At 62.8% G+C, this 227,610-nt stretch carries 202 protein-coding genes and 4 pseudogenes (2 of these 206 running past the window's edge); 119 read left to right on the top strand and 87 right to left on the bottom strand.

Going from position 1 to position 227,610, the window contains the following annotated elements:
- The 5 genes from NXT3_RS29995 to argE form a co-directional block, all read right to left on the bottom strand.
- A protein-coding gene (locus NXT3_RS29995; protein WP_097524423.1) for a tartrate dehydrogenase crosses the window boundary here: on the bottom strand, window positions 1–275 show its start. Its footprint begins 769 nt before the window's first position; the window shows 275 of its 1,044 coding nt (coding positions 1–275); it begins with the start codon at window positions 273–275; its stop codon lies beyond the left edge, outside the window.
- Window positions 276–285: 10 nt separating this feature from the next.
- A complete protein-coding gene (locus NXT3_RS29990; RefSeq protein ID WP_095678087.1) occupies window positions 286–1,749 on the bottom strand; it encodes an aldehyde dehydrogenase family protein in 1,464 nt (487 codons plus the stop codon).
- Window positions 1,750–2,375: 626 nt separating this feature from the next.
- Window positions 2,376–2,732 carry a cupin domain-containing protein gene (locus tag NXT3_RS29985; protein ID WP_037416380.1) on the bottom strand — a complete coding sequence of 119 codons (357 nt, stop codon included), beginning with the start codon at window positions 2,730–2,732 and terminating at the stop codon, window positions 2,376–2,378.
- Between the two features lie 27 nt (window positions 2,733–2,759).
- Window positions 2,760–3,683 (bottom strand): 2-hydroxyacid dehydrogenase, encoded by a 924-nt coding sequence (locus NXT3_RS29980; RefSeq protein WP_104841257.1) that lies wholly within the window; start codon window positions 3,681–3,683, stop codon window positions 2,760–2,762.
- A 125-nt stretch (window positions 3,684–3,808) separates the two neighbouring features.
- The gene (gene argE / locus NXT3_RS29975; protein WP_104841256.1) at window positions 3,809–4,933 is read right to left on the bottom strand and encodes an acetylornithine deacetylase; all 1,125 of its coding nucleotides are present in this window, start codon (window positions 4,931–4,933) and stop codon (window positions 3,809–3,811) included.
- A gap of 242 nt (window positions 4,934–5,175) precedes the next feature.
- Between argE and NXT3_RS29970 the strand changes: the two genes are divergently transcribed.
- The 4 genes from NXT3_RS29970 (at window position 5,176) to NXT3_RS29955 (ending at window position 8,404) form a co-directional block, all read left to right on the top strand.
- Window positions 5,176–6,066 (top strand): GNAT family N-acetyltransferase, encoded by an 891-nt coding sequence (locus tag NXT3_RS29970; RefSeq protein ID WP_104841255.1) that lies wholly within the window; start codon window positions 5,176–5,178, stop codon window positions 6,064–6,066.
- A 99-nt stretch (window positions 6,067–6,165) separates the two neighbouring features.
- Window positions 6,166–6,729: a methylated-DNA--[protein]-cysteine S-methyltransferase gene (locus NXT3_RS29965; RefSeq protein WP_104841254.1), complete on the top strand. Its 564-nt coding sequence runs from the start codon at window positions 6,166–6,168 to the stop codon at window positions 6,727–6,729.
- 39 nt (window positions 6,730–6,768) lie between these two features.
- Window positions 6,769–7,995, top strand: a complete 1,227-nt coding sequence (locus tag NXT3_RS29960) for an adenylate/guanylate cyclase domain-containing protein (protein ID WP_104841253.1) — start codon at window positions 6,769–6,771, stop codon at window positions 7,993–7,995.
- 82 nt (window positions 7,996–8,077) lie between these two features.
- Window positions 8,078–8,404, top strand: a complete 327-nt coding sequence (locus NXT3_RS29955; RefSeq protein ID WP_176536552.1) for a GYD domain-containing protein — start codon at window positions 8,078–8,080, stop codon at window positions 8,402–8,404.
- 44 nt (window positions 8,405–8,448) lie between these two features.
- Here NXT3_RS29955 and NXT3_RS29950 read toward each other — a convergent pair.
- Window positions 8,449–9,660 (bottom strand): annotated as a pseudogene (locus NXT3_RS29950) (GGDEF domain-containing protein).
- A 304-nt stretch (window positions 9,661–9,964) separates the two neighbouring features.
- On the opposite strand from NXT3_RS29950, the gene NXT3_RS29945 reads away from it, so the two are divergent.
- The 9 genes from NXT3_RS29945 to NXT3_RS29900 all read left to right on the top strand — a co-directional run bounded on the left by NXT3_RS29945 (window position 9,965) and on the right by NXT3_RS29900 (window position 21,366).
- On the top strand, window positions 9,965–10,606 hold the full coding sequence (locus tag NXT3_RS29945; protein ID WP_097524431.1) for a response regulator transcription factor: 642 nt from the start codon (window positions 9,965–9,967) through the stop codon (window positions 10,604–10,606).
- A gap of 188 nt (window positions 10,607–10,794) precedes the next feature.
- On the top strand, window positions 10,795–11,985 hold the full coding sequence (locus NXT3_RS29940) for an aminotransferase class V-fold PLP-dependent enzyme (RefSeq protein ID WP_097524432.1): 1,191 nt from the start codon (window positions 10,795–10,797) through the stop codon (window positions 11,983–11,985).
- 21 nt (window positions 11,986–12,006) lie between these two features.
- Entirely contained in the window at window positions 12,007–12,948 is a 942-nt protein-coding gene (locus NXT3_RS29935) for an HpcH/HpaI aldolase/citrate lyase family protein (protein WP_097524433.1), read from the top strand.
- Between the two features lie 12 nt (window positions 12,949–12,960).
- Window positions 12,961–14,145, top strand: a complete 1,185-nt coding sequence (locus NXT3_RS29930; protein WP_097524434.1) for a malate--CoA ligase subunit beta — start codon at window positions 12,961–12,963, stop codon at window positions 14,143–14,145.
- A 14-nt stretch (window positions 14,146–14,159) separates the two neighbouring features.
- Window positions 14,160–15,059, top strand: a complete 900-nt coding sequence (gene sucD, locus NXT3_RS29925; RefSeq protein WP_037416412.1) for a succinate--CoA ligase subunit alpha — start codon at window positions 14,160–14,162, stop codon at window positions 15,057–15,059.
- A 141-nt stretch (window positions 15,060–15,200) separates the two neighbouring features.
- The gene (locus NXT3_RS29920; RefSeq protein ID WP_097524436.1) at window positions 15,201–16,778 is read left to right on the top strand and encodes a BCCT family transporter; all 1,578 of its coding nucleotides are present in this window, start codon (window positions 15,201–15,203) and stop codon (window positions 16,776–16,778) included.
- Window positions 16,779–17,047: 269 nt separating this feature from the next.
- Entirely contained in the window at window positions 17,048–20,017 is a 2,970-nt protein-coding gene (locus NXT3_RS29910; RefSeq protein ID WP_104841252.1) for an NAD(P)-dependent oxidoreductase, read from the top strand.
- 180 nt (window positions 20,018–20,197) lie between these two features.
- Window positions 20,198–20,401 carry a hypothetical protein gene (locus tag NXT3_RS29905; RefSeq protein ID WP_037416424.1) on the top strand — a complete coding sequence of 68 codons (204 nt, stop codon included), beginning with the start codon at window positions 20,198–20,200 and terminating at the stop codon, window positions 20,399–20,401.
- 155 nt (window positions 20,402–20,556) lie between these two features.
- On the top strand, window positions 20,557–21,366 hold the full coding sequence (locus tag NXT3_RS29900) for a non-homologous end joining protein Ku (protein ID WP_104841251.1): 810 nt from the start codon (window positions 20,557–20,559) through the stop codon (window positions 21,364–21,366).
- A gap of 17 nt (window positions 21,367–21,383) precedes the next feature.
- Here NXT3_RS29900 and NXT3_RS29895 read toward each other — a convergent pair whose 3' ends face one another.
- From NXT3_RS29895 to NXT3_RS29885, 3 genes and pseudogenes are all read right to left on the bottom strand, one after another.
- Entirely contained in the window at window positions 21,384–21,590 is a 207-nt protein-coding gene (locus tag NXT3_RS29895; RefSeq protein ID WP_037416430.1) for a KTSC domain-containing protein, read from the bottom strand.
- 41 nt (window positions 21,591–21,631) lie between these two features.
- Window positions 21,632–24,184 (bottom strand): annotated as a pseudogene (gene ligD, locus NXT3_RS29890) (DNA ligase D).
- A gap of 3 nt (window positions 24,185–24,187) precedes the next feature.
- Window positions 24,188–25,054 carry a non-homologous end joining protein Ku gene (locus NXT3_RS29885; protein ID WP_104841250.1) on the bottom strand — a complete coding sequence of 289 codons (867 nt, stop codon included), beginning with the start codon at window positions 25,052–25,054 and terminating at the stop codon, window positions 24,188–24,190.
- A gap of 201 nt (window positions 25,055–25,255) precedes the next feature.
- Here NXT3_RS29885 and NXT3_RS29880 point away from each other — a divergent pair, with 201 nt between their 5' ends.
- On the top strand, window positions 25,256–25,648 hold the full coding sequence (locus NXT3_RS29880; protein WP_097524715.1) for a GFA family protein: 393 nt from the start codon (window positions 25,256–25,258) through the stop codon (window positions 25,646–25,648).
- A gap of 24 nt (window positions 25,649–25,672) precedes the next feature.
- On the opposite strand, the gene NXT3_RS29875 is transcribed toward NXT3_RS29880, so the two are convergent.
- Entirely contained in the window at window positions 25,673–27,181 is a 1,509-nt protein-coding gene (locus NXT3_RS29875) for a winged helix-turn-helix domain-containing tetratricopeptide repeat protein (protein ID WP_097524440.1), read from the bottom strand.
- Between the two features lie 135 nt (window positions 27,182–27,316).
- Here NXT3_RS29875 and NXT3_RS29870 point away from each other — a divergent pair, with 135 nt between their 5' ends.
- The gene (locus tag NXT3_RS29870) at window positions 27,317–27,544 is read left to right on the top strand and encodes a DUF1127 domain-containing protein (protein WP_097524441.1); all 228 of its coding nucleotides are present in this window, start codon (window positions 27,317–27,319) and stop codon (window positions 27,542–27,544) included.
- A 109-nt stretch (window positions 27,545–27,653) separates the two neighbouring features.
- The gene (locus NXT3_RS29865; RefSeq protein WP_234819631.1) at window positions 27,654–28,766 is read left to right on the top strand and encodes an MFS transporter; all 1,113 of its coding nucleotides are present in this window, start codon (window positions 27,654–27,656) and stop codon (window positions 28,764–28,766) included.
- A gap of 219 nt (window positions 28,767–28,985) precedes the next feature.
- Here NXT3_RS29865 and ggt read toward each other — a convergent pair whose 3' ends face one another.
- Window positions 28,986–30,605 carry a gamma-glutamyltransferase gene (gene ggt, locus NXT3_RS29860; protein ID WP_104841249.1) on the bottom strand — a complete coding sequence of 540 codons (1,620 nt, stop codon included), beginning with the start codon at window positions 30,603–30,605 and terminating at the stop codon, window positions 28,986–28,988.
- Window positions 30,606–30,925: 320 nt separating this feature from the next.
- On the opposite strand from ggt, the gene NXT3_RS31875 reads away from it, so the two are divergent.
- Together NXT3_RS31875 and NXT3_RS29855 are read left to right on the top strand one after the other, a co-directional pair.
- Window positions 30,926–31,117: a hypothetical protein gene (locus NXT3_RS31875; protein ID WP_141471702.1), complete on the top strand. Its 192-nt coding sequence runs from the start codon at window positions 30,926–30,928 to the stop codon at window positions 31,115–31,117.
- Window positions 31,114–31,536: a DCC1-like thiol-disulfide oxidoreductase family protein gene (locus NXT3_RS29855; protein WP_097524443.1), complete on the top strand. Its 423-nt coding sequence runs from the start codon at window positions 31,114–31,116 to the stop codon at window positions 31,534–31,536. The genes NXT3_RS31875 and NXT3_RS29855 overlap by 4 nt, the downstream gene beginning before the upstream one ends.
- 131 nt (window positions 31,537–31,667) lie before the next feature.
- Here the strand turns inward: NXT3_RS29855 and NXT3_RS29850 are convergent, their stop codons facing one another.
- A complete protein-coding gene (locus NXT3_RS29850) occupies window positions 31,668–33,146 on the bottom strand; it encodes a thiol-disulfide oxidoreductase (protein ID WP_104841248.1) in 1,479 nt (492 codons plus the stop codon).
- A 472-nt stretch (window positions 33,147–33,618) separates the two neighbouring features.
- On the opposite strand from NXT3_RS29850, the gene NXT3_RS29845 reads away from it, so the two are divergent.
- Window positions 33,619–35,112: a lipopolysaccharide biosynthesis protein gene (locus NXT3_RS29845; RefSeq protein WP_097524445.1), complete on the top strand. Its 1,494-nt coding sequence runs from the start codon at window positions 33,619–33,621 to the stop codon at window positions 35,110–35,112.
- 43 nt (window positions 35,113–35,155) lie between these two features.
- On the opposite strand, the gene NXT3_RS29840 is transcribed toward NXT3_RS29845, so the two are convergent.
- The 4 genes from NXT3_RS29840 to NXT3_RS29825 all read right to left on the bottom strand — a co-directional run bounded on the left by NXT3_RS29840 (window position 35,156) and on the right by NXT3_RS29825 (window position 39,388).
- Window positions 35,156–36,151 (bottom strand): phosphoribosyltransferase family protein, encoded by a 996-nt coding sequence (locus tag NXT3_RS29840; RefSeq protein WP_097524446.1) that lies wholly within the window; start codon window positions 36,149–36,151, stop codon window positions 35,156–35,158.
- Between the two features lie 30 nt (window positions 36,152–36,181).
- On the bottom strand, window positions 36,182–36,625 hold the full coding sequence (locus NXT3_RS29835; protein ID WP_037416462.1) for a hypothetical protein: 444 nt from the start codon (window positions 36,623–36,625) through the stop codon (window positions 36,182–36,184).
- 12 nt (window positions 36,626–36,637) lie between these two features.
- Complete coding sequence (locus NXT3_RS29830) at window positions 36,638–38,080, bottom strand: GMC oxidoreductase (protein WP_104841247.1); 1,443 nt, start codon at window positions 38,078–38,080, stop codon at window positions 36,638–36,640.
- 666 nt (window positions 38,081–38,746) lie between these two features.
- Window positions 38,747–39,388, bottom strand: coding sequence for a ThuA domain-containing protein (locus NXT3_RS29825; RefSeq protein WP_104841246.1), 642 nt, complete (start codon window positions 39,386–39,388; stop codon window positions 38,747–38,749).
- A 97-nt stretch (window positions 39,389–39,485) separates the two neighbouring features.
- Between NXT3_RS29825 and NXT3_RS29820 the strand changes: the two genes are divergently transcribed.
- Complete coding sequence (locus NXT3_RS29820; RefSeq protein ID WP_097524450.1) at window positions 39,486–39,905, top strand: DUF1236 domain-containing protein; 420 nt, start codon at window positions 39,486–39,488, stop codon at window positions 39,903–39,905.
- Between the two features lie 334 nt (window positions 39,906–40,239).
- Here the strand turns inward: NXT3_RS29820 and NXT3_RS29810 are convergent, their stop codons facing one another.
- Window positions 40,240–40,506, bottom strand: a complete 267-nt coding sequence (locus NXT3_RS29810) for a DUF2277 domain-containing protein (RefSeq protein ID WP_097524452.1) — start codon at window positions 40,504–40,506, stop codon at window positions 40,240–40,242.
- Window positions 40,507–40,823: 317 nt separating this feature from the next.
- Here NXT3_RS29810 and NXT3_RS29805 point away from each other — a divergent pair, with 317 nt between their 5' ends.
- Window positions 40,824–41,102 carry a hypothetical protein gene (locus tag NXT3_RS29805; protein WP_097524453.1) on the top strand — a complete coding sequence of 93 codons (279 nt, stop codon included), beginning with the start codon at window positions 40,824–40,826 and terminating at the stop codon, window positions 41,100–41,102.
- A gap of 158 nt (window positions 41,103–41,260) precedes the next feature.
- Complete coding sequence (locus NXT3_RS29800) at window positions 41,261–42,082, top strand: BA14K family protein (protein ID WP_104841438.1); 822 nt, start codon at window positions 41,261–41,263, stop codon at window positions 42,080–42,082.
- A gap of 79 nt (window positions 42,083–42,161) precedes the next feature.
- Here the strand turns inward: NXT3_RS29800 and NXT3_RS29795 are convergent, their stop codons facing one another.
- On the bottom strand, window positions 42,162–42,539 hold the full coding sequence (locus NXT3_RS29795) for a hypothetical protein (protein ID WP_104841245.1): 378 nt from the start codon (window positions 42,537–42,539) through the stop codon (window positions 42,162–42,164).
- 377 nt (window positions 42,540–42,916) lie between these two features.
- On the opposite strand from NXT3_RS29795, the gene NXT3_RS29790 reads away from it, so the two are divergent.
- Window positions 42,917–43,756, top strand: coding sequence for a fumarylacetoacetate hydrolase family protein (locus NXT3_RS29790; protein ID WP_104841244.1), 840 nt, complete (start codon window positions 42,917–42,919; stop codon window positions 43,754–43,756).
- Between the two features lie 36 nt (window positions 43,757–43,792).
- On the opposite strand, the gene NXT3_RS29785 is transcribed toward NXT3_RS29790, so the two are convergent.
- Window positions 43,793–44,704, bottom strand: a complete 912-nt coding sequence (locus tag NXT3_RS29785; RefSeq protein WP_104841243.1) for a DMT family transporter — start codon at window positions 44,702–44,704, stop codon at window positions 43,793–43,795.
- A 115-nt stretch (window positions 44,705–44,819) separates the two neighbouring features.
- A complete protein-coding gene (gene glgA / locus NXT3_RS29780) occupies window positions 44,820–46,280 on the bottom strand; it encodes a glycogen synthase GlgA (RefSeq protein WP_179864669.1) in 1,461 nt (486 codons plus the stop codon).
- 252 nt (window positions 46,281–46,532) lie between these two features.
- On the opposite strand from glgA, the gene NXT3_RS29775 reads away from it, so the two are divergent.
- The 3 genes from NXT3_RS29775 (at window position 46,533) to NXT3_RS29765 (ending at window position 50,342) form a co-directional block, all read left to right on the top strand.
- Window positions 46,533–46,994 carry a YbhB/YbcL family Raf kinase inhibitor-like protein gene (locus NXT3_RS29775; RefSeq protein WP_104841242.1) on the top strand — a complete coding sequence of 154 codons (462 nt, stop codon included), beginning with the start codon at window positions 46,533–46,535 and terminating at the stop codon, window positions 46,992–46,994.
- 112 nt (window positions 46,995–47,106) lie between these two features.
- Window positions 47,107–49,224: a catalase gene (gene catE / locus NXT3_RS29770; RefSeq protein ID WP_104841241.1), complete on the top strand. Its 2,118-nt coding sequence runs from the start codon at window positions 47,107–47,109 to the stop codon at window positions 49,222–49,224.
- A 23-nt stretch (window positions 49,225–49,247) separates the two neighbouring features.
- Window positions 49,248–50,342, top strand: coding sequence for an ATP-dependent DNA ligase (locus NXT3_RS29765; RefSeq protein ID WP_097524458.1), 1,095 nt, complete (start codon window positions 49,248–49,250; stop codon window positions 50,340–50,342).
- A gap of 107 nt (window positions 50,343–50,449) precedes the next feature.
- On the opposite strand, the gene NXT3_RS29760 is transcribed toward NXT3_RS29765, so the two are convergent.
- The gene (locus NXT3_RS29760) at window positions 50,450–50,998 is read right to left on the bottom strand and encodes a DNA-3-methyladenine glycosylase (protein WP_104841240.1); all 549 of its coding nucleotides are present in this window, start codon (window positions 50,996–50,998) and stop codon (window positions 50,450–50,452) included.
- Between the two features lie 158 nt (window positions 50,999–51,156).
- On the opposite strand from NXT3_RS29760, the gene NXT3_RS29755 reads away from it, so the two are divergent.
- Window positions 51,157–52,440: a DUF763 domain-containing protein gene (locus NXT3_RS29755; RefSeq protein ID WP_104841239.1), complete on the top strand. Its 1,284-nt coding sequence runs from the start codon at window positions 51,157–51,159 to the stop codon at window positions 52,438–52,440.
- A 75-nt stretch (window positions 52,441–52,515) separates the two neighbouring features.
- Window positions 52,516–52,779, top strand: a complete 264-nt coding sequence (locus tag NXT3_RS29750) for a hypothetical protein (protein ID WP_097524460.1) — start codon at window positions 52,516–52,518, stop codon at window positions 52,777–52,779.
- 107 nt (window positions 52,780–52,886) lie between these two features.
- Here NXT3_RS29750 and NXT3_RS29745 read toward each other — a convergent pair whose 3' ends face one another.
- On the bottom strand, window positions 52,887–53,213 hold the full coding sequence (locus tag NXT3_RS29745; RefSeq protein ID WP_037416505.1) for a hypothetical protein: 327 nt from the start codon (window positions 53,211–53,213) through the stop codon (window positions 52,887–52,889).
- A gap of 143 nt (window positions 53,214–53,356) precedes the next feature.
- On the opposite strand from NXT3_RS29745, the gene NXT3_RS29740 reads away from it, so the two are divergent.
- From NXT3_RS29740 to NXT3_RS29730, 3 genes and pseudogenes are all read left to right on the top strand, one after another.
- A complete protein-coding gene (locus tag NXT3_RS29740; protein WP_037416507.1) occupies window positions 53,357–53,572 on the top strand; it encodes a hypothetical protein in 216 nt (71 codons plus the stop codon).
- Between the two features lie 59 nt (window positions 53,573–53,631).
- Window positions 53,632–53,869 (top strand): annotated as a pseudogene (locus tag NXT3_RS29735) (DUF3175 domain-containing protein); the annotation flags it as partial.
- Window positions 53,870–53,911: 42 nt separating this feature from the next.
- On the top strand, window positions 53,912–54,634 hold the full coding sequence (locus NXT3_RS29730; RefSeq protein ID WP_104841437.1) for a glutathione S-transferase: 723 nt from the start codon (window positions 53,912–53,914) through the stop codon (window positions 54,632–54,634).
- A 4-nt stretch (window positions 54,635–54,638) separates the two neighbouring features.
- Here NXT3_RS29730 and NXT3_RS29725 read toward each other — a convergent pair whose 3' ends face one another.
- Together NXT3_RS29725 and treZ are read right to left on the bottom strand one after the other, a co-directional pair.
- Complete coding sequence (locus tag NXT3_RS29725; protein ID WP_097524461.1) at window positions 54,639–55,280, bottom strand: UdgX family uracil-DNA binding protein; 642 nt, start codon at window positions 55,278–55,280, stop codon at window positions 54,639–54,641.
- Window positions 55,281–55,363: 83 nt separating this feature from the next.
- Window positions 55,364–57,136: a malto-oligosyltrehalose trehalohydrolase gene (gene treZ / locus NXT3_RS29720; protein WP_097524462.1), complete on the bottom strand. Its 1,773-nt coding sequence runs from the start codon at window positions 57,134–57,136 to the stop codon at window positions 55,364–55,366.
- A 164-nt stretch (window positions 57,137–57,300) separates the two neighbouring features.
- On the opposite strand from treZ, the gene glgX reads away from it, so the two are divergent.
- The 6 genes from glgX (at window position 57,301) to NXT3_RS29690 (ending at window position 61,710) form a co-directional block, all read left to right on the top strand.
- Window positions 57,301–59,427 carry a glycogen debranching protein GlgX gene (gene glgX / locus NXT3_RS29715; RefSeq protein WP_104841238.1) on the top strand — a complete coding sequence of 709 codons (2,127 nt, stop codon included), beginning with the start codon at window positions 57,301–57,303 and terminating at the stop codon, window positions 59,425–59,427.
- Window positions 59,428–59,440: 13 nt separating this feature from the next.
- Window positions 59,441–59,623, top strand: coding sequence for a hypothetical protein (locus NXT3_RS32835; protein WP_234819615.1), 183 nt, complete (start codon window positions 59,441–59,443; stop codon window positions 59,621–59,623).
- 69 nt (window positions 59,624–59,692) lie between these two features.
- Window positions 59,693–59,938: a DUF2934 domain-containing protein gene (locus NXT3_RS29705; RefSeq protein WP_097524463.1), complete on the top strand. Its 246-nt coding sequence runs from the start codon at window positions 59,693–59,695 to the stop codon at window positions 59,936–59,938.
- Between the two features lie 85 nt (window positions 59,939–60,023).
- Window positions 60,024–60,461 carry a CBS domain-containing protein gene (locus NXT3_RS29700; protein ID WP_037416514.1) on the top strand — a complete coding sequence of 146 codons (438 nt, stop codon included), beginning with the start codon at window positions 60,024–60,026 and terminating at the stop codon, window positions 60,459–60,461.
- 59 nt (window positions 60,462–60,520) lie between these two features.
- Window positions 60,521–61,003, top strand: a complete 483-nt coding sequence (locus tag NXT3_RS29695) for a hypothetical protein (protein ID WP_097524464.1) — start codon at window positions 60,521–60,523, stop codon at window positions 61,001–61,003.
- A gap of 44 nt (window positions 61,004–61,047) precedes the next feature.
- Entirely contained in the window at window positions 61,048–61,710 is a 663-nt protein-coding gene (locus NXT3_RS29690; protein WP_097524465.1) for a DUF6766 family protein, read from the top strand.
- A gap of 67 nt (window positions 61,711–61,777) precedes the next feature.
- Here NXT3_RS29690 and NXT3_RS29685 read toward each other — a convergent pair whose 3' ends face one another.
- Both NXT3_RS29685 and NXT3_RS29680 read right to left on the bottom strand, forming a co-directional pair.
- On the bottom strand, window positions 61,778–62,227 hold the full coding sequence (locus NXT3_RS29685) for a DUF4168 domain-containing protein (RefSeq protein WP_176536554.1): 450 nt from the start codon (window positions 62,225–62,227) through the stop codon (window positions 61,778–61,780).
- 241 nt (window positions 62,228–62,468) lie between these two features.
- Window positions 62,469–63,278, bottom strand: coding sequence for a class I SAM-dependent methyltransferase (locus tag NXT3_RS29680; protein WP_097524467.1), 810 nt, complete (start codon window positions 63,276–63,278; stop codon window positions 62,469–62,471).
- Window positions 63,279–63,381: 103 nt separating this feature from the next.
- Between NXT3_RS29680 and NXT3_RS29675 the strand changes: the two genes are divergently transcribed.
- Genes NXT3_RS29675 through NXT3_RS29660 form a run of 4 tightly spaced genes read left to right on the top strand, consistent with a single transcriptional unit; the run spans window position 63,382 to window position 67,526 of the window.
- A complete protein-coding gene (locus tag NXT3_RS29675; protein WP_037416522.1) occupies window positions 63,382–64,515 on the top strand; it encodes an ABC transporter substrate-binding protein in 1,134 nt (377 codons plus the stop codon).
- 52 nt (window positions 64,516–64,567) lie between these two features.
- The gene (locus tag NXT3_RS29670) at window positions 64,568–65,704 is read left to right on the top strand and encodes an ABC transporter substrate-binding protein (RefSeq protein ID WP_104841237.1); all 1,137 of its coding nucleotides are present in this window, start codon (window positions 64,568–64,570) and stop codon (window positions 65,702–65,704) included.
- Window positions 65,701–66,771, top strand: a complete 1,071-nt coding sequence (locus NXT3_RS29665; protein ID WP_037416527.1) for a FecCD family ABC transporter permease — start codon at window positions 65,701–65,703, stop codon at window positions 66,769–66,771. The genes NXT3_RS29670 and NXT3_RS29665 overlap by 4 nt, the downstream gene beginning before the upstream one ends.
- Window positions 66,765–67,526, top strand: a complete 762-nt coding sequence (locus tag NXT3_RS29660; RefSeq protein ID WP_104841236.1) for an ABC transporter ATP-binding protein — start codon at window positions 66,765–66,767, stop codon at window positions 67,524–67,526. The genes NXT3_RS29665 and NXT3_RS29660 overlap by 7 nt, the downstream gene beginning before the upstream one ends.
- A gap of 52 nt (window positions 67,527–67,578) precedes the next feature.
- On the opposite strand, the gene NXT3_RS29655 is transcribed toward NXT3_RS29660, so the two are convergent.
- From NXT3_RS29655 to NXT3_RS29630, 6 genes are all read right to left on the bottom strand, one after another.
- Window positions 67,579–68,625, bottom strand: coding sequence for an ABC transporter ATP-binding protein (locus NXT3_RS29655; RefSeq protein ID WP_097538733.1), 1,047 nt, complete (start codon window positions 68,623–68,625; stop codon window positions 67,579–67,581).
- Between the two features lie 25 nt (window positions 68,626–68,650).
- On the bottom strand, window positions 68,651–70,375 hold the full coding sequence (locus NXT3_RS29650) for a glycoside hydrolase family protein (RefSeq protein WP_104841235.1): 1,725 nt from the start codon (window positions 70,373–70,375) through the stop codon (window positions 68,651–68,653).
- 3 nt (window positions 70,376–70,378) lie between these two features.
- Window positions 70,379–71,272: a carbohydrate ABC transporter permease gene (locus NXT3_RS29645; protein ID WP_104841234.1), complete on the bottom strand. Its 894-nt coding sequence runs from the start codon at window positions 71,270–71,272 to the stop codon at window positions 70,379–70,381.
- Window positions 71,265–72,221, bottom strand: a complete 957-nt coding sequence (locus tag NXT3_RS29640; protein ID WP_104841233.1) for a carbohydrate ABC transporter permease — start codon at window positions 72,219–72,221, stop codon at window positions 71,265–71,267. Before NXT3_RS29640 ends, NXT3_RS29645 begins: the two co-directional genes overlap by 8 nt.
- Before the next feature lie 89 nt (window positions 72,222–72,310).
- Window positions 72,311–73,603 carry an ABC transporter substrate-binding protein gene (locus NXT3_RS29635; protein WP_179864671.1) on the bottom strand — a complete coding sequence of 431 codons (1,293 nt, stop codon included), beginning with the start codon at window positions 73,601–73,603 and terminating at the stop codon, window positions 72,311–72,313.
- Window positions 73,604–73,646: 43 nt separating this feature from the next.
- On the bottom strand, window positions 73,647–74,651 hold the full coding sequence (locus NXT3_RS29630) for a LacI family DNA-binding transcriptional regulator (RefSeq protein ID WP_104841232.1): 1,005 nt from the start codon (window positions 74,649–74,651) through the stop codon (window positions 73,647–73,649).
- Window positions 74,652–74,954: 303 nt separating this feature from the next.
- Here NXT3_RS29630 and NXT3_RS29625 point away from each other — a divergent pair, with 303 nt between their 5' ends.
- Both NXT3_RS29625 and NXT3_RS29620 read left to right on the top strand, forming a co-directional pair.
- Window positions 74,955–76,337, top strand: a complete 1,383-nt coding sequence (locus NXT3_RS29625; RefSeq protein ID WP_037416547.1) for an NfeD family protein — start codon at window positions 74,955–74,957, stop codon at window positions 76,335–76,337.
- The gene (locus NXT3_RS29620; RefSeq protein ID WP_104841231.1) at window positions 76,337–77,110 is read left to right on the top strand and encodes a slipin family protein; all 774 of its coding nucleotides are present in this window, start codon (window positions 76,337–76,339) and stop codon (window positions 77,108–77,110) included. Before NXT3_RS29625 ends, NXT3_RS29620 begins: the two co-directional genes overlap by 1 nt.
- A 25-nt stretch (window positions 77,111–77,135) precedes the next feature.
- On the opposite strand, the gene NXT3_RS29615 is transcribed toward NXT3_RS29620, so the two are convergent.
- Window positions 77,136–77,525: a hypothetical protein gene (locus tag NXT3_RS29615; protein WP_037416553.1), complete on the bottom strand. Its 390-nt coding sequence runs from the start codon at window positions 77,523–77,525 to the stop codon at window positions 77,136–77,138.
- A gap of 289 nt (window positions 77,526–77,814) precedes the next feature.
- On the opposite strand from NXT3_RS29615, the gene NXT3_RS33425 reads away from it, so the two are divergent.
- From NXT3_RS33425 to NXT3_RS29605, 3 genes and pseudogenes are all read left to right on the top strand, one after another.
- The gene (locus NXT3_RS33425; protein ID WP_423827902.1) at window positions 77,815–78,027 is read left to right on the top strand and encodes a pyridoxamine 5'-phosphate oxidase family protein; all 213 of its coding nucleotides are present in this window, start codon (window positions 77,815–77,817) and stop codon (window positions 78,025–78,027) included.
- A gap of 64 nt (window positions 78,028–78,091) precedes the next feature.
- Window positions 78,092–78,268 (top strand): hypothetical protein, encoded by a 177-nt coding sequence (locus tag NXT3_RS33420; RefSeq protein ID WP_423827903.1) that lies wholly within the window; start codon window positions 78,092–78,094, stop codon window positions 78,266–78,268.
- A 106-nt stretch (window positions 78,269–78,374) separates the two neighbouring features.
- Window positions 78,375–78,839 (top strand): annotated as a pseudogene (locus NXT3_RS29605) (NUDIX domain-containing protein).
- A gap of 8 nt (window positions 78,840–78,847) precedes the next feature.
- Here NXT3_RS29605 and NXT3_RS29600 read toward each other — a convergent pair.
- The 7 genes from NXT3_RS29600 to NXT3_RS29570 form a co-directional block, all read right to left on the bottom strand.
- Window positions 78,848–80,014, bottom strand: a complete 1,167-nt coding sequence (locus NXT3_RS29600) for a siroheme synthase family protein (protein WP_104841230.1) — start codon at window positions 80,012–80,014, stop codon at window positions 78,848–78,850.
- A complete protein-coding gene (locus tag NXT3_RS29595; protein ID WP_097524478.1) occupies window positions 79,986–82,643 on the bottom strand; it encodes a nitrate reductase in 2,658 nt (885 codons plus the stop codon). Before NXT3_RS29595 ends, NXT3_RS29600 begins: the two co-directional genes overlap by 29 nt.
- 2 nt (window positions 82,644–82,645) lie before the next feature.
- Entirely contained in the window at window positions 82,646–82,978 is a 333-nt protein-coding gene (nirD, locus tag NXT3_RS29590; protein WP_037416566.1) for a nitrite reductase small subunit NirD, read from the bottom strand.
- 10 nt (window positions 82,979–82,988) lie between these two features.
- A complete protein-coding gene (gene nirB / locus NXT3_RS29585) occupies window positions 82,989–85,451 on the bottom strand; it encodes a nitrite reductase large subunit NirB (protein ID WP_097524479.1) in 2,463 nt (820 codons plus the stop codon).
- Window positions 85,452–85,458: 7 nt separating this feature from the next.
- The gene (locus NXT3_RS29580) at window positions 85,459–85,653 is read right to left on the bottom strand and encodes a hypothetical protein (protein WP_037416572.1); all 195 of its coding nucleotides are present in this window, start codon (window positions 85,651–85,653) and stop codon (window positions 85,459–85,461) included.
- A gap of 357 nt (window positions 85,654–86,010) precedes the next feature.
- Window positions 86,011–87,315, bottom strand: coding sequence for a CmpA/NrtA family ABC transporter substrate-binding protein (locus tag NXT3_RS29575; RefSeq protein WP_104841229.1), 1,305 nt, complete (start codon window positions 87,313–87,315; stop codon window positions 86,011–86,013).
- Between the two features lie 46 nt (window positions 87,316–87,361).
- Window positions 87,362–87,952, bottom strand: coding sequence for an ANTAR domain-containing response regulator (locus tag NXT3_RS29570; protein ID WP_037416578.1), 591 nt, complete (start codon window positions 87,950–87,952; stop codon window positions 87,362–87,364).
- A gap of 327 nt (window positions 87,953–88,279) precedes the next feature.
- Here NXT3_RS29570 and NXT3_RS31870 point away from each other — a divergent pair, with 327 nt between their 5' ends.
- Entirely contained in the window at window positions 88,280–88,435 is a 156-nt protein-coding gene (locus NXT3_RS31870) for a hypothetical protein (protein WP_158665426.1), read from the top strand.
- Window positions 88,436–88,509: 74 nt separating this feature from the next.
- On the opposite strand, the gene NXT3_RS29565 is transcribed toward NXT3_RS31870, so the two are convergent.
- Window positions 88,510–89,730 (bottom strand): dihydrolipoamide acetyltransferase family protein, encoded by a 1,221-nt coding sequence (locus NXT3_RS29565; protein WP_104841228.1) that lies wholly within the window; start codon window positions 89,728–89,730, stop codon window positions 88,510–88,512.
- Window positions 89,731–89,732: 2 nt separating this feature from the next.
- A complete protein-coding gene (locus tag NXT3_RS29560) occupies window positions 89,733–91,811 on the bottom strand; it encodes an alpha-ketoacid dehydrogenase subunit alpha/beta (protein ID WP_104841227.1) in 2,079 nt (692 codons plus the stop codon).
- Window positions 91,812–91,929: 118 nt separating this feature from the next.
- On the opposite strand from NXT3_RS29560, the gene NXT3_RS29555 reads away from it, so the two are divergent.
- Window positions 91,930–92,400, top strand: coding sequence for an Lrp/AsnC family transcriptional regulator (locus tag NXT3_RS29555; RefSeq protein WP_097524484.1), 471 nt, complete (start codon window positions 91,930–91,932; stop codon window positions 92,398–92,400).
- Window positions 92,401–92,410: 10 nt separating this feature from the next.
- Here NXT3_RS29555 and paaX read toward each other — a convergent pair whose 3' ends face one another.
- The 6 genes from paaX to NXT3_RS29525 all read right to left on the bottom strand — a co-directional run bounded on the left by paaX (window position 92,411) and on the right by NXT3_RS29525 (window position 97,016).
- Entirely contained in the window at window positions 92,411–93,289 is an 879-nt protein-coding gene (gene paaX, locus NXT3_RS29550) for a phenylacetic acid degradation operon negative regulatory protein PaaX (protein WP_199773422.1), read from the bottom strand.
- Window positions 93,290–93,400: 111 nt separating this feature from the next.
- Window positions 93,401–94,129 carry a TfuA-like protein gene (locus tag NXT3_RS29545; RefSeq protein ID WP_097524486.1) on the bottom strand — a complete coding sequence of 243 codons (729 nt, stop codon included), beginning with the start codon at window positions 94,127–94,129 and terminating at the stop codon, window positions 93,401–93,403.
- A 63-nt stretch (window positions 94,130–94,192) separates the two neighbouring features.
- Entirely contained in the window at window positions 94,193–94,645 is a 453-nt protein-coding gene (locus NXT3_RS29540; RefSeq protein WP_037416631.1) for a helix-turn-helix domain-containing protein, read from the bottom strand.
- Between the two features lie 154 nt (window positions 94,646–94,799).
- On the bottom strand, window positions 94,800–95,426 hold the full coding sequence (locus tag NXT3_RS29535; protein WP_097538745.1) for a LysE family translocator: 627 nt from the start codon (window positions 95,424–95,426) through the stop codon (window positions 94,800–94,802).
- Window positions 95,423–95,911, bottom strand: coding sequence for an Lrp/AsnC family transcriptional regulator (locus NXT3_RS29530; RefSeq protein WP_083541736.1), 489 nt, complete (start codon window positions 95,909–95,911; stop codon window positions 95,423–95,425). Before NXT3_RS29530 ends, NXT3_RS29535 begins: the two co-directional genes overlap by 4 nt.
- A gap of 28 nt (window positions 95,912–95,939) precedes the next feature.
- Window positions 95,940–97,016, bottom strand: a complete 1,077-nt coding sequence (locus NXT3_RS29525) for a LacI family DNA-binding transcriptional regulator (RefSeq protein ID WP_097524488.1) — start codon at window positions 97,014–97,016, stop codon at window positions 95,940–95,942.
- Window positions 97,017–97,255: 239 nt separating this feature from the next.
- Here NXT3_RS29525 and NXT3_RS29520 point away from each other — a divergent pair, with 239 nt between their 5' ends.
- From NXT3_RS29520 to NXT3_RS29490, 7 genes are all read left to right on the top strand, one after another.
- Entirely contained in the window at window positions 97,256–98,248 is a 993-nt protein-coding gene (locus NXT3_RS29520; RefSeq protein WP_083853938.1) for an autoinducer 2 ABC transporter substrate-binding protein, read from the top strand.
- Between the two features lie 221 nt (window positions 98,249–98,469).
- Window positions 98,470–99,984, top strand: a complete 1,515-nt coding sequence (locus NXT3_RS29515; RefSeq protein WP_104841435.1) for a sugar ABC transporter ATP-binding protein — start codon at window positions 98,470–98,472, stop codon at window positions 99,982–99,984.
- Window positions 99,977–100,978, top strand: a complete 1,002-nt coding sequence (locus tag NXT3_RS29510) for an ABC transporter permease (protein ID WP_097524489.1) — start codon at window positions 99,977–99,979, stop codon at window positions 100,976–100,978. The genes NXT3_RS29515 and NXT3_RS29510 overlap by 8 nt, the downstream gene beginning before the upstream one ends.
- Window positions 100,975–101,973 (top strand): ABC transporter permease, encoded by a 999-nt coding sequence (locus NXT3_RS29505; RefSeq protein WP_097524490.1) that lies wholly within the window; start codon window positions 100,975–100,977, stop codon window positions 101,971–101,973. Before NXT3_RS29510 ends, NXT3_RS29505 begins: the two co-directional genes overlap by 4 nt.
- A gap of 2 nt (window positions 101,974–101,975) precedes the next feature.
- The gene (locus tag NXT3_RS29500; protein ID WP_104841434.1) at window positions 101,976–102,824 is read left to right on the top strand and encodes a sugar phosphate isomerase/epimerase family protein; all 849 of its coding nucleotides are present in this window, start codon (window positions 101,976–101,978) and stop codon (window positions 102,822–102,824) included.
- Between the two features lie 69 nt (window positions 102,825–102,893).
- Window positions 102,894–104,366, top strand: a complete 1,473-nt coding sequence (locus NXT3_RS29495) for an FGGY family carbohydrate kinase (RefSeq protein WP_234828213.1) — start codon at window positions 102,894–102,896, stop codon at window positions 104,364–104,366.
- Entirely contained in the window at window positions 104,359–105,063 is a 705-nt protein-coding gene (locus NXT3_RS29490; RefSeq protein WP_037416656.1) for a class II aldolase/adducin family protein, read from the top strand. Before NXT3_RS29495 ends, NXT3_RS29490 begins: the two co-directional genes overlap by 8 nt.
- An 84-nt stretch (window positions 105,064–105,147) precedes the next feature.
- Here the strand turns inward: NXT3_RS29490 and NXT3_RS29485 are convergent, their stop codons facing one another.
- Complete coding sequence (locus NXT3_RS29485; RefSeq protein WP_037416716.1) at window positions 105,148–105,378, bottom strand: hypothetical protein; 231 nt, start codon at window positions 105,376–105,378, stop codon at window positions 105,148–105,150.
- A gap of 653 nt (window positions 105,379–106,031) precedes the next feature.
- On the opposite strand from NXT3_RS29485, the gene NXT3_RS29480 reads away from it, so the two are divergent.
- The 8 genes from NXT3_RS29480 to NXT3_RS29445 all read left to right on the top strand — a co-directional run bounded on the left by NXT3_RS29480 (window position 106,032) and on the right by NXT3_RS29445 (window position 114,054).
- Window positions 106,032–107,195 carry an isovaleryl-CoA dehydrogenase gene (locus tag NXT3_RS29480; protein ID WP_104841433.1) on the top strand — a complete coding sequence of 388 codons (1,164 nt, stop codon included), beginning with the start codon at window positions 106,032–106,034 and terminating at the stop codon, window positions 107,193–107,195.
- A 91-nt stretch (window positions 107,196–107,286) separates the two neighbouring features.
- The gene (locus tag NXT3_RS29475; RefSeq protein ID WP_097524494.1) at window positions 107,287–108,894 is read left to right on the top strand and encodes a carboxyl transferase domain-containing protein; all 1,608 of its coding nucleotides are present in this window, start codon (window positions 107,287–107,289) and stop codon (window positions 108,892–108,894) included.
- A gap of 11 nt (window positions 108,895–108,905) precedes the next feature.
- Complete coding sequence (locus tag NXT3_RS29470; RefSeq protein WP_097524495.1) at window positions 108,906–109,289, top strand: RidA family protein; 384 nt, start codon at window positions 108,906–108,908, stop codon at window positions 109,287–109,289.
- Between the two features lie 15 nt (window positions 109,290–109,304).
- Window positions 109,305–111,293, top strand: a complete 1,989-nt coding sequence (locus tag NXT3_RS29465; protein ID WP_104841224.1) for an acetyl/propionyl/methylcrotonyl-CoA carboxylase subunit alpha — start codon at window positions 109,305–109,307, stop codon at window positions 111,291–111,293.
- Complete coding sequence (locus tag NXT3_RS29460) at window positions 111,290–112,159, top strand: hydroxymethylglutaryl-CoA lyase (RefSeq protein ID WP_097524497.1); 870 nt, start codon at window positions 111,290–111,292, stop codon at window positions 112,157–112,159. The genes NXT3_RS29465 and NXT3_RS29460 overlap by 4 nt, the downstream gene beginning before the upstream one ends.
- Window positions 112,156–112,941, top strand: a complete 786-nt coding sequence (locus NXT3_RS29455; protein ID WP_097524498.1) for a crotonase/enoyl-CoA hydratase family protein — start codon at window positions 112,156–112,158, stop codon at window positions 112,939–112,941. Before NXT3_RS29460 ends, NXT3_RS29455 begins: the two co-directional genes overlap by 4 nt.
- Window positions 112,942–113,116: 175 nt before the next feature.
- Window positions 113,117–113,488 carry a DUF2384 domain-containing protein gene (locus NXT3_RS29450; protein WP_097524499.1) on the top strand — a complete coding sequence of 124 codons (372 nt, stop codon included), beginning with the start codon at window positions 113,117–113,119 and terminating at the stop codon, window positions 113,486–113,488.
- Window positions 113,489–113,562: 74 nt separating this feature from the next.
- A complete protein-coding gene (locus NXT3_RS29445; protein ID WP_104841432.1) occupies window positions 113,563–114,054 on the top strand; it encodes an RES family NAD+ phosphorylase in 492 nt (163 codons plus the stop codon).
- Here the strand turns inward: NXT3_RS29445 and NXT3_RS29440 are convergent.
- The 6 genes from NXT3_RS29440 to NXT3_RS29415 form a co-directional block, all read right to left on the bottom strand.
- The gene (locus NXT3_RS29440; RefSeq protein ID WP_104841223.1) at window positions 114,051–115,412 is read right to left on the bottom strand and encodes an FAD-binding oxidoreductase; all 1,362 of its coding nucleotides are present in this window, start codon (window positions 115,410–115,412) and stop codon (window positions 114,051–114,053) included. The two genes, NXT3_RS29445 and NXT3_RS29440, sit on opposite strands and share 4 nt — an antisense overlap.
- A gap of 143 nt (window positions 115,413–115,555) precedes the next feature.
- Window positions 115,556–116,665 carry a sulfate/molybdate ABC transporter ATP-binding protein gene (locus tag NXT3_RS29435; RefSeq protein WP_037416682.1) on the bottom strand — a complete coding sequence of 370 codons (1,110 nt, stop codon included), beginning with the start codon at window positions 116,663–116,665 and terminating at the stop codon, window positions 115,556–115,558.
- 15 nt (window positions 116,666–116,680) lie between these two features.
- Window positions 116,681–117,565: a sulfate ABC transporter permease subunit CysW gene (cysW, locus tag NXT3_RS29430; RefSeq protein WP_097538754.1), complete on the bottom strand. Its 885-nt coding sequence runs from the start codon at window positions 117,563–117,565 to the stop codon at window positions 116,681–116,683.
- Complete coding sequence (gene cysT, locus NXT3_RS29425) at window positions 117,555–118,412, bottom strand: sulfate ABC transporter permease subunit CysT (protein ID WP_037416688.1); 858 nt, start codon at window positions 118,410–118,412, stop codon at window positions 117,555–117,557. Before cysT ends, cysW begins: the two co-directional genes overlap by 11 nt.
- A 6-nt stretch (window positions 118,413–118,418) precedes the next feature.
- Window positions 118,419–119,444, bottom strand: a complete 1,026-nt coding sequence (locus NXT3_RS29420; RefSeq protein WP_104841431.1) for a sulfate ABC transporter substrate-binding protein — start codon at window positions 119,442–119,444, stop codon at window positions 118,419–118,421.
- Between the two features lie 304 nt (window positions 119,445–119,748).
- A complete protein-coding gene (locus NXT3_RS29415; protein WP_104841222.1) occupies window positions 119,749–120,807 on the bottom strand; it encodes a D-TA family PLP-dependent enzyme in 1,059 nt (352 codons plus the stop codon).
- Between the two features lie 159 nt (window positions 120,808–120,966).
- On the opposite strand from NXT3_RS29415, the gene NXT3_RS29410 reads away from it, so the two are divergent.
- The 6 genes from NXT3_RS29410 to NXT3_RS29385 all read left to right on the top strand — a co-directional run bounded on the left by NXT3_RS29410 (window position 120,967) and on the right by NXT3_RS29385 (window position 125,258).
- Window positions 120,967–121,809, top strand: a complete 843-nt coding sequence (locus NXT3_RS29410; protein ID WP_104841430.1) for a transporter substrate-binding protein — start codon at window positions 120,967–120,969, stop codon at window positions 121,807–121,809.
- A gap of 68 nt (window positions 121,810–121,877) precedes the next feature.
- Window positions 121,878–122,540: an amino acid ABC transporter permease gene (locus NXT3_RS29405; RefSeq protein WP_037416693.1), complete on the top strand. Its 663-nt coding sequence runs from the start codon at window positions 121,878–121,880 to the stop codon at window positions 122,538–122,540.
- Between the two features lie 5 nt (window positions 122,541–122,545).
- Window positions 122,546–123,205 carry an amino acid ABC transporter permease gene (locus NXT3_RS29400; protein ID WP_037416697.1) on the top strand — a complete coding sequence of 220 codons (660 nt, stop codon included), beginning with the start codon at window positions 122,546–122,548 and terminating at the stop codon, window positions 123,203–123,205.
- A 7-nt stretch (window positions 123,206–123,212) separates the two neighbouring features.
- Window positions 123,213–123,980 (top strand): amino acid ABC transporter ATP-binding protein, encoded by a 768-nt coding sequence (locus tag NXT3_RS29395; RefSeq protein ID WP_104841221.1) that lies wholly within the window; start codon window positions 123,213–123,215, stop codon window positions 123,978–123,980.
- A gap of 32 nt (window positions 123,981–124,012) precedes the next feature.
- Window positions 124,013–124,396 (top strand): RidA family protein, encoded by a 384-nt coding sequence (locus tag NXT3_RS29390; protein WP_037416702.1) that lies wholly within the window; start codon window positions 124,013–124,015, stop codon window positions 124,394–124,396.
- Between the two features lie 49 nt (window positions 124,397–124,445).
- Window positions 124,446–125,258: an IclR family transcriptional regulator gene (locus NXT3_RS29385; protein ID WP_037416725.1), complete on the top strand. Its 813-nt coding sequence runs from the start codon at window positions 124,446–124,448 to the stop codon at window positions 125,256–125,258.
- A gap of 35 nt (window positions 125,259–125,293) precedes the next feature.
- On the opposite strand, the gene NXT3_RS29380 is transcribed toward NXT3_RS29385, so the two are convergent.
- The 6 genes from NXT3_RS29380 to NXT3_RS29355 form a co-directional block, all read right to left on the bottom strand.
- On the bottom strand, window positions 125,294–126,379 hold the full coding sequence (locus NXT3_RS29380) for an ABC transporter ATP-binding protein (protein ID WP_104841220.1): 1,086 nt from the start codon (window positions 126,377–126,379) through the stop codon (window positions 125,294–125,296).
- A complete protein-coding gene (locus tag NXT3_RS29375) occupies window positions 126,376–127,311 on the bottom strand; it encodes a PfkB family carbohydrate kinase (RefSeq protein ID WP_104841219.1) in 936 nt (311 codons plus the stop codon). The genes NXT3_RS29380 and NXT3_RS29375 overlap by 4 nt, the downstream gene beginning before the upstream one ends.
- A gap of 3 nt (window positions 127,312–127,314) precedes the next feature.
- On the bottom strand, window positions 127,315–128,340 hold the full coding sequence (locus NXT3_RS29370; protein WP_199773420.1) for an SIS domain-containing protein: 1,026 nt from the start codon (window positions 128,338–128,340) through the stop codon (window positions 127,315–127,317).
- The gene (locus NXT3_RS29365; RefSeq protein WP_097524507.1) at window positions 128,337–129,182 is read right to left on the bottom strand and encodes a carbohydrate ABC transporter permease; all 846 of its coding nucleotides are present in this window, start codon (window positions 129,180–129,182) and stop codon (window positions 128,337–128,339) included. The genes NXT3_RS29370 and NXT3_RS29365 overlap by 4 nt, the downstream gene beginning before the upstream one ends.
- A complete protein-coding gene (locus NXT3_RS29360) occupies window positions 129,182–130,063 on the bottom strand; it encodes a carbohydrate ABC transporter permease (RefSeq protein ID WP_037416743.1) in 882 nt (293 codons plus the stop codon). The genes NXT3_RS29365 and NXT3_RS29360 overlap by 1 nt, the downstream gene beginning before the upstream one ends.
- A 95-nt stretch (window positions 130,064–130,158) precedes the next feature.
- Window positions 130,159–131,397: an extracellular solute-binding protein gene (locus NXT3_RS29355; protein WP_104841218.1), complete on the bottom strand. Its 1,239-nt coding sequence runs from the start codon at window positions 131,395–131,397 to the stop codon at window positions 130,159–130,161.
- A 203-nt stretch (window positions 131,398–131,600) separates the two neighbouring features.
- On the opposite strand from NXT3_RS29355, the gene NXT3_RS29350 reads away from it, so the two are divergent.
- From NXT3_RS29350 to NXT3_RS29315, 8 genes are all read left to right on the top strand, one after another.
- Window positions 131,601–132,830: an ROK family transcriptional regulator gene (locus NXT3_RS29350; protein WP_199773419.1), complete on the top strand. Its 1,230-nt coding sequence runs from the start codon at window positions 131,601–131,603 to the stop codon at window positions 132,828–132,830.
- 195 nt (window positions 132,831–133,025) lie between these two features.
- The gene (gene cysD / locus NXT3_RS29345) at window positions 133,026–133,925 is read left to right on the top strand and encodes a sulfate adenylyltransferase subunit CysD (RefSeq protein ID WP_104841216.1); all 900 of its coding nucleotides are present in this window, start codon (window positions 133,026–133,028) and stop codon (window positions 133,923–133,925) included.
- Complete coding sequence (gene cysN / locus NXT3_RS29340) at window positions 133,925–135,826, top strand: bifunctional sulfate adenylyltransferase/adenylyl-sulfate kinase NodQ (RefSeq protein ID WP_104841215.1); 1,902 nt, start codon at window positions 133,925–133,927, stop codon at window positions 135,824–135,826. Before cysD ends, cysN begins: the two co-directional genes overlap by 1 nt.
- A complete protein-coding gene (gene cysQ, locus NXT3_RS29335) occupies window positions 135,823–136,626 on the top strand; it encodes a 3'(2'),5'-bisphosphate nucleotidase CysQ (RefSeq protein ID WP_104841214.1) in 804 nt (267 codons plus the stop codon). Before cysN ends, cysQ begins: the two co-directional genes overlap by 4 nt.
- A gap of 41 nt (window positions 136,627–136,667) precedes the next feature.
- On the top strand, window positions 136,668–138,629 hold the full coding sequence (gene asnB / locus NXT3_RS29330; RefSeq protein ID WP_104841213.1) for an asparagine synthase (glutamine-hydrolyzing): 1,962 nt from the start codon (window positions 136,668–136,670) through the stop codon (window positions 138,627–138,629).
- A 52-nt stretch (window positions 138,630–138,681) separates the two neighbouring features.
- A complete protein-coding gene (locus NXT3_RS29325) occupies window positions 138,682–139,407 on the top strand; it encodes a PHP domain-containing protein (protein WP_234828212.1) in 726 nt (241 codons plus the stop codon).
- Window positions 139,404–140,396: an ATP-grasp domain-containing protein gene (locus NXT3_RS29320; protein WP_104841211.1), complete on the top strand. Its 993-nt coding sequence runs from the start codon at window positions 139,404–139,406 to the stop codon at window positions 140,394–140,396. The genes NXT3_RS29325 and NXT3_RS29320 overlap by 4 nt, the downstream gene beginning before the upstream one ends.
- 15 nt (window positions 140,397–140,411) lie before the next feature.
- Window positions 140,412–141,356 (top strand): NAD-dependent epimerase/dehydratase family protein, encoded by a 945-nt coding sequence (locus NXT3_RS29315; protein WP_104841210.1) that lies wholly within the window; start codon window positions 140,412–140,414, stop codon window positions 141,354–141,356.
- 84 nt (window positions 141,357–141,440) lie between these two features.
- Here NXT3_RS29315 and NXT3_RS29310 read toward each other — a convergent pair whose 3' ends face one another.
- From NXT3_RS29310 to NXT3_RS29295, 4 genes are all read right to left on the bottom strand, one after another.
- Window positions 141,441–142,604 carry a calcium-binding protein gene (locus NXT3_RS29310; RefSeq protein WP_104841209.1) on the bottom strand — a complete coding sequence of 388 codons (1,164 nt, stop codon included), beginning with the start codon at window positions 142,602–142,604 and terminating at the stop codon, window positions 141,441–141,443.
- Window positions 142,605–142,817: 213 nt separating this feature from the next.
- Window positions 142,818–143,915: a glycosyltransferase family 4 protein gene (locus NXT3_RS29305; protein ID WP_097524513.1), complete on the bottom strand. Its 1,098-nt coding sequence runs from the start codon at window positions 143,913–143,915 to the stop codon at window positions 142,818–142,820.
- Window positions 143,916–144,089: 174 nt separating this feature from the next.
- Window positions 144,090–145,286, bottom strand: coding sequence for a glycosyltransferase family 4 protein (locus NXT3_RS29300; RefSeq protein WP_423827869.1), 1,197 nt, complete (start codon window positions 145,284–145,286; stop codon window positions 144,090–144,092).
- A gap of 52 nt (window positions 145,287–145,338) precedes the next feature.
- Window positions 145,339–147,489 carry a polysaccharide biosynthesis protein gene (locus NXT3_RS29295; protein ID WP_423828018.1) on the bottom strand — a complete coding sequence of 717 codons (2,151 nt, stop codon included), beginning with the start codon at window positions 147,487–147,489 and terminating at the stop codon, window positions 145,339–145,341.
- Between the two features lie 637 nt (window positions 147,490–148,126).
- On the opposite strand from NXT3_RS29295, the gene NXT3_RS29290 reads away from it, so the two are divergent.
- Entirely contained in the window at window positions 148,127–148,618 is a 492-nt protein-coding gene (locus tag NXT3_RS29290) for a hypothetical protein (RefSeq protein ID WP_104841207.1), read from the top strand.
- A gap of 7 nt (window positions 148,619–148,625) precedes the next feature.
- On the opposite strand, the gene NXT3_RS29285 is transcribed toward NXT3_RS29290, so the two are convergent.
- The 3 genes from NXT3_RS29285 to NXT3_RS29275 are packed head-to-tail and all read right to left on the bottom strand — an operon-like array spanning window position 148,626 to window position 151,106.
- Entirely contained in the window at window positions 148,626–150,458 is a 1,833-nt protein-coding gene (locus NXT3_RS29285) for a carbamoyltransferase family protein (protein WP_104841206.1), read from the bottom strand.
- 9 nt (window positions 150,459–150,467) lie between these two features.
- Window positions 150,468–150,617 (bottom strand): DUF5989 family protein, encoded by a 150-nt coding sequence (locus NXT3_RS29280; RefSeq protein WP_082912469.1) that lies wholly within the window; start codon window positions 150,615–150,617, stop codon window positions 150,468–150,470.
- Between the two features lie 57 nt (window positions 150,618–150,674).
- Entirely contained in the window at window positions 150,675–151,106 is a 432-nt protein-coding gene (locus tag NXT3_RS29275; protein ID WP_037416804.1) for a hypothetical protein, read from the bottom strand.
- Between the two features lie 434 nt (window positions 151,107–151,540).
- Here NXT3_RS29275 and NXT3_RS29270 point away from each other — a divergent pair, with 434 nt between their 5' ends.
- On the top strand, window positions 151,541–152,914 hold the full coding sequence (locus tag NXT3_RS29270; protein ID WP_104841205.1) for a GDSL-type esterase/lipase family protein: 1,374 nt from the start codon (window positions 151,541–151,543) through the stop codon (window positions 152,912–152,914).
- A 3-nt stretch (window positions 152,915–152,917) separates the two neighbouring features.
- Here the strand turns inward: NXT3_RS29270 and NXT3_RS29265 are convergent, their stop codons facing one another.
- The 3 genes from NXT3_RS29265 to NXT3_RS29255 all read right to left on the bottom strand — a co-directional run bounded on the left by NXT3_RS29265 (window position 152,918) and on the right by NXT3_RS29255 (window position 156,372).
- Window positions 152,918–153,598 (bottom strand): response regulator transcription factor, encoded by a 681-nt coding sequence (locus NXT3_RS29265; RefSeq protein WP_097524519.1) that lies wholly within the window; start codon window positions 153,596–153,598, stop codon window positions 152,918–152,920.
- Entirely contained in the window at window positions 153,559–155,319 is a 1,761-nt protein-coding gene (locus tag NXT3_RS29260) for a sensor histidine kinase (RefSeq protein WP_097524723.1), read from the bottom strand. Before NXT3_RS29260 ends, NXT3_RS29265 begins: the two co-directional genes overlap by 40 nt.
- 138 nt (window positions 155,320–155,457) lie before the next feature.
- Window positions 155,458–156,372: a methionyl-tRNA formyltransferase gene (locus tag NXT3_RS29255; protein WP_037416810.1), complete on the bottom strand. Its 915-nt coding sequence runs from the start codon at window positions 156,370–156,372 to the stop codon at window positions 155,458–155,460.
- Window positions 156,373–156,754: 382 nt separating this feature from the next.
- Here NXT3_RS29255 and NXT3_RS29245 point away from each other — a divergent pair, with 382 nt between their 5' ends.
- The 6 genes from NXT3_RS29245 to NXT3_RS29220 all read left to right on the top strand — a co-directional run bounded on the left by NXT3_RS29245 (window position 156,755) and on the right by NXT3_RS29220 (window position 165,187).
- Window positions 156,755–158,755, top strand: coding sequence for a polysaccharide biosynthesis tyrosine autokinase (locus NXT3_RS29245; protein ID WP_037416977.1), 2,001 nt, complete (start codon window positions 156,755–156,757; stop codon window positions 158,753–158,755).
- Between the two features lie 145 nt (window positions 158,756–158,900).
- Complete coding sequence (locus NXT3_RS29240) at window positions 158,901–160,100, top strand: glycosyltransferase family 4 protein (protein ID WP_037416815.1); 1,200 nt, start codon at window positions 158,901–158,903, stop codon at window positions 160,098–160,100.
- Window positions 160,101–160,130: 30 nt separating this feature from the next.
- Window positions 160,131–161,402: an O-antigen ligase family protein gene (locus NXT3_RS29235; RefSeq protein ID WP_423828012.1), complete on the top strand. Its 1,272-nt coding sequence runs from the start codon at window positions 160,131–160,133 to the stop codon at window positions 161,400–161,402.
- Window positions 161,403–161,780: 378 nt separating this feature from the next.
- Window positions 161,781–162,707 (top strand): sulfotransferase family protein, encoded by a 927-nt coding sequence (locus NXT3_RS29230; RefSeq protein WP_104841428.1) that lies wholly within the window; start codon window positions 161,781–161,783, stop codon window positions 162,705–162,707.
- 29 nt (window positions 162,708–162,736) lie between these two features.
- Window positions 162,737–164,227: a pectate lyase gene (locus NXT3_RS29225; protein ID WP_104841203.1), complete on the top strand. Its 1,491-nt coding sequence runs from the start codon at window positions 162,737–162,739 to the stop codon at window positions 164,225–164,227.
- Between the two features lie 66 nt (window positions 164,228–164,293).
- The gene (locus tag NXT3_RS29220) at window positions 164,294–165,187 is read left to right on the top strand and encodes an ATP-binding protein (RefSeq protein WP_104841202.1); all 894 of its coding nucleotides are present in this window, start codon (window positions 164,294–164,296) and stop codon (window positions 165,185–165,187) included.
- A gap of 19 nt (window positions 165,188–165,206) precedes the next feature.
- Here NXT3_RS29220 and NXT3_RS29215 read toward each other — a convergent pair whose 3' ends face one another.
- Complete coding sequence (locus NXT3_RS29215) at window positions 165,207–166,043, bottom strand: sulfotransferase family protein (RefSeq protein WP_037416824.1); 837 nt, start codon at window positions 166,041–166,043, stop codon at window positions 165,207–165,209.
- Window positions 166,044–166,091: 48 nt separating this feature from the next.
- On the bottom strand, window positions 166,092–167,420 hold the full coding sequence (locus NXT3_RS29210; protein WP_104841201.1) for a lipopolysaccharide biosynthesis protein: 1,329 nt from the start codon (window positions 167,418–167,420) through the stop codon (window positions 166,092–166,094).
- Between the two features lie 293 nt (window positions 167,421–167,713).
- Between NXT3_RS29210 and NXT3_RS29205 the strand changes: the two genes are divergently transcribed.
- The 4 genes from NXT3_RS29205 (at window position 167,714) to NXT3_RS29190 (ending at window position 171,703) form a co-directional block, all read left to right on the top strand.
- Window positions 167,714–168,967 carry a polysaccharide biosynthesis/export family protein gene (locus tag NXT3_RS29205; protein ID WP_097524525.1) on the top strand — a complete coding sequence of 418 codons (1,254 nt, stop codon included), beginning with the start codon at window positions 167,714–167,716 and terminating at the stop codon, window positions 168,965–168,967.
- 55 nt (window positions 168,968–169,022) lie between these two features.
- A complete protein-coding gene (locus NXT3_RS29200; protein WP_199773417.1) occupies window positions 169,023–169,700 on the top strand; it encodes a sugar transferase in 678 nt (225 codons plus the stop codon).
- A 34-nt stretch (window positions 169,701–169,734) separates the two neighbouring features.
- Window positions 169,735–170,421: a PIG-L deacetylase family protein gene (locus tag NXT3_RS29195; protein ID WP_104841199.1), complete on the top strand. Its 687-nt coding sequence runs from the start codon at window positions 169,735–169,737 to the stop codon at window positions 170,419–170,421.
- Window positions 170,422–170,515: 94 nt separating this feature from the next.
- On the top strand, window positions 170,516–171,703 hold the full coding sequence (locus NXT3_RS29190; RefSeq protein WP_097538777.1) for a DegT/DnrJ/EryC1/StrS aminotransferase family protein: 1,188 nt from the start codon (window positions 170,516–170,518) through the stop codon (window positions 171,701–171,703).
- A gap of 42 nt (window positions 171,704–171,745) precedes the next feature.
- On the opposite strand, the gene NXT3_RS29185 is transcribed toward NXT3_RS29190, so the two are convergent.
- Complete coding sequence (locus NXT3_RS29185) at window positions 171,746–172,981, bottom strand: SGNH/GDSL hydrolase family protein (RefSeq protein WP_234828209.1); 1,236 nt, start codon at window positions 172,979–172,981, stop codon at window positions 171,746–171,748.
- A gap of 318 nt (window positions 172,982–173,299) precedes the next feature.
- Here NXT3_RS29185 and NXT3_RS29180 point away from each other — a divergent pair, with 318 nt between their 5' ends.
- The 4 genes from NXT3_RS29180 to NXT3_RS29165 all read left to right on the top strand — a co-directional run bounded on the left by NXT3_RS29180 (window position 173,300) and on the right by NXT3_RS29165 (window position 178,727).
- Window positions 173,300–174,478: a glycosyltransferase family 4 protein gene (locus NXT3_RS29180; RefSeq protein WP_104841198.1), complete on the top strand. Its 1,179-nt coding sequence runs from the start codon at window positions 173,300–173,302 to the stop codon at window positions 174,476–174,478.
- A gap of 204 nt (window positions 174,479–174,682) precedes the next feature.
- Window positions 174,683–176,788, top strand: coding sequence for a mechanosensitive ion channel family protein (locus tag NXT3_RS29175; RefSeq protein ID WP_104841197.1), 2,106 nt, complete (start codon window positions 174,683–174,685; stop codon window positions 176,786–176,788).
- A 74-nt stretch (window positions 176,789–176,862) separates the two neighbouring features.
- The gene (locus tag NXT3_RS29170; protein WP_104841196.1) at window positions 176,863–177,960 is read left to right on the top strand and encodes a glycosyltransferase family 4 protein; all 1,098 of its coding nucleotides are present in this window, start codon (window positions 176,863–176,865) and stop codon (window positions 177,958–177,960) included.
- On the top strand, window positions 177,957–178,727 hold the full coding sequence (locus tag NXT3_RS29165; protein WP_104841195.1) for a polysaccharide deacetylase family protein: 771 nt from the start codon (window positions 177,957–177,959) through the stop codon (window positions 178,725–178,727). Before NXT3_RS29170 ends, NXT3_RS29165 begins: the two co-directional genes overlap by 4 nt.
- Here NXT3_RS29165 and NXT3_RS29160 read toward each other — a convergent pair.
- Window positions 178,714–179,544: an MBL fold metallo-hydrolase gene (locus NXT3_RS29160; protein ID WP_097524533.1), complete on the bottom strand. Its 831-nt coding sequence runs from the start codon at window positions 179,542–179,544 to the stop codon at window positions 178,714–178,716. The genes NXT3_RS29165 and NXT3_RS29160 overlap by 14 nt on opposite strands.
- Before the next feature lie 271 nt (window positions 179,545–179,815).
- Here NXT3_RS29160 and NXT3_RS29155 point away from each other — a divergent pair, with 271 nt between their 5' ends.
- Window positions 179,816–181,003, top strand: a complete 1,188-nt coding sequence (locus NXT3_RS29155; protein ID WP_104841194.1) for a DUF3095 domain-containing protein — start codon at window positions 179,816–179,818, stop codon at window positions 181,001–181,003.
- Here NXT3_RS29155 and NXT3_RS29150 read toward each other — a convergent pair.
- A complete protein-coding gene (locus tag NXT3_RS29150) occupies window positions 180,993–182,330 on the bottom strand; it encodes a nucleotide sugar dehydrogenase (protein ID WP_272939869.1) in 1,338 nt (445 codons plus the stop codon). The genes NXT3_RS29155 and NXT3_RS29150 overlap by 11 nt on opposite strands.
- Window positions 182,331–182,746: 416 nt before the next feature.
- Between NXT3_RS29150 and NXT3_RS29145 the strand changes: the two genes are divergently transcribed.
- The 9 genes from NXT3_RS29145 to NXT3_RS29105 all read left to right on the top strand — a co-directional run bounded on the left by NXT3_RS29145 (window position 182,747) and on the right by NXT3_RS29105 (window position 194,961).
- Window positions 182,747–184,096 (top strand): adenylate/guanylate cyclase domain-containing protein, encoded by a 1,350-nt coding sequence (locus tag NXT3_RS29145; RefSeq protein WP_097524536.1) that lies wholly within the window; start codon window positions 182,747–182,749, stop codon window positions 184,094–184,096.
- Between the two features lie 7 nt (window positions 184,097–184,103).
- Complete coding sequence (locus NXT3_RS29140; protein ID WP_104841192.1) at window positions 184,104–185,075, top strand: polysaccharide lyase family 20 protein; 972 nt, start codon at window positions 184,104–184,106, stop codon at window positions 185,073–185,075.
- 213 nt (window positions 185,076–185,288) lie between these two features.
- Complete coding sequence (locus NXT3_RS29135) at window positions 185,289–187,181, top strand: ABC transporter ATP-binding protein (RefSeq protein ID WP_037416863.1); 1,893 nt, start codon at window positions 185,289–185,291, stop codon at window positions 187,179–187,181.
- Window positions 187,178–189,079, top strand: coding sequence for an ABC transporter substrate-binding protein (locus NXT3_RS29130; protein ID WP_097538785.1), 1,902 nt, complete (start codon window positions 187,178–187,180; stop codon window positions 189,077–189,079). Before NXT3_RS29135 ends, NXT3_RS29130 begins: the two co-directional genes overlap by 4 nt.
- Window position 189,080: 1 nt before the next feature.
- Window positions 189,081–190,079, top strand: coding sequence for an ABC transporter permease (locus NXT3_RS29125; protein WP_037384592.1), 999 nt, complete (start codon window positions 189,081–189,083; stop codon window positions 190,077–190,079).
- Window positions 190,076–191,251: an ABC transporter permease gene (locus NXT3_RS29120; protein ID WP_037416868.1), complete on the top strand. Its 1,176-nt coding sequence runs from the start codon at window positions 190,076–190,078 to the stop codon at window positions 191,249–191,251. The genes NXT3_RS29125 and NXT3_RS29120 overlap by 4 nt, the downstream gene beginning before the upstream one ends.
- Window positions 191,252–191,328: 77 nt before the next feature.
- Entirely contained in the window at window positions 191,329–192,543 is a 1,215-nt protein-coding gene (locus NXT3_RS29115; RefSeq protein WP_097538786.1) for a glycosyltransferase family protein, read from the top strand.
- 7 nt (window positions 192,544–192,550) lie between these two features.
- Entirely contained in the window at window positions 192,551–193,798 is a 1,248-nt protein-coding gene (locus NXT3_RS29110) for a glycosyltransferase family 4 protein (protein WP_104841191.1), read from the top strand.
- On the top strand, window positions 193,780–194,961 hold the full coding sequence (locus tag NXT3_RS29105; protein WP_104841190.1) for a glycosyltransferase family protein: 1,182 nt from the start codon (window positions 193,780–193,782) through the stop codon (window positions 194,959–194,961). Before NXT3_RS29110 ends, NXT3_RS29105 begins: the two co-directional genes overlap by 19 nt.
- On the opposite strand, the gene NXT3_RS29100 is transcribed toward NXT3_RS29105, so the two are convergent.
- Window positions 194,939–195,613: a hypothetical protein gene (locus tag NXT3_RS29100; RefSeq protein WP_037416881.1), complete on the bottom strand. Its 675-nt coding sequence runs from the start codon at window positions 195,611–195,613 to the stop codon at window positions 194,939–194,941. The genes NXT3_RS29105 and NXT3_RS29100 overlap by 23 nt on opposite strands.
- Before the next feature lie 301 nt (window positions 195,614–195,914).
- Between NXT3_RS29100 and NXT3_RS29095 the strand changes: the two genes are divergently transcribed.
- The 3 genes from NXT3_RS29095 (at window position 195,915) to NXT3_RS29085 (ending at window position 200,029) form a co-directional block, all read left to right on the top strand.
- Window positions 195,915–198,626: an ABC transporter transmembrane domain-containing protein gene (locus NXT3_RS29095; RefSeq protein WP_104841189.1), complete on the top strand. Its 2,712-nt coding sequence runs from the start codon at window positions 195,915–195,917 to the stop codon at window positions 198,624–198,626.
- 93 nt (window positions 198,627–198,719) lie between these two features.
- Entirely contained in the window at window positions 198,720–199,184 is a 465-nt protein-coding gene (locus NXT3_RS29090; RefSeq protein WP_037416890.1) for a cyclic nucleotide-binding domain-containing protein, read from the top strand.
- 95 nt (window positions 199,185–199,279) lie between these two features.
- Window positions 199,280–200,029: an FkbM family methyltransferase gene (locus tag NXT3_RS29085; RefSeq protein WP_037416893.1), complete on the top strand. Its 750-nt coding sequence runs from the start codon at window positions 199,280–199,282 to the stop codon at window positions 200,027–200,029.
- A 15-nt stretch (window positions 200,030–200,044) separates the two neighbouring features.
- Here the strand turns inward: NXT3_RS29085 and NXT3_RS29080 are convergent, their stop codons facing one another.
- From NXT3_RS29080 to NXT3_RS29070, 3 genes are all read right to left on the bottom strand, one after another.
- Entirely contained in the window at window positions 200,045–200,518 is a 474-nt protein-coding gene (locus NXT3_RS29080) for a DUF411 domain-containing protein (RefSeq protein WP_104841188.1), read from the bottom strand.
- A 70-nt stretch (window positions 200,519–200,588) separates the two neighbouring features.
- Window positions 200,589–201,071, bottom strand: coding sequence for a Cu(I)-responsive transcriptional regulator (gene cueR, locus NXT3_RS29075; RefSeq protein ID WP_097538793.1), 483 nt, complete (start codon window positions 201,069–201,071; stop codon window positions 200,589–200,591).
- An 82-nt stretch (window positions 201,072–201,153) separates the two neighbouring features.
- Complete coding sequence (locus tag NXT3_RS29070; RefSeq protein ID WP_104841187.1) at window positions 201,154–203,652, bottom strand: heavy metal translocating P-type ATPase; 2,499 nt, start codon at window positions 203,650–203,652, stop codon at window positions 201,154–201,156.
- A gap of 4 nt (window positions 203,653–203,656) precedes the next feature.
- Here NXT3_RS29070 and NXT3_RS31865 point away from each other — a divergent pair, with 4 nt between their 5' ends.
- From NXT3_RS31865 to NXT3_RS29040, 7 genes are all read left to right on the top strand, one after another.
- Window positions 203,657–203,809, top strand: coding sequence for a hypothetical protein (locus NXT3_RS31865; protein WP_158665425.1), 153 nt, complete (start codon window positions 203,657–203,659; stop codon window positions 203,807–203,809).
- A 205-nt stretch (window positions 203,810–204,014) separates the two neighbouring features.
- Window positions 204,015–206,096 carry a hydantoinase/oxoprolinase family protein gene (locus NXT3_RS29065; protein WP_104841186.1) on the top strand — a complete coding sequence of 694 codons (2,082 nt, stop codon included), beginning with the start codon at window positions 204,015–204,017 and terminating at the stop codon, window positions 206,094–206,096.
- Between the two features lie 10 nt (window positions 206,097–206,106).
- Window positions 206,107–207,765 (top strand): hydantoinase B/oxoprolinase family protein, encoded by a 1,659-nt coding sequence (locus NXT3_RS29060; RefSeq protein WP_104841185.1) that lies wholly within the window; start codon window positions 206,107–206,109, stop codon window positions 207,763–207,765.
- The gene (locus NXT3_RS29055) at window positions 207,762–208,973 is read left to right on the top strand and encodes a pyridoxal phosphate-dependent aminotransferase (protein WP_199773416.1); all 1,212 of its coding nucleotides are present in this window, start codon (window positions 207,762–207,764) and stop codon (window positions 208,971–208,973) included. Before NXT3_RS29060 ends, NXT3_RS29055 begins: the two co-directional genes overlap by 4 nt.
- 15 nt (window positions 208,974–208,988) lie before the next feature.
- Window positions 208,989–209,801, top strand: coding sequence for an NAD-dependent epimerase/dehydratase family protein (locus NXT3_RS29050; RefSeq protein WP_037416913.1), 813 nt, complete (start codon window positions 208,989–208,991; stop codon window positions 209,799–209,801).
- A complete protein-coding gene (locus NXT3_RS29045; protein WP_097538797.1) occupies window positions 209,801–210,994 on the top strand; it encodes an NAD(P)/FAD-dependent oxidoreductase in 1,194 nt (397 codons plus the stop codon). Before NXT3_RS29050 ends, NXT3_RS29045 begins: the two co-directional genes overlap by 1 nt.
- A gap of 21 nt (window positions 210,995–211,015) precedes the next feature.
- Entirely contained in the window at window positions 211,016–212,701 is a 1,686-nt protein-coding gene (locus NXT3_RS29040; protein WP_104841184.1) for a thiamine pyrophosphate-binding protein, read from the top strand.
- A 157-nt stretch (window positions 212,702–212,858) separates the two neighbouring features.
- Here the strand turns inward: NXT3_RS29040 and NXT3_RS29035 are convergent, their stop codons facing one another.
- Window positions 212,859–213,590 carry a FadR/GntR family transcriptional regulator gene (locus tag NXT3_RS29035; protein ID WP_104841183.1) on the bottom strand — a complete coding sequence of 244 codons (732 nt, stop codon included), beginning with the start codon at window positions 213,588–213,590 and terminating at the stop codon, window positions 212,859–212,861.
- A 222-nt stretch (window positions 213,591–213,812) separates the two neighbouring features.
- Here NXT3_RS29035 and NXT3_RS29030 point away from each other — a divergent pair, with 222 nt between their 5' ends.
- Both NXT3_RS29030 and NXT3_RS29025 read left to right on the top strand, forming a co-directional pair.
- Window positions 213,813–214,562 carry an SDR family NAD(P)-dependent oxidoreductase gene (locus NXT3_RS29030; protein WP_037416924.1) on the top strand — a complete coding sequence of 250 codons (750 nt, stop codon included), beginning with the start codon at window positions 213,813–213,815 and terminating at the stop codon, window positions 214,560–214,562.
- A complete protein-coding gene (locus NXT3_RS29025; RefSeq protein ID WP_104841182.1) occupies window positions 214,555–215,298 on the top strand; it encodes an SDR family oxidoreductase in 744 nt (247 codons plus the stop codon). Before NXT3_RS29030 ends, NXT3_RS29025 begins: the two co-directional genes overlap by 8 nt.
- Before the next feature lie 285 nt (window positions 215,299–215,583).
- Here NXT3_RS29025 and NXT3_RS29020 read toward each other — a convergent pair whose 3' ends face one another.
- From NXT3_RS29020 to NXT3_RS29005, 4 genes are all read right to left on the bottom strand, one after another.
- Window positions 215,584–215,781: a heavy-metal-associated domain-containing protein gene (locus NXT3_RS29020; protein WP_104841181.1), complete on the bottom strand. Its 198-nt coding sequence runs from the start codon at window positions 215,779–215,781 to the stop codon at window positions 215,584–215,586.
- Window positions 215,782–215,860: 79 nt separating this feature from the next.
- On the bottom strand, window positions 215,861–216,661 hold the full coding sequence (locus tag NXT3_RS29015) for an ABC transporter ATP-binding protein (RefSeq protein WP_097524553.1): 801 nt from the start codon (window positions 216,659–216,661) through the stop codon (window positions 215,861–215,863).
- A gap of 17 nt (window positions 216,662–216,678) precedes the next feature.
- Complete coding sequence (gene ntrB / locus NXT3_RS29010) at window positions 216,679–217,572, bottom strand: nitrate ABC transporter permease (protein ID WP_104841180.1); 894 nt, start codon at window positions 217,570–217,572, stop codon at window positions 216,679–216,681.
- 63 nt (window positions 217,573–217,635) lie between these two features.
- Window positions 217,636–218,928 carry a CmpA/NrtA family ABC transporter substrate-binding protein gene (locus NXT3_RS29005; RefSeq protein WP_037416934.1) on the bottom strand — a complete coding sequence of 431 codons (1,293 nt, stop codon included), beginning with the start codon at window positions 218,926–218,928 and terminating at the stop codon, window positions 217,636–217,638.
- Between the two features lie 489 nt (window positions 218,929–219,417).
- Here NXT3_RS29005 and NXT3_RS29000 point away from each other — a divergent pair, with 489 nt between their 5' ends.
- Both NXT3_RS29000 and panD read left to right on the top strand, forming a co-directional pair.
- Window positions 219,418–219,885 (top strand): SRPBCC family protein, encoded by a 468-nt coding sequence (locus NXT3_RS29000; protein WP_104841179.1) that lies wholly within the window; start codon window positions 219,418–219,420, stop codon window positions 219,883–219,885.
- Between the two features lie 549 nt (window positions 219,886–220,434).
- On the top strand, window positions 220,435–220,887 hold the full coding sequence (panD, locus tag NXT3_RS28995) for an aspartate 1-decarboxylase (RefSeq protein WP_037416938.1): 453 nt from the start codon (window positions 220,435–220,437) through the stop codon (window positions 220,885–220,887).
- 18 nt (window positions 220,888–220,905) lie between these two features.
- Here the strand turns inward: panD and NXT3_RS28990 are convergent, their stop codons facing one another.
- Window positions 220,906–221,793 (bottom strand): LysR family transcriptional regulator, encoded by an 888-nt coding sequence (locus tag NXT3_RS28990; protein WP_037416992.1) that lies wholly within the window; start codon window positions 221,791–221,793, stop codon window positions 220,906–220,908.
- 170 nt (window positions 221,794–221,963) lie between these two features.
- Window positions 221,964–222,644 (bottom strand): redoxin family protein, encoded by a 681-nt coding sequence (locus NXT3_RS28985; RefSeq protein ID WP_037416940.1) that lies wholly within the window; start codon window positions 222,642–222,644, stop codon window positions 221,964–221,966.
- A gap of 281 nt (window positions 222,645–222,925) precedes the next feature.
- Between NXT3_RS28985 and NXT3_RS28980 the strand changes: the two genes are divergently transcribed.
- Window positions 222,926–224,401 carry an FAD-dependent oxidoreductase gene (locus NXT3_RS28980; RefSeq protein ID WP_097524557.1) on the top strand — a complete coding sequence of 492 codons (1,476 nt, stop codon included), beginning with the start codon at window positions 222,926–222,928 and terminating at the stop codon, window positions 224,399–224,401.
- A 1,012-nt stretch (window positions 224,402–225,413) separates the two neighbouring features.
- Window positions 225,414–227,610: the 5' portion of a catalase/peroxidase HPI gene (gene katG / locus NXT3_RS28970; RefSeq protein WP_179864677.1), read on the top strand. The gene runs 2 nt beyond the window's last position; 2,197 of the gene's 2,199 nt are visible here — the first part of the coding sequence; it begins with the start codon at window positions 225,414–225,416; only part of the stop codon is in view: it crosses the right edge, with 1 base visible at window position 227,610.

Below are 227,610 nucleotides of genomic sequence, written 5' to 3'. Positions count from 1 at the left end.
AGCAGCAGGCCGTGCAGAGACACGGAATCCGGAACCTCCGCGGGCCAGCCGACCGCGCCGAGCAGGATGGCGTCGAAACCGCGCAGCGTCTCGATGCCGTCGGCCGGCATCATCGCCCCGGTTTCCTTGTAATAGGCGCAGGACCAGGGAAAGGCCGTGGCCTTCAGCTCGAAGCCCGACCGGGCGGAGACCTTCTCCAGTACCTCCCAGGCGGCCGCCGCCACGTCCTTGCCGATGCCGTCCCCGGGGATCAATGCGATTGAATAGCTCTTCATCGTAGTTCCCTCAGAGATTGATCAGCACGCTCTTGCTGCGGCGGTTGGCGAGATAGGCTTCGCGGCCGAGATCCTTGCCGATGCCGGAGCTCTTGTAGCCACCGGTCGGCAGGATGTGGTCGCGCGAGCGGCCGTATCGGTTGACCCAGACGGTGCCCGCCTCGAGCCGGCGGGTCACGCGGACAGCGCGCGACAGGTCGCGGGTGAAGACGCCGGCGGCAAGCCCGTAGGTCGGGTGGTCGGCGAGCGCCAGGGCCTCTTCTTCCTCGTCGAAGGTCTGCAGCGTCAGCACCGGACCGAAGATCTCCTCGGTCACGGCGGGAGAGGACTGGTCGACCCCGGCGATCAGCGTCGGCGCATAGAAGTAGCCCTCCCGCTCAAGTTGCCGGCCGCCGAGCAGGCATTCGCCGCCGGTCGCCGCGGCTCTCCGCACGATCGCATCGATCCGGCCGATCTGGCGCTCGGAGATAATCGGCGAATATTGGCTTGCCGCGTCCCAGGTCGGTCCGGGCTGGATCGCCGACATGTGCCCGACGATCGCCGCGGTCAGCCGCTCGGCGATCTTCCGGTCGGCGATCAGCCGCGAACCGGCGACGCAGGCCTGGCCGGCATTGGCGGTGATGTTGCGGGCGATCGCCTGCGCCGCGCGGTCGAGATCCGCATCGGCGAAGACGAGCTGCGGGCTTTTTCCGCCGAGCTCGAGCGTCATCGGCTTGATGCCGGTGCGCGCGATGTTTTCCATGATCGCCGCTCCGGCCGCCGTCGAGCCGGTGAAGCTCACCTTGGCAATGCCGGGATGCCCGGTAATGGCATTGCCGGTCGTCGGCCCGTCGCCGAGCACGACATTGACGAGACCGGCCGGAAGGCCGGCGCGCACCGAAAGCTCGGCGAGATAGAGCGTCGAGAAGGGCGTCATCTCGGACGGCTTCAAGACGACCGCATTGCCGGCGGCGAGCGCCGGCCCGAGCTTCCAGCCGGCCATCGACACCGGGAAGTTCCAGGGTGTGATTGCGCCGACGACGCCATAGGGCTCGGTCATGATCATGCCGAGATTGTCGTCGTCCGTCGGCACCAGATCGCCGCCTTCCTTGTCGGCGAATTCGGCGAAGAAGCGGATCTGCTCGGCGGTGACGGCGATATCGCCGTCGACGAGATGACCGACGGGACGGGTAGAGGCGACCGCCTCGAGGCGCGCCAGCGTCGCCGCTTCCGCCTCGATGAGGTCGGCCCAGCGCGAAAGAGCGCGGGTCCTTTCGCGCGGACGCAGGCCCGACCAGCCGCTTTCCTTGAGTGCCCGCGTCGCGCTCGCGACCGCCTGATCGACCATGTCTTCCCCGGCGACGGGGCACTCGGCATAGGCCACTCCATCGGAAGGACGATGCATGGCGAGCCCGCCGGCCGCGGGCACGTAGCGACCGCCAATGAAATGGCCTTTGGGGAGTTCGAGCGTATCGGGGTTGAAACTGAGGGTCATGGCTGCTCCTTGCCTTCCGAGCAAGATTAGCGGCGCTTTACCGGCAGTTTCAGTCGACTGCGCCAATAGCGATGATCGAATGCGCTGTTTGACGGGGGCGTTTCAGCGCAATCTTCGGCCGTTCAATTGGCCCGAGGCAAGCGAGGAACGGCTTTGCGAACGCGGGGAAGGACGGATGTCACTGGTTGCCGTGATGGCCTGCATCGGGGTGCGTGGCTGAAAGGACGGAGAACAGGGAGGCGGTCTGCATCGCCACGTTCCGATCCGCCCGGCGGGGAACAACAGAAGATCAGGTGTGAGGTCAACGGCCGTCGTTTCGCCTTTTCAGCTCGTCGGAAGATATCCTACATGGGGAGCATCCAGGGGGTGAGCGGGTTAGGCAGCTGGCGCATGCCCTTTGTCAGCTCGGCGACAAGTCGTCGCCCGAAATCAGCAGGCAGGGTAAAGACGTCGGAGATGGCGAAGACGGCGAGGGCGCAGAAAAGACGGCGGTCGAAACCAAGGGTCTAGTAGGATTCCTCGGCAAGATGCTGGATTCGGTTAAGGTCGAGGACGGCCACGGTCGGCGCTGAGCCAGTAGCCGTCCCGCTGGACCTCGTAGACCGGGAGATCCTGAAGCGCTGCCACTAGCCGACGGTCAAATAGATTTTTCGAACGGTTTCGATCGTCCGCCAGACGCCCTTGAAGCCGGGCTTCATCACGAAGCTGTCGCCGGCGCGATAGGTGACGGGAGCCGCACCGCCTTCTTCCGTCAGTTCGACGACGCCTTCGATGATATGGCAGAACTCGAATGTTTCACCCTTGATCGAGCGGGTCTCGCCCGGCGTTGCTTCCCAGACGCCGGTATTGATCTTGCCGTCGCGGGCGACGTCCTGTGCCCAAGTCTTGAAGGACGGATTGCCGGAAATCAGTCGTTCGGGGGTCGGCGTCGACCGCTTCGGCTCGAACTGCGGATTGGTGTCGATTTTCTTCAGAAGAGACATGGCTTTCCTTTCGGCGTTGCTGTGGGTTCAATAGCCGCGGTCGCGGTCGACGAGGCCGACGAGCTCGAGGCCGGCCTCGTGGCGCCGGATATTGGCGACGACGGTTTTTGCCGCGGTTTCCGGCTGGGTGACGCTGGCGATATGCGGAGTGATGATCACCTTCGGATGGCGCCAGAGCGGGTGCTCCGCCGACAGCGGCTCCGGATCGGTGACGTCGAGCACTGCGCCGGCGAGCTGGCCGCTCTCAAGTGCTGCAACAAGCGCATCGGTATCGAGCTGTGGCCCGCGCCCGGCATGAACGAGACCGGCGCCCAGCGGGAGTTTAGAAAACAGCGACGCGTCGAGGATGCCGTGTGTCTCGGCGGTGAGCGGCAGCAGGCAGATCAGGATGTCCTGCTTGGCGAGAAAGTCGGCAAGACCGCTTTCGCCGTGGTAGCAGGTGACGCCCGGGACCTCGTGCGGCGAGCGGCTCCAGCCGGCAAGCGGGAAGCCGAAGGGACCGAGCCGGTCCAGCGCCGCCCGGCCGAGATTGCCGAGGCCCATGACGCCGACCCGGCGCTCCGCCGCCTGGCGGACGGGACGCCCGCGCCATTCGCCGGCACGTTGCTGGTTGAGATAACCGGGAAGGTCGCGATGCAGCGCGAGGACGGCGAGTGTCACATATTCCTGCATCATCCGGGTGATGCCGTCTTCGATCATCCGGACGAGCTTGACCCTTTTCTTCAGGCGGTCGAGCGCGAACTGGTCGACGCCGGCGCCGATCGAGAACAGCACTTCGAGATTGACATAGCGTTCGAGGTCCGGCGGTGCGGTCCAAGTCAGCAGGTAGCGGACCGCAGCAGGATCGACGCTGCCGGCATCCGTGAAGAAAGAAAGCGAGGGTAGCTCGCGGGCGAATTCAGTCGCGAAGATCTTCGCCCGTACGGCATCCGAGTTGAATAGAAAGGCCATGGTCGTCCCCGTTTCTTTTCATGCATCATTGCCGTGTTGCCCCGGTAGAATGCTCCGAAGCAGGCAGGGTCGACGGCATTTGGCACCGATTTGATGGGTGGCTTCGACTTGCCGGTTGACCGGGTTCACGCGCCTAGCCTTCGGCCAAGCGCCTCGATCATTGTTCGGCAGGCCGCGAGTTCGCCGATCTCGATATATTCGTCCGCCTTGTGGGCTCGTGCGATGTCACCCGGACCGCAGATGATCGCGTCGATACCGGCCGCTTGATAAAGGCCCGCTTCCGTGCCGTAGCTGACGGCGGCAAGCGGCTCCTTACCGGTGAGATCGTGCAGCAGCGCGGCAAGCGGCGCATCTTCCCTGAGCGACAACGCCGGATAGGAGCTCAAGCTTTCCCAGCGGGCCTTGAAGCCGCGGCCGGCCAGGCTTTGGAGCTTCGCCTCAATGCCTGAGAGGAGCCCGGCGGGATCGACCCCCGCCACGGCGCGGGCTTCCAGTTCGATCGTACAGCGGTCGGGAATGATGTTCACCGCCTGCCCGCCGGCAATGGTGCCGACCTGGAGCGACGAATAGGGCGGCTCGAAATTGCCGTCGAACGGACCTGCCATCAAAGCCGCGGCGGAACGGACCGCCTCGCCAACGATCTCCGCCATGGCGTGGATGGCGTTGAGGCCGAGGTCCGGCCGTGAGGAATGGCCGGCCCGGCCGACGATCTCGATGCGCGCGGCGGCCTTGCCCTTGTGAGCGCGGATGGCACGCAGGCCGCTCGGCTCGCCGACGATACAGCCTTCGGGCTTGGCGCAGAGATCCGGAAGCCGGGAAATCAGGTGCGGGACGCCGCGGCAGCCGGCTTCCTCGTCATAGGAGAAGGCGAGGTGGAGCGGCTGGGAGAGCGGCAGGGAGGCGATCGCCGGCAGAGCCGCGAGGGCGCAGGCGAGAAACCCCTTCATGTCGCTGGTTCCACGGCCATAGAGCCGTTCACCCTCGTGCCTGAGCGTGAAGGGATCGCTCTTCCATGTCGGCTCGGCAGCCGGCACCACGTCCATGTGTCCCGACAGGATGATGCCCGGCCGGTCGACGGGGCCGAGGCTGGCGAAGAGGTTGGAGCGATCGCCTTCCGGACCCGGCAGCACGCTCACCTTGGCGCCGAGCTCTGCAAGGTAGCTGCGGATCCAGTCGACTATCTCGTGGTTCGCCGTTCCGACCACCGACGGAAAGGATATCAGCCGGGCGAGGATTTCTTCTGTCTTCATTCTTGCCTCACAGCATGCCGGGTTGGCCGGGGTCGAGGTGGCGTCGCATCAGGATAGGTCCAGAGCGGGCAAATGCCTGCCGAATGATTTGCGGCTTCGGTGGAAAGTGCTGAACTGGGAAAGATCTGAAGCGTTTTGTGTTGCGGGCAAGCGGCTACAACTGAAGCGGGACATTCGGCTTCCGCGGCCCGAGTACGAACCGTAGCGCGGATGGCGTGCTGGTGCCTCCAAGGGGCAAGAAAATGGAAAGAGCCGATTCGATAAAGTTGGATTCCTTCGAATTGAGTATCGGTGACATCGCCGATGCCGATCTCGACGCGCTCCATGCCCTGTCCATGTCCGTCGGCTGGCCGCATCGAGCCGAGGATTGGCAGCTCGCGCGCGAGCTCGGTCACGGGATCGTGGCACGCGATGCGATCGGGCGCGTGCTCGGCTCGGCCATGTGGTTCGATCATGCACCCGATTTCACCACCTTCGGCTTGGTCATCACCTTGCCGCGCTTGCAGATGCTCGGCGCCGGTACCTGGTTGATGAATCATCTGCTGGCCCAAACCGGCTCGCGGGCGATCGGCCTCAACGCGACCCGCTCCGCTCGGCGGCTCTATAAGTCGCTCGGTTTTGCTCCGGAACGAACCGTCTATCAGTGCCAGGGCGATGCGATTGCAACGCCGCAGGGCACTCTTCCATCGGGAGCGGCGCTGCGTTCGCTTACGCGGGACGATCTTGACGAGATCGCGGCTCTCGACCGCGCCGCCTATAGCGCCGACCGCACCTCAGTTTTGGCCCGCCTCGTCGAGCTCTCGAAAGGCATGGCGCTTGTTCGTGGCGATCGCATCGCCGCCTACTCGCTGTGCCGGCGCTTCGGGCGCGGCCACTTGATCGGCCCGGTGGTGGCGGCAAGCGACGATGATGCTATTGCGGTGACGAGGCCGCATGTGGCCGACCACGCCGGGGCCTTTCTGCGCATCGACACCCGGCAGAAGAGCGGTTCGTTCGCAGAGTTCGTCGCGCAATCCGGCCTTCCGGTCTACGACACCGTTACCAGCATGTCGCTCCGGCGGCCTTGGCTGATCGACGACGCGGGCGGCGAGAAGCCGATAATCTATGGCTTGGCCAGCCACGCCCTGGGATAGGGGACGGCCTTACCGCCGCCCAACCCAAGAAACGGGTTGAATTCGCAGCCTGGCCGCACGATTTTCATGGAAACTCCAGAATCGTGGGAGGCTGTGGCTATGGGCCAGACAGCGCACCAATATCTGATCTTCGAAACGGCCGCCGGCTTCTGCGGCATTGCCTGGAGCGTGCGAGGCATCACACGCTTTCAACTGCCGACCAAAAGCGCGGAGGCGACCGAGCGGCTTCTGCTCAGGCGTCTGCCCGAGGCGGTACCACACGAGCCCACGCCGGCAGTCGTGGAAGCCGTTGCCGAGGTGAAACGCTATTTCGAGGGCAAGGAGACGGATTTTTCCGGGCTCGCGCTCGATCTCGAAGAAGAGGACTCTCTGTTCAAGCAGATCTATGCAGCGACGCGAAAAATTCCCTGGGGGCGCACGACGACCTATGGCGCGCTCGCCAAGGAGGTCGGTGCCGGCCCGGAAGCGGCGCGCGATGTCGGCCAGGCGATGGCGAAAAACCCGGTCGCGCTGATCATACCGTGCCACCGCGTGCTGGCGGCCGGCGGCAAGGTCGGCGGTTTTTCGGCACCGGGCGGCGCCACCACGAAGCTGCGCATGCTCGAATTGGAAGGCGTCCACATCGGCCGGCCGGAGCCGGCACAGCAATCCCTGGGATTTTGAACAAGGGTTGCGATGGAACCCAGGCCGAAGGAGGGAGCAATGCAGACGTTAGAGGCGCGGTTGGGTTCCGCTCGCCAGAGCGATCGGGCGTGGTCCGTCGAGCGAAGGAAGATTCTCGACTGGCTGGTGATGGAGACGCGCGAAGAACGCTTCATCGACAACATCTTCGTGGAGCTCTGCCGGAGATTGTCGGAGGCCGGGTTGCCGCTTGCCCGTGCGACCCTGCATTTCAGGATTCATCATCCGCAATGGATCGGCGCCCGCATCCTGTGGCGGAAAGGGTTGTCGGAGGCGGAGATCGACACCTATGAATATGGCGTCGAAGACAGCACGCAATATCTGAACAGCCCCTTGCACGCGTTCAACGAGGGAGCCGACGAGGTGCGCCGGCACCTGGACGACCCGACAGCCGACGGTCCGAACTACCCGCTCTACGAAGAGCTCAGGACCGAAGGTCTCACCGATTACATGATCTGGCCGCTCTACCACACACTGGGCAAGCGCCACGCGATCACCTTTGCCAGCGACAGGCCGGGCGGCTTCGATGCCGAGGATATCGCCTTCCTGTCGGACATCCTGCCGGCGCTGGCGCTCGTCAGCGAGATCCGGTTGAAAAACCGTATGGCTCGCACGCTCCTCGAAACCTATGTCGGCCCGCATGCCAGCGAGCAGATTCTGGCGGGGGCGACGACGCGCGGCAGCGGCGTGACGGTCGGCGCGGCAATCCTGATCTGCGACCTGCGCGACTTCACGAGATTGTCGGATCTCTGGCCGCGCGACGACGTCATCGAGCTCCTGAACGACTATTTTGACGCGATGTCCGAGCCGATCGAACGGCATGGCGGAGAAATACTGAAATTCATGGGCGACGGGCTGCTGGCGATCTTTCCGCTCACCGATCCTTGCGCCTGCAGCCAGCTTCTCGCCGCCATTGACGAAGCGCAGGCGGCGCTTTCCAGGCTTAACGAGGCCAATCTAAAAAAGGGCCACGATCCGCTCGGCTACGGCATCGGCGTCCATGTCGGCGACGTGATGTACGGCAATATCGGTTCGCGCAAGCGCCTCGATTTCACAGTCATCGGTCCGGCCGTCAACATCGCCTCTCGGCTCGAGAGCCTGACCAAGGAGCTCAAGCGCCCCGTTCTGCTTTCAAGAGCCTTTGTCGAAAGGGCAGGATGCGCCGGAGAACTTGAAAGTCTCGGCTCCTATGCCTTGAGAGGACTGGACGAACCGGTCGATGTGTTTGCCCTCTTGGGTGCCAAGTAGGTCTGGAACACTATCCTGGAAATGACTCGCGTTCCCCGCGGCTTGAGCGTTAACTGAATCGCTCTCACGCAGGAGGTGAGCCATGACCATGTATCTCACGCGCTTCAGCTACACGCCCGAAACATGGGCGCGCATGATTCAAAACCCCGAGGATCGCCGCGAGGCAGCTCGGACCTATATCGAGGCCGTCGGCGGCAAGCTTCACGGTTTCTGGTACGCGTTTGGCGAGCATGACGGTTGGACGCTTTGGGAGGCGCCGGACAGTGTCTCAATGGCCGCTGTCGCGATTGCGATCGGCGCGGGAGGAGCGCTGAGCTCCATTGAGACCACCGTACTTCTCAGCGTCGATGAGACCATTGATGCTTTGGCAAAGGCAAAGCAGGTGCGGTATCGCCCACCGGCAACGTAGCTGTCCCTGCTGTTCCACATTGAGCGAGATGCTTGAGCTGTCGGTCAGCTTGGTTCGTGCAGGACCACGCGATTTCGGCCGGCCTGCTTGGCAAGATAAAGTGCAGCATCGGCCTGGTTCTGAAGCTGTTCCGGTGAAACGATCGTCTCATCCGGCGGCTGGGTCGCCACTCCGATGCTCAAGGTGACGCAAGGCGAAACGCGGGAATCCGGGTTCGGAAGGGAGGCGGCTTCGACACTCTTGCGAATCCGTTCGGCGAGAAGGACCGCCTCGCTCTCGTCGACGCCCGGAAGCACGATCAGGAATTCCTCGCCGCCGTAACGGGCGACATGATCGCGATCGCTTTGCACGCTGCTTTCAATAATACCCGCAACCTTCACGAGGCAACGATCGCCCTCCGCATGGCCGAGGCGATCGTTGAGCTTCTTGAATTCGTCGATATCGCACATCAGCATGGAGCAGCCGCGGCTATCCAGGCCTGCGCTCCAGAACCGGTTGAGCGTTTCCATCATCCAGCGCCGGTTGGCGATCCCCGTCAGCGGATCGGTTCTGGCGAGACGTTCCAGCCGGGCATTCGCATCGGCCAGTTCTGCCACACGGCTGCGGTCTCTGAGCTCGAGGAGAAACCCCTTCTGCGCCAGGATCGTCATGGTGCGCCGCGCAACGACAGTGGCGACGATGCCGCTGGCAAAAAACAACGTCGCAGCCACGGCGCTTCCGGTCTCCAGGCTGGGGTTCAGCAACTGGAAAACCAGGTAGAGGCTCAGCGCCAGGGCGGCGACGGTAACGGTCCAAGCCAACGGAACGCTGAAGATGATAATGGCGGTGATCGCCACGAAGAGCATGATGGTCAGGTGGCGTTCGTAAAACTCGCCACCCGCGCCGACGCCCACCAGCGCGACCGAGAGGAGGATGAAAAACAGGCCCGCGATGATCGAGCCTCCCTGGATCGAGGTCGCTCGCGGTTTTCGCCAGACGAAGGCTGTGCCGAGAGCGGCTGGCGGCAGGATGCAGGCGGGCGCGAGCATCGACAGGACGATCGCCTTCGGGAGGAGGATGGCGTTGAGGCCCAGGGTCAGGACATCCAACAGGGCCACCCAAATCATCCAGGCACGAATAACCTTGGCGGTTCGCGGCTAGGAGCGCTCCTGGAACAGGCGACGAAGCTCGCCCTTGAGGCGGATGTCACGCGTTCGGCCCGCGAGAAGGCGGGCAACCTCGGCCATGACCGCAGGATCCTGTGCCTGAAGCTGCATCTGTGCGGACGGATCAAGCCTACGCGCCGAGACTGCACTATCCTCAATGTCCATGCCTGCCCATGTAGGGGAGCGTCTCCCCCAGGCAAGTAAAGGCAAAGCGGGCTATTTGAATATGTTCCGTCGTTTCGCGGTGACCCGGCCGCCGACGCAAATGATACGTTCCATACAGCGCCGCGCGTCCTATCAGGCGCTCAAAGGTCGCTGCAGTACTTGGAATTGCCGCATGTCTTTGTCCTTAAATCGAGATCGATTGAACGAGACATGCAGTAGTCGAACAGGTCTGCGTCAACGGGAGAGACGCATGGTTGCATCCGTGCCGCAGGAGGCGGTCGGGCGTGTTCTGATCGCGGAACGCAATCCGCTCGTCATTGCTGCCCTCCGTGGATTGTTTTCCGAGAATGCCCGCTTTTTCATCGCCGACACCGCGAGCACATCGGCCGAGCTTTACGAGAAGCTTGCCATCGCCGAAGTGGATTGCGTGCTGCTTTCCTGGCAGCTCGACGATGCCGAGGCACCCGAGGTTCTCGCCGATCTCGGCCGGCTCGGACTCGATCCGAGGATCGTTCTATTCGCCGATACTCGTGATCCGGCCGTCGTCAACGAGACGATCAGGCTGGGTGTGAACGGGCTTTGCTATCAGTTCGAGGATCCGGAAATCCTGTTCGCGACGCTCACCGCCGTGATGAAGGGCCGGATCTGCATTCCCTATACGGTGCTCTCCAAAATCTCCAACACGCCCTTTCAGCAGCTCACCTCTCGCGAGAGCGAATTGCTCGGCATGCTGGCCAATGGCTGGACCAATATCCAGATCGCCGCGCGAACCGGCATCTCCGAGAATACCGTGAAATACCACCTCAAAAACCTTTACGACAAGCTCGAGGTGCGCAATCGCGCCATGGCCGTAGCACTCTACACAAAAGAACGCCGGCGCAACCCGGAGTAACTACCTGCGGGTAGTCTGCGGGTAGTCTTCGCCTACCCATCTCCTCGAAGTGACCACCCGCAAGGACCGCGCTCGCGCTGCCCGTCCGGCATTCTTTTCTGCCTGAGCGAGTGTTGTGCAGACTTTCCCTGAAAGGCAGCTTCGGTTCCGAGGAAACGCCGTCCGCGGACGCAGCCATTGGAGGAACGATGTCAGGCTACAATCATCTCTTCATCCCAGGCCCCACCAACATTCCCGAGCAGGTCCGCCAGGCGATGAACCTGCCGATGGAGGACATGCGGTCCCCTCGCTATCCGGAGCTCACGCTGCCGCTCTTCGCCGACATCAAGAGAGTGTTCAAGAACCAGAGCGGCCGCGTTTTCATCTATCCATCGTCCGGCACCGGCGCCTGGGAAGCGGCGATGACCAACGTGCTCTCCCCCGGCGACAGGGTGCTGATGAGCCGTTTCGGCCAGTTCTCGCATCTCTGGGTCGACATGGCCGAACGCCTCGGTTTCGAGGTTGATTGCCTCGACCGGGAGTGGGGCACGGGCGTGCCGGTCGAGCTCTATGCCGACCGGCTCGCCGCCGACAAGGCCCACACGATCAAAGCCGTCTTCGTGACCCATAACGAAACCGCGACCGGCGTCACCTCGGATGTCGCCGCCGTGCGCGCCGCGCTCGACGCCTGCGGCCACCCGGCGCTGCTCTTCGTCGATGGCGTCTCGTCGATCGGCTCGATCGACTTTCGCCAGGACGAATGGGGCGTCGACTGCGCCGTGTCCGGTTCGCAGAAGGGGTTCATGATGCCTGCTGGCCTCGGTTTCCTCTCTGTCAGCCAGAAGGCGCTCGAGGCCGCCAGGACCGCGCGTCACATGCGCTGCTACTTCTCCTTCGAGGACATGATCAAGACCAACGACACCGGCTACTTTCCGTATACGCCGCCGACACAGCTGCTGCACGGCCTCAGAGCGGCGCTCGACCTGATCTTCGAAGAAGGCCTGGAGACTATCTTCGCCCGCCATCATCATCTCGCCAATGGCGTCCGCGCCGCGGTCTCCGCCTGGGGGCTCAAGCTCTGCGCAACCGAACCGAAATGGCATTCCGACACCGTTTCGGCAATCCGTCTGCCGGAAGGAATCGATGGTGTCGAGGTCATCCGCCACGCCTACCAAACCTATAACACCTCGCTCGGCAGCGGGCTCGGCAAGGTGGCAGGCAAGGTCTTCCGCATCGGCCATCTCGGCTCGCTGAACGAGGTCATGGTTCTGGGCGCGCTTTCCGCCGCCGAACTGACGCTGCTCGACTGCGGCCTGAAGATCGAGCCGGGTGCGGGTGTGGGTGCGGCGATCAGCCAGTTCCGTTCCGCCGCGACCGCGTCGTCCGCCAAGGCAGCCTGAAAACCGGGAGGAGAGGAAATCATGAGCCACACGATAAACCATCTCCGCCGGTTGCGGCTGCAGCGCAGCGAACTCGCCGTTCCGGGCTCGAACCCCGAAATGATCGGGAAGGCCGCAAATTCCGGCGCCGACTACATCTTCCTCGACATCGAGGATGCCGTCGCCCCGCCGGACAAGGAGCGGGCCCGCGCCAATATCGTCGCAGCGCTGAACGAGATCGACTGGCGCGGCCGTGGCAAGACCATCTCGGTGCGCATCAACGGGCTGGACACGCACTACATGTACCGCGACGTCGTCGACCTCATGGAGCAGGCCGGCGACAGGATCGACACGCTGCTGGTGCCGAAGGTCGGCGTGCCCGCCGACCTCTACATGGTCGAGGCGATGGTCAACCAGATCGAGATCGCCAAGGGCTACAAGACCCGTGTCGGTCTCGAGGCCCTGATCGAGACGGCTCTCGGCATGGCCAATGTCGAGGCCATCGCCTCCTTTGGCGGCCGGCTGGAAGCCCTACATTTCGGCGTTGCCGACTATGCCGCCAGCCTCAAGGCCCGCACGGTCAATATCGGCGGTCTCAATCCCGACTACCCGGGAGACCAGTGGCACTTCGGCCTGTCGCGGATGACCGTTGCTTGCCGCGCCTATGGCCTGCGCGCCATCGACGGTCCCTTCGGCGATTTCTCCGATCCGGAAGGCTACAAGGCCGCGGCCCGCCGTGCCGCTGCGCTTGGCATCGAGGGCAAGTGGGCCATCCATCCAAGCCAGATCGCGCTTGCCAACGAGATCTTTTCCCCTCCCGAGAAGGAGGTCGAGCGCGCCCGCCGCATCATCGATGCGCTGAAGGTCGCCGAGAGCGAGGGCAAAGGTGCAGCCTCGCTCGACGGAAAGATGATCGATGCCGCTTCCGAGCGCATGGCGCGCAACGTGCTCGCCACCCATGAAGCCATCACGGCCGGCCGCTGAGAGGAGGAAGCCATGGATATCCACGAATACCAGGCCAAGGAACTTCTCTCCCGCTATCATATCCACATTCCGCGGGGCGGGCTGGCCTACAGTCCCGAACAGGCTGCCTATCGCGCAAGCGAGATCGGCGGCGACCGCTGGGTCGTCAAGGCGCAAATCCATTCCGGGGCGCGCGGCAAGGCCGGCGGTATCAAGCTCTGCTCGTCCGACCACGAGATCGTCGCGGCTGCCGATGCCATGCTCGGTGCCAAGCTGGTGACGCACCAGACCGGAGCGCAGGGCAAGCTGGTCAGCCGCCTCTACGTCGAGGAGGCGATGGATATCGAGCGCGAGATCTATCTCGGCTTCGTCCTCGACCGGAAATCCGAGCGCATCATGATCGTCGCCTCGTCCTCGGGCGGCATGGAGATCGAGGAGATCGCCGAGGCGGAGCCCGATTCCATCATCCGCGCCACCGTCGATCCGGGCGTCGGCATGCAGGATTTCCAGGCCCGCGAGATTGCCTTCGGGCTCGGCATCGACAATGCCCTGATCGGCCGCGCCACGCAGACGCTCATGGGCTGCTATCGCGCCTTCGTCGACTATGACGCCGCGATGCTTGAGATCAATCCGCTGGTCGTGACCCGCCGCGGTGATCTCGTGGCGCTCGACGCCAAGATGAGCTTCGACGAGAACGCGCTGTTCCGCCGGCCGCATATCGCCGAAATGCGCGACAAGAGCCAGGAAGATCCGCGCGAGACCTACGCGTCCGACCGCGGCCTCTCCTATGTCGGTCTCGACGGCAATATCGGCTGCATCATCAACGGCGCGGGGCTGGCCATGGCGACCATGGACATGATCAAGATTGCCGGCGGCGAGCCCGCGAATTTTCTCGACATCGGCGGCGGCGCCTCGCCCGACCGCGTTGCGAAATCCTTCCGCGCCGTGCTGCACGACAAGAACGTTGAAACGATCCTCGTCAACATCTTCGCCGGCATCAACCGCTGCGATTGGGTGGCGGAGGGCGTGATCAAGGCGCTGAAGGAAGTCGGTGTCCCGGTTCCGCTCGTCGTGCGCCTTTCCGGCACCAACATGGAAGAGGGCCGGCGCATCCTCGCCGAGTCCGGCGAGGACATCATCGTCGCGGAAACGCTGGCCGAGGCTGCCGAGAAGGCGGTCGCCGCCTGGCGTTCCTACACCGCCAACAAAGCTGCTTGAGGGAGGCCTACGCCATGTCCATTCTCCTCGACAAGAACACGCGCGTCATCGTGCAGGGCTTCACCGGTAAAATCGGCAGCTTCCATGCCGAAGACATGAAGCGTTACGGCACCAACGTGGTCGGCGGCGTCACGCCCGGCAAGGGCGGGCAGACGCATCTCGGCATGCCGGTCTTCAACACGGTGAAAGGCGCCGTCCAGGAAACCGGCGCCGATGCCTCGATCGTCTTCGTGCCGCCGCCCTTTGCCGCCGACTCGATCATGGAGGCGGCGGATGCCGGCATCCGGCTCTGCGTCTGCATCACCGACGGCATTCCCTCCCAGGACATGATCAGGGTCAAGCGATACATGAGGCGCTATCGCTTTGAGGATCGCATGACCCTGATCGGGCCGAACTGCGCCGGCATGATCACGCCTGGCGAGGCGATGATGGGGATCATGCCGGGCTCGATCTACCTGCCCGGCCGCATCGGCATTGTCGGCCGCTCGGGGACGCTCGGCTACGAGGCGGCGAGCCAGATGAAGGCCCTCGGCATCGGTGTGTCGACATCGGTCGGCATTGGCGGCGACCCGGTCAACGGCTCGTCCTTCAAGGACATGCTGGAGTTGTTCGAACAGGATTCGGAAACGGACGCCGTGCTGATGATCGGCGAGATCGGCGGCCCGCAGGAGGCGGAGGCCGCTCTGTGGGCGCGCGACCAGATGAAGAAGCCGCTGATCGCCTATATCGCAGGGCTTTCGGCGCCGAAAGGCCGGCGCATGGGTCATGCGGGCGCGATCATCTCCGCCTTCGGGGAATCGGCGCAGGAAAAGGTCGAGATCCTGAAGGGGGCGGGTGTCACGATCGTGCCGACTCCGTCCTCCTTCGGCGAGAGCGTCGCCGACGTGTTGTCGGCGATGAACAAGGCAGCCTGAGCGGCAAGGCCGCCCGTTGAGTGCGGGCGTGCTCGCCCCAGACAACAACAAGAAGACACGATCCGCCCGGCGGATCGCACGAGTGGGAACAGGCTGCTCGGAAGAAGGCGGGCAGCCCCGGTTAACTAGGAGGAGCAACCAATGCAAGGATCAAGACCTCAGGTCGATCCGGCCGTCTTCTGGCCGTCGATCACCATCATTTTGGGATTTGTCGGTTGGGGGACGGTGTTCCCCGACAGCCTGTCCTCGGTCTCGAAAGTGGTCCTCAACACGGTCATCGACGATTTCGGGTGGGGCTTCGTCGTCTCGTCAGCGGGCTTCCTGATTTTCGCGCTTTTTCTTGCCGTCAGCCGCCTGGGCAAGATCCGGCTCGGACAGGACGACGAGCGGCCGGAATTCCGCACCGCATCCTGGATCTGCATGATGTTCAGCGTCGGCATGGGCATCGGCCTGATGTTCTGGGGCGTTGCAGAACCGATCTTTCATTTTTCAAGCCCGCCGCACGGGCAGGCGGAGCCGAAGAGCCTCGAGGCGGCGCTTCTCGCCATGAAGTACTCCTATTTCCACTGGGCGCTTCACCCCTGGGCCATCTATGCCGTGGTCGGCCTGACGATCGCCTATTTCACGTTCCGCAAGGGCAAGTCGAACCTGATTTCGTCTGCCTTCACGCCGCTTCTCGGCAAGGCCGCAAGCGGGCCGATCGGCAAGGCAATCGACGTGCTAGCGATCATCGCGACGCTGTTCGGCACGGCCACTTCGCTCGGCCTCGGTGCCCAGCAGATCAACAGCGGCATGGACTTCCTATGGGGGACCGGGACTTCCAACGCGATCGCGCTGTCCATCATCGGCGTCATGTCGGTGCTGTTCATCCTCTCGGCGGTGTCGGGTGTGGGCAAGGGCATCCAGTTCCTCTCCAACATGAATATGATCATCGCGATGCTGCTGTTGATATTCCTGCTCTGCATCGGTCCGACGATCTTCATCTTCAACACCTTCACGGAATCGCTCGGCTTCTATCTGAGTGACCTCGTAACCATGTCGTTCCGCACCGCGGCCTTCAGCGACGGCAAGTGGCTCGGCAGCTGGACGATCTTCTATTGGGCATGGTGGGTTTCCTGGGCGCCCTTCGTCGGCGTGTTCATCGCCCGCATCTCGCGTGGCCGCACGATCCGCGAATTCGTGATCGGCGTTCTGCTGATCCCGAGCGGCGTCACCTTCGTCTGGTTCACGATCATGGGTGGAACCGCGCTGCATTCCGAGCTCTTCGGCGCCGGCGGCATCGTCGACGCGGTCTACAACCAGGGTGCCGCAGTCTCGCTCTTTGCTTTGCTGGCGCAATATCCCTTTGCCTGGCTGACGTCCCTGGTCGCCATTTTCCTGGTTGCGATCTTCTTCATCTCCGGCGCCGATGCAGGCGCGGTGGTGATGGGAATGCTCTCGTCGAACGGCACGCTCGAGCCGCCCCCGAGTGTCGTCGTGCTTTGGGGCGTGCTGGCGGGCGCCTCGGCCTCGGTCCTGCTCATGATGGGCGGATTGCAGGGTTTGCAGACGGCCTCGATCATCGCGGCGGCCCCGTTCCTGATCGTCATGGTCGGGCTCTGCATCTCGCTGTGGCACTCGCTCCTCGACGAACTGGAAGAGGGGCGGTCGCCGCGGAGGGTGCCGACTGCCGCTACCGCTGGCGAAGCCGCCGCACTTGCGCCTGAAGCCGCACAATAACGATGCTGATAATCTTAAGAGCGGCCGATCTTCTGATCGGCCGCTCTTAAGAAAAGCATGCGTTCGATCGTATCCAGCGTCTCATGTCGCAATTCGATGGCAATACGTTCGGAATTCGTGCTGCGTGGATTTTTGAATTGTCCAACATTGTCGCCTGAGCAATCGCCCGATCCGGGAGCGAGACTTGCACGTTCGGCCGCAGCGTCAGTTTCGGCGATCACCAATGACGGGGAGCGATTACCTGCTGCCCAGAATGAACAGAGGTAGAAATGATTTCCGATTCAGACCTTGTCGCGCATCGCCTCGACGCAATGAAACGCACCGAAGGCGGCGCTCCTTCGCTGCCGACGAATCCGTTCTTCGGGGTCGGTCCGATAACCGATGCGACAAAGGATGAGGTCGACAGCCGGCTGCGGCGCTATGAGTTCGACAAATGGATAGAGAGCACCTACCGGAAATACGATGACACCGGCAAGGATATCGGCGCGTTTACGACCGCCGAGCTTTCCCGCAGCATGCATCGCGGTTACCCGGCGGACAAAATTCTGCTCGATATGATGCGGGCGATCCATCGCTATTTTGAATTCCCCAAGTCGAACAGGATTGCAGTCGGTTTGGGCGGCGGCCACAGCGGCTATACCGTGTGCGTGCAGCACCTGCTCAACGCAAATGACGCGGGCCAGCGGGTGTATGTCGACACCCCGCGCCCCGAGAGCGACCGCGCCGGTGCAGCGGGCTTCTTCCGGCAATCCTGGGCAACCCAGCTCATAGAGATGCATCGCTTCGCGGAAAAGGGCGACGAAAACAGGATTCACTTTGCGAAGCGCGAGGGGGAGATCCCCTCGGCAAGCGCGCTCGCAGAACTCGGCGTTTCGATCTTCATTGGCGTGGGACACGAAACGACCGGTGCCAATTCATACACCAACGAGGAGATCACCGAGCTCCTGGCCTGGTTGGACGGCGACCCTGAAAACCGTCATGCCGTCTTCGACGCGACCTCCATGCTGGGGGCGATGCCTTGGGAGCCCGATGTCGTTCGGGCGGTAATGGCCAAATGCTGCCTGTTCATGCCGTTCCAGAAAGCAATCGGCGGCGTGTCTGGCTACTTCGTCGCATCCTTCACACCGGCGGCTCTGGCATTGATCGAGCGCAACCAGAGCAATCCGTCCTGGGCAATCCCGAGGCAGCTCAAGATTGCGCCGCCGATCAATCCCCGGCAGCCGTTCAGCAGCAAGCGGTCGGTCGATTCCGGTCCGTTCTACGATGCCGAGGAAGACAGGATGCTCGGCGGCGTCATCAACACCTATAGCGCCCTGGCATTCGCCGAGACCACCTTCGGGCTCTTGCAGACCGAACGGCGCGTCGGGTCCGTCAGCGAATTGAACAGGCGCTCGGCAAAGAACCGCAAGCTCGTCAACGAATGGGTGGACCGCAACCCGCTGTTCAGTCTCGTCGTGGAGGAAGAGGATCGCCGCGGCGCGGCGGTAACGCTGCTGAAGGTCAATGACGGCAGCATCTCCTCGTCGGACCTGCATCAGCGCATCATCGCGCGGTCGAAGCAGATCCTGGGTTATGAGGGAATTAGCCATCCGAACGGTGTTCACGAAAAGGGCCTGGATGCCGCGCGTTATGTGAACGCGTTCCCCGGCACGCCGGGGGATTATCGCGCCTGGATCGGCGGCATTCGGGACGCTGCCGACGTCACCGCTCTGCTCGACAATCTCAAATACGCCTATCTCAGGGCCAAGATCGTCGTCATCGAAGAAGAGCTCGAGAAGAGAGGCAGCCGCGTTGACTACGCCGAATCTGCCGGCGCCGGTGCCGCATCGGTGCGCGAGGGCACTTTCAAGGTGTTGATCGCGGATGCGATCGGCCTCCGCTTCGATGCTGAGGGCCGTCTCGATCACAGCGAACTGGCCGCATACATCCACGAAAAAGGCGGCGTGTTCCACGAAAAATCCGCGAACGGTTCAAGCACGGCCGACGACGGCAAGATTCACTTCTACTACCGACCCCACCTCAGCACCGCCGACGAGATCCTCGCTGAAGCGGGCGAGGGGCAGTACGATGCGGTGATCGCCGCCGCAACATTCATCCCCCAGGCTGCGAAGTTCCGCCTTGGCGGCGTCCGTATCGGCACGGGCACCGGAAACATGGGTTCCGCTTCCTGGGGCGGTCCGAACGGCGAAGGCGGCGAGGCCCCGCTGATGAACACGCCGGGCATCAATAGCCGGGCTACCGCGCAGATGGCCATGAAGGCGCTTCTCAAGGTTCTGCCCGATCTGCCGGTGGAAGAATTGCATGCCCGCGTCGTTGGCGACGACTTCGATACGGGCAAGAACCTGGCCGAATATCCGACCGAGAAGCTTGAGGGAAAGAGGATCGCGATCCTCGGCTACGGCAACATAGGCAGGGAACTCGCACGTCTTGCCAAGGCGTTCCACATGGATGTGGTCGTCTACGCCCGGCCTGCGCATCGCGACAACATCATCGCGGAAGGCTATGAATACGCCGCTACTCCGGCGGAGGCCGCGCGTGGCTCGGACGTCTTGTCGGTCCATCTCGGCCTCGGAAAACAGGATCCGGCCACCGGGACATTCTCCAATGCCGGGATCGTCGATCGCGAAGTCCTGTCCGCTCTGAACGACAGGGCCGTTCTGCTCAACTACGATCGCGGCGAGCTCGTGAACGTGACAGACCTGGACGACGCCCTGACATCCGGCAAGGTCAGGCATGCGGCGATCGATGCCGACATCTTCAAGTCGTCGGACGGCCCGAGCGGCCCGATGAAACCCTATCTCTCGCTTCTCCCGAAGCATGCCGATAAGCTTGAACTCCTTCCGCACGCGGCAGCGGACACCGACCATCCGACGCGCGTCGCCGGCGCGAAGCAAGCCGTCGACCAGATCATCGACTCGATACGATTGCTCTCGGTCACGAACCTCAAGGGTGACCTGCCCGATGGCTATGTATCGCAAGGTGCAAGCAGCCCCTCTGGCATTGGGCTTGTTACGCGCTCCGTCCTTGACCGAGTTGCGAACGACAAGGGTCTTCTCGTCCAGTTGCGGGAGGCCAGCGAAAAGATAGCCGCGATCCTCGGATCGCTCGAAACAGTGTCCGACGAGGCTCACAAAGCGCGGATCGTCGAGCGCTACCGGTCACTGCTTGCGCAGAACGCGTTGAAGCAGATTCAACTTCTAAGGTCTGCCGGTCTGCTGGCCCCTGCTGCCAAGGAGTAGGATTACCGGGTTCAGGTTTATAGAGACGGCCTTCGCTCATAAGGAGCGAAGGACAGGCGAGAAGGTGCCCTTGCTGCGGTCTCACTTGAGGCGCATGCTGCGTAGTATCAGCGGCTATTAGCAAGGGCGCCACTGGCTGGGAGATCATCGCGCTTTCGCCCCATCCTAGGAGGCCGCGCCATGTATCCGTTCCGCGACTTTGACTGCGTTATCCGACCAAGCGAGATCAGTATGCTGCAAGGCGTGTTCGAAACCGAACTTGCCCGGACAAGGCTGAGGAGTGACACCGAGGAGGCCGAAACGCTCGCAAGGAGGCTGGTCGCGCTCTATCAGGAAGGCGTCAGAGACCCGAATCTCTTGGCTGAAAGGCTGAGAGACCGATAGCAGAGAGCGCCTTTGGCCAGCGCAAACAGGGCGCTAAAGCTCGGGGCGCCGCTCATCGGGATAGAGCAGGGCAGTGCCTGCCCGAGGACTGAGGAACAAACTCGCGCGCGGCCCCGTTTCGGAAATTCAAACGAGAGGCTTCGAGGCCAACCGCAATGGCACCCCGCTCATTCTGGAAAGGCTATCTGAAACTGTCACTCGTCACCTGTCCGGTGGCAATGACGCCGGCGACGACCGAGAACGAGAAGGTCCGCTTCCACACGCTCAACCGGAAGACCAACAATCGCGTCGTCAGCCAGTATGTCGATGCGGTGAGCGGAAAAGCTGTCGACGAAGATGACGAAGTCAAAGGCTATGAACGTGGCGAGGACGATTTCGTGCTTCTGGAGGACGAGGAACTCGAAGCGGTCGGGCTGGAAAGCACGCGCACCATCGACATCGACATGTTCGTGGAGGCCGACAGCATTCGCTGGATATGGTACGACAAGCCGCACTATCTCGTTCCCGACGATCCCGTCGGTGAGGAGGCCTTTTCAGTCATCCGCGACGCGATGGCCTCAACCGGGACGGTCGGGATTTCGCGGCTTGTCATGTATCGCCGCGAGCGCGCCGTTATGCTCGAACCGAGAGGGAAGGGGATCGTTCTTTGGACGCTGCGCTATGGCGACGAGGTGCGGAAACCCGAGGAGTACTTCCGCAACATTGATGACAGCGATAACGATCCCGAACTGATGCGCCTCGTGACGAAGCTGATCGAAGAACGCAGCAAGCCCTGGGATTCCGCTATGGTGAGCGATCCCGTTCAGGCGCGACTCCTGGACATCATTTCCGCCAAAAAGAAGGGCCGGAAGCGGCCGGCCAAGGCAAAGGCTGAGGAAGAGGAGCGACCCAGCAACGTGGTCAATATCATGGACGCGCTTCGCAAGAGCCTCAGTTCGGAAAAGAAGAAAAAGACGAAGAGTTAACTCCAAGCATCAAGGTGTCAGTCCGGCATCGAGACGCGATACTTGAAGCGATCGCGGATATGCGCGTTGAAGAAGCGGCCCTTCGAAAAGGCCCGCTTGAAGGCCGCATAAGTTTCGGGAGGCACGTCCTCATAGTCATAACGCTTTTCGGTGGTCAGGAGCCAGACCGAGAGCGTTCGCGTCTCGGCGTCGTAGTCTGTCCTTTTTATCAGATGCGACGGCATTGCCTCACCGCTTCCTGAAAGGGTCCGTTCTGAGTACAGCCTTACGCGGCCCTCCTTCGCCCGGCCTTCGCCTCCTTGAGCGGAACGGCGGCCGCGCGAAAATCCGCCCATGGGTCGGCGTGCAGCGACGCCAGCCGCGTCGGCGTGTTCTCCACCGTGAAATAGGCCGGTCCGATGCTGGGAGCCAATTCGTCCCAGGAGAGGGGCATCGAGACGGCGGCGCCCGGCCGCGCTCGCGTCGAATAGGGGGCCACCGCGGTCGCGCCGCGCTGGTTTCTCAGATAGTCGACCAGGATCTTGCCGCGGCGCTTGGATTTGCTGATGGTCGAAACGAACCGGTCGGGACTGTCGGAGGCCATCGCATCGGCAACCAACTTGGTGAAGGCCTTGACGGCCGGCCACTCCGCCTTGGGCTTCAACGGCGCCACCACGTGAAGCCCCTTGCCGCCGGATGTCTTGACGAAGGGAACAAGGCCGGCCGCCTTCAGGCGGCCTGCGGTCTCGAGCGCAGCTTCGATCACCGCTTCGAACGGCACGTCCTCGCCGGGATCGAGATCCATTATGATCGTGTCCGGTCTTTACCAATCGGCGACCGTCGAGCCCCAAGGATGGATTTCGAGAACCGCGGACTGGACTAGCCCCATCAGGCCATCGAGATCCCTGATGCTCAACAGCTGTTCGTCGGGCGGGTCCTTCGGATCGTTGACGAGCACGATATTGGGGTTCAGCCCCTTCCAGGCATGCTTCTGGAAGAACGTCTCCCCGGTGATCCCATTGGGGCATCTGACCAAAGCGAGCGGGCGCCCGACGATATGGGGGCCGACAAAGCGCCAGACTTCGGAGTAATAATCGGCGAGCCCCTCTTTGGTGACACCCTCGTCCGGCCAGTAGAACCGGTCGGGGTGGGTGAGTTTCACGGTCCGACGCGGAGCCTTGGGCGCAACTGCCGCGGACTTCGGCGTTTCGCGCACGATGTCGCGGGCGGGTTTATCCTCTCGCAATCCCCTGAACGAAGCGTGGCGGAGAAGGCCGTCGGCGGTCCAGGCCCTGAACTCGACCTCGGCAACGAGCTCCGGCCTGACATATCGGACCTGGCGCGCATCTTCCGCCGCAAGCCGCGCCGCGAACGGGCTCTCGGGCGTCCGCAAACGGTCCAACCTCTTGAAGAGCTCCTCCGCAACGGCGACGGTGAACCCTGTTCCAACGCGGCCCACATGATGGAGCTTGCCGCCTTGATAGACGCCGAGCACGAGTGAGCCGATCGCCTTGCGCGACGTGGTCGACGGCACGTAGCCGGCGACGACGAACTCCTGACGCGCCGAGCACTTGGATTTCACCCAGCTTTTGTTCCGTCCCGCACGATAGGGCGCATCGCGCTGCTTCGAGACGATGCCTTCGAGGCTCAGCCTGCAGGCATGACGCAGCACCAGGCTGCCTTCCTCCTCGAAATGGCTGCTGAAGCGGATGAGGCCATCGCCTTCGCTGATCAGCTGGCCGAGCAGCTCCTTGCGTTTGACCAGGGGCAGAGCGCGCAAGTCGTAGCCGTCGAGATAGAGCAGGTCGAAGACATAGAAGCGGAAACGATCGCTGCGACCCTCGCTCAAGTCGGCCTGCAATCCGGAAAAGTCGGAGGCCCCGGAGCCCGTTTCGACAACGACCTCGCCGTCGATCAAGGCCGTTCCGACCGGTAGCGCCTGCAATGCCGACACCAGCGCCTTGCCGAACCTTTTCGTCCAGTCCAGCCCGCCACGGGTGAGAAGCTTGGTGCGCCCGGCTTCGATCCGCGCCTGCAACCGGTAGCCATCGAACTTGATTTCGTGGAGCCAGCGTTCGCCGGCCGGCGCGGAGGCGACGAGGGTCGCCAATGAGGGCTCGACGAAGTCCGGCAAAGGAGCGCGCTTGGCGCCCTTGAACTTCGCGGGATCTGGGACGTTCGAAGCCGCTTCCGGCTCCTGCCCTGGTGAAGCGGCGGTTTTCCTGCCGCGAGCCCGCTTGCGTATCCGGCCGGTCTTCGACGACCAGCCCGGCTCTTCGCCGGCAACATCCTTGATCTCGCGGCCGGTCAGAACCGACTCCGGCCGCTCCTCGAGAATATCGGGGTCTTGCTCCGATCGCGCCGCCTCGTCGTCGCCTTTGATCAGCAGCCAGTTTTCCCGTTTCTCGCGCGGCTTGCCGGCCATCCGAACCAGATGCCAGCGGCCGCCGAGCTTTTCGCCGCTGAGCTCGAAGTCGAGATGGCCTTTCGCGTAGCCCCGCCGGGCATCGCCGATCGGCGTCCACGTGCCGCGATCCCACAGGATGACGGTACCGCCGCCATATTCGCCTTTCGGGATCGTGCCTTCGAAATCTCCGTATTCGAGAGGGTGGTCCTCGACGTGAACGGCAAGGCGCTTCTCGCCGGGAACGAGGCTCGGACCCTTAGTGACGGCCCAGCTCTTCAAAACCCCGTCCATCTCCAGCCGGAAGTCGTAATGCAGCCGCGTGGCGTCGTGCTTCTGGACAACGAAACTGTTGCCGGATCGACGCGCTTTGCCCCCCTTCGGTTCGGGTGTCGAGGCGAAGTCGCGCTTTTCCCGATAGGTTTCGAGGCCCATGGGTCAGCCCGCCTTGCGACGCGGCGAAGCTTCCTTCGTCTTCGCGCCACGGGTCGCCTTCTTTTTGGTTTGAGTGGCCGCCTTTGTCTTCTTGGCCGGAACGCCGGCGCTCTGCCGCAATGCCTCCATCAGGTCCACGACCTTTCCGCGCTTCGGCTCCTTGCGCGGCTCGATCTTCTTGCCCTCGAGTTTCGCCTTGACCAGCTCGGCAAGGGCCGCCTCATAGCGATCATCGAATTTGGCTGGGTCGAACTTTCCGCGTTTGGTCTTGATGATGTGCTCGGCAAGCTTCAGCATCTCGCCCTCGATCTTCAGATCCGGCACGTCGTCGAACGCTTCTTGGGCCGAGCGGACCTCGTAGTCGAAGTTCAAGGTCGTTGCGATCAGTCCGTCCTCATAGGCGCGGATCAGAAGCGTGCGCACCCGCCGGAACAGCACTGCACTGGCGATGGCCGCGACGTTCTTCTTGCGCATGCCCTCGCGGATCAGAGCGAACGCGTCTTCGGCATGGCTCTTGGTCGGAGCAAGGTAATAGGGCTTGTCGAAATAGACGTTGTCGATATCGCCGCAGGCGATAAAGGCCGAGATCGACAGGGTCTTGTCGCTCTCCGGAACGGCCGCCGCGATCTCCTCGGGCTCCAGCACGACGTAGTCGCCGGATCCGACTTCATAGCCCTTGACCTGATCGTCCTTTTCGACCGGCTTTCCGGTCTCGCTGTCGACGAATTGCCGGTGAACGCGATGCCCGGTGGCACGGTTGATGGTGTGAAAGGCAATTCGTTCCGAGGTCGAGGCCGCTGTGTAGAGCGCGACCGGGCAGCTGACCTCGGCGACCTTCAGATAGCCCTTCCAATTTGCTCTCGGCGCCACGATGCGGCCTCACTCTGGGAACGGAGCACTGGGGTGGTTGCGCGCAACATGCTCGACGGTCGGGAACGTGGAGGCGTGGCGGTTTGTTCCCCTCGGAGGCGGGCGCGTCAGTCGATCACTCCCCGCCGGTGGCGGAAAATTGCAATGACAGGGCCGTTCGTTGTAAACAATCCGCTCCGCTTGATCTGGAGGAGGCACAGCATGGACCGGTTCACCGGAGGTTGCCTGTGCGGCAACGTTCGTCTTGTGGCGTCGGGACTCCCATACCGGGTCGGCCTTTGCCACTGTCTCGACTGCCGCAAGCATCACGGGGCGCTTTTTCACGCTTCCGCGATATTCCCCGAAAGCGCGGTGACGGTCGATGGCGAAACGCGCGCCTATGCCGGGCGGTTTTTCTGCCCCCGCTGCGGCTCGTCGCTTTTCGGCCGCAGCGCGGACGAAATCGAAGTGAACCTGGGATCCCTGGACGCCCCCGACCAACTGATGCCGACCTATGAAAGCTGGATCGTTCGCCGTGAGGCCTGGCTGCCGCCGTTTCCGCTCACGAGACAATACGAGCGCGATCGAGAGGGCTCGGGTCGGTTCGAGGAGTAGGTCGAGCGAACCGCGCGAAGCGCGTCACTCCGGAAGCCCGGCCTTGCGGAAACCGTCAACGAAATGCTCGAGCGTCGCGTCGTCGCGGAACGGCTCGGTCGTGGCCCAATGGCGGATCGTGAAATGTGGGTTGCCGACGAGGAAAAGCTCGACCTCGGCGCGCGCCTCGTCCAGCCGGCCGAGTTGGGCAAGGCTTGCCGCCAGGAAACGGCGCGAGCCCGTGCGATAGGTCTCGTCCCGGCTGAGTGTCACGACAGCCGCTTCGTATTCGCCGCCCGCATATTGCGCCTGGCCGAGCGTCAGATAGTACCAGCTTGCCGGAAACGGGTTCAGCCGGAAGGCCTTTCTGATGTGCTCCAGGCCCTCCGCGACCCGGCCGGCCAGGACCGCAATGTCGGATAAGGTCGCCCAGATGTCGGCGTCGTTCGGATCGAGCTCGATCGCCTTGGCGAATTCCGCATCCGCCTCCCTGAAGCTGCGCTCATAGGCAAGCAAGTTGGCCAACACCCAGCGGCAGCCGGCATCGTTGGGATCGATCGCTACGGCCTTGCGCGCCAGTTCCAAGGAAACGCTGCGGCTTGGTTCGATCGGTTCGCCCCAATGCACCCACCCCATCCAATGATTCATGGCAAGCCAGCGATAGGCCTCGGCATATCGCGGATCGAGCGAGACCGCGCGGGTCAGCATCAGATGCGCCTCCCGCGCCGTCTGCGGCGAATCGTCGATCAGCTTGCGCGCCCGCACGCAGAGATCGTATGCCTCGAGATTCTTGGGCCGATTGCGCTGCGGCGGTGCCCGCAGCCGGCCGAGCAGCGCCTCGACGATCTTGCCGGTGACCTCGTCCTGAACGGCAAAGATATCCTCGAGGCTGCGATCGAAGCGTTCCGCCCAGAGATGAGCGCCACTCAGCGCATCGACCAGCTGGGCGTTGATGCGCACGCGCCCCTTGGCGCGTCTTGCGCTGCCCTCGAGCAGGTATCGGACGCCGAGGTCCTCGGCGATCTCGCGCACGTCTGTCGCCTGTCCTTTGTAGGCAAAGACCGAGTTGCGGGCGATGACGAACAGGCCGGAGATCCTGGATAAATCGGTGATCAGATCTTCGGTCAACCCGTCCGCGAAGGCTTCCTGCTCGGGATCGTTGCTGAAATTCACGAAGGGGAGCACGGCAATCGACGGCCTGTCGGGCAGTGGCAAAGGCTTTCGCATGGCGCCACCGAGCTGTTCGGTCGCCCCCGTGAAGCGGTAGCCGACGCGCGGAACCGTGGAGATCCATTCACCGCCGTCGGGGGCTGGACCGAGCAGCTTCCGGAGCTGCGCAATCTGGACGGTGAGGTTGCCTTCCTCGACGGCCGTGTCGGGCCACGCCGCGTCCATCAACTCGGCTTTGCTCAGGATTTCGCCGGACCGTCCGACGAGAGCCGCAAGCAGCTTCAGCCCGCGGTAGCCGACCGCAACGGGGTCATCGTTCCGAAGCAGCGTTCCCGCAGCCGGATCAAGCACGAACGGACCAAAGGCAAAGCGCGATCCCTGCATAGGGCAAGTCTATAGTCCGTTTGGAAGTTTTTGAGAACTTTTTGGGAGCGCTTAATTACGGCGCTCCTCGTCTCCCGCAGAATTCATCCTCTTTCAGGTCGGATCCCCGACCCGCAAACCATAAGGAGGATTGGTATGAACGAGACTCCGACCCCTGCTTCGGCCCCGCCCCATCGGCATTACAGCCTCGCGACTCTGCGGAGCATCATCGCGACCTGGGGCGCGCGGATAGGCTTTCGCCGGGAACTCGAGCAGAAGTTGAAGGACGATCCGCATTTGATCGCCGATATCGGCCTGACCCAACGGCAGTTCGAGGCAGAGATCGCCAAGCCCTTCTGGCAAGGGCCGATGCCGCCTCTATGAGGCGACTGCTGCAATGACAGAGGATCGCCAGTTTCCGCGTGCCGCAGTTGTTTGCCGGCACCTGCAAAGCACGGCATCGCCGCGAGAGGATCGGCTCCCCTGGGCGGCGATGGCGGGCATCATCGCGACCGTCTCGGTGTTTGCCGTGGCGCAGGGGCTGACCTATCCGCTGCTCAGCTTCATCCTCGAGCGGCAGGGGATGGCGCCGGACCTGATCGGCTTGTCGGCGGCGATGACGCCGCTGGGTTTCATTGTATCCGCACCCCTCGTTCCGGCGCTGGCGCGGCGCGTGGGCGGGGCGCGGCTTGCGATCCTGTGTTCGCTGCTGGCGGCGCTCACGCTGGCCGCGATCGCCTGGATGCAGGGCGTTTGGGCCTGGATGCCGCTGCGCTTCCTGCTCGGCTTCTTCGCCAATCCGCTCTACGTCATCAGCGAGACCTGGCTGATGTCGATCACGCCGGCGCCACGCCGGGGCCGCATCCTGGGCCTCTATTCATCGATTGTTTCGGGGGGCTTCGCCATCGGCCCGCTCTCGCTCGGCCTCACCGGTACCGAGGGTTGGCCGCCTTTCCTGATCGGCATCGTGGCCCTTCTACTCTGCGGCCTGATCGTGCTTGGGGTCGTGCCACGTCTGCCGAAGATGCCGCACGAAGGCGAGGCAATATCGGTCGGCGGCTTCTTCGCACGGGCGCCGCTCCTATTGTTCGCGGTCTTCACGGCCGCCGCATTCGAGCAGACCCTGCTCTCTTTGTTGGCGGTCTATGGCGCCGCGCTCGGTAGCGCCGAGGCCCGTATCGCTTCGCTCATCGCCTGTTTCATCGCTGGCAATGCCGTGCTGCAGATTTTGTTCGGGCGCATGACCGAACGGCTCGGCTCGAGGCGGACCCTGTTGCTCTGTGCCCTGGCTGCGCTGGCCGGCTGCCTGCTGCTGCCGTCGATCTTCGACGCATGGCTCGTCTGGCCGCTCGTTTTCGTCTGGGGCGGAGTCTCCTTCGGGATTTATACCGTATCGCTCATCCGGCTCGGCGAGCGGTTCACCGGTCAGGCGCTGATCGCCGGTAACGCGGCCTTCGCCTTCGTATGGGGTATCGGCGGCATCGTCGGCTCGCCCGCGACGGGATTGACGATGCAACTGATCGGACATCACGGGCTGCCAACGTCCCTCGGCCTCCTGTGCTGCGTTCTGGCAGTGCTTCTGATGGCAGAGAGAAGGCGGCTCTGATCGAGGCATCTACAGCATCACTGCCGAACATTGCCATGGTGAGGCAGCGCCCCTCGGAGGAGGGAGGAGGGGCGCTGCCAACAAGGTCGACTCGGGGGCAGTGGGAGGGAAAGAGTCGACCCCCATTGCGTCAACGTCGCTTGGTAAAGCGACGGGCTCTAACGTCCCGCGCCCGCGCAAGGTTCCGAACGTTGGCGAATGTTCTCGCTTCGAGCAGGCTCAGTAAGCCAGCGCGCAGCCGTCCTTGCGCGGATCCGAGCCGGCCTGCAGCACGCCGCTGGCCGCATCGATCATGATCGCCTGGCCGCCGCCAAGCGGCATCTCGGCCATTTTGATATCATGGCCCAATGCCACGAGGCCTTTCAGCACATCCTCGCGGATGCCGCGCTCGGCCTCGAAGCGCCCCATCTGGGGGAAGCCGCGGGCGCAGTCGATGGCTTCCTGCACATTCATGCCGAAGTCGATGATATTGGTGAGCACGTGGGTTTGGCCGACCGGTTGGAAGCCGCCGCCCATGACGCCGAAGCAGAGCCACGGTTTGCCGTCCTTCATGGCCATCGCCGGGATAATCGTGTGCAGCGGGCGCTTCCGCGGTGCCACGCAATTGGGGTGCGCGGGATCGACAAGGAAGCCCGTGCCGCGGTTGTGCAGCAGCACGCCGGTTTTCGGGCTGGAAAGGCCGGTGCCATAGGGCCAGAACAGCGAGTTGATAAAGGAGCAGGCGTTGCCCTTTCCGTCGACCACGCTGATATAGACGGTATCCCGATATGTCGTGGTGCCGAGCGGGCCCCCAGCCGGCATGGCTCTCCTCAGGTCGATGCGGCCGCGCAGGCCGTCGGCGAAGTTGGCCGAAAGCAGCTTCTGCACGGGGACATCGGCAAAGGCCGGGTCGGCGACATACATGTCGCGCGCCTCAAAGGCCAGTCTTGTGGCCTCGGCCTCGATATGGAAGCGCTCGACGCCGACCGGATCGTATTTGCCCAGGTCGAAGCCGCTCAGGATGTTGAGCATTAGCAAAGTCGTGATGCCGACGCCGTTCGGCGGGATTTCCAGGATCTCGATGCCGCGATAGCTGGTCGAAATAGGCTCGACCCAAAAAGCCTCCTGCGAGGCGAAATCCTCCAGCGAATGCGTGCCGCCGAGGCTGCGGAGATAGGCCACCATGTCCTCGGCGACCCAGCCGGTGTAAAAGCCGTCGCGGCCCTTGGCGGCGATCTCCCGGAGGACTTTCGCATGCTCTGGCTGCCTGAACACCTCACCGGCCGTAGGAGCGCGGCCACCCTTCAACCACATGCGCGCACTATTGGCATCCGCCTTCAGCTTGTCTTCGTTACGGGCCCAATCGGTGGCGACGCGCTCGGTCACCGCAAAACCTTCCTCGGCATGGCGGATGGCGGGCTGCAGCAACGCGCCGAGCGGCATGGAGCCGAGGCGCTGGTTCAGCTTGGCCCAGGAATCAATGGCGCCCGGGACGGTCACCGCATGCACCGACGTTAGAGCGATCTTCTTCACTCCCTGCCTCAAGAGATGCTCGGCGGTGAGGCCCCCCGGCGCGCACCCCGAGCCGTTCAGACCGTAGACCTTGCCGCGCGTCTTGGTGTCGGTGCCCGGCGGATCGGTAGACGCGGGAGCGAAGAGCACGAAATTGTCGCCGCCGATGCCTGTCGAGCCCGGCTCGACCACGCATTGGACGGCACAGGCGGCGATCGCGGCGTCGGCCGCATTACCGCCGCGGCGCAGGATTTCGATGGCGGCGAGCGTCGAAAGAGCATGCGACGTGGCCGCGGCGCCATGCCTGCCCATGACGACTGAACGGCCGGGAAATTGCAGGTCACGCATGGGAATGGAACTCCGCGAGGATCGAGAAGACAGTCCGGAGCTTATGACGGGGCCGTTTCGATGGAAACAGGCGCGGATCATCGAGACGCCCATGCGAGCCGCGATATATTTCAATATTCAAAGATCAAGCCACATTTGCCCATGACGGGCGAGAGGTGCCGCGAGGATGAGTTGAATACAACCAATGATAGGAAACCTCTTGATCTCAAGCTGATTTCGAAGCATTGTGCATTGCACAAGATCGGCGGCGGGCGAGGCGCAGCTTAGTCGCACTGCGAGCGCTCATATCATACGACGCGAGCCTGAGAGGAGTGGAGCCGGTGGGTTTTCGAGACATGCCTCTTTATAAGAAGCTCGTTGCCCTCGGGATTGTCGCTCTGGCGTTTGTCGGTGTATTCGATGCGCTCATCAATTTGCCCGTCGTTTCGGGCTGCACGTTTTATGGTGAATGCCGCCTCGGCGACATGGCCGAGCCGCCCACCGACCTGGGCGTCGATCCGCCAGTCCAATGAAAGAGCCCCCGACACCAGCACTGATCGTCTATGATGGCGATTGCATCTTCTGCCAAAGCTATGTTCGCTTCATGCGATTGCGCGAAACCATTGGTGCCGTCGAACTGCTCGACGCCCGCTCCGCTGATCCGCGGGTGGCTCGCTTCCAGAAGCAGGGTTTCGACCTCAATGAAGGAATGCTGTTCGTCTTCCAGGATCGCATTTACCACGGCGACGAAGCGGTCAATCTCCTGGCAATCCTTAGTTCGTCTTCGTCCCTCTTCGGCCGCCTTAACCGGGCGCTTCTTTCCAATAGAACGGCCGCGAGGTTGATCTACCCGCTCCTCAAGGCGGGGCGCCGTGCTACGCTGCGACTGCGCGGGCGCCCGCTCATTCCGGCCGACCTTGACCCTCCACCGGATGGAAATAGCGGCTGGTGAGGGGGAACTTCCTCAGGCGCTAAACCCGGCAGGCTAATGGTCTGGCTCGCATTGTCGCCCTGCTCCGTCCCGGTGGCCGCGCGGACGCCTGAGCCGCGCGTCCGCCTGGCAGAAAACTGCAGGTCCCGAGCCTAGTGGGTGCAGACCTTAGGCCGGGAGAAGTCCACCAGCTTGAAGATCAGCAGCTTGCGTTCGAGGATGTTGGGCATTTCATCTGCCAACGTCGCTGCCGTCGCGCGACTAACGGTTTCTCCATCCTTGACGTAGGTCACCCACGCCTCGGGATTCCAGCGGAGCTGCTTCTTAATCTCGTGCAGGACGTGATACTTTCCGGCCTGCGCTTGCCTGACCAAGTGCGGCTCGGAAGAATCGACGATCTTCATCACCTCGTTCTGGTAGTTGAAAAGATACGGCGGCGTCGGGAACAGCAGGTGGTTGGTTTGACCGGCTTCGGTATGCAGATTGCTGAACATGTTGATCGAGCTTTCGGTCTTTAGCCCCACATAGGGCGAAAGGCACGAAAGGAAAAACAAGCCCGGGATGACGTAGACCCATGCCGGCGGGCGCGGGGCGGAAACGTTGTCGCAAGGCAGATTCTGCAGCGCCACATAGGCCAGGACGATCATCGCGACGCCGCCGACCACGGACCACACGAGGATCCATACGGAGTGGACCACCATGTCGAAGCTGCGCTCCGGATAGGTCCGGGCGAGAAGCAGGACGACTGCAATCGCAAAAAACATGAGCACCGCCGCCGGGAAGAGCGTGCCAATCCGTCCGAACTGCGCGCGAAGGCCATTGGCGGCGGCAAGCGAGATGCCGTAGAGCGATCGGCTGGCGGGAACTGGAATGCTCAGCACGTAAAGCGCGAATACAAGGCTCGAAAAATCCATGTACCACGAATAGGCGGAGATCGGGATCACGTAGTGGAAGACAAGCGCCAGGATGAAGCCGATCGCGAAATAGCGCTTCCAGTAGAGTGCGACGATGGCAATCGCCTCGATAACAAAGGTCGCATAGATCGCCAGGTACCTGCCAAACAGATTGTCTTCGAGACCGAACGGGCGAGCAAGCGGAACGTAGAGCCCCACGGCACAACTGACGGAAGGATCGAGGAAGTCCGTGTTGATCTTATGAAAGATTCCGTAGAAGTACATGATCGCGAGCAGGGCGCGGGCGACGACACGGATCTGACCATAGAGCGTCATGCGGTCGATGGCGGCGATGCTGCCGGCTTTGACGTAGAGAGCCGCTGCGCTGAGCAGGATTCCCAAGTTCATCACGGCCGTGATCGTCTTGTTGTTTGAGGCAACCGGCAAGCGGAGGCCGTATAACAGCAGCGAGACCGCGACCAGCCCCAGCAGGATGCCGGTGCGGCGCGGATAGAGCAGAAGCAAGATGCTGAGCAGGACGATGGACCAGCTCAAAACCGTGTAGGCCAGCCCTTTGTAACCGATCAGTGAATAGACATCGCCCGCGATGCTGAAGAGCGCTGCCATCGCCCAAAACGGCGTAAATGCAGTAAGACCGTCATAGGTATAGGCGGGATTTCCGACAGTTGAGATTTTGCTTGGACGAAAGTTCCAGAAAGGTATTGCGCTCGCCGTCATCGTTAGAACCCACTTGAAGTGATTGTTTCTCGCGCCGGAGAAGAAGGCATGCTCCTCCGGGCAGCCTTTTGTGCACCGACAATTTCACACGACCTCGAATGCACCGGGAGCAATTTGCCGCATCACGACATCTTGCCGGTGTCCTGTCCAACGCGCCCCGACCATTGGCGGGGTCCATTCGCACGCGATGATTAGCTTAAGCAACTCTCAATTGTAAACAACAATTCGGTCAGCAACCGGCGGTGAGCGTTTGCGGACGACCCTTCCAAGACGGTTCCTTGGAGAGTTGGTTCCCACGGAAGCGGCACGCTGCATGACCCACGGTTACGAAGCAACTCTACTACGGCCCATGTTGCGCAGCAATATTTCATTGTGCATGGCAGCAACAACAGACCGTTTCTGTTGCGCTGCGGCAAGCATCTGGGTTAGTTTCAAACCTGTCGTCGACTGCAACCTGCATGAGGGTGAGGATTTGGAAGCCAGCGCATTCGATCCCCCTGACGGTTCGCTCCGCGAGAAAGTAGGTCGGGGTGCCGTCGCGACGGCCCTTGCCCAAGCGGTCAAGGTCGCGACGCAGATCCTTTCCGTAATCGTCCTTTCGCGCCTCCTGTCACCTCAGGATTTTGGCGTGGTTGCGATGTGCGCGCCGGTATTGGCGTTCATCGCACTGTTTCAGGACCTTGGGCTCACGCAGGCGACCGTGCAGAAACGCTCCATAACACACGAAGAGGTGAATTCTCTCTTCTGGATCAACGTTGCGGTCAGCGTGGCGCTTGCCTGTTTGATGGTGGGCATGGCACCGCTCATCGGAGCTTTTTACGATGAGCCCCGAGTGGGGCCTCTTGTCGCCGCGATGTCGTTGCAGATACTCGCCTATGGCTTCGGGGCCCAACACCTTGCACTGCTCAACCGGCGCATGGCCTTCGATCGCCTGGCGGTGGTGGAGATCGCTAGCGCCATGGGTGGCTTTTTCGCCGCCGTCGGCTGGACTTTCGTCGATCGATCCTATTGGGCGCTTTACGCCGGCACGCTGACGAGTGCCGTCTTGCCGACGCTCTGTTACTGGGCGAATTCGGGGTGGCGGCCAGGTTTCACACTCAAAACCGAAGGCGTAGGCGCGTTGCTGACCTTCGGTGCCGGCATAACTGGATTCAACTTCGCGAACTTCTTTGCCCGCAATCTGGACAACATTCTCATCGGCCGATACTGGGGCGAGACGCAATTGGGGCTTTACGACCGAGCCTATAAGCTGCTGCTTTTTCCGCTCAGCCAACTGGCCAATCCGCTGTCGAAAGTCATGGTGCCGGCGCTCTCCCGCCTGGCGAACGAGCCCGATCGGTATCGCAGCGCCTATCTTCGGGTGCTGCCCTTGATGCTCATTGTGGCGCTCCCCGGCGTCGGCGCCGCCATTGCCACGGCCGATGTGCTTATTCCTTTTGTCTTGGGAGAGCAGTGGCGGGAGAGCGCAGTCATTTTCATGGCGCTCGGCTTTGCCGGCTTGCTGCAGCCGGTCAACAATCCTGCAGGTTGGCTGTTCATCAGCCAGGGCCGGTCGGGTGATTTCATGCGGTGGGGAATCGTGACAGCGGTAACGTCGGCTTTGGCCTTCGTCATCGGTCTGCCCTACGGAGCCTTAGGGGTCGCCGTTGTCTATTCGCTCAGCGAGTATGTTCGAACACCGCTTCTGTGGATCTATGTCGGGAGAAAGGGGCCGTTGGGTTTGAAGGATGTGCTTTGTGCTGCCGGCCCCTTTGTGCTCGGTTCGCATTGCGCATTGCTGGTCCTTTGGTTTTCCCGACCGGTCTTGCCGAACCAGCCTATTCTCGCCATTGCGGCCGTTGCCGCCCTGTCATACGCCGTTACAATCGTGATCGCGATGCTTTTCCCGTTCGGCAGACAAACCTTGCGGGAGGCCATCAAGCTCGTGCCGGGACGCGTGATCGGATCGCGGGGCGGGGAGGCCTAAGAGCGCCTTCTGCGCATCGGAGGCCTTCTGCAATCATCAATCATCAGGCCGGCTTTCGCACCCTGCCCTTCAGCGCCTGGTAACCCCGTTCTCCAAGCATCGCACGGGCCGCTGCCTTCAGCATTGCCTGCCGACCCTCCAACGATTTCGCCTGTTTTAGCCCTGCCAGCAGCCACGCGGAATTCGAAGAGATCATCTGTTGCGACTCCATACAAAGCACCGGCTTTCCCGAGAGCTTGGCTATATTCACCGCCTGATCGTGCTCGCTTTCGATGAAAAGCACGGCATCCGAACGCCGGTAGAACTCGGCCTTGAAGCGGCCGTGCGCGGCGAGCCGTTGGCGCTCTTCCTTGCTGGGAAGGTCGAGCATGATGAGTTCTCCATACTCGATTCCCTGCGCCGCCAGCCAGGCCTCCGTCTGGGCCCGGTATTTTTCCAGCCGACTGGTCACCAGATAGGCGATCTTTCGCGTCGGGACATACAGTGGACGTGCTTGCGCCAGGAATTGGAGGTAGGCGGGGCCGTCATCGTTTTCTTCGTTGGTGGGATCGAAACACAGGACCCCGTCAATATCGACGCAGCTCTGGCCGAGAAACTTGTGGTGCATCACGTTCCACTGGAAAAGCCGAGGCTGTGGTACGACCTCGAGCACGAGATCGGCCTCGTCGTAGCGCTCATAGGTGCCGTATACGGCAGCGAAGACAAGCTGGTCGCGGGCAACGCCCGCGGCGGCTGCCTTTACCCGCGCCTCCCGCATGGCGCCACCGCCATTGATGCTGTCATCGATAACCAGTATCCGGCGCATCTCAGGTATGGTGCGCTGCAGAGCGGCGGAGCGCTTGGTGATCCCGCAGGAGAAGGTCTTGCCGGCGACAAAGCTGTCGAGATCGGTCATCTGGATGTTCGCGGTCAGACTGACGAGGTTGGCAGCCAGGAGGCCGCTTCTGGGGATTCCGACGACGAGATCGATATCACGTGGCAGTCGGTGGAGGTTTTTGGCAATGGTGGAATTCATATCTGCAATTGATCTGTAGTACATAACTTCACCCCCAAGTAGTATTGATGGACACTATGCAGCGTCGAAATTTGCAAACGGGTTCACGCAATGCTGGCTGCCTGAAAAGGTAACGGCATCTTCCGGTCCGCTGCGCCAGGCGTAGTCGGTGAGGAGATGAAAGTCGGCGAGCAGCCAGCGCTCGAACCGCTCCAAACGCTTTGCGTCATCATCGGGCAGCAGTGGTCGAACCGCGTCTCCCAGACCCAGTCCTTCGAATAGCGTCGAAGCATCCGCCAGCTTTTCCGTCGGGAAATCCCATGGATTTCGCTTGTGGAATTCCAGGGTGAAGGCGCGCAGATGCTCATCCGACATGTTCAGCTCTCCGAGATACCGTTTCAGAGATGCCCGGACCAAATCCTCGCCGGAAAAGGACCGGGCCGCCGTGTAGGCAAGGGCGGTTGAAGCGACACACCCGCCGGCCAGACCGAGAACCGCGCGCCGTGAAAGCGTGATCATGCTTTTTCTCCATCATGTTAGGCGACTAGCCGCCCGCAACGAGAGGGCCGCGGCCGTCAAGCTGGGATTGGCGCAGGAACAGCTTGGGTAGGTGCTGGTGCCGACGATCAGCAGATTGCGAATTTGGTGGTGGATCAAATCACCGTCGACCACCGAGTCCTTGGGGTCTTTCCCCATGCGAAGCGTGCCTTGAACATGCGATTCCGTCCGCCGGATGCCGCGATCCAGGACTTTTTCGACCGGCAGCGGCCGAAGAAGCTCCGGCAGTTGCTCCTTGGCTCTCGTCATGCCTTTGACCGCGTATTCGGCCGCTCCCTTGTAGCTTATGAAAGCGTCGCCGTTTTCATCGAGGCTGACGAAATTGTCCGCCTCCAGCAGGTCCTCGGTGACGATTACGAGGGGAAGTGTTTGCCGCAATCGCCCCTTCTCGGGACGAAGACCGTGCTGCCAGCGGTTCTCGAAATAGACCAGAGCCGCGCCGTGCTCCGATCTGTGGGCTCCGTCATACAGGCCGAAATTCAGACCAGTGGTGATGGTGCTTCCATCGAAATTGTCGACGCCGTCGAGATAGGCTTCAAGGTTCCAGCCGTAGGATTCATGCAGACCCCGCCCGACCAAATCGCCGCCGAGACCCGATCGCAGCATGATAGCCGGGCTCTGGATACCGTTGGCGCCGAGCACGAAAAGGTCGCCCGTGACCGTATGCTCCCTGCCATCGTGCCGGAACGTCGCGGCGCGCATACTTCCGGCCGCGTGCTCCAATCGCCGCACTTCCGATTCCAGGCAGACGGATACCTGCGGATGTTCGAAGACATGCATGAGACCGTTATTGGCAGTGAATTTCGCATCGGCCGGGCAGAGCCAGCAGTGCAGCGATGCGCAGCAGGACGCACGCTGTTCTGTCGCTACCCGCGCCCGTGCTGTCGGCATGACGAAGTGCCGATCCGGTTGCGCCGCTTTCATCATCCGATCCGGCGTCGACATCCGATGCGGCGGTTGAGGGAAGGGCCTCGATCGCGGCATGAGCGACGCCATATCCGGATCGCCCGATATGGACATGATCGACTCGGCCTGACAGTAGAAAGGCTCGAGATCATCGTAGCTGATCGGCCAATCCTGTCCGACCCCATAGAGGCTTCTCAGCCTGAAATCATTCGGATGCAGCCGTGGCGTCTGGGCGAACCAGCAGTTGGTGCCGCCGCCCAGCCCGATCGTGTAGTTCCACGGCTTTGTTGAATTGCTCCTGTAGGTCTGCTCATCCTTGAGATCGGTATTCGCACCATGTTCCAACTGCCACGCATGCGAGTTGTGGCGACCCCATTCAAGGAGAAGAATGCGCGCGCTGCGGCGATGCGTGAAACCATGGAGGAAGAAGGCGGATCCGAAGCCGGAACCGATCACGACCACGTCGAAATGCTCTCCGGCGATCTCTTCGGCGCGAACACCCAGCACCATCGGTTAACCTCGTAAGACGGGGAGGAGCAACCGCATTGGCCTGCGGGGCCCGAATTGCAGGGTCAGCAAATTCACTCCGGTCACGTTCTCACCAGTGCTGCGGTAGTAGGCAGATGCTTCGATGCGAATTTCGGATGGCAGCAGTCGGAGTTCCCCGACGGCCGCTATTGCCTGTGAAATGCGGCACAGGCGATTACCGGCTGCAGACCGCAGCTACAGTTTTTGCAATGACACGCAGATGCCGAAGAAACGACCCGCACTTTGAATATTCGCGCTGTGGGCACTTACCTCGAAACTGCGCTTCACCAAAGCGGGCGGACGGCCTGCGGGGAACGACCTTAGCCCGTTGAAAACTCCGGCTGCCCGACCAAGCACATGCCTTCATTGCACAACCTCAAGAGGAGATGATCTCTGCAATACACCCTAACAGAATATTATTGCATTGCAACATGTGCATGAAAGTTTTCTGCCGGAGCAGCTTTACAGGGAATTCCAAAGGGTTGGGGAAGGATTGTAGGCGGAGCGGCCTCGTTGTGCAGCGCCAGACGAAACACAGTCATAGCCCGTTTGGCGATAGGCTGGATCAGTTGCGAGGCCGAAGAGCGGTCGGCTTGGCGCAGCGAGAGAACGCCGAGCGGCAACCCATCCAGTAAGCGCCAGATCGATTTACCGCGCCGCCCAGTTGGCACCGCGGCGGAAGATCGTCCGCATCTGCGGAACCTCGAATTCCTTCGATACGTGGCCGAGCGAGGAATAGAAGACCCGGCCCTTACCGTGCTTGCGCTTCCAGACTACCGGCATCACCACGCCCTCGATCCACCACGCATGCTCGCCGGAAAAGGTGGTCGTCGCCAGCACCTCGTTCGAGGGATCGACATGCATGTAATATTGCTCTGAGGTGTAAGGGAAATCGGAGATCCCTTCCATCAGGGGGTCGTCGGGGCGGCTGATGTTCACGCGGTAGTCGATGATGTTTCCGGGATGGGCCACCCATTGGCCACCGATGATGAACTGGTACTCAACGCATTCGCGGAACGCATCGCCGGCGCCGCCGTGATAGCCGGCAATGCCGACGCCACCTTGCACGGCAGCGGCGAGGTTTTTCGCCTCCTCCTTCTCGATCTTCGACATGGTCATGATCGGCACGATCAGCGACACGTCGTGAATGGAGGGATCGGCAAAGGTCTCGGTCGTGTGTTCCAGATAGACCCGGAAGCCGTCCTCCTGCAGCATGTCGCGAATGACATGGGCGCATTCCTTTGGCTCGTGCCCGCTCCAGCCGCCCCAGACGATCAGTGCCTCGCGCATGTCTCATCCTCCTTGATCTCGTTTGCGGACCGCCGGAACAAAAGCCCGAACCCTGTAGTTTGTCGACCCGAAGGGATGCACAAGGGAGAATTTTCTGATGAAAGCCATGCTCCTCAAGAGTGCTGTTGCGTTGAGTCTTGGAATTGGAGCCGTAACTCTTCCTGCTGCAGCAGAAGACACGTCGAGAAATAGCGCAGTGACCGGCGCCGCTGGCGGAGCCGCCGCGGGCGCAGTCGTTGGAGGTCCGGTCGGAGCCGCGGTTGGCGGCGTCGCGGGCGCGATCGCGGGAGCGGTCATCGACCCGCCTCCGCCGAAAGTGATTGCCTATGTCGAAGCGCAGCCGCTTCCGACGCAGCCAGTCGTCATCCAGGAACAGATCGTCGTCGGCAAGCCCTTGCCCGAGACGGTTGTCCTTACTCCGATACCCGAAGATACGCGCTATGCCTATGCGGTCGTGAATGAGCAACGGGTCATCGCCGACCCGAAAAGCCGCACGGTGGTACAGGTCATACAATAAACTTGAATTCCCCCGGTGAGCTTCCGAGCTCGCCGGGTGAACGCCGAAGCGTTCATCGGCCGCTTACCGAATTCGAGTGGCCTTGACGCCCTGGGTGCCTCTGTCGGTCCACTCCACTGCCGCAACCGCTGAACCGAAAAGAAGGGCAGGTATCGCCAGCGCGCTGAAGAATTTCAGCATCTGAAGGCGACGTGTCCGCTTTCCGTCCCAGTCGTAAACCATCCTCTGTCCTCCTCCACCCAAGAATATTAGCTGAAGATAAAACCAAAGAAAAACCTAGAGGTCGAGTCCCTTTGCCTGTGCAACTCTTGACAGAATTTTACGCCCGCACATGTTACGGGAAGCGGATCGCCATTCTCGCACGCGCCTTTGCTGCTTCGTCCTCACGGTTGCGCGGGGGTTGGGAAGTCTCCAGCGTTTCGAGCAGTTCGCTGGCGCAGGCCGCGATCGAGCTTACGGCGCGCTCGAACGCCGCTTCATTGCGCTTAGACGGCTTGGTCGTTCCGCTCAATTTTCGCACGAACTGCAGTGCGGCATCGCGTATCTCCTCGTCCGTCGCCGGCGGATTGAAATTGAAGAGAGGTTTGATGTTTCGGCACATGGCTTGCTCCCGGTCATCCTCGTCTCCTCCGCTTCAAGTCACATCGGATGGCGACTTGAGCGGCAGGCGCTGACACGCAGCATCGCGCATCTTTTCAAAAACTGATGCCTTTGGGTAGCGCGCAAGTTGCTTTTCATCTCCAAAAGCCTGAGCGAGCCGGTTCTCCGCGGCATAGGGCATGCGCCACGGGCATGGTAGCCATGCCTTGCAGGCCAGGGGTTCCGCGACCATATCTCATCAGACCACTTCCACGACTTCCATATGAAAGATGCGCGCGCTGTTTGCCACCGCGAATTGTCGCGCGCCAAGGAGACGTCATGCAAGTTCTGAAAACTGTCGAAGAGATGAATGTCAGAGAACTGGCGGACCTGATGTCGGCGGTAGCCGACGCGCTCGAAGCAGCCGCCGACGAGGCCGAGGAGGACGGCGACGCGCGCGCGGTTGCGAACTCGATGTCGCTCGCATGCAGCCTTCGCGGCTGTTCCTCCGGCCTTGAGGCGTGCGACCTGAAGGCCGCCGAACTGCTCCTGGAGCAGGGGATCACATTCGTGCACCTGTTGAACAGCCGGAAGATCGATCCGGCCACCCTGCAGTAGGGGCGGGTTTCTTTCTTATCGCGGAGCCAGACCTTTGTCAGGCATCTCCGCGACCGTGCGCGAGAAGCTGGCCGCCAAAATTCAGGGGATTCTCACGCACGGCGGAACCTGAGACGGAGCCCTCGCATTCTTCGTACAGACAAACGATGGAGGGTCAGGTGAAAGGCTTATTGGCGGGACTTTGCGGGTTCGCCCTGTCACTCGCACTCTTCCTTAGCGGGGCGGCGGTCGCAACTTTCATCCTTAACGGGAACCCGGCACGTGAGCCGCAGCTCGATATGAATCAGTCGGAAATATGGACCGAGCAGCCGCGTGCAGTGAACCCGGCGGCTCAGCAATTCGAGCGGCTCCCCGCCCGCGCCGCGGCAATTGATGTCTCTCCCAAGGAGCCCTTGGAGACCGAAAAAGGCAAAGAGCCGGTAGTGACCCTGCCTTCAGAACGCATCGCGACCACAAAAGGCAAAGAGGCAGTGGAGGACTTCCCGGAACACGTGGTAACCACGCAGGGCAATGAGGCTGCAGAAGACCTTCCTTCGGAACCCGAGGTGATCGCAAGGGTCAATGGGGACGAAAAGGAACTTCCTTCTCTGGATTCAATGGCCACCGGCTCAGTTCAAACGATACCCAGCGAGGAACAGCCGGTGTCGGCAGCCGGGCCGACGGCGCACGTCGAATGGTGTGCGAACCGCTATCGGTCCTACCGTGCCCGCGACAACAGCTATACATCCTTTAGTGGCGGCCGGCGGACTTGCATCTCTCCCTATATGAATGCGGCCGGAACGCCGTTGGAAGTCGCCTTGCCGCCACCCACTCCTGAGGAAAGCGTCGACGCTCCTTCAGCCGAGATGGACCTCTCGGCCGATGCGACGAACCTGTCGTTCGAACATGTCGACTATTGCTTCAGTCGATACCGATCGTACCGTCCGGAAGACAACACCTACCAGCCCTATGACGGCGGGCCGCGCCGTCAGTGCCGATAAGCCGAGATGTTGCGGAGAAGGAAAGCGGAATAGCCGTATCGCGGGAGCGCCACGTCTCCCGCGATACGGACGGCCAGCTCTACATCGCGTTGACCATAGTGCAGAGTTGCGCGATGGTCATCGCGCCGCCTGTGGCCTGAGTGCCCGCCGCCGACCCGGACGAGGTCGATCCGGTAGAGGTGCTTGCAGTGGTTTCGCCCGAAACCTGGGGTGTAGTTCCGGCCGCCGACCCACTTGCGCTGCCTGATGCGCTTCCGGCTCCCGTCGCCGATGCGGTTTGCATCGTATTGCAATCCTGCTTGATCTGGCTCTGCTGCTCGGCCGTCAGCTTCGACCAGTTGGCCTTGATTTCATCCTGGCTGCGCAAGCTCGTCCCTGACGCATCGGAGAAGAGGGCGTTGCGTACCGGATCCGGCCATTTCGACGTGGTGCTCCTTTCCGCTTCGTTCATCTGCATGACCCCCGGGGCTCCCGAGCTGCTCCCGGAAGGAGAGGCGGAGGTCGTCCCTGATGCGGAGCCCGCCGTGCCACCACCCGATGTTGACCCTGAACTGCTTTGAGCGACAGCGGCGGATGCCATTGCAAGCGAGATAGCCGCGGCAAAAAAATAATTGTATTTCATCTGCGTTGTCCTTCTTATTAGCGCGCACAACGCGCAGCGCACCGAACCGGCCGGTGACGGGAAGGTTCCACGCTCTTTCGATTCGCTTCCGCCGCGAACCGGACCTGCGAGGATCCGCTTTTCTTCCGGCACCTTCCAAAACAACTTTACATCTACCGCTTCCTTTGGTTTGTGAGGCGGAGTCTTTCGTCTCGACCGTTTGGAGGAGCAGAATGAAGTTGTTGCGTTACGGCCCCGAAGGGGCGGAAAAGCCGGGCGTTCTGGACAGTGCTGGCCGAATTCGCGACCTCTCGGCGGTGATCGCCGACGTCGCCGGCCCGGCAATCGCCGATCTCGGCTGGGCTCGCGGTCTCGACCTCGAGGGCCTTCCGCTCGTAGAGGGCACGCCCCGGCTCGGCCCCTGCGTCGCCGGTAGCGGCAAGTTCATCTGCATCGGCCTCAATTACGCGGACCATGCGGCAGAATCCGGCCTCGAGGTTCCACCGGAGCCCGTGGTTTTCATGAAGGCCACCTCGGCGATCGTCGGTCCGAACGACAAAGTCATCATCCCGCGCGGTTCGGTGGCGACCGATTGGGAAGTCGAACTTGGCGTGGTGATCGGCAAGAGGGCCAAATATGTGGGCCGAGACGAAGCGATGGACCATGTCGCCGGCTATTGCGTCATCAACGACGTCTCGGAACGGGATTTCCAGATCAAGCGCTCCGGCCAGTGGACCAAGGGCAAGTCCTGCGACACCTTCGGTCCGACCGGTCCCTGGCTCGTCACCCGCGACGAGATCGCCGATCCGCAAAACCTGGCGATGTGGCTGAAGATCAATGGCGAGACGAAGCAGAACGGCTCGACCGAGACGATGGTCTACGGCGTCGCGTATCTGGTCAGCTACCTTTCGCAGTTCATGACGCTCCATCCGGGCGACATCATCTCGACCGGTACGCCGCCCGGTGTCGGCATGGGTTTCAAGCCGCCGCAATATCTGAAGGGCGGCGACGTCATCGAACTCGGCATCGAAGGCCTCGGCGCGCAGAAGCAGATGGTGGTTGCGGACGACTGATTTCGCGGGTGGCGCCCCTTGAGGGCGCCGCCGGGTCTAAGCCTTCAGCCGCCCCTGCCGCTTGAGCTGTTGCTCGCGGAAGAAAATGAAGAGGCCAGAGGCGACGATGAGACCGGCGCCGAGCACCATCGACAGGCGCGGCGTGTCGCCGAAGATCAGCCAGCCGAAGACGATCGCCCAGAAGAGCAGCGTGTATTGAAGTGGCGCCACCGTCGCGGCGTCGGCAAGCTTCAGCGCCCGATTGACGAGCACGTGGGCGACCATCGCGACGACGCCGAGCAGGCCGAGCATCGCCGTGTCGAGCGGCTTCAGCGGCGTCCAGTCAAACGGCGCCCAGAGGAGGCCGGCAAGCGCCGCCCCGACCAGCTGCCAGAAGGCGAGCGTCGTATCCGGCGTGCCGCGCAGCGAGCGGCCGGACACCATCATGAAGGCGAAGCACATGCTGCCGAAGATCGAAATCAGCGCCGGCAGAGTCAGCGCCTCAGAAGAAGGTTCGAGGGCGATCAGGACGCCGACGAAGCCGAAGGCGATCGCCGTCCAGCGTCGCCAGCCGACATGTTCCTTCAACAGGAGCGGTGAGGCGGCCGCCACATAGATCGGCGCCGCCAGCCAGTAGGTCATGACATCGGCAAGCGGCAGGTAGATGACGGCGAAATAGAAGGCGAAGACCTCCGCCGTCGAGGCGACGACCCGGGCGACCTGGAGGCCCGGCTGCTCGATGGCGAGAAGTTTGCGGGCACCGCCGAGCCAGAGGAAAGGGACAAGCAGGACCGCCGCGGCGAGACTGCGGATCAGCACGACCTGACCGACCGAATAGGTGGCGACGAGCCACTTGCCCATGACGTCGTTGAGCGAAAACATCAGCATGCCCAAGAGCATGACCAGCACGCCCGTGCGGGTGGCGTTGGACGCGGTGGCTAGGGCGGCGGGCGCGGTCTCGACGGCCATGGCGAAGTCCTTGTGGAGCGCTGAGCCATTGGCATATTCCGGCGCCGCAATCCATGCATCGTTCTTGATCGACTCATCAGCGTTGCGAATGAGACGTCAAACGGACCGGCTGATGCTAGCCGGCCAAGCGCATGTCGGTGGCGGTCGCGGTGAGGTCGCCGTAGAGCTCCGCATATCTGGCAGCACTGCGGTGCCAGGATGAGTCCGTCTTCATCCCCTGCCGCTGCAGGCTCTCCCAGACGCGCCGGTGCCGGAATAGTTTGAGGGCGCGGCGCAGCGCGTGCCGCAATCCCTCCGTATCGACCGGGGAAAATTGCACTCCGGTGGCGGCCTGCGCCTGGAGCGCAGCGACGTTGGCGTCGATGATCGTTTCCGACAGGCCCCCGGTCCGCGCGACGATCGGCACGCAGCCGTATCGAAGCGCATAGAGCTGCGTCAGCCCGCAGGGTTCGAAGCGCGAGGGAACGAGCATGGCGTCGGCGCCGGCATGGATCTTATGGGCGATCTGCTCCTCGTAGCCGAGCCTCATGGCGACGTGTTGCGGGAACCGCCGGGCGGCGTCGAGAAAGGCGTATTCGATATCCGCGTCGCCATTGCCATGAACGATCAGCCGGCCGTCCATGGCGACGATTTCGTCGACGACGGCTGCCAGAAGATCCATGCCCTTCTGCCAAGTCAGCCTGTTGATGCTGGCGAAGACCGGAGCGCGCGTATGCGGCAGGCCGAACAGCTCGAGCAGCGCCTCGCGGTTCGGCAGCCGCCGGAGAGGCGTTCTCGCCGAATAGGAATGCTCGATATGGGGATCGATCGAGGGATCCCAGACGTCGACGTCGATCCCGTTGACGATGCCGACGACGTCTTCATGGCGTGCATTCACCACTCCTTCGAGACCCATCCCGAAGGTCGGCGTCATGATTTCGCGCGCATAGGTGGGGCTGACGACGGTGATGGCATCGGCCGCCTGGAGGCCGCCCTTCAAATACCCGACATCGCCGTAATATTCGAGGCCGTCTATGGAATAGGCCTCGTTCGGCAGGCCGAGTTCTGAGAAGAGATGGGCGGAAAACTGTCCCTGGAAGGCAATGTTGTGGACGGTCAGGACACGTGGAATCGGCACGTTCTTTGCATATTTGGCGTAGACCAGACTCAAGGCGGCGTGCCAGTCGTGCGCGTGAATGATGTCCGGCCGCCAGTGCTGCACGAGTCCGCCGGCGATCTGCGATGCGACCAGGGAGAAGGCGGCGAAGCGCTTCCAATTGTCCGGATAGTCCACCCCGTGCTCGTCGGTGTAGGGGCCGCCCGATCTGTAGAAGAATCCCGGCGCATCGAGCACGAAAAGCTCCAGCCCCGCGGCGCGTCCGGAAAGCAGGGTCGCCTTCTCTCCGAAAAGACAATCGTAGCGGGCAACCGGTGCGGCCGCCTCGAGGGCCTCGATGGCGGAGGCGTAGCCCGGGATCAGCGTGCGTGTGCGAATCCCGTGCGATTTCAAAGCTTTGGGCAGCGAGCCGGCAACATCGGCCAGCCCGCCGGTCTTCACCAAAGGGAAAATCTCGGCCGTCACGGAGAGAACGTTCATAGATCGTATTTCCGGAAAATTGTGTTGGCCGTTGCCGGCCAATCGCCGCCCCATTTGCAGTTCCTTCAACACGAAGCCCGTGCGCAAAGTTCCGCCGCGAAATCGAAATTTTTGCAGGAGCCTCTGTGCGCGCCGCGACCGGTTCGGTCGGGTGGCGATTTGCTGCCACCGACCTCAACACCGGCCTGCTTTGGGAGTACAATCCGGCGGTCGTGCGCCCGTTCCATGTGCCGAACATGAAGGAGAGAGGTGATGACTTTCAGCTTGATGAGCCCCGCCTTCGCGGAAGGCCAGCCGATCCCGAAAAAACATACGCGCTTCGGCGAGAACATCTTTCCGCCGCTGAAATGGACGGGTACGCCCGACGGTACACAGAGCTTTGCATTGATCGTCGAGGATCCGGACGCCGTAAGGGGGGTGTTCCGGCATTGCGCCATCATCAACATTCCCGGCAACTGGACCGAGCTTTCGCAGGCTGTCGATACCGGCCCGGAACACGCCATTAAGTTCATCCGGAACGACTTCGGCAATGCGCGCTATGATGGGCCGCAGCCTCCGGCGGGGACTGGCCTGCATCACTATCACTTCAAGCTCGCCGCGCTGGACACCCGCAACATGTCGATCTCGGACGATGTCGGGGCGGTGCAGGCCTGGAACGAGGCCCGCAAGCACCGCATCGCGGAGGCCGTTCTGATCGGCACCTGTCAAGGCTGACGCTTCGGTTACGGCGTCGATCACCTCAGCCTTCGAAAAACGAGTTCGCCGGGAACCAACCTCAGCGGTCGCGGTTTCGTGCCCATTCCGTCCCCGATCAAGGAGTGCTGCGATGGCCAAGAAACCCTCTGCGCCCAACAATTCCAAGCCGGCCACCATTCATGACCAGAAAGCAACCCGCGGCAACGGCGGCGAGCTCCATCAGATCGCCGAAGGCGCCACTCCTGTCTTGACGACCGCGCAAGGAGGACCGGTGGTAGACGATCAGAACAGCCTGCGCGCCGGCGAGCGTGGCCCGACATTGATCGAGGACTTTCATTTCCGCGAAAAGATCTTTCACTTCGATCACGAGCGGATCCCGGAGCGCGTCGTGCACGCCCGCGGCTACGGCGCCCATGGCTTCTTCGAGACGTATGAATCGCTTGCCGCCTATACCCGGGCGGACCTGTTTCAGCGGGCGGGCGAACAGACGCCGGCCTTCGTGCGCTTCTCGACCGTGGCCGGCAGCAAGGGCTCCTTCGATCTGGCACGCGACGTGCGCGGCTTCGCCGTCAAGATCTATACCAAGGAGGGCAATTGGGACCTCGTTGGCAACAACATACCAGTCTTCTTCATCCAGGACGCGATCAAGTTTCCGGACGTGATCCACTCTGTGAAGCCGGAGCCGGACCGGGAGTTCCCGCAGGCGCAATCGGCGCACGACAATTTCTGGGACTTCATCAGCCTGACCCCGGAGAGCATGCACATGATCATGTGGGTCATGTCAGATCGGGCCATCCCGCGGTCCTTCCGCTTCATGGAAGGATTCGGTGTTCACACCTTCCGCTTCGTCAATGCCAAGGACGAGTCGACCTTCGTCAAGTTCCACTGGAAGCCGAAGCTCGGACTGCAGTCGGTCGCCTGGAACGAGGCGGTGAAGATCAACGGCGCGGATCCCGACTTCCACCGCCGCGACCTGTGGCAGGCGATCCAGTCCGGCAATTTCCCGGAGTGGGAACTGCATGTACAGCTTTTCGACCAGGACTTTGCCGACAAGTTCGATTTCGACATTCTCGATCCCACCAAGATCATTCCGGAGGAGGTTCTGCCGACGAAGCCGGTCGGGCGGCTGGTGCTCGATCGAATGCCGGAGAATTTCTTCGCCGAGACCGAGCAGGTCGCCTTCATGACCCAGAACGTGCCGCCGGGCATCGACTTCAGCGATGACCCCCTGCTGCAGGGGCGCAACTTCTCCTATCTCGACACGCAGCTGAAGCGGCTCGGCAGCCCGAACTTCACCCATCTGCCAATCAATGCGCCGAAATGTCCCTTCCAGCACTTCCAGCAGGACGGCCACATGGCCATGCGCAATCCGGTCGGGCGCGTGAATTACCAGCCGAATTCCTGGGGCGAGGGGCCGCGCGAGTCTCCGACGAAGGGGTTCCGGCATTTCGCTTCGGAGGAGCAGGGGCCGAAACTGCGCATTCGGGCCGAGAGCTTCGCGGACCACTATAGCCAGGCGCGCCAGTTCTTCATCAGCCAGACGCCGCCCGAGCAGCGTCATATTGCTGACGCCCTGACCTTCGAATTGAGCAAGGTGGAGACACCTGTGATCCGCGAGCGCATGGTCGCCCATCTCCTCAATATCGACGAGACGCTCGGCAAGAAGGTCGGCCACGCGCTCGGGTTGCAAACAATGCCGAAGCCGGCCGAAGCTGCCGTACCCACGCGGCAGGACCTCGATCCATCGCCGGCGCTCAGCATCATCGAGCGCGGTCCGAAGCGCTTCGAGGGCCGTAAGCTCGGAATTCTGGCGACCGACGGCGCGGATGCGGCGCTGCTCGATGGCCTGATCGCTGCGGTCACGGAGCAAAAGGCAGCCTTCGAGCTGATCGCCCCCAAGGTCGGCGGATTCACCGCCTCGGACGGCAGGTGGGTCGCAGCCCATCAGATGGTCGATGGCGGCCCATCCGTGCTCTACGACGCGGTGGTGCTTCTTCCTTCGGCAGAGGCCGTCGCCGATCTGATCGATGTCGCCACCGCCCGCGATTTCGTGGCCGATGCTTTCGCCCACTGCAAATATATCGGCTTTGTCGGTGCGGCACGTCCCCTCCTGGAGAGGGCCGGCATTGCCGACGCCCTCGACGAGGGAACGATCGAGCTCACCGATGCCGGGAGCATCGCCGCCTTCTTCAAGGAACTCGGCAAGCTGCGCGTCTGGGCGAGGGAACCGGCCGTGAAGCTGAAATAGGGCGATCGGGGAAGGAGTGGACGATGCCGTCACCGGCGCATCGAAAACCGACCAAGGCGACCGGACGGCCGCGCTCGGCGAGAAAGGCAAGGGCGGCGGCGGAGGCTGTATCGGCCGGCGGCTTCGCGCTGCCGGTCAGCACCGCGCCGATGGAGGCCCGCTCTGCGACCGAGCTTCCGAGCGATGGGGCATGGCAGTATGAGCCGAAATGGGACGGCTTCCGCTGCCTTGCCTTCAAATCCGGCGAGGAGGTTGATCTTAGGGCCAAATCCGGCAAGCCGCTCGGGCGGTTTTTCCCGGAAGTCATCGCCCTCTTGCGCCGGCTGGACGCCCGGCAATTCGTCCTTGACGGTGAACTCGTCATCGAAGTCGAGGGGCGTCTTTCCTTCGACGCCCTGCAGATGCGCCTGCATCCGGCGGCAAGCCGCGTCGAGAAGCTCGCGCAGCAAACGCCGGCCCGCCTCATCCTGTTCGACATGCTGGTCGACGCAAAGGGGGCAGTCCTGACCGACAAGCCTCTTCCCGCCCGGAGAGCGGCACTGGAAGCCTTTGCCGCCAAAAACGCAGTTCCGGACAAGCTCGCCCTTTCCCCCTTCACGCGAGACCGACAGGAGGCCGAGCGATGGCTCGCCTCGTGGGAGGCGGGCGCGACCGACGGCGTCGTCGCCAAGCGGCGCGACGGGAATTACGAATGCGGCGAGCGTGCGATGGTCAAGGTCAAGCGCCTGAAGACCGCCGATTGCGTCGTAGGCGGCTTCCGCTACGAGAGCGACAGCGACGAGGTTGGTTCCCTCCTGCTCGGCCTCTACGACAGCGACGGAACGCTGAACCATGTCGGCTTTACTGCGACGATTTCCGACAAGGAGCGCCCGGCATTGACACGTCGGCTGGAGGCATTGCGCGAGCCGCCCGGCTTTACCGGCAAGGCACCCGGCGGCCCGAGCCGCTGGAGCACAGAGCGCAGCGGCGAATGGGAACCGGTCCGTCCGGAGCTGGTGGTCGAGGTGAGATTCGATCACGTCAGCAGCCGTCGTTTCCGCCATGGCACGAAGCTGATGCGCTGGCGTCCCGACAAGGATCCGCGCCAATGCACCTATGAGCAGATCGAGCCACGCTGACAGGCCAAAGCGCGTCGCGAGAAAATGTATTCACGCTGCGCGCTTTAGGTCCTTGTTTTGTGCATGTCGTCATCCCAAAACCGCTGCACACTTTTGGGCAAGAGGCGTTAGAACTTGCGGCTGAGGAAGGGCGAGTTCTGCAGCCCGAAGCGCCAGGGGTGCTCGACGGCCTTGGATATTCCGACGCGAAGGCCGGTTGCAACGGGCGGCCGCTTCGTCTGCAGGCTTAGCTGGAAGGGCTTTCCGTTAAGCGGCAAGCCATCCTGTTCCTTGCCGATCGCGAGCGCCTGGCCGACTCGTCCGGGGCCGGAACAGAGCAACCTGTCTTGCGAAACGCCGCGCCGCTCCCGCATCGTCTCCAGCCCCCATCTCGGCTCGATGGCGCGGACGAGCACGGCGCTGCCGGGCAGGCAGACGAAATTCAGGCACCAGTGAAGACCGTAGGAAAGATAGACATACGCATGCGCCGGCGGGCCGAACATCGAGCGGTTGCGGTTCGTGGTACCGGCGAAGCTGTGGGAGGCGGCATCTTCGGGCAGATAAGCTTCCGTCTCGACTATGATGCCGCCGATGCCGGAGACAGCGAATTCCGCACCGATTAAATCGGCGGCGACCTTAACGGCGTCGCGCGCAAAGAAGCTGTCATCCCACTGCAATCGATAGCGCTCCCCGATCTATGCCGGTCGTATGTAGTCTCATATTTTCACGCTCGCCAACGTTGCGCCCGAAACTTGCGCGCAGCCACTGAGAACTTTCCGCGAACATCCGAAGCATGTAGGGTTAAATCAAAGACGATACGACGAGGAGCCGAGACATGGCGCAACGAGCGGGCAATGCGGATCTGCCGCTGCATGGCGGCCGGGTCCCGAAGTGGCTGGGCGACCGGATGACACGCCTCGGCACTCTGATCACCGAGGCGATCGTCCATCATTATGGACGGGACGAATTCCTGAGGCGGCTTGCGCACCCGTTCTGGTTCCAGTCCTTCGGCGCGGTGATGGGCATGGACTGGCATTCGTCGGGGATCACCACCAGCGTCATCGGCGCCTTGAAGCGTGGCCTGACGCCGCTTTCGGGCGAACTCGGCATTCACGTCTGCGGCGGCCGTGGCCGGCATTCCCGAATGACCCCGGGCGAACTTGTCGTGATCGGCGAACGCATCGGGTTCGACGGCGCGAGGCTTGCCGAGGCGAGCCGCCTCGTCGCCAAGGTCGACAGTGCCGCCGTACAGGACGGCTTCGATCTCTACCTTCACGGCTTCATTGTCACGGACGATGCGAGCTGGGTGGTTGTCCAGCAGGGCATGAATGGCGACCGACGGCAGGCACGGCGCTATCACTGGCTTTCCGAAGGCCTGGATAGCTTCGTCGACTCGCCGCATGCGGCGATCGAGGGGCGGGAGCAGGGCAAGATCATCAACCTTGCGGACCGGCGCGCCGGCGCCTCGCGGGCAAGCCAGCTCGACCTTTTAAGCGCGCTCGGACCCGATGGCCTCATGCGCGAGCTGGCGACGATCGAGGCGCGCGGGCCGGGACTGCCGGCTCCGGCCCAGCCGATGCTGCCGCACCTCTTCATGCCGGCCCATCACGACGTGCGCGAAAGCGACGTGAACATGCGGCGCCTGCACGGCAATTTCGCCGCCGCAGCTGATCGCGGGCCGAAGGATTTCGAGGAACTGCTTCTCGTGCCGGGCGTCGGCGCGCGAACCGTCAAGGCGCTCGCGATGGTCGCCGAGGTGGTGCACGGCACGCCGTGCCGCTTTTCCGACCCGGCTCGTTTTTCGCTCGCCCATGGCGGCAAGGACCGTCATCCCTTCCCGGTGCCGCTCAAGGTCTATGACGAGACGATCAACGTGATGAAATCGGCGGTGCAGAAAGGGCGGCTCGGGCGAGAGGAGGAACTCGCCGCCTTGCGGCGGCTCGATGAGCAGTCGCGCCAGTTGGAGCGCTACGTCACCGGCCCGGATCTTAAGGAGATCGTTGCCGGCGAGTTCAGAAATTCTGCCCGCTTTGGCGGGCGGAGCGTGTTCGGCTGGGAGCCGGAGGACAAGGAAGACCACAGGGACGCTGCCGCCGTCAAGGGCCGCAGCCGCAGCTGAGCTCACGGGAACAATCACCGGACCGATCGATTAGAGGGGCGAGATGCGAGACATCCCCAACCGAAGGAGGTTCCGGTGAGCGCTTCGAAAACAACGACCGATCACGACACGATCCGCAAATGGGCAGAGAGCCGCGACGGCCATCCGGCCCGCGTCAAGGGGGCATCCGACGGCGGTTTGCTGCGCATCGACTTTGGAAAGCCGGAAGAGAGGCTGGAGGAGATTTCCTGGGAGGATTTCTTCAGCATATTCGACGAGAACAAGCTGGCCTTCCTTTATCAGGACCGGACCGCGGAGGGGAAAGTCAGCCGTTTCTTCAAGTTCGTCGACCGCGAGTGAGAGCGGACACTTGCAAGGAAACCCTGTTCAGGCCGCCGCCGTATGGCGCGCCTATTTTGAGGTATGACGTGTTTTGAACCGGCCTCGCCGCGGGTGAGTTGGAGAAGCTAACGCGTCGCGACGAGCCTTTGAATTTCCTCCAGCCGTGCCCTCAGCCTCTGAATCTCGTCGCGCTTCTCGGTAACCACATCCTTTGCCGTCTCGATCCGGTCGGCGCCGGGGAGCGTACCGATTGCGGTATGCGCCTCGGTCGCAATCGCATCGATCTCTGCCTCGAGCTCGGCGATGCGCTCCTGCAGGTCAGTGATCTGTTGCCGGACCGTACCACTGGTCTCTGCCGCATGACGTTCCGACGCATCGATCGGTTCGTCGACACCGTGCGGATCAAGAGGGCGTGCGACGGTCGGGGATCGCGCTTTTCCGTGCTTGCTCATGGCTGGTCTCCCGTAAGCGCTCTAAACTCCGGGAAGCCTCCGTTGTTCCGGTGGTACGATGCGGATTTGCGAGCTTCTTTTCATGTCGTTGGAACTTCCTCTCGCGAGGGCCGTTTTTGTGAATCATGTCCGGGAGGGATTCGATGCATGCACAGGAATGCCTAGAGCTTCATTTCGACCTGATGAGCGGGAGAGCGTTGCTCTGCTGTGGCGACAAGGATTATGTGTTGCCTGATTTTTATCCCACGAAGGAGACGGCAAGGATGGCGGCCCAGCAATTCGCCTGGGAAAAGCTCGGCTGGAAGGACCGGGCGCGCGAATTTCGGCAGGCTTCCGAATTGCCCGTGTGGCTGCGCTGAGCCGCTGATGGGGCCCGAAGGGCAACGGCAGTAAAAAGACGACGAAATGGTCGCAAGAGGTGACGGCGCATAGCAATGCGCTGGACATCGAGCCCGGTATCTATGCCTCGGACGATCCGCGGAAGATTGCACGTTCCCTGAGACGCTCGGCGGAAGCGAGCGACCGCCGTAAGTCGAGCGCCTACCGGTCCGCGATGTCGATGCTCACCTTCTATATCAACAGGGCAGGCCTCTGGATTGGCCGACGAACAGCGGTGCGTGCTCGAACAGGCGAAGGACGAACTCAGGAGGGATTTTCGGGCGGGAGCCCACAGGCTGAACCGGGAGACGAGGGATTTCATGGCATTCACGCTCTATTACTGGGACGGAATTCCCGGCCGCGGCGAATTTGTGCGGCTCGCGTTGGAGGACGCAGGCGCCGACTATGTAGATGCGGCGCGCCAGCCGGGCGGCACAGATGCAATGCTGAAGCTGATGAAGGATGCTGGCGGTGCCACCAGCCCTTTCGCGCCCCCCTTTCTGGTCGATGGCGAACTGCTCATCTCCCACGTCGCCAATATCCTGTTCTATCTCGGCCCGAGGCTGGGGCTGACGCCCGAGGATGAGGGCCTGCGCCACGTTGCCAACGGCCTGCAATTGACGGTGACGGATCTCGTTACCGAAATCCACGACACGCACCATCCGATAGGCGTGTCGCTCTATTACGAGGAGCAGAAACCGCAAGCGTCGAAGCGGGCGGAGAACTTCCTATCCGAGCGGCTCCCGAAATATCTTGGCTATTTCGAACGCGTTCTCGCCCAAAATCCGGAAGGCCCGGAGCATAGCGTCGGCGGGCGACCGAGCTATGTCGATCTTTCGCTGTTCCACCTGGTCGAGGGGCTCCGCTACGCGTTTCCGAACGCGATGCGTGCCAATGAAGAGCATGTGCCGGCGCTGATTGCGCTGCATGATTCGGTCGCGGCGCGACCGCGGATCATGAGCTATCTGGCTTCCGACAGGCGCTTGCCCTTCAACGAGTCCTGCATTTTCCGCCGCTATCCCGAACTCGACCGACCGTCCTGAGTTGCTAATCCACGTGGCCGGCGATTTGGGCGAGGTCTTTCACGAAGCGGGCGCGTTCCGCCGCGGCGTCGTCCCTGTTCTGAATTCTGAGAAGATAGGAGGGATGGATGGTGACGAGCACCGGGTATCCGGCGGGCGTGGCGACCAGGTCGCCGCGGTTTTTCATCACGCCGGCGCGGCGTCCGAGCAGCGACGAAAGCGCCGTTGCACCCAGCGCGACGACGACCTTGGGCCGCAGCTGCTCGAGCTCTGCGCCGAGCCACCAGGAACAGCGCTGGATCTCGCCCGCATTGGGCCGCGAATGCAGGCGGCGCTTGCCGCGTTGCTCGAACTTAAAATGCTTGACGGCATTGGTGAGATAGCAGCTTGAGCGATCGATGCCTGCCTCATGCAGGCACTCGTCGAGAATACGTCCCGCCGGGCCGACGAAGGGCCGCCCGGCCAGATCCTCGCGATCGCCGGGCTGTTCGCCGACAAGGACGACGCGGGCCTTGCCGGGTCCCTCGCCAAACACGAGCTGCGTCGCATGCTTGTAGAGATCGCAACGCTCGCAGCCCTCGGCCTGCTTGCGCAACGCTGCAATGGAGGGCGCATCAGCGTGCTCGCCGGAAAGGGCCGGACCCATTTTTACAAGTTCAGTCGGCATGGCTTTCAAGACACGAGCCTCGGTCCATTTCAGTCGTGCAATCGGCTAAACCGACAGGCTCCGACCATGTTCCGTTCGCTACGTTAATTGGACCGTACGGCAGCAACGATGCTTGGGCCCGGCAACTCACGTCCGTCCAATTTAAGTGCGCCGAATATCTGCTCGCCGCAGATCGGCGGTACGGCGGCTTTGCCTGCGGAGAGATTGGCGCGCAACTCGAGCACCGGGCCGCCGAACGACCAGTCAACGGCGACAATGCCGTCGCGAGCGGAATGGACCTCGAAACTCGGAAGGTTGCATTGTCTCATCAGCGGCGCGATGTGCCGCTGCCGGATATCGGCGAGGTCGCGCATGAAGGCGAGGTGAGTCCTGCCGGCCGCGCTCTCGGCGCGTTCCCAGCGAAGCTTCGAAGCGGCAAAGGTCTCGGGATCGATCGGATCGGGGAGATCTTCTGCCGTCTTGCCGGGCGGCATGCCGCCGAATTTCTCGGCTTCCTCCTGCCGCCCGCGCCGAACGGCCGCGCCGAGTTCGCCCGCATAGTCGGCGAAGAACAGGAACGGCTGGCTTTCCCCGTATTCCTCGCCCATGAAGAGCAGCGGAATCTGCGGCGAAAGCATCAGCATCGCGGTCATCACGTTCAGCTGGTCAGTCCTCGCGAGCGAGACGAGGCGCTCGCCGAAGGCGCGGTTGCCGATCTGGTCGTGGTTCTGCAGGAAGCTCACGCGCGCCTGCGGCGGCACTTGGCCCTCCGGCTGAGGGAGGGACTCGATCGTTTCGGTCGAGGCGAAGCCGTCGGTCATGGCCTCGCGCGTCGCCTGCCAAGGGCGCGCTGCAAAGGGCCGATAGAAGCCCCTGTCTTCGCCCGTTGCGATGACATGGAGGCCGTGGTGAAAATCGTCGTTCCACCCGGCAGTGAAGAGAGCGATTGTCCCGTCGGCGTTGCGCCGCACCAGATTGCGCCGACGGTCGGCATCCTCGACCACCAGATGGATGCTGCGGTCGGCAAAAGTTTCGCGCACCTCGCGGGCCAGGGCGGCAAGAAAATGCGGCTGGCTGGTGTCTCGGATCTGGTCCGTCGCATCGAGGCGCAGCCCGTCGAAGTGGAAGTCACCGAGCCAATAGAGCGCGTTGTCGATGAAGAAGCGGCGCACGGCGGGTTCCTCGAAGGCGATCGACGCACCCCATGGGGTCGGCCGGTCGCGGTTGAAGAAGCGGCTGGCGTAACGGGGGAGGCTGTTGCCCTCCGGTCCGAAGTGATTGTAGACGACGTCGAGCAGGACCATCATGCCGAGCCCGTGCGCCGCATCGACCAGCGCCTTGAGATCGTCGGGAGTGCCATAGGCATGGTGTGGCGCATAGGGCAGAACGCCGTCGTAGCCCCATCCGCGCTCGCCTTGAAACTCCGCGACGGGCATGATCTCGATGGCGGTGATCCCGGCCTCGGCGAGATGCGGCAACCGCTTGGCCGCCGCTCTAAAGGTGCCCTCCGGCGTAAAACAGCCGACATGCAGCTCGGAGATGATTGCCTCTTCCCAGGGCCGGCCGCGCCAGGAGGAAGCCTTCCACTGGTAGGCCGAATGATAGACGAGCATCGACGGGCCGGAAACTCCTTCTGGCTGGGCGCGAGAGGCAGGATCGGCGACGCGGGTTCCGTCGGAAAGTTCGAACCAGTAGCGATCGCCTGCCTGCGCCCGGGCAGAGATTTCGAACCAGCCGCTGTCGAGCGCGCGCATCGAGTGCGGCACATCGGCAAGAACGAGGCGGACCGCCTGCTCGTCGGGGGCCCACAGGCGAAAATGTGCGACGTCGTCTGAGGTGAGCTCGGCGCCCCAGGTTTTCCGGACAGAATCGGTCATTCATTTTCCTTGATGCTGCGAGATCGGCAAGAGACGAGAACTGCGTCGACGGGTCGAAAGTTCCGCGGCAATCAATCGTCGCCGAGCTTCGGCAGGAACAAAGTTGCCGCCATCGGCGTTGCCCCCTCACTTCCACGACGCTGCAGGGGGCGCGACGACACCGAATGAATGTGGCTTTCTCCGAACTCGATTTTCTGAAGCCGGAGCTTGGCGCCGAATACACCGGCCAGGGCACCCATTTCGCGGTGTTTTCCGCCCATGCCGAAAAAATCGAGCTGTGTCTCTTTTCCGAGGATGGCAGCAAGGAAACGGCGCGGCTGCCCCTGCCGAAGCGGGAGGGCGACATCTGGTCCGGATATATCGAGGGGCTGGGGCCGGGCACGCTCTACGGCTACCGCGCCTACGGACCTTACGACCCGCAAAACGGACATCGCTTCAATCCGAACAAGCTGCTCCTCGATCCCTATGCCAAGCAGGTGGCGGGGGAGTTCGTCTGGGACGACGCGCTGTTCGGCTATACGATCGGCAACCCGGAGGGCGATCTTTCCTTCGACGAGCGGGACAGCGCTCCGTTCATGGTCAAGGGCGTCGTCCAGGATCCGAACTTCGACTGGGACGGCGAAGAGGCGATCCGCCGGCCCTGGACCGAGACGATCATCTACGAGACTCACCTGCGCGGCATGACCATGACGCATCCCGGCGTGCCGGACGAATTGCGCGGCACCTTTCTCGGCATGGCCAGCGACCCGATCATCGATCATCTCATGAAACTCGGCGTGTCCGCGGTTGAGCTTCTGCCGGTGCAATATTTCCTCGACGACCGCTACCTCATCGAGCGAAACCTCAGGAACTACTGGGGTTACCAGCCGCTCGGCTATTTCGCGCCGCATGCGCGCTACATGAAGGGCACCAGGATTACCGAGTTCAAGGCGATGGTGAAGCGCTTCCACGCCGCCGGCATCGAGGTTCTGATGGACGTCGTCTACAACCATACAGCCGAGGGTTCGGAACAGGGGCCGACGCTCAGCTTCCGAGGTCTCGACAATCTCAGCTATTACCGCCAGTCGCCGGAGCAGCCCCGGCATACTTATGACATGACCGGCACCGGCAACACGCTGAACGTCGCGCATCCGATGGTGCTGCGCATGGTGCTTGACAGCCTCCGCTACTGGGTGGGCGTCATGCACATCGACGGTTTCCGCTTCGATCTGGCGAGCGCCCTCGGGCGCGAATACATGGAATTCGATCGCGAGGGCGGCTTTTTGGATGCGATCCGGCAAGACCCGATGCTGGCCGGCGTCAAGCTCATCGCCGAACCGTGGGACATCGGCGACGGCGGCTATCAGCTCGGCGGTTTCCCGCCGCCCTTCCGCGAGTGGAACGATCGCTTCCGCGATGATGTCCGTCGCTTCTGGAAGGGAGACGGCGGCGTCGTGCCGGTGCTCGCCGAACGGCTCACGGGCTCGCCGGTCCAGTTCAATCATTCCGGCCGGGCGGCGACCACCTCCGTCAATCTCCTAAGCGCACATGACGGCTTCACGCTGATGGACACCGTCTCCTATACGGAGAAGCACAACGAGGGCAATGGCGAAGACAATCGCGACGGCCACTCGGACAACCATTCGGACAATATGGGCGCCGAGGGGCCGACCGATGATCCCGGGATCGGCGAGGCGCGCCGGCGCCGCCGCCGTGCAATGGTCGCCACCTTGATGATGAGCCAGGGCGTTCCGATGATCCTCGGCGGCGACGAACTCGGCAACAGCCAAGGCGGCAACAACAACGCCTATTGCCAGGACAACGAGATCGGCTGGATCGACTGGAGCAGCTCTGACGAGGCGTTCCTTACCTTCTGCCGCAAGATGACGGCCTTCCGGCGGGAGAACCCGGTGCTGCGCCAGGAGAATTTCCTGGAAGGGGCCACCGACGAGCACGGACGTATCGAGATTGCCTGGTACAAGCCCGACGGTAGCATGATGGACGAGCCGGCATGGGGCGACGGCGAATTGCGCATCCTCGGCGTCTATCTCTGCCACCTCTCCCCTAACGAGGCACCGGCGGAAGAGATCTTTCTCGTCTTCAACGCCGGCGGCGACTGCGATGTCGCGCTTCCGCCTGTGCACGGGGCGCAAGGCTGGCGGTGGGCGCTCAATACGGCCGAAGACGACGCCTTTACCGAGACCGTTGCCAGGGAGCGGGAAACGGTCCGCGCGCAGAGCGTCGCCGCTTTCGTTCCACAAGACTCTGGCGAGCAGGAGGCGCCAACAACAACTGCGCTTGCGGGCGCGTAGAAAAGAGGCAGCAGTGCAAAATCCGCGTCAGCCGGGTCAGGCTCCGCCACCGTCGCCGAGGGATCCGGAACCGCCTATCGGCGAACCTGAACCCGACCGCCTTCCGGACGAGGCGCCGGTACCGAATCCCGATGAGAATCCGGAGCCGCCGCGCTATGGCGGCGGCTCCGGCGAGCGTTACTGGAACAGGTTTTAAGCATGGAACAAATGGGCGGTCGTCCCGTTTGCATTTTGCCGACGAGGCTTCATCAGCGAGGTAAGGGACATGGAACACGACAGGGAAGAGCTCATCAAGCGCAGGGCTTACGCGATCTGGGAGCAGGAAGGCCGTCCGGACGGCGAACACCTGCGCCATTGGGAGCAGGCAGCGCGGGAAATGGAAGGGCAAGGCACGTCCAGCCCCAACGGAGGCGAGAGCCTCGAAACGGAGGGTACGACCAATGCCGTGTCGAGCCCGAAGCCGCCTGCACCGCGCGCAAAAACTGCCAGGAACGGAGCGCGAGCGCACTGAAATGCCGCCTCCGACCTGTCTGATTCGGCCTGGTCCCGGACGGCTCGGCTGATCGGACAGCACCTTCCGAGAAAGGAGCAGGACAATGCATGTATCGGATATCATGAGCAGGGACGTTCATCTCGCCACCCCCAACGACACGATCAGGGATGTGGCGCGGCAGATGGCGGACAACGACATCGGCTTCATGCCGGTCGAAGACCATGACCGCCTTGTCGGCATGGTGACGGACCGCGACATCGTCGTGCGCGGCGTGGCGGACGGACTCGATCCGCAGGCGAAAGTGCGCGACGTGATGACGACAGACGTCAAATATTGCTTCGAGGACGAAGAGGTGGACGACGTGGCGCGGAACATGGGGGATATCCAGGTGCGACGTCTCCCCGTCGTCAATCGGGACAAGCGCCTCGTCGGCATCGTGTCTTTGGCTGACGCCGCGCGGGAGCAGCCCGCCGCGGCGGGCGCGGGCCTGAAGGGCGTGACCATGCCCGGCGGCGAGCACAATCAGGCCGGCCGGCACTGACACGCTCCCTTTGAAAATCGAATTGGCGCCCGCGAAGGGCGCCAAGCCATGGAGGCAGCATGCCGCAAAAGCAGGACAATGGAGAGCTTGGGAAGGGTCGCCCCGCGGAGCAGCGCCCGCGCCGGACGTCGCAGTCGCCCGATGTATCGTGGCCGGCTCGTCGCCTGGGGCCGCAGCCGCAAAGGACAGCGCACCTGCAGTCGCAGCCAGAGAATGCTTCCGGCGAAGACCACATAGCGGACGCTTCGGACGCGGGCGGCGGCGCCCAGGACTTGCGCGCCGGAATGTCGGTCGACCCGCCGCAACCTTCGCCGCGCGATTTCAGCGGCGGCGCTCAACCGATCAGGCCGAAACACGACCAAGGCCGAACGGTACAGGAAGCCGCAACTCAGGAACATCAGGAAAGCAGTGACGAAGGAACGGGCGGAGAGACCTGGAACAGGATGCTTGGCGATACGACGAATGCCGGGATGCTTCGCCTGCTTGCTGCAATCGCCCTTTTCATTCTGGTGGCGGGAACCTTCTTCTGGCTCGTCACCTGATGCACGTTGGATTGAGCGTAGAACCGCAATGGCGGAGAAAGTGAATGTCGCTTCTGCGTGACCACGGGCTGAGCATTACACTGACCATTCTCACTGCCGCAACCATCGCGGGCACGGTTTTCGCCGGCACTCATGCCTTCAATCAAGAGGCTATCATGCACGGCGAAGGGACCGTGACCGTCGTCGAATATCTCTCCACTGGCCATTTCCTGTCCGCTCTCTTCGAAAATTGGGAGAGCGAATTTCTGCAGATGGCGGCCTATGTCTGCCTGACGGCGTTCCTCTACCAGCGTGGCTCGGCCGAGTCCAAGGACCCGGACGTCCTTCAGGACGAGGTGGACGAAGATCCTCGCGAGAAGAAGAACGATCCGAAGGCACCCTGGGCCGTTCGGCAAGGGCCGCTGATAAGGACGCTCTATTCCTATTCGCTGGGCATCGTGCTTGCTGCACTGTTCGTCCTGAGCTTCGTTTTCCATCTGCGCGCCAGCGCCGCGGCCGCAAATGTCGAGGCGATGCGCCATGGCGAGCCGTCTGTCGGCCTCTGGACGCGACTGGCCGATGCCGAGTTCTGGTTCGAGTGTTTTCAGAACTGGCAATCGGAGTTCCTCTCCACCCTGCTGCTGGTTCTGCTCTCGATTTTCCTGCGTTTCCGCGGATCGCCGGAATCGAAGCCGGTCGCGGCCCCGATAAGCGCAACCGGAAAGTAGAAGCCAGAAACGCTTCCGGCGTCCCGACCTGACGTCGGAACGCCGGAAGCATCGGCGGGCGGGAAGCTTATTGTTGCTGTGCCGGAGCCTGCTCGGCAGGCGCTGTGCCCTGAAGCTTTTCCTGGACCTTCTTGGCAAGCGCCGGATCGTTCTGCGCGGCCGTCAGAATGGTCGTATATTCCTCGACAGAGATGTTCGGCGAGGCCTCGACGGCCTTGACCATCTGCTGGCTGGCTTCGCTCTGCAGCTTCTCCTTTGCAGCCGCGTCCTGTGTCGCGCCGATCTTGGCGGAATATTCCTGCCGGACCTTGTCGACCTGAAGGTAGGCGACCGCGAAGGCCTCGATCTTCTGTTCGCTGATCGGGGCACCCTTGGCGCCGGGTTGAGCCGGGGCCGTCTGCTGCGCCGGCTGTGTTTCCTGGGCCTGGGCAAGTTCCAGCGCCGAGGCCGGGCTCACGACCATCAGGCCGAAGACTGCAGCGGTCAGCGATGCAACGGGGGTGTAACGAGTGATCATATTCATTCCTCTTGGACGTGCCCTCTTGGACGTGCATGACGTGATCGGCAGCAATACCGCCTTGCTCAACCGCTCCGTGTCGTGTGTGACGCAGCGGCGATAGACCATGTAGCCCTCAAAAGTGCTCGGTTGGGCGATCTCGGGGCAATTTGCTGACCATTGCGCGGCAGCTTTGTGGCCCCGCGCTTCTCTCGAACCAGAAAGCGAGTACAGCCAGTGGTGGCGGCGAAGTGCCGCCCGGTCAGGCGGCGCGCTTGCTTGCGCGGATCGCGTAACGATGCTGGCTGCGTCTCGCCAGCCCCTTGAAGAGGTTCCAGTTCTTCGCCTGCGTCCGGTGGATTTCGCCGAGATCGGTATCGACGATGATGTCCGTAAAGCCGGTGGCCGTAAGGAGTTCGACCACGGCCTCGGCGCGTGCGCCGTTGGCGAAATGGACACGGGAGAGGATGCTCTGGTGGGCCTCCATCATCTCGCGCGAGTGCATGGGTGCGTCCGGCTTGAAAACGCCGGTGCGCTGTCCCCAGGCGCTCAATTTCGAGAACAGGCGCTCCAGCGCACCCGTATTGACGAAATCGCCGTCGACGATCAGAAGCGTGCCGCGGGGCTTCAGCACGCGCAGCCATTCGGCGAAGGCCGCGGCCGGATCGACGAGCGTCCAGACCAGATGCCTGTTGACGATGACGTCATAGTGGTCGTCCGGCTCCATCGTGCTTTCCGCGTCGCCCATGCGGAAGGAAATGGCACGCTTGCGGCTTCTTGCCTTCTGACGTGCCCGCTCGAGCATGGGCTCGGCCCAGTCGAGACCGGTCACCTGGAAGCCGAGATCGTCGAGCAGGTGTGAGATGACGCCGGTGCCGCTCGCAAGGTCGAGTGCGGCGCGCCCTTCACCGTGACCGAGATGGCGCAGGAAAAGCCGGTGCCAGGCGGCGCGCTCTTCCTCGGAGAAGATTTCGTGTCCCGGCGAGAGATCGAAAGTGGCGGCACGTTCCGACCAATAGGCCTTGATTTCGTCGCGAAGATCGTAGTTCCGGCCCGCCGCCACGTCGCTCATTACCAGTCCGCCTCTCCTGTTTGGAAGCGTTCTAAAAGATAAATGTTGACTGGTAAAGTCATGAAACATTAGAAGGCAGCGTTTTTTAAAGGAGCAGGGATCAATGAAGGTTTTCAACAGGGTGGCTTCCGCCGCCGCGGGTCTTTGCGTGCTTTTTTCGAGCGCCGCACTCGCTGACACGGTCAAGGTGAAGGACATCACGGGCCGCGAGGTCGAAGTCAATGTGCCAGTCCAGCACGTAATCCTCGGCGAAGGTCGGCAGATCTATTTCGTCGGCGCCCTGGACAAGGACGAGCCCTTCAAGCGCGTTGTCGGCTGGCGCGACGACCTGACCAAGGCCGACCCCGAGACCTATGGCGCCTACCTCGCCAAATATCCCAACATCGCCAAGCTGCCGGCCTTCGGCGGCATGAAGGACGGCACCTTCGACATCGAGCAGGCGGTGGCGCTGAAGCCCGACGTCATGCTGATGAATGTCGACGCGAAGACGGCGACGGAAGAGGCGGGCTATATCGAGAAGCTCGAGAAGGTCGGCATTCCGCTCGTCTATGTCGACTTCCGCGAAAAGCCGATGGAAAACACAGAGCCGAGCATGCGCCTGATCGGCAAGCTGTTCGGCAAGGAAGAAAAGGCCGAGGAATTCATCAAGTTCCGCGCCGACAGCATCGCCAAGGTGACGGACGTGCTGGCTAAGGCCGATCCGAAGAAGCCCCTCGTCTTCATGGAGCGCGCCGGCGGTTATTCAGACGATTGCTGCATGTCCTTCGGCGACGAGAATTTCGGCAAGATGGTCGAGTTCGCCGGCGGCATCAACATGGCGAAGGAGATCATCCCGGGGACGTTCGGGACGGTCAATCCGGAGCAGATCATCGCCTCGAACCCGGACCAGATCATCATCACCGGCGGCAACTGGGAAGGTTACGTGCCGGGCGGAAACTGGGTCGGCGTCGGCTATGGCGCCGATGAGAAGGAAGCCTTCCGCAAGCTCGAAAACCTGACGAAGCGCCCGGCCTTCACCGGCGTGAAGGCAGTGAAGGAAGGCAATGTCCACGCCATTTGGCACCAGTTCTACAACAACCCGTACCAGTTCGTCGCCATCCAGCAGATCGCCAAGTGGCTGCATCCGGACCTCTTCAAGGACCTCGACCCGGACGCGACGTTCAAGGAACTGCACGAGCGCTTCCTGCCGCTTCCCTACAAGAGCGGCTACTTCGTGTCGCTGAATGTCGGCCAGTAAAATCCGGATCGGAGGGCACAAGCCCTCCGATCGCTTTTGCGAGGTACTGAACATGCGGGTTCTGAAAACTATCGTCCTGGCACTTGCCGCCGCCGTTATTGCCGCGGCGCCGGCCGTTGCGGCGGAAATCACCGATGTCACCGGCCGCAAGGTCGGTATCGAGCTTCCGGCCAAGCGGATCCTGCTCGGCGAGGCGCGGCAGATCCACATCGCGGCGGCGCTCAGGGGCGAGCATGTCTTCGACACGATCGTCGGCTGGCGCGACGATCTGATCATGAAGGATCCGGATTCCTATGAGGGTTACCGTGAACGCTTTCCGGCGATCGATAAGCTGCCGCGCTTCGGCTATATCCCGAGCGGCGACTTCAGCCTGGAGGCGGCAATCGCGCTGAAGCCGGACGTGCTGACGCTGAACCTTGAAGCGCAGGAGGCAGTCGAGGAGTCGGGCTTCATCGACAAGGCTGCCGCTGCCGGCATCGCCGTCGTCTACCTCGATTTCCGCGTCGATCCGGCGAAGAACAGCGAAAGATCGGTCGAAATCCTCGGCCAGATTTTCGGCGCCGAGGCGCCGGCAAAGGAGTTCATCGACTATCGACGCGCCCAGATCGACGTCGTCACCGACCGCCTCGCCGGGGCCGGCGCGATTGCGCGCCCGAAAGTCTTCATCGAACGTTCGCCCGGGATCACCGGCGACACGGCCTGCTGCCGCACCTTCGGGCCGGCAAATTTCGGCGAGATGGTGGAAAAGGCCGGCGGCCACAATATCGGCTCCGACGTGATCACGGCGACCTTCGGCGACCTCAATCCCGAGCAACTCGTCGTTGCCAATCCGGACCATGTGATCGTCACCGGCAGCAACTGGACGGCCGAATCCGACGTCAACCAGTTCGTCAGCGTCGGCCGCGGCGCCGATCTGCAAGCGGCGCAAAAGCGGCTGAAAGGGCTGGTGGAAAGGCCGGCCTTTGCCACGCTCGACGCCGTCAAGGCGGGCAGGGTGCATGCCGTCTGGCACCAGTTCTACGGCGCGCCCTATGAGTTCGTGCCGATCCAGCAATTCGCCAAATGGTTTCATCCCGAACTTTTCGCCGATATCGATCCGGACCGGACCTTCCGCGAATTTCATAAAAAGTTCCTGCCGATCGCCTACCGGCCCGGCTATTTTGTCTCGCTTTCGGACGGGGGTGAATGATGGTCGCGATCGCCGACGAAATCTCCGGCCTCGAGGGGCGCGGTCGCTACCGCGCCCTTGTCGCGCGCCGGCTCCTGATTCTTTCCGCCCTGATCGCCGCCTTGTTCCTTTCGGTCGCGGTCGACATGGCGCTCGGACCGGCGAACTATCCGCTTTCCGACGTGCTGACGGCGCTGTTCAGCTCCGATACGGTGACCGACCAGCTGCGCGTGGTGATCTGGGACATCCGCATGCCGATCGCGCTGATGGCGGTGACTGTCGGCGCTTCGCTGTCGGTCGCCGGCGCCCAGATGCAGACGATCCTCGCAAATCCGCTGGCAAGCCCCTTCACGCTCGGCATTTCGGCGGCGGCCGGCTTCGGCGCCGCGCTGGGGCTCGTTGCCGGCGTCGCGGTGTTTCCCGTCGCGGTCCAGTACATGGTTCCGCTCAACGCCTTCCTGATGGCGATGCTGGCGGCGCTGTTCATCCATTTCGCCTCGACGATGCGGGGGGTCACCGTCGAGACGGTTGTGCTCCTCGGCATTGCGCTCGTCTTCACCTTCAACGCGGCGCTGTCGCTGCTCGAATACCTCGCCTCCGAACAGGCGCTCGCGGCCGTCGTCTTCTGGACCATGGGGAGCCTGACCAAGGCGACCTGGCCGAAGGTCTGGATCACCGCCGCGGTGCTGGTTTTCGCCGTGCCGCTCTTTGCCCGCCATGCCTGGGCGTTGACGGCGCTTCGGCTCGGCGACGACAAGGCCGCGAGCTTCGGTATCAACGTCCGGCGCCTCAGGCTAGAGACGATGCTGATCGTCAGCCTGCTCGCGGCGATCCCCGTTTCCTTCGTCGGCACGATCGGTTTCGTCGGCCTCGTCGGGCCGCACATCGCCCGCATGCTGGTCGGCGAGGACCAGCGCTTCTTCCTGCCGGCGTCCGTGCTTTGCGGTGCGCTGTTGCTGTCCGTCACGTCCGTCGTCAGCAAGATGATCATTCCGGGCGCGGTGCTGCCGATCGGCATCATCACGGCGCTGGTCGGCGTGCCGTTCTTCTTCGTGCTGATTTTCACCAACAGGAGACGAGCATGGTAGCCTTGAGGTTAGACGCGGTCGGCGCCACCTATGGTCGGCGCACCGTGCTGTCCGGCATCGACACCGGCACGCTCAGAGGCGGGGGCCTGACCGCGGTCATCGGTCCGAACGCCGCCGGCAAGTCGACGCTCTTCAAGCGCATTGCAGGGCTCGCCGCCGGTCCCGGTCTCGTCCACCTCACCGACACGGAAAAAGGGCCGGAGACAATCTGTTACATGCCGCAGGACACCGGGGCCAATGCGGTGCTGACGGTGTACGAATCCGTCCTGCTTTCGGCCAAGCAGGGCTCGGGCTGGAAGGTGAAGGACGGCGAGCTCGCTGAAATCGATCGGGTGCTTGCGGCACTCAGGATCGACGACCTCGCGTTTCGCGGTCTCGGCGAACTCTCCGGTGGCCAGCGGCAGCTCGTCTCGATCGCCCAGGCGCTGGTGCGCAAGCCGGAGGTTCTGCTTATGGACGAGCCGACTTCGGCGCTCGACCTCTTCCGCCAGATCGAAGTGCTCGGCTTCATGAAGCGGCTCGCCGAGCAGTCGGGCATGGCGGTGTTGATTGCGCTGCACGATCTGAACCACGCGCTTCGCTATTGCGACGACACGATTGTGATCAGCGGCGGCTCGGTGGCGGCGAGCGGGCCGACGCACCAGGTGATCACCGCCGAGATGCTGAAATCCGTCTACCGAGTCGAAGCCCGGGTCGAATCCTGTTCGCAGGGACGCCCCGTGATCATCGTCGACGATTCCATTCCCCTCCGTTGAATGGTGTGGTCGCGCCGACACGGCGCGACTCATGGATGTCGAGGCGGATGCCTCAGTTGACGCGCGTTCCCTGCGCGGAAAACAGATGCAGCTTGGCGAGGTCCGGGGCGACATGCACTTGTTGGCCGGGCTCAAGATCGATCCGGTCCCTGAGGACCAGGTTGGCTTCCGCAGAGCCGAGCTTGACGAGCACATGCGTTTCGGAGCCGGTAGGCTCCACGACGACCACCGTCGCCGGCACGCCGTTCTCGGCGAGGGCGAGATGTTCCGGCCGGATGCCGTAGATGGCCGCCGCTGCGCCCTGATAGCGAGCCGGCATCGGCAGCGAAGCGCCGTTGCGCGTGACGAACTCTCCATTCGCGACCGAGCCCTCAAAGAGGTTCATTGCCGGCGAGCCGATGAAGGCCGCGACGAAGGTGTTGGCCGGACGGTCGTAAAGCTCGAGCGGTTTGCCGATCTGCTCGACATTGCCGCCGCGCATGACGACGATCCGGTCCGCCATGGTCATCGCTTCGATCTGGTCGTGGGTGACGTAGACGGTCGTCGTCTTCAGGCGCTGGTGCAGGTCCTTGATTTCGGCGCGCATGGTGACGCGCAGCTTGGCGTCGAGATTCGACAGCGGTTCGTCGAACAGGAAGACCCGCGGGTGGCGGACGATCGCCCGTCCCATGGCGACGCGCTGGCGCTGGCCGCCGGAAAGCTGTTTCGGCAGACGGTCGAGCAACGGCCCGAGCGCCAGGATGTCGGCCGCTTCGCGCACGCGCTTTTCGATCGCCGCCTTGCCTTCACCCTTGAGCTTCAACGCGAAGCCCATGTTCTCCGCGACCGTCATGTGCGGATAGAGCGCGTAGCTTTGGAACACCATGGCGATATCCCGCTCCTTCGGCGCGACGTCATTGACGACCCGCCCGCCGATGCGAATTTCGCCCCCGCTGATGTCCTCCAGCCCGGCGAGCATGCGCAGAAGGGTCGACTTGCCGCAGCCGGAGGGGCCGACGAGGGTGACGAACTCGCCATCCTCGATGTCCATGGAGACGCCGTGGATTACCGGCACGGCGCCGTATTGCTTGCGAACCTGTTCGATCGTGACGGATGCCATCGTTGATTCCTCCCTTCCTGTTCTTTCAGAGCTCAAGCTGCCAGATCAGTGCGGCAGTGACATTGCCGTCCGGTGCGGCGAGGCGTGCCGAGCGGACGCCCGCGAAGCCAGACAGGCGCTTCGTCCCGGTCCAGCGGCCGTTGTCGGCAAAGACCTCGATCGATCCCTTGTCCAGGAAGATCCGAAGTGTCGAGGGACGCGCGCCGGTCGCAATGTAGCGCGGCAGCCATTTGCCGTCCGGAACGTCATAGAGGATGCTCAGGCCCTTTTGGTCGAGCCTTAGGCCGAGTTCGACTTCAGGATGGTCGAATTCGAGATCGAAGGCCGCGCCTGGGGCCGCAAGGTCGATGACGATCTCGACGGCGCCGTTGCCGAGCGTGACCGTTTCGCCGGACCATAGCCGGGCCTCGTCGATCAGGTGTTTTCGCAGGCTGTCGACGGCGTCGACAGGCGGTGTCGACAGAGCGCCGTCTGTGATCAGCACGCGGCGTGGCAGCGTCATGGCGGTCGGAAAATCGGCCTTCTTCGAAATCTCCGTCCAATTCGCCAGCCACGCGATGCCGACTGGCCCAGACTGGTCGACAAATGCCTGAAAGGCATAGGCGTCGGTGCCGAAGTCGAGTTCCTGCTCGAATTCCCTGGTGAAGCTCCGGCCGTCGAAGCGACCGACGGTCGCGATCGTGATGTTGCGGCGGCCGGTCGCCGGGTCGCGGCTTGTCAAGAGGCCAAAAATCAGCGCCCAGCGGGTCTGCGGATCGTCAGCCGGCCCGTCGACCGGAACGATGCACGGGCATTCGGCCGCCGTCATGCCAAAACGGTCCTCGCGGTGCAGGATGCCAACGAAGGTCCAGCCGCCAGCCGCCGCTGGATCGACGGTCTCGTAGAGCAGGATGACACCGCCGGCGTGGTCACGGCTGCCGATGAGCATCTTCCAGCGGTCGTCCGGACCCTTGATCACATAGGGATCGCGGAAATCGAGTGTCAGATCGAGGCCTGCCGGACGCTCGGGAAGAAGGACCTCGGCGGGTCCGGCGGCAATCTGGTCGCGGGTGACAGCTGTCAACTGGATCTGCTCTTCCGGCGCGCGGTCCTTGACCTGTTCGGTGAAGAATACTCGGATGCCCTCCTCCTCTTCTCCGGCGAGCGGGATTGCCGAGCCGGAGAAAGCGCCGCCGCGGCCGTCGGCGCTTGCGGAAAGCTCCGCCGCGGGCAGCAGGAATACCGGGAGATGCCTCCAGCGGAGATAGTCGTCGGAGATCGCATGGCCCCAGTGCATCGTGTTCCAGCGCAGGCTGTGCGGATAGTGCTGGTAGAAGAGATGGACCTTGTCGCCGAAGCGGCCGAAGCCGTTCGGATCATTCATCCAGCCGAAGGGCGGGCGGAAATGGTAGCTGCCGGGAACGGCGGGTGCCGCATTGGCCTTGCCGGTGAAGAGGATGCGGATGCCGGTTTCGAGCACCTCCTTTTCCGAAAAGGCATAGACGACGGACAGGGTGGTCGTCGTCGCGTCATAGGTCAATGTCGTTTCGCCGCCGCTCTCGATCACCAGCGATTGGAACTCGAATTCCTCGCTGTTGCGAGCCATCAGACGACCGGCGTCGCGTCCTTCCTGGTCGGCTCTAAGCTCAGCCGGCGTTCCCGCATCGACGGCCTTCAGCCAGGCATGGATTGTCGTGCCGGCGGGAAGGACGGCGCTCAGCGTCTTGAGGCTGCCGTCGAGAAGCGAGGAAGGGTTTGCATGGCTTGTCATTGATCAACCTTTCACGGCGGAGCCAACGAAGGAACTTACGAACCAGCGCTGGAAGGCGAGATAGAGGGCGAGGATCGGGATCATCATCAGGACCGAGGCTGCCATGGCACGATCCCAGTAGATGCTGTCCTGGCCGAAGAAGGTGGCGATGGCGACGGCGATCGGCCGCGCGTAGTCGGTCTGCGTTACCAGGATCGGCCAGAGATACTGGTTCCAGGCCTCGATCCCCATGAGGATCGAGACGGTGGCGAGCGCCGGCAGGCTCAGCGGCAGGAAGATCGAGCGATAGATGCGGAAGACGGAAGCACCGTCCATCTCAGCGGCCTCGAAGAGCTCCTTCGGAAGCTGGGCGAAGAACTGGTAGAACAGGAAAATGTAGAGCGGACTGGCGACCCAGGGCACGATCTGCACCGTGAAGGTGTCGGTCATGCCGGCGCGCGACACCATGATGACGAGCGGCATGATGATGCTTTCCTGCGGGATGACATAGAGGGCGATGACGACCGACAGCATCAAGGCCCGCCCGCGCAGCGATCCCCAGGCAAGCACGAAGCCAGCCATGGAATTGACGATCAGGCCCGCGCCTACGGTGCATGCGAGAATGATCAGCGAATTCAGGAGGTAGCGGCCGTAGGCGAGCTCGCCCGAGAGGTTGCCGACCTCCGCGAAGTTCGACAGCGTCGGGTTCGACACCCAGAAGGCACGGAAACTGCCCATATCGGCGAGGATCTGGAAGCGATCATCCTTGAGGCTCGCCACCAGCAGCATGAACAGCGGCGAGATGATGACGAGCGCGATGACGAGGATGCAGGCGGTCTGCACGAGGCGCAGCGTACCGACAGCGGAGCGCTCACGCTCTACCTCCAACGGTGTTGTGGAAAGGACGAGATCAGACATCGAAACGCCTCAGAAGCTGGCGCTGCAGCAGCGCGATAACGAGAACGATGAGGAACAGAATGACCGACACGGCCGAGGCAAGCCCGAGCTTCTGCTCCTCGAAGCCGGTTCGCACCATGTAATGCACCACGGTTTCGGTGCTGCTTTTCGGTCCGCCCTGGGTCAGGACCGCGACCTGAGTATAGAGCTTGAAGGCCTGGATGGTGGTGATCACCAGCACGAAGACATGCGTCGGTCTCAGACCCGGCATGGTCACGTGCCAGAAGCGCTGGAAGGCATTGGCGCCGTCGATGCGGGCGGCATCATAGAGCTCGTCCGGTATGCCCTGCAGGCCGGCAAGATAGACGATCATCTGGAAGCCGTAGGCCTGCCAGGCCGAGAGCAGCACGATCGAGAACATCGCCCAGTTGGGGTCGCCGAGCCAGTCGATCGGCTGGATACTGCCACCGGAGAGGAACCCGATCACCTGGTTGAGCGGCCCGGTCGGGTATTGGAACAGTGTTCCCCAGATGACGCAGACAACGACCATCGAGGTGATGGCGGGCAGGAAGAACAGCCCGCGGAAGAAGTTGCGGAAGGGCAGCTTCTGATGCAGCAGCAGGGCGGTCGCGAAGGCGAGCCCGCATTGCACCGGCAGAATCCAGAAGGTGAAGCGCGAGACGTTCCAGAGCGAGGTCCAGAACAGGTCGTCCTTCAAGATCCTCAGGAAGTTGGTGAGGCCGATGAAGCGGACAGGTGTCGGACGCGGCACCAGCGGCTGGTTGGTCATCGCCGTCCAGAACGACAGGAGGAACGGCACGATCAGGAAGATGGCCAAGAGCACCACCGCCGGCGCAAGCATGCCGATTTCCTGGAACAGGCGGCCCCGATCCCTGCGTCCCTTGTCTTTGCGTTGGGCAGGGCGCGCCAGGGCTGCCGTCGCGGTCAGCGCCGGTTGCTGCAAGGTCATGATCTCCTCCTCATTCAATCGCGTGAGTCGATCGCCTCTGCGACCGATTGGGCGACCTCGCGAATTGGGCGCGCGGTCGCCCGTCAGCGTTACTGCTGTTCGTCGAAGGGCGGGTAGCCGTCGTTCTCTTCGATGTCCTCGTCGATCTTCTCTGCCGCTGCGCTGAGCGCGGCCTTGACGTCGCCGCCGTTGAAGATCTCGTCGACGGCTCCCATGAAGGCCGAGGTGATCGCCGGATAGGCCGGATGCGGCGGCCGTGCGATCGCGGTCTTCGATGCCTGCTCGAAGGCGACGGCCATCGGGCCGCCGGTGCTATACAAGGGAGAATCGGCGGCAAAGCTCTTCAGCCCCGGATAGGCGGAATCCTCCCTGGCATAGTCGCGATATTGCTTGTCCTTCAGCATGAAGCTCACGAACTTGCCGGCAATATCGGGATGCTCGGAGGCGGTGGTGATGCCCCAGATCCAGGTGCCGTTCGGGCTCGCGCCTTTCGGCCCGAACTTCGGCAGCGGCATGACGACGATGTCGTCCTTCATCGAGGCGGCGGCTTCCGCATAGATCCAGTGGCCGCCGAACGCCAGCGCGGCCGGATGCCCCTCGGCGAAGAACTGGTTGGTGCCGGAGGATTGCGGCACGACCCAGCCCTTATTCACCCATCTCTGCATCATCGTCAGCGCATCGACGCACGGATCGCTGTCGAGCGTTCCGACCGCTTTCCAGCTCTTGCGGTCGATCAGGTCGCAGCCGGCGGATTGCAGGATCGGACCATAGGCATAGGTGATCCATTCGGTCTTGATGCCATAGCCTCGGAACGTGTCGATCGGCCATTTGACGCCCTCGACTTTCGAGAGCTTGTCGAGATAGCCTTCGAATTCCTCCCGCGTCCAGGCGTCATCCACGCCCTTCGGAATGCGGGCGCCGATCGCCTCAAGGTATTTTCTGTTGCCATAGAGGACGACGGAGGAGTCGGTGAGGCCTACGGCGTAAAGCTCCTTGTCGATCGGATAGGTGCCCTGCGCGACGTTGGACTCGGTCATGTCGTCGAGGATATCCTGCTCGATCAGAGGTTTTATCGGCTGCAGGTAGCCGGACCAGACGTAGTTGGCGAGGAAGGGAGCGTCGAGTTCCATGACGTCCGGCAACTGCTTGGACATGACGGCGGCGCTGAACTTCTCGTTATAGGCGTCGTGCGGCGCATAGATCAGCTCGATGTCGACGTCCGGATTGGCCGCCTCGAAACGCTTGGCGACGTCGCCATAGGTCGAGACCCAGCCGGGATCGCCCTGGTGCATCACCTGGATGACGGTATTGGCTTCGGCCTGGCCCATCAGCAGACCCAGGGCCGCCGATGCCTCCAATAGTGAAAGTAAACGATTACCCATCATAGTCACTCCTCCTCAACGGGTTTTTACGCTGCAAGTAAATTCATACGGATAGCCGCTCCACCAATTGGAACGGCAACTTTCGCACTTCTCCCGGCACCGCATCATTGGTCAGCAGAATGTTGGCTGCCATGCGGCCCATCGTGCGATGGGGCAGGGCCATGGTCGTCAAAGGCGGATCGAGGCGCGAGGCGATATCGACCTGGTTGTCGAAGCTGGCGACGGCGACGTCGTCCGGGATCTCGGCGCGGACCCGGCGCAGGGCGGCATAGACCTCCATCGCAACCCGGTCGTTGCCGCAGAGGATTGCATCCGGGCGGTCTGGCCCGCGCATCAGTTCGGTGACGTGGGAGTGGACGAGGCTCGGCGCCCGGTCGCTGTAGGTGGCGCGCCGCACCGCCGGCAACAGCCTTGCGCCGGCGCCATCGAGACCGGCCTCCGTCATCGCCTGGCGAAAGCCGATCTCGCGCAGGTCGCCGGCGAGCAGGCCCGGCAGGTTGATGAAGGCGATGTTGCGCCGCCCTGCGTCGATCAGGTAGCTGGTGATCTCATGCGCCGCGCCGACCTCGTCCGGCACGAGAGACGTGACGCGGTCGCTCGCCTCACGACAGTTGATCATCACCCCGACGGTGCCGGCAAACTCCTCCGGCAGCGTGACGGTCTTGTGGTACATCGCGGCATAGGCGATCGCCCGCGGGCGGAAGCGGCGGACTTCCTCCACCACCGAAGCAACGTCGCGACTACCGCTGAGCGTCATCGCGAAGACGGCCATCTCTGAGGCCCGAGCCGCACCGTCGAGCCCGCGGATGATTTCGGTCGCGAAAGGCGAGGTGATCAACTCGTCGGCGACGACGCCGATCAGCGGCATCCAGCCCTGCCGCATGCTGCGTGCGGCGAGATTGGTGACATAGCCGAGTTCCTCGGCGATCTCCTTGATCCGCTGCCGCGTCTCTTCCGACATCCGGGCCGAGCCACCATGAAGAGCACCCGATACGGTCTTGACGGAAACGCCTGCACGCTCGGCTATGTCGCTCAACGAAATCGTCACGGTGGTTCCTTGGGTTAACGATTACTCACGTAATACCATCATCAAACGGACGGAGTCAATCACAGACCTTGACTGCCTCGTCGCCGCCTCTTCTCATGCGTTTCCCGGCAGGTGCAAAAATCTATGCGGCTTCATCTCGATACAACTTTCGCGGCAGAGCATCGAGACTAGATCCCTTACGCTTTTTGCCGTTCTAACCTATATTAGAAACCATGAATTTCGACGAAAGGTAGAGAGCGGGTAGGATAGCGTCCGATCCATACTCCCGCTCGGCCCGTAGCGCGACCAGAGGCTTGACGGCGGATGTCCCGAATCCTCACCCTTGTTCTGTTCATCTTGTCGGCCTTCGCTTCTCCCGTCCCACCGGTGTCCGCGGCCGAGCGCGTCGCATTGGTGCTGCACGTCAACGGCGCGATCAGTCCGGCGACCGCGGAATATTTGATCCGAGGACTCCAGCGTGGGAAGGATCGGGGCGTGTCACTGGTGGTTTTGCAGATGGATACGCCCGGCGGCCTCGACACCTCGATGCGCGCCATCATCCGGGCCATCCTCGATTCGCCCGTAGCCGTCGCCAGCTTCGTTGCGCCGAGTGGCGCCAGGGCGGCGAGCGCCGGGACCTATATCCTTTACGCGAGCCACGTGGCGGCGATGGCGCCGGGGACCAATCTCGGCGCCGCGACACCGATCGCCATCGGCGGAGGGCTGTTCGGCGGCGACGAGGAAAGCGACAAGGACAAGCCTGCCGAGGAAGGCAAGACCGACGCTCCGAAACGCCCGGCAAGCGCCGGCGAGGCAAAGCTGATCAACGATGCGGTGGCTTATATTCGCGGGCTTGCCGAGCTACGCAATCGCAATGTCGATTGGGCGGAAAAGGCCGTGCGCGAGGCCGCAAGCCTCTCTTCGGCGGCGGCGGTCCGGGAGAAGGTCGTCGATTTCACAGCCGCCACCGTCGAGGACCTGCTGAAGCAGGCCCATGGCCGAACGGTTCGCATCGGCCAGGCCGATAGCCGGCTCGATACGATTGGGCTCTCAATTGAAGACGTGCTTCCCGACTGGCGCACGCGGCTCCTTTCGGTGATCACCGATCCGAATGTCGCGCTGCTGCTGATGCTCGTCGGCATCTACGGCTTGATTTTCGAGTTTCTGTCGCCCGGCACCGTGCTGCCCGGCACGGTCGGCGGCATCTGCCTTCTGCTCGGTCTCTATGCTCTCGCCGTGCTGCCGGTCAGCTATGCCGGTATCGGACTGATCATCCTCGGCGTGGCATTGCTGGTGGCCGAAGCGCACGCGCCGTCCTTCGGCGTGCTCGGGCTCGGCGGTGGCGTTGCCATCGTGCTCGGTGCCGCCATCCTCTTCGATACCGACGTGCCGGGGCTGCAGGTGTCTTGGCCGGTTCTCGGCGGCGTGGCGATCGCGAGCCTCGCCTTCAGCCTCATTGTCGCCCGCCTCGCCTTCGTGTCCCGCCGGCACAAGGTCGCCACCGGAGCCGAGCAGATGATCGGTATTTTTGGCAAGGTCGATAGCTGGGCAGGCGCCAACGGTTACGTCATCGCCCATGGGGAGCGTTGGCGAGCGGTGAGCAGCGATCCGCTAGGCCCCGGCGAGGACGTGATGGTCGTCGGCCGGGACGGCTTGACGCTCGAAGTCGAGCGCCGGGCAAAGGAAGCCAGAAGAGGAGGAGTTTGATGCCCTTCATAGGAAGTCTCGTCCCGCTCGCCGCGGCGCTGTTTGCCCTGCTGATCGTCATTGCCTACGCGATCCGGATCCTCCGGGAATACGAACGCGGCGTCGTCTTCACGCTCGGCCGCTTCACTGGCGTCAAGGGACCGGGCCTCATCCTGCTCCTTCCTTACGTGCAGCAGATGGTGCGCGTCGACCTCCGCACGCGCGTGCTCGACGTGCCGAGCCAGGACGTCATCTCGCACGACAACGTCTCAGTCCGCGTCAGCGCGGTCATTTATTTCCGCGTGATTGATGCGGAGAAATCGACGATCCAGGTCGAGGATTTCATGGCGGCGACGAGCCAGCTCGCCCAGACGACCTTGCGGTCGGTGCTCGGCAAGCATGATCTCGACGAGATGCTGGCGGAGCGCGACCGGCTGAACGACGATATCCAGAAGATTCTCGACGTGCAGACCGATGCCTGGGGCATCAAGGTCGCGACCGTCGAGATCAAACATGTTGACATCAATGAATCGATGATCCGCGCAATCGCCCGCCAGGCGGAAGCCGAACGCGAGCGGCGCGCCAAAGTCATCAATGCCGAGGGCGAGCAGCAGGCGGCGGCGAAACTGCTCGAAGCGGCGCAGATCCTCGCCCGCCAGCCGCAGGCCATGCAGCTTCGCTATCTCAGCACGCTCAATGTCATTGCCGGCGAGAAGAACTCGACGATCATCTTCCCGTTCCCGATGGAAATCGCCGAAATCCTCTCGGCCAAGACCGGACGCTCCTCGGAATAGCAGCGCCGGCGAGGCCCCCGGCGCGTCACATCACCATCTGCCGCGCCACTTTCTCGGTCAGTTCTTCCTGCTCCTCGCTGACGCGCTTTGCCGCCTGGGTGGCGAGCTCTGCCCCCATTCGGGTGAACCGCTCCGTCTCGTCGGAATAGTCCTGAAAGGCGTTGCGCCAGAAGGCGCAGTAGAGATCGAAGCCGTCGCGCGCGTAGTCCGACGCGAGCAGCTCCTCCCAGAGCTGCAGATGCTGCTCGCTGCGGCTCTGCATGAAGGTGAGCGCCTCGATCTGACCCCGCAAGGCGGTCTGCAAGAAGTCCGCCTGGAAACGGGCCATCGAAAGCATCAGCGATCGACCTTCAGGGCCTACCGGCCATCGTGGCCATGTCTCTGATGCAAGAGGGTCGGATATTGTCTTCGACATCGCAGAGCCTCCTCTTCTGCAGCATCTCGCTGTATCAGCGGCACACAAAACTCATTGAGCAGGACCATCGGCGTCGTGGAAGACGTGACGGCGCCCTCTACGACCCGGATTGGCGGTCTCCTTTGGCTACCAAGCTAGGGCGGCCAGTCCCCACATTCGTTGATCCGCATCAATTTGGAAGCGCAGGGCCGCCGCCGCGGCACCCATCCGTCTTGACGCCGGTCAAGGCGGGTCTGCGCTTCGGCCATAGACTAAAGCATTTAGATCGCTTGATGAAGTGACTCACATCATGTTCATCAGGGAAATGAGTGAAGCGGAGTGCATCGCTGTCGTGACGTCGGGGCGGCTCGCCAGGCTCGCCTGTTCAAAGGACGACCGGCCCTATGTCGTTCCGATCCATTATGCCTATGCCGGCCGGCGCCTCTACAGCTTCTCCATGCCGGGCCGGAAGATCGAGTGGATGCGCGTCAATCCGCATGTCTGCAGATCGACGTGTTTATAGGCGCGCAGGGCTGGAAGAGCGTGCTCCTCTATGGCCAGTATCGGTAGCTTCCGGAAACGCCACAATGGCACGCGAACGCATGCACGCCTGGTCTCTTCTGGAGAAGCACGTCAACTGGTGGGAACCCGGAGGATTGAAGCCGACGCCGCAGAAGATGCTCGGCGCTTCGCCGCATCTCTTCTATTGCATCGGCATCGACGAGATGACCGGACGTGCCGCCGCGGCAGATGACCGGGGCTGAAACTCTGTGCGCGCGACGGACATTCGTCCGAAGCCGCCGCTACGATGTATCCTGCCCCGGCCGCTGAGGCCGAACGGGCGCCGGACTATCGATCGGAGGATCGCACATGCCGAAGAAAAGCGCAGGCATCCTGCTCTACAGATACGAAGCCGGTGCGCTTCTCGTCCTGCTCGTTCATCCCGGCGGCCCCTTCTGGAGCAACCGGGATCTCGGGGCCTGGTCGATCCCGAAAGGCGAATACTAGGGGGGCGAAGAGCCGGAAGCGGCGGCGCGCCGCGAGTTCCTCGAGGAGACCGGCATCGCCGTCACGGGGCCGTTGGAGCCGCTCGGCGAGGCGCGCCTGAAAAGCGGCAAGCTGATCACCGCCTTCGCGGGCGAAAGCGAGTTCGACATCGCCAGCATTCGCAGCAACCTGTTCGAGATAGAGTGGCCGCCTGGAAGCGGGCGCATGCAATCCTTCCCCGAAGTTGATCGGGCGGAATGGTTCACGCTCGAGGAGGCGCGGGCAAAGATAAACGCCGCTCAAACGGCATTCATCGATCGTTTGGAAGACCGCCATAACCGCCGCTAGCATGCCATCTAATGGCCGGCGACCCGGAGCCGCTCGTGCGCCTGCTCGGCCATGCCCGCGACGACGAGCGCCTGCGCATCGCCGTTCTCCCAGGCGCCGCGACGGCGATCGGCGACGCCGGGGACGATCTCTACCGGGATGCCGCGTTGGCCGAGCCATGCGGCCGCCTCCCGCGTTTCGGCATCGCTTGCCGGATCGCCCGCCTGGAGCTGCACGACGCGTTTTCCGGCTCTCGCGAGAGCGGCAATCGCGTTGCTTCCATCTCCGGCGCCCGTATCCCGGCTTCGCTGGTTGACAAGGATGCGCCTGGCCTCGCGCCGAGCGAGTTCCAGCACGTCGTTGGAGATCCGTTCGTCGTAGAGGATGACGTCGGCGGCCTGCAGGGCGCGGACCGCCTTCAGCGTCAAGAGCTCCGCGTCGCCCGGTCCGGCGCCGACGATGGTGACGCGGCCAACGGCGCGGCGGGGCGTCGCCAAACGATCCACCTCCGCCATCAGCCGCGTCTCCACACCCTCCTCCGGTGTTTCGATGAAAGCCCGATCGACAAAGCGCTCCCAGAACGTGCGGCGCTGAGCGCCCGGCTGCAGGCGGGCATTCACCCGTTCGCGGATCGCCTGGGCCACGCCGGCCCAACGCTTCATCGCCGGCGGCAGCAGCGTCTCGATACGGCGGCGGATCGCCTGCGCCAGGATCGGCGCTGCTCCGTCGGTCGAGATTGCCACGACAACGGGCGATCGATTGACGATCGACCCGAACTGGAACTGGCAGAATTGCGGCTTGTCAATGACGTTGACGGGCACACCGGCGGCACGGGCCGCATTGAAGAAGGCTTCGGCCTCCTCGTCGTCTTCACAGTCGCCGATCGCCAGCGCGGCATCGCCGAAGATCCCGTCATGCCAGGTCTGATCATGGTGCACGAAGGAGCCGTCCCGATCGGCGGCGCCGCGGCCGAGCAGGTCGTGGAAGCCGTCGCCGAGGTCCGCATGCGATGCGTAGACGTGCACCTCGGCGCCGCAGGCGGCAAGCAGTTCGGTCTTCCAGGCGGCGCCGTCGCTGCCGCCGGCGACGACGACACGCTTGCCTTTCAGCGTCCAGAAGAGCGGCAGCGTCGCCAGTGCCGCGACACGCTGCGGCTTCGAGGCGCGATCACTCGGCAGCGGCGGCAAGGCATGCATTGATGATCCCCCTGATTTCGGAGCGGCAGGAACCGCAATTGGTTCCGGCGCTGGTCTTCTCGCCAATGGCTTCGACGCTGTGACAGCCTCCGCGGATCGCGGCGGTGATCTGGTTGACGCCGACGCTGAAGCAGGAACAGACGGTTGCGCCCGGGTCGGGCTTGTCGGCACCGGGGCGGCCGGCGGCCATGGCGAAGCGCTTGCTGAGATTGGCGTGCGAAACGCCAAGCTGCGAAACCGCCCAGTTTCGCGCCACCGCAACCGGCCGGGGCGAGAGGAAGAGCGCGGCAAGCAGCCTGTCGCCGTCGAAGAAGGCAAGGCGGAGTTCTCCCGAGGTCCGGTCCGTATAGCCGATCGGGTCGATATCGGCGGGAATGGAGAAGGCCTGCCGGCACCAGCCTATCCAATCGCCGTCCGCGCCGGTGAAGGCGAGTTCCATGCGCCATCCGCCCTCGGCCTTGGCGATCGCCCAGTAGGCCGCGTCGAACTGCTCAGGCTTTTCGGCCGAAACGGCGAAGCCGTAGGCTTTTGCGGCGAAACGCTTCGCCCGAACAGCGACGTTCTTCGAGGCAGGTTGGCCCGAGACCGGGTCGGTGACCGGCGGGACCAGAGCGTCGATCCGCGCCTTCGAGGCGAACTGATCGTTCCAGTGCATCGGCACGAAGAGATTGCCTTCGGCCTGCCGTTCGGTGACGAGCGCCCGCACGATCGCCGTGCCATGCCGGCTTTCGAGCATGACGAGGTCGGCGACGGAGACGCCGGCCTTCTGCGCGTCGCGCGGATGAATTTCCACGAAGGGCTCGGCGAGATGGCTCGATAGCCGGGCGCTCTTGCCGGTACGGGTCATCGTGTGCCAGTGGTCGCGCACCCGGCCGGTGTTGAGGGTCGAAGGGAAGGCCTCGTTGGCGCGGCGCGCCTGCGGCGCCTGAACGGCGATGAAGCGGGCGCGGCCATCCGGATGATAGAAGCCGCCCTTGGCGAAGAAGCGCTTGACCTGAGGCGCGCTTCCTTTCGGCTGCGGCCATTGGAAGGGCCTGAGCTCGTCATAGGTCGCCCGGTCGATCGCCGCGTGGGCGCTGATGTCGAAATCGCGGCGCCCATCGTTTTCGAAGCCGGAAAGTGCGGCGTGCTCGGCGAAGATCTCGGATTGCGACGAATGGCTGAAGGCCTCGTCAAAGCCCATCCGCCGCGCGACCTCGGCGAGTTGCCACCAGTCGGCCCGCGCTTCGCCCGGTACCGGAAGAAAGGCGCGCTGGCGCGAGATGCGCCGCTCGGAATTGGTCACCGTGCCGTCCTTCTCGCCCCAGCCGAGCGAGGGGAGCAGGACCTGGGCGTGGCGGGCCGTATCGGTCTGCCGCTGCATCTCCGAGACGACGACGAAGGGACAGGCCTTGATCGCCGCCTCGACGGCGTCGGCGTCGGGCATGGAAACGACCGGATTCGTAGCCATGATCCACAGCGCCTTGATCCTGCCATCGGCAACGGCGCGGAACATGTCCACCGCCTTGAGGCCCTGCTTCGCGGCGATGCTCGGCGCTCCCCAGAAGCGGCGCACCAGATCGCGGTCAACCGCCTTGTCGATATCCAAATGGGCAGCAAGCATGTTCGCCAGTCCGCCGACTTCGCGGCCGCCCATCGCATTCGGCTGGCCGGTCAGCGAGAAGGGGCCCATGCCAGGGCGGCCGATGCGGCCGGTCGCCAGATGGCAGTTGAGGATGGCGTTCACCTTGTCGGTCCCGGCGGAGGACTGGTTGACGCCCTGGCTGTAGCAGGTGACGACCCTCTCCGTCGTTTCGAACAGCCGGAAAAAGTCGCGCAACTGCTTGGGCGTGAGGCCCGTCGCCGCCGACAGCGCAGGGAGATCGAGTGCCGACGCGGCCTGAAGGGCCTCGGCGAAGCCTTGCGTGTGGGCGGACACATAGTCCCGATCGATGGCGCCGCTCTCTGCCAGATGCGCAAGCAGCCCGTTGAAGAGCGCCGTGTCGCCGTCGGGCGCGATCGCCAGATGCATGTCGGCGATGTCGGCCGTCATCGTCCGACGCGGGTCGATGACCACGACCTTCATTTTCGGGCGGTTGGCCTTCGCTGCCGAAAGGCGCTGGTAGAGGACCGGATGGCACCAGGCCATGTTGGAGCCCGTCAGGATGACGAGGTCGGCAAGCTCGATGTCTTCATAGGTGCCCGGTACCGTATCGGCGCCGAAGGCGCGCCGGTGGCCGGCGACCGAAGAGGACATGCAGAGGCGCGAATTGGTGTCGATATTGGCCGAGCCGATGAAGCCCTTCATCAGCTTGTTGGCGAGGTAGTAGTCCTCGGTCAGCAATTGCCCCGAGACATAAAAGGCCACCGAATCCGGCCCGTGTTCGGCGATGCTTTGGGAAAACCGTTCGGCGACGAGGTCAAGCGCTTCGTCCCAGCCAGCCCGGCGGCCGCCGACTTCCGGATGGAGCAGGCGACCGTCGAGATCGAGAGTTTCGGCCAGCGCCAATCCCTTCGAGCAGAGCCGGCCGAAATTGGCCGGGTGCTCGGGATCGCCCTTGACGCTGACCGCACCGTCCTCGCCCACGCGGGCGATGACGCCGCAGCCGACGCCGCAATAGGGACAGGTGGTCTTGACCTCGCACGCCATGCCTACTCCGCCGCTGCCAGTGCCAGGTTCTCGAGCGCGATGGAGAGCGCGCCATTGTCATTCCTGACCGGTATGGTGCGCACCGCGCCTTCGTCGGCGCCGAGCGCCTTGCCGGTCTCCAGCGAAATCACCCAGTTGTGCAGCGGGCAGGTGACCGCGTTGCCATGGACGATGCCCTGGCTGAGCGGGCCGCCCTTGTGGGGGCAGTGATCCTCGATCGCAAAGACCTCGTTCTCGGCGGTCCGGAAGACAGCGATCTTGCCGATCGGCGTCTTGACGCAACGGGCGCCGCGAAGCGGAATGTCGCTGATGTCGCCAATAGCTATCCAGTTCATTGTCCTCACCTCATTCCGCTGCCTGGTTGAACCCGACCGTCGCCATCGGCCGGAACTCGTGCTTGTCCTTGCCGGAGACCCGTTCCGACCAGGGATCGACCTGTGCAAATTTCTGGCTGAAGACAAAGCGGTCGTAGTAGCCCTTGCGCTTCTCCGCATCGTCCATGATCTGCCGGCGGATTTCGTCGAGGCCGATGCGCTTTGCCCACTTGTAGATGCGCTCCAGGTAACGGGCCTGTTCGCGGTACATCTGCGTCAGCGCGACGATATGCTCGAGCGCCTCGTCTTCGGTCTTGACGAGCCCCAGAACCTCGGTGCCCTTGATGTCGAGACCGGCGGCACCGGCAAAGTGGATTTCGAAGCCGGAGTCGACGCAGATGACTCCGATGTCCTTGCAGGTCGCCTCGGCGCAGTTGCGCGGGCAGCCGGAGACAGCCATCTTCAGCTTGGCCGGTGTCCACGAGCCCCACATGAACTTTTCGATGCGGATCCCGAGGCCGGTCGAATCCTGGGTGCCGAAGCGACACCATTGCGAGCCGACGCAGGTCTTCACCGTGCGCAAGCCCTTGGCATAGGCCTGGCCGGAGACGAAGCCCGCCTTGCCGAGATCGGCCCAGACGGCCGGCAGGTCCTCCTTCTCGATGCCCAGCAGGTCGATGCGCTGGCCGCCGGTGACCTTGACCAGCGGGACATTGAACTTGTCGACTACATCGGCGATGGCGCGCAGTTCGTTGGAGCTGGTGACGCCGCCCCACATGCGCGGCACGACCGAATAGGTGCCGTCCTTCTGGATATTAGCGTGGACGCGCTCATTGATGAAACGCGACTGGTAGTCGTCGGCATATTCGTCCGGCCAATCGCAGACGAGGTAGTAGTTGAGGGCCGGCCGACATTTGGCGCAGCCGCAGGATGTCTTCCACTCGAGCTCCTGCATGACGGCCGGAATGGTCTTCAACCCCTTCGCCTTGATCAGCCGGCGCACGTCGTCATGGCCGAGCTCGGTGCAGTTGCACATCGGCTGCACGGCGGCCGGGTTGTAGCTCTCGCCAAGCGTGAGCGACATCAACTGCTCGACAAGTCCGGTGCAGGAGCCGCAGGAGGCGGATGCCTTGGTGTGGGCGCGAACCTCGTCGAGCGAGGTCAGGCCCTTGCCGGTGATCGTCGAAACGATCTTGCCCTTGCACACGCCGTTGCAGCCGCAGATTTCCGCATCATCCGGCAAGGCTGCAACGGCCGCCGTAGGGTCCAGAGGGGCTCCTCCCTGGTAGGCCTGGCCGAAGATCAATGTGTCGCGCATTTCGGTGATATCGGTGCCGCGCTTCAACAGGTCGTTGAACCAGGCGCCGTCCGCGGTGTCGCCATAGAGAACCGAACCGATGATGCGGTTCTCCTTGAGCACCAGCCGCTTGTAGATGCCGGCGGTGGCATCGCGAAGCACGATCTCCTCGCGCCCATCGCCATCGGCGAAATCGCCGACGGAATAGAGATTGATGCCGGTCACCTTGAGCTTGGTCGGCGTGTCCGAGTGGACGAAGGCGGCCTTGCGGTCCCCGGCGAGGTGGGAGGCGGCAACCCGCGCCATCTCATAGAGCGGCGCCACGAGGCCGTAAACCATTCCACCGACTTCGGCGCACTCGCCGAGCGCCATGATGTCGCCGTCGGAAGTCTGCATACCGGCGTCGACGACGATGCCGCGGTTGACCGCAAGCCCCGCATCCTTGGCGAGGCCAGCATTCGGCCGGATGCCGACGGCCATCACGACCAGCGTTGCCGGAATGATCCGGCCGTCCTCGAGCTCGATGCCCTCGACCCTGGTTTCGCCGATGATCCGCTTGGTGTTCGCCTTGGTCAGGACCTTGATGCCGCGCTCTTCGACCGCCTTCTGCAAGAGATAGCCGGCGGCCGGATCGAGCTGGCGTTCCATCAGCGTCGGCATGACGTGGAGGACGGTGACCTCCATACCGCGGGCCTTGAGGCCGGCGGCCGCTTCGAGGCCGAGCAGACCGCCGCCGATGACCACCGCCTTCTCGCGCGACTGGGCGGCGAGCAGCATCGCCTGCACGTCATCGAGGTCGCGATAGGTGATGACGCCTTGCAGGTCTTTTCCCGGTACTGGAATGATGAAGGGCACCGAACCGGTGGCGATCACCAACTTGTCGTAGCTTTCGGTGACGCCGTGATCCGACGTCACGGTCTTGGCGGAACGGTCGATCGCGACGATCTTGTGACCCTTGTAAAGTGTGATGCCGTGCTTGATGTACCATCCGTCGCCATGGATGATGATCTCTTCGTAGTCCTTCTCGCCGGACAGTACCGGCGAGAGCATGATGCGGTCGTAATTGACACGCGGCTCGGCGTTGAAGATCGTCACTTGATAGCGCCCGGGCGCCTTTTCGAAGAGCTCTTCCAGCATCCGGCCCGGCGCCATGCCGTTGCCGATGATGACGAGTTTTTCAAGGGTGCTTTCAGCCATTGGGTAATTACTCCGCAGCTTCGACGAAGTGGCGTCGCTCGGCGAGAGAGAGCACGACTTCGCGACAGTTCAGGTGGGTTCGATTGAGGATCGGATGGATGGCCAAAACCCGGTCCCGCAGATAGGCGCGGTTTGACGCGCCCGTTGCGGCTGTCTTCGGGGGACTGCGGCGGAGTGGCCCGCCCATCGAGGTCCTGGTCATGTGCACGTTTCCTCAAAATTTGCCGGCCGGTCCGGGACCGGCACAAAAAAACGCCGCTTGGACATTTGCGCTCCGGGACCTGGAAGAAATCCCCTTGGAGGCAAAGCCTTGCGACGTCGGTGTCTTTGACGGGCGCTGGCGGCGCCCGAGCTCGCTTTCAATCGCCGTTGACTAAAGCAATTTTACAAAAGCAAACGTCGTGCCAGTTTCGGATTATTCGCTTATCTAATTGAATTCGCAATGGAATTTCTAACGCGGCAGGTCTGCCCAATAAATAAACACGGTGTGTTGTGATTAATTTTTGTGCGATGCGGCATTCAAGGGAAGCCTCTGCCGTTGAAACGAGCAGCTTATCGCTCAGACGTCGTCGAGCGAGGCGGGGGGAAGCCCCGCCGCCTTCACTGGGAAGCTCTCGATATATTCCCCGATCCGCTTGGGGTCGAAGACGTGTCCATCCATGAAGCCGTCGCCGGGCATTGCGCCTTCGAGGACAATATCGGTCTCCGCCGGCGGGGCCGCTTGTCCGAGCGCGCGGCGGTAGAGGTCGGGCCGGTAGGCGGAAACGCTCGCCTCCAGCCCCTCGGGGGACAAAGCCGCCTGTCCCCAGCGGACCATTTGGCTGTAGGTCCAGAGCGCCTGGCTCGGGCGGGGGAAATTGGCCGAGCCGGCGTGGAAGACGAAATAGTCGTCGACCACCCGCTGGTTGCCTTCGGGATCGATGGTGAATTGACCGGCCAGCACCCGTCGCAGGATATCGACGGAGGCGGCGACGTAGCGCTGCGCGGAAAGGACCTCTGCAAGAGCCGCGCGGTTCTCCGCCGCGTCGCACCAGCGGGCGGCGGCATCGAGCGCGACGAGCAGTCGCGAAACGGTCTCTGGATTGGCCTCGGCCCAGTCGGGCCGCATGCCGATCACCTTTTCCGGCGCCGACGGCCAGATGTCCTGCTTGGTCGCAACGATGCGGCCGACGCCGCGTTCCGAGGCCACCATGTTCCAGGGAGCGCCGACGCAAAAGCCGTCGATCGCCCCGGCCGCCAGCGCGTCGGATGTCATCGGCGGCGGTACGACGACGAGCTTGACGTCGCGGTCCGGATCGACGCCGCCTGCGGCAAGCCAATAGCGGAACTCGTAATTATGCGAGGAAAACGGATAAGTGACGCCAAGCGTCAGCGGCGGACGACCGGCGGCCCGGTCGCGACGGATCACCGCCGCCAGGGCTTGCGCATTGGCCAGAGCGTTGTCGCTCGTGTCGAGTTCGCCCTCCCTCCTCATCTCGGCATAGAGCCGCGTCGACAGGGTGATCGCATTGCCGCCGCGCCCGAGCGAGAAGGGCGTGGTCGTCGGCGACGGGTTGGAGCCGAGTCCGAGCATCGCCGCGACCGGCATGGGCGAGAGCATATGCGCGACGTCGAACTGACGAAAGGCCAGCCGGTCGCGCATATTCGCCCAGGAGACATCCTTCACCAGATCGAGGGTGATGCCTTGCTTTTGCGCGAAGCCGAACTCGGCTGCGGCGATCAGCACGGCCGCATCGACGAGCGGAATGAAGCCGGCGCGCACGGTGCGCGGCCCTTCGGCTGCCACGATGGACGGAACCGGCAGGGCCTCGCCGGCGGCGAGCTTGCTCGCCTTGGACTCGTCGAAATTCGTCAATGCATTCACTCCGGTCTCTCCCGACGCGCTGCTCGCTTCGCGTGGCGTCCGTCCCTCATCGGATCAGCAATCCGGCGGCGGTCACCACGCTCTGCGCGATTTCCGAGATCTTCTTCTTCTCGTTCATCGCGGTCTGGCGAAGCAGCGTGAAGGCCTCCTCCTCGGAAAGCCCTCGCATTTTCATGAGAATGCCCTTGGCTCGTTCGACGAGTTTGCGCTCCTCGAGCGCCGATTTCGCCTCGGCCAGTTCGCGCTGCAGCCGGCTGAAGGCGTTGAAGCGGCTGACGGCCATGTCGAGGATCGGCTTGACCCGTTCCTTTCTCAGCCCGTCGATCACGTAGGCCGAGACGCCGGCCTCGACCGCGGCCTCGATCGAGGCCGTATCGGAGCGGTCGACGAACATGGCGATCGGCCGGCCGACGGTGCGCGTCAGCTGGAAGAGGTGTTCCATCATGTCCCGGTTGGGATTCTCGATATCGATGACGATCACATCGGGCTGCAGCGTCTCGATGATCCGCGCCACCCCATGGACTTCATGGATGACCGTAACATTGCGGTGGCCCGCTTCGCGCAGACCTTCCTCGATGATCGAGGCGCGAATGGCGTTCTCGTCAATGACTAGGATGGTCAGATCTCGATGCGACATGCTGCATCATGATGCAGTGCAGCAACTTTCGCAATATGTCTGTGCCTAAATAATTTGCGAATGAGATAATTGATCAAATTTAGGGCAAGATGCTCAATGGTACACGCTTGGCTGCGTAAAAAATGAGCCGCAATTTCGACCTTCGATGGTGGGCGAGCGGAGCCGGCAACCGACGCGGTCCCTGTACGTACCTCGATGCCCGACCTGAGTCGAACATCGGGCGGGAACAGCCGCACCGACCTCGATTGGAACTTTTCGCAGACCCGGCCGGTTGTAAGTTGCAGACGTCAGCAAAGCTGACGGCTGAAGAGCATGGGAATTGTTGCTATGCAAGCTGTCCTGTTCGTTGCGGTTCTGGCTTTGCCGCTGGCGGCCGGTCTGTTGCTCATCTGGCTCGGACCGCTCTGGGCCGCGGAGCGCCATTCCGGTGACGGCCGCTATTGGACGGTGCCGAAGCTCGAGAAGACGAACGCTTCGCGCTAGCCGGTGACTGCCGCTGGCGGGCTGCCGCCATTGGTGGCTCACTATCGGATCCGCGTATGACCAGCACGTCAGCGTTATTCATGGGGCCAGGTCGCAAGGGCCTGGACAAAATGGGTGAGCCACATGTTCGTCTGATGGCCGTCGAGCGCCCGGTGGTCGATGGTCAGCGACACATAGGCCATCGGCCGCACCTGGATCGTGTCGACGCCGTCGATCTCGCGCACAACGACCCGCTTCTCGAGTTTTCCAATCCCGAGGATCGCCGATTGCGGCTGGTTGATGATGATCGGTGTCGCAAGCAAGGAGCCCGATACGCCATGGTTCGAAATGGTGAAGGTGCCACCCCTAACGTCGTCGGGGCCGAGGGCGTTTGCCCGTGCCCGGGCAGTTAGGTCCTGCAGCTTCGCCGCAATCCCGGCGAAGGGGAGATCCTGGGCCTGGTGGATCACCGGCACGATCAGTCCCTTGTCGCCGAGCGCGGTTCCGACGCCGATATTGATCTCGTCGAAAACTTCGAGCGCATCCTCGTGCCAGCGGCTGTTGACTTCGGGGACGGCGCGCATCGCCGCCACGCAGGCGGAAACGATATAGGCGGTATAGGAGAGAGTGATGCCCTCCGCCGCCAGCTTCGCCTTATGCGCGTTCCGGTGGCGCATGACCGCCGAGAAATCGGCTTCGAAGACGGCGGTCACGTGCGGCGCGGTGGTCGCCGACGAGAGCATATGTGCGGCGATCGAGCTGCGCATGCCGCTGTGCGCTATCTTTCGCGAACGCAGCAAGGTGCCCTTCTCCGCCGGTTCCATCCGAGGTGGCGGTTGGGTGGGCCTCGCCTCGGGCACCGGAGCGCGGCCTTCCGGCCTTTGCGCGAAGGCCCTGTCCATGTCCGCGCGGGTGACGCGGCCGTCCCGGCCGGTGCCGGCAATGGTCGTCGGATCGATCCCGTATTCCTCGGCCGCGTGGCGTACGGCGGGAGAGAAATGCGGTGCCCCCGCATCGCCGGGCGTCCTCAGGGCCGACCCCTGCGCCGGCACGGCGACCTGCTCACGACCGAGTGTTTCGCTGCCGATCCGGCCGAGAACGGCGCCGGGCACGGCATCGTCGCCGTTCTCCATGAGGATTTGCGTGAGAATGCCGTCGGCCGGGGCGGGGACTTCCTGGGTCACCTTGTCGGTTTCGAGCTCGACCAGCGGGTCGCCCGACTTCACGCTTTCGCCGATTTTCTTCAGCCAGTTGCGGACGACGGCCTTCGTCCCCTCCTGCTCGATGGGGGCGTTGATGTCGATGAGGTCGCCCATGCTCAATACTCCAGCAGATCGGTGATTTTCCGGCGGATCCGTTCCGTCGAGGGGACCGCCCAGTCGAGCAGGACCGGATTATGGGGACTTGGAATATCCGGCATGGTGAGCCGCGAGACCGGAGCGTCGAGATCGATGAAGGCTTCGTCGGCGACGGCCGCGGCGATTTCGGCACCGAAACCGGCAGTGCCGAGATCCTCGTGAACGATCAGGCAGCGGCGGGTGCGGCGGACCGAGGAAAGCACCGCGTCGCGGTCCCAGGGCATCAATGTCCTGAGGTCGATAACGTCGGCGGAAATCCCCTCTGCCGCCTCCTCGCAGCGGTGCACCATCGCGCCCCAGGTGACGATCGTGACGTCTTTGCCTTGGCGCGTGAACTTCGCCTTGCCGAAGGGCAGGGCGAAGGCGTCCCCTGGATAGGGGCGGCGCGCCCAGGCATGGTCCAGCATGGCGCGGTGCTCGAAGAAGATCACCGGGTCGTTGCCGCGCAACGACGTTCTGAGGAGCCCGACGGCATCCTCGGCGTTGGAGGGAACGGCGACCTTCCAGCCCGGCTGGTGGACGAAGGCGACCTCGTTCGTCTGGCTGTGCCACGGGTCGCCGCATTTGAAGAAGCCGCCCGGCATGCGCAGGACGATCGGGGCGGCGAAGCGGTTGTTCGTGCGCCAGCGGACCGTGCCGCAATCATTGATCTGTTCCATCGCCGGTTCCGCATATTTGCGGAACTGGATTTCGGGAACGGGCACGAGGCCGGCGAGCGCCATTCCGACGGCGCGGCCGACGATGCCTTCCTCCGAAAGCGAGGTGTCGAACACGCGGGCCGCGCCGTATTTCTCCTGCAATCCGAGGGTCACGGCATGGACGCCGCCCTTGGGGCCGATATCCTCGCCGAACAGGATGACCTTGTCATTGATCGACATTTCGAGGTCGAGCGTCCGCCGGATTGCGGTCACCATGTTGATCCGCTGGCCGTCGCCCGTCGGCGTGTCGGTCGCTGCGGGTGGTTGGTAACCGCTACAGTGCTGTCCGCCCATCGCCTGCATCTCGCCCTCGAAGAAGACATTGCGGGTCAGCGTTGCGGGATCGGCGACCGGCCGCGACTCGGCCTCCAGGCGTGCCTGTTCGGCCGCCGCCCCGGCAGCGCCGGCGACCTCTTCCCATTCCCTTTCGCTCAAGACGGCAGGAACCAGATAGTCCTTCAGCCGCGGCAACGGGTCGCGCGCCCATTCGCTTCTGACGAGCTCTTCGCTCTTGTAGGCCTGCGTGTCCTGGAAGCTGTGTCCCTCGAGGCGGGGCACCCGCAGGCGCAGCAGGACGGGCCGGCGTTCGTCGCGAACGAGGTCCACGGCGCCTCCGGTGAGCCGTGCGGCTTCCTCCGGATCAGAGCCGTCGCCATCGAGAATGGTGAGGTTTTTCCAGGCCGCGAGATTGGCGGCGATGTTGCCCTCGGGTGTCTGCAAGGTCGAGGGGACCGAAATGCCGAAGCCGTTGTCTTCGATATAAAAGAGCATCGGCAGGCTCTGCGTCGTGGCGACCGTCAGCGCCGACCAGAAGCCGTTGGAGGCGACCGAAGCGTCGCCGCCGAGGACGACGGCGATGTCGCGGTCGTAATCCCGGTTTTTGAGGTGCTTGCTGAAATAGGCGATCGCCTGCGCCCATCCGGCCGTCGGCGTGTATTGCGATCCGACGCCGCCGCACATCGGCAGCGCCGAGGCGCCGTTCGGATTGGGATAGTTGAAGACGACGCCGATGTCGCGGCCGTCGGAATAGCCGCCGGCGCGCGCCATGGCCGAGCCGAGCGCGTCGGCCGGATCGACGCCGAGCGACAGCAGCAGTGGGCGGGAACGGTAATAGCCGCAGGCTGCGTCATGCTTACCCGTGAGCTTCAGCCCCAAGAGGATCTGCGCCATGTCATGGCCGCGGGCCGAAAACTGATAGAGGACCTTCTTCTCAGGGACGAGGCGTTTCTCCTCCATCTCGTCGAGTTCGCGGGACAGAAGCGTGAGATGCACCACCCGCTTCCAGTCGATGCTCTCGTCCGGTGCGTTCCGGCGGTCCGGTTTGAGTGCAGCCTGTCCCATTGCCTTATCTCCTCCAGGTTCCTCACTGGAAGAGTAGCTCGCCTCGGGCGCAAATCGGTTTCAATCTTGCAGCATTTTCGATATCGATTGATGAACCTGTTTCATTTTCGAAAGAATTATGATGAGCACGTTCAATCTCGATACGGTCGACCGAAAGATCCTGAGAATCCTCCAGGAACAGGCCGATATCAGCCACGCTGCGCTGGCCGAGGCGGTGGGTGCCTCGCCGGCCTCCTGCTGGCGGCGGATCAAGGCGCTCGATACGGCCGGCGTGCTCGGAAAGGCCGTTCGGCTCGTCAATCCGGACCTGGTCGGGCGTGGTCTGAACGTCTTCTGTCATGTGCGGATGAAGTCGCACGACCTGGTCGCCCGCCGAAGCTTCGAACGCTTCGTCGAGAGCCACGAAGAAGTGCTGGAATGCTATTCGATGTCGGGCGAGTGGGACTATCTCTTGCGCGTCGTCGTGGCGGACGTTGCCGATTACGAGCGATTGCTGATGCACGGCATCCTGACGCATGACGCGGTGGCGAATTCGTCCTCGCATTTCGCGCTGAAGAGCGTGAAATACTCGACCGCCGTTCCGGTGTAGTGGCCTGCAGCTAAGCAGCCTGTGCTTCGAGCAGGGCAAGGCGCCTTTTAGTCTCCTCGGTGACGTCGGGGAGCGGACCGGACCCGCTGACGAAGGTCCGCCCGATATGGGCGTCGGCTAAGGGCGACAGGAGCCGGTAAAGCGCGGCGAATAGGCGGCGCGCCTCCATGCCGGGCCAATCCTCAGGCAAAGCGGCAGAAGGCAGGCGGGGGTCATGCAGCAGGACGGTGCGGAACCGGTGGATCAGAAGCAGCCGCATCGTTAGCGCCGCGGCCGGCGCTAGGCTCTGCGCAAGAAGGACCACCGGTGCGAACTGGTCGATGAATCGGCGATAGGCGGCAGCGTGCGGTGCGAGGTCCCAATAGGTCTGGACAAAGGCGGCGAGCGCCTTCGAATCGGGCGAGTCGGCGCGCAGCACCAGGGCGTCGGCCGATTCCGGCCTCTCTCTCGCAGGCCCGATGGCGAGGCGCGGGTCTAGCCGTGCGTAGCCGGCGCGCTCGAGGGCCTGCATCCTTTCCTCGGCCCGGGCGCCGCTCAGATGCACCAGTTGCCAGCTTTCCGCCTGCGCGCTGCCGAAAATGATCCGTGCCGCGGCAGCGAAGTCGCTGCCGGCTGCTTTCGAAAGGCGATAGTAGCTGCGCCGTCCTTCTCTCTCGCCGAGCAACTGCCCGGCCGCGACCAGCCGCGAGACGGCGGTTCGCACCAGCGTTTCGCTGATGCCGACCGCGGCGCAGGTGTCGATCAGATTGCCGATCCAAACGATGCCGCCGCGGGGCTCCACGACGTCTCCATAGATCGTCACGATGAAGCCGGCGGCCCTCAGGGGCCTCTCGGCGAGAATGTTCTCGACGAGTTCCGCGATGCGACCGTCTGCCTCGCCTTCTGCCATTATTCGACTCGCGCCTTCTCTCCCAGCCCGATCACATTCCATGGGCTGTGGCAGAACACAATGGAGAAGCCATGGAGGCGAGCTATTCGATCAGCCAAAGCGCACTGCCGTTCAGACATCCGCCATTTCGGTGAACGGAGGCAGCCGGCTCAGCATCGTCGTCCAGAGACTGGTTGCGTTGAAATTCCAGTCTCGCGGAGCCGCACGTCTTTCCGCCGGCATCCGTTGCAGCGCTTCAAGAAGCTCGAGTGCATCGATGCGCTTCTGGTCGACATAGTTGGCGCGCAGCATCACCGCATCGGTTCCGGACGCAAAGCCCGCGCGGGCAAAGATCGCGGCCCAGCTCCGTTCCTTGTAGAACAGGCTTGCCGCCGCATCGGCGGTGCGCGCCGCATCCGAGTGCGATAACAGATTCTGCTCCGTGAGGTGGCGCAGCGTCGCACGCAGATTGACGAGCGGCACCGTAAGCGGCGCATAGCCGAGTTCCCGTGGTGCATGCAGCAGTGCCACGTCCGAGTCGTCCACCGTCTCGCCGTCGATATACTGGCGAAAAACGGCACCGATCCCGACCATGCCGAAGGGGGCGCATTCGGCCGCCCGCAGGGCGCCCATGCTGGCGGCGCCGAGGACTGCGACACCCTGAGAGAGGGCGAATAGTATTTCCTTGTGCCAGACGGGAGCGACATATTCGAAATTCCCGTCGATCAGGCCGATGGCCGTGGCCCCTTCGTTGACGGCGCGGACGAGATCGCCCTGCGTGGCGGGCGGCCGGACGGCCAGTGCGTCGCCGGCAATTCTGGCCGCATCGGGGACGGTCGGGCCGACGAATAGGATTTTCATGCAGCAGTCCAAAGCGCTGCAGCAGCCGTTGCGCGCCTGATAGGACGCGCGGCGCTGCAGGTCTTAGCTGTGCAAGGGTTCGGCATGGCGGGCCGCCGACGGCACGGCCGACTGTTCCGCCTCGCCGGAATTTGCCATGGCGGCGACGAGGGCGATGATCTTCTTCCGCAAGACCGGATCGGCGATCTTCAGGAATGCCCTGTTGAGCGCGATCCCCTCCTTGGAGGCGACAAAGGAAGAGATTTCGTGCGACTCATGCACATCGGCCGCAGTTTCTCGCGCCTCTGGCTTCTCGTCCTGCTGGAAGAAGAAGCTCGGATGCACGCCGAGAATATCGGCGATCGCCTGCAACCGGCTCGCGCCGATGCGGTTCGTGCCCTTCTCGTATTTCTGCACCTGCTGGAATGTGATCCCGAGGCCGTCGGCGAGTTTTTCCTGGCTCATTCCGACCATCAATCTGCGCATTCTGACCCGCGAACCAACGAAGGTATCGATCGGATTTGGATTCTTCTTCATTAAACGATTCTCCTCGCGATCTCTCACTACAGTTATATGTAAGTCTGCTCGCATAAGCGAGCGGATGCAATCACTGCGCGCTAAATTCTATGGTTGAAACGGCGCTTTTGCGGCAAGGAGGAGTATTGGCCGCGTGTCGCTGCGAAATGAATCGCTACCCTGCAAGGCCGGACGCTGCCGAGGCAAGGGCGGCGAAGCCGAAAGCGATGAGGAGAAATCCGGAAAGACGCGAGGTCCAGGCGGAAAAACCGTCGGGCAGCCGGGTCTTGGCAAGGGCGACGCCGCCGCTCAGGAGGAACCACCAGCCGAGCGATCCGAGGAAGACACCGGCGACCAGGATCGCGGCGCTCCTTCCATCGCCGACGGCGGCAAGCCCGAGGCCCGCAAAGATCGCCGCGAAGGTCAGGATCGTGGTCGGGTTCGCCATCGTCAGCAGGAAGGTCGCGGTGGTGGTGTGCAGCAGATCGCGTGCACCAATCTCGGCCGCCGCCGCCATCGGCCGCGGCGTCAATCCTCGCCAGCCGAGCCAGAGCATGAAGACACCGCCGAAGACGCCGAGCGGCACCGAAAGCGTCGCGAGAAACGTCGCAAAGGCCGCAAAGCCGGCAGCCGCCATCATCGCATAGGTTGCATCGGCCAGCGCCGTGCCGAGACCGCCGGCGACGCCGGCCCAGAAGCCGCGCTCGAGCGTACGGCTGATGCACAGCGCGCCGATCGGACCGAGCGGTGCGGCAATGGCAAGGCCGAGGAGCAGCCCCTTCGCGAAGAGGAACAGGGTCATGATCTCACTCGCTTCGCCTCGTCGCCCGCGGGCAAGGTGACCGGACGTTCCGTGGCGGTGGAGAGCGCCAGGACAGTCTCGCTGCGGGCGAGATAGCGGCGCGCCTTCAGTTCCGCTAGAAACGGTTCGATGTCGCCGAGCGTCGGCATGCGCACCTTGGCGCAGTAGGACCAGGCGCCGGTCACGTGATGGCACTCGGCAACCGCCGGGTGGGAGGCGATGAAGCTGCGAAACTCGCTCTCGTCGGCATCGGTCGCCAGCGCGATCCAGACGAAGGCAAGCACGTCGAAGCCGAGGATCCGGTGATCGACCTCGAGCGTGAAGCGGCGGATGACGCCGCTCGTCACCAGGCGGCGGATGCGTTCGTTGACCGCCGAGGGCGAAAGGTCCACCGCGGCGCCGATGTCCGTCAGCGAGGCACGAGCGTCGTTGGCTAGGATTCCAATGATTTTTTTGTCTGTAATGTCCATTACAGAAAAATACATTGCAAGGCAGCTAATGTACAGAGAATATTTAAGGTGCTCCCCGCGGCAGATCGATGTCCTTCAGAGCATCGAGCGGCCCGGTCAGTGCCGTCCTCGGCGGCACGAGCACCGGCTCCACCAGATGGATGCGCGCCGCCGCCCGGGGTTGTTCGATCACCTCGAAGGCCTTGGCGATCATTCCTTCAACATCCTGCCGGATCATGATGACGGGAAAAGGGAGAAACGAGGCGAAAGGGTCGTAGTCGTAACAGCCGACGACGAGGTCGATGAAATTGTTATGCGGATGCTCGGCCATGAAGCGCAACAGGCCTTCGAAGTTGATCGACGAATTGACGAAGAGGCCGCGCGGCAGCTTGCCGTGCCGGGCGTAGAAGGCGTCAAAGGCCTTTCGCGCATTGTTCGCGGCATAGCCGGTCGGCTGGATGCATTCGTCCGGATCGTCGCCGAGGAGTTCCTTTTTCACGGCGCGGAAGCCGCGGATCCGCTCATGGCTCGCATGGTCGTTGCGGCCGCCGAAAAGGTAGAGATCGCGCGGCTGGAGCGGCCGGTCGGCGGGAAAGTGGCGGATGATCGCCTCGGTCAGCAGCCGGCCGCCTTCGAAATTGTCGCTGATGACGGACGGGACCTTCGTGCCCGGCAGGTCGATATTGATGTGCTTCAGGCCGGCCGCTTCGCAGACCTCGTGAACCCCGTCCGGATCCGTCGCGCCGCAGATGAACAATTCGTCGATCGAATAGGAGATCAGCGTCTCGGCGGTCTTGCGCTCCTCCTCCGGGTCGCGGCTGGCGCTGACGACGATCGGGCACTGGCCCTTGCTGCGCACATGCGCCTCGAAGGTCTGGGCGAGCGAGGAGAAGTAACGGTTGTCGTGCACCGGCAGGAGCAACCCGACGAGGCCCGAGCGCGAGCTGCGCAAACCGCGCGCCTGGCGGTTGGCGGTATACTGGTGGGTCTCGGCGAGGCTGCGAATGAGCTCGGCGGTGCTTTCCTTGATGCGCCGCTTGCGCCAGGTGCCGTTCAGCACGGCGCTCACCGTCGAAGGCGAGCTGCCCGAGAGCACCGAGAGATCGTAGATCGTCGCCTTCTTCTTGCCGCTGTTCGCCATCTGAGCCCCCTCGAATCTCTTAGAGCCGATTTCCGCTTGACGAAAGATTAAGTCTGCAGGATAGTCTCTGCACCATCGATTGTGCAAACAAGAAATATCGATTGCGCACGGCGTGGGTCGCCTGAGGAGGCGACGGTCAGCGGCGGGAAACTCGCTTCTCGTCAAGGAGGATTGAAACTGGAGGCCGGCGCGCAAGCGCCCGGGAGAGTTCCCGTTGCGGGAACCTGTGGAGGAGAGACATGATCAAGACATTTCTTGCTGCCGCTCTGGCGGCTTCGCTTTCGCTCGCCGGTGCCTTTTCCGTCGCGGCGCAGGATGCGCCGAAGGTCGGCGTAGTCGTCAAGATCGGCGGCATTCCGTGGTTCAACGCCATGGAAATGGGCATCAAGGAGCGCGGCCAGAAGCTCGGCCTCGACGCCTTCATGGTCGGTCCGACGAGCGCCGACCCGGCCCTGCAGGTTCGCGCCATCGAGGATCTGATCGCCCAGGGCGTCAAAGTGATCGGCGTCGTGCCTAACGATGCCAAGGTGCTGGAGCCGGTCCTCACCAAGGCGAAGGAGAAGGGCATCATCGTCATCACCCACGAATCGCCGAACCAAAAGGGGGCCGACTGGGACTTCGAGCTTGCCTCGTCCCAGGGCTTCGGCGAGGCGCACGGCAAGCTGCTGGCTGAGAAGATGGGCGGCAAGGGCGAGTATGCGGTCTTCGTCGGCTCGCTGACCGTGCCGCTGCACAATGCCTGGGCTGATGCGGCGATCGCCTATATCAAGAAGAACTACCCGGAGATGACCCTGGTCGGCGAGCGCTACGGCGTTGCCGAGGATGTCGACAAGAGCCGCTCGACGGCGCTTGACCTGATCTCCGCTCATCCGAACCTCAAAGGCTTCCTCGCCTTCGGCAGCCAGGGCCCGATCGGCGCCGGCCGTGCGATCGAGGAACGCCGCAAAGTGGGCGAGATCTTCGTTCTCGGGCCCTTCTCGCCCGGACAGGGCCAGAAGCTGGTGAAGTCCGACGCGATCTCCGGCGGCTTCATGTGGAATCCGAAGCAGGCGGGCGAAGTCTTCGTGACGATGGCCGATAAGTTGCTCAAGGGCGAGGAGATCAAGGACGGCGACGAGATCGAAGGCCTGGGCGTCGTCCATCCGGACTTCCAGAACCGCAACATCATCGTCGACCAGCTGGTACCGATCAACAAGGACACCGTCGCCGACCTCGCCGCGATGGGTCTCTGACGGTGTTTCCAGGCGGGATGCGCGCCGTGCATCCCGCCCTACAGCACCGTACATCCTACGAGACGCGTAAAGGTCGCTGTAGCACTTTGAATTGCTGCATGTCTTTGTCCTTAAATCGGGATCGATCCAAGGAGACATGCAATCGGGTTCTCCCGGCTGCTGGGCCGGCTCCGGCCGGCCTGGCAAGTCTCGTGAAACGAAGTTCGACAGGCGCAGGGTCCATGCATCAGGCAACGAGCGCGACGGTCGGTGAAAAGCCGCTTCTGTCCCTTCGCAACATCACCATGACCTTCGGCGGCGTCAAGGCGCTGAAGAATGTAACGTTCGAGGTCCGCCCCGGCGAAGTGCATTGTCTCGCAGGCGAGAACGGCTGCGGCAAGACCACGCTCATCAAGGTGATCACCGGCGTCTACCGCCCGGCGGACGGCGCTGTCATCGAATATGACGGCGAGACCTATTCGCACATGTCGCCGGTTACCGCCCAGGACCGCGGCATCAAGGTCATCTGGCAGGACCTGGCGCTGTTTCCGGAAATGAGCGTCGCCGAGAATATCGCCTTCCACGAAGTGGTCGGCCGCCGGCCGCGCCTGGTCGACTACGGCCGCATGCGGCAGATCGCCACCGACGCGCTCGCTCGGCTCGGCGTCAGTCTCGACGTCGACATGCCGCTGAAGGAATATGCAATCGCCCAGCGCCAGATCGTGGCGATCGCCCGGGCACTGATCGGCGAGGCGAAGCTCGTCTTCATGGACGAGCCGACCGCATCGCTGACGCAGTCGGAGACCGATCACCTCCTCGATATCGTTCGCAACCTCTCTGCTTCCGGTGTCGCCGTCGTCTTCGTCAGCCACCGGCTCGCCGAGGTGCTGGAGATTTCAAGCCGCATCACGGTGCTGCGCGACGGGGCGCTGGTCGGGGTCTATCCCGCCGCCGGCATGACGCAGTCGCGCATCACCGAACTGATGACCGGCAAGATCTTCGACCAGCATGTCCGCGCACGCGCGAAGGACGATCAGCCGGTGGTGCTTGATGTTCGGGGGCTGACCCGGCCCGGCCAGTTCGAGGACATTTCGCTCACAGTCCGGCGCGGCGAAACGGTCGGCATTACCGGGCTGCTGGGGGCCGGGCGGACCGAGCTGGCGCTCGCCCTCTTCGGCATGCTGAGGCCCGTCTCCGGCACGATCAGCATCGAGGGGCGGGACGTTCGCTTCACCTCGAACCGCGATGCGATCAAGGCTGGCGTCGCCTATCTCTCGGAGGACCGGCTGTCGCTCGGGCTCATCCAGCCGCAGGCGATCGCCGACAATCTGGTGATCGCCTCGTTGCGAAAGATCCTTTCCGGCGGGCTGCTCTCCGAGGACCGCAAGCGCAGCCTCGTTTCGCGCTGGATCGCCGATCTTGGCGTCAAGATCGGCCGCCAGGCCGATGCAATATCGACGCTCTCGGGCGGCAACCAGCAGCGTGTGGCGATCGCCAAATGGCTCGCCACGGATCCGAAGGTCCTCATTCTCGACTGCCCCACGGTTGGTGTCGATGTCGGCGCCCGCGCCGGCATCTTCGACATCGTGGCCAGCCTCGCCGAGAGCGGCCTAGCAATCATCCTGATCTCCGACGAGGTGCCGGAAGTCTATTTCAACGCAGACCGCGTCCTGCATATGGCGCAGGGGCGGATCGTCGGCAGCTATGATCCGCGCCAGGCGCGGCTGGAAGACATCGAGGCGGCCGTCTATGCGTAGCCTGATCCGCACTCACGCGACCGAATTCTCGCTGCTGGCAGTGATCATTGTCATCAGCACCGTGCTTTCCTTCGCCACGGCGAACTTCTTCTCGCTCGGCAACGCCTTCGACCTCCTCAATATCAGCGCGGTCAACATCATCTTCGCCGTCGGCCTGCTGGTCGTGCTAATTGCCGGCGGCATCGACATCTCCTTTGCCGTCTCCGCTTCGGTCGTGCAATATTGCACCGCGATCGTGCTCGGCTGGATCGGCGGCGGCGGCTGGGTCTCCGGGCTTCTGATCGCCGCCTCGTTCGGCGTGCTGCTCGGCTGCGTCAACGCCTTCCTGATCCACCGCTTCCGGATCATCTCAATCGTCGCGACGATCTCCACGTTCAACATCTATTTCGGGCTGCTGATGTTCTTCACCCGGGGCGTGTCGATCTACGACCTGCCCGACTGGCTGACCGACCGTGTCATCCTCTTCGAGCATGAAATGCCGGACGGGACCTGGATCGAGATCACGCTGCCGGTTCTCGTGATGGTGATCTGTGTCGTAGCCACCTGGATGCTGATCACCCGCACCACGATCGGCCGGCAGCTCTACGCCTTCGGCGACAACCCGGAGGGCGCGCGCCGCTTCGGCATCAACATAGGCGCGATGCAGTTCATCGCCTTCGGCTGGCTCGGCCTGATGGCCGGCATCGGCGGGCTGATCCAGGCGCATTATGCCCAGGAGGTGGTGCCGAACGCGCTTTACGGCCGCGAACTCGACGTGCTTGCTGCGGTCGTCCTCGGCGGCGCTCGCCTCGGCGGCGGCAAGGGTTCGGTGCTCGGCTGCGTGCTCGGCGTTCTCCTGATCTCCATCACCCAGAACGGCCTCAACCTGATGGGCGTCTCACCCTTTGCCTTCAAGATGATCGTCGGCGCCATCATCCTGCTCGCCATCACGCTTTCCAATACGCGCATCGAACGTCTGGTGCCCTTCGTCGGCCAGAAGGGAGGGGGACGATGAGCACAATCCTCGAGCGCGTCAAAACGGCCCTCGGGCCGGAGATGGCCGGACCCGGCCTCGCCTTCGTCGCCGTCGTCCTTGTCTTCGGACTTGCCTCGCCGCAGTTCCTGAGTGCCGCAACCTTCGGCTCCGTCGCTTTCCAACTGCCCGAACTCGGCCTGCTGACGCTTGCCATGCTGCTGCCGATCCTCACCGGCGGCCTCAATCTGGCGATCACCTTCACGGCGAATATCGCCGGGCTTACGGTCGCCTGGGTCCTCAGGGAGAATGGCGGCGTCGATGCTGGCGTCGGCATCTTCATCGTCGGCTGTCTACTGGCGCTTCTGGTCGGCGCGGCAAGCGGCGTCGTCATGGGGCTGGTGATCGCCTTCACCCGCGCCCATCCGATCCTCGTGTCGCTGTCGATGATGATTTTCCTGCGCGGGCTCGGCGAGTTCCTGACGCGTGGCGGCGACATTTCCGGGTTCCCCGCCTTCATGGGACCGATTGGCCATGGTTCGATCGCCGGCATCCCCGTACCGCTCATCGTCTTCATTGTCTGCGTGCTCGGCTGGCACGTGCTGCTCGGCCGCACCAAGCTCGGCTTCAATACCTACATGATCGGCTCCAATCTCGAGGCGACCCGCTATTCCGGCATCAATACGCGCAAGGCGATCGTCCTCGTCTACACGCTCTCCGGGATGATGTGCGCCATTGCCGGCATCATCATGCTGGCACGGTTCAATTCGGTGCGCATCGGTCACGGCGAGTCCTACCTGCTGATCACCGTGCTTGCCTGCTTCCTCGGCGGCGTCAATCCGTTCGGCGGCTTCGGCCGGGTCATTCCCGTCTTCGTGGCGCTGGTGGTGCTGCAGCTTCTATCGTCCGGCCTCAATCTCATAGGGGCCAACCAGCATCTTGCGACCGCCGTCTGGGGAATCCTGCTCGTCGGCGTGATGATCCTTCGCTGGGTCGCTTCGAAAATCAGGGTTTCCATCATCAGAAGAGGATCATGACCATGCAGGGATTTGGCGTCCATACGAGCATGTGGACCATGAACTGGGACCGTCCGGGTGCGGAGCGGGCGGTGGCAGCCGCCGTCAAATACGAGGTCGATTTCATCGAGATCCCGATGCTGAACCCGCCGGCCGTCGATACGGAACATACCCGTGCGCTGCTCGAGAAAAACCGGCTGCGGGCGCTCTGCTCGCTCGGCCTGCCCGAGCGCGCCTGGGCCTCGGTGCGGCCGGATGCGGCGATCGAGCATCTGAAGGTCGCGATCGACAAGACCGCGGAGCTCGGCGGCGAGGCGCTTTCCGGAGTCATCTATGGCGGCATCGGCGAGCGCACCGGCGTGCCGCCGACGCTCGCGGAATACGACAATATCGCCCGGGTGCTCGAGGCCGCCGCCAAGCACGCCAAGTCGCGCGGCATCGAAATCGGCGTCGAGGCCGTCAACCGCTATGAGAACCACCTGATCAATACCGGCTGGCAGGCAGTGAAGATGATCGAGCGCGTCGGTGCCGACAACATTTTCGTCCATCTCGACACCTACCACATGAACATCGAGGAGAAGGGCGTCGGCAAGGGCATTCTCGATGCACGCGAGCATCTGAAATATATTCACCTGTCGGAGAGCGACCGCGGCACGCCCGGCTCCGGCACCTGCGGCTGGGATGAAATCTTCTCGACGCTTGCCGCCATCGGCTTCACGGGCGGTCTCGCCATGGAGAGCTTCATCAACATGCCGCCGGAAGTGGCCTACGGCCTTGCGGTCTGGCGGCCGGTCGCCAAGGATGAGGAGGAAGTGATGGGCAATGGCCTGCCCTTCCTGCGCAACAAGGCCAGGCAATATGGGCTGATCTGAAGACCTCAACAGGCGGCCAGGTTCTGTTGGCCGCCTGTTGCTCCAGAGCAATAGGAAGTGGAGGCAGCGGTGAGCGATCGAGGAAGTGCAAAGGCGATGATCGCCGTCCTCGACGTCGGCAAGACCAATGTTAAGCTCAGCGCCGCCCAGGCGGACGGCACGATCGTCGAGACCCTCAGCGTCCCAAACCCCGTTCTGCCCGGACCGCCCTGGCGCCATCACGATCTGAATGCCTTAAGCGATTGGATCTTCGAGACGCTGGCGATCCTCTCGCGCCGCCATGCCTTCGACGCCTTCGTCACCTCCGGACATGGCTCCGGCGGTGTGCTGACCGGCGCGGATCCGGATGCCGGCGACGGCGCAGCACTTCCGATGGTCGACTATGAGCAGCCATTGCCGGTCGACATCCGCGACGGCTATGCACCGCTCGCCGGCAGCTTTCTCGACCGCGGCAGTGCGACCATGCATGGCGCGACGCACCAGGCCCGCCAGCTCTATTGGATGGAGCAGCGGGAGCCGGGCGGGTTCGGAAAAGCGCGTTGGTATCTCGGCCTGCCGCAATATTGGGCCTGGCGGCTTTCCGGTGTAGCCGCCTCGGAAGCGAGTTTCCTCGGCGCCCAGTCGCATCTCTGGAATGTCGCGGAAGGGCGCTGGGCGCCGATCGTCAGCACCCGCGGCTGGCAGCGCCTGATGCCGCCCTTCGCCAAGGCCTGGCAGGCGCTGGGGCCCCTCCGTTCCGAACTTGCCCGCCGCTTCGATCTGCCGGAAGGACTGCCCGTGCTGACGGGCGGCCATGACAGCAGCCTCAATCACTATCGCTACCACGCCGCGGGGCTGCGGGATTTCACGGTCATCTCGACGGGGACCTGGATCGTCGGTTTTTCCGGTTCGACGGCGGTCGAGCGGCTCGACGAACATCGCGGCATGACCTTGAACAGCGATGTTTTCGGCAATCCGCTCGGCGGCATTCTGACCATGGGAGGGCGGGAATTCTCGCAGATCGCCGGCAGCGATCCGCCGGCCGAGCCTGTGCCGCCCGAAACCGTTGCACGTCTGATAGCGCAGCGCACCTTCGCCGTTCCCTCCTTCGGAGAGGGGGATGGCATTTTTCCCGGCAGCGCCGGACGCGGCCAAATCCTGGGTCCGCCGGTCGCGGAGCCGATGGAACGGAAGGCCCTGGCGCTCCTTTGTTGCGCGCTGTTGACTGCGGAGTGCATCGACATGCTTTCAGATGATCGCCTCGTCGTCCTCGATGGAAGTTTTCTGCGCGATCCGCTCTATGCGGGGCTCGTGGCATCCTTGCTTCCCGACCGCAAGGTGCGCATCAACCTCGATGCCTATGGCGTCGCCGCCGGTGCGGCGCTGCTTGCCGGCCAGGAGTGGCGCCGGCATCCGGCGCCACTTGCCCTCGGGGAGCCGACAAATCTCAAGCAACTCACACCCGAGCTCATATGTTACGCCGCCGATTGGCGGGCCCTTGCCTGCGCAGCGCCGGGCAAGCGAAATGAAGTCGAACACGCGAAAGGAAGCTTCCATGGCTGAAGACCCGACGACCGACAAGCTGGCACTGAGGCGCGAGATGGTGGACATCTGCCGGCGGATGAATTCGAGCGGCATCAACCAGGGAACGGCCGGCAATCTTTCCGTTCGTGCCGGCGAGGGGTTCCTGATCACCCCATCTTCCATGCCTTACGAGACGATGCAGCCGGAAGATCTGGTCGAGATGGATTTCGATGGAACCTATGTCGGCCATAGGCCGTCGTCCGAATGGCGGTTCCATCGTGATATTCTGCGCGCCCGCACCGATATCAACGTCGTGCTCCATTGTCACTCGATCTATGCAACGACGCTCGCCTGCCACCACAAGACCATTCCGAGTTTTCATTACATGACGGGCATTGCCGGCGGCACGACGATCCGCTGCGCCGAATACGCGACCTTCGGCACGCAGGCGCTTTCCGACAACGCGCTTGCCGCACTCAAGGACCGGACCGCCTGCCTGCTTGGCCAGCATGGCCAGATTTCGCTCGGCAAGACGCTCGAATTGGCGCTCTGGCTTGCGATCGAGGTCGAGACGCTGTCGCGGATCTATGTCCAGGCTCTCACCCTTGGCGAACCGCCGATCCTGCCTGACGACGAGATGGAGCGCGTCATCGCCCAGATGCAGCGCATGAGCTACGGCCAGGCGCCGGATGCGGACGGGGTGAACGACATCGCCCGCCCGCGCGGCGAGGCGTGAATTCTTTCGATCAATCGTAGAGACACCCGACAAGGCGGCAGCCAGTTCACTCGACTCCTTCGGGGGACCCGCCTCTGCCAAGTATCAAATTATCAATTGCACAATGTGTGTGAAGGGCGTCATCGCCCATTTGCCGCTGTCATCCTTCGTCGTTCTGTAGATGATGAAGTCTCGACCGACGGTGAACTTTCCGTGCATGGTGATTTCATTGCCGGTTGAGAGAACTGCTCGAAGTTCGTTTGCATGACGCAGCTCGATTTGATCACTGATCAAATCGGCCAGGACTTGATTTAAAATTTCCGGTTTCTCAGACATCCGAAGCCCCAACTGTTGCCGCAGGCAGGCTGATGATGGGGCCATATTCCGACACGGTAGGCAAGGGCCACCAGCGATCTCTCGGATATCGGCTGCGCGAACGGACTCATGTCCAAAATTGCGCAGCGGTTTGGGTAATGACATGCATAAAGCGCATCGCGTGCAGTAAGCAACGCGTGCTTTAGTTATCCGGAACGATTGCCGGTCTGACGGGTGGGGGCTCCTGAACGCCCGGATCGAGTGCGAGAATACTGACCACAAGAGCGATGAGGATGCAGATAAGCACGAGGAAGGCCATGCCTGCTTTGTCGGTGCGCTTCGGCATGTCCTATATGGAATGGCGAATGTGAGAAATTCGAGGCAAATGCCCAGAGATCGGGCCGGCTCTGCACCTTTGCGCTGAACCAAGGAATCGCCTCCGCCTTACCTCCAGCGCTGGACAGTAGACGGGCATCTACGCCTTTCGCCATCAAAGCATGGTTGCGCCGCTTGCCCACCTTCTTCTTTTGCAATTCGTGCTTGGCCGCCCGGCTCTTTGGAAGGAAATTAGCCGGCAGCGATGTTATCGTTCGCGAGAGGCCCGCATAGCGGTAACATATGCCGGCCTGTTCGTCGGTGAGGAGATCGTCGGCGGGCGTCGGGAGGAGAACGGAATGTTTGAAGCTGGATTGAACTTCGCCCTGGGCGAAGAGATCGACGCGTTGCGCGACAGCGTGCGGCGGTTCGCCTCCGAGCGGATTGCGCCGCTGGCGGATGAAATGGATCGCAGCAACGCCTTTCCGGCGCCGCTCTGGCGGGAGATGGGCGAACTCGGCCTGCTCGGCATCACCGCCGACGAGGCCTATGGCGGCGCCGGGCTCGGCTATCTCGCCCATTGCGTCGCCATGGAGGAGATCAGCCGCGCCTCGGCCTCGGTCGGCCTGAGCTACGGCGCCCATTCCAATCTCTGCGTCAATCAGATCAATCGCAACGGCAACGCCGAGCAAAAGGCGAAATACCTGCCGAAGCTGATCTCTGGCGAGCATGTCGGGGCGCTCGCCATGTCGGAGCCGGGCTCCGGTTCGGACGTGGTCTCGATGAAGCTCAAGGCCGACAAGCGCGGCGACCGCTACGTCTTGAACGGCAGCAAGATGTGGATCACCAACGGCCCCGATGCCGATGTGCTGGTCGTCTATGCCAAGACCGATCCTGCCGCCGGGCCGCGCGGCATCACCGCCTTTCTCGTCGAGAAGGCCTTCTCCGGCTTCTCGACCGGTCAGAAGCTCGACAAGCTCGGCATGCGCGGCTCGAACACCTGCGAACTTGTCTTCAAGGATTGCGAGGTGCCTGAAGAAAATGTGCTCGGCAAGGTCGGCGAGGGCGTCAAGGTGCTGATGTCGGGCCTCGACTACGAGAGGGTGGTGCTTTCCGCCGGGCCGCTCGGCATCATGGCGGCTTGCCTCGATGTCGTCGTCCCCTATCTCCATGAGCGCAAGCAGTTCGGCCAGCCGATCGGCGAATTCCAACTGATGCAGGGGAAGCTTGCCGACATGTATGTGACGATGAATGCGGCGCGCGCCTATGTCTATGCAGTGGCGGCGGCCTGCGACCGCGGCGAGACGGCCCGCAAGGACGCTGCCGGCTGCATTCTCTATGCGGCCGAGAAGGCAACCGCCATGGCGCTCGAGGCGATCCAGGCGCTCGGGGGCAACGGCTACACCAACGACTATCCGGCCGGCCGGCTGCTGCGCGACGCCAAGCTCTACGAGATCGGCGCCGGCACGAGCGAGATCCGCCGCATGCTGATCGGCCGCGAACTGTTTGCCGAGACGAAATAGCCACTACGGCGCCGTGCGTCCTTCAGGCGTACAGAGGACGCTATAGACCGAGGGGCGCCGCTTGACTGAGGAAGGGCAGGGCTGGGGGACAATGACAATCTTGCGATCGCACATCTCGCCATCCTCGGATGTGTTCAAGGCAAACCGGGCCGCCATGGCGGAGGCGATCTCGACGATAGAGGAAGCGGTGCGGCTGGCGGCCGGCGGCGGCGGAGAAACGGCGCGCGAGCGCCATGTCAGCCGCGGCAAGCTCCTGCCGCGCGACCGGGTCGCTGCCCTCGTCGATCCGGGCACGCCCTTTCTGGAAATCGCGGCCACGGCTGCACACGGGATGTATAACGGCGACGCGCCCGGCGCCGGGCTGATTGCCGGCATGGGGCGGATCTCCGGCCGCGAATGCATGGTCGTCTGCAACGACCCGACCGTCAAAGGCGGCACCTATTATCCGATCACGGTGAAGAAGCATCTGAGGGCCCAGGAGATCGCCGCCGAAAACCGGCTTCCCTGCGTCTATCTGGTCGATTCCGGCGGCGCGAACCTGCCGAGCCAGGACGAGGTCTTCCCGGATCGCGATCACTTCGGCCGCATCTTCTACAATCAGGCCAATATGTCGGCGGCCGGGATTCCGCAGATCGCCGTGGTCATGGGCTCCTGCACGGCCGGCGGCGCCTATGTGCCGGCGATGTCCGACGAGACGATCATCGTCGAGGGCCAGGGGACGATCTTTCTCGCCGGCCCGCCGCTGGTCCGTGCCGCGACCGGAGAGGTGGTGTCGGCCGAGGATCTCGGCGGCGCCGACGTGCACACCCGGCTCTCCGGCGTTGCCGACCACCTGGCGCGCGACGACGCGCACGCGCTGGCGCTCGCCCGCCGCGCCGTCGCGGGGCTCAACCGCGAGAAGCCGCATTCCGTCGAACTTCGCGTACCGGAACCGCCGCTCTACGATCCCGACGAGATCGCCGGCATCGTACCGGGCGATCTGAAGACGCCCTATGAAATCCGCGAGGTGATCGCCCGGATCGTCGACGGCTCGCGCTTCGACGAGTTCAAGGCGCGTTTCGGCACGACGCTCGTCTGCGGTTTTGCCCATGTCCACGGCATCCCGGTCGGCATCGTCGCCAACAACGGCGTGCTGTTCTCCGAATCGGCGCTGAAGGGTGCTCATTTCGTCGAGCTCTGCGCCCAGCGCAAAATCCCGCTCGTCTTTTTGCAGAACATCACCGGCTTCATGGTCGGCCGCAAATACGAGACCGAGGGCATTGCCAAGCACGGCGCCAAGCTGGTGACGGCGGTCGCGACCGTCAAGGTTCCGAAAATCACCATGCTGGTCGGCGGCTCGTTCGGGGCCGGCAATTACGGCATGTGCGGCCGGGCCTTCTCTCCGCGCTTTCTCTGGACCTGGCCGAACAGCCGCATCTCGGTGATGGGCGGTGAGCAGGCGGCGGGCGTGCTTTCGACTGTGCGCGGCGAGGCGCTGAGGCGCGCCGGAACGCCCTGGAACGAAGAGGAGGAAGCACGATTTCGCCAGCCGGTTCTCGATCTTTTCGAGCGGCAGAGCCATCCGCTCTATGCCTCGGCGCGTCTGTGGGACGACGGCGTCGTCGATCCGCGCAAGAGCCGGGAGGTGCTGGCGCTGTCGCTCTCGGCAGCGCTGAACGCGCCGGTCGAGGACACGCGTTTCGGGCTGTTCAGGATGTAGGAGCTTGGGGAATGAAGCGCGACAATATCAACGCCCTGAGCGCACCGCAGCCGCGCGGCGGCTACTCGCAGGCCGTGAGCATCGAGAATTTCCGGCGACTGCTCTTCGTCAGCGGTCAGGTGCCGATGAATTCAAGCGACATCGTGCCGGACGGTTTCGAGGCGCAGGCGCGCCAGGTGTGGCTGAATGTCGATGCGCAGCTGAAGGCGGCGGGCATGTCGAAGGCCGACATCGTCAAGGTGACGACCTATCTCGCCGACAGGCATCATCTCGCGGCGAACCGCGAGATCCGCAACGACTATCTGGGTGCGCTGGCGCCGGCGATGACAGTGGTGGTTGCCGGAATCTTCGATTCCGCCTGGCTCCTCGAAGTCGAAGTGGTGGCGGCGCAATAAGCGGAAGAGAGGCGTATGTTTTCGAAGCTCCTGATAGCCAATCGCGGTGAAATTGCCTGCCGCGTCATAGGCACCGCCCGCCGGCTCGGCATCCGCACCGTCGCCGTCTATTCCGATGCCGACGACGACGCGCTCCACGTGGCGCTGGCCGACGAGGCAGTGAGGATCGGCGCGGCGGCGGCCTCCGAGAGCTATCTGTCAATCGAGCGGATCATCTGGGCGGCGAGAAGCGTCGGGGCGGATGCCATTCATCCCGGCTACGGCTTTCTTTCGGAGAATGCCGACTTTGCCGCCGCCGTCGAAGCGGCGGGCATGGTATTCGTGGGGCCCTCTGCGGATGCGATCCGCGCCATGGGGCTGAAGGACGCCGCCAAGGCGCTGATGGAGCGCGCCGGCGTTCCGGTCGTGCCCGGCTATCACGGCGAAGAGCAGGATGCTGGCTTCCTTGCCGGGGAGGCGGCCGAAATCGGCTATCCGGTGCTGATCAAGGCGCGCGCCGGCGGCGGCGGAAAGGGCATGCGGCGGGTCGACCGGCGGGAGGACTTCGCCTCGGCGCTGGACGCCGCCCGGCGGGAGGCCGAAGCCGCCTTCGGCGACGGCTCGGTGCTGATCGAAAAATATCTGACCAGACCGCGCCACATCGAGGTCCAGGTCTTCGGCGACCGGCACGGCAATTTCGTTCATCTGTTCGAACGCGACTGCTCGCTGCAGCGTCGGCACCAGAAAGTGATCGAGGAGGCGCCGGCCCCGGGGATGACCGCCGAGGTGCGCCGCGCCATGGGCGATGCGGCGGTCACTGCGGCGCGGGCGATCGGCTATGTCGGCGCCGGGACGGTCGAATTCATTGCCGACGTTTCGAACGGGCTCTGGCCGGATCAATTTTTTTTCATGGAGATGAACACCCGGCTGCAGGTGGAGCACCCGGTGACGGAGGCGATTACCGGCTTCGACCTCGTCGAGTGGCAATTGCGGGTTGCCGCCGGGGAGCCTCTGCCGAAAAAGCAGACCGACATCACGATCGACGGCTGGTCGTTCGAGGCACGGATCTATGCGGAGGACCCCGCCAAGGGATTCTTGCCGGCGATCGGCCGGTTGCAGCACCTGCACTTTCCGGAAGGCAAGGCGCGGATCGATTCCGGAGTGCGGCAGGGCGACATGGTGACGCCCTATTACGATCCGTTGATCGCCAAGCTGATCGTCCATGGCCCCAACCGGTCGGCGGCCCTTGGCCAGTTGCAGGCCGCGCTCAAGGAATGCCAGATCGGCGGCACGGTCACCAATCTCGACTTCCTCATCCGCCTGACCGAAGAACACGATTTCCGCTCTGGCAGGCCCGATACGGGTCTGATCGACCGCGAAATCGAGCGGCTGACGGCGCCGGCCGCGGCCGACGACGAGGCGTTGGCGCTGGCGGCAGTCGTCGCGACCGGCGTCCTCGAGCTGGCCATAAAAAGCGATCCCTGGTCGTCGCTCGGCTATTGGCAGATATGGGGCGACGCGCAACGGACGGTGACGGTTGAGCATGGCGGAGTCCGCGTGGCGGCGACCCTCAAGGCCCGCGGCCGCGACCAGTTCGCAGTGCATGCGGGGTCGAGCACGCTGCCGATCCTGGTGCTCGAGCGGTTCGAGGACGGCGCCCGGCTCGAAGTGGCCGGGCAGAAGCGGATGCTTCGCTTCCTCAAGGACGGCGAGACATTGACCTTGTTCTTCGGTGGCCGCAACCTCGTCTTCCACCTGCCGGATTCGCTTTCGGGCGGGCACACGAGCGAGATCGCCGACGACGAACTCATCGCGCCGATGCCGGGACTCATCAAGCTGGTGCGCGTCGGCGCCGGCGAGGCGGTCGCCAAGGGCCAGCCGCTCGTCGTCATGGAGGCGATGAAAATGGAGCTTACGCTCTCGGCGACGCGGGAAGGCAAGGTAGCGAGCGTGCACGTGGCGGAGGGCGCGCAGGTCAGTGAAGGCACCGTGCTCGTCAAGCTTCACGAGGAGGCGGCCGAATGACCTCGCAGAAAAGCGAGCACGTCACGATCGTCGAGATGGCGCCGCGCGACGGTCTGCAGAACGAGGCCAGACTCGTCGATACCGGCGACAAGATCAGGCTTGTCGACCTGCTCTCCGACTGCGGCTACGAGCGGATCGAGGTGACGAGCTTCGTCAGCCCGCGCTGGGTGCCGCAGATGGCCGATGCTCCGGCCGTGATGGCGGGCATTGCGCGGCGCCACGGCACGCGCTACACGGCGCTGGCACCGAACATGCGCGGCTTCGAGGCGGCCCTTGCCTCCGGCGCCGACGAGGTGGCGATTTTCGCCTCGGCCTCCGAGAGTTTTTCCCAGAAGAACATCAACTGTTCGATCGCCGAAAGCATCGAGCGGTTCCGTCCGGTGGCGGAGGCGAGCCGTCATAACCGCATTCCGCTGCGCGGTTATGTGAGCTGCGTCGTCGAATGCCCCTACGAGGGGCCTATCGCGCCGCAGGCTGCTGCCCGCCTGGTGCGGCTGCTTTCCGGCCTCGGCTGCTACGAGATCAGCCTCGGCGATACGATTGGACGAGCGACCCCGGAAGCCGTCGACGCCATGCTGGAAGCGGTGCTCGGCGAGATTGCCGCAACGAAGCTCGCCGGTCACTTCCACGACACGTCAGGCCGTGCGCTCGAGAATATCGCGGTTTCGCTGGAGCACGGTCTCAGAGTGTTCGACGCATCTGCCGGCGGCCTTGGCGGATGCCCCTATGCACCCGGCGCCGCAGGCAATGTGGATACGGTCGCGGTCAACGCGCTTCTAGGGAAGAGGGGCTTTTCCACCGGACTCGACGCCGAGAAGCTCGAACAGGCCGCCGCCTTCGCGCGCTCCTTGAGGAGTACGGCATGATCTACCAAACGATCCGCTACGACCGCGACGAACGCGGCATTGTCCGGCTGACGCTCGCGCGCCCTGAAAAGCACAACGCGCTCTCGGCCTTGATGATCGGCGAACTCACGGAGATTGCCGGCCGGCTTGGAGCCGATCAGACCGTGCGGGCGGTCGTTCTCGAAGCGGAAGGCAAGAGTTTTTGCGCGGGCGGCGACCTGGAGTGGATGCGGCGGCAGTTCGCGGCAGACAGGCCGACGCGGATCGCCGAGGCGACGCGGCTGGCGATGATGTTCAAGGCTTTGAACGAGATGCCGAAACCGTTGATCGCGCGGGTCCACGGCAGCGCCTTCGGCGGTGGGGTGGGGCTGATCAGCGTATGCGATGCCGTCGTCGCCGAGCGCGGGGCGAAATTCGGGCTGACGGAAACCCGCCTCGGGCTTATCCCGGCTACCATCAGCCCCTATGTCGTCGCCCGGATCGGGGAGGCGAGGGCGCGGCCTATGTTCATGTCGGCGCGGATTTTCGGGGCCGAAGAGGCGAAAACCGCTGGCCTGGTCTCGATGGTCTCGAACGTTGCCACGTTGGATGCCGCCGTAGAGGCCGAAGTCGCGTCCTACCTGGTGGCGGCTCCGGGAGCCGCCGGCCGTGCCAAGCGGCTTGCGCGGTCGCTCGGCAGCCCGATTACCGATGTCGTCATCGCTTCGACGATAGAGCAACTCGCCGACACCTGGGAAACCAAAGAAGCGCAAGAGGGGGTCGCGGCCTTCTTCGAGCGCCGCGAACCGTCCTGGCGGAGCTGAGCTTCCTAAAGCGCTGCGCGTCTTTTCAAAGGCGCAAGGGTCGCCGTTTGAATTGCTGCATGTCTTTAATCGAGATCGATTCACGGAGACATGCAGTGGCGGAAATTGGGCTTGAATTGCGCCGTATCTAATCCTAATTTAATAGTGGACTGCTCAAAATAGGATCGAGTTTGTCATGATGGCTGTCGACTTCCAGATTCCGGCGGCACTCTTCGGGGATGATCATTCGCCGTACCTGTCGGCACGCCTCGTCGCCGACCGGCTCGGCGTCACACTTGCCGAACTCGCCAAGCTGATCGGCGTGGCACGCAACACGCTGACGGCAAAGTCTGGCGCGCGAAAGGTCGACAGCGCTTTGAGCAAGGTCGTCCGCATCCTCGCAATGGCGTCTGAAATGGCCGGCGACGAAGCCCGCGCCGTCATTTGGTTCAAACATCAGCCGATCCCCGGCTGGGCCGGCAAGACCGCTTATGACCTGGTCGGCGAAGGCAAGGCCGACAAGGTCCTCGCCTATCTCGAGGCCATCCGCGCCGGCGTCTACGCCTGAGGATGAGGAGAAGTGTGAGCGGATCTCCGCCCGCGTCCCGCTCCGATCAGGAACAAATGTCGCCGGCGGAGCCGATGACGCTCTGGCGTGCCTTCGTGCCCCGCTGGGCGCATATGCCGCTTTCCGGAGAGGGTGCCGCCCGGTTCGGTGGCCGATGGAATCCCGTCGGCACGCCGACGATCTACGCGGCGCGGGAGCTTTCCACCGCTTGGGCCGAATATAACCAGGGTTTCGTGCAGCATCCGGCGCTGATCGTCCAACTCGAGCTTCGCGACGCGAAGCTGGCGGACCTGACGAGTGGCGATGTGCTTGCCGAACTCCGGCTGGAAGAGGCGATCCACCGCTGCGAATGGCGCGACGCACTCGACAGGGGCTCAATGCCGCAGACCCACAAGACCCGGGCCGACCTTCTGAAGCGCGGCTATGACGGCGTGATCTATCCGTCCTACATGTCGCCCGGCGGCACATGTGTCGCCCTCTGGCGCTGGAACGGCCGGAGCGGAGCGCAGCTCGACGTCATCGATCCAGAGGGCCGGCTCCCGAAATCGCCAGCCTCCTGGCTTTAGATGAGCACCTTACCCGGATTGAGGATGCCGTTCGGATCGAGCGCGGTCTTGATGCGCCGCATGACCTCGATCTCTGCCGGACTGCGGGATCGGTCGAGAAAATCGCGTTTCAGGGTACCGATGCCGTGTTCCGCAGAGATCGAGCCGTGGTAGCGGCCGACGAGGGTGTAGACGATCTCGTCGACCGCATGCAGCGTCTCGGGCGCATCCGGGGCCGAGAAGGCGATGTGCAGGTTGCTGTCGGCGACATGGCCGAAGAAGGACACATGGGCTGAGGGAAACGCCTCGTGGAGTGCGGCGCCGCACGCCTCGGCGAAACGGCCGATCGCCCCGATCGGCAGGCTGACGTCGAAATTGGCGAGCGACGGCAGCCGGTCGAGCGCGTGCCCTTCGCGGACGCGCCAGAAGGTCTGCGCTTCTTTTTCCGACTGCGCGATCAGCGCATCGCCGATCAACCCGTCTTCGAGCACCTGTCCAAGAAAGACCTCGAATGCGTCGCGCTCGCCGTCGCGGCCGTGCCTATCCTGTTCGATGATCACGGCGAAGGCGGGCGATGTCTCGAAAAGCCGCAGGCCTTCGGCCTCGCAAATGAAGCGAAAAAAGCTTTCCCACATCGTCTCGAAAGCCGACAGGCCGGGCAGCTGCTGCTGCGCCCGCTTGAGCAAGGCGGCGACATCGGCATAGCTGGCGAGGGCGCAGAGCGCCGTCAGGCGACCCGTCGGCAAGGGGCGGAGCCGGAGAACGGCGCGGGTGATGATGCCGAGCGTGCCCTCCGAGCCGATGAAGAGCTGCCGGAGATCATAGCCGGTATTGTTCTTCACCATCTTGTTCAGCGAGGAGAGCACGGTACCGTCTGCGAGCACGGCTTCCAGGCCCAGCACATTGTCGCGGGTCACGCCGTAGCGGATGACCCGGATGCCGCCGGCATTGGTGGCGAGATTGCCGCCGATCTGGCAGGAGCCGCGGGCCCCGAGGTCGATCGGCAGCAGGAACCCGGCCTGCTCGGCGGCGCGCTGCGCCACGTCGAGCGGCGTTCCTGCAAGCACCGTCATCGTGGCAGCGGCGCTGTCGATCTCCTCGATGCCGGACATCCGCTCAAGGGAGATGACGATGTCTTCGGTCTTTGGGTTGGCGCCGCCAGCCAGACCGGTCATGCCGCCCTGCGGCACGACGTTCTGGTGGTGTTCGTTGCAGATTTTCAGGGCGATGGCGACCTCGGCTGCACCTGCCGGGCGAACGACCGCCTTCGGCAGGCTGCGTCCCGTCAGGCTGGCATCGCTGCGATAACGGTCGCCGATGCGGTCGCCGGTCAATACGGCCTCGCCGAGGGATTGAACAAGCTCTTCGATGACGGTCATGCGGTGGCTCCACGCGCGGCGGGCAGCAATCCGAGGAACGGGATCGGATCGATCGATCTCGCCCGATGCTATCCCTCCGATAGAGTAAACCGGAAGTCGGCGCCAGCCAGTGCCGCGTCACGACGCGGCACTGTGATGCCGCTTCAGGTGCCGGTGCGTGCCAGCTCGCTCACCGGTGCTTCCACCTCTCTCGAGACGGCTGCGACATCCCCTTCCTTGCGGAAGAGCGTCCACTTGGTCGGCCGGAAGGCGACACGGGTGTGGTCGGTCGATGAGGCGCGCTCCGGCGGCAATTCGATCTCGACCGGAGGGTGGGTCTTGCCGAGATCGATCTCGAGGTGCCGTGTGCCGGCGACGCGGCGGCTCGTCGTCACTAGGCCCGCGAGACAGCCGCCGCAGCCATCGATGAGTTCGATGTCGTGCGGACGGAAGTAGAGCGTTGCCGCCCCGTCCGGCTCGCTTGTGGCGCGCAGGCCGATCGGGCGGTCCTCGAACCAGATCTCGCCGCTCGAAAGCGTCACGTCGATGCAGTTCGACTGGCCGATGAAGCCATAGACGAAGGGCGAGATCGGGTGGTCGTAGATCTCGTCGGGTGTGCCGACCTGCTCGATCGCACCCTTGCTCATCACCACGACTCGGTCGGCGAGTTCGAGGGCCTCCTCCTGGTCATGGGTCACGAAAACCGTCGTGTGGCCGGTGCGGTCGTGGATTTCCCGCAGCCACTTGCGCAGTTCCTTACGCACCTGCGCGTCCAGCGCGCCGAAGGGCTCGTCGAGCAGTAAGACGTTCGGTTCCACCGCCATGGCGCGTGCCAGCGCCACCCGCTGGCGCTGGCCGCCGGAGAGCTGGGCAGGATAGCGCTTTTCCAGGCCGGACAGCTGCACCAGTTCGAGCAGGTCGAGAGCCCGGCGGCGGATATCGGCGGCCGGCGGCCGGCGGCTCGCCGGCCGGACCTTCAGCCCGAAGGAGACGTTATCAAGCACGGTCATGTGCCGGAAAAGCGCATAATGCTGGAAGACGAAGCCGATGTTTCGCTGCTGCACCGTCTTCTTCGAGGCATCCTCGGCGCCGAAGAAGATCGTCCCGTCGGTCGGACTCTCAAGCCCGGCGATGAGCCTCAGCAGCGTCGTCTTGCCCGAGCCGGAGGGGCCGAGCAACGCGATCAGTTCACCGGAGCGGATGTCGAGCGACACGTCGTCGAGCGCCGGAAAGCGGCCGAATTCCTTGCGTATGTTCTGGACGCGGACTTCCATGGATGTATGGACCTTTCAATGCCTGCGGCTGGCAGCGATTTCGTCGCTGTAGCGGATTTCAAGCGCCGTCTTCAGGACGAGCGTCACCAGCGCCAGGAGCGCAAGGACTGCCGCCACCGCGAATGCAGCCACGAAATTGTACTCATTATAGAGGATCTCGACCTGCAAGGGCATGGTGTTCGTTTGGCCGCGAATGTGACCAGAAACCACGGACACGGCGCCGAACTCGCCCATCGCCCGGGCATTGCAGAGCAGCACGCCATAGAGCAAGCCCCATTTGATGTTCGGCAGGGTCACATGCCAGAAGGTCTGCCAGCCGGTCGCCCCAAGCGACAGCGCCGCCTCTTCGTCGCTCGTTCCCTGCTCTTGCATCAGCGGGATGAGTTCGCGGGCGACGAAGGGAAAGGTCACGAAGACGGTGGCAAGCACAAGGCCCGGCACGGCGAAGAGAATCTGAATACCGTGCTTCTGCAGGAAGGGGCCGAGGGCGCTGTTGGCGCCGAAGAGCAGGACGAAGACGAGGCCCGAGATCACCGGCGACACGGAGAAGGGCAGGTCTATCAGGGTCGTCAGAAACGCCTTGCCCTTGAACTCGAATTTGGCGATGGCCCATGCGGCCGCTACCCCGAACACCAGGTTCAGGGGAACGGAGATTGCTGCGACGATCAGCGTCAGGCGGATCGCCGAAAAGGTCTCGGGATCGCGAAGCGCCGTCGCGAACTCGGCCGGCCCCTTGCGAAACGCCTCGATGAAGACGGTCGCGAGCGGCAGGAGGAGGAAAAGGGCAACGAAACCGAGCGCGACTGCGATCAGCGTCAGGCGCGCGACCCGCGTTTCCGATGTTGCCGCTTTCACGAGTTTGGATGACGCCGTCGGGGCCGTGCTGGTATCAAGCGCCATTGCTGTATCTCCGTCTGCTCCAGGCCTGGATAGAGTTGATGACGAGCAGCATGATGAACGAGAGGAACAGCATCACCGTGGCGATTGCGGTCGCAGCCGGATAGTTGAACTCCTCCAGACGGATGATGATCAGCAGCGGTGCGATCTCCGAAACATAGGGTAGGTTGCCGGCGATGAAGATCACCGAGCCGTATTCGCCGACGCCGCGTGCAAAGGCAAGCGCAAAGCCGGTCAGCCCGGCCGGTAGCAGTCCCGGCAGCAGGACCCGGCTGATCGTCTGAAACCGGCTGGCGCCGAGCGTCGCGGCCGCCTCTTCGACCTCCTTGTCGATTTCCTCCATGACCGGCTGAACCGTGCGCACCACGAAAGGCAGGCCGACGAAGACGAGCGCCACGACTATGCCGGCTGGCGTGAAGGCGATCTTGATGCCGAGCGGTTCGAGCAGCGAGCCGATCCAGCCGTTCGGCGCATAGAGCGCCGTCAGGGCGATGCCGGCAACCGCGGTCGGGAGCGCGAAAGGCAGGTCGACCATGGCGTCGATCACCCGCTTTCCCGGGAAGCGATAGCGCACCAGCACCCAGGCGAGAATGACGCCGAAGAACAGGTTGACGACCGCGGCGATGAAGGCGGTGCCGAAGCTGATCGTCAAGGCGTTGACGGTGCGCTCGTCGAGGACGAGCGCCATGAAATTGGACCAGCCGAGGCCCGTCGAGCGCCAGATCAGGCCGGAGAGGGGAATGAGGACGATAAGGGTGAGCCAGGCCAGTGTGACGCCGAGCGCCAATCCGAAACCCGGAATGACGCTCGGCTGCCGAAACCGCCATCGCGTGCTGCTGCGAAAGGCCATATGCTGTTATTGTCCCGGCTTGTAGATCTGATCGAAGATCCCGCCATCGGCGAAGAATTTCGGCTGAGCTTCCTTCCAACCGCCGAATTCGTCAATAGTGACGAGTTTCACGTCGGCGAAGCGGGCGGTGTCCTTCGGGTCGGCAAGCTCCGGCTTGAACGGCCGGTAATAGTGCTTGGCGGCGAGCTTCTGGCCGGCATCGCTGTAGAGATAGTTGAGGTAGGCTTCCGCCACCTTGCGGGTGCCCTTCGCGTCGACATTGCCGTCGACGAGCGCCACCGGCGGCTCGGCCTTAATCGAGGTTGACGGCGTGACGATCTCGAAATTGTCGGGGCCGAGTTCCTCGAGCGAAAGATAGGCTTCGTTTTCCCAGGCGAGCAGCACGTCGCCGAGGCCGCGCTGGACGAAGGTGGTGGTTGCGCCGCGCGCGCCGGTATCCAGCACCGGAACGTGCTTGAAGAGCTGCGTCACATATTCCTGCGCCTTGCCATCGTCGCCGTTGTTGGCGGCGCGCGCCCAAGCCCAGGCGGCGAGGAAGTTCCAGCGGGCGCCGCCCGAGGTCTTCGGGTTCGGCGTGATGACCTGGATGCCCTCCTTGGTCAGGTCGCCCCAATCCTTGACGCCCTTCGGATTGCCCTTGCGGACCAGGAAGACGATCGTCGACGTATAGGGAGCGCTGTTGTTTTCGAGGCGGGTCTTCCAGTCCGCCGGGATCTTGCCGGTCGCCTGTGCAATCGCGTCGATGTCGGCTTCGAGCGCCAGCGTCACCACATCCGCTTCCAGGCCGTCGATCACCGATCGGGCCTGCTTGCCCGAGCCGCCATGCGAAGTCTGGATCGTGACGGTCTCGCCCGTATCGGCCTTCCATTTTTCCGCGAAGGCGGCGTTGAAGTCCTTGTAGAGTTCCCGCGTCGGGTCATAGGACACGTTCAGGATTGTCGTATCGGCGGCGGCAACACCGATCGAGCCGAGCTGCAAGCTTCCGACCACAAGTGCTAGTTTCATCATTCCGGCAAGTCTATTCGAACGCATGTCGACCTCCATCCTTTGCCAGATAAAACTATCAATTTAATAGACTACATCAACGCAAACATGTGACGCCGGCAGGCGGATTTGGGAAATGTCGTATCCTAATTTAGGCGTTTCAGGGAATTCCGTGCCGAACCGCTTCGCTCGGCGCGCAGGAGCATGGCCCATTTTTGCGCTGGGCCAAAGTAACTTTACGTGTGGCACGCGGCGATCGCCGCCGGTCGACCGCTGGCACGGCGATGGTCCCGGGGTACGGCAGACGAGGGGCCGTGGAGCGTTTCAAGGAGGCAGAAGCGCAGGCCCCCCGTCAGAGAACGCGACCGCGCGCCACAACGCTCCACTCGGCTTTCGGCTGACCGGCCTCGAGAATGTGGACCGCATCGACCATGTTGGTCACCACGCAGGCGTGGTTCGGAACGACGCGAACCTGCTCGCCGACCTTAAGGCGGATCGGACCGTCGCAGACCAGCCTGCCGTGCTCCTCGGATAGCTGGTCGATGCGGATGTCGTCGTGCCCGAGCACATGGCCATAGCCGGCGAGGCCGAGCAGGTCGGAGGTCAGCACCTTGCTGCCGGCGTCGATGATCGCCCGGTTTTCGGCCGGAACGGAGACGACCGTCGCAAGCACCGTGAGGGCACAATCCTGCCATGTGGCGACGCCGCGGGCGACGAGGGAGCGGTCGTTGTAAATATAGGTGCCCGGGCGATACTCGGTCGCGATCGGTGCCTCGGCCGCCTGCATCATGCTCGGCGTGCCGCCGGACGTGATGGTGGGGACCTTCAGCCCCTCCGCTTCGATCAGCCGCTTTGCTTCGCTCATGAAGGCTTGCACCCGCGCCTCACCGCCGGCCGGCGGATAGGTCATCAAACCGCCGAACCGCAATCCGGGCGCCTCGGCAACGCGTCGCGCAAGCTCTGCCGCCGCCTCGGGCGAGGCGACGCCGCAGCGGTCGGCGCCGGTGTTGCATTCGACGAGCACCGTGAGCGGCTTCGTAGCGTCGGCGAAAACGGCGGACATGCCGTCGACCACCGCCGGATTGTCGGCAACCACGCTGAGGGCTACCCGCTCGTTCAACCGGACCAGCCTTGCGAGCTTTGCCTCGCCGAGGATGTTGTAGGTGATCAGCACATCCTTGATCCGGGGGCTGCCATCGACCATCGCCTCGGCTTCGGAGACCTTCTGGCAGGTTATGCCGATCGCCCCTGCCTCGAGCTGCAGCTCCGCCATCTGCGGCAGCTTGTGCGTCTTGATGTGCGGACGCACGCGAATGCCGTGCCGATCGGCATAGGCCTGGAAGGCGTAAATGTTACGGCGGGCAATGTCGAGATCGACGAGCACGGCGGGCGTTTCGATCGGCAGCTGCATTGGCTCGGTTCCTCCACGAGATGGCACGGACGGCGAATCTCGCCGAAGCCGCTTGACAAGTTATGACCCGAGGCATTTGATAGGTCAATCCGGTATTGAGGACGTATGTCCAAAATAACGGACAACGAATTCACCGGGAACGAAAAGGGGAGATCTCCGATGCTCAAGACATTCGCCATCGCTGCGAGCCTCGCAGTCGCCGCGCTCGCTGCCATGCCGGCGCAAGCGCAGCAGCCGTCCAGCAAGCTTGATGAGGTTCTGGCGCGCGGCCATCTGATACTCGGCACCGGCAGCACGAACGCGCCGTGGCACTTCAAGAGCGCCGAGGACAAGCTGCAGGGCTTCGACGTTGACATGGGGCGCATCATCGCCAAGGCGCTGTTCGGGGATCCCGACAAGATCGAATATGTCAACCAGTCGTCGGATGCGCGCATTCCCAACATTACCACCGGCAAGGTCGATCTCACCTGCCAGTTTATGACGGTCACCGGCGAACGCGCCCAGCAGATCGCCTTCACCATTCCCTATTATCGCGAGGGCGTCGGCCTGATGCTGAAGGGCGACGGCAAGTATGCCGACTACAAGGCGCTGAAGGATGCGGGATCATCTGTCACCGTCTCGGTGCTGCAGAACGTCTACGCGGAGGACATGGTCCATGCCGCCCTGCCGGACGCGACGGTCGACCAGTATGAATCGGTGGACCTGATCTATCAGGCGCTGGAATCCGGCCGCGCCGATGCGGCGGCCACCGACCAGTCGTCGCTAGCCTGGTACATGACCCAGAACCCGGGCCGCTATAAGGATGCCGGCTATGGCTGGAACCCGCAGACCTATGCCTGCGGCGTCAAGCGCGGCGACCAGGACTGGCTGAACTTCGTCAACACGGCGCTGCACGAAGCGATGACCGGTGTCGAATTCGACTTCTACGCCAAGTCGTTCAAGACCTATTTCGGCAAGGACCTCACCCCGCCGCAGATCGGTTTCCCGGTCGAGTACAAGTAAGCCCTCGTCACGGCGGCGCCGCCATTCGGCGGTGCCGCCCCGAAGCGTGCTGAGAGGCGAGTGCGCCCATGACCTATACATTGAATTTCGCGGCTGTCTGGCGCTCCTTCGACCTGCTGCTGCAGGGGCTGGCGCTTAGCCTTGGCCTTGCCGTCGTGGCTATCCTCGCCGGCTGCGTGATCGGACTGATCACGGCCTTCGGGCTCGTTTCCAAAAGCATGCTCCTGCGCAAACCGGCCGGTCTGTACGTGACGATCATCCGCAACACGCCGATCCTGGTGCTCGTGCTGTTTAGCTATTTCGCCCTTCCGGAGCTCGGCGTGCGGCTCGGCAAGATCCAGAGCTTCGTGCTGACGCTCGCCATCTATTCGGGCGCCTACCTTGCCGAAGTGTTCCGCGGCGGCCTCATCGCCGTGCCACCGGGACAGCGCGAGGCGGGGCTTGCGATCGGCCTTACGGAGATGCAGATACGCATCTCGATCATCATCCCGCTGATGCTGCGCAACGTCCTGCCGTCACTCGGCAGCACGTTGATCTCGCTGTTCAAGGATACGTCGCTCGCAGCCGCCATCGCCGTGCCGGAGCTGACCTTCGAGGCGCGCAAGATCAATGTCGAGACCTTCCGCGTCATCGAGACCTGGATCGTCGCGAGCTGCCTCTACGTCGCAACCTGCTCGCTCTTGGCCGCGCTGATGCGCGCCGTCGAGCGCCGTCTCGCCGTCCCGAGGTGACGCCCATGGATTTGGGTTTCATCGATCAGCTCTGGGTCGCCCGCGTTCCCCTCCTCAAAGGTCTCGGCGTGTCGATTTCGATCTCGCTGCTGGCGATCGTCGTCGGCACCGTCCTCGGCATTTTCGTCGGCCTGGCGCTCACCTATGGCTACAGGCCGATCAAATGGCTGGTGCGCGGCTATACCGACTTCATCCGCGGCACGCCGGTGCTCGTGCTGGTTCTGGCGAGCTATTATGTGCTCAGCACCGTCGGCATCGATCTCGGGCCGTTCCAGGCGGGCGTGCTGGCGCTTGCGGTCTTCTGCAGCTCGCATGTCGGCGAACTGGTGCGCGGCGCGCTGCAGTCCATCCCCAAGGGTCAGACCGAGGCCGCCAAGGCGATCGGGCTGACCTTCCCGCAAACCTTCGCCTATGTGCTCGGACCGCAGGCGCTTCGCCAGGCGCTGCCGGCCTGGGTCAATACGGCGGCGGAAATGGTCAAGGCTTCGACGCTACTGTCGATCATCGGTGTCGGCGAACTGCTGTTGCGCACCCAGGAAGTGATTTCCCGCACCTTCATGAGCCTCGAATTCTATTTCTTCGCGGGCTTCCTCTATTTCGTCATGAATTACGGCATCGAGCGCTTCGGACGCTACGTCGAGCGCAAGACCGCCGTCCCATCGTGAGGCTCCGATGACCAACCTTCTTGAAATCCGCGATCTCCATAAGCGCTACGGCACGGTCGAGGTGCTGAAGGGCGTCGATTGCTCCATGCCCCAGGGCGAGGTGATCAGCATCATCGGCTCCAGCGGCTCCGGCAAGACGACCATGCTCCGCTGCATCAACATGCTCGAGGAATTCCAGGGCGGCACGATCGCGATCGACGGCCAGGAGATCGGCTACGAGACGGCGGGCGGCGTGCGCCGCCGCAAGCCGGAGCGCGAGATCGCCCGCCAGCGGGCCCTGACCGGCATGGCCTTCCAGCAGTTCAACCTGTTTCCGCACATGACCGCCGCCGCCAACGTCATGCTCGGCCTCGTCAAGGTGAAGAAGATGGGCCGCGACGAGGCGCGGGCGCTGGCGGAGAAATGGCTCGACCGCGTCGGCCTGCTCTCGCGCAAAGACCATTATCCGGGCCAGCTTTCCGGTGGCCAGCAGCAGCGCGTGGCGATCGCCCGCGCCATCGCCATGAACCCGAAGCTGATGCTCTTCGACGAGGTGACCTCGGCGCTCGACCCCGAGCTCGTCAACGAGGTGCTGCAGGTGATCAAGGCGCTCGCGGAGGACGGCATGAGCATGCTGATCGTCACCCACGAGATGCGGTTCGCCTATGAGGTGTCGTCGCGGGTGATCTTCATGAACCAGGGACGCATCGGCGAGGAAGGCAATCCTCGCGAAATGTTCCTGAAGCCGCAGACCGAGCGGCTGGCGGAATTTTTGAAGGCCTCAAAGTTCAACTAACAGTGAATTTCAAGGAAGAAGTGGAGTGTAGTGTGACGATCAAGCGTTTTGGAACGGGGGAAACCGGTGCCGGCAAGCAGCCCTTGCCCTTTGCTCGCGCCGTCGAGGCGAATGGCTGGCTCTATGTTTCGGGGCAGGTCGCCATGGAGAAGGGCGAGATCATCGGCGGCGGCATCGTCGCCGAAAGCCGCAAGGCGATCGAGAACATGATCGCCATCCTCGATGAGGCGGGCTATGGCGTCGAAGACGTGGTCAGGATCGGCGTCTGGCTCGACGATCCGCGCGACTTCTGGACGTTCAACGGCGTCTATGCGGAGTATTTCGGCAGCAACCCGCCGGCCCGCGCCTGCGTGCAGTCGCGTATGATGGTCGACTGCAAGGTGGAAGTTGACTGCGTCGCCTACAAGGCTAAATGAAGTGAACCGGGCGTGCTTCGCGCGCCCTTCCAACACGATCGAGGACGCGATGGCGGAGGTGGAAGACACGATCAATCGTAGGGCACGGGGTCTCGATCGGGCCTTCGAGATCCTCGATTATCTGCGCCTGCAGCGCCAGCCGCTGCGCCCCAACGAGATCGCCCAGGGAATTGGCGCACCGCGCTCGTCGGTCTATGAGCTCGTCAATCTGCTGCTGCGCCAGGGCGTCATCGAGTACCGGGGCGATGATGGCCGCGTCTTTTTGGGCCGCAAGCTCTATTTCCTCGGAGCGGCTTACGCCGAGCAGTTCGACCTGATGCGCGAATGCGAGCATCTGCTTTCGAGGGTCGCCGAGGAGACGCGCGAGACCGCGCAGATGTGCCAGCTCGAGGGCAATAAATATGCCGTGGTGCTGATGAACGAGGGCAGCCGGCCGTTCCGCATCTCCACAAATATCGGCGAGCCGGTCGCCATTCCGTGGACCGCTTCCGGCCGCCTCCTCGTCGACCATATGAGCGACGAGGAGATAATGGCCTTCATCCCGGAAAGCGACTTCGTACTGCCGAACGGCAAGCACCTGGATCCGGCCGAGTTCATCTCGCAGGTCCGGCAGGCCAAGAAAGACGGCTATTTCACCTTCAACAGCATCGTCGATAGCTTCACCCATTGCTTCGCCGTGCCGATCTACGACGCGGAGGAAGTCTGCATCGCCACTCTCTGCCTCGTATCGCCGAAGGAAGATGGGCTGCGCAATCGCGACGCCTATCTGCGGGTGCTGGTCGATGCGGCGGGCGAACTATCGGAAAAGCTCGGCTATCGGCAGGCCGGTGCGGCAACGGCGCGGAGCGTCGCCGGCCGCTAAAACCCGGAGAGGCGTGAGCGACAGACAAGAAGGCTTCATGCCGTCCGAACGGAGCGGCCGCTTGCCGGATCGAAGAGATGCAGTGCCGCTTCCTCGAACGAGAAGGCCCGCGTCGATCCCGCGGCGATCGGCGTTCGTGGTGGCAGGCAGGCGGTGATCCGTTGTCCGCCGACCCTTGCCGTGGTCACCAGCTCCGGTCCGGTCAATTCCATCACCTCGATATCGGCAACCAAGCGGACGCCGCTTGCGCTGGGATCCGCGAGCCGGAGCGCTTCGGGCCGAATGCCGACCTCGACGCGCCCGCCCGATACTGCGGTTCTCCTGAAATCTTGCGGCAGCGGCAGCACCTGGTCGGAGCCAGCGATTCTCAGCTGGTCTCCGACGATTTCCGCATCGAGGATGTTCATCGGCGGCGAGCCGACGAAGCCGGCGACGTAAAGGGTCGCCGGCCGGTCGTAGATCTCCGCCGGCGTGCCGAGCTGTTCGATGCGGCCGTCGCGCATGACGGCGATGCGGGTGGCGAGCGTCATCGCTTCGATCTGGTCGTGCGTGACGTAGACGACAGTCGTCTTCAGCATCTGGTGCAGGCGCTTGAGCTCGGTGCGCATCTCCATGCGCAGCTTGGCATCGAGGTTCGACAGCGGCTCGTCGAAGAGGAAGACCTGCGGGTTGCGCACCAGCGCCCGGCCGATCGCGACCCGCTGGCGCTGGCCGCCGGAAAGCTGGCTCGGCCTGCGGTCCAGCAGGTTCTCGATCTGTAGCAGCTTGGCGGCTTCGCGCACCGCCTTTTCCCGCTCGGCCGAGGGCACCTTGCGCATTTCAAGGCCGAAGCCGATGTTGCGGGCGACGCTCATGTTCGGATAGAGCGCGTAGGACTGGAACACCATGGCGATGTCGCGATCCTTGGGATGGGCGCCGAGGATCGAACGCTCGCCGATCAGGATGTCGCCGCCGCTCGGATCGGCGAGCCCGGCAATGATGTTGAGCAGCGTCGACTTGCCGCAGCCGGAGGAGCCGAGCAGCACCAGGAACTCGCCGCTTTCGAGAGCGATGTCGATGCCCTTCAGCGTTTCGACATCGCCGTAGCGCTTTTGGATGTTGCGGATTTCGAGTGCGCTCATTGGCGGACATCCTCGAGGAGGACCGAAAGAGGCTTGCCGTAGCTGCGCGGCAGGGTGGAGATCGCCTCCGAGGCGACGGTGACGCCGGTCCTCAAGCAGGCCTCCAGCGGCATTTCGGCGGCGAGCGCCGCCAGGAAGCCGGCGTTGAAGACGTCGCCGGCGCCGATCGTGTCGACGACGGCAACGCGCGGCGCGCCGACGGAAAATTCCTTGCCGTCGTGGTCAATGGCGAGCGCGCCGTGCGGGCCGCGCTTGACGACGACGATCGCATCGGCAGGCATTCGGGATTTCAGGCTGCGCGCCGCCTCCGCCGGGTCGGTGCAACCGGTCAGCGTCGTCGTTTCGACTTCATTGAAGAGCGCGCAATGGCAGCGCTTCAGCCAATTGAGGGTTTTCGATCGATTGGCCTCCGTCCAGCCCTCCAGCGGCCAGCCGGTGTCGAGCGCCACAGCGATCTCATGCGCATCCGCCCAATCGAAGAACGCGTCATAGGCAAGCCTCAGGGCGTCTGTCAGAAAGGACCCGGCGAGCAGGGCGATCCCGCCCCGAAGCGCGTTTCCGTCGAGCATTGCACGCATCTCGTCGAAGCTGAAGAGCGGCAGGTGGCCGCGCGTGGTAAAGAAGGTGCGCTCGCCGTCCGGATGGGTGATGCCGACCGAAAGCGTCGAGCCAACGGTTTCCACCGGCCAGTGGCGCGAGCGCGCGCCGAAGGCCTCCTTCAGCCAGGCGCCGAACTGGTCGTTGCCGACATTGGCGGCGATCGCGTAGTTGACGCCGAGTGACTCCCAGGCAAGCGCGCTGTTGCCGGCACAGCCGCCGACGCGCAGCTCGTCGTGATCGACGATGATCTCCGTGCCTGCCTTGGGCCAGGGCGCGGCAGGCCCGAGGATAAGATCGACATTGACATTGCCGATGACGGCCAGTGGACGCATTTTCTACTCGCTCCGGGTGATCTTGGTGGATCGCACCGGCGTACCGGCATGTTCGACGCGAACGTCGGCAAAGGCGATCATGAAGGCTTGCGCGACCGGCAGTATGGCGAAGATCGCCGCCATGCCCGCCGCCGGCTTGAAGGGAATTGTCGTCACGCCTGCGAGCGGCGGCTCGCCCGAGGCATCGAAGACGACGACGGGCGAGCCGGCTTCGGCCGCCGAGGCTGCCATGGCGGCGACGAGACCGGCGGTAGGGTCGGCGGCGCGGAAGAGAACGAGGCCGATCGAAGGTCCGAGCATTTCCATCGGTCCATGCCGCAACTGTCCGCCTTCGAGCGAGAAACAGGGAAGCCGCGACAGTTCGGTGAGTCCGAGAGCAATCGCCTCGGCGAGGCCCTGAAGGAGACGGCCGGAGGTTACCAAGGCGCTAACGTCGGCGAGCGCTTGCAGTGCGCCTTCGGTCTCGGGCGTTTCGGGTGCTTCGAGGGCGGCCAGCGCTGCTGCCGGGTCGCCACCAAGGGCAGAGAGGATTGCGAGATGCAGCGCGAAGCTGATCGTCAGGCTGCGGGTTGCCGCAAACGCCTTTTCGCTGCCGCCGGCGCCGATCAGTGACGGCACTGCTTTTGCGAGGAAGGAATTTGCCTCGAGCGTCAGGCCAAATGTTTCGGGCGTACCGCCATTCGTCTCCTTGAACCAGCGCAGCACCTCGGCGCTTTCGCCGGATTGCGAGGTGATGAGGATCGTCTTGCCTACGATCGGCAGCGGCTGGCCGAGCTGCTCGGAGAGCGGCAGGGCGACGGCATCGACGCCGAGGGCGCGGTAGAGTGGCTCGACGGCGCGGCCGACCGCATGCGAACCGCCCATGCCGAGAAGCAGAAGCCGGCCGGTCGACTTCAGCGATGCCGCCACCCCTTCAGCAAGGGCGGCCGCCTCATCGTAGGAGGCAAGGGCATCGGCGTGCTGGCGGCCCATCTCGCGATCGATCGCGACGAGCCCGATCGGTCGTTGTTTCGAGCTTCGCATGATCATCCCTTTACGCCGCCGCTGGTGAGCCCGGATATCAGGGCCCGTTGCATGACGAGGCCAATTAGCACCGGGGGCAGGGCGGCAAGCACCCCGGCGGTCGCGATCAGCCCGTAGTCGGAAACACGGCCGCCGGCGAGGTCGGCGATGGCGACCGTCAGGGTCTTGGCGCGCAGGTCGGAGGTGAAGAGCAGCGCGTAGAAGAACTCGTCCCAGGCGAGCAGGAAGGCGAAGAGCGCCGAGGTTGCCATGACGGGGGCGGCGAGCGGCAGCGTCAGCAATCTGAGGATCTGGTCGAGCCGCGCGCCGTCGATCATCGCTGCGCTCTCGATCTCCCGCGGTATCGCATCGAAGCCGGATTTGAGAAGCCAGGTGGTAAAGGGCGCCAGAATGGTGAGGTAGACGAGCGCGAGCCCGAAGACCGAATTGAGCAGCCCGAAATAGGCAAGGCCCATATAGAGCGGCACGGCAAGTGCTACCGGCGGCAGCATATAGGTGGCGATCACGGCATAGAGCGACCAAGAGACGGCGGGCGTCCGCGACACCGCCCAGGCAGCCGGGACGGCGACGACGATCGCGGCAAGCGTTGCCATGCCGGCGACCTGCAGGCTGTTGACGAGCGAGGCGACGAAGGCGGCACCGGCGCTGTTTTCGACGGCAGAGAGCAGAGTGCGGTAGCGGGAGAGGTCGATGTCGCTCGGCCACCAGGCGAGCGGCTTGGCAGAGAGGTCGGCGGCCGGCGAAATGCTCATGACGAAAAGCCACACGACCGGGGTAAGGATGACCGCGGCAAGGAGTAGCGCGCTCGCATAGACGAAGGCGTTGAAGAGCGGGTTCCGGCGTTCCATCACGAGGCTCCTGCGGCCCGGCGGAGCAGCGCCGCATAGCCAGCGGCGAGAATGGTGACGAGCAGGGTGACGATCAGCGCCAGCGACGCCCCGGAACCGGCCCGCTGGAAGGAGAAGGCCTCCTGATAGACGAGGATCGACAGGGTGCGCGTGCTGTTCGCCGGTCCGCCGCGCGTCATCACCCAGATGATGTCGAACACCTTGAAGGCCTCGATGGTGCGGAGCACCAGCGCCACCAGAAGCGGGCCGGCGAGATAGGGCATGATGACGAAGCGAAACCGGTTGAACGGGCCGGCACCGTCGACGTGAGCGGCGGCAGTGATGTCGCGCGGAACGGCCTGCAGTGCAGCCAGGGCGATGAGGGCGACCAACGGAAAGTTCTTCCAGCAATCGGCGATGATCAGCGCGGTCAGCGCCGATCCCGGCTCGCCGAGCCAGGAGCGGTAGTTGTCGATCAGGCCGAGTTGGGTGAGTGCGGCGTTGAGCGCGCCATACTCCGGGTTGTAGATCAGCCGCCACAGCGTCGCATTGACCACCGTCGGCAGCGCCCAGGGCAGTATCATCAAGGCTCTAAGCGCTGTTCGGCCGCGGAACTGCTGGTTCAACAGAAGGGCGGCAAGAACGCCGAGTACCATCTCGGCGGCGACCGAGACGACTGCAAACCATGTCGTCGTGACAAGTGCCTTTTGGAAGTTCGATCCCGCCAGCATCTTCTCGTAGTTGGCGATGCCGACAAAGCTTCCCTCGGTGCCGACGAGCTCGGCATCGGTGAAGGAGAGCCGCACCGTGTCGACAAGCGGCCAGCCGATCACCGAGACCATCACCACGAGCAGCGGCAGCATCAGCAGCCATGCGCGTGTCGAAATCCAGGTGCCGGACATGAATGAAACCCTTGCCGATCGTTCGATATTGGGGCTGTTGCGCTGACAAAATGGGTCCCGGGCGGCAAGCCCGGGACCCCATTGTCGTATTGCCATTAGAGCCCGCTGTTTTCAGCGGCGGTCTTCAGCGCATCCTCCGGCGAGGCCTGGCCGAGCAGCGCCTCCTGGATCGCCTGCTGCAATGCGGTCGAGAGCTCCTGGTATTTCGGCGTGGTCGGCCGCGGATACATGGCGGCAAGCCCGTGTTTCGCCGCGGCGATCAGCTCTTCCTGGCCCTTCGTCACATTCGGGTCTTCATAGGACGACGCCCAGATTGGCAGGCTGAGCTTCGCATAGGCGTTCTGCGTTTCCTGCGAGGTCATGTGGACGATATATTTCCACGCCTCTTCCGGATGCTTGCTGGTTGCGGTGATGCCGAGCCCCATGGAGCCGTTGACGGCGGAAACCTCGCTCTTGCCGGCAACGCCTGGAGCCGGCACGACGCCGACCTTGCCGGCCACCTTGCTCTCCTTGGGATCGTTGGCGAGATTGTACATGTAGGTCCAGTTGAGCGCGAAAGCGGCCTCGCCGTTCTGGAACACCTTGCGCACATCCTCCTCGAGGAATTCCTTGGAGTTAGGATTTGTGAGGCCGGAGGTATAGCTCGTCACCATGTAGTTCAGCGCCTCGAGGCCGCCGCCCGTCGTGAAGGCGGGCTTGCCGCTGTCGAGGAACTTGCCGCCATAGGCGCTGACCAGCGTCGTGTAGTCGCAGATCGCGGCTTCCGCCTGCGACCAGCTCCAGGCGATCGGCGTCTGGAGGAGCCCCTTTTCCTTGATCGTCTTTGCCTGCTCGGCAAGCTCGTCCCAGGTCTTCGGCGGCTCCTTGATGCCCGCCTTTTCGAGGATTTCCTTGCTGTAGAACAGGTACTTGGTGTCGAGGATCCACGGCATGCCGTAGCGCTTGCCGTCATATTCTACCGTCGTCCAGGCGCCCGGCAGGATGCCCTTGTTCATCTCGTCGGTGATGCGGTCGGTGACATCGACGAGCACCTTGTTGCTGGCATATTCGGCCGGCCAGATCACGTCGAAGAGGACGACGTCATAGCCGCCGCCGGAGCCCTGAGCCAATACCGTCTTGTCGTGCAGTCCCTCATAGGGGACGAATTCGAGATTGACCTTCACCTCCGGGTTGGTCTTGGTGAAGGCCTCGGTCATGGCGCGCACATCGGCCTCGCTATAGGCGGCCTGCGCCATGAATAGGGCATTCAGCGTCGTTTCCGCATAGGCCTGGCTTGCGAAGGCGGTTCCAATGAGTGTCGCTCCCAGTAAGGCATTGCGTATGGATTTCAACATTGCTGCCTCCAATAGCTGATCGTTCCAGTCTGCATGCGAGAATCCGTCGCTCGCCGCGACGGCCGTCGACAAATCGATCGAAGCGTTCGCGGCCCTGTCTCGCCGCTGTCGTCGTTCCCCGAGGTTCTTGTGCCCTCTAATAAGTCAATTGTCTTGACTTATTTCTTGTTCAATATTCTAGATGAGTCAAGCGGGATTTATGGATGAACGAGATGCGCCCGATCCGGGCCAAGAGCGGCACCAATCAGGAGGGCGCGAGTGCCCATAATCGCCGTGTGATGATCGACGCGCTGCGCCTCAACGGACAATTGTCGCGCGCCGATCTGGCGCGGGCGACGGCGCTCACCAAGCAGGCCGTGTCGAACATAATCGAGGAACTAGAGCGCGACGGGCTCGTCGCCTCGCTTGCCGCCGTGCGCAGAGGCCGCGGGCAGCCTTCGACCCCCTTTCGGCTGGTGCCGGAGGGTGCTTTCGCCATCGGCCTGCAAATCGACCGGCATGTGACGCGCACCATTGCGGTCGACCTCGTCGGCACGGTGCTTGCCCGGGGCGAGGCGAACTTGCCCGCTGGCGGGCCGGAGCGGGGGACGGAGACCATCCTCTCGCTTATCGACAGCACACAACGGGAACTGGCCAGTGTGGCGCCGCAGTCGCGGGATCGTCTTGTCGGGCTCGGCGTCGCCATGCCGGGTCCTTTCGGCATCGATGCCGATCCGGACGATCCCTGGATGATGGCCCGCTGGCAACGCTTTCCACTTTCTGAAACCCTGGCGAACGGGACCGGACTCGACGTCCGGCTGCAGAACGATGCGGCCGCGGCGGCGACGGCGGAGAAGATGGTCGGCGCCGCCCATGGCTTCGAACAGGCGATCTGCATCTATCTCGGCTACGGTCTCGGCGCCGGCCTGATTCTCGACGGAGAGCTTTATCGCGGCGCCAATGGCAATGCCGGCGAGATCGGCATGATCCTCAGCCGACCGCGGGGAGGGACGGAAGATCAGCGGGCGCCGCTTGAGCACCGCGCGTCGATCGCCTCGCTTTGCAAGATCCTCGATCTCGACCCGGCCGACGCCGCCCTTTACCGGCATCTCGACGATATGGCCGCTGTCTCGGACGGCAGAATTACCGATTGGATCGCCGACGCGGCCTTTGAGTTGAGAGGCGCCGTCCAGATCCTCGAGACGACATTCGATCCCCAGACGATCGTGCTCTGCGGCGGCATGCCGCCCGGCCTCGCGCGCCGGCTCATCGATTCCATCCACCCTCTGCTGCCGTCGATCGCCGAGCGGCGTGCGCGCAGCGCGCCGCGCCTGCAGCTTGGGCTTACCGACCCCTGGGCGGTCGCAATCGGCGCAGCGGCCGAGCCGATCAGCCGGACCTTCGACCCGAGTTTCTCCGCCATCTTAAAGACTCGCGCGCCCCGGTCTCCGTGACCATTTGCGTGCATCTCCACGCAAAGTAACCTTGTTACTTGAAATATTAGCAATATGGCGGTTAAATGCCGCCTTTCTGCGCGGCGATTTCTGCCGCCATACGATTGCTGATAAACACCCGAATGTTTTCTGGGTGACGCATTCGATAAATGCTTAGAGAAAAGTTTCTTTTTCAAAAGTCAGAGGGGTTGCGGCATGTCTCTTGCCAACCTTCGGAGACTTGAAGCCGAAGCCATTCATGTCCTTCGAGAAGTGGTCGCGACGTTTTCGAACCCCGTCGTCCTTTACTCGATCGGTAAGGACTCGTCCGTTCTCCTGCATCTGGCGATGAAGGCGTTCTTTCCGGCAAAGCCGCCCTTTCCCTTCCTGCATGTGGACACGACGTGGAAGTTCCGGGAGATGATCGAGTTTCGCGATCGGATGGCGCAGGATCGCGGCTTCAAGCTTCTCGTCCATGTTAACCAGGACGGCGTCGAGCAGGGTATCAATCCGTTTACGCATGGGTCCAACCTGCACACCCACGTCATGAAGACGATGGCGCTCCGGCAGGCCCTCGAGAAATACGGCTTCGACGCGGCTTTGGCGGGAGCGCGGCGGGACGAGGAGAAGTCGCGGGCTAAGGAGCGCATGTTCTCGATACGCAACGCCCAGCACGGCTGGGACCCGAAGCGCCAGCGGCCCGAGATGTGGAAGACCTACAACACCCGCGTCGGCGCCGGCGAGACGATGCGTGTGTTTCCGCTCTCCAACTGGACCGAGTTCGATATCTGGCAATACATCCTTCAGGAAAATATCCCGATCGTACCGCTCTATTTCGCGGCGCGCCGGCCGGTGGTGAGCCGCGGCGGCACTCTGATCATGGTCGACGACGGCCGCATGCCGCTCGAACCCGGCGAAGAGGTCGTGGAGCGGATGGTCCGCTTCCGTACGCTCGGCTGTTATCCACTGACCGGGGCGATCGACTCCGAGGCTGCCACGGTTCCGGACATATTGCGCGAAATGCTGACGGTGCGCACCTCCGAGCGGCTGAGCCGGCTGATCGACACAGACGAGGCCGGCGCCATGGAGAAGAAGAAGCGCGAGGGGTATTTCTGATGTCGTATCTTCACTCCGTGCCGCCGCACGACCTGGCGGTGCATCTCGCCGACCACGACGGCAAGGCGGTGCTGCGCTTCATTACCTGCGGCTCCGTCGACGACGGCAAGTCGACGCTGATCGGCCGGCTGCTCGTCGACGCGAAGCTGGTCTTCGAGGACCAATTGGCGAATCTCGGCCGGGTCGGTTCTTCGGGCGGGGCCAATGGCCAAGAAGTCGATCTGGCTTTGCTGCTCGACGGGCTCGAGGCGGAGCGCGAACAGGGCATTACCATCGACGTCGCCTACCGCTATTTCGCCACGGCGAAGCGCAAATTCATCGTCGCCGACACGCCCGGCCACGAGGAATACACGCGCAACATGGTAACCGGTGCTTCGACGGCGGACCTCGCCGTCATCCTCATCGACAGCCGCCAGGGTATTCTCCAGCAGACTCGCCGCCATTCCTATATCGCCTCGCTGCTCGGCATCCGCCATGTCGTGCTGGCGGTCAACAAGATCGATCTCGTCGAATTCCGCCAGTCGGTGTTCGACGAAATCGCCCGCGACTACGTAGCTTTCGCGAAGACGCTCGGCTTTGTCAGCATCCAGCCGATCCCGATCTCGGCGCGGTTCGGCGACAACGTTATCTCGCCATCGCAGAACATGCCGTGGTACGAGGGGCCGCCGCTTCTCGACTATCTGGAGACAGTGCCGCTCGATCCCCCCGAGGCGGAGCGGCCCTTCCGTCTCCCGGTGCAGCTGGTCACGCGTCCCAACGCCGATTTCCGCGGCTATGCCGGGCAGATCGCTTCCGGCCGGATCTCGGCCGGCGATCCGCTGGTCGTCGCAAAATCCGGACAGCGCTCGACGGTCAAGGCGATCGTCACCTTCGACGGCAATCTGGCGACCGCGGTTGAGGGCGAGCCGGTGACGCTCGTCCTTGCCGACGACGTCGACGCCTCGCGCGGCGACATGCTGGTCGCCCCCGCCTCGAGGCCCTTCGTCGCCGACCAGTTCCAGGCGCATGTGATCTGGTTCGACGCCAATCCCTTGCTTCCCGGGCGCAGCTATATCCTGAGAACGGAGACGGACAGCGTCGGCGCCACGGTCACGGCGCTGAAGCACCAGGTCAATATCAACAGCTTTGGCCGCGAGGCTGCGAAATCCCTGCAGATGAACGAGGTGGGGGTCTGCAACATCTCGACGCAGGCGCCGATTGCCTTCGACTCCTACCAGGATAACAGGGCGACCGGCAATTTCATCTTCGTCGACCGGGCCAGCAATGCAACGGTCGGCGCCGGCATGATCGATTTCCCGCTCCGGCGCGCCGACAACGTGCATTGGCAGGCGACCGACGTCAACAAAGGGGCGCGTGCGGCCATGAAGAGCCAGCGCCCCGCCGTCCTGTGGTTCACAGGACTTTCCGGCTCCGGCAAGTCGACGATCGCTAATGCGCTCGACCGGCTGCTGCATGCCCGCGGCAAGCACACCTACATGCTCGACGGCGACAATGTGCGCCACGGCCTCAATCGCGACCTCGGCTTCACCGAAGCCGACCGCGTCGAGAACATCCGCCGCGTCGCCGAGGTCGCCAAGCTGATGGCCGATGCCGGGCTGATCGTGCTCGTGTCCTTCATCTCGCCGTTTCGCGGCGAGCGCCGGATGGCCCGCGAACTGATGGAGGAGGGCGAGTTCATCGAAATCTTCGTCGACACGCCGCTCGAGGAATGCGCGCGGCGCGACCCGAAGGGGCTTTATCAGAAGGCGCTCGCCGGCAAGATAGCCAATTTCACCGGCGTCTCCTCGCCCTACGAGGCGCCGGAGAACCCGGAACTGCATCTGAAGACAGTCGAAGAGGACCCGGTCGCCCTTGCGCTGAAGATCGAGGCATTCCTCGACAGACATAGGGAGGACCAATGACGCTCCTTTGCGAACTCCTCGAGCGCATCGCGCTCGAGGCCGGCGCGTCGATCCTCCCCATCTACGAAGCGGGACCGACGGTCTGCTACAAGGATGATCGCTCGCCGGTGACCGAGGCGGACGAGCGGGCCGAAGCGATCATTCTCGCCCGGCTGGCGGCCGCCTTCCCGCATATCCCGATCGTCGCCGAGGAGGCCGTCGCTTCGGGCTGCGTCCCCGACATCAGTTGCGGCACGTTCTTCCTGGTCGACCCGCTCGACGGGACGAAGGAATTCATCAACCGGCGCGACGATTTCACCGTCAATATCGCCCTGATCGAAGGCTGCGTCCCGGTTGCCGGCATCGTCTATGCGCCGGCGCTGCGTTGCGCCTATGTCGCCGACGAGGGGCGGGCGGAGAAGCTCGTCTTCGGCTCCGGCCGGGTGGGAGAACGGCAGGCGATACGGGTGCGGGCGAGAGGTCCGGCCCTGACCGCCGTTGCCAGCCGTTCGCACAACAGTTCGGAGACCGAGGCCTTTCTCGCCGGCCACGGCGTCACGGATCTGACCTCGGTCGGCTCGTCGCTGAAATTCTGCCTGCTCGCCGAAGGCAGGGCGGATGTCTATCCGCGATTCGGCCGGACGATGGAATGGGACACGGCGGCAGGCAACGCGGTGCTCAACGCCGCCGGCGGATCGGTGGTCCGGCTCGACGGCTCGCGCCTCTCTTACGGCAAGATGAAGCAGACGGACGACAGCGACTTCGCAAATCCGCATTTCGTCGCCTGGGCGGATACGTCTTCGGTGTTGACGGCTCCTTAGTACCGCCAGCTGTACGCAGGCACGGGCAGGAGGAATTTCTCATGTGTGGAATTGCCGGCCTGATAGACTATGCGCAGCACAGTCGGGAGGAAGCGGCGCAGATACTGACGCGCATGACGAACGCCCTCGCCCACCGCGGGCCGGATGCTTCGGGTACATGGCTCGATCGCGAGGGCCGTGTAGGGCTCGGACACCGCCGCTTGTCCATCATTGACCTCTCCCCGACGGGTGCCCAGCCGATGCATTCGAGCAGCGGCCGCTACTCGATCGTCTTCAACGGCGAGATATACGGCTTCCTTGACCTGAGAGCCGCATTGGAGGAGCAGGGCGCTCGCTTCCGCGGCCACTCCGATACCGAGGTGCTCCTGGAGGCGATCGAGACCTACGGCCTGGAAGGTGCATTGCAGCGCTGCAATGGCATGTTCGCCTTTGCACTTTACGACAGCGCCACGCGACAGATCATCTTCGCTCGCGACCGGATAGGAAAGAAGCCTCTCTATATCGGCATATCCAAGGGGGGCCTTGCCTTCGGCTCCGAGCTGAAAAGCATCAGGGCGCATCCGTCCTTCCGCGCCGCCGATCTAGATCCCCAGGCGGCCACGCTGTTCTTGCGATACGGCTACGTGCCAACGCCCTATTCGATCTACCGCGGCATCGTCAAGCTTCCGCATGGCTCCTGGCTGAGCCTCTCGGTCGACACGCCGCCGGCGTCGGCGGCCGCCGCCCTTAGCGGAGCCAGGAGCTATTGGGATGCTTTCGAGGCGGCGGAACGGGGCCATGCGCAGCGGATCGAATGCCCGGACGAAGCCTTGGACGCGCTCGACGCGGAGCTGAAACGGGCGGTGAGTGAGCGGCTGGTCTCCGACGTGCCGGTGGGGGCTCTCCTTTCCAGCGGGGTCGATTCTTCCTTGGTGTCGGCCGTCATGCAGGAAGTTTCGACCTCGCGTGTAAAAACCTACACCGTGCGCTTTCTGGAGGAGCAGTATAACGAGGCGGACCTGGCGTCAGGCATCGCCAGACAGCTCGGCACCGATCATACGGAGATCACGGCAGAACCCGACACGGCATTGGGCGTCGTCACCGAGTTGCCGGAGGTGTATGACGAGCCCTTCGCCGATCCTTCACAGATTCCGACGCTGCTTGTATCGAAACTGGCGCGAAGAACCGTAACGGTGGCACTTTCGGGCGACGGCGGCGACGAGTTCTTCGGTGGCTACAAACGCTATCGGCAAATGCTCGCCTTCGACCGGCTGGCGAGGAAAACGCCTGCCGTTGCCCTGCAGGCGGCAAGGCATGCACCCCATTGGGCGCTGGAGGTTGCCGCCGCGGCCGCTCGCCATGCGCACCCGTCCTCGCTTCAGGACGAAGTGACCGGCAATCGGCTGAGAAGACTTGCCGAGCTCCTGGAGATCGAGGACCCGGACGCCCGCTACCTGGACTTTCGCTCGATCTGGTCACATCCGGACGAGGTCGTATTCGGCGGAGCGGAGCCTCCGACCACGATGACCTCGAAGCGGATACCGGCCTGCCTCGGCGCCGTCGACAGAATGATGTACAGCGACATGGTCGACTATCTGCCCGACGACATCCTCGTGAAGATGGATCGGGCTTCGATGGCGGTGGGCCTGGAGATGCGGGCCCCGTTGCTCGATTACCGCTTCGTCGAACTGGCCTGGCGTGCACCAAGAACGTTGTGCTTCGCCGAAGCGCCGGGCAAGCCCGCGCTGCGCAAGCTCCTGTCCCGGAGGCTGCCGGAACAGTTCATAAGTCTTTCAAAACGCGGATTCGGCGTCCCCATCAATGCTTGGTTGCGCGGACCGCTGCGCGCCTGGGCGGAAGAGATGCTGTCGCCGTCTCGCCTGCAGCGCGATGGAATCTTCCGGGCCGAGCCGATCGTCAGTCGCTGGAAGGAACATCTCGCCGGCCGCCGCGACTGGGGGCCGCAATTGTGGGCGGTGCTGATGTTCAACCTGTGGCACGACCGTTGGGTCCGTTCCGATTGACCGAGACAGAAGGCAGAGCAAGGGGCGTAACGCAAACATGGAACCGCAACGAATGACGGATAGCGGCAAGCCTGTGTTCTCCCGTTTTCGGGATCTTGGTCGCGCGCAATTGAATGTGGAGTTCCAGGTCCATACCAATTGGACAGACGGGCAGGCGACGGTGCTTGAGGTGCTGCAAACGGCCAAGGAACGCGGCCTCGCCGAACTCGCTTTCACGGAACATGTCCGGGAAGACACGTCCTGGTTTCCCGACTTCAGGTCCGAGATTCTTTCCGCTGCGGACGGCTTCGGCGATTTGCGCGTCTATGTCGGCTGCGAGACGAAAGCCATCGACGACGATGGACGGCTGGATGTGTCGCGATCCGTGCTAGACGCCTGCGATATTGTTCTTGGCGTCGTCCACCGCTTGCCGGACGGGCAGGGCGGCTACCTCGATTTCAAGCAAATGTCGTTCGAGGAGACGGCCGAAATCGAATTTCGTCTGTCGATGGGCATGATTGCGAGCGCGCCGATTGACGTGCTCGGACACCCGGGTGGGATGAGCCTGAGGCGCTACGGCCGGTTTCCGGAGAATTACTTTCGCACACTGGTGACAGCGACGCTCGAGCGGGGGATCGCCATCGAGATCAACTCCTCGTACCTGGTCGATATCCCCGCGTTCTTGGCGCTGTGCGACGAGATCAATCCGTTTGTTTCAATCGGTTCCGATGCGCACAAGCTGAGCGAGCTGGGCCGTTGCCGGGACAGGCTTCGTGAACTGGGGGTAGGGCTGGTATGAAGGTCTTCATCACGGGGGCGGGCGCCCTCCTCGGGCAGGGGATCATTCGCGCTTTGCGGCGCTCCACGCTTCGAGCGACCGTAATCGTCGGGGATCCGAGCCCGCTCTCGGCCGGCCTCTACTGGGGCGATGCCGCCTATCTCGTTCCGATGGCGAAGGACCCGGAATATCTGGACAAGCTGGGCGACCTGCTGCGAGCGGAGCGGCCCGACATCCTTATTCCCGGAACTGATGTGGAATTGCCGATCCTTGCAGCGAACCGGGAAGCTATCGCGAGCACCTACGCAACCCAGGTGATCATCAGTTCGCCAAATGTCGTCTCCATCGCCAATGACAAGTGGCTTACCTCCGAGTTCCTCCGGCAACGCGGACTGGGCTTCGTTCCCTCCTGCCTGCCAGGCGACGAGGAGACGTTGATCGAAGAGTGCGGCTTTCCGCTTGTCGTCAAACCGAGGATCGGCGCCAGGTCGATCGGCTTCGGCATCGTCCGCGATCGGGACCAGCTAACGCGCGCAATCGCCGAGCAGCCCGACATCGTGATACAGAAATATGTCGGCTCTGATGCGACCGAATACACCTCCGGCACACTCACCTTCGACGGCAAATGCCGCGCGACGATCGTCATGCGCCGGGATCTGCGCGACGGCAATACCTACCGCGCCTTTGCGGAGCCGTTTCCGGCCCTCAACGCGGCAATGGCCCAGGCGGCAGACGCCCTCGGCGCCGACGGGCCTGCAAATTTCCAGTTCCGCCTCGACGACGGCGTTCCCAGGATTTTCGAGATCAATGCGCGGTTTTCGGGCACCACCGCGGTGAGGATCCATGCGGGCTTCAATGAAGTCGAGCTGTGCATCCGGCATCTGCTCTTTGGAGAGCCGATCGTTCAGCCGGAGATCACGCCGGTAACCATACTGCGCCACTGGTCGGAGACTGTGGTCAGACCCAGCGACCTGGTCACGGCTTCCACTCGTCTGGAAGAACAAGTCTGAGGAAAGAGATCGGCCGTGAGCACAAAGCACCTGGCGGTAACTGGCGCTACCGGGTTCATCGGGGCAAGAGTCATTGAGCGTGCACTTGCACAAGGCTACGCCGTGACGGCGCTTGTGCGCGATCCCGAGCGGGTCGCCGCGCGCAGTGGTTTTCGCTTGCGGCTCGAGAAATGGTCGATCGGCAACCCCCTGCCTTCGATAGGGCAAGCCGATGCCCTGCTTCATCTTGCCGCCTACATTCCAGCCGATCTCAGCGACGCCGGCCAGGCCGCGAGCTGTTTCAAGATCAATACCATCGGCGCCCTGCAGGTCGCGATGGAAGCCGCTTCCCAGGGTTTGAGGCGGCTGGTTTTCTTCGGATCCGCGCAGGTCTATGCGCCGGATCCCGGTCCCGCATCGGAAACGAGCGCCACATTTCCCGTCCATCGGGCCAGCTATTATCTGGCGAGCAAGCTCTCTGCCGAGATTTGCCTGATGGCTTTCGGCAAGGCAAATGCGATGCCGGTGACGGTCCTCCGTCTCGCGTCGGTCTATGGCCCGGGCATGCACGCCACGGGGATGGTGCCTGCCTTTCTGCGGACGCTCGCGCGCGGGCGTCCCTTGATCATAGCGGACGGCGGGCAATACAGCGTCGACCTCGTCTATGTCGACGACGTCGTGACGCTGGCGCTGCGGGCGGTGGAGAAGAGCGCGGACGGGGTTTTCAATGCCGGCAGCGGTTGCTCCTGCGCGTCTCTGGAAGCCGCGCAGGCGGTTGCCGACGTCGTCGGGGCAGACCGGATTCTCATTGGGGTCGAGGCCGCGGGCACCAATACAGCCGCTCGCGGGTTCAGGGCGCTCGAAGTCGCCAAGGCTGCGAAGCATCTCGACTACCAGCCTCGTTCCTTTCGCGAGGGCATTGAAGCCTGGAAGGCGGAGACCGGATTTGCGGAGTTCGACGACGCCCGAGGCCAGCGCTGACAATGTTACGGCCGCCAATGCTTTGCAGGGGAAGGCGCCGATGTCCGGCCCCTTCCCAACCCACGCTGCTACGCGTGCGCGGGGTCAGGCAAAGATGAAGTCGCTCCTCGAAAAGTTGGAGGCGGAGAGACTGCTGGTTGGATCGTCCACGAGGATCGAGAAGGCGTGGCCCGCGGAGTTGAGACCCTTGAGCAACACGTCGCCACCCGTGGTGTTGTAGGCATAGACGGTGCCGTTGGCGCCGGAGCTCGAATACTGCGTGACCCCGAGCTTCTCGATGACCAGGAAGTCCACGCCATCCTGGAAATCCATGATCGTGTCCTGAGCGCTGAGGGCAGCGGTCGCCTTGAAGACGAAACGGTCGGAGTCGGCACCGCCCCAGAGGATATCGCTGCCCGCTTCCCCAATGAGGGTGTCCTTCCCGGCATCACCGCGCAGGGTATCATTGCCGTCACCGGCATAGATGAGGTCGATGCCGTTGCCGCCCCTGAGCGAGTCCGCGCCTCCTTCGCCGGTCAGGATGTCGTCGCCGTCATCCCCGAAGGCGATGTCGTTGCCGTCGCCGACCGAGATCCTGTCGTTGCCGATGCCGCCGTGGGCTTCATCGATGCCGGTTTCGGAGTCGAGCACGTCATTGCCGTCGCCGCCGTCGAGATAATTGTTGCCGTCGCCGCCGTCGACGATGTCGTCGCCGATGCCGCCATAGACACGGTCGTGCCCCGACTGCCCCTTCAGGGCGTCGTTGCCCTCTTCGCCATAGATCGTATCGTTGCCCGCGCCACTCGACACGGCCTGTTGCGTCAGCTTGCCGGTTGCCGGGTCTATGCGATTGTTGAAGCCGTCATTTCCCGATCCGGCATAGATGATGTCATCGCCGGAGCCTGCGTCGATATATTCTTCGCCTGCTCCACCGTAGATTTTGTCGTTTCCGCTGTCGCCCAGGATGTGATCATGGCCGTCGCCACCGTCGATGATGTCGTTGCCGTCACCGCCTTCGAAGATATCGTTTCCCAAACCACCGATCAGCGTATCGGCCCCAAGCCCACCCTCGATGCTGTCGTTGCCGTCGCCGCCTTCGGCATAGTCGTCACCGACGCCCGCCTTGATGTGGTCGTTACCGACTCCACCGAAAAACCTGTCATTGCCTTCGCGGCCATCGAGGTAATCGTCGCCGGCATAGCCCCAAAGCTCGTCGCCATTGAGGGTGCCGAGAATCGTGTCGGTAAGGTTGGTTCCCTTAAAAATCATCATGATCTCCTAGCAGTTGCAGGAGGGCGGATAATTTCAGAATAGGGCGCAAAAGTGGATTTGGGCCTAATTCAATACGTACAATTGAATGGAGACGAAGGCATATACTACCTATTCTAGAAATATTCAATGGCTTTCACAACTGAATCTGAAAGCGCTGGCCTTGAAAATGCTCACTCTTCTGACGGAATGAAACGGATATCAGGAATAACTTCATAGATGCGGAATGTAAGGCGTTAGAAAACTTGCGTATTTTGTCCTGATCGCGGCGATTGCATACGCTTTTTCCACACGCTCTCGGGCGTTGTAGGCATAGCGGGCATATTCGGTAGGGGAAAAATCGAGGATTTCGCGGATCGCCTCGGCAAGAGCCTCCGGGTCGCGCGCCGGTACGGCGATGCCCGCATTTCCGGCAACTGTGGCGGCATCGCCGACGTCCGTCGTGACGATCGGCTTCGCGTAGCTCATTGCCTCTGCAATTACGTTCGGGAAACCCTCGGTCCTCGACGACAGCACCAAGGCGTCGATGCTGCGGTAGTAGGAAGGCATGTCGGAGATCTCGCCCATGAGGTCGACCGCGTCCTCGGGCAGACCCGCCTCCGCCATCAAGTCGACCACAGCGCGGTTGTCGCGGGAAAGCCCGTTGCCGGCGGCGGAAAAGAGCGCCTGTGGGTGCGTCTTGCGGACGGCAGCCACGGCTTTGAAGAAGGTGCCGTGATCCTTCTGCGGGTGGAACCGACCGACGATGCCGATCCGGCGTGCGGTCTTCGCCTCGGGGGAATCGATGCGCGGCAAGTCGAAGCCGTTCGGAATGACGACGGCGTTCCGGTTTGCGTAGCCGTAGGCCCGATGCAACTGGAGGGCGCGCGCGCTGTTGTAGATGATGCCGGCCGGCCGGCTCGACAGAAGCTTCGCACCGGCAATTGCCAGGCGCGAGCTGCGCGTAAGGGAGGCGGGGTCGTCCAAGGACTGGCGAATGTTCCAGTAAACCGCCGCTCCGGACCGACACATTTGGGCAGCGATCGTGCCGACGACCATCGCATGGTACATCCAGCACAGGATTACATCGGGACGCTCCTTGCGAATAAGCCGGGCGAGCCGGACGATCGCACCTGGAAGCGCGGTGAGGGAGGAGGCGGCCAGCGATACGTAGGCAACTCTCGGATTGTCGGCGAGATTGCGGTTCCGATCCGAGACACCGATCAGCGAAACGACGACGATGCGCTCATCGGCGGAACCCTGAAGCAGGCGTGCGAGCATGGTCTCGGCACCTGCGCTGGCGGTGAAGTTGGTGATGACATGCATTATCATCGAGGCCGCCCTACTGCATGTCTTTGTCCTTAAATCGAGGTCGATTTAAGGACAAAGACATGCAGTAATTCAAGGTGCTACAGCGACCTTTGCGCGTCTGAAGACGCGGAGCTGCAAGTTCGGCACTGCCCATGCATCGATAGGAGGAACGAACCGCTCTGCCATGAACGTCCGTCAATCGGTCAGACCCATGCCGGCAAAGAGAATTCGGTTGACCATGTGCACGTCAAATCTGCTTTCCGCGAGTTCCCGCGAGCGCCTGCCCATTCTTTCGGCGAGATCTGGATCGCGCGCAAACGCCGCCATCGCATCTGCAAGCGCGGCGACGTCGAGCGGTTTCACCGTCATGCCGTTCACGCCCGGCTGCACCGTATCGCGGCAGCCCGGCAGATCCGTCGTGATCACCGGCCTGCCGACCGCCAGCGCCTCGAGGATGCTCCGCGGAATGCCTTCGCGATAGTAGGAGGGAAGGACGAAGACACTGCATGCCGCCAAGTAGGGGCGCACGTCGTCGGTCGTGCCAAGATACTCCAATATTCCTTCACCGACCCAAGCCTTGATTTCCTGGCGCGAGATTGCCGTCGGGTTGCTGTCGAAGTGACCGAGCAGTTGAAACCGGGCATCGGGGAAAGTGCGTCGCACGATCCTCGCGGCCTCGACATATTCCACCACTCCCTTGTCGCGCAGGAGCCGTGCGATCATCAGGAAGACAGGCCCGCCGCGAGCCCTTCGCGCAAAGGCAAAATGCTCCAGGTCCACCCCGGATCCGGGAACCATCGTGGGGGTCAAGGCATCCGGCAGCATATGGTAGCGGCGAATGTCCTCTGCATCCGCGTCGTTATAGACGAAAACCACCCTCGCGCGCCTGAACGCCAGGCGATACAGCCGGACGCACAGGTGGCGGATGGCGAGTGCCTTGAAGGAGCGACCGCCGGTTTCGGAAAAGATGTGGCCAAGGCCCGTGACGAGGAAGCACCGTTCCCTGATCCCGAGCGTCCGGGCGGCGATCCCGGCATAGATGATCGGCTTCATTGTATAGGGAAGGACCATGTCGGGCTTCAGCCGCTTGAAGTGTCGCCGCAGCGACCAAAAGGTGCGGATGTCCTGCAGCGGATTGAGACCGGTCCGCACCATCGGAATGCGGACGAAGCGAACGCCGATTTCAGCGAGCGCCTGCGCGACCCGCGGGTCCTGCTCGGGAGCGAAGGCTATGACTTCGTGGCCGGCGCCGACCAAGCGCTTCAGCAACTCCAGCCGAAAAATCGTGAGAGACGCCGTCAGGCTTGCGACGACGGCGATCACGCGTCTGCGCGTCGAAGGCTGTGCGACACCGGAGGGGCCCGTTGCGCGGGCGATCTCCTCGGTCTGCATGCGGGCAACATGTTCAGCGGAACTCAAGGCTGACCTCCCCGCGCGCTTTCACCTAATCCGGCAATCGCAGTCCCCCGCGGGCGCTCTTTTGATAGATCTGCCGGCGTGGACTCTCAGGCTTGCTGCGCCTTGTCGGCTGGAGCCGGCCGCGCTTCTTGTTCACGGCGGGGGGCTTCGTCATGGCGGCCTCATGCTCGTAGCGCGGAAGCAGTTCGCGCATGACTGCCACGACGGCCGGATCGTTGCCCCGCTCCGCATGTCGCTGCAGGCGAGCGAACGCGTCCCGCAGCGTCGGTAAGGGAATGGGCTCCGGAACCGCACCGAGAACGCCCGGCACCGGAGAGGTTATGCGCTTGTCGGTCTCGTCGAAAAGCTCCTCGTAGAGCTTTTCGCCTGGGCGGCAGCCGATGATCTTGATCTCGATATCCTGGTCTGGGCTGAAGCCGGCCAGCCGGATCATGCGGCGCGCAATGTCGATGACCTTCACCGGCTCGCCCATGTCGAGGACGAAAATCTCACCCTGTCCGAGCTGTTTCTCAAAGCCATAGGCCGATGCCTGCAAGGTCAGCTCCACGGCCTCGCGGATCGTCATGAAGAAGCGCGTCATGCATGGATCGGTCACGGTCAGCGGGCCGCCTCTAGCGAGCTGGCGCTTGAAGAGCGGGATTAGCGATCCGCTCGATCCCAGCACGTTGCCGAAGCGGACGGTCATGAACCGCGGGCCCTTGCCGGTTTCGAGCCCCTGCAGGTCGAGTGCTTGGCAATAAAGCTCCGCAAGCCGCTTCGTCGCACCCATCATGCTTGTAGAGTTCACAACCTTGTCGGTCGATACCTGGACCATGGCCAGCGTGCCGTATTTCTTTGCCGCATTGGCGACGTTCATCGTGCCGATGACGTTCGTGAGGATGCCCTCGCGCGGATTCATCTGCACCATGGGCACATGCTTGAGGGCCGCAGCATGGAAGACCAGCTCCGGGCGATGCCGCTCGAAAATTTCCTCGACACGCTGGCTGCGCCGGACGCTGCAAAGGTAACTCCACGAAGATACGTTCGGGAGGGTCTCGGCGAGCGTCATGTCGATCGAGTAGAGATTGTATTCCGAATTGTCGACCAGCACGATCTCCGCCGGCTCGCAGGCAGCGACCTGTGCGGTCAGCTCGCTGCCGATCGATCCGCCGGCCCCGGTGATCAGCACGCGCCGACCCCGGACAAGCCGGGCGATCGCCTCGCGGTCGAGTGCCGCTTGCGGGCGCTCCAGCAGATCGGTGAGTTCTACCGACCGCAGTTCATAAGGATTGTCTCCCTTGGCGTGTTTGAACTCGGTTGGCTGCGACAGGCGCGACACGGCAATGCCAAGCCTTTCGGCCGACCGCAGCAGCTCGTCCGACGCGGCTTCGCCGAAGTTTGCCGGCGCTTCCGTGAAGACGACATGGCGCGGCCGCCTGTTGGCTTGCTGCAGTTCCGCCACGACCTGCTCGAAATCCTCGATCCGCCCCGCAATCGGCACCCCGCGCAAGCTCATCCCCAGCTGGTCTGCGTTCTTGTCGAGGCAGGCCACCGGCACATGAGTGGCATTTGGATCGCGCGCGAGTGCCCGCAGGTAAAGCTCGGCGGCGTCGCCCGCTCCGACGAGCAGCAACGGCACCTGGTGATCGTGGCCCACTCCCTTGTGGCGCCCATTCTTGAAAACCGGTCGCGCCAGCGGGATTTCGTCGGCGCGAAAGCTCAGCCGCGCGGCGGCAAGGAAGGCGATCAGGAGCAGCGACTGCATCGGCACGACGGACCGCGGCATGTCGATCAGCCTTGTCGAAAAGAACAGGAGCGAAATCAGCAATAGCGACGTCGCGAGGACTGCGCGAAGAATGATCAGGAGATCGGAGATCGAGCCATATTTCCAGTTTCGGCTGTAAAGCCCGGACAACGGAAAAATGATCGCGCAAATCGCGAGATACTGGGCACCGGACCACAACAGGACGGAGGCGGTTTCGGGCCTCGTACTGAGCTCGGCAAAGCCGTAACGCAGCAACAGCGCCACGGCCAGCGCCACGCCTGCGGAGCCAAGGTCTGCAAGATACAAGGCCGGATATTTCTGAATGCTGAAAACGGCCCCTCGCAGACGCCGGTAGCCGATATCGAGGGCCGCCCCGAATACCGGTAGCAACATTTTGGCCGATGCTCTTGCTGTTCCGCCTTTCGGCAACATTAGGAAACTATCGCGCACTGCCTTCGCGGCGTCGTAAAAACGCTGCATGACGGGCCCTTCCTAATTTCTGCAAGCCTGCCGTGCCGCCGAACGAGAACCGCACCTCCCTCAAGAAGGCTTAATGGTGGGGTAGAGAACGGTGCGTCTGTAAGTCTTGTTGTCGACCAGCTCGAAAGGCTTGATAAATCTACTTCGACAAAAGGTTACTCATCGCGGTGGGCTAGATCGCGATCAAATGGTCTATAATAAGAAACACGTAATTCAGTAGTTGTAAATGCTTATAAATCGCAGGCTTATAGTTTTTCACAAAAGTTTACTGGCTGCTGGGCGGTCAGGCGCCCTGGCATGCAAACGCCACCAGGGCGGGTCAGGAAATCGAGGTCCCCGGGAGATGAATTCGCCACCTGCGGCGATCGGGTCGTGGCCGATCCGTATCTCACGAGAAAGGTGTGACGCTCGGCAAGAGTATATCTAAAGGCATATGGCGTAACCCGGATGAAGAAGTTAGTCTTCTACGCCGTACTTGAGGTTTAGACATAAGCTTTCGATGAAAGTGTAATCGATCAGGCGCCATCCGGCGCATTGCCATAATGGTCATGGCGTCAGCCCCTCTTTTTTCACCGAGGTGGGCGGAAACATGCAAGCACGAAGCGTTATCGAGATTGTGGAGTCTCGCGGGCGGCTGCCTGCTGAACTTATCGTGGCCGGGTACTGGGCAAGCCAGGCCGGTGTTGTGGTCTATGTTCTGAATGGCGTCGCCCCCCAAGCGATCAATCTGGTTCTGGACCCGATCGTGACGACGCTGCCTTTGTCGATCCCTGGCGTGCTTTATGTCAGCCTCAACGACAAGGCACGCGTTTGCGAGGCTGTACGAGGCGCCGACGAGATTTATGCTGCGACCGGCATTTTCCGTCGACTGACGGCGCACTACGGCATCGCTCCGAGCCTCATCCGGTCCGTCACCGCCGCCATTCCGAGACTGGAAAGTCGCACGCTCCAGTCCGAAAGAGACGTCCGGGCGCCAAAGAGCGCTAGGCCCCATCTTCTCATGCCGATCCCGGCCATCCATTACATCCGCTGGGGTGCGTCGTACACGTCGAGCAGGCATCCGACCAAGATCGCCATCTGAACCGATTCTAGTCGAGTTCGAAATGCTCCTTGTAGTCCTGCCGCAGGTGCGACGGCTGATCCTCCTTCCGCAGAAAGCAGTTGCCGACGACGAGACATTCGATCTCGGTACCCATGAAGCAGTGGAATGCGTCCTCCGGGGTGCAGACGATCGGCTCGCCGCGGACATTGAAGCTGGTATTGACGAGGACAGGGCAGCCTGTCCGCTCCTTGAATGCGCTCAGCAGTTCCCAGTACCGTGGATTGGTATCCTGATGCACCGTCTGCACCCGGGCGGAATAATCGACATGCGTCACCGCCGGGATATTAGATCGTGGAACGTTGAGGCGGTCTATGCCGAACAATGCAGCCTCGTCGGGAGCGAGGGGCAATCGCCGCCCGCCGAGCACATCGGCGACGAGCAGCATGTAAGGACTGTCGGCATCGATGTCGAACCACTCCGCCAAGTCCTCGCGGCGGACAGAAGGGGCAAAGGGACGGAAGCTTTCGCGGTATTTGACCTTGAGGTTGAGGGTCTTTTGCATCGTCGGAGAGCGCGGATCACCCAGGATCGACCTTGCACCGAGCGCCCGCGGTCCGAATTCCATCCGTCCCTGCATCCATCCCACCGCCTTCTCGTCGACCAAAGAGTCGACGGTGCGCGCGATCACCTGGTCGTCGTCGAGGACGGTATAGACGGCGCCCACGGCCGTCAGACGCTTCTCTATGTCGCGTTGGTCGAAGGCGGGACCGAGATAGGCGCCGGCCATGCGGTCCCGCCCGTCGGGAGTGCGGCCGTGTCCGAGATAGCCGTGCCATGCGGCCAGCGCCGCACCCACCGCGCCGCCCGCATCGCCGGCCGCCGGCTGGATCCAGATGTCGTCGAAGATCCGCTTTCGAAGAAGCTTGCCGTTTGCGACGCAATTCAAGGCAACCCCGCCGGCAAGACATAGGTGACGCTCGCCGGTTTCCCGCCGGGCATAACCCGCAAGTTTCAGAACGACTTCCTCGGTGACGGCCTGTATCGAAGCGGCGAGATCCATCTCGCGCTGGGTCAGCGGCGACTCCGGCTTTCGCGGCTCGGCGCCGAACAGACGATGAAAGGCGGAGGATGTCATGGTGAGACCGGTGCAGTAGTCGAAATAGCGCTGGTCGAGCCGAAACGAGCCGTCCTCCCTCAGGTCGATCAGGTTATCGAGTATTTTCTGCGCGAATAGCGGACGGCCATAGGGTGCCAAGCCCATCACCTTATATTCTCCGGAATTGACCTTGAATCCGGTGTAGTAGGTAAAGGCGGAATAGAGCAGCCCGAGGGAGTGCGGAAAGCGTATCTCCTTCAGTATCTCGAGATCCTTGTCCCGGCCATGGCCGAGCGACGTGGTGCACCACTCGCCAACTCCATCCATCGTCAGCACCGCGGCGCTCTTGAAGGGCGACGGAAAGAAGGCGCTTGCCGCATGCGCCAGATGATGCTCCGTGAACAGGAGCGAACCTGACCATTCCTTTGATCCGGAAAGCTTCCCCAATTGCCTGCGCAACAGGTTCTTCTGAAACAGCTTTTCCTTGATCCACAGCGGCATCGCCATCCTGAAGGAACGGAAACCGCGCGGACTAGTGGCAAGATAGGTTTCCAGCAACCGCTCGAATTTCAGGAATGGCTTGTCGTAGAAGACGACGTGATCGACGTCCGCCATGTCGCATTCGGCCGCAGCCAGGCAATAGGCCACCGCATTTGCCGGAAATCCGGCGTCGTGCTTCTTGCGCGTGAACCGCTCCTCCTGCGCGGCAGCGACGATCAGACCATCCTCGATCATCGCAGCCGCGCTGTCGTGGTAGAATGCCGAGATACCGAGAATGCGCATGGCGTCGGCTCAGAACAGGGTGTAGATGAACGGCGCCACCGCGGTACCCTGCGTCAGCACAACCAATCCGCCAAACACTCCGAGTATGATGAAGATAGGTAGGAGCCAGAACTTCTTGCGGACGCCCATATAGGCCCAGAGTTCACGGATCAGTTCCATATCCATTTCCTCCACTCATCAACCGACAACGCTCTTGTCGCTTTACAACCGCCTGCGTCAGAACTGATTGCGCATCGTCGTCGGGTCCGGTTCATGCGGTTGCCGCTCATTCCAGTACGTGTGCGCACCTTTGTCGAACGCGGCGACGAGCGGATCGTAGCCGCGCAGCCTCAAGAAGACCCCGATCGGAACGAAGGCTACCGCATAGATCAGAAGCATCACCACGGGATTGACGATTTTGAACAGCAACAGGCCGAGTTTCATCCACAGCCGGTTCGGCAAGGCGAGCCAGTCGGGAGAGGCAAACGCCAACAGGACGAGAACACAGCCGATGGCCGCAAGCCCCGTAGTGATCGGAGTGAGCCCGCCGCTGATAAACCACCGCGCGAGAACAAAAGCGAGGAGGATGCCACCGACCGTGTAGCCGAAGCTGCGGTTCGACGGCCCCTCCAAGGCATGCTCGGAAAAAGACTCGTGCGCCTGGTTCATCGGGAACGCCCTCAGCGGCCAGTGCTAATCTCTAAAATAGGATACTGCTCGAAATGCAATCGCCTGCATTGAGGAATAATATAGGACGCATCGTATAGAACAAGCGGCGACCGATCCGGTCAATATACCATTGGATATAGAGAGCAGGCGACGCCTGGTCGGGACCAAGCGGTACAGCGGCATTGATCAAACTTGCTGCGCCAGGCCACTTTTTGGGGGGAGACTCTATCGGCAAAACGCCGTATATTCCGCCGCACAAAAATGCTTTCGTATCAAATTCCTATTCTGAATTCATTTGTGTGAGTTCAAGTGCAAGAGATACGATTCTTATCTGCCAAAGCTGTCAGAACAGACAAGTCGGGATCGGCCGCCTGAACAAGGCGGTCTGCAAAGGCACGACTTGCTGGACGGCTCGTCAGAGAGGAAAAGATGTCATGACGAAGCGGCATCTCGGGCTTGTGGCATGCGCCGTTCCTGGCCTGTATCTGTTGTTAAGCCCAGTCTACGCTCTACTGCATTACCAGCTTTTCGCAGCTGAACCCCCGCATTTCGTCCGCTACGTGCTGATCCCGGGCGTGCTGGGAGCCGCGGTGATCGCCATCGGCTTGATTGCGAAGCCGCGCATTTCCGTACTTGTCGGCATCTGGGCCTCGAGCATGCTGCTCGGCCTCTTCCTCTTCGAGGCGATGCACACGGTCTCGGTGGTCTCAGTCCGGTTGGAAATGCTCGGCCAGCTCAGCGAGGCGCAGGCTGAAACGCTCAGGCGCAACAAGAACATCGTGCCCGGTTTCACGCTTCGAAGCCTGAACCGGCTTTCGGGTACCGACGAGCTACCCGAGGCGCTGCTGTCGGGTTTTCCGGCGACCCAGGTGGTGCTGTGCACGTCAAAGGACGGCATTGTCAGCTATACGGCGGACCGGTACGGCTTCAACAATCCCGACGATGTGTATAGTCGCCGGCTGGATTTGATGCTCCTCGGAGACTCGTTCGTCGAAGGCTTCTGCCTGCCTCCGGGCGAGGACCTCGCATCGAGCGTGCGCGCGGGCGGCGCTACCACAGCGAGCATAGGCATTCGCGGAAATGGTCCCCTGGTCGAACTCGCAATGCTCGGTCGTTTCGGTGAGCTTTTGCGTCCCCGCCACGTGATGATGGTTTTTGTTGAAGGCAACGACTGGGAGAATCTGGAGCGGGAACTCGCCGTGCCCTGGCTTCGACAAGCGCTTTCGCCGGATGCGAACTTCGGTTTGCAGTCGACGGCGCAAGCGACCATGCGCGAGGCTCGCAGCATTCTGGCGGAGCGAAAAAATGCCCCGGTGACGAGTGTCGACCTGCTCACGAGAACATCCTTGCTGCGCAATTTCGTCGCCCTGCAGCAAACTCTCGCACGGCTGGGGTTGGTTTATCCGAAGATTGCCGGCGACAGGCCGGAGTTCAGAAAGATATTGCACCGCGCAAAAGAACTGGCCAAGGGCTGGGGCGGCACTTTCACATTGGTCTACGTGCCGAGGATGGACAGGTTCATCGGGCCGTTCTCATCGGATCGCCCCTTCGATCCGCTGCGGAGGAGGGTACTCGATGCTGCCGCGGCAGAGGGGATTCCCGTGCTTGATCTTCACGAGGCCATACGCGCCCAGCCCGACCCTATTCTTCTGTATGCGCCCGATGCTCATTTCAGTCGTGCCGGGGCCAAATTCGTTGCGAAGGAAATCCTCCGCTCCATCGCGGTGAAGGAGACTGGCCTTCCGATCACCGCAGCGATCAAACGACCTTGCGGCGAAGCATGCCTGCCTCCGATGGCGACCCCGTGATGATCAATTCGAACCTAGCTGCAGCCGCTGAGAAATATTGGCGAGCTCCACGCGGGTCGTGATGTTGAGCTTGCTGTAGACGCTATGAAGGTGAAGCTTGACGGTGCCGGGTGCTATTCCAAGCCGCAGGGCTATTTCGCGGCTGCGCAAACCTGCTGCCGCAAGGCGGGAAATCTCGAGTTCACGCGGGGTCAACTTCTGCATGACCGCGCGGCGTTCGATGTCGCGTTCACGAATTCGATCGATCTCCGCAGTCAAACCTTGATCCACGACAGACGTTCGGCCGGCCATCACCGCCCGAATGCACTCGACAAGCGCACTTGGCGCCTGTTCCTTGAGAACGATGCCGCGCACACCAATTCTCATCGCCTCGGCAAGTTCCTGATCGCTGATATCGGCGGTCAGAAGGACGCAGGCGAGTTCCGGCCGATCGCCGTGCAGGCGGCGAATGAGGTCGAGGCCGTCGATTTCGGGCATTCGCAGATCGGCGACGACCAGGTCGACCGGCCGGGTCGAGACGACCTCGAGCGCCTCGGCAGCCGTTTTGCATGTTGCAACCACTTGCCAGCCGGGCTCGGCGTCGATCAAGCGGCGCAACCCGTCCAGGACGATCAGGTGGTCGTCGACGACCACGATACGCGGGCTCACGGATGGGCCGGTATCTTGATGGTTATCCGAGTCCATTGCTCCACCCTGTCGATCGAGAGTTCTCCTCCCCAGGTCGCCACGCGCTCTCGAAGGCTCCGCGGACCGACCTTGCTGCTCTCCAGCTCCGCATGCTCGAGGCGCCGGTCAAAGCCGAAGCCCGTTCCGTCATCGTCCACGGTGAGGACCACGGCCCCGCCGTCGAGCCGGAGCCGGGCCTCGAGCGTTCTTGCATGCCCATGACGTGCCGCATTGGCCGTCGCCTCTGCAATCATCCGCATCAGTTCGTCGATGATCGATGACGGCAAGCGGAGGTCTTCGGGTTCCAGAAGGAAGCGAAAGTCGATCGACCATTGCCGCCGCAAGCGCTTGGCCAGTGCCTCCAATCGCACCACCAGCGGCGAGTCCTTCGCGCCGCCGTGATCGGATCCCGGTTCGAGCGCGCGAATGAGAGCGCGGAGCTCTCTTTGTTCGTCGTATAGCATGGCTTGCAAGGCCATCAGACGCCTGTCGATCTCCTCGGGCTCGGCCTTCGACGAGCGCAGGCTTTGCAGCTGCAAGGCCATGCCCGCCAGGGTTTGCAGCACCCCATCGTGTATATCTCGTCCGATCTTGATGCGTTCCTCAAGGGCGGCTGCGTCGCTGAGACGGCGCAGCAAAATTGCTTGCTCGAAAAGCGTCTTCAGCCGGTCGGCGACAATTTCCGCCATGGCAACGTCGTCGAGTGTCGGGGCAGGGGGATCGAGGAGAAACAGGCGCGCCTCGACGTCGCTCGCGTGGAACTGCACCGAAATCGCCGAAGTGATCGAGAATTCGGCGACGAGGGCGGGGGACGCCGGCAACTCGTCTCCGCGCCATCGATCGAAACGTCCCTCGCCGCGGTGAATGAGGGCTCGCGATCGCTTTGCGTCGATGATCAGAAGACTTGCATGCTCCAGCGCTTCGGGTGTCCACGGCAGATAGGCGGTCGGCGACAAATGCCTCACCTCGCATGCGCCGTTCTCCCATGTGGCAAGATGGGTCCAGGGTTCGTCGCCGTCACTCCAGATCAGCAGTGCGCGGCCGACGCGCATCACCTGCGCGGCATAATCCAGCGCCGCCTCGGCCGGCCAATCACGCCCGTCGGGCGCGCCGGGCGTCCGCTCGACGAGCCGCAACAACTCGGAGCGCACCGCCTCCTGATGAGTCCCGAGCCATGTGAGAAGAACCGTTGCCGTCAGCAGGAAGAGTATGAACGACAGCGCGACTGCCGCGTCGACGTCCGAGTTGAAGGGCCAGACGGTATTCGAAAGCGCCAGATATGCGAGGATCGCCACGCCGATGAAACCGGTCCACAAGGCACCGCGCCAGAGCCAGTGCAGCGTCGCTGTCAGCTGGACGAACGGCATGAGCATGAAGACCGGGCCAGACACCCGGCCGGTAAGCAGCGCCAGGGCAACCAAAGTGGCGACGTCGATGATATGCCGCACGAGGGTCCCGCGGACCCTATGGACCTGGGCCTTCCAAACGAAATGGGCTGCAGCGATGGCGTAAGCGAGATAAGCGACGAGCAGCCAGAAAACGAGTTGCGAGCGCGCGGGCCAGATGGCGGCATCGAGCCATGTAATCCACAGGCTGCCGATCGCCAGGACGATGCGAGCGATGGCGATGACCGCGTCCGAGCGAGCCCGGAATGTATTGATCCAAGTCTGTCGATTGGTCGCCGGGGCCAACCCGTTTTCGGCCCGCACTGTGGAAATCGCGGAGGCCCAGTACTTCACCGCCAAGTCCTCTCTTCAGGCAGGCAATCAACCCCGGTCTTTCGGCAGGCCAGAGGGGATTATGTCGAATTGCATTTCCAAAGACCAGATTCGTTGCCGACTTTCCGGCTCCGGAGACGAAAGCCGCCTCGGCTAGTCCTAAGGCGCATGTGGACGGAATCTGCCGTGTACCGCCGGGCGCCTGCCAGTCGGGGAGGCCCAGGCCACCACCTCGATGCACGCGCCGTCGCCGCATAGAACGACGAATCCGCGTTTTGAATGGCATTGAACCTGTCCGACCAAACCGATGTAACGGCCGGCGTTCTCGAACTCCACGGCTGCGTCGATACGGACCCGCTCGCCGCTGTAAAAGGAAAATGCACCGGGGTAGGGGGCGCCGACTGCACGGATCAGCCGGAGCACGGAGACGGCGGACGCATTCCAGTCGATCAGGCCGTCCTCGGCGCTTCGCTTCGCACAATAGCTCGCCTGGTCATGATCCTGCTCTCTCCGTGGGGGATTATCCGTCTCGACGAGCGCGATCGCCTCGACCACCATCTCGCGCAAATTCGTTGTGTGCTTTGCATAGAGGTTGCGAGCGGTTTCGTCGGCCGCGACGGCGAACAGCCGCTGAAGCAAGATCGGGCCGGAATCGATGCCTTCATCCAGCCAGAACAGCGTTGATCCGGTCACTTCCTCGCCGCGCAATATCGTCCAGGGAATGACCGCGCGACCGCGCAGACGCGGCAAGGCGGCAGGATGGAACCCGATCGTACCCAGGCGCGCGACATCTCGAAAGGCCTGCCTGCAGACCTGCGACCAGCCGATGACGAAGGTGAGGTCGGGCTCGACCGCCGCCATCGCCTCCAGCACGTCCGGCTGATTGATATCCGACGCGTAGCGAACGGCGCAACCGGCGGCGCGCCCCATGGCCCCCAAATCGGCAAAATCGGAGTGGCGCCCGGCCAGCTCAGGCGGCAGGGTGACAACGAGCGTAGGAGCGCGCCCCATCCTTATGAGCGCTTCGAGAGCGATTACGGAGCTCTCCACGGCACCGACGAAAACGATACGCATGATCCAACAACCGCCGACTATCGACGAGCGCGGGATGTCATTTCCCGGCGGCAACGAACGATGTGATGCTATGCTGGCCGCATTGAACTCCAAGGACGACCATGATGTCCAGTGCAGGAACCAGACAAGTCCGCCGCGACAGCACCTTGGATTTGCGCCGCGAAAGGAGAAGGCGGCCGCCCTTGCCCTCGGATGAAGCGGCGTTTCAGAATTGGTGACCCGCCGTATTCGCGCCAAGAAATGGCTAAAAGATGAAGCGATTGAATAAGATATACGTAGCTTCCGAAACTACAGGTGGCGATGGGGAACTAAATTATTGCGCCCTACTAAACATTTCACTAATCTAGAACGATAGCGAAAATTGTTGCTTAAGATGGTTTCCATGACGACGTTCGTTTCTAATGGCAGCCTCTCTGCTCGCTCCCACTACCGAGAAAGCGTTGAGCTTGCCGTTCAGCGCAATGGGAATTCGGTAGGTCTGCTAGATGCTTGGGCGCTCGTCAAACGGCGCATGCGGCTCCTTGCGACAGTGATCGTCGGGTGCACTTTGCTCTCTGCGATCGCATCATTCACGCTGCCAAAAACCTACACGGCCAGTTCTGAAGTCGTGCTCGAGCGGAAAGACGTTCGACCGTTTGCTACTGACGCTTCTTTGACGACCGTCGACCGTGATCGCTCTGCAGCAGAAACCGAGATGGATGTCTTGCAGTCCAGACAATTTGCCGGCCGCGTGGTCGACAGATTGGAGCTCATCAACAATCCCAGCTTCAACCCCTATGCTCGCCAGGCCAAACAACCGCAAAACATCGGTGGCGGACTTCTTGCGTACTTACAGGGAATAATCGGAATCGATCAGTCGCCCGATCCGGTCAGAACTCTGCCGGATCTGAAAGCTCAACGGGACCGCGCAATCTCGACACTGCTGCCCCAGCTCAATGTCAGCCGGACCGGAGAGAGCCTTGCGGTAAGAATTACCGTATCGAATCCCAGTCCCAGGCTCGCTCAGGAAATCGCCAATACGATTGCCAAGCTGTACGTCGAATCCTCGCTCGAATTCAAGCAGGACGAGCGGATCGCCGACAAGCAGCGGGCCATTAATACGGGCGGCGCGGTCGGGTTCCTCCGGCAAAGCATGACGCAGCCGCTTCTGGTCACATTGCGGGCAGAAGAGGCCCGATTGCTGCAGAGCAAAGCGGAGATCGCGGCGAAGTTCGGCAAGAACCACCCTCAGATGATCGATGCAGATTCGCAAATCGCGGGCGTACGCAGCATGATCGAAGAGGAGGTTCGGCGCATCTTGTTGGACCTTGAGGCGGAATCGCTGAAGCCGAGCGCCCGGATCGTATCGGCGGCGGAACTCCCGAATTCACCATCCTTTCCCAAGGCAAGCATCATTGTTCCGGCGACATTTGCCGGGTCGACCTTGTTGGCCTTCTTGCTCGCCCTCCTGTTCGAGGCGACTGATACGCGAATCCGCAGCGGCCAGCGCACCGCCGAACTCCTGAGAATTCCCAACTTGGGCTATGTGCCGAAAATCCCGAAACATTTTTCGTCGCACGGCACCAAGCGATCGTCATGCATACCGGACTGGAGCAATGTGACATCGGCCGAAGCGGAGCGTTCGATCTATATGGCGTCCCGCTTCTCGGAAGCCAAGCAGCTGCATCGCGTCGTGATGGTCACCTCATGCCGTCACAACATTGCAAACGCATCGACTGCGTGGGGAATTGCAACGGCGGCGGCCGCAGACGGCCGCCCCACCGCCTTCGTGAACCTGGACTTCCATCAGCACAGCATTCCCTTTTTGAAGAGCATGGGGCGCTCACCCGAACTCCTCGAGCGCTATCTCAACAATGAAGCGACCCTCGCCGATGTCGTGCAAACGATTCCGACCTTGCCGGGCCTAGGTTATCTCGACGCGACGCTGGCAATGACGGAGCCGTTCAGACTCATCGACTCCGACAAGCTATGTGAACTGATCCAGGCGCTCAGGCAGAGCGGGTATGATTTCATTGTGCTTCACGCCCCGCCCGTCCTCAGCTCGGGCGATGCGACTTGGCTCGCACCCTTTGTCGACGGGGTCATCCTGATGGTGTCCTGGGGCGAGACAACCGAGGACCAATTGTTGGTGGCCGTTTCCCAGCTTCGGATGAATCATGCGCCACTGATCGGCACGGCAATCAATCAAGTCAATCCTGACATTCATAGACGCCACCGCTACGGAGGCTACGTGATAACCTCGAGGCGTTTTCCGGCGGGTGGATGGATCAGGAGCCGGTCCCGCGGAAATGGTGCGATCGCCGATCGCCCGATCAAGGAAACGAATACCTCGTCGGTCCTTTCGGTGAGAGCCGCGCCCAATTCTCCGTCGAAGATGGTGTAATTCGGCAACCCGAAGCCGGGCCGGCGCTCGTATTTGCTGAAACCGAGCAAGGCTCGTCTGTCGGAGGAGATCGTCTGAAAGGGCGGGCCCACAAGCTTTCCGTCGGTCTCGGCTCCAGCGTTTGTTGTAGAACGGAGAATCCAACATGAGCAACGGGCGGCCGCGGACCGTGTGCTTTCCTTTCATCGGGGATTTCATAGGCGGCAGTCATCTGTCCGCCCTCGGACTGATACGAAATCTTCCGAAACCGTTGTTCGCGCCGCTCGTTGTCCTCCATGATACCGAGGGGCCGGTGGCGGAACTGTTTCGCCGCGAAGGTATCGACTTTGAACCAGCGCCCGTCTTGAACCGCCTGGAGCGGGCCGGCGCGCGCAACGGCACGGCGGCGCTCAATGTCGCCCGCACTCTTCCGGCGCTTGTCAGATATTTGCGGGGCAGGGACGTCGCAATCGTGCACACCAACGACGGTCGCGCACATCTCATGTGGGGTCTCGCAGCCCGATTGGCGGGATCGAAGCACCTCTGGCACCACCGTGGCGACGCGACGTCCTTCGGCTTGCGACGCATCGCGCCCTGGCTTCCGAACCGTCTCGTGGCCGTTTCGAAATTTGCCTCGCCACGCCCTGGATTTATTTCAGCGGCGGCCAAATGCAGCGTCGTCCATAGTCCATTCGACGTCATGAAAGCGAAAGAGGTCGAGCGGGAAGACAGTCGAAGAAACATCATCGCCACGATTGGGTGCGCGCCGGAAACAAGGCTCCTCGGATATGTCGGAACCCTGGTCGATCGCAAGCGGCCAATCCTTTTCGTCGAGGTGCTTGCGGCTCTGCGGCGGCTGGAGCCGAGTTTAGAGTTTGCCGGGCTGTTCCTGGGAAACGCTCTGAACGGGCTTGACGACGCCGCAAGATCGCGCGCGCAAGCCCTTGGGGTCGGCGACCGCGTGCATTTCATGGGTTTCCGCTATCCGGGCGAGCCTTGGATCGCGGGGCTGGATGCTCTTTTGGTGACGGCGGTGAACGAACCGCTCGGAAGAACGCTCGTCGAAGCAATGCTGCTCGGAACGCCGGTCATTGCAGCAGATTCGGGTGGCAATCCCGAGGTCGTAGAGGACGGCGAAACGGGCATGCTCGTTCGCCCGGAGGATCCGGACGAATTCGCAAGAGCTTGCCTAAAACTGTTCGGCGACTCCGGCTATCTGGCGCACATCGTGGAAACGGCGCGCAACCAAGCACGCGCCCGCTTCAGCATAGAGCGCCACGTGCACGCAATCACGGCGGTCTACGAAGACCTGCTGCGCACGGGCGGCATTAAAGGCGCCGACCGAGTGCAGGCCCATAGCCGGTGACGGGGCAGTGATATGCGGCGCGAGGCGACAGTGTCACACCTAGGCAAAACAACGACACTTCACATTCATTCCGATACCCACCTGCGCGCGCCGGCCTTGCCTGCAATCGAACGTGCCTTCCTCTATATGGGCGTGTTCCTGGCGCCCTATGCAACACTGCGGTTTTCCGAGCTATTCTTTACGCTCAGCGATTTCTTTTTCTGCCTCAGTCTTTCTCTTCTTTTCATAACCGGGCGGATCTGGAGCAAGCCGCTCGGCGAAGCAACGCCGCTTTGGCTTATCGCGTTCACGCTCTTGTTCGTCGGGCTAATGGTCGGCAGCCTCTTGCATGACAGCCCCGAACGAGGGCTGATCGTGACGGCGCAATATTTGTTCGCCTACGTATTCCTGATGTTCATTCTGATCCGAGATGAGCCCAGGGTAGCCTATCGTTTGGCGGCCATTTTCCTGGTCAGCATGGTTGTCATCGATATTCACGGCATCATTACCTTCTACACGGTTGGCTATGTGCCTGGAGAAGGAAAGGGCGTCGTTACCGGTGGACGGCGTTTGGCGACAGTCCTTCGCAACCCGAACTTGGCTGCGGCGATGAATGCCCTGACGCTGCCAATTCCGCTCTTCTTGTGGGCGACCGGCCGGATCAAGTCATACGTCGCCTTACCGCTAATAGCGATATTCATAGGTACGGTGATACTTACCAGCTCGAATAGCGGTCTGTTCGTAACGTTGCTTTGCCTAGGCGTCTTCACGGCGTTTCTTTCGACGCCCAAGCTGTTGCTACGGTTGGCGCTTGCCGGCGGCATACTTGTTGCGGCTGTGGCGGGCTTTGGAAGCAAGGACCTGTTGCCCAAGACATTTCAGACGCGTGTTTTGGGCGCGCTTTCCTCCGGCGACATATCCGAAGCGGGAACGTTCGTTTCGAGAGCCGCGCTGATCGAGGAAGCACTCCAGACGATATCCGATAAGCAGATTGCCTTTGTGGGTTTGGGAGCGGACGAGTTCCGGGAGAGAAGTGTACAAACCGCTCCCGTTCACAATCTCTATCTTCTCCTCTGGGTCGAAGGCGGGCTGCTCGCGCTCCTGGGCTGGATCATGTTTTCGGCCGTCCTCCTGCTGCATGGGTTTACGCTCAAAAGGGGCGGAGGAGATAAGAGGGCGCTGGCAGCGATGACGACGACCATTGTGGTTTTTCTGACGATTGCCCTGTTCAATCCGCATATGTACGCGCGCTATTGGACGATCCCTATTTTCTTGTGCTGCGGACTCGGCCTCGCGCAATTCCGCCAGATCGCAAGATCTTGAAGGCGCGGAACTTAAGGCCGAGGGCTTTGTCGTTCACGCAATCAGGCGGCTAACCGCGTCGCATCATATCTATTCATGTGTCGCGGTTTTATGTCGAAAAAATAGTTGGCGAATAGTTGGAGAGGAAGTACGTTCAGGGCCGAACGGTAGTAAAGCTGTTCGGGTTGCTAATCAGGCGTGCATGCATTATCATATATTCTTCGTTTCACTTGTTTTGTGAACGAGAGCAGCCAATTCCCCCGCATGAATTTGAAATAGCGCGTGCTGACGTCCGCGGCTAGAAGATTGTAGTCGATCGCATCTGCTGGTGGGACGTCCGCGATGCGTGCAAGCAGAATTGAAGGCAAGTTCAAGCAGCCGCTCATATGAAAGGCTATGATGATGCCCTCGCAGCCCGCTCGCATTGCTTACATCGCAGGTTACGGACGCAGCGGGACCACCTTGCTCGACATTGCGTTGGGGCAGCACGATGCCGTGCTGGGGGCGGGTGAGATAACGTCGCTCACACGGCATGTTTGGCGTCACAACGAATATTGTGCCTGCGGCAATCGGATTCGGGACTGCCGTTTCTGGAGCACCGTTTGCCAGGAATGGCTGGCGAACTCGGACCCGACGCTCATGTCGGAGTATTGCGGCCTTCAAGAAAAATTCGAGGGTCTGCCCGTGCTTGCACGGATGTTTTCCGGGCTCAGTCTCGGCAAACAATTTGCGGCCTATGCGCTGCACACGGAGCGTCTGGTGAACGCGATGCTTACCTGTTCCGGCAAGCAGGTCATCGTCGATTCTTCGAAATTGCCGGGAAGGGCGATGGCGCTTGCGCAGATACCGGGAATTGACATGCGGGTCATCCACATGGTGCGTGACGGGCGCGGCGTGGCCTGGTCATTGCTGAAACCCTATGCGCGCGACGCGAACTCGGGATTGCAGAAGGAGATTCGGCCAAAATCGGTACTTAGAACGGCGCTGCGATGGAGCATAGTCAATCTTGCGGTCGAATATCTCTCGCGACAACTGGGCCCTGATAAAGTGCTGCGTGTGAGGTATGAGGATTTCGTCTCCGACCCCGTCGCCATCATGCGGCAGATCGGGGCGTTTCTGGAGCTCGACCTCCAACAAATCGGTTCTTCTTTGCGGAATGGCGAGCCGGTCGGTCCAGGGCACCAGGTCGCGGGCAATCGGCTGCGCATGAATGGATCTGTCGCACTCACGAGGGACGAGTCTTGGCGGGCGCGGATGCCGGCCGGCCAGCAGCTCTCGTTCGAGCGGCTGTGCGGCTGGATGCTCAGACGCTACGGCTATCTTTAAGCATCGCCTGCAGGAGCGAGGGAAAACCTATGCTGGCTGCGCGTTCAGCTGTTTCGCGAAGGTCCCGACATTGGAGGCGCCCCGACATTGTCGCGGCTCAGCTGATGTTGGCAGGGCTGCTCCTTGGATCGCAGGTCGGGCCGGTGCGGGAGGCCGAAGCTGCAACGGCAGTGCAGGAACCTCTTTCACCCAAGCTGCCGGACGGCAGGCAGCGTGCCTTTCCGACGGCCGAAGGCTTCGGCGCCGGTGCCGTTGGAGGCCGCGGCGGTAAGGTCATCTATGTCGTCAACACGAACGAGTCGGGCCCAGGATCTCTGCGCGGGTGCATAGAAGCGTCTGGACCGCGCGTCTGCATCTTCCGCACCGGCGGCACGATCACGCTGCGCGAGAAATCGCTGTTGGTTCGAAATCCGTTCCTGACGATTGCCGGGGAGACTGCTCCGGGCGGCGGGATCGCCATTCGCAACGGTGAGACACAGATTCGTCCTTCCATTGAAATTTGGACCAACGACGTGATCATCAGGCATATTCGCCTTCGACCTGGGCCGCATGCGCGCAAGGCGTGTTGTTCCGGCGGTCTCGGAATGTACTCGGAGGCGGCAAGAGACATCATGCTCGATCATATCTCCGCCAGCTGGGGATCGGACGAGACGGTAGATTCGGAAGACGCCAGCAATTTCACCTGGCAATGGGGAATTGCCAGCGAGCCGCTGCTGAAAGGCGGGCCGGGGAAAAACAATCGTGCTCGCAACATGTTGTTCACTAAAGGTGGCAACGTCTCGGTGCACCACTCGCTCTTCGCGTTCGGCAGGTTCAGAAATCCGCAGATAAAGATGAAACTTCCCGGCGCGGTTGCGGATGTCGTGAATAATGTTTTCTTCTCGCCAGAGTGGCAATACGTCGTGAGCTTTGGCGATGAATGGACGCATATTCAGGCCAATGTGGTGGGCAATTATAAGATCGCAGGACAAAAGTTGCGCAACGACCACCTGGTGCATCTTTTCCCCGAAAGCGGCCTCGGGCACTCGATCTATGTCAAGGACAACTATGACGAACCGTATCGAACTGCGCCTGACCAGGATGACAGCTTGGTTCTCGCCGAGGATCAAAGACGTTTTGTTGTGAAGGCGCCGTTCGAGGCGCCGGCCATCCGGACGTCCGCGCCCATGGCCGCCTTCGAGGAAGTTCTGGAGAATGCCGGTGCCACAAAGCCCGAGCGCGATGAGGCCGACAGCCGCATTGTCGAGGATGTGAAAAGTCGCAGCGGGCGCCTGTTGAAAACGGATCCGCGCGAGGTCGGCGGATGGCCCTATCTTGATGCTGGAACGCCATACCAGGACGGGGACATGGACGGCATTTCAGATGATTGGGAGGTGAAATACGGCCTGGATCCGGCAAAGGCCGACGATGGTCAAAAGGACATGGATGGTGACGGGTGGTCGAACCTCGAAGAGTTTCTCCACGTCATGGCCGGCGATCCGGGAGACGGCGATGTCCGGCCGCTGCCGGATCCGCAATGAGCTACCTTAGACGTCCTTAAATCGTTTCGATCTAGGGGTAAGACATGCAGCAGGGTTGAGGGGACCATGAACCTGAGTGCCAGCGAGTTCTATTCATCGGGCGTGGATACGACCGATGCAGTCTTGGAGTCTGCCTTCTTTGCCAAGCTCAAGATGCGAAACGGCACCTTCAAGCTGACCCAGCCGTCGCGCTTTCAGGAGCTGGAGGTCGCGTTCCGCTCCCATGTCCAGGAGCGGGCAGGCTCGCTTCGCGAGGTTCTGGACGTCGGAGTTTCGACCGGGCTGACAACCGTGGAACTCGCCAGATTCCTGAGTGATTGCGGCAGTGCTGCCAGCATCACGGCAACCGATCTCTTCATCGAGGCCCACATCGTCGAACTGTTTCCGTGGTTCAGAGTGTTCTGCGATCCGGGGGGCTGGCCATTGCAATATGACCTCAGGGGTATCGCGATCCGTCCCTGGATCCGAAGACTGGACTACGTGACGCTTGCATTTATTCCGCTCATGCTTAGCCGCAGCATTCTACAAGCACGCCTGCGATCGCGCATAAGCGCGGGTGTGAGCACGCCGGTGCGAATGGTTACCCGGTCGCTGCCGCCTAATGGTGCGATCGTGTTCGTTGAAAATGACATAATGCGTCAGTCGGAACGCTTTATCCGCCGGTTCGACATGATACGCGCCGCCAATATTCTGAATACGGGCTACTTTTCTGCGGATCAGCTTCATGTCGCAATTGAGAATATTCAAGCCTATCTCCACGGTCCTGGCGCCTTGCTCATGATCGCCCGCACCAATCGCGCTGGGGAAAACGCTGCCACCCTGTTTGAGCTAGACGAGGACGGATCATTTACCGCACTGGAGCGCGTGGGCGGCGGGTCGGAGATCGAAAGGCTCGTGCTGGATTTCCGCGGGCCGCAACCGTCGACGGCTATCGGAGCGTTGTCGATCGGGCGCCAGTAGCGTAGCCGGGCCAGCTGAACTAGTGAACGCCCCCATTTTTCAGCCACCCGTTCAGATCCCTGCCGACAATGGCGCCGAGCTTTTCTATCTCGGCGGCGTAGAAGTCGCCCATGCGTTCCCTGAGTTCTCGGGTCAGCGGCGCATACTCGACTTCGGCAGCGGCGATCGACCGCAGTCTCTTGAATCCCGCATTGTTCCTGAAAGGAGCGACGATCGGCTTCAACGGGCGCAGCAGACGGCGCAGCGTAGGGTTGATCATCGGCTCCGCCTTGTCCTTGACCTTTTTCTCCAGCGGCTGGAGCGGCATGTCGTCGGTCATCTTCATGAACTTGCTAATGCGATCGAGCTGTGCAGACGCATCTATTCGCATGTCCTCGTAAAGAACGACGAGGATCTGCTCGGCCGGAAACCGATCAAAATAGGCGCGCAATTGCTGGAAGTAGAGACCACCGTTCAGGAAGCGCCCGCCGGCACCCATGCGCGGGTCAAGATATGTGGCGATGTCGCGGCCGACTTCGCCCCGGCGGTACAGCATGCAGTAGTCCGAGTAGGCGCGCTCGATCGGATTGCGCAACTGGGCGATCAGCATCGCGCCTGGAAGTTTCTGGCATATCCGCTCAGCTGCGCCCTCTGTATCCAGATAGGAATTGGATTTTTCGCCGACGAGGCGTCGATCCTTGGGCCCTTCGAAGTTCGACAGATACCACTCGTCTCCGCGGTCATAGTAGCGACTGAAATAATGCAGTTCCGGAGCCGGCATGTAGATGCGCGGGTGCTGCTGCAGCGATTGCTGCAGCCACGTCGTGGCGCTCTTGGTGGCGCCGATAATCAGGAAATCGATATCGTGCAGCTTCATGGATTTCCCTCCGTCACAGCTGTCGAGAGAAGCTTCTGGCGATCTTGCCTATGTCTGCCGATACGCCACTGCCATCATCCACAGCCAGATGGCGGCCATGACGATGTGGGCCAAATTGGCGCCCATCGGGCCGATCCGCGGGATCAGCGCCAAAGCGGTGCCATGAAACGCGATTGTCGCGACGAGCACGCTGCTTAGAACCCGGTCCTCCCGCCCCATGGCAAGGAGCGCTGAGCGCGTTATAGTACCATAGAGCGTCATGGTCGCCGCGATCGATTGAACGACGACCAAGGGCCCTGCCGCCTCGAAACCCGGACCGACAGCCAGTCTCAGCAACGGATCGATCGTCAAAGACACGGCGCCGACCAGAAATATTCCGAAGCCGAGAAGAAGCACTCGCATCTGTGTGACGGCCCGATGAAACGCTTCGATTGCGCTCGCGGCCCAGGCCCGGGCCAGATCCGGATAGAGCACGGCCTGCACGTGATCTCCGATCTGCAGCGTCATTCGGCCAATGCGCTTGGCGATGTGATAAAGACCCGCCGCGGTCGGGTCGGCCAGGTAGCCGACGAGAAGCGTGTCGAGCTGGTTGGCACTCGAACGCAGGGTCAATGACAGGTTCGTCGAGATCGCGAATGTCCAGAGGCCTGGAAAATGAGCGCTGATACCGCGGACAGGAGCCTTGAGCATGCTCGCCAGCATTCCCTGTCTTCGTAACTCCGCAAGCGAAAGGAAGAGAACGGACAGCGAGCCGAAGATTTGGGCCGCCATCCATATCAGCACGAAGTCCTGCAAGGTACCGCCGAAGGCAAAGCCGATTGCGCACAATCCCGCGCGGAAAACGCTCGAGGCGACCTGGCCATAGGCGATTGTTCGAAACTTCCCGAACAGGCGCAGCACGGCCAGCGGCATGCCGGAGATGCGAAACGGCAGAATGGCACAAAAAAGCGTGACAAGTCCGGACATCTCGGACGAGATCCCGAGCCACGGCCCGAAGGCCCACACGAGCGCCACGGCAATCACGCATCCGGTCGCAGCCGCAGAAACATCGAGCAGAAGCCCGAACTTGAACAACGAAGCAAGCGTTTCCGCGCTCTTCGATTCGGCGCCGAACTTGATCAGTGGTTGCCAGGACTGGAAGTTCACGAGCCGCTCTATGGCGGCCGTATAGGTGAAGCAAAGCGCCAGGATGCCATACTCGGACGGACCAAGCGCCCTGGCCGTCAAGGCGAATCCAACAAGGCCGAGCAGGGAGGTAAGCGCATTCCCCGTAAGGAGGTGCCTTATATTTCCCAGGCGACCCTTCAGTCCTTTTTCCCGAGCGAGCATCTTGTGGAGGCGGTTGAAATATTTGGCCAGCTCTTCTCGTATCGCCAAACGAGACCTCCCGCCTCTAGCGAGGCCGCCCTGTCGAAAAAGGCGCCGCCCTTCGCCCATGGCGCAGGGCCGATGCACTCATAAATCTATCGGGAGTGAGCCTGACTCCGCAGGGCAGGAACACCCGCGCGGCCCCCTGGGCGCAGTCGTGTTTGAGCGTCCAGGTAAGTCGCCTTGCCGGTCACCGGCGCAAAAAACAACTAAAATCCTTTGACGGGACAGTATGAGGGAGAATATAGTCGCGCGAGATATTTTGATAGCCTTTTCTTTGTTGCTTTTGGAGGGCGGTTGCGATGGGGACGTTACCTCCGCTATCGGCCACGAGCTTGTCCCTAAGGTTTTGGGGCACGTATTTTTTGGCGATCGTGCTGTTGGCAGTCGGACTCGTGGTAGGCCCGGCCCCGCCTGCGTCTGCCAGTGATTATCGGCTCAACGCCGGAGATGTTCTGACCTTCGACTTCCTCGACGACGCCGAGCTGCCGATAACGGCGACTGTTTCAGGCAACGGCGAAGCACAGTTCCCCCTTATCGGCGGGGTCAACGTCGTGGGCCTCACGATAACGGAGGCGATTGAAAAGCTTGGCAGCGAGTACCGGAGACGCGACATCCTCGTCGATCCGAAGCTGTCTCTGAATATTTCGACTTTCCGGCCGATTTTCGTCCTCGGCGAGGTCAGGAGCCCCGGTTCGTTTCCCTTCTACAGCGGCCTGACGGTCGAGCAAGCGATCGGCCTTGCGGGCGGCATGCAGGTGGTGACGGCGAACGCGTCCGACCGGCTGATCGTACGCGCCCGCCTGCGCGCCGAGATAGAGGCCGCAAAAGCCGAAATTGTTCACGAGGCCGTCTATGCGGCGCGACTTGCGGCGCAGTTGAAATCCAGCGAGAAGGTCGACCTGAAAGACGTCCCGGAAGTCGCCCGCACGCATGTCGAGGAGTTGCCTGTCGACGGCGTCATCGAGCTTGAGGAGAAGATCCTGAAGGAGGATCTCGCCGCCTATCGATCGCAAGCGCAAATTCTGACGGAAGGAATTGCCCAGGCCGAGGGTGGGATAGAGATCCTGAACGAGCTGGTGCAGCAGCAGAAAGATATCGTGAGCAACAGCGTCGACGATGTGGCGCGCGTCGGCGCGCTCCGGCAGCGCGGGTTGAACACTGAGAGCGAGCTTTCTCGCGCGGAGAACAGTGCCGCAACGGAAAAGGCGCAACTGCTGGAAACCTTCGCGACCCTTGCGCGTACGCGCCAGGAGATGAGCGAGCTGAAACTGCAGCTGGCAAAGCTCGCAGCTGACAGGAAGAAGGATATTCTGACCCAGCTCCAGGAGCGTGAAATTGCCATCAAAAAGCTGATTGCGGAGCAACGTTCGGCTGAAGAGCAGATCCTTCTCCTCGCCGCGGTGGCCCGCGATGAATCGAAGAAGAATCAGATCTCCTATGCTTACGAGGTCCGTCGAAGCGCAGTTGGCGGCAAGCCGACCAGCCTGCAGGCGTCCCTCGTTACAGAATTGCTGCCAGGCGATGTCGTCGTCGTGAGTATCGCCGGAATGTAGCATTCTTAGACAAGTGATACTGGAAACCGTGCTCCACGCGCCAGGGGACATCGAAGTGAAGCCCAGTCGAGAGCAGGCAGTTTTCCCTTTTGCTCTGCCCGCCCCGTCGGGATCATACCGTCTCAAGCGAATAGCTGAGTGCGCTCTTGGCGGCTTGCTCGTCATCCTCTGCCTGCCGCTGATGGCGGTAACGGCGATGGTGGTTTGGGCGAGCCTCGGTTTGCCGTTGCTCTTCACCCAGACGCGCGCCGGTGCGGGCATGCGTGCCATCACGGTGACCAAGTTTCGGACGATGACGAACGCGCGCGGACCGGACGGCACATTGTTGCCGGACGACATGCGACAGACGGCTGCGACTTCGCTGCTGCGCAGGCTCCGCTGCGACGAGCTCCCGCAACTCCTTGCGGTGTTGGCAGGCGACATGTCGATCGTGGGCCCCCGCCCGCTTCCGTTGGCCACGGTCGCAAGCTTCGGCGATCTCGGCCGCCTGCGCTCACTGGTCACTCCCGGCATGACTGGCTGGGCGCAGGTGAATGGCAATACGTTGCTGTCGGACGAGGAGAAGATCGCCCTTGACCTCTGGTATGTCGCGCACGCCAGTCTTTGGCTTGATGGGCGAATTCTCCTGTTGACACTGAAGACGATCGTCTTGGGCGAGCGTGTCGATGAAATGCATTTGAAAGTCGCCAAGGATTTTCTGCGCGTCATTCGTGCGGGCCGCAGCCACGGATAGCGATGCGATGGCGGCAGGGGCTCTCGGAGGTTCCATGAACGGTTCGCATTTCTCTTTCGGCCGCACATTGGTCGTTGCTCCACATCCCGACGATGAGGTGCTGGGCGCCGGCGGGACCATCGCGAAGCTGGCATCGCGGGGCGAGGAGGTCTTCGTCGCCATCGTAACCGAGGGAAAGCCGCCGACTTTCGACGCCGCAACGATCGCCAGGACGCAGGCCGAGGCGATGGAGGCGCACCGGGTCTTGGGCGTGCGGGAAACCCTTTGGCTGCGTTTGCCTGCTGCACAGCTTGCCGAAACCGCACATGCTTCCGTCAACGGTGCGCTGCTCGACCTTGTTCTTCGTCTACGCCCGCAAACAGTGCTCGTTCCCTTCGCGGGCGACATGCATATGGACCATCAGCTGACATTCACCTCGGCCCTGGTGGCCTGTCGGCCGCACCAGGCGGGGTTTCCGAAACTGATCCTCGCCTACGAAACGCTTTCGGAAACGAACTGGAATGCCCCATACTTGTCCCCGGGATTTCTGCCGAATTTTTTTGTCGACATCAGCGAGCATCTCGAGGCGAAGGTTGAGTCAATGCAGCTCTTTGCATCGCAGCTGCGCGAACCACCGCACGAGCGTTCCATAGCGGCCCTACGGGCCCTCGCCACCTTGCGTGGGGCAACCGTGATGTGTGCTGCGGCCGAGGCCTTCGTCCTGGTTCGGCACGTCGTTTGAAGCGGAGACCACCGACCGCGGCAGTGTCCGTTGGATTTTCGATATACTCTTTCGGCCATGGCCGGAGGCGGATGAATACGAGCGGGAGGGAAACATGGGGCGTTGGCCAATCTACGACGAGGAGCAGATCGAGGATGTCGTCTCGGTGCTTCGATCGGGCGAGGTGAATGCCTGGACGGGACCGCATGTCCGCAACTTCGAGGCGCTTTATGAGCGCTTTCTTGGCGTGAAGCACGCGGTGGCTCTGGCGAACGGAACCGTGGCGCTGGACCTGGCGCTCTTTGCGCTCGGACTTCAGCCCGGCGACGAAGTGATCGTTACGCCACGCAGCTTCATCGCCTCGGCCTCTTCGGTGCCGATGGCGGGCGGGGTCGCGGTTTTTGCCGATGTCGACCGCGACAGCCAGAACATCACCGTAGAAAGCATCAGGGAGCAACTGACACCGAAAACCAAGGGCATTATCGCCGTCCACCTTGCCGGCTGGCCCTGTGACATGCCGGCGATCATGGAATTTGCCCGCGAAAACGGACTGTGGGTCATCGAGGACTGCGCCCAGGCGCATGGCGCCGAAATCGACGGTCGCCCGGTCGGCAGCTTCGCCGACATTGCCGTCTTCTCTTTCTGCCAGGACAAGATCATCACCACCGGAGGCGAAGGCGGCCTCGTGGCGATGAACAATGAGGAGCTGTGGAAGAAGGCGTGGAGCCGCAAGGACCACGGCAAGTCTTTCGATGCCGTCTACAACAGAGAGCACCCGCCGGGGTTCCGCTGGCTGCACGAGTCGATCGGGACGAACTGGCGCATGACTTCCTTCCAGGCGGTGTTGGGGTCGCGGCAGTTGCGGCGCCTCGAGCAATGGCACAGCATCAGGGCGCAGAATGCCGCCATTCTCGCCAGGGCGGCCGCCGGGATAGACGCTCTGCGTACACCCCTTCCTCCCCGAGGCGTCCGGCATGCTTGGTATAGGTTCTACACCTTCTTGAAGCCGGAGCTACTGTTGCCGGGATGGAGCAGAGACCGGATCGTCGCGGAAGTTAACAGTGCCGGGGTCGCCTGCTTCAGCGGCAGTTGCCCGGAGATCTACCTCGAGAAGGCATTCGTGGATATGAACATGGGTCCGGTTAAGCGGTTGCCGAACGCGCGGCAGCTCGGAGAGACGAGCCTCGCATTCCTGGTCGATCCCGCTCTAGACACGGCTGCCGTCGGGAGGGCGGCACAGGTTCTCCGGGAAGTCATGGCAAGCGCCAGTTCAACGGCAGAGGCGCGCCGTCAGAGGTCATAGTTCCGCAAGAGCGAACTGAACAAACAAGGCTGCAAGCCCTCGCTACCGATGTTGATCCACGCCGGCTCCTTCTTTTTGCAGCATCGTGCTCGGGCAGCTGCCCTCGCAGCCAATGCCGGGTGTCTCGGAAGCCGCCGCCTTCATTTCCTCCCACAACGACGATGCGGTTCTTGCAAAAGCTTCATAACCGGACTCGAACGGATGGCCGTCGCTGTCCGGATAAAAACGCTGCCCGGCCAGGATAGCTGCCTGCAAAGCGTCGGCAGTTGCGGCAACGGCGCTGCGATGCGGCAAGTCGAGCCGGTCGGCGATCTGCCGGATTTCTTCCTCGAGCGCGATCTGCGTTTCAACGCTGGCAACAAAGCCAGGTTCGGCGGTTGCGAGCTGGCCACGGCGGCGCAGATGTTCGTAGATCACCCGCTCTTTTGTCGGAAGCACCAAAAGTCCGATCCGGCCCCGCCCTCTGTCAGCCCAATCGGCCGCAAAGCGCTCAAAATCCGCCAGCATTGCAGCGACCTCGGGCGAGGTCGGATCGGCCATTCGACCAGCTTCGTCGACATAGCGCTTCGACACTGGCGGACATCCGTCCGGAAACCGATAATATTCAGATAGTTCCTGATCGCTGGTTGCGAAGAAGCGAGCATACAAGCTCTTCGCCCGATCCCTGATCGCGTAGTGATAGGCGCTCAAGATGGCGACATTCTCGAAGAGCTTCGTCTTGAGGCTTGCCGACCGCGCCTTGGTGCATTGCGAATGACCTCCGGACTGACCGATGAAGGCTTGCAGCTGAAGTCGCTTCTGTTCTGCAAGCCAGAAGTCGGATCGCGCGTCCAGGATATCGCATGCGGAAAATACGATCGCGAAGTCGTTGGCAGGGTAAACGGCGACGATCGCGCCTTTTGCACCGGCAGCCAGCGCATCGACGACGATCGCGTGATAGGTGTAGATGCCGTAGCTGCCAATTCCGAAGTTGTAGGTGCGTTCGCCCGTGATTGCCTCGAAGACCGCCGGCCAGGAATGGGCGCTTTCGACGTTGTTGCCGTATGTCATCGAGTCGCCGACAGCCGCGACTTGAAAGCCGTGATGCGCGCCGGCGGGGTTCCGGAAGCCTTCCTCGTCGACGTCGCCGAGAGTGGTATCGAGGCGATAGCCGTACTTGGAGTCGATATGGCGATGCGACTGCGTGCCGATCGGAAACGGCGTAAGTAACCGCAGCATCGCCTCCCCGGCTCCGAACGCCAGGATCACCGAAACCAGGAGTGCGATCAGGTTTTTCAACTGCCCCTCCCGCCTCTTCGCAACGATCAGGCGAGATCGCGTTCCCATTGCGATCCGGCTGGTGTCGACCGCGGCCCGACTACGGCCGGATGCCTGCGGCTTTTAAAAAGCTAGACGAAGCGGTTAGTGTTAGCGTCCCTTCTGCAATTCACAGTTGCTCTATTAGGGAACGAAACTTGTTGTGCCCCAAGGAATGCATTTTACGTACTGTCGAGAAATACAAGTGCGTCTATATTGCAAAGTCTTGTTCCCGTAATTTCTACCATGTGTTTAGTCACGCGGCCAGTAGAAACCTCGGCATGGGGAGGGCAATTCTGGATGGACAAACGTTCAGATTCTCGAGCGCTCGCATCGCCGCAGATCGCCGGGGCAAGGATAACGATCGTCGTTCCGGCGCTCGGCGCGGGCGGAACCGAGCACATCGTCAATCTCGTTGCCAACCACTGGAACAGCACCGGCTGCGCAGTGACGCTCATCACCCTCGAGCATCCGGATGCGCAGCCCTATTACGATTTCGATCCCAAGATCGAGATCGTCCGCCTGGGCGTACCGCCCCGCAAAGCCTCGAAGCTGCGGTCGTCCCTCCTGGTGCTGCAGCGGTTGGGACGCTTGCGCTCTGCCATTCGGCGCACTCGCCCGGATTTTGTTCTAAGCTTTCTAACGCGAACGAATGTCTTGACGCTGCTGGCGACGATCGGTTCCGCGGTTCCGGTCGTCGTCTCCGAGCGCAACAACCCGGCTTTACAGCCCTTCGGTCTGTTTTGGAGGCGGCTTCAGGCAAGCCTATACCCTCGAGCATTCGGCCTGGTGACGATGACCCAAGGGGCGCTGGATTACTTTCCGCCGAGCATTCGCAAAAAGGGCTGGGTCATCGCCAATCCCGTCGACTTGCCGCGGGATTGGCGGAACAGGCGCGGCAAGAACATCCTGACTGCGGTCGGCCGGTTGACGCCCCAGAAAGGCTTCGACCTCTTGCTCGAAGCCTTCGCCAGGATTGCTGGCGCTCACCCCGCATGGCGGTTGGTCATTTGGGGTGAGGGCGATGAACGGCGTAGCTTGGAGACCCTGCGCGAGACGCTCGGTCTGCAGAAACGGGTGGACATGCCCGGGGTCACCGAAAGGCCGGGCCTTTGGATTGAAACCGCGGATGCGTTTGTCCTCTCCTCCCGTTACGAGGGATGGGGAATTGTGCTGCTGGAAGCCATGGCTGCCGGCCTGCCCGTTGTCTCCTTCGAATGCGAATGGGGTCCACGGGCTATGATCACGCATGAGAGCGACGGCATACTTGTGCCGAAGGAGGATGTCGAAGCCCTTTCTAAAGCCCTCGACAGGATGCTTTCCGATCGTAACCTCAGGGAACGACTGGGGGCAAGGGCTGCGGCCAGCGCCCAAAGATACATGCCTGAGCAGATCCTTGCCGAGTGGGACATGCTGGCCGCACGCGTGTTGACGCAGTCCTTGAAGACGCCCTTGCAGACCTTTGATAGTGCCGGCTAATCTGCGCTTTGGTCGGCCCGCGCCTACGGCAAAATCACCGGGCAGGCCGGTTCGCGCTGGGGCCGAAGCGATCCCGAGCATCTTTCGACCTCGCGCCGTTGCACTGCCTGTCTGAGCGCCTCGGGCTTTCTGACCTGCCGTATGCGTAAATCTTTGATACAATTCATCTCGCGCGATTGTCCCGCGCTATGAGGGGGCGCTTGCATGAGTTCGATGTTTAAGCTTGTTGGGCAAAGTGCAGTCCTGGCCCTGTTCGTCTTCGTTCTTCAACTGGGTTTGGGTTCCCGCTCTCCTCTGGCTGCGCAGGAGGCCGCGGCGACGGCGCCGCCGGCCAAGGTCCAGCAATTGATCGAACTGCTGGACGATCCCGAGGTGCGGCAATGGCTTTCTGCCAGGCAGATCACGCCTCCGCCTGCGGCCGCCGCGCCGCCGAGCGGCGTTGCCTCGCGATGGGTCGCGCAAATCAGAAGGCACCTCGGCGGCATGCGTGAAGCGGCCCCGCGGCTGGTTCCCGAGTGGATGGCGGCAAGACAGCGCATAACGGCAGATATGCACCAAGGAACGATGCCGATCCTGCGCGGCTTCGGCTTCGTGCTTCTCGTCGGCTACGGTGCCGAATTTCTTCTCCGCTACTTGCTGCGGCGGAGTGCAAGTCGAAGCGCAGGACAGTCTGGGCCAGGCCTTGCGGCCTTTGTTCGCATCGCGCCGCTCGTCGTCTTTGCAGTTTCGGCGATCGCCGCCTTCGTCCTTGCCGACTGGCCGAGCCGGCTGGAGGCGGCGGTCGCACCGCTCCTGATTGCCTTGATCGTCGCGCGCCTGCTGATCACTGTCGCTGCGGCCTTGGCGAAGCCGGCAGATGAGAATGCGGAGGAGGCAGGCGTGTCGCCCGCCGCCGACGTGACAAGGTTCTGGCACAAGCGCTTCGTCGTCATGGTCTGTGCGGTCGCTGTCCTGTGGGCCGTCATGGACATGATGCAGGCCCTTTCGTTCCTCCCCGACGTCCGGGACCTCACCGGCGCCGGCCTCGGCCTCGTCGTGCTCGGCATCGGCATCGACACGGTGCTCCGCCGGCCGGCTCAGGAACTGACGGGCGGCCGGCGGATCCTGCGCAACGCGCTGCTCGTTGCCTTCCTCATCCTGCTGTGGGTCGTCTGGGTTGCCGGCATGAAGGTGCTGTTCTGGCTCGGGGTCTATCTCCTTGGCCTGCCGCCGCTGCTGCGTTTCGTCAGTGCCGCGACGCGGACGATGCTGGACGCAGAGGCGGCCGATAATGTCCGGGTAATGCGCAATGTGCTGATCGACCGCGGAGCGCGGTTCGCCATCATCGCGCTCGCGGCCGCCTGGCTCGCCATCGTCTTCCGCTTCAACGGCAGCGAGATGATGCAGGACGACGTCTTCAACCGCATCTTCCGGGGCGTGCTTTCCGGCATCGTCATTCTGCTCGCCGCGGATCTGATTTGGCAACTGACGAAGGAGTTCATCAATCTACACGTCAAGCGGGCAAGCGTTGACGTCGCCGACCCGGTTCAGCTAGCTCGCGGCATGCGGCTGCGCACGCTGCTGCCGATCCTGCGCAATTTTCTCGCAGCCTTCATCGCCGTCGTCGCCGGCATGATGGTGCTCTCCGGTCTCGGCGTCGAAATCGGGCCGCTGATCGCCGGCGCCGGCGTCTTCGGCGTCGCGATCGGCTTCGGCTCGCAGACGCTCGTCAAGGATATCATCAGCGGCATCTTCTACATGATGGACGACGCCTTCCGGGTCGGTGAATACATCCAGAGCGGCAGCTATATGGGAACGGTCGAATCCTTCAGCATCCGTTCCGTCAAGCTGCGCCATCACCGGGGGCCCGTGTTCACCGTGCCTTTCGGCTCGCTCGGCGCGGTCCAGAACATGAGCCGCGACTGGGTCATCGACAAGTTCATGATCAATGTCTCCTACGATGCCGACGTGGCCAAGGTGAAGAAGGTCGTGAAGGGCATCGGTGCTGCGCTCCTCGAGGATGAGGAACTCGGGCCGCTGATCATCGAGACCGTCAAGATGAAGGGCGTTGAGCAGTTTGGCGACTACGGCATCACCCTGAGCTTCGCCATGACGACCAAGCCAGGTCACCAGACCCAGATCAGGCGCCGGGCTCAGGCGATGATCAAGGAGGCGTTTGACGCCAACGGAATCAATTTTGCCTCGCCGACCGTTCAGGTCGCCGGTGATGAGGGGCAAGCGACTGCCGCCGCGGCGGCGACCCGGGATGCGATAGAGAAGAAAAAGGCGGCTCTGGCCGCGCAGCAAGGAGGGGAGGCCGCGGCCGAGTAGATCGGGGCAGGGGGCGCCGCGGCCTGGCGGTCCGTGTTGACATCAGGAGGAGAAGGCGGGATAGCTCGCGGCGCATGAGGATTGCCTTCTACGCGCCGCTGAAGTCCCCGGATCATCCCGTCCCCTCTGGCGACAGGCAGATGGCGCGCATGCTGGTCGAGGCGCTTGGGCTATGCGGACATGAGGTCGATATCTCGTCGCGACTGCGTGCCTTTTCGCGCGAAGCGTCTGACGCGGCCTATCTGGATCTCAGCAAGCAAGCGGACGAGGAAATCGCCCGGCTTCGCCGGAGGTGGGCGAGCGAGGGTCCGCCGGACGCATGGTTCTGCTACCATCCCTATTACAAGGCCGCCGACCTGATCGGTCCTCCGCTGACCGCTGAGTTTTCCGTTCCCTATGTGACGGCCGAAAGCTCCTATTCGTCGCGTCGCAACGAGGGGGCGTGGAAGCTCGCCCAGGAGGCAATCGCAGCCGGCGCAAGGCAGGCGGCGGTGAACATCTGCTTTACCGAGCGCGACCGCAAGGGGCTCGATGAGGCGATACCGGAGGGGCGATATGCCATGCTGCCTCCGTTCATCGACACGACCCAATTTGAGGGAACGCCGCGGAAAAAACCGGATGCGGCCCGACTGATCGCGGTCGCCATGATGCGGCCCGGCGACAAGCTGGACAGCTACCGGATGCTCGCGGCCGCACTCGAAATGATCGTCGACATTCCCTGGACGCTGACCGTCGTCGGCGACGGCCCGACGCGCCCGGAGGTGCAGCAGGCCTTTGCAGGTCTGCCGGAAGAGCGGCTCGCCTGGGCCGGCGAAAATGCACCCGAAGCGGTTGCGGAGCTGCTCTTCGCAAGCGATCTTTATGTCTGGCCCGGATGCGGCGAGGCCTACGGTCTTTCCTATCTGGAGGCGCAGGCGGCCGGCCTGCCGGTTGTGGCGCAGGCGACCGCCGGCGTCCCCGAGGTCGTCAGAAACGGGGACACCGGGCTGCTCACCGCGGCGGGCGACATCGCCAGCATCGCCGAAGCGATCCGGGTCTTGCTGGGCGACGCTGCCATGCGCGCCGAGTTCGGCAATCGGGCGCGCCGTTTCGTGCTCGAAGAGCGCTCGCTCACTGCCGCCGCTCGGCGTCTGGACACTATTTTCGGCACGTTCGTCAGGAGGGCAGGATGACGAGTGAGGCCATCTGGCAGGCGCTGATCGACAGGCTCGACCAGATGCAGGAAGCCGGCGAGAGCGCGGATTTCTGGTTGCGCGACGACGATGCGGTCGAACCGACGGCGGCGCTTCACCGACTGCTGGACCTGACGGACCGGTTTTCGGTGCCGCTGACCCTGGCGGTGATTCCTGCACATACCGACGCGCGTCTCGAGCGCTGCCTCGCCGGCCGCAGAGACATCAGCGTCGCGGTTCATGGCTGGTCGCACGAGAACCATGCGCCCGCAGGAGAGAAGCGCCAGGAACTAGGGAGCCACCGACAGGGCGGAACGGTCTCCGACGAATTGCGGGCCGGATATGCCCGTCTCAAAACCCTCTTTCCCGCTTCCTTCGTGCCGCTGCTCGTCCCGCCATGGAACCGGATCGATGCGGAAATCGTCGCCGGGCTCGGCGCCATCGGCTTCAGGGCGCTGTCGGTCTTCGGTTCGGAGAGGAGCGGCAAGGCCACCGCTCTCCTGCGGCCCGGCCTCCAGATCATCAACACGCATGTGGATGTCATCGACTGGCGCGGAACGCGCGGCTGCCGCGATCATGCGCAGATCGTTCGAGACATTCTCGCGAGACTGGAGCAGGTGGTGAACGGCACAGGTTCCGTCGGAATCCTGACGCATCACCTCGTCCATGACGAGAATGTCTGGGCGTTTCTGTCGAAGCTGTTCGAGGTTACCCTCACCCATCCGGCCAGTCGCTGGCGGAAAGTGTCGGATCTCATAGGTCGATGACCTGGTGGTCGCGGGCTGCGAAGGCGCCCGCGAAGAATGCCTGGACTTCCTGTTCGATCGCTGCAAGCGCCGCGTCGGTGCGCGACGGGTCGTGGTGGAACATGGCAAGCCGCGGAATGCCAGCGGCCATCGCCAGGCGCGAGCCGTGTATCCCGGTCGAGTGGCCGTAGCCGCGATAGGCCGCCATCTCCGACTCGAGATAAGTGCAGTCGTAAACCAGCAGATCAGCGTCGGCGATGAAATCGAGGAGGGTGGGATCGAGTATGCCCGGCTCGTGCTCGGTGTCATAGATGAGCGCGACGGCGCGGCCGCCCCAGTCGACCCTGTAGCCGACGCAGCCGCCCGGATGGACGAGGCTCATCGTGCGGATCGAAACATCCTTGCGCGGTGAAAGCGTGTCGCCCGGACGGAAATCGACCGTGTCGAGGCTTGCCTGACAGATGCCCGGGCCGACCGGAAACCATGGGGGCCGCATGAAGTCGTTGATCATCTCGGCCGTCGACATCGTGCCGTGGAGATGGCCGGACCAGAAACGCACCGCCGAGCTGCAGCGGTAGATCGGCTTGAAATAGGGCAGCCCGATGATGTGGTCGTAGTGGGTGTGGGTGAAGAAGACGTCGAACTCCGAGACGCCCTCGGACATCAGCGACAGGCCAGCCTCGCGCAGTCCCGAGCCGGCATCGAAGATCAGCACCTCGGCGCCGCAACGGACTTCGATGCAGGGCGTGTTGCCTCCATAGCGCAGGAACTGCTCGCCGGACACCGGCAAACTGCCTCTGACGCCCCAAAACTTCACTCGAAAGGTGTCGTCCCGCATTCCGTTTCGGTTTCATCCTGCCCGCCTCGGGCACTTTGCCCCGGCGCGCTGACTAGACAAGCACAAATCATGAGGGTCCTGCAATGCCATTGGCACTCTCGGCCACGGAATGCTTGTCGACGATTTCCGTGCCGGTCCTGAATTGAAAGCCTTACCGTCGGCCCCAACGTGATTTAAAAGTTGTATGGGGCGATTCAGGACTGAGGCGTTCCGCTCCCACCCTGAAAATTGGTGGCGGCCAAATTCCACCCTGGCCAAGGGTTCAGCATCGATGGCAGAGCCAGCCGAAATGCAATTCTACCAGAGCCTGCCGCTTTTCGAAGCGTTCGAAGGCGTGGCCGACGAGGCGAATTACCGGCCCCTGCCGGAGGGCTGGTCGCTGGCCGTAGCCGACATCGTCAATTCGACCGGCGCGATCGCCGAGGGACGCTACAAGAGCGTCAATATGGCGGGCGCCAGCGTGATCTCGGCCCTGATGAACGCGCTTGAGGAAAGGGACCTGCCTTTCGTCTTCGGCGGCGATGGGGCGCTCGCCGCCATACCCGCCGCCCTGTCGGCAAAGGCGCGCACGGCTCTCGCCGCGGCCAAGACCTGGGTGGCCGAAGAGCTCGGCCTTGAACTGCGCGCCGCCCTCGTTCCGGTCGCCGACATTCGCGCCAAGGGTCTCGATATGCGCGTCGCCCGCTTCAAGGCGAGCGAAGAGGTTTCCTACGCGATGTTCTCGGGCGGCGGCGCAAGCTGGGCGGAAGCGGAGATGAAGGCGGGGCGCTACCAGATCGACGCTGCGGCGCCGGGGACGAGGCCGGACTTGAGCGGGCTTTCCTGCCGCTGGAATCCGATCGTCTCTCATCATGGCGCCATCGTGTCGATCATCGCGGTCCCCGGCGCGCGTGGCAACGGACCGGAATTTCAGGCGCTGATCGCCGAGGTCGTGGCGCTCGCCGAGAGCGAGGAGCGCGGCGGCCATCCGGTTCCGGAGGGCGGTCCCGAGCCTCGCCTTTCGATGCGTGGGATCGCCATGGAATCGCGCGCCATCGCCTCACCGGGCAAGCGCCTCCTGGCCTGGCCATGGATCGCGCTGCAGAGCGCCCTGCTGTTCGTCTGCTTCAGGCTCGGCCTCAATATCGGCAGGTTCGATGTCACCCAGTACAAGCACGACCTTGCCAATAATTCCGACTTCCGCAAATTCGACGACGGCTTGAAGATGACGATCGATGTCGGCGCCGATCGCCTGAACCGGATCGAGGAGCGGTTGAAGCGAGGCGCCGAAGCGGGCGTTTGCCGCTATGGGCTGCATCGGCAGGATTCCGCCCTAATGACCTGCATCGTGCCGTCTCCGATGAGCCGCGACCACATGCACTTCATCGATGGAGCGGCTGGCGGCTATGCCATGGCGGCAACGAACCTCAAGGCAACGCTTGCCGAAGACGGTCGGCAAGCGCGCGCGATCACGCCTTGACGATGTGATCGCCTGCGAGGCCGCGGCGGACGAAGATATTGCGCGTATCGATGATCAACGGCGCCCAGTCGCGAAGTGCGGGGTAGTCGACAGCGTCATGGTCGGTGGCGACGAGCACGGCATCGAAACTGCGCACGGTGTTTTCGTCGAAGACGATCGACCGCCGGCCCTTGAGTGCGATGTGCTCGCGGGTCGGCGGAATTTCCTCGACATGCGGATCGTAAAAGGCCGCCTTCCCGCCGCGTTCCTCGATGAGCTCGATCAGCCGCAGCGACGGGCTTTCGCGAATGTCCGGCACGTTCTTCTTGTAGGCGAGCCCGATGATCAGCACGCTCGCGCGGCTGAGCGCCTTGCCCTGTCTCCGGTCGAGCGCCTCGGCGAGCCGCGTCACCACGTGGCGCGGCATGGCAGAGTTGATCTCCCCGGCCAATTCGATGAAGCGGGTCGGCAGTTCGTATTCGCGCGATTTCCACGTGAGGTAAAAGGGGTCGATCGGAATGCAATGGCCGCCAAGCCCCGGGCCGGGATAGAACGGCATGTAGCCGAACGGCTTGGTCTTCGCCGCCTCGATGACCTCCCAGATGTCGATGCCCATCGCCTCGTAGACGACCTTGAGCTCGTTAACGAGGGCGATATTCACCGCCCGGAAGATGTTTTCCGTGAGCTTCACCGCCTCGGCCGTCGCATTGGACGAAACGGGCACGACGGTCTCGACCACGGCCGCGTAGAAGCGTTCCATCAGCGCTGCCGCGAGCGGTCCGTCTCCGGCCACGACCTTGGGGATGCTCGCCGTCTCGAATTTCCGGTTGCCGGGATCCTCGCGCTCCGGCGAGAAGCCCAGGAAGAAATCCACCCCCGAGTTCAGGCCGGTCTCTTCCAGGATCGAACGGACGATCCCGTCCGTCGTACCGGGATAGGTGGTCGACTCGAGAACGACGAGTTGGCCCCGCCGCAGGCAGGCCGCGATCGACCGCGATGTCTTCTCCACGAAGGAGAGGTCTGGGTCCCGGTGCTTGGTGAGCGGCGTCGGCACGCAGATGACGATGACGTCGCAGATGCCGAGCTCGCGGAAGTCGGTCGTCGAGCGAAACCGTCCGGCGGCGGCCTCCCGGTTCAGCGCATCGTCCGGGACGGCCTCGATATAGGAGCGGCCGCCGTCGAGCGCGACGATCTTTGCCGGGTCGATGTCGAAGCCGGTGACCGGAAAACCCGAGCGGGCAACCGCGATGGCAAGCGGCAGGCCGACATAGCCGAGGCCGATGACGCCGATCTTGGCGGTGCGCCCGCCGATCGATTCGAGCAGCCTGTCGTGATGAGAGGAGGTCAAGATCATTTCCAAGTGTTGGCGGACGCGCCGCTCTTTCGACGTGACGGCCGCGCGAGCTGGTCCGGTTTTGTTGGCGACAAAGCGGCGCGAAGTCAAGCGCGGGCAGCATCGTGGAGCGGCGTCCAATCGGCAACCCCGGCAATTGCAGGGTGTAATCGGAGGGCCTGTTCCGTGTAGCATTCTCCCACGATTAAAAACTGCGAACGTCTCTGGAAATCGGGGCCGGCGGTGAATATCTGCAAGGCGAAATCGTGGCGATCCGATCGCTGCGCGCCGCCGCCGCCGCCGTCAGATGCGGCCGGAGCCTTTCTTTAGTGACGGGTGCCACAGCCAGTGCTGCCGGGCAGGCGATGTAGTTCGCCGGGTGCCGCGGGAGCGTTGTCGACATCCGCCATCGCGACAAATGAGGACGTGGAATGAGTGCGATCAACGACAATGTTTCCGAAATCCTCCTGGACAAGGTCGCGGACTGGCTGATGCGGACATCCCTCAGCGACGAATCGCTGGAGACGATCGTGCGCGGCTTCTGCGAGCGGCTGGCAGCGGCCGGCCTGCCGCTCATGCGCGTTCACCTCTCCTTTTCGATGCTCCACCCGCTCTATGACGCGCTCGGCTTCACCTGGTGGCGCGGCCGCGGCGTCGAGGTCAGCGGCCTTCGCCATGAGGAACTGGCGCTCAATCCCGATCGGTTCCTCCGCAGCCCCTATTATTACCTGCTCAGCAATAATCTCGACCATGTGCGGCGACGGATCGATCCGGCACAGCCGTCGGAATTCCCGATCTTCGATGAGCTCAAGGAACAGGGAGCGACCGACTATATCGCCTTCATGCAGCCGCTCGGCGCCGTCTCCGAGCATGGCATGGTCGGCTCCTGGACGACCGATCGTCACGGCGGTTTCAGCGATGACGTCATCGCCGCCTTGCTGAGGCTGCAGAACCATCTGGCCATCGCCGCCAAGGTCGCGGTGCTCGGCAAGCTCGCCGACAACATGTTGACCACCTATCTCGGCGCCAATGCCGGCCGGCGGGTCCTCAGCGGCCAGGTGCGCCGGGGAGATGGCGAGACGGTTCGCGCGGTCCTCGTCATGGCCGACATGCGCGACTCAACCGTTCTTGCAGAGCGGGAAGGCCGGCAAGCCTATATCGAGACGCTGAACGGTTTCTTCGACGCGATCGCGACGCCGTTCAACCGCCATGGCGGCCAGATCCTGAGCTTCGTCGGCGACGGCTTCATCGCCGTCTATCCCTGCGGCCGGCACAAGGAGCCTTCCGAGCTTGCGAGCCGCGAAGCCTTCGCCGCAGTCGGTACGGCGCGCGCCCGGCTCGCCGCTCTCAATGCCGAACGGAAGAGGCAGGGCCGCGAACCGATCGGCTACGGCGTCGGCCTGCATGTCGGCAACGTCATGTTCGGCAATGTCGGATTGCGGGACCGGCTGACTTTCTCGGTTTTCGGCTCGGCGGTAAACGAGGTGCAGCGGCTGCAGAATCTCACGAAGAAATACGGCCACAACGTCGTCGCCAGCGAAGCCTTCGTCAATTATTGCGGCGGCGATTGGCTGACTCTCGGGCAGGAGAGGCTGCGCGGCGTGCGCCAGAAGTTTACGGTTCTCTATCCCAAGGACGCGGCCCTCGCTGCCATCGCACAGGAACGCGCCTTCGACGAGACGGAGGATGGACTTTCCGAAGCGGAGCATGTCATGCTGCTCTATCGCAACAAGATCGGGCCGCCGGGGCCTCGCGGCCTGATCGACAAGATGCTCCAATGAGGGATATATGCTTCGCGTCGCTTTTCTGGCCGCCACTCTTCTCCTGCCGACCATCGCAAACGCTCAAGCACTGCAGCAACAACAACCGCCTCTGGAGCAGAAACTGGTCGACGGTTTCGAAGGCAAGGATTTTGCGCCGGAAGGCGGCCTCTATTACCGCGAGAATTTCGAGCAGAGCGCCGGCACCGTCGAGTTCCAGACCGCGGTCAAACGGACGGGCAATGGCGGGCTGAAGCTCAGCGTCATGCCGCATTGCCCGACATTGAACGACGGCTGCAGCGAGCGGGCGGAAATCTGGGAAAAGACCGCCCTTCGCGTTCCCTATGACCAAGGCGTCTGGTACGGCTTCGCGGTCAAGTTCGAGGACCCGATTCCGAGCGGCGACCATCGCTATCTGATCGCACAATGGAAGCGCGAGATCGATCCTGGCGCGGATGGGGATTTCAGCCCCTTTCTGGCGCTGCGCATGGACCTCGGGAAGCTCTTCGCCACCGTCGAGACCAATTATCAGCTGCCGATTTCGACCGGCCCCGAAGGCAAGCCGGCCCGCTGCGGGCCGGGCGAGGTGCCGGCCTGGGCCCGCCCCGACGTGAACCAGGTGCGCATCCTGGTGGCCACGGACCCGAACTGGACGACTGAGGACAGCAGCCTTTTCAACTCGTGCACGAAGGCGGTGACGGTCACCGATCACGGCAATCCGCTCCCGGAGCCGGGTTCCGGCTGGATCGATTTCGCGATCTTCACCAAACCCGGGCCGGACGGCACGGGGCACATCGAGCTGTTTGCCAACGGTAAGCCGATCATAACGGTCAAGGGCCATATCGGCCACGCCGACAAAGGCCTGGGAGAGAATCAGTATTTTAAGTTCGGCCCCTATCGCGCCGCCGACACGACCGACTGGACGCTCTATTACGACGACTTCCGCCGTTCATCGCGTTGTGCCGATGTCCTGACGGACGGCGTTTGCCCCTTTCCGTGAAAGGTCCGCGCGCCACTTGCCAACGCCCTCCACGTACCCCACCGGCGGTGCGCTGGACAGCCCGCGGAAGCTAAGCTACTGTTTCGACGGTGGCGGACGCTACAGCGCCGCGGGGCATGTCAAGGTCGCTGTGACACTTGAAATTGCTGCATAATATCCCTGCCATAAGGGAGGGGGATCATGCAGGAGGGGTAATGAGGGCGGTGTGTTGCAATGACTTCAGGAGCGGACCTACTAAGGGTTGAGGGTCTGCGGATCACATTTTCCGTGCTTGGCGGCAACGTGGAGGCCGTCCGGGGAGCGAATTTCAGGATTTTGCCAGGCAAGGTGACGGCGCTCGTCGGCGAGTCCGGGTCGGGCAAGTCGGCCATCAGCCAGGCGATCATGGGCATTTTGCCCAGTGTCGCCAAGGTGGGCGGCCGGGTCCTGTTTAACGACACCGCGGCCGGGGCAAAGCCGGTCGACCTGCTCTCGCTCGAAACCGACGGGAGCGAGATCCAGGAAATCCGCGGCGCTCGGATCAGCAAGATCTTCCAGGAGCCGATGACCTCGCTGTCGCCGCTCCACACGATCGGCAACCAGATTTCCGAAGTGCTGAGAATCCACACGGATGCGGACAAGGCGGAGCGCCGGGCGCAAACCGAAGAGCTGCTGGGCTATGTCGGTTTCGCTAATCCGAAGCGGGCCTACGACATGTACCCCTTCGAGCTTTCCGGCGGCATGCGTCAGCGGGCGATGATCGCCATGGCGCTGATCTGCCGCCCGGCACTGCTGATCGCCGACGAGCCGACGACGGCGCTCGACGTGACGGTGCAGGCGCAAATCCTGCAGCTGCTGCGCGAGCTCCAGTCGAAGCTCAACATGGCCATGCTGTTGATCACGCACGACCTTGGCGTCGTCGCCAACATGGCCGACGAGGTGGTCGTCATCTATCACGGCGATATTGTCGAGGCGGGGCCGGTCGAGGCAATCTTCCGCAATCCGCAGCATCCCTATCTCAAGGGGCTGATGGCGGCCGTGCCGCATTTCGACATGAAGCCGGGTGAAAGGCTGAAGGCGCTTCGCGAGGTGCCGGTCAAGGCCGGGACGCTCCTCGGAACCCAGCACGTCAAGAAGGCCGCCGGGCCGGATGTCCTCGTCTCGGTCCGCCATCTGTGCAAGACGTTCTCGACGCGCTCGTCCGGTTGGTTCGGCAGCGGCACCACGTCGCGCCACCGCGCCGTCAACGATGTCAGCTTCGACATCCGTCGCGGCGAGTGCCTGGGGCTGGTCGGCGAAAGCGGCTGCGGCAAGACGACCGTCAGCAAGATACTGATGCGCGCCGTGACGCCGGATCAGGGTTCGGTCACCTTCGACGACGGGGAAGGCGCCGTCGACGTCCTGAAGCTCGATGGCGCCGAGCTCAAGGCGCTTCGCGCCAAGATCCAGATGGTCTTCCAGGATCCGGTCTCGTCGCTTTCGCCGCGCATGACGGTCAAGAACATCCTCAGCGAGCCGCTCGAGATTCACGGCCGGGGCGATCCGAAGTCGCGGGTCGAAACCGTCCGCTCCCTGCTGCAGGCGGTCGGCCTCGACCAGCGCTTCATCAATCGCTATCCGCACAGCTTCTCCGGCGGTCAGAGGCAGCGCATCGGCATTGCCCGGGCGCTGGCGCTGGTTCCGCAGCTCCTGATCTGCGACGAGCCCGTCTCGGCCCTCGATGTCTCAGTCCAGGCCCAGATTCTCAACCTTCTCAAAGATTTGCAGAAGGAACTCGGCCTGACGATGCTGTTCATCTCGCACAATCTGGCGGTCGTCGACTACATGGCCGACCGAATTGCCGTCATGTGTTCGGGGCGGATTGTCGAGCTCGCACCGCGCGAGGTGCTGATGCGCAATCCGGTTCATCCCTATACGAAATCACTGCTGGCAGCCGTGCCCTATCCCGATCTGGATCGGAAGCTCGACTTCGACGCGCTCCAGGCGAGCGGGTGTTCGGACCAGCGTCAGTGGGGAGTGCAATTCTCGGACGGCGGCGAGGAGAACGCTCTCTTTCCGGCCGATCTTGGCGGTGGTCATTACGTGCTCGCCAGGAAATCGGCAGATGCTAGGGAGTTGCGCCCGTGATTACCCGAAGAACAGCACTCGCCATCCTCGCTTCAACCGCCCTGCCGAAAGTCCTCTTCGCCGCGGCGGGCGGGGTCGATGCCTCGGCGCCGCTTGTCGCCGAAGGCAAGATTCCGCCGCTCAACGAACGCCTGCCGAAAACGCCGCGAGTGATCAATGTCGCAGCGATGGGGAGGCAGCCCGGCCGGCATGGCGGAACGATCCGCAGCCTGATCGGCAGCGCCAAGGACATCCGCCTGATGACGATCTACGGTTATGCCCGGCTTGTCGGCTACGACGAGGCGCTCAACCTCCACCCGGACGTGCTCGAACGCTTCGAGACGGTGGAGGACCGGATTTTCACCTTCCATCTCCGCGAGGGGCACAAGTGGTCGGACGGCACGCCGCTGACCGCCGAGGACTTCCGCTACTGTTTCGAGGACGTGCTGCTCAACGAGGACCTGTCGCCGGCCGGCCTGCCGACGGCCATGGTCATGGACGGTCAGGCGGCGAAGTTCGAGGTCCTCGACGAGCGCACGCTGCGCTACTCCTGGGCGATGCCCAATCCGGATTTCCTGCAGAAGCTGGCGGCGCCGCAGCCGCTGGTTCTCGCCATGCCCTCGGCCTATCTCAAGCAGTTCCACAAGAAATACCAGGAAGAGGATAAGCTGAAGGCGCTGATGAAGGAAGAGCGGGTCAAGAAGTGGCACCAGCTCCACCAACGCATGGCGCGCTCCTACAGGCCGGAAAACCCGGACCTGCCGACCCTCGATCCGTGGCGCAACACGACGCCGCTGCCGGCCGAACAATTCATCTTCGAGCGCAATCCGTTCTTCCATCGCGTGGACGAGAACGGCCTGCAACTGCCCTATATCGACAAATTCGTGCTGAGCGTCAGTTCCTCGGCGCTCATCCCGGCGAAGACCGGCACGGGCGAAAGCGACCTGCAGGCGGCGGGCATCGACTTCGTCGACTATACCTACCTCAAGGATGCCGAGAAGCGTTATCCGGTGAAGGTCAAATTGTGGAAGAAGACCACCGGCTCGCGCCTGGCGCTGCTTCCGAACCTCAATTGCGCCGATCCGGTGTGGCGGCCGCTCTTGAGAGACGTGCGGGTCCGCCGGGCCCTGTCGCTGGCCATCGACCGGCGTGAGATCAACATGGCGGCCTTTTACGGGCTGACCAAGGAGAGCGCCGATACGGTCCTGCCGGATAGTCCGTTGTTCCGTCCCGAATACGCGAGCGCCTGGATCGCCCACGATCCCGACCAGGCCAACGCCCTGCTCGATGAGGCCGGCCTTGCGAAACGCGACAGCGACGGCATCCGCATCCTTCCCGACGGCCGGCGTGCGCAGATCGTCGTGGAAACGCCCGGCGAAAGCACACTCGACACGGATGTGCTGCAGCTCATCACCGACTACTGGCAGAAGGTCGGCATCTCGCTCTTCATCCGCACCTCGCAGCGCGACACGTTCCGCAGCCGGGCGGTCGGCGGCGAGATCGTCATGTCCATGTGGTTCGGCATCGACAACGGCGTGCCGACGGCGGACATGAACCCGGGCCAGCTCGCTCCGACCGCCGACGACCAGCTGCAATGGCCGGTATGGGGCCTGAACTATATTTCGCACGGCGAAATGGGCGAGGCACCGGACCTGGAGCCGGTGGTCGAGTTGCTCGCCTTGCTCAAGCGCTGGCGGCATTCCGCCGACGACGCGGAGCGGGCCGACATATGGAGGCAGATGCTATCCATCTATACGGACCAGGTCTTCTCGATCGGCCTCGTCAACGCTTCGCTGCAGCCGATCCTCGTTTCGACGAAGCTGCGCAACATGCCGGACGAGGCGCTGTGGGGCTTCGATCCGACGAGCTATTTCGGCGTCTACAAGGCCGATACCTTCTGGCTGGAACAGGATAGCTGAGATGCTGCGGTACATCCTCTGGCGCATCGCGGTGATGGTGCCGACCTTGCTCATCATCTCGGCACTCGTCTTCACCATCATCGAGCTGCCGCCCGGCGACTATTTTGAGAGCTACATCGCCGAGCTGAGGGCGCAGGGCGAAGGCGTCGACATGGAGCAGATCGAGTCGCTGCGCCAGCAATACGGCTTCGATCAGCCGCCGCTGCTGCGCTACGTCTATTGGGTCGGCGGCATGCTGCAGGGGGATTTCGGCTATTCCTTCGAATATGAGTTGCCGGTGAGCGAGGTTGTCGGCGACCGCCTGTGGCTGACGATCCTGGTGTCGTTCTTCACCATCATCTTCACCTGGATCATCGCCTTCCCGATCGGCATCTATGCGGCGACCAACCAATACAGCTGGGGCGATTACGGTCTCTCGCTCGTCGGCCTCATCGGCATCGCCATCCCGAACTTCATGCTGGCGCTGATCCTCATGTATTTCGCCAATATCTGGTTCGGCACCTCGATTGGCCACCTGATGGACCAGAAATACCTTTCCGAGCCGATGAGCTGGGAGAAGGCGAAGTCGATCCTCGAACACATCTGGATTCCGGTGATCATCGTCGGCGCCGCCGGCACGGCCGGGATGATCCGGCGCTTGAGGGCGAACCTGCTCGACGAGTTGCAGAAGCAATATGTGGTGACCGCCCGGGCCAAAGGCCTCTCGCGGACCCGGACCCTTGTCAAATATCCGCTGCGGATGGCGCTCAACTTCTTCATCTCCGACATCGGCTCAATCCTGCCGGCGATCATTTCCGGTGCTGAAATCACCGCGATCGTGCTGTCGCTCGAGACCACCGGGCCGATGCTGATCAAGGCGCTGCAAAGTCAGGACATGTATCTCGCCGGGTCGTTCCTGATGTTCCTGGCGTTCCTCACCGTCATCGGTGTCCTGATTTCCGACCTCGCGCTCGCCGTCCTCGATCCCAGAATTCGCCTGCAAGGCAGGAGCACCAAGTGACGTCACCGATTCCTGCCCCGGGCGAACCGCTACCGCATTACGTGTCGACCGCCCCCTTCGATCCCTATTCCGTCGAGGTGATGACGGAGGAGCAGGTGCGCGTCAACCAGGCGTCGCAGCTGCGGCTGATGTGGTGGAAGTTCAAGCGGCACAAGGTTGCGCTGGCGTCCGGCATCTTCCTGGCGGTGCTCTACGGGATGATTCTCATCTGCGAGTTCCTGGCGCCCTACAATCTGCACACGCGCAACATGAATTTCATCTACGCGCCGCCGCAGCGGGTGCATTTCTTCCATGAGGGAGATTTCGTCGGCCCCTTCGTCTACGGACGGACGATGCAGCTCGACATGGATACGCTGAAGCGAAACTACACGGACAACCGGGCGGACGTCCAGCCGATCCGCTTCTTCTGCCGCGGCGACAGCTATCGCTTCTGGGGACTTTTCGAAAGCAACCTGCATCTCGTCTGCCCGGCGGAAAACGGCCAGATGTTCTTGCTCGGCAGCGACAGGCTGGGGCGCGACGTGCTGTCGCGCATCATCTACGGCGCGCGGATCTCGCTGACGATCGGCCTGCTCGGGATCACCGTCAGCTTCGTGCTGGGCATCGTCATCGGCGGCCTTGCCGGCTATCACGGCGGCGTTTTCGATCTCGTCGTGCAGCGGCTGATCGAAGTTCTCCAGTCGATACCGAGCATTCCGCTGTGGCTTTCGCTGGCGGCGATCATGCCGGCGACATGGAGCCCGATCCTCATCTATCTCGGCATCACCGTCATTCTCGGGCTTCTCGACTGGACCGGCCTGGCGCGCGCCGTCCGCTCCAAGCTGCTGGCGCTCAGGGAAGAGGACTATGTGCTTGCGGCGCAGCTGATGGGGGCGAAAAGCAGCCGCATCATCGGGCGGCATCTGGTGCCGGGCTTCATGTCGCATCTCATCGCGACAGCGACGATCTCGATTCCCGGCATGATTCTCGGCGAGACGGCGCTCAGCTTCCTCGGCCTCGGGCTGCGCCCGCCGATCACCAGCTGGGGCATCCTGCTGACCGAGGCAAAGAGTGTCAGCGTGATTGCCTTCTATCCTTGGCTGCTGTTTCCGACTATACCAGTCATTCTTGTGATATTGGCGTTCAACTTCCTGGGAGACGGGTTGCGCGACGCCGCAGATCCCTACAAATAGCCCCGGTACCGTCGCTCGATCAAAAAACAGGCGCTGCAGCGGACTTGGCGTTTCCGTATGAGAGAAAGGTTCTTCGTATGATACGGCGCTTCGAAGATGCCCGGATTCTCATGTACAGCCATGATACGTTCGGCCTGGGGCACCTCCGGCGCTGTCGCGCGATCGCGCATGCGCTCGTCGAGGACTACAGCGGCCTGCAGGTGCTGATCATTTCCGGGGCCACCATCGCCGGCGCCTTCGACTATCGGGCCCGCGTCGACTTCGTGAAGATCCCGAGCGTCATCAAGCTCAGGAATGGCGAATACACCTCCCTTGACCGCCATATCGACCTGCACGAGACGCTGAAGATGCGTCAGTCGATCATTCGCTCGACCGCCGAGACCTTCAAACCGGACATCTTCATCGTCGATAAGGAGCCGATGGGGCTGCGCGGGGAGGTCGAGGACACCTTGACCTATCTGAAGACGCACGGGACCCGCTTGGTTCTCGGCCTTCGCGAAATCATGGATGCGCCGCACCTGCTCGAGGAAGAGTGGAAGCGCCGCGACACGATGCGCAAGATCGAGCAGTTCTACGATTCGATCTGGGTCTACGGGCCGCCGGATTTCTATGACCCGCTGGTCGGGATTGACGTGCCGGCGGCGGTGCGCGACCGCATGAATTTCGTAGGCTTCCTGCAGCGAAGCGTTCCGCATGACGGATTGCCCGATCACCGGCCGGAGGGCGACTATATTCTGGTGACCACCGGGGGCGGTGGCGACGGCGCCGAGCTCATCCACAACGTCATCCACGCCTACCAGCAGGACCCGAACCTCACGCATAACGCACTTGTCGTCCTCGGCCCCTACATGCCCGCCAAGCAGCGCAACAAGCTAATCCGGAAGGGCGGCCGTATCCCGTTCATCAAGATCATCGAGTTCGACAATCGCATGGAGGAACTGGTCGCCGGCGCCCGGGCCGTCATCTCGATGGGCGGCTATAACACCTATTGCGAGATCCTCTCCTTCGACAAGCCGGCGCTGATCGTACCGCGGCTGCAACCGCGAGAGGAGCAGTTGATCCGGGCGCGCCGCGCCTCGGAGCTCGGCCTGGTCGAGATGCTGCTGCCCCACGAGGCGGAGGACCCGTTGCGCTTCGCCGCCGCGCTCAAGGCCCTGCCGCAGCGTGCCGCCCCCTCCCGCAACAGGCACGAACTGAGGCTGGAGGGCCTTGTCCATATCTCCGGGATCGTCGGAGACTGGCTCGATCACCGATCGAGGGATCACCTGAGCGTCGTCAAGCAGACAAGCTGAAATACCCGTGCCCGAAACTCGAAAGATCGCCGTTGTTCTGAAGGGCTACCCACGCCTTTCCGAGACCTTCATTGCCCAGGAACTGTTGGGTCTCGAAAGGGCGGGGCACGATCTCGTGCTCGTCGCCCTCAGGCGCCCGACCGACGCGAAGCGCCACCCCGTGCATGACGAGATCCGGGCGAAGGTGTTCTATCTCCCGGAGTATCTGCATGACGAACCCTGGCGGGTGTTTCGCGCGCTGTTGACGTCGCTGCCGAAGGGCCGCTTCTGGCGGGCACTCCGTCCCTTCATAGGCGATCTCCGTCGTGACTGGACGCGCAACCGCTTCCGCCGCTTCGGCCAGGCGCTGGTGCTCTTCGCCGAATGGCCGACCGGGGCGCGTTGGCTTCACGCGCATTTCATCCATACGCCCGCCTCGGTGACGGCCTATGCGAGCATCATGGCCGGCGTTCCCTGGACTTGCTCGGCCCATGCCAAGGACATCTGGACTTCCGCGGACTGGGAGCTGTCGGAGAAGCTTGGTCGGGCGCGCTGGACGGTGACATGCACGCGCAGCGGCTTCGAGCACTTGAAGAGCCTGGCGGCCGAGAAATCCCGGGTGCATCTCAGCTATCACGGCCTGGACCTCGATCGCTTCCCAAGCTTCGAGGGCGATCACTCCAGCCGCGACGGATATGATCCCGGCGATCCGGTGCGCATCGTCAGCGTCGGGCGGGCCGTCGCCAAGAAGGGCTACGACATTCTCCTCAAGGCGCTGTCGATATTGCCCGCCGATCTCAATTGGCGTTTCGACCACATAGGGGCGGGCGATCTGACCAAGGATATGCGGGGACTCGCCGGTGATCTCGGCCTTGCCCATCGCGTGACCTGGCACGGCGCGCTCGATCAGAAGGACGTGCTCGCGCGCTATCGGGAGAGCGACATATTTGCACTTGCCTGCCGGGTTGCGGCCGACGGCGATCGCGACGGCTTGCCGAACGTGCTGGTCGAGGCGTCGAGCCAGCGGCTTGCCTGTGTCTCGACACGTGTATCCGGCATTCCGGAGCTGCTTAAGGATAACGAGAACGGCCTTGTCGTGCCGCCCGAGGATCCGCGTCCCCTCGCAGCCGCGCTTGAGCGGCTTATCCGCGACCCGGCTTTGCGCAGGAGGCTTGGCGCTGCGGCGGAAAGGCGCGTGCGGGCCGAGTTCGACCACCACTCGAGCGTCAGCCAGTTGAGCGATCTTTTCGAAAGCGAATGGAGAAGGGCCCCTTGAGCAAGCGGCGCGTTTTTTTCTATGTGCAGCACCTGCTCGGTATCGGGCATCTGGCAAGGGCGAGCCGCATTGCGAAGGCGCTGCTGAAGCGCGGCTTCGACGTGACGATGGTCACCGGCGGCTTGCCGGTTCAGGGCTTTCCCGGAGAGGACATCAGGACGGTCGTCCTGCCGCCGGTGACGGCGGGGGACAAGGGATTCTCCGGTCTGACAGACGCCGAGGGCAATCCGGTGACCGCCGCGTTCCAGGAGCGTCGCAAGGATCTGCTCCTGGATGCACTCCGCCGTGCGGAACCCGACATCGTCATCATCGAGGCCTTTCCGTTCGGCCGCCGGCAGATGCGCTTCGAGCTTCTGCCGCTGCTCGAGGCGATCGAAGCGATGGAACGCCGCCCGCTGGTCGCGACTTCGCTGCGCGACATTCTGCAGGAACGGACGAAGCCAGGCCGGGCCGAGGAGACGGTCGAACTGGTGAAGAAGCATTTCGACCTCGTGCTCGTCCACGGCGACCCGGCTTTTGCCCGGCTCGAGGAGACGTTTCCGCTGGCTGGCGAGATCGCCGAGCGGGTGGCCTATACCGGCCTTGTCGCCCCACCATCGCCGGGCGAGCCCGCCGAGACCTTCGACATTCTGGTTTCTGCGGGCGGCGGCGCCGTCGGCAAGGAACTGATCGGCGCTGCTCTCGGGGCTGCGAAGTTCTTGCCGCAAGAGCTCCGCTGGTGCCTGGTGACCGGCCCGAACCTGCCGCAGCCGGACTTCGACGAACTCGCCGTCTCGGCACCGGAAAATGCCAGCCTGTTTCGTTTCCGCCAGGATTTCGCAAGCCTCCTTGCCGGCGCGCGTCTCTCGGTGTCACAGGCCGGTTACAACACCGTCTGTGACATATTGCGGGCCGGATGCAGCGCGCTGCTCATTCCCTTTACCGCCGGCGGCGAAACGGAGCAGAGCACGCGGGCAACGAGACTGGAGAGGCTCGGGCTGGCCGCCGTCCTGCCCGAGGAAGGAATCACCGCGCGGCAACTCGCCCGCCGGGTGGAGGCGTCGCTTGCGCGTTCGAAACCCGATATTCCGCCGCTCGATCTCGACGGGGCCGACAATACGGCGACAATTATCGAGGAGCGTCTGAATCGGATGGAAGGCGTCAGACCGCACCGATCAGCATGAAGCGCGTATATTTCTTCATCGGCAGTGCGCCGGCGAAGTTGACCCGGGAAAGGCCGGCCTTGGCCTGAAACTCCCCGAGCGAGGCAACGCAGTTGATGTGGGTCGGCTCGCTGAAATAGTCGTTTGACTGCAAGAGCACGCGGGTGCCGGAGGGGACGAGGCCGAGCCATGCGCCAAGATCGGCGATGTGCTCGCAGCTCGTGTTGATGACGAGATCGGCCCCAAGGCCGCGATAGTCGATCTGATACATATCCGCGGTTGCGGCGTGAAAACGGGCGCCGAAGCCGGCATTCAGCGTCAGCGCCACCTGCTGGACCGCCGGATCGATGTCGAAACTGTCGATCGCGGCGATTATGAAGCGCCGATCTTCGAGCAGCATGGCCGGCAGAATGCCGTACCAGCCGCCGAGAACGGCAATCCTGCCGTAGTCGGAGCCGCCGCTCTTCAAAAGCTCCTCGCGGGCCCAGAGTTTGCAAAGAACCTGCTTGTGGTTGAAGGCATTGGCGATATTCGCTTCCGGATGCTTCGCAATGACCTTGGCTATGCCGGCGACAAGCGTGCTGCCCGTGTATGCGGCGAGACCCCGCGCGAGGTCATAACCGTTTTCGAGCCAATCGTCGGATGTGCGGGGGGAGTGGCTGGCATGCGTCATGCGGCTGTTGTAAGCTCACGATCCGGCAAGCGCAAGGCGCGCAAGAACACCGCGACTGGTCGGTTGCCGAAGGAGCCGAGCAGAACGACAGGGCAGTTCGATATCCGACTGAAGAAGTCTGCTTGGCCCACCAAGCGCTTGACATGAAGCATGCCTCTGCTCTCATGGCAGGCAGTCATCGAGTTCGCGGAAGAGGCGAACGCCATTGAAGATCTGGTGGAGAAAAACCATTTGCGGCTAGCGTCCGCCCTCGGAGCGGCCCTGCGATCCCGAATTTCAGATTAGGTCTCATTACCCGCCCATGGAACCCCGTCTTTCCCGCTACATCTGGACCCATACCCGAAAGTCGCAGCTCTGGATCCTCCTGATCGTGGCGCTGTCGATGATCCCCTATTTCATGTCTTTCGACCTGCCGAAGCAGATCGTCAACGGGCCGATCCAGGGACAGGGCTTCGAGACGCCCGGAGCGACCCAGCTCTTCCTGCCGATTTCCTTCAGCCTGCCGTACTTTGGCGAGGTCAATCTGTTTTCGGGAATCGAACTTGGGCGGCAGGGGACGCTGCTGGCACTCAGTCTCGTCTTTCTCCTGCTGGTGATCATCAACGGGCTCTTCAAGTTCTACATCAACACTTACAAGGGCCGGCTCGGCGAACGGCTCCTCAGGCGCATCCGTTTCGAGCTCGTCGACCGCGTCCTGCGCTTCCCGCCGCATCACTTGAAGCGCGTGAAGCCCGCAGAAATTTCGACGATGATCAAGGATGAAGTGGAGCCGATGGGCGGCTTCACCGGCGACGCCTTCGTGCAGCCTGCGCTGCTCGGCGGCCAGGCGCTGACGGCGCTGATCTTCATCCTGATCCAGAGCTTCTGGCTCGGCATCATCGCCTTTGTCATCGTCGCGATCCAGGCGATAATCATTCCGCGCATGCGCCGGCGCCTGCTGGTGCTCGGCCGCGAGCGGCAGCTGACGGCACGCGAGCTCTCCGGACGGGTCAGCGAAATCGTCGATGGCATCGGCACGATCCGCGGCCATGATACGTCCAACTACGAGCGCGCCGACATTGCCGCCCGCCTCGGCCGGATTTTCAAGATCCGCTACGACCTTTACCAGTGGAAGTTCCTGGTGAAGTTCCTGAACAACTTCCTCGCCCAGGTCACGCCTTTCCTGTTCTATTCGATCGGCGGCTATTTCGCCCTCCAGGGACGCCTTGACATCGGCCAGCTGGTCGCGGTGATCGGTGCCTACAAGGACCTGCCGGGACCGCTGAAGGAACTGATCGATTGGGACCAGGCGCGCCAGGACGTGCAGGTCAAATACACCCAGGTCGTCGAACAGTTCAGCGTCGAGCCGCTGATCGACCCGAAGGTGCAGGAGGTTTCCCTTGCGTCGCCCCCGGTGCTCGCCGGCGCTCTTGCTGCCGTCAATCTCACTCTTGCCGACGACGGCGGCGCCAAGCTGATCGAGCATGTCTCCTTTCAGGTGCGCCCGGGCGAGACGGTGGCGGTTACGGGCGGCACGGGTGGCGGCGGAGAGGCTCTGGCCGAGGCCCTCGGCCGCTTGGCTTGGCCGGCAAGCGGCAGGATCGTCGTCGGCGACGATGACATCCATGAGCTGCCAGAGTCCGTCATCGGCCGGCGGATCTCCTATGCCTCCTCCGAGGTCTACACCTTCCAAGGCAGTCTCGGCGACAATCTGCTCTACGGTCTCAAGCATGCGCCGCTGACCGAGGTCGTCTATGAGGGCGACAAGGCGGCCCATCGCCGGTGGGAACTGCTCGAGGCGAAGCTCGCCGGCAATCCCTCGCTCGACCTCAATAGCGACTGGATCGACTATGGAGCGGCCGGAGCGACGGGGCCGGAGGATCTCTTCAACAAAGTCAGGGCGGTGCTCGACGTCGTGCTGTTGACGAACGACATTTCGGCATTGGCGGTCCGTTCGACGATCGATCCCGTCGAACATGAGGCATTTGCCCATGAAATCGTCGAAATGCGCGCAGCGCTCCGCCGGCGCCTCGAGGCCGAGAAGCTCAGCGACCTCGTCGTCTTCTTCGAGCCGGGCTCCTACAATATCGAGGCGACGGTCGGCGAAAACCTGCTCTTCGGCACGGTCACCGACAGGGCAAGGTGGGAGGAAGCGCTCGAGAATCATCCCTTCTTCAAGACGGTGCTGAAGCGGGCGGGCCTGCACGAGACCTTCTACGAGATGGGGCTGGAAATTGCCGAGAACGTCGTCGAATTGTTCCGCGACCTGCCGCCGGATCATCCGTTCTTCCAGCAGCTGACCTTCATGACCAGCGAGGAAATCCCGGGCTATGAAGCGCTTCTGCAGAAGGTCAGGGGCCGGCCGCTCGACGAGGTCTCGGAGGAGGACGCGATCCGGATCATCCGACTGTGCTTCGGCTATATCGAGCCGCGGCATCGCTTCGGCCTGCTGACTGAGGAGCTTATGCAAAAGATCGTCGAGGCGCGGCGTGAGTTCAGCGACGGACTGCCTGCCGATCTCGTCGGCGTCATCGAGCACTACCAGCCGAACCGCTACATGGCCTCGGCCACCATCCTCGACAACGTGCTTTTCGGTCGCATCGGCCACAAGCACACGGATGGATCGGACAAGATCCGGGCGATCGTTCGCGATCTCTTCGAGGCGCTCGGCCTTTACAACAAGGTGCTGGCCTTCGGTCTCGATTTCGACGTCGGCGCCGGCGGCAAGCGGCTGACCGCAGGCCAGCGGCAGAAGCTCAATCTGGCGCGCACCCTGATCCGGCTTTCGGATTTCTACATCATCAACCAGCCGCTGGCGGCGCTCGACCAGCGCACCCAGGATCAGATTACCCGCAACGTCTTCGCCTTTCTCCACGACGAAAAGCGGGATCCGGCGATCGTGTGGGTTCTCTCCAATCCGGCCCTATCGGAACTCTTCGATCGCGTCGTGCATTTCGAAAACGGCCGGCTGGTGCACGACGAATCTGTGGAAACGCCCTCAAAAGACAGCGACTATAAGGAACTGGCGTCTTGATGTAATATTAGCATAGGGTGGCAGGCGTAATTTCCCGGCCGGTCGGGAACGGGCGTCTTCGCGCCCGCGGCACATTCGGAGAAGCGGACTGATATGCTCCTAAAAGACGAAGTGGAAATGTTGCGCCGGATAACGCTCTTTTCCGGTCTGCCGCCTGCGAAACTCAAGCTACTCGCTTTCACCTCCGACCGGGTGATGTACAGCGCCGGCGAAAACCTGTTCCGCCAAGGAGATATCGGAGACGCCGCCTATGTCATCCTGTCCGGCAAGGCCGACGTACTGGTATCGACGCCGACCGGCCAGCTGAAGGTCGCCGAAGTCGAGCAGAATTCGATCGTCGGCGAGATTGCAATCCTCTGCAACACGCCGCGCACCGCAACCATCCAGACGACCACTCCGCTCGAAGCCCTGCGGATCCGCAAGGACGATTTCCTGAAGCTGCTGGCCGATTTCCCCGAGATGGCGGTTGAGATCATGCGCGTGCTCGCCGACCGTCTCAGCCAGACGACGTCCGAGCTCACCGAAGCCCGCAGCCGCGCCCAACGGGCCGAGGCGTAGGGTTCCCAGACATTTCCGATGCGTGCGCTGGTACCCGTACGCGCATGGGCGATATTCCGGTTCCGGTTTCGGGAATCATGCAGTAGAGAGGCGCCATGCGCGCCATAACTTATTTCGACAAGACCGTTCACTTCCCCGACAAGCCGGAAAAGAAGCGCTTTTTCGCCCGCTTGCAGGCCGGTCAATGGGAACCCGGCACCTTCCAGAACATCGCGCGCCTGGTCGACGAAAAAACCACCTTCATCGACATCGGCGGCTGGATCGGCGTCACCCCCTATTGGGCGGCGCAGATCGCCAACAATGTTATCGTCGTCGAGCCCGACCCGGTGTGCTTCGACATCCTGACACAGATGAAGGCCGGCAATGCCGGCGAGGTGGAACTCGTCAATGCCGCCCTGTCGCAGGACGAACGCCTGGTGCTCAACTCCGTCGGCGGCGGTTTCGGCAGCTCGGAGACCTCGGCGCTGATCGCCGACGACACCGGCATGGCGATCAGCGCCGAAACCGTGACGATCGAGAAGCTCCAGGCAATGGCAACGACCGAGCGCCTCTGCTTCAAGATCGATATCGAAGGCTATGAATACAAGGCGCTGGACCAGTTCCGGGCGATCGACCGCAGGCGAACGGCGGGTGTGCTCCTTGCGGTGCATCCGCAGATCCTGGCTGCCTCGCTTTCCGGTCCTGCGCTGTTTCGAGCCATCCGGACCATGGCCGCGACGGTGCGCTTGATCCGAAGCTTTCGCGGACTTCGCCTGGAGAACAGGTCGGCGATCTTTGCGGCATTGCGCAAATCGATCGCAAGACGCGAACTCAAAGGCTTCGACCTGCTCTTCCTTCCCAAGTGAGTAAGGGACGGCGTGTCAGATTGCCGGTCGGACGCTATGGAAGATGGTCGGCGCGGCGCCGGGTATCCTGCTTAGCGCATAGACTTCATAGGCAGCCTGCGGATCGTCGCCCATGCCGAGCGAACCCACCGGCATGCCGGGCACCGCGAGCCCGGGAATGTTCGGGCGCTCGGCGAGCAACTTTCTAATCGCCTCGAGCGGCACGTGCCCCTCGATCAGATAGCCGTCGAGCACCGCCGTGTGACAGGCCGCCATGTCCGGCGGCACGGCAAAGCGCCGCTTGATCGCGGTCATGTCGCTTTCGTTATGGACTACGACCGCGAAGCCCGCTTCCCTCATGGCTGCCGCCCAGCTTTCGCAGCAGCCGCAGCCGGGATCCTTGTAGATCACCATGCGCATGGCGCCTGCCAGCGGGGTCGGAGCGCCGAGTAGGACAACAAAGGCGCATGCCAGGGTGCCGGCCAGGAAATCTCTGCGGTGGATGGTCATCGGATCACTCCTTCCCCGCGCTGTTCATTCCAGCGCGCCGCGGATCGCATGAAATTAGACGCCCGAATGGTCAGCGTGTCGATGCACCAGATCGCCGCAGGCCGCGGACCGGCTCGCCGCCGCGGCCGAAACGCGCCGGCTCGGGCGACTTCTTCGGTTCGTTGTCTGCATCGGCAAGATCGTCGATGATCGGGCAGTCCGGCCGCGCGTCGCCGTGGCAATGGGCCGCAAGGTGTTTCAGCGTCAGACTCATCGCCTTCAGTTCCTCCGCCTTGCGCTCCAGTATCGCGACCTGATCGAGTGCGATCTTCTTCACCTCGCTGCTGGCGCGCGAACGATCGCGCCAAAGTGCCAGAAGTTCCGCCATCTGCTCGACGGTGAAGCCGAGGTCGCGGGCCCGCCGGATGAACCGCAGCGTATGGACGTCGTTGTCGCCGTAGTTGCGATAGCCGGATTGGGCCCTGTCGGCCGGCGGAATGAGGCCAATTTTCTCATAATAGCGGATCATCTTCGCCGAAACCCCCGAGGCGCGTGCGAGATCGCCGATATTCATGTCGTCATCCTTTCGACAGCCGGCAGCCAAGCCGAAATATAGGAACTTGTCGGGGCGGACGCCAATAAGGACCCGCTGCCGTTCACGCCTGCCGCTCCGAAGCTCGGAATTCCTTGAGGCGTAACGCATTGGCGACCACGAAGACGCTAGAAAGCGCCATTGCTCCGGCGGCAAAGACCGGCGAGAGCAGGACGCCATAGCCGGGATAGAGCGCGCCGGCGGCCACCGGAATCAGAACCATGTTATAGGCGAAGGCCCAGAACAGGTTTTGCTTGATGTTGCGGATCGTCGTCTTCGAAAGGGCGATCGCATTCGGCACGCCGACGAGGTCGCCGGACATCAGCACCACGTCGGCGCTCTCGATTGCGACATCGGTTCCCGTGCCGATCGCGATTCCGACATCTGCGGCGGCAAGCGCCGGCGCGTCGTTGATACCGTCGCCGACGAAGGCGACTCTTCGGCCGTCCGCCCGCAGGCGCTTGACCGCCGCGGCCTTGCCGTCCGGCAGCACCTCGGCGAGCACCTCGTCGATGCCGAGCTTGCGGGCGATCGCCTCGGCCGTTCGGCGATTGTCGCCGGTGACGATCGCGATCTTCAGGCCGAGGTCATGCAGCGCTCGGACGGCCTCTCGCGTCGTCTCCTTCAGCGGATCGGCAACCGCGATGATGGAGGCGACCCTGCCGTCGATCGCCGCATAGAGCGGGCTCTTGCCCTCGTCGCCGAGCCGGGCGGCTTCGGAGGCAAAGTGCGAGACGTCGAGGCCGAGACGTGCCATCAGCCTGTCGGCGCCAATGTGGACGTCCTTTCCGGCAACCTCGGCTCTGATGCCAAAACCCGGAATTGCCTCGAACTTTTCAGGCTCGGCCAATTCAAGGCCGGCGGCTTCGGCCGCGGAAACGATCGCTTCGGCGATCGGGTGTTCGGACCGTGCTTCGGCGGCGGCGATTAGAGCCAGGACGGTGTTGCGCTGGAAACCGGGCGCGGTCTCCAGATCGGTCAGCTCCGGCCGGCCCTCGGTCAGCGTGCCGGTCTTGTCGAGGGCGATGACCGCGGCATTGCGCAACGTCTGCAACGCTTCGCCCTTGCGAAAAAGCACGCCCATCTCGGCGGCACGGCCGGTGCCGACCATGATCGAAGTTGGCGTGGCGAGACCCATGGCACAGGGGCAGGCGATGATCAGTACCGCGACGCCGTTGACGAGCGCGAAGGTGAGGGCCGGGTCCGGCCCGAAAACGAGCCAGGTGAGGAAAGTCACCACGGCGACCGCCATCACGGCCGGCACGAACCAGCCGGTGACGCGATCGACGAGCGTCTGGATCGGCAGTTTCGCGCCTTGCGCCTGCTCGACCATCCGGATGATCTGCGCAAGAATGGTATCGGTGCCAACCTTGGTGGCACGGAAGGTGAAGGCGCCGGTCCTGTTGATCGTGCCGCCGACGACATCCGAACCCTTCGTCTTTTCCACCGGCACGGGCTCGCCGGTGATCATCGATTCGTCGACATAGGATTGGCCTTCGACGACCACGCCGTCGACGGCGACCTTCTCGCCGGGCCGCACCAGCACCATGTCGCCCACGCGCAACTCGGCAACCGGGATTTCCAGCATCTCGCCGCCGCGCCGGACGCGCGCTGTCTTGGGCTGCAGGCCCATCAAGTGCTTGATCGCCTCCGATGTGCGGCCCTTGGCGCGCGCTTCGAGGAGCCGTCCGAGCAGGATCAGTGTGACGATGACGGCTGCCGCCTCGTAGTAGACATTGGCGGTGCCGGCCGGCAGGAGCCGGGGCGCAAAGGTGGCGACGACCGAATAGCCCCAGGCGGCGGCCGTTCCGATCGCCACCAGCGAGTTCATGTCAGGTGCGGCGCGCAACAAGGCAGGCACGCCCTTGGCGAAGAAGCGGCGGCCGGGGCCGAAGAGAACGATCGTCGCCAGAGCGAACTGCAGGTACCGGCTCTCGGCCATGCCGATGCGGGTCATCACCAAATCATGGATTGCCGGAACGAAGTGCGAGCCCATCTCGAGGAGGAAGACAGGAAGCGTCAGGAGGGCGCCGGTCAGGAAGGCACGCTCAACGCGTCTCAGCTCCTGTGCGCGCTTTTCTCCCTCGCGGTCGATATCCTGATCATTGCCGCGCTGATGTGCCTCGTAGCCGACGCCGCGAACCGCTTCCACCAGCTGCTCGGTGGAGGCGAGCCCCCTTACTAGCCGGATCGAGGCCCTCTCGTTGGCAAGATTGACATTCGCCTCGACGACGCCGGGGACGGCCTTCAGCGCCTTCTCGACGCGCCCCACGCAGGAGGCGCAACTCATCCCTTCGATGCCGAGCTCAAGCGCATCTTCAACCGCCCCGTAGCCGAGATTCTCGATCGCGTTGATGATCTCGGATGGTTTCGCCGTCTCGTCGAAGCGAATGTCGGCACGCTCCGTTGCCAGGTTGACGGAGGCGGAAACCACCCCCGGGACGGCGCTAATCGCCTTCTCGACGCGCGCGACGCAGGAGGCGCAGCTCATGCCCTCCACGGAAAGGCTGACGTTTTGCTTGCTTTCCACGTGCCTCGTTCCGGCGGCGTTCAGGGATGCCATGCTTATGTTCCTTGCGGTTATATCTGTCATTGAAGATGGGCCTTCCAACGGTGGGAAGGTCAAGGCGGACGCTTTGGAAAAATATTCGGGGTTTGTTGATGATGATGATGACGCCGGTGCTTCGAAGGGCTGCGGCGGCCTGTCGCAAGCCCTATGACGAGCGAGAGCGCTCACCGGCTTGAGACCGGCAAATTGAAGCACGAGCTGGCGCGACCGAAGGACCAGCGGGCTCACCTTCAATGTTCGAACGGTAATGGCCGGTCACCACAGCCGGTTGACACTTATATGATAAGTGCATAGTAAGAGCGTCGACTTCAATTGCACATCGCGCGGACGGGTGGCGAAACCGGGGGAATAAAGCGGTGAAAACCAGCCCTTCAAACTGCCGGGTCGGCGTCGATATCGGCGGCACCTTTACGGACATCGCCCTCGATCTGGACGGAGTTCTCCACTCCACCAAGGTACTGACCGACTACGTGGCGCCGGAGCGGGCGATCTTGAAGGGTGTAGGGGTCGTCGCCGAGATGGCCGGCATAGCGCTTTCGGACATCGATATCCTAATCCACGGCACGACGCTTGCCACCAATGCGCTCATCGAGCGGCGCGGGGCTAAGACGGCGCTGGTGACGACGGAAGGGTTCCGCGATGTGCTGGAGATGCGCACGGAGAACCGCTTCGAGCAATACGATCTCAACATCTCGCTGCCGCCGGCGCTGATTGCCCGCGCGGATCGTTTCGTCGTGCGCGAGCGGATCGCCGCGTCGGGCAAAGTTCTTCTGCAGCTGGATGAAGCATCCGTCGCGGCAGTCATCGAGAAGATCGCCGCGGGCGGTTACGAGAGTGTCGCCATCGGGTTCATCCATGCCTATGCCAACGGCGCGCATGAGGTTGCGGTGCGTGAGGCCATGCTCGAGCGGCTGCCGCATGTCTCCGTCTCGATTTCCTCCGAAGTTTCCCCGCAAATGCGCGAGTTCGAGCGCTTCAACACGGTCTGCGCCAATGCCTATGTGAAACCGGCGATCAAATCCTATCTCGACCGGCTCGTCGTGTCGCTGAAGGAGATCGGCGTCGGCTGCCCGGTCTTCATGATCCATTCGGGCGGCGGCATCGTCTCGGTGGAAAGCGCGTCGGAGTTCCCGGTGCGGCTGGTGGAATCCGGTCCCGCGGGCGGGGCCATCTTCGCGGCAGACATTGCCCGGCGTCATGGTCTCGACACGGTGCTCTCCTTCGACATGGGCGGCACCACCGCCAAGATCTGCCTAATCGAGAACCAGGTGCCGAAGACAGCCAAGACCTTCGAGGTCGCCCGCACCTACCGCTTCCGCAAGGGCTCCGGCATGCCGATCTCGATTCCGGTGGTCGAGATGGTCGAGATCGGTGCGGGCGGCGGTTCGATCGCCAGTGTCGACGGCATGCGCCAGATCCGTGTCGGACCGCACTCCGCCGCTTCAGAGCCGGGCCCGGCGTGCTACCAGCGCGGCGGCAAGAACCCGACCGTGACGGATGCCGACCTGATCCTCGGCAAGCTCGATCCGGAGAACTTTGCCGGCGGCGCCATCCCGCTCTCCATCGATGCGAGCCGCAAGGCGATGAGCGACGATATCGGCTCTGTTCTCGCGCTCGATCCGGAAGCTGCCGCCTACGGCACCTGCGAGATGGTGGACGAGAACATGGCCAATGCCGGCCGCGTCCATACGGTCGAGAACGGCAAGAACATCGCCGACTTCACGATGATCACCTTCGGCGGCGCCGGACCGCTGCATGCGGCGCGTCTCTGCGAGAAGATGGGGATTACCACCTTCCTCGTCCCGCCGGGCGCCGGCGTCGGCTCGGCGATCGGCTTTTTGAAGGCACCCTTCGGCTATGAGTCCGTGCGCAGCGCCGTCTTCAACCTTACGAAATTCGATCATGCGGCGGCGAACCGGCTTATGGAAGCGATGCTGGCCGAGGCCGTCGGCTTCGTCGAAGGCGGGCTCGACATGGGCCAGCCGGTGATCGAACGCATGCTTTTCATGCGCTACGCCGGGCAGGGCTGGGACATTCCCGTTCCGCTGCAGTCCCCCCGCTTCGACTCCGACAGTGCCAAGACGATCGCTGCGCTGTTCGAGACTGAATACGGGCGCTTCTTCGGCCGCGCCATCGAAGGCCTCGATATCGAGATCGTCAGCTGGTCGGTCAAGGCGAGCTCGCCGCTGCCGCCGGTCGCCCGGGTTGCCGCCGTTGCTGAAGGCGAGGCCGTCAGGCCCGCCAAGACGCGCCGGCTGTTCGAAGCAGCTCAAGGGACCTATCTCGAAGCGGGTATTCATGAACGGACGCACCTGAAGCCCGGCGACGTCGTCAGAGGTCCGGCCGTTATCGTGGAGCGAGAGACCTCGACGGTTCTGACCTCCGCCTTCAAGGCCATCGTTCAGAACGACGGCTGCCTGCTCGTATCACGGCTTTGAGGATATTCCCATGAACCAATCGATGATCGATATCCACATGCAGGTCATGTGGAACCGCCTGATCTCCGTCGTCGAGGAGCAGGCGCAGACGCTGATCCGCACGGCCTTCTCCACCTCCGTCCGCGAGGCAGGCGATCTTTCCGCCGGCGTGTTCGACCTCGAAGGGCGCATGCTGGCGCAGGCCGTCACCGGCACGCCGGGCCACGTCAACGCCATGGCGGAATCCGTTGCGCACTTCATCCGCGATATCGGCCCGGAGAACATCTTCGAAGGCGACGTCTACATCACCAACGATCCATGGAAGGGCACCGGTCACCTGCACGACATCACGGTCGTCACGCCTTCCTTCCACCACGGCAAGCTCGTCGGCTACTTCGCCTCGACTGCCCATGTCGTCGATGTCGGCGGCCGCGGCTTCGGCCCGGATGCGCGTGAGGTCTACGAGGAAGGCATCTTCATCCCGATCATGAAGTTCTTCGAGCGCGGTGAACTGAACCGTACGCTCATCCATATCGTGCGCAACAACGTCCGAGAAAGCGACAAGGTGGTCGGCGACTTCCATGCGCTTGCAGCTTGCAACGAGACCGGCCACCGCCGCCTCATCGACATGCTGACGGAATTCAACCTCGAAGACCTGTCGATGATCGGCGGCTTCATCCTGAAGAACAGCCGCGAGGCGACGCTCGATCGGTTGAAGGACCTGCCGCACGGCTCCTGGGAGTACAGCCTCGATCTCGATGGCTACGATGAACCGGTGCACCTTGCCGCAAAGCTCACCATCAGCCCCGAGGGCGTGGCGGTCGATTTCGACGGTACCTCCGGCACGAGCAAGTTCGGCATCAACGTGCCGCTTGTCTATGCGAAGGCCTATGCCTGCTACGGCATCAAATGCGTCGTTGCCCCGGAAATCCCGAACAACGCCGCCTCGCTTGCGCCGTTCGACGTCGTCGCGCCGGAAGGCTGCATCCTCAATGCCAAACGTCCGGCGCCGGTCGCGGTGCGCCACGTGCTCGGCCATTTCGTACCGGATCTGGTGCTCGGCGCGCTGCATCAGGCGCTGCCGGGTCAGGTGCCGGCCGAAGGCGCGAGCGCGCTCTGGAACCTGCATATGAGCGTGCGCCCAGTCTCCGATCAAATCGGCGGCAAGGGCGCGGAGATCCTGATGTTCAATTCCGGCGGTTCCGGCGCACGCGCTTCGCTCGATGGGCTGAACGCCACTGCTTTCCCCAGCGGCGTCCATACTATGCCGATCGAGGCGACGGAGAATGTCGGCCCGGTCATCGTCTGGCGCAAGGAGTTACGCGAAGGATCCGGCGGCGCCGGTGCACAGCGCGGCGGCCTCGGCCAGATGATCGAGATCGAGGCGGCCGATGGCTATTCTTTCCGCTTCTCCGCCATGTTCGACCGTCTCGGTCATCCGGCGCGCGGCCGCGACGGGGGCAGGGACGGGGCGGCCGGTTCCGTGACGCTCGACGATGGAACGGTGCTGAAGGGCAAGGGATTGCAATTCGTGCCTGAGGGAAGAAGGCTCGTGCTCGCGCTTCCGGGCGGCGGAGGCTACGGCGATCCGGCGGAGCGCCCTGCGGATGCTGTCGCCCATGACGTCAGGCACGGCTACATCACCGAAGACCAGGCCATGCTCTACGGCAAGGCGGAAGGGAAGGCATGAACATGATGACGTTCGAAAGCAGCCGAGCCGCGACGATCAAGTCCTCGCCGTCGATGGCGATTTCTCTTGCCGCCAAGGCAATGCGGGCCCAGGGCGAGCATGTGGTCGACCTCTCGCTCGGCGAGCCGGATTTCGACACGCCGGCGCATGTCGTCGCGGCGGCGACCGACGCGATGAAGCGCGGGATCATCCGCTATACGGCCCCGGACGGCCTGCCCGAACTGCGCGAGGCGATCGTCGCCAAGTTCAGGCGCGAGAACGATCTCGACTACGCCATGGACGAGATCTCGATCGGCAACGGCGCCAAGCAGATACTCTTCAATGCCTTCCTCGGAACGCTTGAGCCGGGCGACGAGGTGGTGGTTCCGGCGCCCTACTGGGTCTCCTATACGGATATTGTGATCCTGCACGGCGGTTTACCTGTCGTCGTGCCCTGCGGCGTCGAGGATGCCTTCAAGATTACACCTGAACGCCTCGAAGCGGCGATTACGCCCAAAACGCGTTGGTTCCTGTTTAACTCACCCTCCAACCCGACCGGTGCGATCTATACCGCCGACGAGCTGAAAGCCCTTGGCGAAGTGCTGGCACGCCACCCGCGCGTCGCCATCATGTCGGACGAGATTTACGAGCACATCGTCTGCGGTGACGTGCCCTTCACCTCATTCGCGAATGCATGCCCCGAACTGCGCAATCGCACGCTCCTGATCAACGGCGTGTCCAAGGCCTATGCGATGACCGGCTGGCGGCTCGGCTATGCGGCAGGGCCGAAGGAACTGACGAAGGTGTTGAACAAACTCCAGTCACAGAGCACCACCTGTCCGTCTTCGATCACCCAGGTTGCCGCCGCGGCTGCGCTGAACGGCCCGCAGGATTTCGTGACGAAAGCTGTGGCGGAATACAAGGCGCGCGGTGAAATGGTGACGCAAGGTTTCGGCGCGATTGCCGGTCTTGAAGTACGCGCCCCGGAAGGCGCATTCTATCTGTTTCCGAAATGCGCCGCCTATATCGGCAAGACCGCGCCGGACGGAGCGACAATCCCCAGTGACACTGATCTGGCGTCGTACCTCCTGAAGGAGGGAAAGGTCGCGACCGTGCCGGGTTCAGCTTTCGGCGTAGAGCCCTATATTCGCCTGTCCTTCGCAACATCGCGCGAAAACCTCGCTTTGGCCATCGAGCGAACCGCCGGTGCCCTGGCTAGACTTCGCTAATCAGGATCAAGTCTCGTGACCGATTATCAGCGCACGCTTCTCACCGGCGCCGCCGGCGCTCTTGGAACACAGCTTCGCAAATCCGGTACTAGGCTCGGCAAGATCGTTCGGCTCTCGGCCCGACAGGCGTGCCAGAACCTGGCGCCGCACGAAGAGGATTCCCCGGCGGACCTCGCCGATTTCGATGCCGTTTCCCATGCAGTGAAAGGCTGCGACGCGATCGTCCATATGGGCGGACAGGGACTCGAAGCGCCGTGGAAGACCATTCTGGACGCCAATATCGTCGGCAGCTACAACATTTACGAGGCGGCCCGCCAGCATGGCGTCAAGCGCATCGTCTATGCCAGCTCGGTCCATGCCATCGGTTTCTACGAGCGGACCGAGACCATCGACGGCAACGTGCCGACCCGGCCCGACAGTCTCTACGGCGTGTCGAAGACCTTCGTCGAAAACCTCGCCCGCTATTATTTCGACAAGTTCGGCCTCGAAACGGTAAGCCTGCGCATCGGCTCGTCCTTTCCGGAGCCCACAGATCGCCGACATCTGATCACCTGGCTCTCCTACCGCGATTGCCGCCAACTCGTTGAAAAGAGCCTGTCGGCCGAACGCGTCGGCTTCATGGTCGCCTACGGCATGTCCAACAACAGCCGCGCCTTTTGGGACAACCGCACCGCCGCTTCTCTCGGCTACAAGCCGGAGGACAGTGCTGACGACTATGCGGAAAGGGTGTTCGCCAAGACGGAGCAGGGGGATCCGAACGATCCGGCCGTGCGCTTCCAGGGCGGCAGCTTCTGTGCGGCCGGCCACTTCGAAGACGAGAACAAGTGATGCGGGCTGCCAGGACCTCCTATGACCTCGTCATCGTCGGTGGTGCCGTCGTCGGCAGCTCGACCGCCTACTTCCTGGCGACCAATCCGGACTTCACCGGTTCCGTCCTGGTGATCGAGAAGGATTGGACCTATCAACGATGCGCGACGGCGCTCTCGTCCAGTTCGATCCGACATCAGTTCTCGAACGCCATTAACGTCAAGGTCTCCCAGTTCGGCACGGAGTTCATCCGCAACTTCAAGGAGAACGTCGCCGTCGACGACGATACGCCGGAGATCGGCTTTCACGAGGCGGGCTATCTCTTCCTTGCGGGCGACGAACGAGGCGCTGAGGTGCTGCGCCGCAATCACGAAACGCAGGTCTCCTGCGGCGCCGAAGTGACGCTGCTCGAGGTCGAAGGTCTCGCGAAACGCTTCCCCTGGCTCAACCTCGAAGGGCTGGTGCTCGGCAGCACCGGCGAGCGTGGCGAAGGCTGGTTCGACAGCGTCGGCTTGATGCAGGGTTTCCGCAAGAAGGCCCGTTCGCTCGGCGTCGAATACATCGAAGACGAGGTTGTGGCGGTCAACCGCGAGGGCGACCGCGTCGTTTCCGTGACGACAAAGGGCGGCCAGACGATCGGCTGCGGGACGGTGGTCAACACCTCCGGCACCAACGGCAGACACGTCGCCCGCATGGCCGGTCTCGACATCCCCGTCGAGTCGCGCCGGCGCTCGCTCTTCGTCGTCGATTGCCGCACGTCCCTTGAAGGCAAGGTCGGACTGACCATCGATCCGACGGGAGTCTTTTTCCGTCCGGAGGGCAAGTTCTATCTGATGGGCACCTATCCCAAGCACGATCCGGAGGTCGATCCGAACGATTTCGAGGTGATGCATGACGAATTCGAGGAGGAGATCTGGCCGACGCTGGCGAACCGCGTGCCTGCCTTCGAGGCGATCAAGGTCGTCAGTTCCTGGGCCGGCCACTACGACTACTGCACGCTCGACCACAACGTCGTCCTCGGCCCGCATACGGAGGTGAAGAACTTTCTCTTCGCCAACGGCTTTTCCGGCCATGGGCTGCAGCAGTCGCCGGCCATGGGGCGTGGGCTTTCCGAAATCATTACCTATGGAGGCTTCCGCACGCTCGACCTTGCGCCCTTTGGCTACGAACGGGTTGTGGCGAACCGTCCTTTCCTCGAAGACGCCGTCATCTGACCAAAAGGGCAGGGGAACTTCATGAACAACGAAATCGAGACACGCAGCGGCGGCCAAGTGCTGGTCGACGCCCTGCGCATCCATGGCGTCGAGCGTGCATTCGGCGTGCCGGGCGAAAGCTATCTCGCGGTGCTCGACGCCTTCCACGATGCGGAAGACGCGGTCGAATTCGTCATCTGCCGCCAGGAAGGCGGAGCGGCCTATATGGCCGAGGCCTATGGCAAGCTGACCGGCAGGCCGGGCATCTGCTTCGTTACCCGCGGGCCGGGCGCCACCAATGCCTCGGTCGGCGTTCATACCGCCTTCCAGGATTCCACGCCGATGATCCTGTTCATCGGCCAGGTGGCGCGCGACCAGATGGAGCGCGAGGCATTTCAGGAGATCGACTATCGCCGCATGTTCGGCCAGATGGCGAAATGGATCGTCGAGATTGAGGATGCGGCCCGTATCCCCGAACTCGTCAGCCAGGCGTTCCATCGCGCCGTCAACGGCCGGCCGGGTCCGGTCGTCGTCGCACTTCCGGAAGACATGCTGACCGATGAGGTGGCGGTTGCCGATACGCCGGCGTACAAGCGGGTCGAGGCCTATGCGGGCGAGCAGCAGCTCGATGATCTCGTCCGGTTGCTCGCGGAAGCGAAGCGCCCGATGCTCGTTGCCGGTGGTGGTGGCTGGACGCAGCAGGCGGTCGCCGACCTCAGGACGTTCTCCGAAGCCTTCTCGCTCTCCGTCGCAGCCTCCTTCCGCTGCCAGGACCTGTTCGACAATAGGCATCCGAACTATGCCGGCGACCTTGGCCTTGCCGCCGGGCCGAAGCTGATCCAGCACATCAAGGCCTGCGATCTCTTGATTTCGATCGGCGCGCGGCTCGGCGAAATGACGACGGGCGCCTATACGCTGATCGACATTCCGGTTCCGAAGCAGACGCTTGTGCACGTCCATCCGGGCGCCGAGGAGCTCGGACGCGTCTATCACGCGGCTTTGCCAATCAATGCCAGCGTGGCCGGCTTCCTGTCGCAGGCGGCGAAGCTAAGACCTGCGGCATCCGCTGCCTGGATGGAATGGACGAGGGCCGCGCATGCGGACTATCTAGAAAACCTGAAGCATCCGGAAATTCCCGGCCCGGTGCAGATGGGCGAGGTGATGGAGTGGCTGCGCGGTCATCTGAAGCCCGACGCGATCCTGACCACTGGGGCGGGAAATTATTCCGCCTGGGCGCATCGCTTCTATCAATACCGGACGTTTCGCACCCAACTCGGCCCAACCAACGGCTCGATGGGATATGGCGTGCCGGCGGCGATCGCCGCCAAGATCACCGCGCCGGACCGGATCGTTGTGGCCTTTGCCGGCGACGGCTGCTTCCTGATGAACGGCCAGGAACTGGCGACCGCGATGCAGTACGACGCGCGTGTCATCGTCCTGGTTATCAACAATGGCATGTACGGCACCATCCGCATGCATCAGGAGCGCAATTATCCGGGCCGGGTGTCCGGCACGCGTTTGACCAACCCGGATTTTGCCGCGCTTGCCCGCTCCTACGGACTGCATGGAGAAACGGTGCAGAGGACCGAGGAATTCGCCCCGGCGTTCCAGCGCTGCGAAGCCTCCGGCAAGCCGGCGCTGATCGAAATCCGCCTCGATCCGGAAGCACTGACGTCCAAAATGAGCCTCACGCAGATCCGCGAACAGGCGATGGCGCTGGGGAGGTAAGAATACGCCGCTGCTGCCGGACAGGATGGGTGACGGTGGCATTCCATCAAGGCGACCCCAATGGCGGGAGATTGCCGGCTGAGTGAACGCATCCTGCGACAGTGTCGACGACTTGCCGAAGTCTCCGCAGGCGCGCGTAGAAAATTTGCGAACCTGATCAGTCCGCCATCTCCACACTTTCAGGCTCGTCCAGCATCAGCCGGTATCTGTTGAGGCTCTCCTCGAGATGCACGGCAAGCGCCTGCTTTGCTGCCTTCACGTCGCCCTGGGTGATCGCTGCCAGAATGGCCGCATGTTCCCTGTTGATTTTCTTCAAATAGCCACTGTAGGCGCGCGACGATTGGCGATGTTTCAGCACCAGTTCGAAGTTGATGCTTTCCATGACGGCTTCTAGAAAGCTCGGAAAATGCGGATTGCGGGTGGCGCGGGCGATAGCCAGATGAAAGTCGAAATCCGCGCGCGCTTCGACTTCCGCATCGTCCGTTTTGAGGGTTTCCAATTTGTCATAGGCGCGGGCAATCTCCGCGAGAGCTTCCGGAGTGCGCCTGGTTGCGGCCAGAGCGACGGATTGCATCTCGACGCCAAGCCGCAATTCGAGGATCTGCATGGCCGAGCGAATGTCCTCGATGCGGCTGATTTCATAGTGAAGCGTCTTGGCGTCCTTCTCAGTCACATAGACGCCAGCGCCTTGTCGCGCGGTTACGCGTCCTCCCACCTTCAGAGATGTCAGAGCCTCGCGAATGACGGTTCGGGAAACGCCGAATTCCTCACATAGCTGGGCGCTGGAGGGAATTTTCGCGCCGGGAGCATAGAGCCCGGAGTCGATGCGCTCGGTAAGCTTTGTGACGACGATTTCTGCCAAATTGCCACGTTGCGTGATAATCGACACCTATTTGCTCCGATTGAAAATCCCCGTTGGCACATATCACATATCGTGCCACATGCCGCTCGAAATATCGCGTTTCTCGATAGATTGCCTGCCTCGCGGGATTCTCTTCAAAGATGGAGGTGTTGGGCCCGCGGCGGAGTCATTTCGCACCGACAAAAACTGCTTGATCTCCATCCATCCTAGCATATAAGTGATAACATACAAACAATCAGGAGGCTCGTCGTGAAAGCCCAATCCGTTGTCATCGTGGGGGGAGCTTCGGGCCTCGGTCTCACCACTGCGAAACTGATGATCGCGCATGGAGCGGCGAAGATCGGGCTTATTGACCGCAATGAGGCATTGCTCGCCTCCGCGGCGGCGGAGCTGGAAGCACTCGGCGCGGAGGTGGCGGTAGCGGTTGCCGATATTTCCCGCGCAGAAACGGCTCACAGCGGTTTCGAGACGGTTGCCGGCAAGCTTGGCCGCATCCATGCTCTCGTCAACAGCGCAGCGATCTATCCCCGCAAGCCGATCCTGGAAATCACCGACGAGGACTGGGACCTGGAGAACGCCATCAACGTCAAGGGCACCTACCATATTATGGTGGCGGCGGTGCTGCATATGCGCCAGTTCGTGAACGCGCCGGAAGTGACAGGACGCATCGTCAACGTCACCTCCGTCGATGCCTTCAAGGCGCATCCGCAGAATGCCCACTATGCCGCGACCAAGGCGGCGGTGGTCAGCCTCACCAAGTCCTTCGCCCAGGAATGCGCCAAGGACCAGATCCTCGTGAATTCGGTGGCGCCGGCAGGCTTTGCGACGGACCGCGCTAAAGAACTCGGCTTCCTGCCGGAGCTGGCCAAGGCGAGCGCCCTTGGCCGCGCCGCCGAGCCCGTCGAAATGGCCGAATGGATCGTCATGATGGCGTCCAGCCGCAACACCTATGCCACAGGCGAGAATGTCGTCGTCAGCGGGGGCTATATCTATGTCTGACACCTATCGCGTGGCAGTCGTCACCGGCGCGACCAGCGGTATCGGCAAATCGACGGTTTCGGCTCTGCGGCAACGCGACTTGACGGTTTACGCGGTGGGCCGCAACGAAAGCCTGCTTGCGGAACTGGCAGATGGGTGCGGCGCTGTTCCGGTGCGGGCCGACGTGCGCGATACGGCCGTCATCGCCGAGGCGTTGAAGGATGTTGAAGTCGATATCCTCGTCAACAACGCCGGCATTCTTTCCACCCGCGCCACATTCCACGAGATCGAACCTTCCGAGATCGATGCGATGATCGATATCAATCTCAAGGCCCCGATGCACTTAACGCGCGTCTTCCTGCCAGGCATGGTCGCACGTAAGCGCGGGCATCTGATTTATGTGGGTTCCAGCGGCGGGCGGGCAGCCTATCCCAACATGGCGGTCTATGGACCGTCGAAGGCGGGACTAAGTCTCTTCTGCGACGACCTGCGTTGCGATCTCCTGGGGACTTCCGTCCGCGTCAGCGAAATCGTTCCGGGTCGCGTGGAGACGTCTCTCTATCGGACCTCGATTCCGGATGGTCAGGCAAAGGCCATGCTGTACGACGGATACCGCTCGATTCAGCCGGAAAATATCGCCCGCATCATCAACGATGTCATCGATTTGCCGGTATTTGTCGATGTCGCCCGTGTCGAAGTCTTCCCGACCGATCAGGCAAGCGGTGGCGGCACCATGGTGAAGCACGTGACCGCTTGAGCCGTTCGTTCTCTGGCCCAGGGGGCAAGCAAAGTCAGGACGCAACGACGAGGCGGCGAAGGAAGAGAAGAATCCGGATCTCCTCCAACGCTATCGCCCATTGGCGATCCGTTCCGTCGTCGCGGCCCATTGAATGAAGCCGCGGGAACATGCGCAGGCCGCCGCGCCTGAGCCGGCCTATGCCGCCAGCCTGCAGCTTCCTCCAGGATTTCAGTATCCGGGTGAGGATTGAGATAGCTCGCCTATCGTGAACCGGTCGCTGAGGGGGTTGGCCGGCAGAGTGGATCAGAGCGGCCGGCTTTCGTAGCCGGCCGCTCTGAGCGCGTCGGAGATCGTAGTCTTGTTTGCCGCGGTCTCGATGCTGACTTCCTTCTTGCCGAGGTCCACCTTGATTGCCGCGGCGGGATCGACGCCGCGAATCGCCCTTTCCACCACGCTTGCGCAATGGCTGCAGGTCATGTCTTTGATCTCGTAGCGGTGCATTTCCTGTCTCCGATTTTCGTTAGGAACCGAAGATAGGGCTTCCCACCGTTGGAAGGTCAAGAGCGCCCGGCGCCCTCGATCACTCCGCAGCCTCGACGAAGCGATGGCGCTCGTAGAGGAACTTGAGCACCGCTTCGCGGCATTTCAGGTAGGTGCGATCGGAGGCGAGCTCGATGCGCCGGCGCGGGCGGGCGAGCGGCACGTCGAGGATTTCGCCGATCCGGGCGGAGGGGCCGTTGGTCATCATCACGATGCGGTCGGAAAGCAGGACCGCTTCGTCAACGTCATGGGTGATCATCAAGACCGTGTTCCCGAGCGTCGCGTGGATCTGCATCACCTGATCCTGCAGATGGGCACGTGTCAGCGCGTCGAGCGCCCCGAAGGGTTCGTCGAGCAGCAGCACCTTCGGCTCCATCGCCAGCGAACGGGCGATGCCGACGCGCTGCTTCATGCCGCCGGAGACTTCCGAAGGGCGCTTGTCCGCGGCATGCGCCATCTGCACCAGTTCGAGGTTGCACATGGTCCATTCATGCCGTTCCCGCCTAGTGCGCGTCGCCGAGAACACCTTGTCGACGGCGAGCCGAACGTTTTCATAGACGGTCAGCCAGGGCAACAGCGAATGGTTCTGGAAGACGACGGCGCGGTCCGGTCCCGGCTCGTCGACCACCTGGCCGTCCAGCAGCACGACGCCACTCGTCGCCTGCGTCAATCCGGCGACGATGTTGAGCAGGGTCGACTTGCCGCAGCCGGAATGGCCGATAATCGAGATGAACTCGCCCTTGTCGACCGCGAGCGACACCTGTTTCAGAACCTCGCTGCGGGTGCCGCCACGTTCGAAGGTCTTGTCGATGAGTTCCAGCGAGAGATAGCTCTTGGGCATGAAAAGCCTCCTTTTCTTCAGGCGTTTGCCGTGCCGCGGGCGACTGCGCGGCCGATGAGCGCGATGATGCGGTCGAGGAGGAAACCGACGATGCCGACATAGATTAGCGCCACGATGATGTCGCTGATCAGCGACGAGTTCCACGCATCCCAAATGAAGAAGCCGATGCCGACGCCGCCGATCAGCATCTCGGCGGCGACGATCGCCAGCCATGAGAGACCAATGCCGATCCTCAAGCCAGTGAATATATACGGGGCGGCGGCCGGCAGCATGATCTTGGCGAAATATTCGAAGCCGTTCAGCCGCAGCACCCTGGCGACGTTCTGGTAGTCCTGCGGAATGTTGCGGATGCCGACGGCAGTGTTGATGATGATCGGCCAGATCGCGGTGATGAAGATGACGAAGATCGCCGAGGGGTTGCCGTCCTGGAAGGCGGCCAGCGAAAGCGGCAGCCAGGCGAGCGGCGGCACGGTGCGCAGCACCTGGAAGATGGGGTCGAGGCCGCGCATGGCGAGCGCGCTCTGGCCGACCAGAGTGCCGAGCGCCACGCCGACGGCGGCGGCCATGGCATAGCCGAGGGCGACGCGCTGCAGGCTGGCGAAGACGTGCCAGAAGAGGCCCTGGTCGGCACCCTGACCGACATAGAAGGGATGCGCGATCAATTCCCAGCTCTCCTCGAGCACGCGCGTCGGCGCCGGCAGGCTCGAATCGGGCGAGGCACAGGCGAGCTGCCAAGCGAGGGTGAGGAAGGTCAGCGTCACCAGCAGCGGCAAGAGATTGGTGATGGTTTGAGCGGCAAAGCGCGGCAGGCGGCTGTCAAAGCGCGGTCTTGCCGTAGCCTCGAGAGCAATCACCTGCGCCGAGGACTGCGGCGGCGCCTGCGGTTTGAGCTTCAGATTGGTGGCGGACATGCCCTTCTCCTACGGGTTCTCGGTCGACGGCAGCCGGGACCGGGCCCGGCTGCGATTGCGGCATCAGGCGATGCGGCTGATTGCCAGGCTCTTCAGATAGGCTTCGGGATTGGCGGGATCGAAGACCTTGCCGTCGAAGAAAGTTTCCGGGCCGCGCGAGGTGGAGGGCGGAATGTCGGCGACGCCGAGATCCTTCGCCGCTTCGCGCCAGATGTCCTCGCGGTTGACCTTGGCGATCAGCCCCTTGATATCCGTATCCGGTGCAAGCTTGCCCCAGCGTATGTTCTCGGTGAGGAACCAGGCGTCGTGGCTCTGGAAGGGGTAGGAGGCGTGGTCGCGCCAGAACTTCATGAAATGCGGGCTGTTCTCCACGACCTTGCCGTTGCCGTAGTCGTATTCGCCCTTCAGCCGGTCGACGATGTCCTTCGGCGGCACGTTGAACCAGCTGCGCTTGCCGACGATCTTGGCAAGCTCGTCCTTGTTCGCCATGTCGTCGCACCATTGCGCGGCCTCCTCGACGGCCATGACCAGCGCCTTGGCGGCACGCGGGTTCTTCTCGACCCAATCGGCGCGCATGGCGAAGGACTTTTCGGGGTGCTTGGCCCAGAGCTCAGCGGTATTCACGGCGGTGTAGCCGATCTTCTGGTTGACGAGCTGCTCGTTCCAGGGCTCGCCGACGCAGAAACAGTCCATGGTGCCGACCTTCATGTTGGCGACCATCTGCGGTGGCGGTACGACGATCGTCTCGACATCCTTGTCCGGATCGATGCCGCCGGCGGCGAGCCAGTAGCGGATCCAGAGGTCATGCGTACCGCCGGGGAAGGTCATCGCGACCTTTGCCGCCGCACCCGCCGCCTTCTTCTTGGCGAAGGCGTCCTTCAGCACCGAGGCATCGAGACCGATCTTGAGATCCGCATAGGCCGCGCCGACTGAAATGCCCTGGGCATCGAGGTTGAGGCGGGTGAGGATCGCCATCGGCAGCGGCTGGTTGTTCTGCGTCACCTTGCCGGTCGAGATGAGATAGGGCATCGGCGTCAGGATATGTGCCCCATCGATGCCGGCGCCGGCAGAGCCGAGCACCAGATTGTCGCGCGTCGTTCCCCAGGAGGCCTGCTTTACCACCTCGACTTCGGTCATTCCGTATTTGTCGAAGAAGCCCTTCTCCTTGGCGATGATCAGCGGTGCGGAATCGGTCAGCGCGATGAAACCGAGGATGGCTTTCGCCGTCTCCGGACCAGCCCCCTGGGCAAAGGCCCCGGAGGGCAATAGCGTTTTCGCTGCGCCGACCATGGCGGCCGTCGCGGTCGTCTTCAGCAGGCTGCGGCGAGTAAAGCCGCCGATCGATATCTTGGTCATGCGCACGTTCCCTCAACTTGTTGGCCGGTCGAAAACCGACGAAAAAAACGCCGCTCGGAAATCGCGCTCCGGGGATCGGGAGGTATCCCTTTCGGAGGCAAAGACCGTCGCGACGTCACTGTCCTTCGCAGGCGCATTTCGCCTGAACTTGCTTCAATCGCCGTTGACCGAAGCAAGCACACCAATGCAAGCGTCGTGCCAAACACCGCCAGATCTCGTATGTGGCTGAATTGACGAGGGAAAATTAGCCAATTCCGATATGCCCAAAAATATAGCATGACCTGCGGAAGATGAATTATTGTGCGTTGCACCATCCAGCAATTTTGCATGCCGCGCAAACTATGTGCGCCGTCGCATTTCCTACGGGCAGTAGCGGCGCTCCCAATCGTTGCCTTGCGGCATGACCGACAGCATGCGGTGCTGTTTCGGCCCGCCCGGATCGCCTATATTGGTGAGGGCCATTCATCGGCCTCCGCGAGATAGACCGCGATGGCATCGACCGAGTTTCATCTTGTCACGACCTGGGCCGTCGACGCCTCTGTCCAGGATGTCTGGCGGGAGCTCAGCACGCCCGAGAGCTGGCCGGACTGGTGGCCCTCGGTCAATGAGGTCACGCTTCTGCGCCCAGGCGACGAGTCCGGCATCGGCGCCGTGCGTCGGATGAAATGGTCCACCGCTTTGCCCTATGACTTGGCCTTCAACATGGAAACGACCAGGGTTGAACCGCTATCGCTTATCGAGGGCAAAGCTTCAGGCGAGCTCGATGGGACCGGTCGATGGACGCTGCGGCCGGACGGAGCGGTATGCAATATCCGCTACGACTGGATCGTCAAGGTGACGAAACCCTGGATGGTCAGGCTTGCTGTCATCCTGAAGCCCGTCTTCAGCTGGAACCATGACGTCGTCATGGAACGCGGTCGGCAGGGCCTCGTGCGTCGCCTCGCCCGGAGTGCCTGAGGAATTGGCGCTTCGTTCGCGTCTCGCATGTTCACGCCGAAGCGCGTTTGCGTGCATGAGCCCCGAAGCGGCCGAATTCCTATAGGAATCCTATTTCTTTCCTCTTGGACCTCTCTCGTCCTATGCGCTTGAGCCATATTCTATTGATCCACGCGCCGCATCGCCTCGATCGCTGCGGCGACGGATATGCACGCCATCGCGATCACCTACCGGGCGGCCGGCGCCGCCTATCGGGGACGCGCAGTCAGTAGAAACAACAGACAGGAATTATCGACATGGACCTTGTCGTATTCGCAATAGGCATCGTGTTCTTCGCCTTATCCTTTGCCCACGTTCGGGCGTGCAGCAACCTCTAGCGGCGGAGTGGAAAGATGCTCGTTCCAGCCGTGTATCACGGCTCAGGCCGCTTGGCATCCAGCCGCCGCATTCTTTGTGAAACGTCGGCGAATATCCGACACGCGCCTCCGGCGAGCACACGCCGTTTCTGACGTCACTTTCCCTTCGACAGCCGTTGCTCTATGACAACGCGGCGGAAGCGAGGGGAGGAACATGAGAAAACTGGTTGCTGGCAAACTTCACGGCATCCACGTGACCGAGGCTAACCTCAATTATCACGGCTCGATCACCTTGGATCCGGACCACTGTGAGGCGGCGGGCATCCTGCCGATGGAGTTCGTTGAGATCTGGAACAAGAACTCCGGCGCGCGCATCTCCACCTATGTCATTCTCGGCGAGCGCGGCTCGCGGTGCTGCATCCTCAACGGGGCGGCCGCCCGCACCTGCCAGCCGGGCGATCAGGTCATCATTTGCAACTCGGTCTATCTCGACGAGAGCCGGCTGACGGAGCTGAAACCGAGGGTGCTGACCTTCGACGAGAACAACCATGTTCGCGATCGCTTGACCTATTCGGTCGAGCGCGACCAGCAGGGCAAGTTTACGTTCAGCATTCTCGATGAAGAGGACAGGAGACAGCCGATCCCGCTTCCAGTGGCAGGAGCATAGCCGACTCTGGAGCGGGGCTCAGGAGGAGACCTCGGCGGCGAGCCAGCTGCGGAAGGCTTCGAGCGGCGGGTGGTTGGCCCGCGACTCGGGCCAGACCAGCCAATAGGCGCCGGAACCCGGAACAGAACGTTTGAGAAGCGGCACAAGGCGCTTTTCCTCTATCTCGACATCGGCGAGATAATCGGGAAGCAGGGCCACACCGAGGCCCGAAATGGCGGCCTGCGTCATCGTGGCGAACTGGTCCAGCAACATTCCCGTGACGCTCGGGGCTTCGGCGCCTTGAGCGGCAAACCAGATCTCCCAGGCGTTCCCGCGTGTCTCCAACTGCAGCAGCGGCAGACCGGCCATGTCGTCGACCGTGCGAACCGGGTGTTCGGAGAGAAGCGACGGAGCGATGCAGGCGGTCAAACGCTCCTCGAAGAGTTTCATGTGCCCCGCGTCGCGCCAATCGTCCGCTCCGAAATGAATGGCTGCGTCGAAACCCTCGGCGGCAAAATTGAACCGCTTGAGGCGCGTCGCAAGATTGATCGTCACGCCCGGATTCCGGGTTAGGAACGTACCGAGCCGCGGCGCCAGCCATCGCGTGCCGAAGGCCGGCAGGATGGCGAGCGACAGGGCGCCGCCGCCCGGATTGGCGGAAAACTCCATGCTGCCGCGCTGGATGAGGTCGAGCGCCCGGGTGACGTCCCGTCCATAGGCCTGAGCTGCTTCGGTCGGAATGAGCCTCTGCCTGTGGCGTTCGAACAGCGGCCGGCCCAATTGCTCCTCGAGGTTCTGGACAAGGCGGCTCACGGTGCTTTGCGTCAGATTGACTTCTCGCGCCGCCCCCGAGATCGAGCCGTTACGCAAGACCGCCTCGAAGGCCGAGAGGAGACTGATGGAGGGAAGAAACCGGCGCGGGCGCATCTGAACTATGTATTCCATACATGGAGACGGCGCAAAGTAGGCTTGCTTCGCCGGAAGAACAATCATTATCTGCATGGAGCGGCGCTTCCCTTTGCAGGGCTTCTGATCGCGCCGCCGGAGCCGAACACCCGCGCGATTCGCATAGCGGAGCTCCGCAGGGAGGAGCCAGGTCAATGGGCAACGTTCGAAGCGGCCGACATCAGTTCTTCGGGGCTCAGCGCCCGGCAAAGATTCTGGCCGTTCTCCTCGACTTCGGTGAAGCTCCAGCGCACGACGCCTTCACGGTCGAGCAGGAAATGGCCGACGAGCTGCATATGATTGGCCAGGCTGACCTGCTTATCGGCGTCCTTGATTTCGTACGGGTCCTTTTCGGCAAGGAGGTCTCCTGCCGCGGGCGGATTCATCGGTTCAGGCAATTCGCCCGGCAGGTCGACGCGCATCTCCATGACCGCGTCCATTCCGATTTTGGTTGGCCAGTCAGTCTCGTTTTCGGTGAACTCGACGATGGGCAAGCCGAAGGCGCGGTGCGATGCGCGGGCCGGATCGGATGCGGCGAGAAGACCAGCGATCGGATGGAAACGGAAGTAGAGACGGGCCCGTTCGACGGGAGTGTTTACCACGGCAAGCGTCTGAACGCCCTTTTCGCGGAGCGCCGGGTTGAGCTGGGCCATCGCCGCCACATGGCGGCGGCAGAACGGGCAATGCAGGCCGCGAAACAGGCCCACAAGCAGCGGGCTGCGGCCGCGAAAATCGTCAAGTGCGATCTTCCCCTCGCGCGAAATCGCGTCGAACACGACGTTCGGCGCCTGATCGCCCGGTTGCAATGGATTGTTGGCAGCGTGCGCAGACATCGGACAAACTCCTCGCGTCAAGGTACGGCCGAGAAAGGCAGTACGGCAGGGCTTCGAGGCCGCTGAATAGGCCTGACCTCTCGCTTTGCCGCACAGCCAGCTTCCGAATTCAGCATGGCCCCACAACGGTCCATGAGCAAGCGCTAAACGACACTCACGATCCGTTCCCGTGGCCTGGAGGCATGTCCATTTGAGGTTCACTCGATATGTGCAGGGCTGCCGGGCGGGAACATTCCCGAACAGGCGTGGTTATCGGACCACCTGAACGAGGACATGCCACGATGGTCGATCTGCCGGGAAAACGGGGAAGCTGCTGGGTGGCTGGCGCCGGGCCGACGGGCTATTCTCCGCTCGACGGCTCGATCCATGCCGAGACGGTCGTGGTTGGAGGCGGGATCGTCGGGCTTACCGCAGCGCTTCGCCTTTCCGAAGCTGGCCGTTCGGTGATCCTGCTCGAAGCGCTCGAGATCGGCGGGCAGGTGACCGGGCGTTCGACGGCGAAAATCACCACCCAGCACGCCTTGATCTATCGCCACCTCATCGACAGCCTCGGTTTGGCACGGGCGCGTAGCTATGCGGAGGCGAATTCGGCCGGAGCCGCGCTGATCAAGGACTGGATCCGCGACTATGCGATCGCGTGCGATCTCGAGCGCAAGAACGCCTATACCTATGCCACCAGCTCGGCGGGCCGCGAAGCCATCATTGCCGAGGCGGAGACGGCGCGACAGGTCGGGCTCGAGGCACAGGTGCTCGATCGTGCACCGCTGCCTTTCGAGACCACGGCTGCAGTTTGTTTTCCTGGTGAGGCGCAATTCAACCCGGCGAAATATCTCGTCGGATTGGCGCGCGCCGCGGCGGACCGGGGCGCGCGCCTGTTCGAACAGAGCCGAGCGATTCTGATCGACGTGGCGAGCCGCTGGCGCGTGGTCACTTCTGGCGGGACGGTTCATGCGGAACACGTGGTCGTCGCGACCAACATGACGGTCAAGAGCCCCGTCGGCATGGCAAACCGCACACAGCCGCGGTGCCATACCGCGATCGCCTTCCGCGTCGACAGTCCGCTCGCCGTCGATGGCATGTTCATCGGCATCGACGATCCGACACACTCGATCAGAACGGGGAGGGATGACGCCGGCCCCCTGCTTGTCGTGCTCGGTCCGAAGTTCAATACCGGCCAGGACGGGAACGTCGCCGCGCGCTTCATCGAACTCGAGGAGTGGGCGCGGCAGAACCTGGCCGTCGGCGAGCTGGCCTGGCACTGGTGCAACGAGGACTACGACACCGCCGACCGGGTGCCCTATGTTGGCGAACCCGATCCCGAAAAGGCGCCGGGCTTCCATATCGCCACCGGCTTCAACGCCTGGGGCATTAGCAACGGCACCGCGGCCGGCATTATGATCGCCGACACGATCCTTGGCCGCGCCAGCCCCTGGCGGAGCCTTTATGATCCGACCCGGCCTTATCCCAAGGGCTTTCACAAGAATGGCGACAGCCAGTCGATTGTCGGCAGCGCGAGGGACATACGACCGGGTGAAGGCGGCGTCGTCCTGCGCGGCGACGAGAAGCTCGCCGTCTGCCGGGACGATGACGGAACCCTGCGTGCCGTCTCCGCCTCCTGCACCCACAAGGGCTGCACGGTGACTTGGAACAATGCCGATCGGACATGGGATTGTCCCTGCCACGGCTCGATTTTCGCAGCAGATGGATCGGTGATCCACGGTCCGGCCCGCAAGCCGCTTGCTCCGGCGGAGCTATAGCGAGGGCGACGGGCAGTTTCACTGCGACTGACGCTTGGAGATGCCGCAACAGAGCCCTCGCGCCGTAAGAGCGGCATCATGACGAGTTGAAGCGCTTCATCGATGACGCTTCCGGTGCGGGAAGAGCGTCGTGTCGCCTTCATCGATAACGCTCAGGTATGCGCTGATCCATTTGCGAGACGGTTGAAAATTATTCTGAGCCTTGCTTCGTTCTGGTTGGTTCCAGTGCGCTCCCCGACCCATTGTTCCTCAAGTCGCGGGCGCCAATCGCAATCCACCCCCAGCGCATCCCTGGCTTGTGGTCCATTCAACCGATTGAGGAGCGCGATAATGATCTCCCTGTCGCTGATCCCGCAGTCGGAGGATAGGTATTCCCATAAGTCCCTTTGGCAGTCCTCTATGAGCTTTCTCATTTTTTCGGAGTTCATCGGACACCTCAATAGGAAAGCTCGCTACTGCATGTTCCTCTAGATCATCGCCGTTCTGGAGATAAAAACATGCAGAGATTCAAAGGCTACAGCGATATCTGTGCGTCAAGCAGGACGCGCGCCGTAGTTGAGGTCCTGGAGCGGCGCGGAAGGGCATCGGCGCACCGCTCCAGGATCATCGCACGGCCGCGGCGGCGGGGGGCTGGCCGTTGTTCCGCAGGTGCTCACTATCGAGTATGTATTGCCGAGCAGCGCTCGGCAACGGGCCTAAGACCTTTGGACCCGCTACCCCGGACTAAGGTCCTAGGCGCGCTGGCACTCCTGAAAGAGCGCCGATGCACGCCTCAGGCGAGATTCGCTGCAATACGAGAGAGAAGTTCATTGGACAATAAGTTTATCCTATCGCCGCAATCGGAAAATCCAACTTAAACTAATGGAACTGAATCGGTATGGTCGCACCAGATGCAGCTGCTGCCCCTTCAGTGCAGCGGCCAGCTCTGACGCACCGCCATGCAGAACGCCCGAGGTTGAAGACCGATGTCATCTGGATGGCGCAATTGAAGCCAAGCGCAATGGAGAGCATAATGGATTCCAAGGTCGAGAGTGCGGGCAAGTGTCCGGTGGCGCACACCCACACGGCCCATGGCGGAAGGTCGAATCGGGACTGGTGGCCGAACCAGTTGAATGTGAAGATTCTTCACCAAAACTCGTCGCTGTCCGACCCCATGGGCCAGGCGTTCAACTATGCCGAGGAATTCAAGAAACTGGACCTGGAGGCTCTGAAGAAAGACCTCCATGCGCTGATGACCGATTCGCAGGATTGGTGGCCGGCCGACTTCGGCCATTACGGGCCGCTCTTCATCCGCATGGCATGGCATAGCGCGGGCACCTACCGCACCGGCGACGGCCGCGGCGGTGCGGGTGCGGGCCAGCAGCGTTTCGCGCCGCTCAACAGCTGGCCGGACAACGTCAATCTCGACAAGGCGCGCCGGCTGCTTTGGCCAATCAAGCAGAAATACGGCAACAGCATTTCCTGGGCCGACCTGATGATCCTCACCGGCAACGTTGCGCTCGAGTCGATGGGCTTCAAGACCTTTGGCTTTGCCGGCGGCCGCGCCGACGTTTGGGAGCCCGAGGAAGACGTCTACTGGGGTGCCGAGGATACCTGGCTTGCCGACAAGCGCTATACGGAAGAGCGAGAGCTCGAAAAGCCGCTGGCCGCCGTGCAGATGGGCCTGATCTATGTGAATCCGGAAGGTCCTAACGGCAACCCGGATCCGCTTGCCGCCGCAAAGGACATCCGCGAGACCTTCGCCCGCATGGCGATGAACGACGAGGAGACTGTAGCGCTGATCGCCGGCGGACATACGTTCGGCAAGACGCACGGTGCTGGCGACGCCTCGCATGTCGGCGTTGAGCCCGAAGGCGCGGATATCGCCGAACAGGGCTTCGGCTGGACCAGCAGCTTCGGAACCGGCAAGGGCGGCGACACGATCGGCAGCGGCCTGGAAGTCACCTGGACGAGCACGCCGACGAAGTGGAGCAACAACTTCTTCTGGAACCTGTTCGGCTACGAATGGGAGCTCACGAAGAGCCCGGCCGGTGCGCATCAGTGGACGCCGAAAAACGGCATGGGCGCGGGCACGGTTCCGGATGCCCATGACCAGTCCAAGCGCCACGCGCCGGCCATGCTGACGACCGACCTCGCGCTGCGCTTCGATCCGGCTTACGAGAAGATCGCGCGGCGCTTCTTCGAGAACCCGGACCAGTTCGCGGATGCGTTTGCCCGTGCCTGGTTCAAGCTGACCCATCGCGACATGGGGCCGCGGGTGCGCTATCTCGGCCCGGAGGTTCCGTCCGAGGAACTGATCTGGCAGGATCCGGTCCCGGCCGTCGACCACCCGCTCGTCGACGAAGAGGACATCGCCGATCTCAAGGAACGGATTCTTGCGTCCGGCCTGTCGGTCTCTCAGCTGGTATCGACCGCCTGGGCGTCGGCATCGACCTTCCGCGGTTCGGACAAGCGCGGCGGGGCAAACGGTGCGCGCATCCGCCTCGCACCGCAGAAGGATTGGGAGGTCAACCAGCCGGCCCAGCTTGCGACCGTGCTCGAAACGCTTGAAGGCATCCGGAAGGCATTCAACGATGCCCAGTCCGGCGGCAAGAAGGTATCGCTCGCAGACCTGATCGTGCTCGGCGGCGCCGCCGCGGTCGAGAAGGCGGCGAAGAACGCCGGCCACGACATCGAGGTTCCCTTTGCGCCCGGCCGCACCGATGCGACCGAGGAGCAGACCGATGTGGACTCCTTCGGCGTACTGGAACCGATCTCCGACGGCTTCCGCAACTATCAGAAGGGCGACTATCTGATTTCGCCGGAAGAACTGCTGATCGACAGGGCGCAGCTTCTGACGCTGACCGCACCGGAAATGACGGTTCTCATCGGCGGCATGCGCGTGTTGAACGCCAACACCGGGCAGTCCCAGCACGGCGTGTTCACGACGCGGCCCGAGACGCTCACCAATGACTTCTTCGTCAACCTGCTCGACATGGGCACGGCATGGAAGGTCTCTGCGGAATCGAAGTATGTTTTCGAGGGGCGCGACCGCAAGACGGACGAAATCAAGTGGACCGGCACCCGCGTTGACCTCGTCTTCGGTTCGAACTCGCAACTGAGGGCCATTGCCGAGGTCTATGGCCAGGGCGACTCGCAGGAGAAGTTCGTCCGCGACTTCGTGGCGGCCTGGACGAAGGTGATGAACGCCGATCGCTTCGATCTCGTCT

Source organism: Sinorhizobium fredii, from assembly GCF_002944405.1.
Classification (GTDB): domain Bacteria; phylum Pseudomonadota; class Alphaproteobacteria; order Rhizobiales; family Rhizobiaceae; genus Sinorhizobium; species Sinorhizobium fredii_C.
Note: the sequence above shows the minus strand (reverse complement) of the source record. Positions and strands in the feature narration are given on the sequence as shown.

Excerpts from the sequence above, each read along its gene's own strand:
- NXT3_RS29990 (WP_095678087.1), bottom strand. The coding sequence starts at position 1,749 with ATGACCCTCAGTTTCAACCCCGATACGCTCGAACTCCCCAAAGGCCAT.
- NXT3_RS29985 (WP_037416380.1), bottom strand. The coding sequence starts at position 2,732 with ATGTCTCTTCTGAAGAAAATCGACACCAATCCGCAGTTCGAGCCGAAG.
- NXT3_RS29980 (WP_104841257.1), bottom strand. The coding sequence starts at position 3,683 with ATGGCCTTTCTATTCAACTCGGATGCCGTACGGGCGAAGATCTTCGCG.
- argE (WP_104841256.1), bottom strand. The coding sequence starts at position 4,933 with ATGAAGACAGAAGAAATCCTCGCCCGGCTGATATCCTTTCCGTCGGTG.
- NXT3_RS29970 (WP_104841255.1), top strand. The coding sequence starts at position 5,176 with ATGGAAAGAGCCGATTCGATAAAGTTGGATTCCTTCGAATTGAGTATC.
- NXT3_RS29965 (WP_104841254.1), top strand. The coding sequence starts at position 6,166 with ATGGGCCAGACAGCGCACCAATATCTGATCTTCGAAACGGCCGCCGGC.
- NXT3_RS29960 (WP_104841253.1), top strand. The coding sequence starts at position 6,769 with ATGCAGACGTTAGAGGCGCGGTTGGGTTCCGCTCGCCAGAGCGATCGG.
- NXT3_RS29955 (WP_176536552.1), top strand. The coding sequence starts at position 8,078 with ATGACCATGTATCTCACGCGCTTCAGCTACACGCCCGAAACATGGGCG.
- NXT3_RS29945 (WP_097524431.1), top strand. The coding sequence starts at position 9,965 with ATGGTTGCATCCGTGCCGCAGGAGGCGGTCGGGCGTGTTCTGATCGCG.
- NXT3_RS29940 (WP_097524432.1), top strand. The coding sequence starts at position 10,795 with ATGTCAGGCTACAATCATCTCTTCATCCCAGGCCCCACCAACATTCCC.
- NXT3_RS29935 (WP_097524433.1), top strand. The coding sequence starts at position 12,007 with ATGAGCCACACGATAAACCATCTCCGCCGGTTGCGGCTGCAGCGCAGC.
- NXT3_RS29930 (WP_097524434.1), top strand. The coding sequence starts at position 12,961 with ATGGATATCCACGAATACCAGGCCAAGGAACTTCTCTCCCGCTATCAT.
- sucD (WP_037416412.1), top strand. The coding sequence starts at position 14,160 with ATGTCCATTCTCCTCGACAAGAACACGCGCGTCATCGTGCAGGGCTTC.
- NXT3_RS29920 (WP_097524436.1), top strand. The coding sequence starts at position 15,201 with ATGCAAGGATCAAGACCTCAGGTCGATCCGGCCGTCTTCTGGCCGTCG.
- NXT3_RS29910 (WP_104841252.1), top strand. The coding sequence starts at position 17,048 with ATGATTTCCGATTCAGACCTTGTCGCGCATCGCCTCGACGCAATGAAA.
- NXT3_RS29905 (WP_037416424.1), top strand. The coding sequence starts at position 20,198 with ATGTATCCGTTCCGCGACTTTGACTGCGTTATCCGACCAAGCGAGATC.
- NXT3_RS29900 (WP_104841251.1), top strand. The coding sequence starts at position 20,557 with ATGGCACCCCGCTCATTCTGGAAAGGCTATCTGAAACTGTCACTCGTC.
- NXT3_RS29895 (WP_037416430.1), bottom strand. The coding sequence starts at position 21,590 with ATGCCGTCGCATCTGATAAAAAGGACAGACTACGACGCCGAGACGCGA.
- NXT3_RS29880 (WP_097524715.1), top strand. The coding sequence starts at position 25,256 with ATGGACCGGTTCACCGGAGGTTGCCTGTGCGGCAACGTTCGTCTTGTG.
- NXT3_RS29875 (WP_097524440.1), bottom strand. The coding sequence starts at position 27,181 with ATGCAGGGATCGCGCTTTGCCTTTGGTCCGTTCGTGCTTGATCCGGCT.
- NXT3_RS29870 (WP_097524441.1), top strand. The coding sequence starts at position 27,317 with ATGAACGAGACTCCGACCCCTGCTTCGGCCCCGCCCCATCGGCATTAC.
- NXT3_RS29865 (WP_234819631.1), top strand. The coding sequence starts at position 27,654 with ATGGCGGGCATCATCGCGACCGTCTCGGTGTTTGCCGTGGCGCAGGGG.
- ggt (WP_104841249.1), bottom strand. The coding sequence starts at position 30,605 with ATGCGTGACCTGCAATTTCCCGGCCGTTCAGTCGTCATGGGCAGGCAT.
- NXT3_RS29855 (WP_097524443.1), top strand. The coding sequence starts at position 31,114 with ATGAAAGAGCCCCCGACACCAGCACTGATCGTCTATGATGGCGATTGC.
- NXT3_RS29850 (WP_104841248.1), bottom strand. The coding sequence starts at position 33,146 with ATGACGGCGAGCGCAATACCTTTCTGGAACTTTCGTCCAAGCAAAATC.
- NXT3_RS29840 (WP_097524446.1), bottom strand. The coding sequence starts at position 36,151 with ATGTACTACAGATCAATTGCAGATATGAATTCCACCATTGCCAAAAAC.
- NXT3_RS29835 (WP_037416462.1), bottom strand. The coding sequence starts at position 36,625 with ATGATCACGCTTTCACGGCGCGCGGTTCTCGGTCTGGCCGGCGGGTGT.
- NXT3_RS29830 (WP_104841247.1), bottom strand. The coding sequence starts at position 38,080 with ATGGTGCTGGGTGTTCGCGCCGAAGAGATCGCCGGAGAGCATTTCGAC.
- NXT3_RS29825 (WP_104841246.1), bottom strand. The coding sequence starts at position 39,388 with ATGCGCGAGGCACTGATCGTCTGGGGCGGCTGGAGCGGGCACGAGCCA.
- NXT3_RS29820 (WP_097524450.1), top strand. The coding sequence starts at position 39,486 with ATGAAAGCCATGCTCCTCAAGAGTGCTGTTGCGTTGAGTCTTGGAATT.
- NXT3_RS29810 (WP_097524452.1), bottom strand. The coding sequence starts at position 40,506 with ATGTGCCGAAACATCAAACCTCTCTTCAATTTCAATCCGCCGGCGACG.
- NXT3_RS29805 (WP_097524453.1), top strand. The coding sequence starts at position 40,824 with ATGCAAGTTCTGAAAACTGTCGAAGAGATGAATGTCAGAGAACTGGCG.
- NXT3_RS29795 (WP_104841245.1), bottom strand. The coding sequence starts at position 42,539 with ATGCAGATGAACGAAGCGGAAAGGAGCACCACGTCGAAATGGCCGGAT.
- NXT3_RS29790 (WP_104841244.1), top strand. The coding sequence starts at position 42,917 with ATGAAGTTGTTGCGTTACGGCCCCGAAGGGGCGGAAAAGCCGGGCGTT.
- NXT3_RS29785 (WP_104841243.1), bottom strand. The coding sequence starts at position 44,704 with ATGGCCGTCGAGACCGCGCCCGCCGCCCTAGCCACCGCGTCCAACGCC.
- glgA (WP_179864669.1), bottom strand. The coding sequence starts at position 46,280 with ATGAACGTTCTCTCCGTGACGGCCGAGATTTTCCCTTTGGTGAAGACC.
- NXT3_RS29775 (WP_104841242.1), top strand. The coding sequence starts at position 46,533 with ATGACTTTCAGCTTGATGAGCCCCGCCTTCGCGGAAGGCCAGCCGATC.
- catE (WP_104841241.1), top strand. The coding sequence starts at position 47,107 with ATGGCCAAGAAACCCTCTGCGCCCAACAATTCCAAGCCGGCCACCATT.
- NXT3_RS29765 (WP_097524458.1), top strand. The coding sequence starts at position 49,248 with ATGCCGTCACCGGCGCATCGAAAACCGACCAAGGCGACCGGACGGCCG.
- NXT3_RS29755 (WP_104841239.1), top strand. The coding sequence starts at position 51,157 with ATGGCGCAACGAGCGGGCAATGCGGATCTGCCGCTGCATGGCGGCCGG.
- NXT3_RS29745 (WP_037416505.1), bottom strand. The coding sequence starts at position 53,213 with ATGAGCAAGCACGGAAAAGCGCGATCCCCGACCGTCGCACGCCCTCTT.
- NXT3_RS29740 (WP_037416507.1), top strand. The coding sequence starts at position 53,357 with ATGCATGCACAGGAATGCCTAGAGCTTCATTTCGACCTGATGAGCGGG.
- NXT3_RS29730 (WP_104841437.1), top strand. The coding sequence starts at position 53,912 with ATGGCATTCACGCTCTATTACTGGGACGGAATTCCCGGCCGCGGCGAA.
- NXT3_RS29725 (WP_097524461.1), bottom strand. The coding sequence starts at position 55,280 with ATGCCGACTGAACTTGTAAAAATGGGTCCGGCCCTTTCCGGCGAGCAC.
- treZ (WP_097524462.1), bottom strand. The coding sequence starts at position 57,136 with ATGACCGATTCTGTCCGGAAAACCTGGGGCGCCGAGCTCACCTCAGAC.
- glgX (WP_104841238.1), top strand. The coding sequence starts at position 57,301 with ATGAATGTGGCTTTCTCCGAACTCGATTTTCTGAAGCCGGAGCTTGGC.
- NXT3_RS29705 (WP_097524463.1), top strand. The coding sequence starts at position 59,693 with ATGGAACACGACAGGGAAGAGCTCATCAAGCGCAGGGCTTACGCGATC.
- NXT3_RS29700 (WP_037416514.1), top strand. The coding sequence starts at position 60,024 with ATGCATGTATCGGATATCATGAGCAGGGACGTTCATCTCGCCACCCCC.
- NXT3_RS29695 (WP_097524464.1), top strand. The coding sequence starts at position 60,521 with ATGCCGCAAAAGCAGGACAATGGAGAGCTTGGGAAGGGTCGCCCCGCG.
- NXT3_RS29690 (WP_097524465.1), top strand. The coding sequence starts at position 61,048 with ATGTCGCTTCTGCGTGACCACGGGCTGAGCATTACACTGACCATTCTC.
- NXT3_RS29685 (WP_176536554.1), bottom strand. The coding sequence starts at position 62,227 with ATGATCACTCGTTACACCCCCGTTGCATCGCTGACCGCTGCAGTCTTC.
- NXT3_RS29680 (WP_097524467.1), bottom strand. The coding sequence starts at position 63,278 with ATGAGCGACGTGGCGGCGGGCCGGAACTACGATCTTCGCGACGAAATC.
- NXT3_RS29675 (WP_037416522.1), top strand. The coding sequence starts at position 63,382 with ATGAAGGTTTTCAACAGGGTGGCTTCCGCCGCCGCGGGTCTTTGCGTG.
- NXT3_RS29670 (WP_104841237.1), top strand. The coding sequence starts at position 64,568 with ATGCGGGTTCTGAAAACTATCGTCCTGGCACTTGCCGCCGCCGTTATT.
- NXT3_RS29665 (WP_037416527.1), top strand. The coding sequence starts at position 65,701 with ATGATGGTCGCGATCGCCGACGAAATCTCCGGCCTCGAGGGGCGCGGT.
- NXT3_RS29660 (WP_104841236.1), top strand. The coding sequence starts at position 66,765 with ATGGTAGCCTTGAGGTTAGACGCGGTCGGCGCCACCTATGGTCGGCGC.
- NXT3_RS29655 (WP_097538733.1), bottom strand. The coding sequence starts at position 68,625 with ATGGCATCCGTCACGATCGAACAGGTTCGCAAGCAATACGGCGCCGTG.
- NXT3_RS29650 (WP_104841235.1), bottom strand. The coding sequence starts at position 70,375 with ATGACAAGCCATGCAAACCCTTCCTCGCTTCTCGACGGCAGCCTCAAG.
- NXT3_RS29645 (WP_104841234.1), bottom strand. The coding sequence starts at position 71,272 with ATGTCTGATCTCGTCCTTTCCACAACACCGTTGGAGGTAGAGCGTGAG.
- NXT3_RS29640 (WP_104841233.1), bottom strand. The coding sequence starts at position 72,221 with ATGACCTTGCAGCAACCGGCGCTGACCGCGACGGCAGCCCTGGCGCGC.
- NXT3_RS29635 (WP_179864671.1), bottom strand. The coding sequence starts at position 73,603 with ATGGGTAATCGTTTACTTTCACTATTGGAGGCATCGGCGGCCCTGGGT.
- NXT3_RS29625 (WP_037416547.1), top strand. The coding sequence starts at position 74,955 with ATGTCCCGAATCCTCACCCTTGTTCTGTTCATCTTGTCGGCCTTCGCT.
- NXT3_RS29620 (WP_104841231.1), top strand. The coding sequence starts at position 76,337 with ATGCCCTTCATAGGAAGTCTCGTCCCGCTCGCCGCGGCGCTGTTTGCC.
- NXT3_RS29615 (WP_037416553.1), bottom strand. The coding sequence starts at position 77,525 with ATGTCGAAGACAATATCCGACCCTCTTGCATCAGAGACATGGCCACGA.
- NXT3_RS33425 (WP_423827902.1), top strand. The coding sequence starts at position 77,815 with ATGTTCATCAGGGAAATGAGTGAAGCGGAGTGCATCGCTGTCGTGACG.
- NXT3_RS33420 (WP_423827903.1), top strand. The coding sequence starts at position 78,092 with ATGGCACGCGAACGCATGCACGCCTGGTCTCTTCTGGAGAAGCACGTC.
- NXT3_RS29600 (WP_104841230.1), bottom strand. The coding sequence starts at position 80,014 with ATGCATGCCTTGCCGCCGCTGCCGAGTGATCGCGCCTCGAAGCCGCAG.
- NXT3_RS29595 (WP_097524478.1), bottom strand. The coding sequence starts at position 82,643 with ATGGCGTGCGAGGTCAAGACCACCTGTCCCTATTGCGGCGTCGGCTGC.
- nirD (WP_037416566.1), bottom strand. The coding sequence starts at position 82,978 with ATGAACTGGATAGCTATTGGCGACATCAGCGACATTCCGCTTCGCGGC.
- nirB (WP_097524479.1), bottom strand. The coding sequence starts at position 85,451 with ATGGCTGAAAGCACCCTTGAAAAACTCGTCATCATCGGCAACGGCATG.
- NXT3_RS29580 (WP_037416572.1), bottom strand. The coding sequence starts at position 85,653 with ATGACCAGGACCTCGATGGGCGGGCCACTCCGCCGCAGTCCCCCGAAG.
- NXT3_RS29570 (WP_037416578.1), bottom strand. The coding sequence starts at position 87,952 with ATGTCGCATCGAGATCTGACCATCCTAGTCATTGACGAGAACGCCATT.
- NXT3_RS31870 (WP_158665426.1), top strand. The coding sequence starts at position 88,280 with ATGCAAGCTGTCCTGTTCGTTGCGGTTCTGGCTTTGCCGCTGGCGGCC.
- NXT3_RS29565 (WP_104841228.1), bottom strand. The coding sequence starts at position 89,730 with ATGGGCGACCTCATCGACATCAACGCCCCCATCGAGCAGGAGGGGACG.
- NXT3_RS29560 (WP_104841227.1), bottom strand. The coding sequence starts at position 91,811 with ATGGGACAGGCTGCACTCAAACCGGACCGCCGGAACGCACCGGACGAG.
- NXT3_RS29555 (WP_097524484.1), top strand. The coding sequence starts at position 91,930 with ATGATGAGCACGTTCAATCTCGATACGGTCGACCGAAAGATCCTGAGA.
- paaX (WP_199773422.1), bottom strand. The coding sequence starts at position 93,289 with ATGGCAGAAGGCGAGGCAGACGGTCGCATCGCGGAACTCGTCGAGAAC.
- NXT3_RS29545 (WP_097524486.1), bottom strand. The coding sequence starts at position 94,129 with ATGAAAATCCTATTCGTCGGCCCGACCGTCCCCGATGCGGCCAGAATT.
- NXT3_RS29540 (WP_037416631.1), bottom strand. The coding sequence starts at position 94,645 with ATGAAGAAGAATCCAAATCCGATCGATACCTTCGTTGGTTCGCGGGTC.
- NXT3_RS29535 (WP_097538745.1), bottom strand. The coding sequence starts at position 95,426 with ATGACCCTGTTCCTCTTCGCGAAGGGGCTGCTCCTCGGCCTTGCCATT.
- NXT3_RS29530 (WP_083541736.1), bottom strand. The coding sequence starts at position 95,911 with ATGTATTTTTCTGTAATGGACATTACAGACAAAAAAATCATTGGAATC.
- NXT3_RS29525 (WP_097524488.1), bottom strand. The coding sequence starts at position 97,016 with ATGGCGAACAGCGGCAAGAAGAAGGCGACGATCTACGATCTCTCGGTG.
- NXT3_RS29520 (WP_083853938.1), top strand. The coding sequence starts at position 97,256 with ATGATCAAGACATTTCTTGCTGCCGCTCTGGCGGCTTCGCTTTCGCTC.
- NXT3_RS29515 (WP_104841435.1), top strand. The coding sequence starts at position 98,470 with ATGCATCAGGCAACGAGCGCGACGGTCGGTGAAAAGCCGCTTCTGTCC.
- NXT3_RS29510 (WP_097524489.1), top strand. The coding sequence starts at position 99,977 with ATGCGTAGCCTGATCCGCACTCACGCGACCGAATTCTCGCTGCTGGCA.
- NXT3_RS29505 (WP_097524490.1), top strand. The coding sequence starts at position 100,975 with ATGAGCACAATCCTCGAGCGCGTCAAAACGGCCCTCGGGCCGGAGATG.
- NXT3_RS29500 (WP_104841434.1), top strand. The coding sequence starts at position 101,976 with ATGCAGGGATTTGGCGTCCATACGAGCATGTGGACCATGAACTGGGAC.
- NXT3_RS29490 (WP_037416656.1), top strand. The coding sequence starts at position 104,359 with ATGGCTGAAGACCCGACGACCGACAAGCTGGCACTGAGGCGCGAGATG.
- NXT3_RS29485 (WP_037416716.1), bottom strand. The coding sequence starts at position 105,378 with ATGTCTGAGAAACCGGAAATTTTAAATCAAGTCCTGGCCGATTTGATC.
- NXT3_RS29480 (WP_104841433.1), top strand. The coding sequence starts at position 106,032 with ATGTTTGAAGCTGGATTGAACTTCGCCCTGGGCGAAGAGATCGACGCG.
- NXT3_RS29475 (WP_097524494.1), top strand. The coding sequence starts at position 107,287 with ATGACAATCTTGCGATCGCACATCTCGCCATCCTCGGATGTGTTCAAG.
- NXT3_RS29470 (WP_097524495.1), top strand. The coding sequence starts at position 108,906 with ATGAAGCGCGACAATATCAACGCCCTGAGCGCACCGCAGCCGCGCGGC.
- NXT3_RS29465 (WP_104841224.1), top strand. The coding sequence starts at position 109,305 with ATGTTTTCGAAGCTCCTGATAGCCAATCGCGGTGAAATTGCCTGCCGC.
- NXT3_RS29460 (WP_097524497.1), top strand. The coding sequence starts at position 111,290 with ATGACCTCGCAGAAAAGCGAGCACGTCACGATCGTCGAGATGGCGCCG.
- NXT3_RS29455 (WP_097524498.1), top strand. The coding sequence starts at position 112,156 with ATGATCTACCAAACGATCCGCTACGACCGCGACGAACGCGGCATTGTC.
- NXT3_RS29450 (WP_097524499.1), top strand. The coding sequence starts at position 113,117 with ATGATGGCTGTCGACTTCCAGATTCCGGCGGCACTCTTCGGGGATGAT.
- NXT3_RS29445 (WP_104841432.1), top strand. The coding sequence starts at position 113,563 with ATGACGCTCTGGCGTGCCTTCGTGCCCCGCTGGGCGCATATGCCGCTT.
- NXT3_RS29440 (WP_104841223.1), bottom strand. The coding sequence starts at position 115,412 with ATGACCGTCATCGAAGAGCTTGTTCAATCCCTCGGCGAGGCCGTATTG.
- NXT3_RS29435 (WP_037416682.1), bottom strand. The coding sequence starts at position 116,665 with ATGGAAGTCCGCGTCCAGAACATACGCAAGGAATTCGGCCGCTTTCCG.
- cysW (WP_097538754.1), bottom strand. The coding sequence starts at position 117,565 with ATGGCGCTTGATACCAGCACGGCCCCGACGGCGTCATCCAAACTCGTG.
- cysT (WP_037416688.1), bottom strand. The coding sequence starts at position 118,412 with ATGGCCTTTCGCAGCAGCACGCGATGGCGGTTTCGGCAGCCGAGCGTC.
- NXT3_RS29420 (WP_104841431.1), bottom strand. The coding sequence starts at position 119,444 with ATGCGTTCGAATAGACTTGCCGGAATGATGAAACTAGCACTTGTGGTC.
- NXT3_RS29415 (WP_104841222.1), bottom strand. The coding sequence starts at position 120,807 with ATGCAGCTGCCGATCGAAACGCCCGCCGTGCTCGTCGATCTCGACATT.
- NXT3_RS29410 (WP_104841430.1), top strand. The coding sequence starts at position 120,967 with ATGCTCAAGACATTCGCCATCGCTGCGAGCCTCGCAGTCGCCGCGCTC.
- NXT3_RS29405 (WP_037416693.1), top strand. The coding sequence starts at position 121,878 with ATGACCTATACATTGAATTTCGCGGCTGTCTGGCGCTCCTTCGACCTG.
- NXT3_RS29400 (WP_037416697.1), top strand. The coding sequence starts at position 122,546 with ATGGATTTGGGTTTCATCGATCAGCTCTGGGTCGCCCGCGTTCCCCTC.
- NXT3_RS29395 (WP_104841221.1), top strand. The coding sequence starts at position 123,213 with ATGACCAACCTTCTTGAAATCCGCGATCTCCATAAGCGCTACGGCACG.
- NXT3_RS29385 (WP_037416725.1), top strand. The coding sequence starts at position 124,446 with ATGGCGGAGGTGGAAGACACGATCAATCGTAGGGCACGGGGTCTCGAT.
- NXT3_RS29380 (WP_104841220.1), bottom strand. The coding sequence starts at position 126,379 with ATGAGCGCACTCGAAATCCGCAACATCCAAAAGCGCTACGGCGATGTC.
- NXT3_RS29375 (WP_104841219.1), bottom strand. The coding sequence starts at position 127,311 with ATGCGTCCACTGGCCGTCATCGGCAATGTCAATGTCGATCTTATCCTC.
- NXT3_RS29370 (WP_199773420.1), bottom strand. The coding sequence starts at position 128,340 with ATGATCATGCGAAGCTCGAAACAACGACCGATCGGGCTCGTCGCGATC.
- NXT3_RS29365 (WP_097524507.1), bottom strand. The coding sequence starts at position 129,182 with ATGGAACGCCGGAACCCGCTCTTCAACGCCTTCGTCTATGCGAGCGCG.
- NXT3_RS29360 (WP_037416743.1), bottom strand. The coding sequence starts at position 130,063 with ATGTCCGGCACCTGGATTTCGACACGCGCATGGCTGCTGATGCTGCCG.
- NXT3_RS29355 (WP_104841218.1), bottom strand. The coding sequence starts at position 131,397 with ATGTTGAAATCCATACGCAATGCCTTACTGGGAGCGACACTCATTGGA.
- NXT3_RS29350 (WP_199773419.1), top strand. The coding sequence starts at position 131,601 with ATGAACGAGATGCGCCCGATCCGGGCCAAGAGCGGCACCAATCAGGAG.
- cysD (WP_104841216.1), top strand. The coding sequence starts at position 133,026 with ATGTCTCTTGCCAACCTTCGGAGACTTGAAGCCGAAGCCATTCATGTC.
- cysN (WP_104841215.1), top strand. The coding sequence starts at position 133,925 with ATGTCGTATCTTCACTCCGTGCCGCCGCACGACCTGGCGGTGCATCTC.
- cysQ (WP_104841214.1), top strand. The coding sequence starts at position 135,823 with ATGACGCTCCTTTGCGAACTCCTCGAGCGCATCGCGCTCGAGGCCGGC.
- asnB (WP_104841213.1), top strand. The coding sequence starts at position 136,668 with ATGTGTGGAATTGCCGGCCTGATAGACTATGCGCAGCACAGTCGGGAG.
- NXT3_RS29325 (WP_234828212.1), top strand. The coding sequence starts at position 138,682 with ATGACGGATAGCGGCAAGCCTGTGTTCTCCCGTTTTCGGGATCTTGGT.
- NXT3_RS29320 (WP_104841211.1), top strand. The coding sequence starts at position 139,404 with ATGAAGGTCTTCATCACGGGGGCGGGCGCCCTCCTCGGGCAGGGGATC.
- NXT3_RS29310 (WP_104841209.1), bottom strand. The coding sequence starts at position 142,604 with ATGATTTTTAAGGGAACCAACCTTACCGACACGATTCTCGGCACCCTC.
- NXT3_RS29305 (WP_097524513.1), bottom strand. The coding sequence starts at position 143,915 with ATGATAATGCATGTCATCACCAACTTCACCGCCAGCGCAGGTGCCGAG.
- NXT3_RS29300 (WP_423827869.1), bottom strand. The coding sequence starts at position 145,286 with ATGCAGACCGAGGAGATCGCCCGCGCAACGGGCCCCTCCGGTGTCGCA.
- NXT3_RS29295 (WP_423828018.1), bottom strand. The coding sequence starts at position 147,489 with ATGTTGCCGAAAGGCGGAACAGCAAGAGCATCGGCCAAAATGTTGCTA.
- NXT3_RS29290 (WP_104841207.1), top strand. The coding sequence starts at position 148,127 with ATGCAAGCACGAAGCGTTATCGAGATTGTGGAGTCTCGCGGGCGGCTG.
- NXT3_RS29285 (WP_104841206.1), bottom strand. The coding sequence starts at position 150,458 with ATGCGCATTCTCGGTATCTCGGCATTCTACCACGACAGCGCGGCTGCG.
- NXT3_RS29280 (WP_082912469.1), bottom strand. The coding sequence starts at position 150,617 with ATGGAACTGATCCGTGAACTCTGGGCCTATATGGGCGTCCGCAAGAAG.
- NXT3_RS29275 (WP_037416804.1), bottom strand. The coding sequence starts at position 151,106 with ATGAACCAGGCGCACGAGTCTTTTTCCGAGCATGCCTTGGAGGGGCCG.
- NXT3_RS29270 (WP_104841205.1), top strand. The coding sequence starts at position 151,541 with ATGACGAAGCGGCATCTCGGGCTTGTGGCATGCGCCGTTCCTGGCCTG.
- NXT3_RS29265 (WP_097524519.1), bottom strand. The coding sequence starts at position 153,598 with ATGGACTCGGATAACCATCAAGATACCGGCCCATCCGTGAGCCCGCGT.
- NXT3_RS29255 (WP_037416810.1), bottom strand. The coding sequence starts at position 156,372 with ATGCGTATCGTTTTCGTCGGTGCCGTGGAGAGCTCCGTAATCGCTCTC.
- NXT3_RS29245 (WP_037416977.1), top strand. The coding sequence starts at position 156,755 with ATGACGACGTTCGTTTCTAATGGCAGCCTCTCTGCTCGCTCCCACTAC.
- NXT3_RS29240 (WP_037416815.1), top strand. The coding sequence starts at position 158,901 with ATGAGCAACGGGCGGCCGCGGACCGTGTGCTTTCCTTTCATCGGGGAT.
- NXT3_RS29230 (WP_104841428.1), top strand. The coding sequence starts at position 161,781 with ATGATGCCCTCGCAGCCCGCTCGCATTGCTTACATCGCAGGTTACGGA.
- NXT3_RS29225 (WP_104841203.1), top strand. The coding sequence starts at position 162,737 with ATGCTGGCTGCGCGTTCAGCTGTTTCGCGAAGGTCCCGACATTGGAGG.
- NXT3_RS29220 (WP_104841202.1), top strand. The coding sequence starts at position 164,294 with ATGAACCTGAGTGCCAGCGAGTTCTATTCATCGGGCGTGGATACGACC.
- NXT3_RS29215 (WP_037416824.1), bottom strand. The coding sequence starts at position 166,043 with ATGAAGCTGCACGATATCGATTTCCTGATTATCGGCGCCACCAAGAGC.
- NXT3_RS29205 (WP_097524525.1), top strand. The coding sequence starts at position 167,714 with ATGGGGACGTTACCTCCGCTATCGGCCACGAGCTTGTCCCTAAGGTTT.
- NXT3_RS29195 (WP_104841199.1), top strand. The coding sequence starts at position 169,735 with ATGAACGGTTCGCATTTCTCTTTCGGCCGCACATTGGTCGTTGCTCCA.
- NXT3_RS29190 (WP_097538777.1), top strand. The coding sequence starts at position 170,516 with ATGGGGCGTTGGCCAATCTACGACGAGGAGCAGATCGAGGATGTCGTC.
- NXT3_RS29180 (WP_104841198.1), top strand. The coding sequence starts at position 173,300 with ATGGACAAACGTTCAGATTCTCGAGCGCTCGCATCGCCGCAGATCGCC.
- NXT3_RS29175 (WP_104841197.1), top strand. The coding sequence starts at position 174,683 with ATGAGTTCGATGTTTAAGCTTGTTGGGCAAAGTGCAGTCCTGGCCCTG.
- NXT3_RS29170 (WP_104841196.1), top strand. The coding sequence starts at position 176,863 with ATGAGGATTGCCTTCTACGCGCCGCTGAAGTCCCCGGATCATCCCGTC.
- NXT3_RS29165 (WP_104841195.1), top strand. The coding sequence starts at position 177,957 with ATGACGAGTGAGGCCATCTGGCAGGCGCTGATCGACAGGCTCGACCAG.
- NXT3_RS29160 (WP_097524533.1), bottom strand. The coding sequence starts at position 179,544 with ATGCGGGACGACACCTTTCGAGTGAAGTTTTGGGGCGTCAGAGGCAGT.
- NXT3_RS29155 (WP_104841194.1), top strand. The coding sequence starts at position 179,816 with ATGGCAGAGCCAGCCGAAATGCAATTCTACCAGAGCCTGCCGCTTTTC.
- NXT3_RS29145 (WP_097524536.1), top strand. The coding sequence starts at position 182,747 with ATGAGTGCGATCAACGACAATGTTTCCGAAATCCTCCTGGACAAGGTC.
- NXT3_RS29140 (WP_104841192.1), top strand. The coding sequence starts at position 184,104 with ATGCTTCGCGTCGCTTTTCTGGCCGCCACTCTTCTCCTGCCGACCATC.
- NXT3_RS29135 (WP_037416863.1), top strand. The coding sequence starts at position 185,289 with ATGACTTCAGGAGCGGACCTACTAAGGGTTGAGGGTCTGCGGATCACA.
- NXT3_RS29125 (WP_037384592.1), top strand. The coding sequence starts at position 189,081 with ATGCTGCGGTACATCCTCTGGCGCATCGCGGTGATGGTGCCGACCTTG.
- NXT3_RS29115 (WP_097538786.1), top strand. The coding sequence starts at position 191,329 with ATGATACGGCGCTTCGAAGATGCCCGGATTCTCATGTACAGCCATGAT.
- NXT3_RS29105 (WP_104841190.1), top strand. The coding sequence starts at position 193,780 with ATGGAGAAGGGCCCCTTGAGCAAGCGGCGCGTTTTTTTCTATGTGCAG.
- NXT3_RS29100 (WP_037416881.1), bottom strand. The coding sequence starts at position 195,613 with ATGACGCATGCCAGCCACTCCCCCCGCACATCCGACGATTGGCTCGAA.
- NXT3_RS29095 (WP_104841189.1), top strand. The coding sequence starts at position 195,915 with ATGGAACCCCGTCTTTCCCGCTACATCTGGACCCATACCCGAAAGTCG.
- NXT3_RS29090 (WP_037416890.1), top strand. The coding sequence starts at position 198,720 with ATGCTCCTAAAAGACGAAGTGGAAATGTTGCGCCGGATAACGCTCTTT.
- NXT3_RS29085 (WP_037416893.1), top strand. The coding sequence starts at position 199,280 with ATGCGCGCCATAACTTATTTCGACAAGACCGTTCACTTCCCCGACAAG.
- NXT3_RS29080 (WP_104841188.1), bottom strand. The coding sequence starts at position 200,518 with ATGACCATCCACCGCAGAGATTTCCTGGCCGGCACCCTGGCATGCGCC.
- cueR (WP_097538793.1), bottom strand. The coding sequence starts at position 201,071 with ATGAATATCGGCGATCTCGCACGCGCCTCGGGGGTTTCGGCGAAGATG.
- NXT3_RS29070 (WP_104841187.1), bottom strand. The coding sequence starts at position 203,652 with ATGGCATCCCTGAACGCCGCCGGAACGAGGCACGTGGAAAGCAAGCAA.
- NXT3_RS31865 (WP_158665425.1), top strand. The coding sequence starts at position 203,657 with ATGTTCCTTGCGGTTATATCTGTCATTGAAGATGGGCCTTCCAACGGT.
- NXT3_RS29060 (WP_104841185.1), top strand. The coding sequence starts at position 206,107 with ATGAACCAATCGATGATCGATATCCACATGCAGGTCATGTGGAACCGC.
- NXT3_RS29055 (WP_199773416.1), top strand. The coding sequence starts at position 207,762 with ATGAACATGATGACGTTCGAAAGCAGCCGAGCCGCGACGATCAAGTCC.
- NXT3_RS29045 (WP_097538797.1), top strand. The coding sequence starts at position 209,801 with ATGCGGGCTGCCAGGACCTCCTATGACCTCGTCATCGTCGGTGGTGCC.
- NXT3_RS29040 (WP_104841184.1), top strand. The coding sequence starts at position 211,016 with ATGAACAACGAAATCGAGACACGCAGCGGCGGCCAAGTGCTGGTCGAC.
- NXT3_RS29025 (WP_104841182.1), top strand. The coding sequence starts at position 214,555 with ATGTCTGACACCTATCGCGTGGCAGTCGTCACCGGCGCGACCAGCGGT.
- NXT3_RS29020 (WP_104841181.1), bottom strand. The coding sequence starts at position 215,781 with ATGCACCGCTACGAGATCAAAGACATGACCTGCAGCCATTGCGCAAGC.
- NXT3_RS29015 (WP_097524553.1), bottom strand. The coding sequence starts at position 216,661 with ATGCCCAAGAGCTATCTCTCGCTGGAACTCATCGACAAGACCTTCGAA.
- ntrB (WP_104841180.1), bottom strand. The coding sequence starts at position 217,572 with ATGTCCGCCACCAATCTGAAGCTCAAACCGCAGGCGCCGCCGCAGTCC.
- NXT3_RS29005 (WP_037416934.1), bottom strand. The coding sequence starts at position 218,928 with ATGACCAAGATATCGATCGGCGGCTTTACTCGCCGCAGCCTGCTGAAG.
- NXT3_RS29000 (WP_104841179.1), top strand. The coding sequence starts at position 219,418 with ATGGCATCGACCGAGTTTCATCTTGTCACGACCTGGGCCGTCGACGCC.
- panD (WP_037416938.1), top strand. The coding sequence starts at position 220,435 with ATGAGAAAACTGGTTGCTGGCAAACTTCACGGCATCCACGTGACCGAG.
- NXT3_RS28990 (WP_037416992.1), bottom strand. The coding sequence starts at position 221,793 with ATGCGCCCGCGCCGGTTTCTTCCCTCCATCAGTCTCCTCTCGGCCTTC.
- NXT3_RS28985 (WP_037416940.1), bottom strand. The coding sequence starts at position 222,644 with ATGTCTGCGCACGCTGCCAACAATCCATTGCAACCGGGCGATCAGGCG.
- NXT3_RS28980 (WP_097524557.1), top strand. The coding sequence starts at position 222,926 with ATGGTCGATCTGCCGGGAAAACGGGGAAGCTGCTGGGTGGCTGGCGCC.